At 71.8% G+C, this 230,686-nt stretch carries 185 protein-coding genes, 1 tRNA gene, 3 pseudogenes and 1 riboswitch (1 of these 190 cut by a window edge); of the genes and pseudogenes, 69 read left to right on the forward strand and 120 right to left on the reverse strand.

The annotated features are described in order from the left end of the window. The 6 genes from serA to AB0E67_RS01005 form a co-directional block, all read right to left on the reverse strand. Positions 1-1,427 carry the 5' portion of a phosphoglycerate dehydrogenase gene (gene serA, locus AB0E67_RS00980; RefSeq protein WP_362019232.1) on the reverse strand. The gene continues 166 nt to the left of window position 1, outside the view, so only the first 1,427 of its 1,593 coding nucleotides appear in the window; its start codon is at positions 1,425-1,427; its stop codon lies off the left edge, out of view. Between the two features lie 263 nt (positions 1,428-1,690). Beyond that, entirely contained in the window at positions 1,691-2,692 is a 1,002-nt protein-coding gene (gene ilvC, locus AB0E67_RS00985) for a ketol-acid reductoisomerase (RefSeq protein WP_351521410.1), read from the reverse strand. Positions 2,693-2,828: 136 nt separating this feature from the next. Next, the gene (ilvN, locus tag AB0E67_RS00990) at positions 2,829-3,356 is read right to left on the reverse strand and encodes an acetolactate synthase small subunit (protein ID WP_073784708.1); all 528 of its coding nucleotides are present in this window, start codon (positions 3,354-3,356) and stop codon (positions 2,829-2,831) included. A 22-nt stretch (positions 3,357-3,378) separates the two neighbouring features. Next, positions 3,379-5,235, reverse strand: coding sequence for an acetolactate synthase large subunit (locus tag AB0E67_RS00995; RefSeq protein WP_362019237.1), 1,857 nt, complete (start codon positions 5,233-5,235; stop codon positions 3,379-3,381). 217 nt (positions 5,236-5,452) lie between these two features. Continuing rightward, on the reverse strand, positions 5,453-8,230 hold the full coding sequence (locus AB0E67_RS01000) for an EAL domain-containing protein (RefSeq protein ID WP_362021343.1): 2,778 nt from the start codon (positions 8,228-8,230) through the stop codon (positions 5,453-5,455). A gap of 480 nt (positions 8,231-8,710) precedes the next feature. Then, positions 8,711-9,733 carry a 2-hydroxyacid dehydrogenase gene (locus AB0E67_RS01005; RefSeq protein ID WP_362019240.1) on the reverse strand — a complete coding sequence of 341 codons (1,023 nt, stop codon included), beginning with the start codon at positions 9,731-9,733 and terminating at the stop codon, positions 8,711-8,713. 226 nt (positions 9,734-9,959) lie between these two features. On the opposite strand from AB0E67_RS01005, the gene AB0E67_RS01010 reads away from it, so the two are divergent. From AB0E67_RS01010 to AB0E67_RS01020, 3 genes are all read left to right on the forward strand, one after another. After that, positions 9,960-10,916: an aldo/keto reductase gene (locus AB0E67_RS01010; protein WP_362021346.1), complete on the forward strand. Its 957-nt coding sequence runs from the start codon at positions 9,960-9,962 to the stop codon at positions 10,914-10,916. A 308-nt stretch (positions 10,917-11,224) separates the two neighbouring features. After that, on the forward strand, positions 11,225-12,400 hold the full coding sequence (locus AB0E67_RS01015) for a PQQ-dependent sugar dehydrogenase (protein WP_362019243.1): 1,176 nt from the start codon (positions 11,225-11,227) through the stop codon (positions 12,398-12,400). Positions 12,401-12,430: 30 nt separating this feature from the next. Next, complete coding sequence (locus tag AB0E67_RS01020) at positions 12,431-12,805, forward strand: DUF6191 domain-containing protein (RefSeq protein WP_362019245.1); 375 nt, start codon at positions 12,431-12,433, stop codon at positions 12,803-12,805. A 71-nt stretch (positions 12,806-12,876) separates the two neighbouring features. Here the strand turns inward: AB0E67_RS01020 and AB0E67_RS01025 are convergent, their stop codons facing one another. The 4 genes from AB0E67_RS01025 to AB0E67_RS01040 all read right to left on the reverse strand — a co-directional run bounded on the left by AB0E67_RS01025 (position 12,877) and on the right by AB0E67_RS01040 (position 19,415). Continuing rightward, entirely contained in the window at positions 12,877-16,176 is a 3,300-nt protein-coding gene (locus AB0E67_RS01025; RefSeq protein WP_362021349.1) for an AAA family ATPase, read from the reverse strand. Between the two features lie 418 nt (positions 16,177-16,594). Beyond that, positions 16,595-17,686 carry an alpha/beta hydrolase-fold protein gene (locus AB0E67_RS01030; protein ID WP_362019248.1) on the reverse strand — a complete coding sequence of 364 codons (1,092 nt, stop codon included), beginning with the start codon at positions 17,684-17,686 and terminating at the stop codon, positions 16,595-16,597. Positions 17,687-17,775: 89 nt separating this feature from the next. Then, entirely contained in the window at positions 17,776-19,002 is a 1,227-nt protein-coding gene (locus AB0E67_RS01035; protein WP_362019251.1) for a serine hydrolase domain-containing protein, read from the reverse strand. Positions 19,003-19,187: 185 nt separating this feature from the next. Continuing rightward, complete coding sequence (locus AB0E67_RS01040) at positions 19,188-19,415, reverse strand: hypothetical protein (protein WP_351521423.1); 228 nt, start codon at positions 19,413-19,415, stop codon at positions 19,188-19,190. Positions 19,416-19,638: 223 nt separating this feature from the next. Here AB0E67_RS01040 and AB0E67_RS01045 point away from each other — a divergent pair, with 223 nt between their 5' ends. Beyond that, a complete protein-coding gene (locus tag AB0E67_RS01045) occupies positions 19,639-22,326 on the forward strand; it encodes a helix-turn-helix domain-containing protein (RefSeq protein WP_362019254.1) in 2,688 nt (895 codons plus the stop codon). A gap of 40 nt (positions 22,327-22,366) precedes the next feature. Here the strand turns inward: AB0E67_RS01045 and AB0E67_RS01050 are convergent, their stop codons facing one another. The 4 genes from AB0E67_RS01050 to AB0E67_RS01065 form a co-directional block, all read right to left on the reverse strand. Further along, complete coding sequence (locus tag AB0E67_RS01050) at positions 22,367-23,014, reverse strand: GNAT family protein (protein WP_362019256.1); 648 nt, start codon at positions 23,012-23,014, stop codon at positions 22,367-22,369. After that, positions 23,011-25,251 (reverse strand): MMPL family transporter, encoded by a 2,241-nt coding sequence (locus AB0E67_RS01055; RefSeq protein WP_362019258.1) that lies wholly within the window; start codon positions 25,249-25,251, stop codon positions 23,011-23,013. Before AB0E67_RS01055 ends, AB0E67_RS01050 begins: the two co-directional genes overlap by 4 nt. 271 nt (positions 25,252-25,522) lie before the next feature. After that, complete coding sequence (locus AB0E67_RS01060; protein ID WP_362019260.1) at positions 25,523-25,789, reverse strand: hypothetical protein; 267 nt, start codon at positions 25,787-25,789, stop codon at positions 25,523-25,525. Between the two features lie 167 nt (positions 25,790-25,956). Continuing rightward, positions 25,957-28,080 carry a phosphocholine-specific phospholipase C gene (locus tag AB0E67_RS01065; RefSeq protein ID WP_362019263.1) on the reverse strand — a complete coding sequence of 708 codons (2,124 nt, stop codon included), beginning with the start codon at positions 28,078-28,080 and terminating at the stop codon, positions 25,957-25,959. 379 nt (positions 28,081-28,459) lie between these two features. Here AB0E67_RS01065 and AB0E67_RS01070 point away from each other — a divergent pair, with 379 nt between their 5' ends. Then, a complete protein-coding gene (locus tag AB0E67_RS01070) occupies positions 28,460-30,409 on the forward strand; it encodes a protein kinase (RefSeq protein ID WP_362019266.1) in 1,950 nt (649 codons plus the stop codon). An 84-nt stretch (positions 30,410-30,493) separates the two neighbouring features. Here the strand turns inward: AB0E67_RS01070 and AB0E67_RS01075 are convergent, their stop codons facing one another. From AB0E67_RS01075 to AB0E67_RS01120, 10 genes are all read right to left on the reverse strand, one after another. Next, the gene (locus AB0E67_RS01075) at positions 30,494-31,753 is read right to left on the reverse strand and encodes an SLC13 family permease (RefSeq protein WP_362019269.1); all 1,260 of its coding nucleotides are present in this window, start codon (positions 31,751-31,753) and stop codon (positions 30,494-30,496) included. A gap of 206 nt (positions 31,754-31,959) precedes the next feature. Continuing rightward, positions 31,960-33,468 carry an Asp-tRNA(Asn)/Glu-tRNA(Gln) amidotransferase subunit GatB gene (gatB, locus tag AB0E67_RS01080; protein ID WP_362019272.1) on the reverse strand — a complete coding sequence of 503 codons (1,509 nt, stop codon included), beginning with the start codon at positions 33,466-33,468 and terminating at the stop codon, positions 31,960-31,962. A 16-nt stretch (positions 33,469-33,484) separates the two neighbouring features. Further along, on the reverse strand, positions 33,485-33,724 hold the full coding sequence (locus tag AB0E67_RS01085) for a hypothetical protein (RefSeq protein WP_073784684.1): 240 nt from the start codon (positions 33,722-33,724) through the stop codon (positions 33,485-33,487). Beyond that, positions 33,721-35,232 (reverse strand): Asp-tRNA(Asn)/Glu-tRNA(Gln) amidotransferase subunit GatA, encoded by a 1,512-nt coding sequence (gene gatA / locus AB0E67_RS01090; RefSeq protein ID WP_362019274.1) that lies wholly within the window; start codon positions 35,230-35,232, stop codon positions 33,721-33,723. Before gatA ends, AB0E67_RS01085 begins: the two co-directional genes overlap by 4 nt. Before the next feature lie 4 nt (positions 35,233-35,236). After that, positions 35,237-35,533: an Asp-tRNA(Asn)/Glu-tRNA(Gln) amidotransferase subunit GatC gene (gene gatC, locus AB0E67_RS01095; RefSeq protein WP_015036350.1), complete on the reverse strand. Its 297-nt coding sequence runs from the start codon at positions 35,531-35,533 to the stop codon at positions 35,237-35,239. 192 nt (positions 35,534-35,725) lie between these two features. Continuing rightward, positions 35,726-37,882, reverse strand: a complete 2,157-nt coding sequence (locus tag AB0E67_RS01100; protein WP_362019277.1) for a bifunctional diguanylate cyclase/phosphodiesterase — start codon at positions 37,880-37,882, stop codon at positions 35,726-35,728. Between the two features lie 334 nt (positions 37,883-38,216). Next, positions 38,217-40,409, reverse strand: a complete 2,193-nt coding sequence (gene ligA / locus AB0E67_RS01105; protein ID WP_362019280.1) for an NAD-dependent DNA ligase LigA — start codon at positions 40,407-40,409, stop codon at positions 38,217-38,219. Between the two features lie 30 nt (positions 40,410-40,439). Further along, a complete protein-coding gene (locus AB0E67_RS01110; RefSeq protein ID WP_362019282.1) occupies positions 40,440-41,465 on the reverse strand; it encodes a methionine synthase in 1,026 nt (341 codons plus the stop codon). A 143-nt stretch (positions 41,466-41,608) separates the two neighbouring features. Continuing rightward, positions 41,609-42,298, reverse strand: coding sequence for an SDR family oxidoreductase (locus tag AB0E67_RS01115; RefSeq protein WP_362019284.1), 690 nt, complete (start codon positions 42,296-42,298; stop codon positions 41,609-41,611). A gap of 109 nt (positions 42,299-42,407) precedes the next feature. Further along, positions 42,408-42,947: a TIGR00730 family Rossman fold protein gene (locus AB0E67_RS01120; protein ID WP_362019287.1), complete on the reverse strand. Its 540-nt coding sequence runs from the start codon at positions 42,945-42,947 to the stop codon at positions 42,408-42,410. Positions 42,948-43,094: 147 nt separating this feature from the next. On the opposite strand from AB0E67_RS01120, the gene AB0E67_RS01125 reads away from it, so the two are divergent. From AB0E67_RS01125 to AB0E67_RS01135, 3 genes are all read left to right on the forward strand, one after another. Then, positions 43,095-43,457 (forward strand): DUF427 domain-containing protein, encoded by a 363-nt coding sequence (locus AB0E67_RS01125; RefSeq protein ID WP_362019289.1) that lies wholly within the window; start codon positions 43,095-43,097, stop codon positions 43,455-43,457. Between the two features lie 132 nt (positions 43,458-43,589). Beyond that, positions 43,590-44,393: an alpha/beta fold hydrolase gene (locus tag AB0E67_RS01130; RefSeq protein ID WP_362019291.1), complete on the forward strand. Its 804-nt coding sequence runs from the start codon at positions 43,590-43,592 to the stop codon at positions 44,391-44,393. Between the two features lie 444 nt (positions 44,394-44,837). Then, complete coding sequence (locus tag AB0E67_RS01135) at positions 44,838-45,443, forward strand: hypothetical protein (RefSeq protein ID WP_362019294.1); 606 nt, start codon at positions 44,838-44,840, stop codon at positions 45,441-45,443. A 67-nt stretch (positions 45,444-45,510) separates the two neighbouring features. Here the strand turns inward: AB0E67_RS01135 and mnmA are convergent, their stop codons facing one another. Beyond that, positions 45,511-46,641 carry a tRNA 2-thiouridine(34) synthase MnmA gene (mnmA, locus tag AB0E67_RS01140; RefSeq protein WP_362019296.1) on the reverse strand — a complete coding sequence of 377 codons (1,131 nt, stop codon included), beginning with the start codon at positions 46,639-46,641 and terminating at the stop codon, positions 45,511-45,513. 61 nt (positions 46,642-46,702) lie between these two features. On the opposite strand from mnmA, the gene AB0E67_RS01145 reads away from it, so the two are divergent. After that, positions 46,703-47,422 carry a peptidoglycan recognition family protein gene (locus tag AB0E67_RS01145; RefSeq protein ID WP_362019299.1) on the forward strand — a complete coding sequence of 240 codons (720 nt, stop codon included), beginning with the start codon at positions 46,703-46,705 and terminating at the stop codon, positions 47,420-47,422. Between the two features lie 84 nt (positions 47,423-47,506). On the opposite strand, the gene AB0E67_RS01150 is transcribed toward AB0E67_RS01145, so the two are convergent. Together AB0E67_RS01150 and AB0E67_RS01155 are read right to left on the reverse strand one after the other, a co-directional pair. Continuing rightward, positions 47,507-48,676, reverse strand: coding sequence for a cysteine desulfurase family protein (locus AB0E67_RS01150; protein ID WP_362019302.1), 1,170 nt, complete (start codon positions 48,674-48,676; stop codon positions 47,507-47,509). A 309-nt stretch (positions 48,677-48,985) separates the two neighbouring features. Next, a pseudogene (locus tag AB0E67_RS01155) lies at positions 48,986-49,251 on the reverse strand (DUF4190 domain-containing protein). Positions 49,252-49,571: 320 nt separating this feature from the next. Here AB0E67_RS01155 and AB0E67_RS01160 point away from each other — a divergent pair. Then, positions 49,572-49,850, forward strand: a pseudogene (locus AB0E67_RS01160) (TetR family transcriptional regulator); the annotation flags it as partial. Between the two features lie 275 nt (positions 49,851-50,125). Here AB0E67_RS01160 and AB0E67_RS01165 read toward each other — a convergent pair. From AB0E67_RS01165 to AB0E67_RS01220, 12 genes are all read right to left on the reverse strand, one after another. After that, positions 50,126-50,599: a carboxymuconolactone decarboxylase family protein gene (locus AB0E67_RS01165; protein WP_362019305.1), complete on the reverse strand. Its 474-nt coding sequence runs from the start codon at positions 50,597-50,599 to the stop codon at positions 50,126-50,128. Between the two features lie 223 nt (positions 50,600-50,822). After that, on the reverse strand, positions 50,823-50,954 hold the full coding sequence (locus AB0E67_RS01170) for a hypothetical protein (protein WP_362019308.1): 132 nt from the start codon (positions 50,952-50,954) through the stop codon (positions 50,823-50,825). A gap of 235 nt (positions 50,955-51,189) precedes the next feature. Further along, on the reverse strand, positions 51,190-52,062 hold the full coding sequence (locus tag AB0E67_RS01175; protein ID WP_362019311.1) for a thioesterase family protein: 873 nt from the start codon (positions 52,060-52,062) through the stop codon (positions 51,190-51,192). Between the two features lie 243 nt (positions 52,063-52,305). Further along, positions 52,306-52,977 carry a trimeric intracellular cation channel family protein gene (locus AB0E67_RS01180; RefSeq protein WP_362019314.1) on the reverse strand — a complete coding sequence of 224 codons (672 nt, stop codon included), beginning with the start codon at positions 52,975-52,977 and terminating at the stop codon, positions 52,306-52,308. Positions 52,978-52,995: 18 nt separating this feature from the next. Next, positions 52,996-54,291, reverse strand: coding sequence for a dipeptide ABC transporter ATP-binding protein (locus tag AB0E67_RS01185; protein WP_362021352.1), 1,296 nt, complete (start codon positions 54,289-54,291; stop codon positions 52,996-52,998). Between the two features lie 83 nt (positions 54,292-54,374). Next, complete coding sequence (locus AB0E67_RS01190; protein ID WP_073784655.1) at positions 54,375-55,472, reverse strand: ABC transporter ATP-binding protein; 1,098 nt, start codon at positions 55,470-55,472, stop codon at positions 54,375-54,377. Continuing rightward, positions 55,469-56,470, reverse strand: coding sequence for an ABC transporter permease (locus tag AB0E67_RS01195; RefSeq protein ID WP_362019317.1), 1,002 nt, complete (start codon positions 56,468-56,470; stop codon positions 55,469-55,471). Before AB0E67_RS01195 ends, AB0E67_RS01190 begins: the two co-directional genes overlap by 4 nt. A gap of 167 nt (positions 56,471-56,637) precedes the next feature. Continuing rightward, positions 56,638-58,410 carry an ABC transporter substrate-binding protein gene (locus AB0E67_RS01200; RefSeq protein ID WP_362019320.1) on the reverse strand — a complete coding sequence of 591 codons (1,773 nt, stop codon included), beginning with the start codon at positions 58,408-58,410 and terminating at the stop codon, positions 56,638-56,640. 95 nt (positions 58,411-58,505) lie between these two features. Further along, positions 58,506-59,510, reverse strand: coding sequence for an ABC transporter permease (locus tag AB0E67_RS01205; protein WP_362019323.1), 1,005 nt, complete (start codon positions 59,508-59,510; stop codon positions 58,506-58,508). Between the two features lie 448 nt (positions 59,511-59,958). Beyond that, positions 59,959-60,732: an enhanced serine sensitivity protein SseB C-terminal domain-containing protein gene (locus AB0E67_RS01210; RefSeq protein WP_362019326.1), complete on the reverse strand. Its 774-nt coding sequence runs from the start codon at positions 60,730-60,732 to the stop codon at positions 59,959-59,961. 257 nt (positions 60,733-60,989) lie between these two features. Continuing rightward, positions 60,990-61,760 (reverse strand): enhanced serine sensitivity protein SseB, encoded by a 771-nt coding sequence (locus tag AB0E67_RS01215; RefSeq protein ID WP_362019329.1) that lies wholly within the window; start codon positions 61,758-61,760, stop codon positions 60,990-60,992. Between the two features lie 264 nt (positions 61,761-62,024). Beyond that, positions 62,025-62,714 carry an AAA family ATPase gene (locus AB0E67_RS01220; RefSeq protein WP_362019332.1) on the reverse strand — a complete coding sequence of 230 codons (690 nt, stop codon included), beginning with the start codon at positions 62,712-62,714 and terminating at the stop codon, positions 62,025-62,027. Between the two features lie 154 nt (positions 62,715-62,868). Next, positions 62,869-62,966, forward strand: a riboswitch (glycine riboswitch). 144 nt (positions 62,967-63,110) lie between these two features. Here AB0E67_RS01220 and gcvT point away from each other — a divergent pair. The 4 genes from gcvT (at position 63,111) to AB0E67_RS01240 (ending at position 67,578) form a co-directional block, all read left to right on the forward strand. Further along, positions 63,111-64,226 carry a glycine cleavage system aminomethyltransferase GcvT gene (gene gcvT / locus AB0E67_RS01225; RefSeq protein ID WP_362019335.1) on the forward strand — a complete coding sequence of 372 codons (1,116 nt, stop codon included), beginning with the start codon at positions 63,111-63,113 and terminating at the stop codon, positions 64,224-64,226. A 134-nt stretch (positions 64,227-64,360) separates the two neighbouring features. After that, on the forward strand, positions 64,361-64,738 hold the full coding sequence (gene gcvH / locus AB0E67_RS01230; RefSeq protein WP_351522852.1) for a glycine cleavage system protein GcvH: 378 nt from the start codon (positions 64,361-64,363) through the stop codon (positions 64,736-64,738). Between the two features lie 19 nt (positions 64,739-64,757). Continuing rightward, positions 64,758-66,017 (forward strand): serine hydroxymethyltransferase, encoded by a 1,260-nt coding sequence (glyA, locus tag AB0E67_RS01235; protein WP_351522854.1) that lies wholly within the window; start codon positions 64,758-64,760, stop codon positions 66,015-66,017. 178 nt (positions 66,018-66,195) lie between these two features. Next, positions 66,196-67,578 (forward strand): L-serine ammonia-lyase, encoded by a 1,383-nt coding sequence (locus AB0E67_RS01240; RefSeq protein WP_362019338.1) that lies wholly within the window; start codon positions 66,196-66,198, stop codon positions 67,576-67,578. 90 nt (positions 67,579-67,668) lie between these two features. On the opposite strand, the gene AB0E67_RS01245 is transcribed toward AB0E67_RS01240, so the two are convergent. The 6 genes from AB0E67_RS01245 to AB0E67_RS01270 all read right to left on the reverse strand — a co-directional run bounded on the left by AB0E67_RS01245 (position 67,669) and on the right by AB0E67_RS01270 (position 76,123). Next, positions 67,669-69,090, reverse strand: a complete 1,422-nt coding sequence (locus AB0E67_RS01245; protein ID WP_362019340.1) for a hypothetical protein — start codon at positions 69,088-69,090, stop codon at positions 67,669-67,671. After that, positions 69,087-69,908 (reverse strand): ABC transporter permease, encoded by an 822-nt coding sequence (locus AB0E67_RS01250; RefSeq protein WP_362019342.1) that lies wholly within the window; start codon positions 69,906-69,908, stop codon positions 69,087-69,089. The genes AB0E67_RS01245 and AB0E67_RS01250 overlap by 4 nt, the downstream gene beginning before the upstream one ends. Beyond that, positions 69,905-70,921: an ABC transporter ATP-binding protein gene (locus AB0E67_RS01255; protein ID WP_362019345.1), complete on the reverse strand. Its 1,017-nt coding sequence runs from the start codon at positions 70,919-70,921 to the stop codon at positions 69,905-69,907. Before AB0E67_RS01255 ends, AB0E67_RS01250 begins: the two co-directional genes overlap by 4 nt. Further along, a complete protein-coding gene (locus AB0E67_RS01260) occupies positions 70,918-72,342 on the reverse strand; it encodes a lanthionine synthetase C family protein (protein WP_362019348.1) in 1,425 nt (474 codons plus the stop codon). Before AB0E67_RS01260 ends, AB0E67_RS01255 begins: the two co-directional genes overlap by 4 nt. After that, positions 72,339-75,860, reverse strand: coding sequence for a thiopeptide-type bacteriocin biosynthesis protein (locus tag AB0E67_RS01265; protein ID WP_362019351.1), 3,522 nt, complete (start codon positions 75,858-75,860; stop codon positions 72,339-72,341). Before AB0E67_RS01265 ends, AB0E67_RS01260 begins: the two co-directional genes overlap by 4 nt. Before the next feature lie 92 nt (positions 75,861-75,952). Beyond that, on the reverse strand, positions 75,953-76,123 hold the full coding sequence (locus AB0E67_RS01270) for a gallidermin/nisin family lantibiotic (protein ID WP_362019354.1): 171 nt from the start codon (positions 76,121-76,123) through the stop codon (positions 75,953-75,955). 345 nt (positions 76,124-76,468) lie between these two features. Between AB0E67_RS01270 and AB0E67_RS01275 the strand changes: the two genes are divergently transcribed. The 7 genes from AB0E67_RS01275 (at position 76,469) to AB0E67_RS01305 (ending at position 81,891) form a co-directional block, all read left to right on the forward strand. Beyond that, complete coding sequence (locus AB0E67_RS01275) at positions 76,469-77,026, forward strand: sigma-70 family RNA polymerase sigma factor (protein WP_362019357.1); 558 nt, start codon at positions 76,469-76,471, stop codon at positions 77,024-77,026. Further along, positions 77,023-78,090, forward strand: a complete 1,068-nt coding sequence (locus tag AB0E67_RS01280; protein WP_362019360.1) for a hypothetical protein — start codon at positions 77,023-77,025, stop codon at positions 78,088-78,090. The genes AB0E67_RS01275 and AB0E67_RS01280 overlap by 4 nt, the downstream gene beginning before the upstream one ends. 139 nt (positions 78,091-78,229) lie before the next feature. Continuing rightward, on the forward strand, positions 78,230-78,868 hold the full coding sequence (locus AB0E67_RS01285; RefSeq protein ID WP_362019363.1) for a hypothetical protein: 639 nt from the start codon (positions 78,230-78,232) through the stop codon (positions 78,866-78,868). Beyond that, positions 78,868-79,662, forward strand: coding sequence for a hypothetical protein (locus tag AB0E67_RS01290; protein ID WP_362019366.1), 795 nt, complete (start codon positions 78,868-78,870; stop codon positions 79,660-79,662). Before AB0E67_RS01285 ends, AB0E67_RS01290 begins: the two co-directional genes overlap by 1 nt. Next, entirely contained in the window at positions 79,659-80,564 is a 906-nt protein-coding gene (locus tag AB0E67_RS01295) for an ATP-binding cassette domain-containing protein (RefSeq protein ID WP_362019369.1), read from the forward strand. The genes AB0E67_RS01290 and AB0E67_RS01295 overlap by 4 nt, the downstream gene beginning before the upstream one ends. A gap of 7 nt (positions 80,565-80,571) precedes the next feature. Then, positions 80,572-80,964, forward strand: coding sequence for a DUF2511 domain-containing protein (locus AB0E67_RS01300; RefSeq protein WP_362019372.1), 393 nt, complete (start codon positions 80,572-80,574; stop codon positions 80,962-80,964). Positions 80,965-81,072: 108 nt separating this feature from the next. Then, positions 81,073-81,891 carry a hypothetical protein gene (locus AB0E67_RS01305; RefSeq protein ID WP_362019375.1) on the forward strand — a complete coding sequence of 273 codons (819 nt, stop codon included), beginning with the start codon at positions 81,073-81,075 and terminating at the stop codon, positions 81,889-81,891. A gap of 126 nt (positions 81,892-82,017) precedes the next feature. Here the strand turns inward: AB0E67_RS01305 and AB0E67_RS01310 are convergent, their stop codons facing one another. Beyond that, entirely contained in the window at positions 82,018-82,764 is a 747-nt protein-coding gene (locus tag AB0E67_RS01310) for an ATP-binding cassette domain-containing protein (protein ID WP_362019378.1), read from the reverse strand. Positions 82,765-82,766: 2 nt separating this feature from the next. Beyond that, positions 82,767-83,570, reverse strand: a complete 804-nt coding sequence (locus tag AB0E67_RS01315; RefSeq protein ID WP_362019381.1) for an ABC transporter permease — start codon at positions 83,568-83,570, stop codon at positions 82,767-82,769. Between the two features lie 266 nt (positions 83,571-83,836). Between AB0E67_RS01315 and AB0E67_RS01320 the strand changes: the two genes are divergently transcribed. The 3 genes from AB0E67_RS01320 to AB0E67_RS01330 all read left to right on the forward strand — a co-directional run bounded on the left by AB0E67_RS01320 (position 83,837) and on the right by AB0E67_RS01330 (position 86,093). Further along, positions 83,837-84,148 (forward strand): hypothetical protein, encoded by a 312-nt coding sequence (locus AB0E67_RS01320; RefSeq protein WP_362019384.1) that lies wholly within the window; start codon positions 83,837-83,839, stop codon positions 84,146-84,148. 127 nt (positions 84,149-84,275) lie between these two features. After that, positions 84,276-84,509 (forward strand): hypothetical protein, encoded by a 234-nt coding sequence (locus AB0E67_RS01325; protein ID WP_351522881.1) that lies wholly within the window; start codon positions 84,276-84,278, stop codon positions 84,507-84,509. A 606-nt stretch (positions 84,510-85,115) separates the two neighbouring features. Continuing rightward, entirely contained in the window at positions 85,116-86,093 is a 978-nt protein-coding gene (locus AB0E67_RS01330; protein ID WP_362021355.1) for a terpene synthase family protein, read from the forward strand. Positions 86,094-86,174: 81 nt separating this feature from the next. On the opposite strand, the gene AB0E67_RS01335 is transcribed toward AB0E67_RS01330, so the two are convergent. Further along, a complete protein-coding gene (locus AB0E67_RS01335) occupies positions 86,175-87,596 on the reverse strand; it encodes a helix-turn-helix domain-containing protein (RefSeq protein ID WP_362019387.1) in 1,422 nt (473 codons plus the stop codon). Between the two features lie 210 nt (positions 87,597-87,806). On the opposite strand from AB0E67_RS01335, the gene AB0E67_RS01340 reads away from it, so the two are divergent. The 4 genes from AB0E67_RS01340 (at position 87,807) to AB0E67_RS01355 (ending at position 94,355) form a co-directional block, all read left to right on the forward strand. After that, positions 87,807-89,315: a long-chain fatty acid--CoA ligase gene (locus AB0E67_RS01340; RefSeq protein ID WP_362019390.1), complete on the forward strand. Its 1,509-nt coding sequence runs from the start codon at positions 87,807-87,809 to the stop codon at positions 89,313-89,315. Between the two features lie 200 nt (positions 89,316-89,515). Then, positions 89,516-90,208 (forward strand): MFS transporter, encoded by a 693-nt coding sequence (locus tag AB0E67_RS01345; protein WP_362019392.1) that lies wholly within the window; start codon positions 89,516-89,518, stop codon positions 90,206-90,208. A 129-nt stretch (positions 90,209-90,337) separates the two neighbouring features. Beyond that, positions 90,338-92,845, forward strand: coding sequence for an alpha-L-rhamnosidase C-terminal domain-containing protein (locus tag AB0E67_RS01350; protein ID WP_362019395.1), 2,508 nt, complete (start codon positions 90,338-90,340; stop codon positions 92,843-92,845). Positions 92,846-92,870: 25 nt separating this feature from the next. Continuing rightward, positions 92,871-94,355, forward strand: a complete 1,485-nt coding sequence (locus AB0E67_RS01355; protein ID WP_362021358.1) for a carboxylesterase family protein — start codon at positions 92,871-92,873, stop codon at positions 94,353-94,355. Positions 94,356-94,493: 138 nt separating this feature from the next. Here AB0E67_RS01355 and AB0E67_RS01360 read toward each other — a convergent pair whose 3' ends face one another. From AB0E67_RS01360 to AB0E67_RS01415, 12 genes are all read right to left on the reverse strand, one after another. Further along, positions 94,494-94,709 carry an EF-hand domain-containing protein gene (locus AB0E67_RS01360; RefSeq protein WP_073784587.1) on the reverse strand — a complete coding sequence of 72 codons (216 nt, stop codon included), beginning with the start codon at positions 94,707-94,709 and terminating at the stop codon, positions 94,494-94,496. Between the two features lie 200 nt (positions 94,710-94,909). Then, on the reverse strand, positions 94,910-95,527 hold the full coding sequence (locus AB0E67_RS01365) for an ADP-ribosyltransferase (RefSeq protein ID WP_362021361.1): 618 nt from the start codon (positions 95,525-95,527) through the stop codon (positions 94,910-94,912). A 233-nt stretch (positions 95,528-95,760) separates the two neighbouring features. Continuing rightward, the gene (locus tag AB0E67_RS01370; RefSeq protein WP_362019399.1) at positions 95,761-96,951 is read right to left on the reverse strand and encodes a YncE family protein; all 1,191 of its coding nucleotides are present in this window, start codon (positions 96,949-96,951) and stop codon (positions 95,761-95,763) included. Then, complete coding sequence (locus tag AB0E67_RS01375; RefSeq protein WP_362019402.1) at positions 96,951-97,769, reverse strand: polysaccharide deacetylase family protein; 819 nt, start codon at positions 97,767-97,769, stop codon at positions 96,951-96,953. The genes AB0E67_RS01370 and AB0E67_RS01375 overlap by 1 nt, the downstream gene beginning before the upstream one ends. Positions 97,770-98,170: 401 nt before the next feature. Continuing rightward, a complete protein-coding gene (locus AB0E67_RS01380; RefSeq protein ID WP_351525073.1) occupies positions 98,171-98,686 on the reverse strand; it encodes an ATP-binding protein in 516 nt (171 codons plus the stop codon). Positions 98,687-98,937: 251 nt separating this feature from the next. After that, positions 98,938-99,705, reverse strand: coding sequence for an enoyl-CoA hydratase-related protein (locus tag AB0E67_RS01385; RefSeq protein WP_362019405.1), 768 nt, complete (start codon positions 99,703-99,705; stop codon positions 98,938-98,940). 291 nt (positions 99,706-99,996) lie between these two features. After that, positions 99,997-101,247, reverse strand: coding sequence for an Ig-like domain-containing protein (locus tag AB0E67_RS01390; protein WP_362019408.1), 1,251 nt, complete (start codon positions 101,245-101,247; stop codon positions 99,997-99,999). 320 nt (positions 101,248-101,567) lie between these two features. Next, the gene (locus AB0E67_RS01395; RefSeq protein WP_362019411.1) at positions 101,568-102,779 is read right to left on the reverse strand and encodes an Ig-like domain-containing protein; all 1,212 of its coding nucleotides are present in this window, start codon (positions 102,777-102,779) and stop codon (positions 101,568-101,570) included. Between the two features lie 105 nt (positions 102,780-102,884). Continuing rightward, a complete protein-coding gene (locus tag AB0E67_RS01400) occupies positions 102,885-103,535 on the reverse strand; it encodes a response regulator transcription factor (RefSeq protein ID WP_362019414.1) in 651 nt (216 codons plus the stop codon). 27 nt (positions 103,536-103,562) lie between these two features. After that, positions 103,563-104,849, reverse strand: coding sequence for a sensor histidine kinase (locus tag AB0E67_RS01405; RefSeq protein WP_362019417.1), 1,287 nt, complete (start codon positions 104,847-104,849; stop codon positions 103,563-103,565). A gap of 144 nt (positions 104,850-104,993) precedes the next feature. Beyond that, a complete protein-coding gene (locus tag AB0E67_RS01410; RefSeq protein WP_362019420.1) occupies positions 104,994-105,785 on the reverse strand; it encodes an ABC transporter permease in 792 nt (263 codons plus the stop codon). 1 nt (position 105,786) lies between these two features. After that, on the reverse strand, positions 105,787-106,689 hold the full coding sequence (locus AB0E67_RS01415; RefSeq protein WP_362019423.1) for an ABC transporter ATP-binding protein: 903 nt from the start codon (positions 106,687-106,689) through the stop codon (positions 105,787-105,789). Positions 106,690-106,889: 200 nt separating this feature from the next. Here AB0E67_RS01415 and AB0E67_RS01420 point away from each other — a divergent pair, with 200 nt between their 5' ends. Together AB0E67_RS01420 and AB0E67_RS01425 are read left to right on the forward strand one after the other, a co-directional pair. Then, positions 106,890-108,899, forward strand: coding sequence for an ABC transporter ATP-binding protein (locus tag AB0E67_RS01420; protein ID WP_362019426.1), 2,010 nt, complete (start codon positions 106,890-106,892; stop codon positions 108,897-108,899). Next, a complete protein-coding gene (locus AB0E67_RS01425) occupies positions 108,896-110,782 on the forward strand; it encodes an ABC transporter ATP-binding protein (protein WP_362019429.1) in 1,887 nt (628 codons plus the stop codon). The genes AB0E67_RS01420 and AB0E67_RS01425 overlap by 4 nt, the downstream gene beginning before the upstream one ends. Before the next feature lie 100 nt (positions 110,783-110,882). On the opposite strand, the gene AB0E67_RS01430 is transcribed toward AB0E67_RS01425, so the two are convergent. Both AB0E67_RS01430 and AB0E67_RS01435 read right to left on the reverse strand, forming a co-directional pair. Further along, on the reverse strand, positions 110,883-111,122 hold the full coding sequence (locus tag AB0E67_RS01430; protein ID WP_362019432.1) for a hypothetical protein: 240 nt from the start codon (positions 111,120-111,122) through the stop codon (positions 110,883-110,885). Between the two features lie 45 nt (positions 111,123-111,167). Continuing rightward, positions 111,168-113,378, reverse strand: a complete 2,211-nt coding sequence (locus tag AB0E67_RS01435; protein ID WP_362019434.1) for a polymorphic toxin-type HINT domain-containing protein — start codon at positions 113,376-113,378, stop codon at positions 111,168-111,170. Positions 113,379-113,684: 306 nt separating this feature from the next. Here AB0E67_RS01435 and AB0E67_RS01440 point away from each other — a divergent pair, with 306 nt between their 5' ends. Beyond that, the gene (locus tag AB0E67_RS01440) at positions 113,685-114,308 is read left to right on the forward strand and encodes a TetR/AcrR family transcriptional regulator (RefSeq protein ID WP_362019437.1); all 624 of its coding nucleotides are present in this window, start codon (positions 113,685-113,687) and stop codon (positions 114,306-114,308) included. 118 nt (positions 114,309-114,426) lie between these two features. On the opposite strand, the gene AB0E67_RS01445 is transcribed toward AB0E67_RS01440, so the two are convergent. Then, entirely contained in the window at positions 114,427-116,805 is a 2,379-nt protein-coding gene (locus AB0E67_RS01445; protein WP_362019440.1) for a hypothetical protein, read from the reverse strand. Further along, entirely contained in the window at positions 116,741-117,853 is a 1,113-nt protein-coding gene (locus tag AB0E67_RS01450) for a patatin-like phospholipase family protein (protein ID WP_362019443.1), read from the reverse strand. The genes AB0E67_RS01445 and AB0E67_RS01450 overlap by 65 nt, the downstream gene beginning before the upstream one ends. A gap of 401 nt (positions 117,854-118,254) precedes the next feature. On the opposite strand from AB0E67_RS01450, the gene AB0E67_RS01455 reads away from it, so the two are divergent. The 5 genes from AB0E67_RS01455 (at position 118,255) to AB0E67_RS01475 (ending at position 122,894) form a co-directional block, all read left to right on the forward strand. Beyond that, positions 118,255-119,121 carry a helix-turn-helix transcriptional regulator gene (locus tag AB0E67_RS01455; RefSeq protein ID WP_362021364.1) on the forward strand — a complete coding sequence of 289 codons (867 nt, stop codon included), beginning with the start codon at positions 118,255-118,257 and terminating at the stop codon, positions 119,119-119,121. Continuing rightward, positions 119,118-119,321 (forward strand): DUF397 domain-containing protein, encoded by a 204-nt coding sequence (locus tag AB0E67_RS01460; RefSeq protein ID WP_362019446.1) that lies wholly within the window; start codon positions 119,118-119,120, stop codon positions 119,319-119,321. The genes AB0E67_RS01455 and AB0E67_RS01460 overlap by 4 nt, the downstream gene beginning before the upstream one ends. Before the next feature lie 246 nt (positions 119,322-119,567). Next, a complete protein-coding gene (locus AB0E67_RS01465; protein ID WP_362019449.1) occupies positions 119,568-120,113 on the forward strand; it encodes a GNAT family protein in 546 nt (181 codons plus the stop codon). Between the two features lie 38 nt (positions 120,114-120,151). Then, positions 120,152-120,355, forward strand: coding sequence for a DUF397 domain-containing protein (locus AB0E67_RS01470; RefSeq protein ID WP_362019451.1), 204 nt, complete (start codon positions 120,152-120,154; stop codon positions 120,353-120,355). A gap of 505 nt (positions 120,356-120,860) precedes the next feature. After that, positions 120,861-122,894: a M4 family metallopeptidase gene (locus tag AB0E67_RS01475; protein ID WP_362019453.1), complete on the forward strand. Its 2,034-nt coding sequence runs from the start codon at positions 120,861-120,863 to the stop codon at positions 122,892-122,894. A gap of 178 nt (positions 122,895-123,072) precedes the next feature. On the opposite strand, the gene glgP is transcribed toward AB0E67_RS01475, so the two are convergent. Then, the gene (glgP, locus tag AB0E67_RS01480) at positions 123,073-125,697 is read right to left on the reverse strand and encodes an alpha-glucan family phosphorylase (protein WP_362021367.1); all 2,625 of its coding nucleotides are present in this window, start codon (positions 125,695-125,697) and stop codon (positions 123,073-123,075) included. A gap of 426 nt (positions 125,698-126,123) precedes the next feature. Between glgP and AB0E67_RS01485 the strand changes: the two genes are divergently transcribed. From AB0E67_RS01485 to glgB, 4 genes are all read left to right on the forward strand, one after another. Beyond that, the gene (locus AB0E67_RS01485; protein WP_362019456.1) at positions 126,124-128,205 is read left to right on the forward strand and encodes an alpha-1,4-glucan--maltose-1-phosphate maltosyltransferase; all 2,082 of its coding nucleotides are present in this window, start codon (positions 126,124-126,126) and stop codon (positions 128,203-128,205) included. After that, entirely contained in the window at positions 128,202-129,908 is a 1,707-nt protein-coding gene (gene treS, locus AB0E67_RS01490) for a maltose alpha-D-glucosyltransferase (RefSeq protein ID WP_362019459.1), read from the forward strand. The genes AB0E67_RS01485 and treS overlap by 4 nt, the downstream gene beginning before the upstream one ends. A gap of 242 nt (positions 129,909-130,150) precedes the next feature. After that, positions 130,151-131,551 (forward strand): maltokinase, encoded by a 1,401-nt coding sequence (locus AB0E67_RS01495; protein ID WP_362019462.1) that lies wholly within the window; start codon positions 130,151-130,153, stop codon positions 131,549-131,551. Positions 131,552-131,643: 92 nt separating this feature from the next. Then, entirely contained in the window at positions 131,644-134,172 is a 2,529-nt protein-coding gene (gene glgB / locus AB0E67_RS01500; RefSeq protein ID WP_362019465.1) for a 1,4-alpha-glucan branching enzyme, read from the forward strand. Between the two features lie 18 nt (positions 134,173-134,190). Here the strand turns inward: glgB and AB0E67_RS01505 are convergent, their stop codons facing one another. Continuing rightward, positions 134,191-135,246 carry an RICIN domain-containing protein gene (locus AB0E67_RS01505; RefSeq protein WP_362019468.1) on the reverse strand — a complete coding sequence of 352 codons (1,056 nt, stop codon included), beginning with the start codon at positions 135,244-135,246 and terminating at the stop codon, positions 134,191-134,193. A 271-nt stretch (positions 135,247-135,517) separates the two neighbouring features. Beyond that, entirely contained in the window at positions 135,518-136,876 is a 1,359-nt protein-coding gene (locus AB0E67_RS01510; protein ID WP_362019471.1) for a cation:dicarboxylase symporter family transporter, read from the reverse strand. Between the two features lie 168 nt (positions 136,877-137,044). Here AB0E67_RS01510 and AB0E67_RS01515 point away from each other — a divergent pair, with 168 nt between their 5' ends. From AB0E67_RS01515 to AB0E67_RS01525, 3 genes are all read left to right on the forward strand, one after another. Further along, the gene (locus AB0E67_RS01515) at positions 137,045-138,826 is read left to right on the forward strand and encodes an ATP-binding protein (RefSeq protein ID WP_362019474.1); all 1,782 of its coding nucleotides are present in this window, start codon (positions 137,045-137,047) and stop codon (positions 138,824-138,826) included. After that, positions 138,823-139,494 carry a response regulator gene (locus AB0E67_RS01520; protein WP_362019477.1) on the forward strand — a complete coding sequence of 224 codons (672 nt, stop codon included), beginning with the start codon at positions 138,823-138,825 and terminating at the stop codon, positions 139,492-139,494. The genes AB0E67_RS01515 and AB0E67_RS01520 overlap by 4 nt, the downstream gene beginning before the upstream one ends. A 315-nt stretch (positions 139,495-139,809) precedes the next feature. Next, a complete protein-coding gene (locus AB0E67_RS01525) occupies positions 139,810-140,460 on the forward strand; it encodes an XRE family transcriptional regulator (RefSeq protein WP_362021369.1) in 651 nt (216 codons plus the stop codon). Between the two features lie 87 nt (positions 140,461-140,547). Here AB0E67_RS01525 and AB0E67_RS01530 read toward each other — a convergent pair whose 3' ends face one another. Both AB0E67_RS01530 and AB0E67_RS01535 read right to left on the reverse strand, forming a co-directional pair. Then, positions 140,548-141,666 carry a helix-turn-helix domain-containing protein gene (locus AB0E67_RS01530; protein WP_362019479.1) on the reverse strand — a complete coding sequence of 373 codons (1,119 nt, stop codon included), beginning with the start codon at positions 141,664-141,666 and terminating at the stop codon, positions 140,548-140,550. Positions 141,667-141,943: 277 nt separating this feature from the next. Next, a complete protein-coding gene (locus AB0E67_RS01535; RefSeq protein ID WP_351520851.1) occupies positions 141,944-142,969 on the reverse strand; it encodes an ATP-dependent 6-phosphofructokinase in 1,026 nt (341 codons plus the stop codon). A 293-nt stretch (positions 142,970-143,262) separates the two neighbouring features. Between AB0E67_RS01535 and pta the strand changes: the two genes are divergently transcribed. The 3 genes from pta (at position 143,263) to pyk (ending at position 148,138) form a co-directional block, all read left to right on the forward strand. After that, complete coding sequence (gene pta / locus AB0E67_RS01540; RefSeq protein ID WP_362019482.1) at positions 143,263-145,377, forward strand: phosphate acetyltransferase; 2,115 nt, start codon at positions 143,263-143,265, stop codon at positions 145,375-145,377. Between the two features lie 38 nt (positions 145,378-145,415). After that, positions 145,416-146,633 (forward strand): acetate kinase, encoded by a 1,218-nt coding sequence (locus AB0E67_RS01545; RefSeq protein WP_362021372.1) that lies wholly within the window; start codon positions 145,416-145,418, stop codon positions 146,631-146,633. Positions 146,634-146,707: 74 nt separating this feature from the next. Beyond that, positions 146,708-148,138: a pyruvate kinase gene (gene pyk / locus AB0E67_RS01550; RefSeq protein WP_362019485.1), complete on the forward strand. Its 1,431-nt coding sequence runs from the start codon at positions 146,708-146,710 to the stop codon at positions 148,136-148,138. A gap of 343 nt (positions 148,139-148,481) precedes the next feature. On the opposite strand, the gene AB0E67_RS01555 is transcribed toward pyk, so the two are convergent. The 4 genes from AB0E67_RS01555 to AB0E67_RS01570 form a co-directional block, all read right to left on the reverse strand. Beyond that, entirely contained in the window at positions 148,482-149,801 is a 1,320-nt protein-coding gene (locus tag AB0E67_RS01555; protein ID WP_362019488.1) for a hypothetical protein, read from the reverse strand. After that, positions 149,791-150,363, reverse strand: coding sequence for a DUF6114 domain-containing protein (locus tag AB0E67_RS01560; protein ID WP_362019491.1), 573 nt, complete (start codon positions 150,361-150,363; stop codon positions 149,791-149,793). The genes AB0E67_RS01555 and AB0E67_RS01560 overlap by 11 nt, the downstream gene beginning before the upstream one ends. A 96-nt stretch (positions 150,364-150,459) precedes the next feature. Continuing rightward, complete coding sequence (locus AB0E67_RS01565) at positions 150,460-151,101, reverse strand: DUF6230 family protein (protein ID WP_362019494.1); 642 nt, start codon at positions 151,099-151,101, stop codon at positions 150,460-150,462. A gap of 621 nt (positions 151,102-151,722) precedes the next feature. Next, complete coding sequence (locus AB0E67_RS01570) at positions 151,723-152,697, reverse strand: tetratricopeptide repeat protein (protein ID WP_362019497.1); 975 nt, start codon at positions 152,695-152,697, stop codon at positions 151,723-151,725. Positions 152,698-153,012: 315 nt separating this feature from the next. Between AB0E67_RS01570 and AB0E67_RS01575 the strand changes: the two genes are divergently transcribed. After that, a complete protein-coding gene (locus AB0E67_RS01575) occupies positions 153,013-153,642 on the forward strand; it encodes a TetR/AcrR family transcriptional regulator (protein ID WP_351520837.1) in 630 nt (209 codons plus the stop codon). 136 nt (positions 153,643-153,778) lie between these two features. Here AB0E67_RS01575 and AB0E67_RS01580 read toward each other — a convergent pair whose 3' ends face one another. The 4 genes from AB0E67_RS01580 to AB0E67_RS01595 all read right to left on the reverse strand — a co-directional run bounded on the left by AB0E67_RS01580 (position 153,779) and on the right by AB0E67_RS01595 (position 158,053). After that, positions 153,779-155,479 (reverse strand): methylmalonyl-CoA mutase family protein, encoded by a 1,701-nt coding sequence (locus tag AB0E67_RS01580; protein WP_362019500.1) that lies wholly within the window; start codon positions 155,477-155,479, stop codon positions 153,779-153,781. A gap of 107 nt (positions 155,480-155,586) precedes the next feature. Beyond that, the gene (locus AB0E67_RS01585; protein ID WP_362019503.1) at positions 155,587-155,919 is read right to left on the reverse strand and encodes a DUF3817 domain-containing protein; all 333 of its coding nucleotides are present in this window, start codon (positions 155,917-155,919) and stop codon (positions 155,587-155,589) included. A 168-nt stretch (positions 155,920-156,087) separates the two neighbouring features. Further along, a complete protein-coding gene (locus AB0E67_RS01590; RefSeq protein ID WP_362019506.1) occupies positions 156,088-156,597 on the reverse strand; it encodes a MarR family transcriptional regulator in 510 nt (169 codons plus the stop codon). A 10-nt stretch (positions 156,598-156,607) separates the two neighbouring features. After that, positions 156,608-158,053: an MFS transporter gene (locus AB0E67_RS01595; RefSeq protein WP_362019509.1), complete on the reverse strand. Its 1,446-nt coding sequence runs from the start codon at positions 158,051-158,053 to the stop codon at positions 156,608-156,610. 74 nt (positions 158,054-158,127) lie between these two features. Here AB0E67_RS01595 and AB0E67_RS01600 point away from each other — a divergent pair, with 74 nt between their 5' ends. After that, positions 158,128-159,129 carry a DUF5937 family protein gene (locus AB0E67_RS01600; protein WP_362019512.1) on the forward strand — a complete coding sequence of 334 codons (1,002 nt, stop codon included), beginning with the start codon at positions 158,128-158,130 and terminating at the stop codon, positions 159,127-159,129. Between the two features lie 182 nt (positions 159,130-159,311). On the opposite strand, the gene AB0E67_RS01605 is transcribed toward AB0E67_RS01600, so the two are convergent. Next, on the reverse strand, positions 159,312-159,608 hold the full coding sequence (locus tag AB0E67_RS01605) for an MTH1187 family thiamine-binding protein (protein WP_073792111.1): 297 nt from the start codon (positions 159,606-159,608) through the stop codon (positions 159,312-159,314). Beyond that, the gene (locus AB0E67_RS01610) at positions 159,605-159,955 is read right to left on the reverse strand and encodes a DUF3817 domain-containing protein (RefSeq protein ID WP_362019514.1); all 351 of its coding nucleotides are present in this window, start codon (positions 159,953-159,955) and stop codon (positions 159,605-159,607) included. Before AB0E67_RS01610 ends, AB0E67_RS01605 begins: the two co-directional genes overlap by 4 nt. A 293-nt stretch (positions 159,956-160,248) precedes the next feature. Between AB0E67_RS01610 and AB0E67_RS01615 the strand changes: the two genes are divergently transcribed. The 4 genes from AB0E67_RS01615 (at position 160,249) to AB0E67_RS01630 (ending at position 162,900) form a co-directional block, all read left to right on the forward strand. Continuing rightward, positions 160,249-160,881, forward strand: coding sequence for an AIM24 family protein (locus tag AB0E67_RS01615; protein ID WP_351525493.1), 633 nt, complete (start codon positions 160,249-160,251; stop codon positions 160,879-160,881). Then, the gene (locus AB0E67_RS01620; protein WP_362019517.1) at positions 160,881-161,531 is read left to right on the forward strand and encodes an AIM24 family protein; all 651 of its coding nucleotides are present in this window, start codon (positions 160,881-160,883) and stop codon (positions 161,529-161,531) included. The genes AB0E67_RS01615 and AB0E67_RS01620 overlap by 1 nt, the downstream gene beginning before the upstream one ends. Continuing rightward, positions 161,528-162,292, forward strand: a complete 765-nt coding sequence (locus AB0E67_RS01625) for an AIM24 family protein (protein WP_362019520.1) — start codon at positions 161,528-161,530, stop codon at positions 162,290-162,292. Before AB0E67_RS01620 ends, AB0E67_RS01625 begins: the two co-directional genes overlap by 4 nt. 125 nt (positions 162,293-162,417) lie before the next feature. After that, a complete protein-coding gene (locus AB0E67_RS01630; RefSeq protein WP_362019523.1) occupies positions 162,418-162,900 on the forward strand; it encodes a MarR family transcriptional regulator in 483 nt (160 codons plus the stop codon). A 170-nt stretch (positions 162,901-163,070) separates the two neighbouring features. On the opposite strand, the gene AB0E67_RS01635 is transcribed toward AB0E67_RS01630, so the two are convergent. Together AB0E67_RS01635 and AB0E67_RS01640 are read right to left on the reverse strand one after the other, a co-directional pair. Next, entirely contained in the window at positions 163,071-164,534 is a 1,464-nt protein-coding gene (locus AB0E67_RS01635; protein WP_362019526.1) for a HAMP domain-containing sensor histidine kinase, read from the reverse strand. Next, positions 164,531-165,196, reverse strand: a complete 666-nt coding sequence (locus AB0E67_RS01640) for a response regulator transcription factor (protein WP_362019529.1) — start codon at positions 165,194-165,196, stop codon at positions 164,531-164,533. Before AB0E67_RS01640 ends, AB0E67_RS01635 begins: the two co-directional genes overlap by 4 nt. Before the next feature lie 116 nt (positions 165,197-165,312). Here AB0E67_RS01640 and AB0E67_RS01645 point away from each other — a divergent pair, with 116 nt between their 5' ends. Continuing rightward, positions 165,313-165,924 carry a PepSY domain-containing protein gene (locus AB0E67_RS01645; protein ID WP_362019532.1) on the forward strand — a complete coding sequence of 204 codons (612 nt, stop codon included), beginning with the start codon at positions 165,313-165,315 and terminating at the stop codon, positions 165,922-165,924. Between the two features lie 216 nt (positions 165,925-166,140). On the opposite strand, the gene AB0E67_RS01650 is transcribed toward AB0E67_RS01645, so the two are convergent. The 4 genes from AB0E67_RS01650 to AB0E67_RS01665 form a co-directional block, all read right to left on the reverse strand. After that, positions 166,141-168,453, reverse strand: a complete 2,313-nt coding sequence (locus tag AB0E67_RS01650) for a serine/threonine-protein kinase (RefSeq protein WP_362019535.1) — start codon at positions 168,451-168,453, stop codon at positions 166,141-166,143. 91 nt (positions 168,454-168,544) lie between these two features. Beyond that, a complete protein-coding gene (locus tag AB0E67_RS01655) occupies positions 168,545-171,070 on the reverse strand; it encodes a protein kinase (protein ID WP_362019538.1) in 2,526 nt (841 codons plus the stop codon). A gap of 294 nt (positions 171,071-171,364) precedes the next feature. Next, a complete protein-coding gene (gene meaB, locus AB0E67_RS01660; RefSeq protein WP_362019541.1) occupies positions 171,365-172,321 on the reverse strand; it encodes a methylmalonyl Co-A mutase-associated GTPase MeaB in 957 nt (318 codons plus the stop codon). A 161-nt stretch (positions 172,322-172,482) separates the two neighbouring features. Then, on the reverse strand, positions 172,483-173,685 hold the full coding sequence (locus AB0E67_RS01665; RefSeq protein WP_360113717.1) for an acetyl-CoA C-acetyltransferase: 1,203 nt from the start codon (positions 173,683-173,685) through the stop codon (positions 172,483-172,485). A gap of 135 nt (positions 173,686-173,820) precedes the next feature. Here AB0E67_RS01665 and mce point away from each other — a divergent pair, with 135 nt between their 5' ends. The 7 genes and pseudogenes from mce to AB0E67_RS01700 all read left to right on the forward strand — a co-directional run bounded on the left by mce (position 173,821) and on the right by AB0E67_RS01700 (position 183,851). Next, a complete protein-coding gene (mce, locus tag AB0E67_RS01670) occupies positions 173,821-174,249 on the forward strand; it encodes a methylmalonyl-CoA epimerase (RefSeq protein WP_362019543.1) in 429 nt (142 codons plus the stop codon). Between the two features lie 164 nt (positions 174,250-174,413). Next, positions 174,414-178,337 (forward strand): polarized growth protein Scy, encoded by a 3,924-nt coding sequence (gene scy / locus AB0E67_RS01675; RefSeq protein WP_362019546.1) that lies wholly within the window; start codon positions 174,414-174,416, stop codon positions 178,335-178,337. 346 nt (positions 178,338-178,683) lie between these two features. Continuing rightward, positions 178,684-179,622: a cellulose-binding protein gene (locus AB0E67_RS01680; protein ID WP_362019549.1), complete on the forward strand. Its 939-nt coding sequence runs from the start codon at positions 178,684-178,686 to the stop codon at positions 179,620-179,622. A 90-nt stretch (positions 179,623-179,712) separates the two neighbouring features. After that, positions 179,713-180,618 (forward strand): annotated as a pseudogene (locus AB0E67_RS01685) (ATP-binding cassette domain-containing protein); the annotation flags it as partial. A 224-nt stretch (positions 180,619-180,842) separates the two neighbouring features. Further along, on the forward strand, positions 180,843-181,622 hold the full coding sequence (locus AB0E67_RS01690) for an ABC transporter permease subunit (RefSeq protein ID WP_362019552.1): 780 nt from the start codon (positions 180,843-180,845) through the stop codon (positions 181,620-181,622). A 217-nt stretch (positions 181,623-181,839) separates the two neighbouring features. After that, complete coding sequence (locus AB0E67_RS01695) at positions 181,840-182,976, forward strand: ABC transporter ATP-binding protein (RefSeq protein ID WP_362019555.1); 1,137 nt, start codon at positions 181,840-181,842, stop codon at positions 182,974-182,976. Then, on the forward strand, positions 182,973-183,851 hold the full coding sequence (locus tag AB0E67_RS01700; RefSeq protein WP_362019558.1) for an ABC transporter permease subunit: 879 nt from the start codon (positions 182,973-182,975) through the stop codon (positions 183,849-183,851). Before AB0E67_RS01695 ends, AB0E67_RS01700 begins: the two co-directional genes overlap by 4 nt. 64 nt (positions 183,852-183,915) lie before the next feature. Here AB0E67_RS01700 and AB0E67_RS01705 read toward each other — a convergent pair whose 3' ends face one another. After that, a complete protein-coding gene (locus AB0E67_RS01705) occupies positions 183,916-184,245 on the reverse strand; it encodes an ATP/GTP-binding protein (protein WP_362019561.1) in 330 nt (109 codons plus the stop codon). Positions 184,246-184,455: 210 nt separating this feature from the next. Between AB0E67_RS01705 and AB0E67_RS01710 the strand changes: the two genes are divergently transcribed. Next, on the forward strand, positions 184,456-185,529 hold the full coding sequence (locus AB0E67_RS01710) for an LLM class flavin-dependent oxidoreductase (RefSeq protein ID WP_362019563.1): 1,074 nt from the start codon (positions 184,456-184,458) through the stop codon (positions 185,527-185,529). Positions 185,530-185,660: 131 nt separating this feature from the next. On the opposite strand, the gene AB0E67_RS01715 is transcribed toward AB0E67_RS01710, so the two are convergent. Then, positions 185,661-186,053 carry an SCO5389 family protein gene (locus AB0E67_RS01715; RefSeq protein ID WP_030971516.1) on the reverse strand — a complete coding sequence of 131 codons (393 nt, stop codon included), beginning with the start codon at positions 186,051-186,053 and terminating at the stop codon, positions 185,661-185,663. 320 nt (positions 186,054-186,373) lie between these two features. Here AB0E67_RS01715 and nucS point away from each other — a divergent pair, with 320 nt between their 5' ends. Continuing rightward, on the forward strand, positions 186,374-187,045 hold the full coding sequence (gene nucS, locus AB0E67_RS01720) for an endonuclease NucS (RefSeq protein ID WP_362019565.1): 672 nt from the start codon (positions 186,374-186,376) through the stop codon (positions 187,043-187,045). Positions 187,046-187,164: 119 nt separating this feature from the next. Here the strand turns inward: nucS and AB0E67_RS01725 are convergent, their stop codons facing one another. From AB0E67_RS01725 to AB0E67_RS01735, 3 genes are all read right to left on the reverse strand, one after another. Next, a complete protein-coding gene (locus AB0E67_RS01725; protein ID WP_362019568.1) occupies positions 187,165-189,777 on the reverse strand; it encodes an ATP-binding protein in 2,613 nt (870 codons plus the stop codon). A 275-nt stretch (positions 189,778-190,052) separates the two neighbouring features. Next, a complete protein-coding gene (locus AB0E67_RS01730) occupies positions 190,053-190,376 on the reverse strand; it encodes an STAS domain-containing protein (RefSeq protein ID WP_073791897.1) in 324 nt (107 codons plus the stop codon). Between the two features lie 229 nt (positions 190,377-190,605). Next, positions 190,606-191,454: a 3-hydroxyacyl-CoA dehydrogenase family protein gene (locus AB0E67_RS01735; protein WP_073791896.1), complete on the reverse strand. Its 849-nt coding sequence runs from the start codon at positions 191,452-191,454 to the stop codon at positions 190,606-190,608. Positions 191,455-191,936: 482 nt separating this feature from the next. Here AB0E67_RS01735 and AB0E67_RS01740 point away from each other — a divergent pair, with 482 nt between their 5' ends. Beyond that, on the forward strand, positions 191,937-192,509 hold the full coding sequence (locus AB0E67_RS01740; RefSeq protein ID WP_362019571.1) for a cob(I)yrinic acid a,c-diamide adenosyltransferase: 573 nt from the start codon (positions 191,937-191,939) through the stop codon (positions 192,507-192,509). Positions 192,510-192,721: 212 nt separating this feature from the next. Here AB0E67_RS01740 and AB0E67_RS01745 read toward each other — a convergent pair whose 3' ends face one another. Then, positions 192,722-193,330: a hypothetical protein gene (locus AB0E67_RS01745; protein WP_362019574.1), complete on the reverse strand. Its 609-nt coding sequence runs from the start codon at positions 193,328-193,330 to the stop codon at positions 192,722-192,724. A 151-nt stretch (positions 193,331-193,481) separates the two neighbouring features. On the opposite strand from AB0E67_RS01745, the gene AB0E67_RS01750 reads away from it, so the two are divergent. The 3 genes from AB0E67_RS01750 to AB0E67_RS01760 all read left to right on the forward strand — a co-directional run bounded on the left by AB0E67_RS01750 (position 193,482) and on the right by AB0E67_RS01760 (position 197,373). After that, entirely contained in the window at positions 193,482-194,678 is a 1,197-nt protein-coding gene (locus AB0E67_RS01750) for a histidine kinase (RefSeq protein WP_362021375.1), read from the forward strand. Continuing rightward, entirely contained in the window at positions 194,675-195,325 is a 651-nt protein-coding gene (locus tag AB0E67_RS01755) for a response regulator transcription factor (RefSeq protein ID WP_362019577.1), read from the forward strand. Before AB0E67_RS01750 ends, AB0E67_RS01755 begins: the two co-directional genes overlap by 4 nt. 173 nt (positions 195,326-195,498) lie before the next feature. Beyond that, positions 195,499-197,373, forward strand: coding sequence for a glycoside hydrolase family 18 chitinase (locus AB0E67_RS01760; protein WP_362019580.1), 1,875 nt, complete (start codon positions 195,499-195,501; stop codon positions 197,371-197,373). Positions 197,374-197,639: 266 nt separating this feature from the next. On the opposite strand, the gene AB0E67_RS01765 is transcribed toward AB0E67_RS01760, so the two are convergent. The 25 genes from AB0E67_RS01765 to AB0E67_RS01885 all read right to left on the reverse strand — a co-directional run bounded on the left by AB0E67_RS01765 (position 197,640) and on the right by AB0E67_RS01885 (position 224,199). Next, positions 197,640-198,086, reverse strand: coding sequence for a DUF2550 domain-containing protein (locus AB0E67_RS01765; RefSeq protein WP_073789331.1), 447 nt, complete (start codon positions 198,084-198,086; stop codon positions 197,640-197,642). Positions 198,087-198,226: 140 nt separating this feature from the next. Beyond that, positions 198,227-198,601 (reverse strand): F0F1 ATP synthase subunit epsilon, encoded by a 375-nt coding sequence (locus AB0E67_RS01770; protein ID WP_073789163.1) that lies wholly within the window; start codon positions 198,599-198,601, stop codon positions 198,227-198,229. Positions 198,602-198,711: 110 nt separating this feature from the next. Beyond that, on the reverse strand, positions 198,712-200,154 hold the full coding sequence (gene atpD / locus AB0E67_RS01775; protein WP_360118748.1) for a F0F1 ATP synthase subunit beta: 1,443 nt from the start codon (positions 200,152-200,154) through the stop codon (positions 198,712-198,714). Then, positions 200,154-201,068 carry a F0F1 ATP synthase subunit gamma gene (locus AB0E67_RS01780; RefSeq protein ID WP_362019584.1) on the reverse strand — a complete coding sequence of 305 codons (915 nt, stop codon included), beginning with the start codon at positions 201,066-201,068 and terminating at the stop codon, positions 200,154-200,156. Before AB0E67_RS01780 ends, atpD begins: the two co-directional genes overlap by 1 nt. Positions 201,069-201,071: 3 nt before the next feature. Further along, positions 201,072-202,643 carry a F0F1 ATP synthase subunit alpha gene (gene atpA / locus AB0E67_RS01785; protein WP_351520206.1) on the reverse strand — a complete coding sequence of 524 codons (1,572 nt, stop codon included), beginning with the start codon at positions 202,641-202,643 and terminating at the stop codon, positions 201,072-201,074. A 138-nt stretch (positions 202,644-202,781) separates the two neighbouring features. Continuing rightward, positions 202,782-203,597 carry a F0F1 ATP synthase subunit delta gene (locus AB0E67_RS01790; protein ID WP_362019587.1) on the reverse strand — a complete coding sequence of 272 codons (816 nt, stop codon included), beginning with the start codon at positions 203,595-203,597 and terminating at the stop codon, positions 202,782-202,784. Continuing rightward, complete coding sequence (locus tag AB0E67_RS01795; protein ID WP_362019590.1) at positions 203,594-204,148, reverse strand: F0F1 ATP synthase subunit B; 555 nt, start codon at positions 204,146-204,148, stop codon at positions 203,594-203,596. Before AB0E67_RS01795 ends, AB0E67_RS01790 begins: the two co-directional genes overlap by 4 nt. Before the next feature lie 42 nt (positions 204,149-204,190). Further along, positions 204,191-204,421, reverse strand: a complete 231-nt coding sequence (gene atpE / locus AB0E67_RS01800) for an ATP synthase F0 subunit C (RefSeq protein ID WP_250967599.1) — start codon at positions 204,419-204,421, stop codon at positions 204,191-204,193. 73 nt (positions 204,422-204,494) lie between these two features. Beyond that, positions 204,495-205,331: a F0F1 ATP synthase subunit A gene (gene atpB / locus AB0E67_RS01805; protein ID WP_351520212.1), complete on the reverse strand. Its 837-nt coding sequence runs from the start codon at positions 205,329-205,331 to the stop codon at positions 204,495-204,497. Positions 205,332-205,541: 210 nt separating this feature from the next. After that, complete coding sequence (locus tag AB0E67_RS01810; protein WP_351520203.1) at positions 205,542-205,979, reverse strand: hypothetical protein; 438 nt, start codon at positions 205,977-205,979, stop codon at positions 205,542-205,544. 261 nt (positions 205,980-206,240) lie between these two features. Beyond that, complete coding sequence (locus AB0E67_RS01815) at positions 206,241-207,635, reverse strand: MraY family glycosyltransferase (protein ID WP_362019593.1); 1,395 nt, start codon at positions 207,633-207,635, stop codon at positions 206,241-206,243. A 165-nt stretch (positions 207,636-207,800) separates the two neighbouring features. Next, on the reverse strand, positions 207,801-209,141 hold the full coding sequence (gene glyA / locus AB0E67_RS01820; protein ID WP_362019596.1) for a serine hydroxymethyltransferase: 1,341 nt from the start codon (positions 209,139-209,141) through the stop codon (positions 207,801-207,803). A 226-nt stretch (positions 209,142-209,367) separates the two neighbouring features. Then, on the reverse strand, positions 209,368-210,009 hold the full coding sequence (locus tag AB0E67_RS01825) for a protein-tyrosine-phosphatase (RefSeq protein WP_362019599.1): 642 nt from the start codon (positions 210,007-210,009) through the stop codon (positions 209,368-209,370). Further along, entirely contained in the window at positions 210,006-210,653 is a 648-nt protein-coding gene (locus tag AB0E67_RS01830) for an L-threonylcarbamoyladenylate synthase (protein WP_073789185.1), read from the reverse strand. The genes AB0E67_RS01825 and AB0E67_RS01830 overlap by 4 nt, the downstream gene beginning before the upstream one ends. Before the next feature lie 97 nt (positions 210,654-210,750). Next, a complete protein-coding gene (gene prmC, locus AB0E67_RS01835; protein ID WP_351520197.1) occupies positions 210,751-211,596 on the reverse strand; it encodes a peptide chain release factor N(5)-glutamine methyltransferase in 846 nt (281 codons plus the stop codon). 85 nt (positions 211,597-211,681) lie between these two features. Further along, on the reverse strand, positions 211,682-212,758 hold the full coding sequence (gene prfA / locus AB0E67_RS01840) for a peptide chain release factor 1 (protein WP_351520195.1): 1,077 nt from the start codon (positions 212,756-212,758) through the stop codon (positions 211,682-211,684). Positions 212,759-212,911: 153 nt separating this feature from the next. Beyond that, complete coding sequence (gene rpmE / locus AB0E67_RS01845) at positions 212,912-213,136, reverse strand: 50S ribosomal protein L31 (protein ID WP_362019604.1); 225 nt, start codon at positions 213,134-213,136, stop codon at positions 212,912-212,914. A gap of 226 nt (positions 213,137-213,362) precedes the next feature. Continuing rightward, a complete protein-coding gene (locus AB0E67_RS01850; RefSeq protein WP_362019607.1) occupies positions 213,363-214,466 on the reverse strand; it encodes an LCP family protein in 1,104 nt (367 codons plus the stop codon). 445 nt (positions 214,467-214,911) lie between these two features. Continuing rightward, the gene (gene rho / locus AB0E67_RS01855) at positions 214,912-216,915 is read right to left on the reverse strand and encodes a transcription termination factor Rho (protein WP_362019610.1); all 2,004 of its coding nucleotides are present in this window, start codon (positions 216,913-216,915) and stop codon (positions 214,912-214,914) included. Between the two features lie 412 nt (positions 216,916-217,327). Then, on the reverse strand, positions 217,328-218,245 hold the full coding sequence (gene thrB / locus AB0E67_RS01860) for a homoserine kinase (RefSeq protein WP_351628989.1): 918 nt from the start codon (positions 218,243-218,245) through the stop codon (positions 217,328-217,330). Between the two features lie 455 nt (positions 218,246-218,700). Continuing rightward, the gene (thrC, locus tag AB0E67_RS01865) at positions 218,701-219,771 is read right to left on the reverse strand and encodes a threonine synthase (RefSeq protein ID WP_362019613.1); all 1,071 of its coding nucleotides are present in this window, start codon (positions 219,769-219,771) and stop codon (positions 218,701-218,703) included. Between the two features lie 6 nt (positions 219,772-219,777). Next, positions 219,778-221,109 carry a homoserine dehydrogenase gene (locus tag AB0E67_RS01870; RefSeq protein WP_362019616.1) on the reverse strand — a complete coding sequence of 444 codons (1,332 nt, stop codon included), beginning with the start codon at positions 221,107-221,109 and terminating at the stop codon, positions 219,778-219,780. A 95-nt stretch (positions 221,110-221,204) separates the two neighbouring features. Next, positions 221,205-222,596, reverse strand: a complete 1,392-nt coding sequence (gene lysA / locus AB0E67_RS01875) for a diaminopimelate decarboxylase (protein ID WP_362019619.1) — start codon at positions 222,594-222,596, stop codon at positions 221,205-221,207. Between the two features lie 27 nt (positions 222,597-222,623). Continuing rightward, entirely contained in the window at positions 222,624-223,661 is a 1,038-nt protein-coding gene (gene nrtL / locus AB0E67_RS01880; protein ID WP_362019621.1) for an ArgS-related anticodon-binding protein NrtL, read from the reverse strand. A 55-nt stretch (positions 223,662-223,716) separates the two neighbouring features. Further along, positions 223,717-224,199 carry a response regulator gene (locus tag AB0E67_RS01885; RefSeq protein ID WP_362019623.1) on the reverse strand — a complete coding sequence of 161 codons (483 nt, stop codon included), beginning with the start codon at positions 224,197-224,199 and terminating at the stop codon, positions 223,717-223,719. A gap of 168 nt (positions 224,200-224,367) precedes the next feature. On the opposite strand from AB0E67_RS01885, the gene AB0E67_RS01890 reads away from it, so the two are divergent. Further along, positions 224,368-224,439, forward strand: a tRNA-Arg gene (locus tag AB0E67_RS01890). A 335-nt stretch (positions 224,440-224,774) separates the two neighbouring features. Here AB0E67_RS01890 and AB0E67_RS01895 read toward each other — a convergent pair. The 3 genes from AB0E67_RS01895 to AB0E67_RS01905 form a co-directional block, all read right to left on the reverse strand. Continuing rightward, positions 224,775-225,071 carry a WXG100 family type VII secretion target gene (locus AB0E67_RS01895; RefSeq protein WP_362019626.1) on the reverse strand — a complete coding sequence of 99 codons (297 nt, stop codon included), beginning with the start codon at positions 225,069-225,071 and terminating at the stop codon, positions 224,775-224,777. Positions 225,072-225,220: 149 nt separating this feature from the next. After that, on the reverse strand, positions 225,221-226,894 hold the full coding sequence (locus AB0E67_RS01900; protein WP_362019629.1) for a DUF6880 family protein: 1,674 nt from the start codon (positions 226,892-226,894) through the stop codon (positions 225,221-225,223). Between the two features lie 158 nt (positions 226,895-227,052). Further along, a complete protein-coding gene (locus AB0E67_RS01905; RefSeq protein ID WP_362019631.1) occupies positions 227,053-227,430 on the reverse strand; it encodes a hypothetical protein in 378 nt (125 codons plus the stop codon). A gap of 370 nt (positions 227,431-227,800) precedes the next feature. Between AB0E67_RS01905 and AB0E67_RS01910 the strand changes: the two genes are divergently transcribed. Further along, positions 227,801-228,214, forward strand: coding sequence for a hypothetical protein (locus AB0E67_RS01910; protein WP_362019633.1), 414 nt, complete (start codon positions 227,801-227,803; stop codon positions 228,212-228,214). A 160-nt stretch (positions 228,215-228,374) separates the two neighbouring features. Here AB0E67_RS01910 and AB0E67_RS01915 read toward each other — a convergent pair whose 3' ends face one another. Beyond that, a complete protein-coding gene (locus tag AB0E67_RS01915; protein ID WP_362019635.1) occupies positions 228,375-229,466 on the reverse strand; it encodes a Ku protein in 1,092 nt (363 codons plus the stop codon). 112 nt (positions 229,467-229,578) lie between these two features. On the opposite strand from AB0E67_RS01915, the gene ligD reads away from it, so the two are divergent. After that, the gene (gene ligD / locus AB0E67_RS01920; protein ID WP_362019638.1) at positions 229,579-230,475 is read left to right on the forward strand and encodes a non-homologous end-joining DNA ligase; all 897 of its coding nucleotides are present in this window, start codon (positions 229,579-229,581) and stop codon (positions 230,473-230,475) included. Positions 230,476-230,686: the final 211 nt, after the last annotated feature.

The raw sequence follows: 230,686 nt of genomic DNA on the forward strand, positions 1-230,686 counted from the left end.
CCGAGGATCCGGCCGACCGTGCCGACGACGCCGGGGCGGTCCTCGTAGCGCAGCACCAGCATGTGGTCGGCGAGCGCCAGGTCCACGTCGTACTCGCCGACCGCGACGATCTTCTGGAGGTGCTTGGGCCCGGCCAGTGTGCCGGAGACCGCGACCTCGTCGCCGTCCGCGAGCGTGCCGCGGACGGTCACCAGGTTGCGATGGTCGGGCGACTCGGAGCTGGTGGTGAGGCGGACCTCGACACCGCGTTCCTGCGCGAACAGGGGGGCGTTCACGTACGACACGGTCTCGTCGACGACGTCCTCGAACACGCCCTTCAGCGCGGAGAGTTCGAGCACCTTGACGTCGTGCTGGGTGATCTCGCCGTACACCTCGACGTCGAGCCGGACCGCGACCTCGCCCGCCAGCGCGGTGAAGATCCGGCCGAGCTTCTCGGCGAGCGGCAGACCCGGGCGCACGTCCTGGGCGATGACGCCGCCCTGGACGTTGACCGCGTCCGGCACCAGCTCGCCGGCGAGGGCCAGGCGCACGGACCTGGCGACCGCGATGCCCGCCTTCTCCTGCGCCTCGTCCGTGGACGCGCCCAGGTGCGGGGTGCAGACGACCTGGTCGAACTCGAACAGCGGGGAGTCCGTGCAGGGCTCCTTCGCGTACACGTCGAGACCGGCACCGGCGACCCGGCCCTCCTTGAGGGCGGAGGCGAGCGCGGCCTCGTCGACGATGCCGCCGCGCGCGGCGTTGACGATGCGCACGGTGGGCTTCACCTTGTGCAGCGCCTCGTCGCCGATCAGGCCGACCGTCTCGGGGGTCTTGGGCAGGTGCACGGTGATGAAGTCCGACACCTCCAGCAGCTCGTCGAGCGAGAGGAGCTTGACGCCCATCTGGGCGGCACGCGCGGGCTGCACATAGGGGTCGTACGCGACGATCTTCATGCCGAAGGCGGACATGCGCTGCGCGACCAGGACACCGATGCGGCCGAGGCCGACGACGCCGAGGATCTTCTCGCTCAGCTCCACGCCGGTGTACTTGGAGCGCTTCCACTCGGCGTTCTTGAGCGCGGTGTTGGCCTGCGGGATGTTGCGCGCGGTGGCGATCAGCAGACCACAGGCCAGCTCGGCGGCGGTGACGATGTTGGAGGTCGGGGCGTTGACGACCATCACGCCGGCCTTGGTGGCGGCGGAGACGTCGACGTTGTCGAGGCCGACGCCCGCGCGGGCCACGACCTTCAGCTTCGTGGCGGCGGCGATGGCCTCGGCATCGACCTTGGTGGCGGAGCGCACCAGGATGGCGTCGACGTCGACGATCGCGGGGAGGAGTTCGTCACGGTCCGCGCCGTTGCAGTGCCGGATCTCGAAGTCCGGGCCCAAGGCGTCAACCGTGGCGGGCGACAGCTCTTCAGCGATGAGTACGACGGGTTTCGAGCTCACGTGAGTCCTCACAAGTCCAGTGCGGACGGCCGTCCCGACGGCCGCAGGCGGTGGAGGGGCTTGCCGCGTGGAAGACGCACGACACTGTGGGCCTGACGCGTGTATGTGTGGAGCAGTGTAGTCATGCGCCGGGACGCGCACTGCGCCCCGTTGGAAGGATCACCCACACGGAGTGGACGACTTGTACACACGCGTGCGCAGCCTCTTCCGGCGGTGAATGCGGCGGGGGCGGACCGGTGCTCCGGTCCGCCCCCTGGGCGTGCTTACGCGTCCTCGTCGTTGACCCAGCTCATGAGCTTGCGCAGCTCACGGCCCGTGGTCTCCAGGAGGTGGTCGCTGTCCGCCTTCTTGTACTCGTTGTAGCGGGGCAGACCGTTGTGGTACTCGTCCATCCAGTTCTTGGCGAAGGAGCCGTCCTGGATCTCCGCGAGGACCTTCTTCATCTCGGCCTTGGTGGCGTCGGTGATGATCCGCGGGCCGGTGACGTAGTCGCCCCACTCGGCGGTCTCCGAGATGGACCAGCGCATCTTCTCCAGGCCGCCCTCGTACATGAGGTCCACGATGAGCTTCAGCTCGTGCAGGCACTCGAAGTACGCGATCTCCGGCTGGTAACCGGCCTCGACCAGGGTCTCGAAGCCGGCCTTCACCAGGGCGGCGGTGCCGCCGCAGAGAACGGCCTGCTCACCGAACAGGTCGGTCTCGGTCTCCTCGGTGAAGGTCGTCTTGATGACACCGGCGCGGGTGCCGCCGATGCCCTTGGCGTACGACAGCGCCAGCGCGAAGGCGTTGCCCGTGGCGTCCTGCTCGACGGCCACGATGCAGGGAACGCCGCGGCCCTCCTCGTACTGGCGGCGGACCAGGTGGCCCGGGCCCTTCGGGGCGACCATGCAGACGTCGACACCGGCCGGCGGCTTGATGAAGCCGTAGCGGATGTTCAGACCGTGGCCGAAGAACAGCGCGTCGCCGTCCTTGAGGTTGTCCTTGATGGACTCCTCGTAGACCTTGGCCTGGATCGGGTCCGGGACGAGGATCATGATGACGTCGGCCTCGGCGGCGGCCTCGGCCGGGGTCACCACGCGCAGGCCCTGCTCCTCGGCCTTGGTCTTGGACTTGGAGCCCTCGTGCAGACCGACACGGACGTCGACACCCGAGTCGCGCAGCGACAGCGCGTGGGCGTGGCCCTGGCTGCCGTAGCCGATGACCGCGACCTTGCGGCCCTGGATGATGGACAGGTCGGCGTCGTCGTCGTAGAACAGCTCGGCCACTGGGTCTCTCCTTGGTGTGCGGGTGGTGCGTCCCACCGTACGGCGGGATACGTCGGAAACGCTTACTGATCTCGCCATACGGGCGGCGAGGGGGCGACGTCCCGGTGCCGCCGCGACGGGGGCACCGGGACCGGCACTAGGCCGTACGGTCGAGGGCGCGCAGCGACCGGTCGGTGATCGAGCGCGCGCCGCGCCCTATGGCGATGGTGCCGGACTGGACCAGCTCCTTGATGCCGTACTGCTCCAGCATCCTGAGCATGGCCTCCAGTTTGTCGGCGCCGCCGGTGGCCTCGATCGTGACCGCCTCCGGGGAGACGTCCACGGTCTTGGCGCGGAACAGCTGGACGATCTCGACGATCTGGGAGCGGGTCTCGTTGTCGGCGCGGACCTTCACCAGGACGAGCTCCCGCTGGATCGCAGCGGAGGGCTCCAGTTCGACGATCTTGAGGACGTTCACGAGCTTGTTGAGCTGCTTGGTCACCTGCTCGAGGGGCAGGCCCTCGACATTCACGACGATGGTGATGCGCGAGATGTCGGGGTGTTCGGTGGTTCCGACCGCGAGCGAGTCGATGTTGAAGCCGCGGCGGGAGAACAGGGCGGTGATCCGGGCGAGGACACCGGGCTTGTTCTCGACCAGGACGGAGAGCGTGTGCTTGGTGGACATGGCGTCGGTCTCTCTCGGTCTCTCAGTCGTCTTCGTTGTCGCCGAAGTCGGGGCGGACCCCGCGGGCGGCCATGACCTCGTCGTTCGAGGTACCGGCGGCGACCATCGGCCAGACCATGGCGTCCTCGTGGACGATGAAGTCGATGACGACGGGACGGTCGTTGATGGAGTTGGCCTCTTCGATGACCTTGTCCAGGTCGGCCGGGTCCTCGCAGCGGATGGCGTGGCAGCCCATGGCCTCGGACAGCTTGACGAAGTCCGGGACGCGGGTGCCCTTCGCCGGGACGCCCTCGGTGTCGGCACCGGAGTGCAGCACCGTGTTGGAGTACCGCTGGTTGTAGAACAGGGTCTGCCACTGGCGGACCATGCCGAGCGCGCCGTTGTTGATGATCGCGACCTTGATCGGGATGTTGTTGAGCGCGCAGGTGGTGAGTTCCTGGTTGGTCATCTGGAAGCAGCCGTCGCCGTCGATGGCCCAGACGGTACGGTCCGGCGCGCCGGCCTTGGCGCCCATCGCGGCCGGGACCGCGTACCCCATCGTTCCGGCACCGCCGGAGTTCAGCCAGGTGGCGGGCCGCTCGTAGTCGATGAAGTGGGCGGCCCACATCTGGTGCTGGCCGACGCCCGCGGCGAAGATCGTGCCCTCGGGGGCGAGCCGGCCGATGCGCTGGATGACCTGCTGCGGGGACAGGCTGCCGTCCTCGGGGAGGTCGTAGCCGAGCGGGTAGGTCTCGCGCCAGCGGTCGAGGTCCTTCCACCAGGACGCGTAGTCACCGACATGGCCCTCGGTGTGCTCGGCCTGGACGGCCTGGACGAGGTCGGCCAGGACCTCGCGGGCGTCGCCCACGATCGGCACGTCGGCCGCGCGGTTCTTGCCGATCTCGGCGGGGTCGATGTCGGCGTGGACGATCTTGGCGTACGGGGCGAAGCTGTCCAGCCTGCCCGTGACGCGGTCGTCGAACCGGGCGCCGAGGGCGACGATCAGGTCGGCCTTCTGCAGCGCGGTGACGGCGGTGACCGAACCGTGCATGCCCGGCATTCCGACGTGCAGCGGGTGGCTGTCGGGGAATGCGCCGAGCGCCATCAGTGTGGTGGTGACGGGCGCTCCGGTGAGCTCGGCGAGGACCTTCAGTTCGGCGGTGGCCCCCGCCTTGATGACGCCGCCGCCGACGTACAGCACCGGGCGCCTGGCCTGGGTGATCAGCTTGGCGGCCTCGCGGATCTGCTTGGCGTGCGGCTTGGTGACCGGACGGTAGCCGGGCAGGTCCTGGGTGGGCGGCCAGCTGAACGTGGTCTGCGCCTGGAGGGCGTCCTTGGCGATGTCGACGAGGACGGGGCCCGGACGGCCGGTCGAGGCGATGTGGAACGCCTCGGCGATGGTGTGCGGGATGTCCTCCGCCCTGGTGACGAGGAAGTTGTGCTTGGTGACCGGCATGGTGATGCCGCAGATGTCCGCCTCCTGGAAGGCGTCCGTGCCGATCGCCTTGGAGGCGACCTGGCCCGTGATCGCGACCAGCGGGACGGAGTCCATGTGGGCGTCCGCGATCGGCGTGACCAGGTTGGTGGCGCCGGGGCCCGAGGTGGCCATGCAGACGCCGACCTTGCCGGTGGCCTGCGCGTAGCCGGTGGCGGCGTGTCCGGCGCCCTGCTCGTGACGGACCAGCACGTGACGGACCCGGGTGGAGTCCATCATCGGGTCGTAGGCCGGAAGGATGGCGCCGCCGGGAATGCCGAATACCGTGTCGGCCCCCACCTCCTCGAGGGAGCGGATGAGGGACTGCGCGCCCGTGACGTGCTCAACGGTGGCGGCGGGCGATCCGCCGTTACGGGCCCGCGGCTGGGGATGGTGGGCCCCTGTGGCCTGCTCGGTCATCGGCATTCTCTTCTCGAAGCTGAGGGTTCGTGCGGGGTGTTCTGCGGCGTTTGCGTGGTTCCGGTGCAACAAAAAACCCCTCGTGCCATGAGGCAAGCGAGGGGAGCGCGTCGGTGCGGTCTGCAGAGTGCCATCGAGGGACTCTGCTTCAGCCGACGCGCTGTCCAAGTACGAGAATTCGGGTGCGCATGGCATCGACCCTCTCTCCGACGCACACGACGTGTCAAGTGGGTGGGACGGGCGTCTCAGCATGTGAGCCGCTGAGGAGTGGGATCGAGCCGCCCGTCAGGACGGGTTCCGCGGTGACGGTGCCGGGCATCGGGAACGTCCCCCGGGTCAGGGCGCGGCGCAGCCGGTACTCGTCGAGCGGCCCGGAGAACGCCATCCCCTGTCCGTGCGTACAGCCCATGGCGCGCAGGGCCAGGACCTGTTCCGGCACGTCGACCCCGTCGGCCACGGACTGCATGCCCAGGTCGCAGGCGATCCGCAGCAGGCCGCTGGTGATCTTGTGGAGGCGGGCGGACTCCACGACGCCTTCGACGAGACCGCGGTCCAGTTTGAGCACGTCGATGGGGAGCCGGCGAAGCGCGTTTATGGCCGCGTATCCGCTGCCGAATCCGTCGAGCGCGATGCGCACGCCGAGACGGCGCAGTGCCACGAGGCGTTGTTCGAGTTCGTCGAAGGGGATCCGGGGATCGCTCTCGGCGACCTCGATCATCAGGGTGCCGGAGGGCAGGCGGTGCCGGGTGAGCAGGGCCTCGATGGAGCCGGACGGCGTCCCCTTGTCGAGCAGTCTGCGGGCGGGGAGCCGGACCGCGACGGAGACCTGGTGTCCGGCCCTGGCCCGGTCGGCGGCCTGCTCGATGGCCTCTTCGAGGAGCCATCGGCCGAGTTCGGCGGTGCGGTCGCCGTCCTCGGCGACGCGGAGGAACTCGGCGGGGGTGAACAGGATGCCCTGGGCGGACCGCCAGCGCGCCTGGGCGGCGACGGCCGCCACGGTGCCGCTGGCCAGGTGCACCACCGGCTGGTGGAGCAGGGCGAACTCGCCGTCGCGCAGCGCGTTGCGGAGCCGGGCGGCCAGCTCCGAACGGCGGACGACCTCGGCCTGCATCTGCGGGGCGTACAGCTCGACGCGGTTCTTGCCGCCCGCCTTGGCCCGGTACATGGCGAGGTCGGCGTTGCGCATGAGGTCGCTGGGGGTGATGCCGGGCTCGGCGAACGCGACCCCGATGGACGCGGCGACCCTGACCTCGCCGGGGCCGACACCGACGTGGTAGGGCCGGGAAAGGGTGAGACGGAGCCGGTCGGCGATCTCGTGGACCTGGCACTCCCGGGCGGACTGGTCACCCGCGCCGTCGCCGAGGATGATCGCCGCGAACTCGTCGCCGCCGAGGCGGGCCGCGGTGTCGCCGGCCCGGACGGACTCCTGGAGACGGCGGGCGGCCTGGACGAGGAGTTCGTCGCCCGCCTGGTGGCCCAGACGGTCGTTGACCGCCTTGAAGCCGTCGAGGTCGATGAAGAGCACGGCGGTGCCCGCGTCGCCGGTGCGACGGCCGCCGAGGGCCTGCCGTACACGCTCGGTGAACAGGGCACGGTTGGGCAGGCCGGTGAGCGGGTCGTGCTCGGCGTTGTGCTGCAACTGGGCCTGGAGCCGCACACGTTCGGTCACGTCGCGGCTGTTGAGGATCAGCCCGCCCTGATGGCGGTTGACCGTGGACTCGACATTGAGCCAGTCGCCCGTGCCCGATCTGAAGCGGCACTCGATCCGGGTGGTCGGTTCCTCGCTCTGCGGGGCGGCGAGGAACCGGCGCAGCTCGTGGACCACGCCACCCAGGTCGTCGGGGTGGATGACCGAGGCGAGTTGGGTACCGACCAGGTCCTCGGCGTCGCGCCCGTACACCCCCGCGGCGGCGGGGCTGACGTAGCGCAGGACGCCGCTGGGGGCGGCGATCATGATGACGTCGCTGGAACCCTGCACCAGCGAGCGGAAGTGGTTCTCCTTCTGCGCCAGCTCCTGGGTGAGGGCGATGTTGTCGACGAGCATGATGGCCTGCCGGACCACGAGGGCGAGCGCCACCGTGCAGCCGGTGAAGACCACGACGCGGTCGACCGTGCGGCCCTCGACGGCGTTGTAGAGGATGCCGAGGGTGCAGACGGCGGCGGCGAGGTACGGCGTGAGAGCGGCCAGCGAACCGGCGATGGGCCGACTGCCGGCCTGGCGCGGCGCTTCGCGCGGCGCGAGGGCGTCGCCGGAGGCGGCGCGCACGCCCCAGGGGGCGTAGGCGAGGAGCAGCGAACCGGCGAACCAGCCGGCATCCAGCAGCTGGCCGGAGTGGTATGCCTGCCGCAGCAGCGGCGAGGTGAACAGCGCGTCGGACAGGACCGTCACGGCGAGTGCGGCGATGGCCGTGTTCACCGCGGAGCGGTTGATGTTGGCGCGGCGGAAGTGCAGAGCCAGCACCATGGAGACCAGCACGATGTCGAGCAGCGGATAGGCCAGCGAGAGCGCCGCCCGGGCCACGCTCGTCCCCCCGGCGTCCGTGAGGTGCGCGGTGTGGGCGAGGGCGAGGCTCCAGGAGATGGTGAGGAGCGAGCCGCCGATCAGCCAGGAGTCGAGCACGAGGCAGAGCCATCCGGCCCGCGTGACGGGACGTTTGGCGAGGACGAGCAACCCGATGACGGCGGGCGGCGCGAAGCACAGGAAGAAGACGTCGGCGAGGGAAGGGCTGGGCACCCGGACCCCCTGCACGACCTCGTACCAGCCCCAGACGGCGTTGCCCCCGGCCGCCATGAGCGAGGAGAACGAGAACAGCAGCCAGGCCGGGCGGCACCGGTCGCCGTCGGCGCGCGCGTAGAGGAAGCAGGAGACGGCGGCGATCAGCGCCGCGGCGCTGAGGCCGAAATCCCCCATGAAGAGCGCCACTTCCGGCGAGCCCCAGCCGAGGGCCGCCCCGACCGCGTAACCGCCGCAGACGAGGCCGAGCAGGATCTGCGAGACCATCGCACCGGTCCCGCCGACGGCCGACCGCCGGGCCAGGAACGCCCCGAAGGCATCGCTCGGCGCGCTCACCGGCGCACACCCGGCGCCGCCCGGCGCACGCGCGCCCGGCACACCACTGGGATCCGTCCGCGGTCGGCCACCCCCGCCGACGCGCGGACGGGCGTCCGGCATCCGCCGTCGGAGCACGGCAGCCGTCGGCCGCCGTGCCGTGTCGGATCGTTCGCCCCTCGGCCGTACATCACCCATCGCCCCCTCGTGTGTTGCGTCCTCCCCGGCACCGTCCCTCCTCGGCGCAGCGCCCCTTTCGGGACGATACACCAGACTGGTCACTCAGGGACATAGTTCATCTACGCTGCGTAACGATCAAGGTGAGGGTCGAGACGGAGCGCAGTCATACGGGCCCGTAGCGTGGTCGCTTCATGGGTATCCGGTGATCATCCTGTGCTTCGCGCCCTGGCCGTCCCGCGCTGCGCAACATGATCAACCGGTGGTGTGCACGACGTTCCGCAACGGCTCCCCCGCCGCGAAGCGGCTCAGTTGAGCGGTCAACAGGCGCTTGGCGCGCGGCAGGAACGCGGAGCTGGTACCGCCCACGTGCGGGGAGACGAGGACGTGGGGAGCGTGCCAGAGGGGGTGTCCGGCCGGCAGGGGTTCCGGGTCGGTGACGTCGAGGGCCGCGCGCAACCGGCCGGACTCCAGTTCGGCCAGCAGCGCTCCGGTGTCGACGACACCGCCCCGCGCCACGTTCACGAGCAGCGCGCCGTCCGGCATCGCGGCGAGGAACTCCGCGTCCACCAGCCCCTGTGTGGACGGGGTCAGCGGGGTGGTCAGCACGACGACGTCCGACTCGGGCAGGAGCGCGGGCAGGTCGTCGAGCGTGTGCACGGGGCCGCGCTCCGTCGTCCGCGCGGAGCGTGCGACGCGTGCGACGCGTGCGCACTCGAAGGGCGCGAGCCGGTCCTCGACGGCCGCGCCGATCGCCCCGTACCCCACGATCAGCACGGACTTGTCGGCGAGCGCGGGATAGAAGCCGGCCCGCCACTCCTCCTGGTCCTGGCCGCGGACGAATCCGGGGACGTCGCGCAGGGAGGCGAGGATCAGGGTGAGGGCGAGCTCCGCGGTCGACGTCTCGTGGACTCCCTTGGCGTTGCACAGCCGCACTCCCGGGGGCAGCTCCCCGAGGCTCGGTTCCACGTGGTCGACGCCCGCGGTGAGCGTCTGCACGGCCCGGACCCGTGTCATGGCCGCGAACGGACGGGTCGCGGTCCCGGCGTCCGACATGTACGGCACGACGTAGAAGGCGCAGTCGGCCGGGTCCGCCGGGAAGTCCCCCGTGCCGTCCCAGAAGCGGTAGACGAGGCCGTCCGGAAGCCCCTCGATCTCTTCGGCGGGATACGGCAGCCATACGTCGTGGGGCCGCGTCGAAGCGGTCGGCGTCGTGGTGGTGGCCCGGGTCGCCGGAGCGGTCGTGGTCGTCGTGGTCGTCGAATTCGTCGGAGTCATGGTCAGAAGGCTATTGCCGGTCCCGGCACCGGGCCGCGTCCGGGCAGCGCGCGGGGAGGGCCCGGGCCGTCAGGAGCCGTACGGGGAAAGGCGGTCGGCGGGAGGCTGCGCGAGGCGTGGCGGTCGGCAGAGGTTAGTTTGGGGTGCGTTGTGGTCCCGTGACGGCGGGGCCGAGGGAGGGTTCGGGGAGTTGGAGCGCAGGAGTCTCGGTGCGGCGGCGCTCGCCGTGGGTGCGGTCGGACTTGGCTGTATGCCGATGAGCTGGGCGTACAGCGCGTCGCAGCGGCGCGGTGACCGAGCGCTGCGTGCGGTGCACGCCGCGCTCGACGCGGGGGTCCAACTGCTCGACACCGCCGACATGTACGGCCCCTTCACCAACGAACTGCTGGTCGGCCGGGCACTGAAGGGCCGCAGGTCCGATGCCTTCGTCTCCACCAAGTGCGGCCTGCTGGTGGGTGATCAGCACATCGTCGCCAACGGCCGGCCCGGATACGTGCGGCGTGCCTGCGACGCCTCGTTGCGACGGCTGCAGACCGATGTGATCGACCTGTACCAGCTCCACCGGGCCGACCCCGAGGTGCCGGTCGAGGAGACCTGGGGCGCGATGGCGGAGCTGGTGACGGCCGGCAAGGTGCGGGCGCTCGGGCTGTGCGCGGTCGGGGCGCGCGCTTCCCGGCGGCTCGGGGCCGGCATGTACGACGAAACGATCCGTCAGCTCGATCGGGTGCAGCAGGTCTTCCCGGTGAGCGCGGTCGAGGCCGAGCTCTCGGTCTGGTCGCGGGAGGCCCTGGCGTCGCTGCTTCCCTGGTGTTCGGCGCGAGGCGTGGGGCTCTTGGCGGCGATGCCGCTGGGGAACGGTTTCCTGACGGGCACCCTGACTCCGGGACAGGGCTTCGAACCGGACGACCTGCGGGCGCGGCACCCCCGGTTCACGGCCGAGATGATGGCCGCGAACCAGCCGGTGGTGGCCGGGCTGCGCCGGATCGCCGAGCGGCACGGGGCGACCGTGGCGCAGGTGGCGCTGGCCTGGGTGCTGCGGCAGGGGCCGCACGTGGTACCGATCCCGGGGACCAAGCGGGAGCACTGGGTGGTGGAGAACGCGGGGGCGGCCGGGCTGCGGCTGACCGAGCGGGACCTCGTGGAGATCGCCCGGCTGCCCCCGGCACGGGGGTCCTGGGACTGAGCCCGGGACCGGGGGCGGCGACGGGACGGCCCGGGCCGGTCGCGCGGGGTCCGTGGGGCGCGGCCTCGGGGACCGGAGCCCCGTTCCGGAGGCGTGGCCGTGGCGTTCCGGCGTCGTGCTCGTGGCGCCGATCGGCCGAGGAGATCGGCCGGGACGGGCGTCCCGGGGCGGGGGCTCGGTGTAAGAACGGTATCCGGGTCGTCGAAGGCGTTGAAGGGACCGGTGCTGTGCGCGGTGTTCTGTTCGGAACGGTACGAGGCCGAGGCTCCGCGGGCGGTGGCGGGCGGCCTCGACGCGCTGCCCGGGGCGTGGCCGGGGCCTCGCTGGCCGCGGGTGCGCTCCTGCTGGCCTCGGGGTGTTCCTCGGACGTCGGTGCCGTCGGCGGGCAGGTCGGCGGCGTGCCGCCGTCCCGGACCGCCGCCCCCTCCGCCACCGGCCCGGCGGCCACACCGTCCGCGACGGACGCCCCGCCGCCCGCGAAGGGCTCGGTGCGGGTGGTCTCCACGCTCACCGAGGGCCTCGACTCGCCGTGGGGGCTGGCGGAACTGCCCGACGGCGATCTGCTGGTGTCCTCGCGCGACAAGGGCACGATCACCCTGATCGACGGGAAGAGCGGGAAGAAGACCCTGCTCGGCGCCGTACCGGGGGTCGCACCGGGCGGGGAGGGCGGGCTGCTGGGCATCGCCGTGTCCCCCGACTACGGTTCGGACCGTCTGGTGTACGCCTACTTCACGACCGCGTCCGACAACCGGATCGCGCGCATGCAGTACGACGAGAACGGCACGACGCCGGGCCGCCTGCTGGGCGCGCCGGACACGATCCTGCGGGGCATCCCGAAGGGCTCAATCCACAACGGCGGGCGGATCGCCTTCGGCCCGGACCACATGCTGTACGCGGGCACAGGTGACACGGGCGACGACCGGCTGGCGCAGGACAAGAAGTCGCTGGGCGGGAAGATCCTGCGGATGACCCCCGACGGCAGGCCCCTGCACGGCAACCCGGAAGCCGACTCCGTGGTGTATTCGTACGGACACCGCAATGTGCAGGGGCTGGCCTGGGACCAGCACAAGCAGCTGTGGGCGTCCGAGTTCGGGCAGGACACCTGGGACGAGCTGAACCGGATCGTGCCGGGCGGCAACTACGGCTGGCCACAGGCAGAGGGGAAGTCCGGGAAGAGGGGATTCATCGATCCCGTGGCACAGTGGAAGACGTCCGAGGCGTCCCCGAGCGGGATCGCCTTCGCCGAGGGCTCGATCTGGATGGCGGCTCTGCGCGGTGAGCGGCTGTGGCGGATCCCGTTGTCCGGCAAGGAGGAAGGGGAACCCCTGGCGGCCCCGCAGTCGTTCCTGGAGGGGAAGTACGGCCGTCTGCGCACCGTGCTCGCCGCGGGCGGCGACAAGCTCTGGCTCGTGACGAGCAATACGGACACGCGCGGCACCCCGAAGCCGGGAGACGACAGGATCCTGGTGCTGGAGGTGCGGTAGCGACTACAGCGGTGAAAGGGCGTGCGGCCGGTGTTCAACTTCTTCGAGGAAATCTTCGCACCGGGTCGCAGGCACGCCGCCGAGGAACGCAAGCGGCTGGAGTTGTCCCGTGTCGATCTCGGGGTGGGCGACCCGGGACGCGGTCCGATAGATCTGGCCTCCGGGAAGGTCGTCGTCCGCGCGCCCGGGAGCGGCAGGGCGCCCGATGGCGATCGGCCGGACGACGACGGGTGCGCCCCGTCGGCGGGCCGGGGTCCGGCGCCGGAGGCCGTGTCCCGCCGCATACCGGGGGCCGCGTCTGCTCGCACACCGGACGTGGACTCGGCCACGGACGCCGATGCGGGCCCGGGCGCTGAGACGCGCGACGGCGGCGCTTCGGAGGGCGGCGCCGGGGCGCGGCCCTAAGGGCTGTCGGATTCGTCGGGTTCGTCGGAGTGCGTCCGGTACGGCGCGGGGCCGACGGAGCCAGAGGCGCGTCACAGGGCGTCGGTGGCGTCCTGGGCGGGGTACAGCCGGAGCCGATGGGCGAGGGCCGCCGCCTCGCCTCGGCCGGAGACGCCGAGCTTGGCGAGGATGTTGGAGACGTGCACGCTCGCGGTCTTGGGCGAGATGTACAGCTCCTCGGCGATCCCGCGATTGGTGCGGCCGGCGGCGACCAGCCGGTGCACTTCCTGTTCGCGTCTCGTCAGTCCGAGGCGCTTCAGGGCCCGCGCCGCGGCCTCCCCCGGGTGGTGCTCGGCGTGTTCCGTCGCCACGCCGGTGTCGTCGTCCGGGTCGGGAACGGTGACGGCGGGAGCCGCGGTGGTGGTCACCGCGGCCGGCGTGCCGGGCCTCTCGCGTTCGCCGTCGACGCGACCGCGGGCCGGGTCGGGGTCGGCGAGGGGGACCCGGGCGCGTGCGGCAAGCCGCTCGACGGTCTCGGCCAGCGGGCGCGCGCCGAGCCGGAGGGCGGCGCGGTGGGCCTCGCGCAGCAGGACGGTGGCGGCGGGCCGGTCGCCGGGGGCGCCGAGGAGGGACGCGGCCCAGCGGCGGCGGATCCGCGCCAGCTCGTACGGGCGGTGCAGGGGCGCGAAGGCCGTGGCGGCGCGGGACCAGCGGTCGGGGGCGTCGACCCCGTCGGCACGGGCCAGTTCGGCTTCGGCCCACAGGGCGTACGCGGCCCATACGGGGACGAGCGTCGGCAGCCGCTTCAGACGGGCCCGGACGACGGCGAGGACCGCCGGCCGGCCGGCATCCGCGGCGGTACGGCCCCGGAAGTCCGCCTCGGCAGCGGCGGCGACGAGGAGCAGCGGCAGCGCGTACCGCTGGGTCCCGGGCCGGAAGTCCTCGTCCGCCAGGGTCTCGAACGCGGCCCGCGCCTCGGGCAGTCGGCCCTGCCGGACGGCGAGGCTCATGGTGTGCCGTACGAAGGTGATCCGGTGTCCGGGGTGAGGGCCGTAGGAGCCGGGTTTACTTCGGAACAGGGAGAGTTGGATCGCGGCCTCGGCCAGATCGCCCCGGGCCAGGGCGAGTTCGGTACGGCAGGAGGCGACGCGGTACCGGGCGCTCTCGGACCGGGCGGCACGTGCCGCCGCGGCGACGGTCGTCCGACTCTCGTCCCAATGCCCGAGGGAGAACAGCGAGTTCGCCCGGTCGCAGCGGACGGACGCCTCCATGTCGGCGATGCCGAGGGCGCGGGCGGTGTCGATGCCGTCGTCGGCGGCCGCCACGGCTTCCAGCGAGCGGCCCATGGATTCGAGCGTGGCGGGGAGGGCGGTGGCGGCCCGGCTCATGACGTCGGCCAGGCACAGTTCGCCCGCCTTCTCGCGGACGGCGTACATCTCGGCGATGCCGTCGTCCACGCCGCCCGCATCGGCGGTGAGCCGGCCGCGTACGAGTCCGGCGTGCAGCGCGACGCGTTCGTCCCCGACGAGCCGGGCGTACTCCACGGCGCGGTCGGCGGCCGACAGCGCGTTCGGCCCGGGCCGGTGCCGGGCGCCCCATCCCGCCACGTTCATCAGGACGTCGGCGTGCACGGATGACGGGGGCAGTCCGCGCACGAGGTCCTGGGCGCGAGCCAGTTCCTGTCGGCCGTCGCCGTGTCCGAGGTCCTGTGCCAGCCGGGAGCGCCGGACCCAGAACCAGGCGGCGCGCAAGGGGTCGTCGCCCGCGTCCTCCAGCACGCGCGTGGCCTTCTCGGCGAGGGCCAGGGCGCGTTCGCGTTCACCGCCGAACCGGGCGGCGACGACCGCCTCGGCCATCAGGTCGACATGATCGAGACGGGCGGCGTGAGGGGTGCGGCGGGTCTGGTCGTCACGGTCACCGCGGCCGAAGCGAGCCACGCGGTCGGCGTGGTCGGCGCGACGGATCGGCGTGGTGCGGGAGTCGAGGCCGCGGGCCGGGCGGTTCTCGGGGCGGCCGAGCGGGCGCAGGGTGCGGCGCACCGCGTCGGGGGTCCGGTCCCAGAGCTCCATCGCCCGTTCCAGCAGGCGGAGTTGTTCGGCGAAAGCGTGCCGGACACGGGCCTCGGCCGCCGCGTTCAGCACGGCCGGGAGCGCCTTGGCGGCGTCGCGTGCGCCGTACCAGTGACCGGCGAGCCGGGTCGCGTGTTCGCCCTCGCGGACGAGGGCGGGGTCGGCCTCCAGCGCCTGCGCGTAGTGCCGGTGGAGACGGGAGCGCTCGGCGGGCAGCAGATCGTCGCCGACCGCCTCGCGCACCAGTGAGTGGCGGAACCGGTACCCGTCGCCCTCCGGGGTGGTGAGCAGCAGACCGGCGCCGACGGCCGCTCGCACCGCGCCGACGAGGCGGTCCTCGGTGGGCGCGTCCCCGCTGAGCCGGGCGACGGCGGCCAGCAGCCGGTGCTCGACGGCACAGCCGCCCCCGGCGACGATCCGGACGATGCCGCGGGCGTCCTCGGGCAGGGCGTCGACCCGGACGAGCAGGAGGTCGCGCAGCGAACCGGGAAGCCGTGCGCCGGGCGGCCGGGAGCGGTCGCCGCTCTCCAGGTCGCGGGCGAGTTCCTCGACGAAGAAGGCGTTGCCGTCGGAGCGCTCGTGGATCTCGTCGACGAGGCCGGGCTCCGGGGCGGCGGCGAGGATCCCGGTGAGCTGGCGGCGGACCTCGGAGCGGTCGAAGCGGGCGAGCTCGATGCGGTGGACGGTCCGCAGCCGACCGGTCCGCAGCCGGTCGAGTTCGGCGAGGAGAGGACGCAGCGGGTGGCGGCGGTGGAGGTCGTCGGAGCGGTAGGTGCCGATGACGACGAGGCGGCCGGCGCGCACGGTGCGGAGGAGGTGGGCGAGGAGATGGCGGGTCGATGCGTCGGCCCAGTGCAGATCCTCCAGGACGAGGACGACGACGCGTCGCGCGGAGACACGTTCCAGGAGTCCGGCGGTGAGTTCGAAGAGCCGGGCGGTGCCGTGCCCGTCGGTCGCGTCGCGCTCGGCCCTGCCGAGTTCGGGGAGCAGCCGGGCCAGTTCGCCCTCCTGCCCGGCGCAGGCCGCGGCCATCTCGTCGGGCAGAGCACGGCGCAGGGCGCGCAGGGCGGTGGAGAACGGGGCGTACGGGAGGCCGTCGGCCCCGGTGCCCACGCAGCCGCCGACGGCGGCGACGGCCCCGCGTCGTACCGCCTCGCCCAGGAACTCCTCGACCAGTCTGGTCTTCCCGACGCCCGCCTCCCCGCCGATCAGCAGGGCCCGGGGCCCGTCACCGGCGCCGCCGGTCCGGCCGTCGTCCGGCGCGGCGGCCCGGGTGAGCGCGTCCACGAGCGCGGCGAACTCGGCCGCGCGGCCGACGAACACGGGGCTGACGGACAGCGAGCTGTCGGAGACGGGACCGACGGGCGCGGGGGCGCCGGAGACGGTACTGACGGGCGCGGGGCTGACGGGCCGGGTCTCCACACCGCCGAGCATCGCACACGAGCCGGGAGCACGGATCCGGGAACGCGGGGTCCGGGAGCACCGGTCCGGAAGCGCGGGTCCCGGAGCACGGGTCCGGAACCGGGGCGTCGGCCGTCGCGTACGTACCGCCGCATCGACCGCGTCCAACCGTTCCCGCCCGCCCCCGCGCCTTGGGCCGCGCAGGAGTTCCCACCGCCCCGACCCACCCGTCCCCGCGTCTCCGGCCGTTCCCCGCCGTACGGGCCCATGGTGGTGCGGCGGACGACGCCCCCCGTACGCCGCCCGCCGCACCACCTCTCGCCGTACCGCCGTCGAGGACTCAGTCCGCGGTGGCGAACGCGGTCCGCAGCCGGGCCATGTAGTCGGCGAGCGCGGGGGCCCAGCACCCGTAGTTGTGTCCGCCGTCGCAGGTGGGGGCCAGTGACGACCCGTCCCCGTAGTCGACGAGACGGGTGCGCAGCCCGAGCTGGTCCGAGCGGGCCTTCACACGCTCTGCGGCGATCGCGGTGAAGTGGTCGATGAGCCCCTGGTCACCGGTGTAGAGCGTGGTCTCGGTCCCGGCGAGCGCGGACAGGTTGGCCGGAGAGGCCGGGTCGACCGCCTTCCAGACGCGATCCGCGTCGAACACCGGGTAGGGGGAACCGTAGATCGCGTCGCTGTCCACGGTGGGCCCGTATCCGGTGCACTTGCCGGTGCCGGAGGGGGTGGAGGTGCTCACGGCGCACCACGCGCCCGTCAGGTTGAGCTCCGTGGCCAGGACCGCTCCCCGGATCTCCGCCATGTCGAAGTCGATGCCCCCGGACAGGGAGGCGGCATGGCCGAAGAGATCGGGACGGGCCTCGGCGTAGTGCAGGGCGCCGGAACCGCCCATCGAGAGACCGACGACGGCCCGGTGGGCCCGGTCGGCGACGGTCCGCAGGTTCGCGTCGATGAAGGGGACGACCTGATCGAGGTGGAACGTCTCCCAGTTCGCCGCCCCCATGACGGTGTTCTGCATGACCCAGTCGGCGTACCAGCCCTTGAGGCCGCCGTCCGGGACCACGGTGATCATCGAGTCCGAGCGCAGTGCGGGGGCGGCCGCCGCGTCGTTCACGTTCCCGCCCCCGCCGTGCAGGAAGTACGCCACCGGCCACCGACGGTCGGGGTCGGAGCGATAGCCGCTGGGCAGGAAGACGCGGATCTTGTGCGGGCCCGACACCTGCGGTGTGGTCACGGTGATGGTGAAGTCGTTCGCGGAGTGCACCTCGGTGCCGCCCGGGACCTGGGTCAGTCCGAACCCGTCGGACAGCACGGGTGGATCGGAGCCCTCGGCGTGCGCGGCCGGTGCCGCGAGCGTCGCCGTCACGGTCATCGCGGCGGCGACGGCGGCCGTTCTCGCGTGCAGTCTCCAGGCGTTCCGTGCTGAACTCATCGGTGGTCCTTCCCGAGAGCGGATGTCTCTCATGGTTTCCGGGGGAGGGAGGAGCGGAGGGAGCGGACGCCCTTCGGACTTCAAAGGGCTCAGAGCGCGCAGAACGCGTCCGTCATGCCCTTGCCCGTATCTGCCTGCCCCTTCGTCCCGGCAAGCATGTGGTACTCGTTGTTCGCGTGCAGCGCCTGCTCGGAGCCGTCCTCACTGGTGAGCCACTCGCTGAAGTAGCCGAGCACCGCGCCGTTGTGGCCCCACGCCCACTTCCCGCAGGGCAGCTTGACGTGTTCGATGCCCAGGCCGTAGCCGGCGGTGCCCTCGGCGTTCACCGGCACCGTGGTCTTGAGCTCGGCCAGCTGCGCGGGCGCCAGGAGCTTCCCGGTCAGCAACGCCCGGGAGAACGTGGCCAGGTCGTCCAGCGTCGAGACCATGGCACCGGCGCTCCCGGTGACCTGCACGTTGGATACCGTGCCGTCGCCGATGAGGAGGACGCGCAGGACGTAGCCGTGAAGGTGGTTGCCGTACAGGGCGGGGTCCTCGGTGGGGAAGCTGGTGTCGTGCAGACCGAGGGGTTCGATGATCCGCCGTTGGACCTCGGTGGCCGGGTCCGAGCCGGTGACGGCCTTGATCACCATGCCCGCGAGCACGTAATTGGTGTTGGAGTAGCCGAACTTCTCCCCCGGCTTGGTCTTGGGCGCGCTCCGGGCGAGGCCGATGTCGACCAGGGACTGCGGCGCCATGGCCTCCCTCGGGTTGGCGTTGAGGTAGTACGGGGTGGACACCTGGAGGGCGCCGAGGTAGTCGGGCAGGCCCGAGGTGTGGTTGAGGAGCTGACGGATCGTCACCTTTGTGCCGTCGTAGCCGTTGGCGGCGACGGCGCCGGGCAGCCATCGGGCGACGGTGTCGTCCAGGGAGAGCCGGTGCTCGCCCTCCAGCTGGAGCAGCACGGTGGAGATGAACGCCTTGGTGTTGCTGCCGATCCGGAACTGCGCCTTCGGGTCGGCGGGCGCCTTGGTGGACAGGTCACCGACCCCCGCCTGCACGTACTGGGCGCTGTCGCCCTTGCGCACCATGCCGACCACGCCCGGGTATCCGTCGGTGACCCCCTGCTGGGCGCCGGACCGGAGGATGTCGGCGGGGGTCGGTTCGGCGGCGGTGGCCTGGCCGGCTCCGCCCGCCAGGAGACAGACGGCGACGGCGGCCGTCAGCAGCCGGCCCCTGCGCCGCGACGACGGCCGACGGGCCGTTCCCTCGGCGCCGCAACGACCGGCGTCCGTCGACGTGCGGGCCGAGGGACCGGCGAACATGCTCACGCTCATGTGTTTCTCTCCTTCTCGACCGGAATTACGGAATCGTGGTGGAATTACGGAATCGTGGTGGTGCGGAACGGCGGGATGACGCGGTGGCGGGAACAGCGATGTTCCCGCCCGTCGACCACGCCCGGGGCGCGCACGCATCGACCGCGCATTAATCCCGCACACGTCAACTCGCGTTCCTCACGGGCCTATCGGCTGCACGCGGCCGCGATCATCAGCAACAGCAGGACGACTCCCACCAGTTGGAGACACCCGTTGCCGCTCTCCGGGTTCTTCCGGTTGGCCTCGACATGGCCACCGGGAGGAATCCCCGGATGCTGCTTGGTGTAGTGGTCCATCTGACGCCGCGCGCCCTCGGATTCACTGAGCCACGACGTCTTGAAACCGCATTCACCGCACCAGAAGCGATATGCCATGCCGACTCCTCCTATGTGGTGGCGGGAGGCATTTCCATGGGTGCCGGCCGGGACCGGCGTCCGAACGGCTCCGCTCACCGCGGATCCGCTCGCCGCACCGGCCGGACACCCATGAGCCTGGCGTTCGCGCTGCTCGGGGGACAGGTCATGGCACCGGTCATATATGACCGGTCGTCACGGTAGGCTCATAGGCGACCGCGCTCGGTGGTGGAAGGGTGTCGAAGTGACCGATCAGCTCGGCACGCTGTTGCGTCGGCTGCGGACCCGATCGGGGCTGACCCAGGAGCAGTTGGGGGAACGGTCCGGGGTGAGCGTGAGCACCATCCGCAGACTGGAGACGGGGCGGTCGAGAGATCACCGGCTGGGGACGCTGAACCTGTTGGCGGACGCCCTCGAGGTCGGGCCCGACGACCGGCGGCAGATCGCGGCCCTGCTCGCGAAGCTCCAAGCGGTCGCGCCCGGTCCCGGACCGGGCGCCCCCGGTTCCGCGTCGGTCGAACCCGTCTCCCCCGCGAACGAATCGGACGCGAATGCTCCCGAACCGGCGTCCGGCACGCTCGGATCGCCCCTCGGCATTCCCGAACAGGCGGCGATGTCCGGCGAGTCGACCACCGCCGCCTCATCGGATTCGGCCACGGGATTGCGCCTTTCGAGGTCCGGCACAGCCGATTCGCCCGGCGCCCCGCCCGTACCGCATTCCGTTCCGGCGGCCCGCGCCATGTCTCCGGTGGACGTCCGAGGTGCGCTCGCCGACGCCGCCGCCGAATTGGCGAGGGAGATCGGGCGTCGCTGGCGGCGCGAGGAGGAACAGCGCCGGGTTCATGACCCGTTTCCGTTACCGGTGCGCTGGCGGGAGGCGCCGGAATTCCTGACGGACTATCCGGAGAACATTCAGCGCCTTCCGTCGGGGGCGACTCCGCACCGAATGGACCTGGAGGGCGACGTGCGGAGCGTGGCCGAGGTCTACCGGAGGATCCGGTCCGGGCGGCTGGTGATTCTGGGCCGGGCCGGATCGGGCAAGTCGATCCTGACGATCAGGTTCGTCCTGGATTATCTGGAGGACACGGACCTCGCCTACAGGGTGCCGGTGATCTTCAGTCTCGGCTCCTGGGACCCGACGACGATCGCGTTGCGGGACTGGCTGGTCGACCGGCTGGTACGCGATCACCCGCATCTGGCCCGCCGGGCCCCCGACGGGGGGCCGCTGGCCGCCGCCCTCGTCGACGCCGGTCTCGTACTGCCGGTCCTGGACGGCTTCGACGAGGTCGCGGAGGGCCTGCGGCAGGCGTCGCTGGAAGCGCTCAACGCCGTCTCTCTCCCGCTCGTCCTGACCAGTCGGCGTGCCGAGTTCGCCGAGGCGGTCCATGCGGCGGGTGCGCCCCTCGTCTGGGCGGCCGGGATCGAACTCACCGACCTCGCCCTCGACGACCTCGTGGCCTATCTGCCCAGGACGGCCAGGCCGATCGTCCGCGGCAAAGCCGTCCGTGGTGAGTGCGCCGACGGTGCGGGCGCCGACGGCGACGGGAGCCCCCGGGACGGCGCGGTGTGGGGGCCGGTCCTGGACGGGCTGCGGGACCGGGAGGGCCGGGCGGCGGACGTACCGCTCGCCAGGGTCCTGAACACCCCGCTCATGATCGTCCTGGCCCGGACGATGTACAGCGAGGCGCCCGAGCGGAATCCGGTGGAACTGCTGGACACGGAACGCTTCCCCGACGAGAAGTCCCTGGAGGAACACCTGCTGGCGGGCTTCGTACCGACGGTCTACCGGGGCCACGCCGCCGAACTGACCGCCGCGGACCACCGGCGCGGCGAGCGGCACCGGGTCCGGACCCGGCCCCGGACCGGGGACGCGAACCGGGACCCGGAAGGCACCGAGCGCTGGCTCGGCTACCTCGCCCACCACCTGGCCCGGCTCGACCGCGACCAGCAGGACCTCGCGTGGTGGCGGATCAGCGGCTCCGTGCGGCTGTCCACGCGCGTCGCGGCCGTCGCGCTGGCCTCCGCGCTGAGCGTCGCCGTGTCCGAGTGGCTGGTCGCCCTGTTCTTCATTCCGATGACGTTCGGTGATTCCCTCCTGCTGGGTTCCCTGATGGGGACATGCGCCGGTCTCTCCTTCGCGTGCGTGTACGGGATCATGGCCGCGGTCGGCGCCGGGGCCTTCGAGCCGTCCTACGTGCGGCTGAGACTGCACCGCAGGGGCGAGGGCATCGGCCGCCGTCCCGTCCGCGTGTTCACCACCCGGTTCGGGGCCGTCCTGCTGGGCGGATTCGTCATGGGCGTCGGGTGCGCGAGCTCCCTCGCCCTCCAGCGCCGGCTTTCCTACGGCATCCCGCTCACGAACGAACGGGTCATCGAGGGCACGCTCATCAACATGTTGGCCTTCGGCCTGATCTTCGGGGCGGGCGCCGGGCTGGTGTTCGGCCTGCTGGCCGTGCTCGAAGCGCCCCTGGACGTCGCCTCGGCGGCCACCCCCGCCGGTCTGCTGGCCTGGAACCGCACGACGGTGGGCCGACAGGTCCTCGTCCTCATCCCGGCGCTCACCCTCGCGATCGCCCTCGACGGCTATCTGTTCACCGATCTGTTGCAGGAATTCCTCGGACCGATGAACTGGGCGTTGGAGGACGGACTCGTCATCGGGGCGGTCGGCGGCCTCGGCGGCGCGCTCTCGTACGCGTTCTCGTTCACCGCCTGGGGCCAGTGGGTGATCCTGGCCCGCGTCTGGCTGCCCCTGACCGGCAAGCTGCCCTGGGACACGGTCGCCTTCCTGGACGACGCGTACCGCCGGGGCGTGCTGCGCCAGACCGGGGCGGTCTACCAGTTCCGCCACATCCGGCTCCAGCACCACCTCGGCCGCTCGTACCGCGAGCAGCAGGCCCGGTACGCCCCGGCCAGATTCACCGGCCGGAAGTGACCAGGGGCGCGCCGATACGCGCTCCCGCCCCGCCGCGGCGTCAGGCGTTCCGGGCGCGCCACTCCGGGGCCAGCACCGACCAGACCTCCGAGTCGTACCGCTCCCCGCGGTAGAGGTAGCTCTGGCGCAGCACTCCGTCGCGCTGCATGCCGAGCCGCCGGGCTACGGCGATGCTGCGGGTGTTCGTGCTGGTCGCACGCCACTCCACGCGGTGCATGCCGCGCTCGTGGACCGCCCAGTCGATCAGTTTCCGCGCCGCCCGGGTGACCAGGCCGCGCCCCTCCCCCGCCGGTTCCAGCCAGCAGCCGATCTCGCAGTTGCCCGAGTCCGCCTCGAAGATCCGGAACAGGACACCGCCGATGAGCCTGCCGTCCAGCCAGATGCCGTAGAGCCGTCCGGTGTCGTTCGCCTGCTTCTCCGCGTACCGCAGGAGCAGGGCGCGTGCCGAGTCCGCGTCGGTGGCGAAGGAGGCGAGGGGGATCCAGGGGTCGACGAGCGCGCGGGCCCGGTCCATGTGGGCGAGGAACTCCTCGGCGTGCCACACCTCCAGCGGGCGCAGCTCCGCCCGGTCGCCTCCGCGGCCCCCGTGCCCTCCCTGACCCGCGTGGCCGCTGCCGTCCCCGCGCTCCCCGCCGTCTCTGCCGATTGCGTCGTCTGCGTCGTTGCCGAGGGATATCGCGAACATCATGCTCCGTCTCGAACCGTCTTCGTCGCCCGTGCGGCCCCGGCCCGTTCCGCCGGTGGCACCGCCTCCCGCGCGATCCTCGCATGCGCCGTGCCGCGCTCCGGAGCCTCGACGCTGATCCGCGGCAGCCAGCGGTCCAGTCGGCGCGGCAGCCACCAGTTCGCGCCGCCGAGCAGATGCATCAGGGCGGGGACGAGCAGCGTACGCAGGACGAAGGCGTCGAGGGCCACGGCCGCGGCCAGCGCGATCCCGAACATGGCGATGACCCGGTCGCCGCTGAGGACGAACGCGAGAAAGACCGAAATCATGATCACCGCAGCGGAGTTGATCACCCGGCCGGTCTCGGCGAGACCGACCCGTACCGCCCTCCGGTTGTCACCGGTCTCCAGCCACTCCTCGTACATGCGCCCCACCAGGAACACCTGGTAGTCCATGGAGAGCCCGAAGAGCACGGACACCATGATCACCGGCAGGAACGGCTCGATCGGACCGGAGCTGCCCAGGCCCAGCAGTTCGCTCCCCCACCCCCACTGGAAGACCGCCACGACGACCCCGAACGAGGAGGCGACGGCGGCGATGTTCATCACGGCGGCCTTCAGGGGGATGGCGATCGACCGGAAGGCCAGCAGCAGGAGCAGACAGCCGAGCGTGATGACCACGCCGACGAAGAGCGGCAGCTTGTCCATGACGGTCCGGGCGAAGTCGTCGTACCCGGCCGTGACCCCGCCCACATGGGCCTGGAGCGAGGTGTTCGCCTCGGCCTTCGGGATGACGTCCGAGCGCAGCCGGTCGACGAGGTCGCTGGTGTCCCGCGACTGCGGTGACGAGGCCGGTACGACGGTGACGAAGGCGGTGTCGCCGCCGCTGTTGTACGTGACCGGGCCGACCGAGGCCACTCCCTCGGTGGCCCGAAGCGTGGCGGGCAGGCCGTCCATCGCGAGCCGGTCCCCGGCGCCGTCGAGCTGCGCCACGATCGTCAATGGGCCGTTGACGCCGGGCCCGAATCCGTCGGACAGCAGGTCGTACGCCTGCCGGGTGGTCGACGAGGCCGGGTTGTTGCCCTGGTCGGAGGTGCCCGGGTGGAGCGAGAGCGTGGGCAGCGCCAGCACCAGCATCACCGCGGCGGCGAGCGAGCCGAGCAGTCTGGGGTGGCGTTCGACGAACCCCGACCAGCGGGCGGCGAACCCGGTGGGGACGTCGGGCCGCGGCCCCTCCTCGGCGAGCCGGGCCCGTTCGCGGCGGCTCAGCGCCCGCATCCCGATGAAGGACAGCAGGGCGGGCAGCAGGGTCACGGACGCGGCCACGGTCAGGACGACGGTGAGCGAGGCCGCGATCGCCACGCCGTTGAGGAATTCGAGTCGCAGGACGAGCATGCCGAGCAGCGCGACGCACACCGTGGCCCCGGCGAAGACGACGGCCCGGCCGGTCGTGGCGACGGCGTCGCGCGCGGCGTCCGCGACCGGCATGCCCTGGCGCAGACCGGCGCGGTGCCGGGTGACGATGAACAGCGCGTAGTCGATGCCGACGCCCAGCCCGATCAGCATGCCCAGCATCGGGGCGAAGTCGGCGACGGTCATCACATGACCCAGCAGCATGATGCCCGCGTACGCCGTTCCGACGGAGACGAGGGCGGTGGCGATGGGCAGCATGCTGGCGGCGAGGGAGCCGAAGGCGAGGAACAGGACGCCGGCCGCGACGACGACCCCGATGGCCTCGCTGAAGTGGATGGCGGGCGCCTCGGTGAGGGCGACGGCCGGTCCGCCGAGTTCCACCCGGAGGTGGTCGGCCTCGGCCGCCTTCGCCGTGTCCACGAGGGCCTGCGCCTGGTGCACGGGGATCTCGTCGGACGGCCGGTCGAAGGTGACCGTGGCGTAGGCGGTGCGTCCGTCGGGGCTGATCCGTCCGGCGCCGGACGCCCCGTACGGCCCGGTGACGGCGCCGACTCCGGGCAGTTCCTCGACCGCGTGCAGGGTGCGGGTCATGGTCTGCCGGACGTCGGCGGCCCGCACGGTGGAGTCGGTGGTGTGCCAGACGATGGTGTCCGTGTCCCCGCCGAGGTCCGTGAAGCCGTCCTTCAGAAGATCGGCGGCCCGGCCGGCCTCCGTGCCGGGCACGTCGTACTGGTTGGAGTACGCGGAGCCGGCGAGGCCCGCCGCGGTGGCGACGCCGCCGAGGGCGAGAAGCCAGACGAGAACGGTGACGAGGCGGTGCCTGATACACCAACGGGCAAGGGCGGCCACCTGACGTGCTCCCTGACGGTTCGCGGACGGTTCGCGGCTCTTCCGGCGCACGGCTCGTCGGGCTCGTGCCGCCACGGGTGGGTGGCGCACGGCGGAACGAGACATGGAGCACCCGCGAAGAACGCATGACGTGGGTATGTCCACTCTCGCAGCCGAAGGTGATCCTTTGCCCCGTTCGTGGCATTACTCACAAGCCCCGCCCGCGAGCGGAGCCTGGCTGCTCGTCCCTGGTGCCTGTGCGTGGCGCCCTGGCCGCGGTGCCGTCGGGCGGTCACGGCCCCTCCGGCCGCAGCGGTCCGTCGTCGGGCCGGCCCGGGGCCGCGTACCAGCAGTCGGCGCGGGCGACGACGCACCCCGGCCGGAGCGGCCCGGGAGAGCCGCCGGGCGGGGTGGTGTGGACGCCCGGCTCCCGGAACGGATCACCGTCGGGGTGGTCGTCGAGGACCTCCGGGCACGGATCGGCCGGATGCCCGCGCTCCTCGCCCTCCGGCACCCGCGCGTCCAGGGCCTCGGCGACCGCGGCGAGCGCGTCCACCACGGCCCGCTCCACCGGGGCGCCGCGCCGCCAGAGAACGTACGGGGCGCCATGCCCACCGGCGTGATCACGAGCACGCGCGGGGCGGACCGACGGTCCCGCCCGACTTCGAACCTCCGTGCGAACTACGGGGCTCCGGCCGCCGTGAACGGCCGGTCCGGCCGTCGCCGTCAGCCGGAGACGCTCGCCCGGCCGTTCTCGATGTGTCCCATGAGCCGGCGCCGGAAGCCGCCCTCCCCGTCGACGGTGACCTCCAGGTCGTACCAGCCGTGCGCGTCCGCCGCCGAGTGCACCACCGTGCGGCTGCGTCCCGGCTTGACCTTGACCGTCCTGGTCCAGTCGCGCAGGTCCGCCTCGTCGACGTATCCGAGCGGCCGCACGGTGAAGGTAAGCGTCGTCCGTCCGTTGTTGCGCAGGACGAGATGCAGATCCCGCTCGTGCGCGTCGATCCGCGAGCCGACCTCGGCACCGGCCGGGACGGCGCCCTCCGCGGGCCCGGCGAACTCGCGCCGGAAGCCGTTGGGGCCCGTCACCGTGAACCGGTACGCCGAGCCGTTGACGGGCACCGACCAGTGCGCCGTGCCCTTCACGTCGCGGTGCTGCGGCACCGGGAACTCGCCCGCGTACGGGTACAGCGTGAAGTGCGCGGAGGAGCGGCCGGTGTTGCCGAGCGTCACGCGCACCTCGCCGCCCGCCAGCCGGGCCTGCGCGTCCGGCTGGTACGGCAGCGGGCGGGCCGGGCGCACCCCGGGCTCCTGTGCGGGCATGTGCTGCACGAGCGGCGGCCTCGGCGCCCAGCGTCCGGTGAACGGCGGGATGGCGCCGGGCTGTTCCACGTCGGGCCGCCGCCGTGCGCGCTTGAAGTCGAAGGCCGCGGTCAGGTCGCCGGTGACGGTGCGCCGCCAGGCGCCGATGTTCGGCTCCTCCACCCCGGTCCAGCGCTCCAGGAAGCGGATGACGGAGGTGTGGTCGAAGACCTCGGAGCAGACGTAACCGCCCACGGTCCAGGGCGAGACGACGAGCAGCGGGACCCGCATGCCGAGACCGGTCGGCTTGCCCTCCCACCGCTCCTCGGCCACCTCCGGCGGCGCGACGGGCGGCGGCACATGGTCGAAGAAGCCGTCGTTCTCGTCGTAGTTGATGAGGACGGCGGTGTGCCGCCAGACCTCGGGGTGCCTGCCCAGCGCGTCCAGGATCTTGTAGACGATCGTCGCGCTGTGGACCGGCGAGGAGACGCTCGGGTGCTCGGAGTCGAGGGCCGACGGGACCAGGTAGGAGACCTCGGGGAGGGTGCCCGCCGCCACGTCCTTGGCGAACTCGTCGGCCAGCGTGCCGGTCTCCACCCGGCGCAGCCCGCGCTCGAAGAGGCTGCGCTCGGTCCTGCCCAGAGTGGCGGCGCCCTGTTCGAGCAGCCCGAACAGCCGCTCCCGCTCGGCGGCGTCCGCGTCCCGGACGGCCGAGTAGAACGACTCCATGTACGTGTGGCCACCGGTCCTCGCCAGCGCCTTGCGGGCGATCGCCTTGAAGGTGGCGAAGAACTCGATCTGGTTGTCGGTGAAGTTCTCCCACTCGGTGTACGTGCGCCAGCTGCGGCCCGCCTTCTCCAGCCGCTCCGCGTAGGTGCCCCAGTCGTACCCGGGGTGCGTGCCCTCGTCGTACGCGTCGTTGCCGACGGCCCGCTTCCCGTTCGGCTCGTAGCCCGTCCTCCCGCTCCAGAGGTGGTTGCGGTTGGGGCTGGTCGAGGAGTGGATCGAGGAGTGGTAGGCGTCGCAGACCGTGAAGGTGTCGGCCAGTTCGTAGTGCAGCGGGATGTCGCGGCGGTCGTAGTACGCCATGGTGGCGGCCGTCTTCACGCTCACCCAGCCGTTCATCCAGCCGTCGGCCCACGCTCGGCCGCCGCCGTTCCAGGAGTGGTCGAGCGCGCCGATGTACTGGAGGTCCTTCTTCTGCGTCTCGGCGGCTCCCCGCACCGGGAACGGCAGCACGGAGGCGCCGAGCGGGGCGGGCTGCTCGAAGACCGGCCTGCCGGAGGGCAGCTCGATCGCGTTGCGGTCGCCGAAGCCGCGCACGCCCCGGAGCGCGCCGAAGTAATGATCGAAGGAACGGTTCTCCTGCATCAGGATCACCACGTGCCTGATGTCCCGGAGCCCACCGCCACCGGACCCGGCCGGGTGCGCCGGCTGCGCGGCCATCGCGGCCTGCAGCGACGGCGGCAGCAGCGACCCCGCCGCCGCGGCGCCGAGCGCGCCGCCACCGAGTGCGAAGAGCCGTCGCCGTGAGATGTCCGTGGTCAAGTGAGCCTCCCGAGTCCTGTCGTATGGCCGGGAACGTAATCACACCAGGTGGCCTCGGGAAGGACTCCGTACGGCTCGGTGGTGAACGTCCAACACGTCGGCCGGAAAGTCCAACCGCCCCCGGAGGCCCGCGACGGTCCGGCGCCGGGTCGCCCACGAGGTCCGGCCCCGAGGCACCCGGCCGGTCCCGGCCCGAGGTGCCCGCAGCCGTCCCGGTCCGAGGGAGGCGCCAGGCCGTCCCGGTCCATGGCGCCCGCAGGGGCCCGGCCGAGGCTCGCGCGGCGGTCCGGGGCGGTCGCCCCCGCCCGGCCGACGTTGACCGGCGCGGCACCCGCGCGGCAACCTTGTGCACCGTCAATTCCAGTCACTGGGGGGACAGTTGAACAGTGGGTCGCACCACATCGGGCCGGACTCCACGCCGGACAGATACCGCCTGCTCAACTCCATCGGGAGGGGCGGCGAGGCCGTCCTCTACCGGGCCGAGATCGAGCTCGACGGGGCGCCCGAGACCGTGGTCGTGAAGGTGCTGGACTCCAGGACCACGATCAGTGTCGAGCAGTTCCGGCGGCTCAGCGCCAGGTGGCAGGACCAGGCGGAGCTGCTGCGCTTCGTGAACCGTCCCGGTGTGGTCGGGGTGCGCGAGCATTTCGAGGGGCCTCCCATCCACGGCCGGGGCGACGCGTCGACCGCGGCCGGACGGTCGCTCGTCCTGGTCATGAACCATGTGGAAGGGCTCGACCTGCGCGACTGGCGGGAGGAGCGGACCCTCGCCACCCACGCCGAGCGCCGGGAGGTGCTGCGGACCCTCGAACAGCTCGCGGACGTGCTGGACTGGCTGCACTCGGGGCGGGCGACGCCCTCCGGCCGCGCCGTCGTCCACGGCGACCTGTCCCCGGGGAACGTCATGGTCGACCGGCACGGCCAGGCCACTCTGGTCGACTTCGGGCTCAGCAAGCTGACCGCCGACCATCAGACGGCGGAGGTCTGGTTCACCCCGGGCTACGCGGCGCCGGAGGTCTTCGAGGGCAAGCGGACGCCGAACACCGACCGGTACGCGTTCGGCGCGATCGCCTACTTCCTGCTCAGCGCCCAGTCCCCGCCGAGCGCCCCCGAGCAGCTCCGGGCGGCGCTGGCCGCGCTCCCCCAGGTGGCGGCGGCGGACCGGGACCGGGTCGAGCGGATCCTGCGGATCTGCGCGGCCGAACCCGACCGACGGCCGGAGAGTCTGTCGGTGTGGGTGAAGGACCTGCGCCCGACGGTGGTGTCGACGACGGTCACCGGCGCCCCGGCCGTCCCGGTGCGCGACGCGGTACCCGGTACGGCCGGGGCGCCGGACACGGCACCGGGGTCCGCCGTGACCCCGGCCGTACCGCCGCCGCCCCTGGCCCCGCCTCCCGGCTCCACACCCGCGACGGCACCGGGCGAGGGCGCCCCGCCCGCCTTCCCGCCGCCGATCACCGCCTCCGCCGATCCCGGGGTGCCGCTGCCCGCAACGGTGAATCCGGGCCCGGCGACGAGGCCCGACCCGGCCCGGGGAGCGGGCCCCGGTCCGCGTCCGCACGACGCACCGCCCGCGTCGCCTCAGCCGCCGGCACAGCCTCCGCACGACATGCGGCCCCCGCACTCCACGCAGCCTCCGCGACCGTTCCAGGACCCCACTCAGGAGACACAGGTCCCGGCCGCTGCGCCGAGGAACGGGAGCCGGAAGCGGATCGCCCTGTCGGCGGCGGCCGTGCTGGTCGCCGCCGCACTGGGGGCGGGCGGGGCATGGGCGCTGCTGCGCGGCGAGGACGGCGACCGCTCCTCGGCGGACGCGGTCGGCGCGTCCGCACCGGCGGACGCGGACCCCGGCCCGGACGCGTCGCCGGACGATTCCGAGGGCGCGGACGACGAGGGCGACGACCCGTCGCCGGACCCGTCGACGCCCGGGGTCGCCGACAACGCCACGGAGGTCTCGCTGACCACGCTGAACCCGGTGGCCGACGCCGACGGCTTCGAGGTGGGCTCCGCGAACCTCAACACCCAACTGCACACGGACGCCTATGTGGCATCGCCGGACTGCACCACCGAGCCGTACATGGAGTTCAACCTCGGGCGCGCCTGGACCACCTTCGACCTGACGGCGGGGATCGACGACGACTCGTACTACGAGTCGGGACGGCTGACCGTCAAGGTGGACAACACCACGCTCTGGGTCGGGACGCTCGAACTGGGCAAGCCGCAGCGGCTGTCCCTGAAGGTGGCGAACGGGCTGCGGCTGCGCATCCAGGTGGACGAGAACTGCGACGGCGCGAAACTCGCGCTCGGCACCCCGCTGCTCAAGCGGTAGACACGGGCGACGGCCCGGACCGCGCACGAGGGGCGGACCGCCCGGGACGGCCTGCTCGGACCGCCCGCCCCGCCCCGCCCCGCGTCACACCCCGATCAGCCGCAGCGCGCCCCACAGCGCCACCGTCGAGAGGCCCAGCGTCGCCGGTACGGTCAGCAGGCCGAGCCGGGTGAAGTGGCCGAGCTCCGGCGCGGCGTCGTGGCTGTGCAGGATGCGGCGCCAGAGCAGGGTGGCGAGCGAGCCGACGTAGGTCAGGTTCGGGCCGAGGTTCACACCGATCAGTGCGGCGAGCACGGGCCCGGGACCGGCCGCCGCCACGACCGGGAGCAGGGCGAGGATCGCGGGCAGATTGTTGATCAGATTCGCGAGCAGGGCCGCCACGACGGCCACCGCCAGCAGCGCGGGAAGCGACGAACCGTCCGGGAGAAGGGCGTCGATCCCGGTGCCGAGCCCGTGGCCGACCACGGCCTGGACCACGATGCCCAGCGCGAGCACGAAGAGGCAGAACAGCGGATGGGCGGAGCGCACGAGCCCCGTGACGGTGGTCTCGCGCTTCGCCAGCGCGCGCACCGCCAGCACCCCGGCCCCGGCCAGCGCCGCCCACAGCGGCTCCGCGCCCGCGAACGAGGTGACGACGAAACCGCCCAGGGTCAGGGCGAGGACGACGAGCGTGAAGACGGGGACGCCCGGACGGTCCTCCTCCGGCTCCGCCCGGCGGGCGCCCGCGGCCAGGTCGGCGGCGAAGAACCGGCGGAAGACGGCGTACTCGACGGCGATGGCGGCCAGCCACGGCAGGGTCATCAGCGCGGCGAAGCGGGTGAAGGAGAGGCCGCTCGCGGTGAACGCCAGGAGATTGGTGAGGTTGGAGACGGGCAGCAGCAGGGACGCCGAGTTGGCCAGGTGCGCGCAGGCGTAGACGTACGGGCGCGGACGGGCTCCGACCCGGGTCACGGTGGCGAGGACGACGGGGGTCAGCAGGACCACGGTCGCGTCCAGGCTGAGCACGGCGGTGATCGCCGACGCGACGACGAAGACGCCGCCGAGCAGTGGCCCGGTCCGGCCGTCGCACAGCCGGGCGACGAGATCGCCTGCGGCCCGGAACAGCCCCTCGTCCGCGCAGAGCTTCGCCAGTACCAGGATCGCCGCCAGGAAGCCGACGACCGGCAGCAGATCGGCCACCCGGTCCCGGGCCTCCGGCCACGACACCGCGCCGATCGCCGTCACCAGCACGGCCGCGGGCACGGCGGCCGTCGCCTCCGGCAGCCCCCGGGGGCGTACGACGGCGAAGGCCAGCACGCCGAGCAGCAGGACGGCGGAGACGATCCCGACGGTGACGGTGTTCAACGGACTGCGGACTCCCCGGACGGGTGCGGTGGACGGTGGCCGGGTGACGTGGACACCGACCCGGGCGGGTGGCCTGGCGGGGCGAGCGGGTGCGGAGCCGGGACCGGGGCATCAGCGGCTGACACGGCCGAAGGGGCGGTGCACCCGGCTCGCGGGTGCACCGCCCCTTCCGGACGTACACGGGAACCGCCCGTGCGGCGGCCGGATCAGCCCTCGACGCCGAGCTTCTCCAGGATCAGCTCGCGCACCCGGGCCGCGTCCGCCTGGCCGCGGGTGGCCTTCATGACCGCGCCGACGAGCGCGCCCGCCGCCGCGACCTTGCCGCCGCGGATCTTGTCCGCGACGGCGCCGTTGGCGGCGATGGCCTCGTCCACGGCCGCGCCCAGCGCGCCCTCGTCCGAGACGACCTTCAGGCCGCGCTTCTCGACGACGGTGTCCGGGTCGCCCTCGCCCGCGAGGACGCCCTCGATGACCTGGCGGGCCAGCTTGTCGTTGAGGTCGCCCGAGGCGACGAGCTCGGCCACCCGGGCGACCTGCGCCGGGGTGATCGGCAGCTCGTCGAGGCCGCGGCCGGTCTCGTTGGCGTTACGGGCCAGCTCGCCCATCCACCACTTGCGGGCCTGGTCCGAGGGGGCGCCCGCCTCGGTCGTGGCGACGATCAGGTCGACCGCGCCCGCGTTGAGGATGGACTGCATGTCGTGCTCGGAGACGCCCCACTCCTCCTTGAGCCGGTTGCGGCGCACCCGCGGCAGCTCGGGGAGGCCGCCCCGGAGCTCCTCGACCCATTCCCGGGCCGGGGCGACCGGCACCAGGTCGGGCTCGGGGAAGTAGCGGTAGTCCTCGGCGTTGTCCTTGATGCGGCCGGACGTGGTCGAGCCGTCCTCCTCGTGGAAGTGACGGGTCTCCTGCACGACCGTGCCGCCGGAGCCCAGCACCGCGGCGTGGCGCTGGATCTCGAAGCGGACGGCGCGCTCGACGGAACGCAGCGAGTTCACGTTCTTCGTCTCGGAGCGCGTGCCGAACGTCTCGGTGCCGTTGGGGCGCAGCGACAGGTTGACGTCGCAGCGCATCTGGCCCATCTCCATCCGGGCCTCCGAGACGCCGAGCGCCTTGATGAGCTCGCGGAGCTCGGCGACGTACGCCTTGGCGACCTCGGGGGCACGGGCGCCCGCGCCCTCGATCGGCTTGGTGACGATCTCGATGAGCGGGATGCCGGCGCGGTTGTAGTCCAGCAGGGAGTGCGAGGCGCCCTGGATGCGGCCGGTGGCACCGCCGACGTGGGTCGACTTGCCGGTGTCCTCCTCCATGTGGGCGCGCTCGATGTGCACGCGGAAGACCTCGCCGTCCTCCAGCTGGACGTCCAGATAGCCGTTGAAGGCGATCGGCTCGTCGTACTGGGAGGTCTGGAAGTTCTTCGGCATGTCCGGATAGAAGTAGTTCTTCCGGGCGAAGCGGCACCACTCGGCGATCTCGCAGTTCAGCGCGAGGCCGATCTTGATGGCGGACTCGACGCCGATCTCGTTGACGACCGGCAGCGCGCCGGGCAGTCCGAGGCAGACCGGGCAGGTCTGGGAGTTGGCGTCCTGCTTCAGCTCGGTCGAGCAGCCGCAGAACATCTTGGTCTTGGTGCCGAGCTCGACATGGACCTCCAGGCCCATGACGGGGTCGTAGGACGCGAGGGCGTCCTCGTACGACACCAGGTCGGTGACAGTCACGGTGAAACTTTCCCTCTCAGCCCAGCAGTACGTCGTCGTCGCCGATGCGCTTGAGTTCGCGCAGCAGCAGGGCGATACCGGTGGCGATGGCGGCGGCGGAGACGACGGCGTCGACCAGCCGGAGCGTGTCGTGCTCGGAGCGGGCCTGCTTGGCCTGCCTGATGACACCGAGCGCCCCGAAGGCGGTGGTGCCGATGGACAGGTACGTACCGGTCTTGGACTTCTTGAAGCCCTTGGCCTTGCTCAGCGCGTTCACAGTGACGGAGCCTCCTCCAGCAGCGGATGTCCCCACTTTTCCACGAAGGCGGCCTCGACGGCGGCTCCGACCTTGTACAGCCGGTCGTCCTTCATGGCGGGGGCGATGATCTGCAGACCGACCGGCAGACCGTCCTCCGGGGCCAGACCGCAGGGCAGCGACATGGCGGCGTTGCCGGCGAGGTTGGTCGGGATGGTGCAGAGGTCCGCGAGGTACATCGCCATCGGATCGTCGGCGCGCTCGCCGATCGGGAAGGCGGTGGTGGGCGTCGTCGGCGAGACGACTACATCGACACCACTGCCCTGCTCGAAGGCCCGCTCGAAGTCCCGGGTGATCAGGGTGCGGACCTTCTGCGCGGAGCCGTAGTACGCGTCGTAGTAGCCGGAGCTGAGCGCGTACGTGCCGAGGATGACGCGGCGCTTGACCTCGTCGCCGAAACCGGCCTCGCGGGTGAGCGCGGTGACGTCCTCGGCGGACTTCGTGCCGTCGTCGCCGACCCGCAGGCCGTAGCGCATGGCGTCGAAGCGGGCCAGGTTGGAGGAGCACTCGGACGGGGCGATCAGGTAGTACGCCGACAGCGCGAGGTCGAAGGACGGGCAGTCCAGCTCGACGATCGTGGCGCCGAGCGACTTCAGCAGCTCGACCGACTCGTTGAACCGCTGGACGACGCCGGCCTGGTAGCCCTCGCCGGAGAACTGCTTGACGACGCCGACCCGCATGCCCTCGACGCTGCCGTTGCGGGCGGCCTCGACGACCGGCGGGACCGGGGCGTCGATGGACGTCGAGTCCATCGGGTCGTAGCCGCCGATCACCTCGTGCAGCAGCGCCGCGTCCAGGACCGTGCGGGCGCAGGGCCCGCCCTGGTCGAGGGAGCTGGAGAACGCCACCATGCCGTAGCGGGAGACGCCGCCGTAGGTGGGCTTGACGCCGACGGTGCCGGTGACGGCGGCGGGCTGGCGGATGGAGCCGCCGGTGTCCGTGCCGATGGCCAGCGGGGCCTCGTACGAGGCGAGCGCGGCCGAGGAGCCGCCGCCGGAACCGCCCGGGATCCGCGTGAGGTCCCACGGGTTGCCGGTCGGGCCGTAGGCGCTGTTCTCGGTGGAGGACCCCATGGCGAACTCGTCCATGTTGGTCTTGCCGAGGATGACGACGTCGGCGTCCTTCAGCTTCTTGGTGAGGGTCGCGTCGTACGGCGGGATCCAGCCCTCGAGGATCTTGGAACCGACGGTGGTCGGGATGCCCTCGGTGGTGAAGATGTCCTTGAGCGCGAGCGGGACACCGGCCAGCGGGCCCAGCTTCTCGCCCGCCGCCCGCTTCGCGTCGACGGCACGGGCCTGCGCGAGCGCGCCCTCGCGGTCGACGTGCAGGAAGGCGTGGACCTTCTCGTCGACCGCGTCGATCCGGGCCAGGTGCGCCTCGGTGACCTCGACGGCGGTCAGCTCGCCGGACGCGATCTTCTCGGCGATCCCGGCGGCGGTGAGCTTGATGATGGTGCTGTTGTCCGTCATGGTTTCAGTCCTCCCCCAGGATCTGCGGCACCTTGAAACGCTGCTGCTCCTGGGCCGGGGCGCCGGAGAGCGCCTGCTCGGGGGTGAGCGACGGACGGACCTCGTCCGCGCGCATGACGTTGGTCAGCGGCAGCGGGTGGGAGGTCGGCGGTACGTCTTGGTCGGCGACCTCGGAGACGCGGGCGACCGCGCCGATGATGTCGTCGAGCTGACCGGCGAAGTGATCGAGCTCTTCGCCCTTCAGCTCCAGACGCGCCAGCCGGGCGAGGTGGGCGACCTCCTCGCGCGTGATGCCAGGCATGCAGCGATCCTCAGGGGTTGGTGTGCGGTTTTGGCCCAATCCTATGGTGTCGGCCGCCACCGCTCCCCCCACCCGGGTGAACGCCCTGGTCGGGCGGCCGATCGGGGTCGGCCGCCCTCGCCGTCGCGGACGCGGGCCGGACGGTCGCGCCGTCGCGCACCCGTGTCGGACGGTGGCGGCGCACGTCGGCGGTCAGGTCGTCGCGGGCCGCGAGTCGACCGTCCGGCCCGGAGGGCGCTGCTCCACCTCCGGCGTCGCAGCGGCGGCGGCCGCGGCTGCTGCCGCCGCCGCCAGCTCGGCCGGTCGGCGCCAGCCGTGCTCGCCGCGCGCCCGCAGCCAGGCCGTCGTCTCCTGCGGCGGCATCGCCGCGGCGACCAGCCATCCCTGCACGGCGTCGCAGCGCAGGTCCCGCAGCCGCTCCCAGGTCTGGTCGTCCTCGACGCCCTCCGCGACCACCAGCAGGCCCAGCGAATGCGCCAGGTCGATGGTGCAGCGGACGATCTCCGCGTCCTCGTTGTCGACGGCCAGCCGGGCCACGAACGACCGATCGATCTTCAGCTCGCTGACCGGCAGCCGCCGCAGATGGACCAGCGAGGAGTACCCCGTGCCGAAGTCGTCGAGGGACATCTTCACGCCGTGCCCGGTGAGCCCGGCCAGGGTGTCGGCGGCGCGCTGCGGGTCCTCCAGCAGCACATGCTCCGTGATCTCCAGCTGGAGCGCCCCGGCCGGGACGCCGTGCCGGGCGAGCCGGGCCGCGACGCTGCCCGCGAATCCGGGGGTGTGGACGTCGCGCGGCGAGACGTTGACCGCGACCGGGACGAACAGCCCCTGCGCCCGCCACCGGGCGACCTGGGCCAGCGCCGTCTCCAGGACGTACTCCGTGAGGTGCGGCATGAGCCCGGACGACTCGGCGATGGCGATGAACTCGTCCGGAGGGACCCGCCCGCGCTCCGGGTGCACCCAGCGCACCAGCGCTTCGAGGCCGGCCACCTGGCCGTCGAAACGGACCTTCGGCTGGTAGTGGAGCTCCACCTCACCGGCGTCCAGCGCCCGCCGCAGGTCGCCGAGGAGCCCGAGCCGGTCGGGGGTGTTGCTGTCCCGCTTCGACTCGTACACCTCGACGCCCGTGCGGTCGCGCTTGGCCTGGTACATCGCCACGTCCGCCCGCCTGAGCAGACCCTCCGCGTCCGGTGCGTGGTCCGGGTGGACGGCGACCCCCGCGCTGGCCTCCAGAACCAGGGTCAGACCGTCCAGGTCCAGCGGCGAGGACAGCGCCGCGACCAGGTGGCGGGCGACCCGCTGGGCGCTGGTCGTGGAGTCGGTGGTCGGCAGGAGCACGGCGAACTCGTCGCCGCCGAGCCGCGCGGCCTCCGCCCCGCGCGGAAGCGCGAGCCGGAGCCGCTCCGCTATCTGCAGCAGCAGCCGGTCCCCCGCCAGATGGCCGAGGGTGTCGTTGACCGCCCGGAAGCGGTCGAGATCGATCAGGACGAGAGCGGATCTGGCCCCGACGGCCTCGGCGTCCTCCAAGGCCGTCCAGATGCGTTCCAGCAGCCACTGCCGGTTGGGCAGCCCGGTCAGCGGGTCGCGCAGCTGCTCCTCCGCCCGGGCCCGCGCGATCCAGAGGGTGGAGTCCAGGGCGATGAGCGGCACCGCGAACAGGGGCAGGAGCACCGGCATGGTCATCGCGACCACGCAGATCAGCGGTGCGATGCCGATCAGCGCCGCCATGAGGAGGCCCTGCCGGAGCAGGGCGGTGCGGGCGACGGTCGGCAGTCCGCCGCCCTGGGGGGCTCCCGCGTACCAGAGCAGGAGGCGGCTGACGAGCAGATAGGTGCAGGCGGCCAGCAGGATCTCGGGGAGGTCGGTGATGCCCCAGTCGAGTGGCTGCCAGGGGTATTCGACGGTCTGGACGTCGCCGAACGCGGCAAGGACCAGGGCCGCCGCGCCTATGCCCAGGATGTCCACGGCTCCGTGCAGCAGCCCCTGCCACCAGCGTTGCCGACGGGCGACTCCGACGAGCACGACGACGACCAGGCTCACCAGCCCGGCGGCCAGCCAGCCGTAGAGCAGCAGCACGGCGAGCGTGAGGGCGGCCCCGGAACCGGCGCCGCCCGACCACCGGTCGCGTCCGAGCGCCACCAGATGGCCGACGACGACACCGGTGAGGACGGCGAGGGACCAGCCGACCTCGCCGTCCGGAAAGAGTGCGCGCCCCTCGCTCAGGGCCCAGTAGAAACCGGTCACGATCAGAACGAAGGCGAACACGACGGCAACGGCACCCACCTTGGGCGTGAGGCCGACGAAACCTTGCAGCCGCGACACCGGGGCGGCGCTCTCGGTCGGTTTCATTCCGTCCCTCTCACAGCCGGCGGTGCCCATGTCACCCGATGGTTCAGTTCCATGCCACCACGACCCGGAATTCCCATCCGCGGCCGGGCACGGCAGACGCACATCTCAACAGTAGGCCGCAACAGGCCGATAAGGGCAGCGCTCTACCGCTCTTGCCCGAATGCGAACCGACCCTTCACCAGCATCTGATACGCGCCGTTCGGGTGAACCCGCCCAACTGGGGGCAACCCTTGCCCCCTTCCGCCCGCATATGACGCCTCTGTTCCTTTTTGTTCGTCATATGCCCCTGGATTCACCCCTTCGACCGGCCGGGGTCCCGTCCTCGCCCCGTCTCTCATTCCGCCGGTTCCGCGACGGACGCGGCAGCCTCGCGCGCGGCCTCCGGTCCCTGTTCGAGCAGCACGGTGAAGCCGTCCTCGTCCAGCACGGGCACCTTCAGCTGCACCGCCTTGTCGTACTTCGAACCGGGGTTGTCACCGACGACCACGAAGGAGGTCTTCTTCGACACCGAACCCGTCACCTTCGCCCCGCGACTCTGCAGCGCCTCTTTCGCGCCGTCCCTGGTGTGGCCGGACAGCGTGCCGGTGACGACGACGGTGAGCCCTTCGAGCGGGCGCGGCCCCGCCGCCTCCCCCGCTTCCTCGTCCTCCATCCGGACCCCGGCCTCCCGCCACTTGCGCAGGATCTCGCGGTGCCAGTCCTCGGCGAGCCACTGCTTCACCGAGGCGGCGATGATCCCACCGACCCCGTCGGCCTCGACCAGCTCCTGCTCGGTCGCCTCGTCGATCCGCTCGATGGAGCGGAACTGACGGGCCAGCTCGGCCGCCGCGACCGGGCCCACGTGCCGGATGGAGAGCCCGGTGAGGACCCGGGCGAGCGGAGCGTTCTTGGCCGCGGCGATGGCGTCGAGCATGGCGAGCGCGTTCTTCTTCGGCTCGCCCTGCTGGTTGGCGAAGACCCAGGCGGTCTTCTCCTCGCCGGTCTTCGGGTCGCGCCTGGGCAGCCCGCTGTCCGGGTCACGGACGTAGGCGCGGATCGGCAGGAGCTGTTCGACGGTCAGCCCGAAGAGGTCGCCCTCGTCGCGCAGCGGCGGCTCGGCGGGTTCCAGAGGCTGTGTCAGGGCCGCCGCCGCGACGTAGCCGAAGTGGTCGATGTCGAGGCTCTTGCGGCTCGCGAGGTAGTAGACCCGTTCCCGCAGCTGGGCGGGGCACGAGCGCGCGTTGGGGCACCGGAGGTCGACATCGGCCTCCTTCATGGGCTTCAGCTCCGTACCGCACTCCGGGCAGTGCGTCGGCATCACGAACTCCCGCTCGGTGCCGTCGCGCAGATCGACGACCGGACCGAGGATCTCCGGGATCACGTCGCCCGCCTTGCGGAGCACGACCGTGTCCCCGATGAGGACGCCCTTCGCCTTCACCACGTTCTGGTTGTGCAGGGTGGCGAACTCGACCTCGGAACCCGCCACCTCGACCGGCTCGACCTGCGCGTACGGCGTGACGCGGCCGGTGCGGCCGACACCGACGCGGATGTTCACCAGCTTGGTGTTGACCTCCTCCGGCGGGTACTTCCAGGCGATCGCCCAGCGCGGCGCGCGCGAGGTGGAGCCCAGCCGGCCCTGGAGCGGAATCTCGTCGAGCTTGACGACGACACCGTCGATCTCGTGCTCCACGGAGTGCCGGTTCTCGCCGTAGTACGCGATGAACTCCCGTACGCCGTCCAGCGAATCCACCACCTTGTTGTGCCGGGCGGTGGGCAGGCCCCATTCGTGCAGCAGCTCGTAGGCGTGCGAGAGACGGTCGATGTCGAGGCCCTCACGGGCGCCGATGCCGTGCACCACCATGTGCAGCGGGCGGGTGGCGGTGACCTTCGGGTCCTTCTGGCGCAGTGAACCGGCCGCCGCGTTGCGCGGGTTGGCGAACGGCTTGTCCTCCGCCGCGACCAGCCGGGCGTTCAGCTCCTCGAAGGCGTGCATCGGGAAGAAGACCTCGCCGCGGATCTCGACCAGCTCCGGGATCCGGTCGCCCTTCAGCCGGTGCGGGATCTCGGCGATCGTACGGATGTTGGGCGTGATGTCCTCGCCGGTCCGGCCGTCGCCCCGGGTCGCGGCGCGGGTCAGCCGCCCCTGCTCGTACGTGAGGTTGACCGCGAGACCGTCGACCTTCAGCTCGCACAGGAAGTGGTAGCCGGTGGTGGCGACGTCCTTGGCGATCCGCTCGCCCCAGGCCGTCAGCTCCTCCTCGGCGAAGGCGTTGTCCAGCGACAGCATCCGCTCGCGGTGCTCGACGGACGTGAATTCCGTCTGGTACGGACCCGCCACCTTCTGCGTCGGCGAATCCGGCGTGCGCAGCTGCGGGTACTCCTCCTCCAGGCCCTCCAGTTCGCGCATCAGCCGGTCGAACTCGGCGTCGCTCACGACCGGCTGGTCGTTCACGTAGTAGCGGAAGCGGTGCTCCTCGATCTGTTCGGCGAGGAGCGCGTGCCGCTCCCGGGCCTGTGCGGGCACCGCCGTCTGCTGTTCGCCGGCCATCGTTCCGTCCTCCCGTTACCCGTGACCCCGTTACTCAGGGTTGTCTGCGAGCGATCTCGCGGCCCGGGCGCAGTGGGCGAGCGCGGCGCGCGCGTACGCGGGCGAGGCGCCCGCCAGTCCGCACGCCGGGGTGATCACCACGGACCGCGTCAGCGTCCCCGGATTCAGCCCCAGCCTGCGCCACAGCGTCCTGACTCCCATGACGCTACCGCCCGGGTCGGGCAATCCGCCCGAGGCCGGGTCGGTGCCGGGCACCACTCCGAAGAAGATCTGGGTGCCGCCCTCGACCGCCTCCCCGATCGCTTCCTCCTCACGCTCGGTGAGCAGCCCGAGATCGAACGAGATCCCGTCCGCCCCCGCCCTGCACAGCAGCGCGAACGGTACGTCGGGGGCGCAGCTGTGCACGACCGTCGCCCCGTCCCCGGCCACCGCCAGGACGTCGCGCAGGGCGCCCTCCACGATCTGCCGGTCCACGGCCCGGTAGGTGCGGTAGCCGCTGGCCGTCCTGATCCCGCCGCGCAGGACACCGGTCAGCGACGGTTCGTCGAGCTGGAGCACCACGTCGGCACCGGGCACCCGGCGCCGCACCTCCGCGAGATGGGCGCGCAGCCCCTCCGCCAGTGAGGCCGTCAGGTCACGGCAGGCCCCCGGGTCGCCGAGCGCGGCCTCGCCGCCCCGCCGTTCCAGTGCGGCGGCCAGCGTCCACGGGCCGACGGCCTGGACCTTGAGCGGCCCCTCGTACCCCTGGGTGAACTCCTCCAGGGCGTCGAGGTCCTCGCCCAGCCAGGACCTGGCCCGCCGGGTGTCCCGGCCGGGCCGGTCGCTGACCCGCCAGCCGCTGGGCTCGACGTGCCCGTACAGGTCCACGAGCAGCCCGACGGTCCGCCCGATCATGTCCGCACCGGGCCCACGGGCCGGGAGCTCCGCCAGATACGGCAGCCCCTCGCCGTCCCCGAAGGACCCGGTGACGGTCTTCGCCGCCTCCCGCGCGTCTCCTCCGGGCATGGAACCGATTCCGGTGGCCCGGCAACCCTCGAACTTGTTCGTCTCGCTCACGTGGGAAGCCTAAAGGCCGTCCACGGCACGTGTTGCGGGACCGCCGCCGGACCGGACCGTCACCGCGCAGGACGACCGCCCGATCCGCGCGGGCGGCCCGGCCGCGTACGGTCCGGGCGGTCGGCGGCCGGGGCGCGCGAGGGTCAGCGGCCGGGGCGCACCCTGAGGTCGGTGACCTCGGCGTCGCGCGGCAGGTCGAGGGCCGTCAGGATCGTGGTGGCCACCGACTCCGGGTCGATCCAGCGGGAGGGGTCGTACTCCTTTCCCTCCTGCTGGTGGACCTTGGCCTGCATGGGGCTGGCGGTGCGTCCCGGGTAGACGGAGGTGACCCGGACCCCGTTCGCGTGCTCCTCCTGGCGCAGCGAGTCGGCGAGCGCCTTCAGACCGTGCTTGCTCGCGGCGTACGCGGCCCACTCCGCGGACGCCGCGAGCCCGGCGCCGGAGTTCACGAAGAGCACATGCCCCTGGGCGACCCGCAGCTGCGGCAGGAGGAGCCGGGTCAGCTCGGCGGGCGCGACCAGGTTGGCGTTGAGCTGGAAGTGCCACGCCTTGGGCGTGAGATCGCCGACCGCGCCGAGCTCCACGACGCCCGCGACGTGCAGCAGCGAATCGACCCGCTCCGGCATCGTCTGGTGGGCGAACGCCCAGGACAGCCGGTCCGGGTTGGCGAGGTCGCCGACGAGCGTACGGGCGCCGGGGTGCAGCTCGGCGAGCTCCTTGGCGCGGGCCGCGTCGCGGGCCACCAGCACGGCCTCGTCACCGCGCTCCAGAAGACGACGGGTGACGGCTGCGCCGATGCCGGACCCGGCGCCGGTGATGACATGTGTGGGCATACCGCCATGATCTCATCACGCCGCCGGGCCGCCGGACGTGTCCCGGAGCCGCGCACCGCGCCGCCGCACACGCCGGTCGGCGCGTGACCACGCGGCCCGCGCGACGGCGTCAGCGCTGCTTGGCCGCGTCCTCCAGGTGGGCCAGGGCGCTCGCGCCGTCCTTGGCGAAGAACACCAGGTCGGTGAGCGGGATGGGGAGGAAGCCCTCGTCCTCCATCCGCTGGAACTGCTGGTGCAGCCCGTCGTAGAAGCCCGCCGTGTTCAGCAGGACGATCGGCTTGTCGTGCTTGCCGTGCTTCTTCAGCTCCAGGATCTCGGTCGCCTCGTCGAGCGTCCCGGTGCCGCCCACCATGATCACGACGGCGTCGGCCTTCTCCAGGAGCAGCGCCTTGCGCTCGGCGAGATCGCGGGCGATCACCATCTCGTCGGCGTTGCTACGCGCCTTGTCGGCGAGGAAGTCGACCGACACGCCGACCAGCCGTCCGCCCGCCTCCTGCACGCCATCGGCGACGACCTTCATCAGCCCGCTCTCCGAACCGCCCCAGACGAGGGTGTGCCCGCCCTTGCCGATCAGCTCGGCGAATTCACGGGCGGGGCGGGTGTAGCGGTCGGCGAGGTCGGCGGCGGAGAGGAAGACGCAGATGTTCATAGCGGACACCGTAGAGGTCGCCACCGGCGGGCCATGCCACCGGGCCCGTTTCCGGCCATGCCGAGAGGGCGGTGAAGGCCGGGGGAAAGGCCCGGAGGGCATGGACGACGGGGGAAGAAAACGGCCCGCGACTCGGCTGAACAAGGCATGACCTCCACACAGGGACACCAGGGGCACCCAGGACACGCGGGACACCGCATCACCGTCGAGCCCGGCACCGAGCACGTACGGGTGGTCCACGACGGGCAGGTGCTCGCCGAGAGCCGCCGCCCGGTCGTCCTGCGCGAGACGGGCTGCCCGGTCCGCTACTACCTCCCGCCCGAGGACGTCCGTACGGACCTCCTGACGGCCTCGGACACGCGGACGCACTGCCCGTTCAAGGGCGACGCCTCCTACTGGTCGCTTCCGGACGCGGCCGATCTCGTCTGGGCCTATCCCGATCCGAAACCCGAAGTCGCCCCGATCAAGGACCACTTCTGCTTCTACGAAACCGAGACGGTCACCGGATGAACGTCCACCACTGACCACCCCACGACAGCGGCTGCGGTGCTCAACCACCGCCCCGGCCTGCGGACTTGAGGAATCCCAAAGAATCTTGGGCCGCAGCGATGAGTTTTCGGGAGGGCGGTGGTCTGCACTCGCATGGACAAGACTCTCTCCCGCGACGGCACCGTGATCGCCTATCGGCGCCGGGGTGAAGGACCGCCGGTGGTCCTGGTCGGCGGAGCACTGGGCACGGCGGCGACCGAGGCGCCCCTGGCACGCCTCCTCGCCCCGCGCTTCGGTGTGGTCACGTACGACAGACGCGGACGCGGCTCCAGTGGCGACAACGGCCCGTACGCGGTGGAACGCGAGATCGAGGACCTGGCCGCGCTCATCACGGCGGTGGGCGGCCGGGCCTCGGTGTTCGGAGTGGGCGCGGGCGGAGCGCTGGCCCTGGAGGCCGCCGCGGCGGGGGTGCCCGTCGACCTGCTGGCGGTGTACGAGCCCACGTACACGCCCGGCGCCGCCGGGGCGCAGTTCAAGGCGTCCTGCACGGCCCGCCTGCACCGTCTGCTGTCCACCGAGGACCGCGCCGGGGCCGTGGAACTGTTCCTGTCCGTGACGGGCGTCCCGGCCGACACCGTCGCCAGGATGCGGCGTGCTCCGCTGTGGCAGGACCTGGTGTCGCTGGCCCACACCCTGGCGTACGACGACGCGCTGCTCGGCGACGGTTCGATCCCGGCCGAGCGCTTCGCCTCCATGACGGCCCGGACCCTGGTGGTGTGCGGCGGTTCCAGCACCGCCCGGGCCCACCGGTCGACCCGTGCCCTCGCCGCCGCCGTTCCGCGTGCCCGCCATCGCACCCTGACGGGCCAGACCCGCGACCTGGCGCCCCAGGCGGTGGCCCCGGTGCTGACGGAATTCTTCGCCGAGGACACGCGCCCCCTGCTCCGGGCATCCTGACCCCCGCCCTCCGGCACGGCCGCACCCGCACGGGGGTCGGGCGAGGCCGTGTCGGAGGCGCGGGAACGCCGGCACGGGGCAGGACACGGCCGGGGCGGGCCCGCGGTCGAGCCCCGAGCGCCGACGCGAACCGGACGGTGCCGCCACCCGGCCCCGACGCGCCCTCCTCCACGGCGTATCCACCGTGCGAGGGTGACGACCATGCCGCAACAGGGTCATCGCCTCCGGTCCTTCAGATCCGCGTTCGGGCTCGCCCCGACGCGTTTCGCCGCATGCCGGAAGATCAACGCACCGGATCCGGAACACGCTTTGGCGGACGACGCCACGCTCTGCGGCATCCCCCGGAGGGAGGTGACGGTCCATCGGCACCTCTTCGCCACGGGGAATCCCGGGGCATGTCCGCACTGCGGGATGAAGGCGGAGCGGGGGTGAGATGCTGTGCGGGTGGCGCTCCCTGGTTCCCGCACGAAGACGACGGACATGTGGCTGCTGCCTCAGGACGAGATTCTCGTGGGGCAGCGGATTCGCGGCGCTCTCCCCGACGGCGCGTGGCTGTGCAGTCGGCCCGGCCCCGCGGGCCTGCACGAGGTGCATCTGCATCAGACGGTCGAACAGGCGCTGAGCTGCGGCGGGGTGCAGGCGTTCCTGCTCCTTCCGGCGGGAGCGGCGGCACCGGCCGGCGTCGTCACGACCGACGGGGTGACCACCCGGTCCGAGCTGCGGCATGCGGCCATCGTGCAGCTCCTGCGCTCACGCCGCGTCCGGGAGCAGGACGGCGAGGTCTTCCGAGCCGGACGTCTGGCGGTCCGCTGGAACGAACCCGACGTCGGCCCCGAGACGCACCAGCTCCTCACCGGACAGACGCGCCTGGTCTGGCAGGCGCTGCGATCCGCGACGCGGCCGGCCGCGTTCACGGACCCGACCGGCCGGAGGACGCACGGGCAGCGGATCGGGGCCGCCGCACACGCCCTGGTGGCCCGTACCGGCATGCCCCTGACGCGCGGAGGAGCCCAACGCCTGCACCTGGCGGCGAAGCCGCCCCGGCACTGAGGACACGGCCGCGCATGCGAAGCGCGCGCGTCGATCGGCCGAAGCCCCGCAGCACACGCCGGAGCGGTCAGCCTGCCGCTGCCGCGGCCTTTCGCCGGACCGTGGTCGCGATGGTCGCGGAGCCGACGACGCGGGTGCCGTCGTAGAGGACGACCGCCTGGCCCGGGGCCACGCCGCGGACCGGCTCGGTGAAGGTGACGTGCAGGGTGTCGTCGACGAACTCCGCCGTCACCTCGGTCTCGCCGCCGTGGGCACGGAGCTGGGCGGTGTAGGTGCCGGGGCCGGTCGGGGCGGTACCGCACCAGCGGGGCTTGACGGCGGTGAGGGCGGTGACGTCGAGGGCCTCGACCGGGCCGACCGTCACCGTGTTGTTCACCGGGGAGATGTCCAGGACGTAGCGCGGCTTGCCGTCGGGGGCGGGGTGGCCGATGCGCAGGCCCTTGCGCTGGCCGATGGTGAAGCCGTACGCGCCCTCGTGGGTGCCGACCTTCGTGCCCGACTCGTCGACGATGTCGCCCTCGGCCGTGCCGAGCCGGCTCGCCAGGAAGCCCTGGGTGTCGCCGTCGGCGATGAAGCAGATGTCATGGCTGTCGGGCTTCTTCGCGACGGCCAGGCCCCGGCGCTCGGCCTCGGCGCGGATCTCGTCCTTGGTGGTGAGGGTGTCGCCGAGCGGGAACATCGCGTGGGCGAGCTGCTTCTCGTCGAGGACGCCGAGGACGTACGACTGGTCCTTCGCCATGTCGGAGGCCCGGTGCAGTTCGCGGCTGCCGTCCTCGCGGACGACGACGGTGGCGTAGTGGCCCGTGCACACGGCGTCGAAGCCGAGCGCGAGGGCCTTGTCGAGCAGCGCGGCGAACTTGATCTTCTCGTTGCAGCGCAGACAGGGGTTGGGCGTGCGCCCGGCCTCGTACTCCGCGACGAAGTCGTCCACGACGTCCTCGCGGAAGCGTTCCGCCAGGTCCCACACGTAGAACGGGATGCCGATGACGTCCGCGGCGCGGCGGGCGTCGCGGGAGTCCTCGATCGTGCAGCAGCCGCGCGCGCCGGTACGGAAGGACTGCGGGTTCGCGGAGAGCGCGAGGTGCACACCGGTCACGTCGTGGCCCGCCTCGGCGGCGCGGGCGGCGGCGACGGCCGAATCGACACCGCCCGACATCGCGGCGAGCACACGGAGGGGACGCTGGGAAGTCTGAGTCATAGCCCCACCAGGGTACGGGGCTCCGGGAACGGAACGCTCACGGATATGCGTTGGGGATCACATGGGTACGAAGAGGGCCACGGGGTCCGGAGGGTCCGCGGCGGGGGCCGGGCGCGGCGTCAGCAGGCGCGGGCTGCTGATCGGCGCCGCCGCCACGGCCGCGGTGGCGGGCTCGGCCGTGCTGGCGCGGGACGAGTTGGAACGGGCCTGGTGGCGGCTGCCCGGAGTGGACAAGCCCCGGACACCGGGCGAGGTCGACTACGCGCGGGCCCAGTGGATATCGGCGTCAGAGGCGAACTGGCGACGGGCCGACCGCCCCGCGGACTACGCGATCGACCGGATCGTCGTCCATGTCACCCAGGGCAGCTACCGCAGCGCGGTGAGGGTCTTCCAGGACCCGGGCCACGGCGCGGCGGCGCACTACGTGGTGCGCCGGGACGGCCACGTGACGCAGATGATCCGTGAGCTGGACGTGGCGTTCCACGCGGGGAACCGGTCGTACAACGAACGCAGCGTCGGCATCGAGCACGAGGGGTTCGTCGACCGGCCGCAGGACTTCACGGCCGAGATGTACGGGGCGTCCGCCCGGCTGGCGGCGGCGATCTGCGAGCGGTACGGGATACCCGTCGACCGGGAGCACATCGTCGGGCATGTGGAGGTACCGGGCGCGGACCACACCGATCCCGGGCCGCACTGGGACTGGAACCGGTATCTGAAGCTCGTCCGGGCGGCCCGAACCGCCGGGACGGCGGGAACGAAAGCGGGTACCCCGGGCACCTGAGCACGCACGCGCCCCGCACGCCCTGTGCGTCCGAGCGCCCCGTATGGGCTGGTCCGGCCGGACCCCGCCGTGCTCCGCGTCGGCTCAGACGAGTCCCGCCATGCGTGCCCGCTCGACCGCCGGGCCGATGGCGCGGGCCACCTCGTCGATGTCCTGCTTCGTGGACGTGTGGCCGAGCGAGAAGCGCAGGGTGCCCCGGGCCAGGTCCGGATCGGTGCCGGTGGCCAGCAGGACGTGGCTGGGCTGGGCGATGCCCGCGGTGCACGCGGAACCGGTGGAGCACTCGATGCCCTGGGCGTCCAGCAGCAGGAGCAGGGAGTCGCCCTCGCAGCCGGGGAAGGTGAAGTGGGCGTTGGCCGGGAGCCGGCCGCCGGGAGCCGGGTCGCCACCGAGTACGGCGTCGGGTACGGCCGCCCGCACCGCCGCGACGAGGTCGTCGCGCAGCCCGCCGATCTCGCGGGCGAACTCCTCACGGCCGTCGGCGGCCAGACGTCCGGCGAGGGCGAAGGCGGCGATGGCGGGGGTGTCGAGGGTGCCCGAGCGGACGTGCCGTTCCTGCCCGCCGCCGTGGAGTACGGGCACGGGGGTGTACTCACGGCCGAGCAACAGCGCGCCGATGCCGAACGGGCCGCCGATCTTGTGCGCGCTGACCGTCATCGCGGCCAGGCCGGAGCGGGCGAAGTCGACGTCCAGCTGCCCGAACGCCTGCACCGCGTCGGCGTGCATGGGTACGTCGAACTCGCGGGCCACGTCCGCCAGTTCACGTACCGGCATGATCGTGCCGATCTCGTTGTTGGCCCACATGACGGTGATCAGGGCGACGTCGTCGGGGTCGCGGAGAACCGCCTCGCGCAGCGCGTCGGCGTGGACGCGGCCGTACCGGTCGACGGGAAGGTACTCGACGTTCGCGCCCTCGTGCTCGGCGAGCCAGTGGACGGCGTCCAGCACCGCGTGGTGCTCGACCGGGCTGGCCAGCACCCGGGTGCGGCGGGGGTCGGCGTCGCGGCGGGCCCAGTACAGGCCCTTCACCGCGAGGTTGTCGGCCTCGGTGCCACCGGAGGTGAAGACCACTTCGCTGGGGCGTGCGCCGAGCGCGTCGGCGAGGGTCTCTCTCGACTCCTCGACGGTACGACGGGCCCGGCGCCCCGCGGCGTGCAGCGAGGACGCGTTACCGGTGGCGGCGAGCTGGGCGGTCATCGCGGCGATCACTTCGGGAAGCATCGGCGTGGTCGCGGCGTGGTCGAGGTAAGCCATGGTGGGCCCGATTCTACGAGTCCGCCCGCCCGTCCGCGGCGGGGCGTACGCACGGCGCATCGCTGCCCGGTACCCGCGCACCGGTCGGCTCCTCCGGCCGCCCGCTCCCGGCCCGGGACCGCTCCGGCGGAGCCGTGCTGCCCGGATTCCCGGTCCGGGCCCCCGGTCCGTTGCTGCCGGCCGGGTCGTTCCGTGGCACACCGGGTGCCGGGTCGCACCCGCGTGGCACACCGCGTGCCCGTCCCGGTGCCGCGCGCCCCGTCACACACCGCCTCGCCGGTGCCACGTGGCGACGGCCGGTCGGCCCGGTCAGCCCGAGAAGCTCCAGGAGATCGTGCCGGATCCGGTCACCAGAACGGCCAGCACCACGAGGTCGGCGATGCCGAGGGCGAGCCCGAGGAAGGCGCGTCCGCGGCGGGAGGTGGAGCGGGCGAGGGCGAGGATCGCCATGACGATGGCCGCCGGGCCGAGCAGGATGTTCATCACCAGCAGACCGACGAGCCCGAGCACGAAGGAGGCGACGGCCAGTCCGTCGGCGTCCCGGCCGTCGCGCCGACGCTGGTCGGCGCGACCATGCTGCCCGCCCCGGCCTCGGGCCCGGTCCCGGCCCCTGGTCCCGTCACGGATCCGGCCTCGGCGTCGGTGGCGGACGGCACCCGGGTGCCGGTGTTCGCGGTGGAGCGGCGGCGTACGGACGCGGTGAGTGTCATGGGGGACGAGCTCCTTCGTACGTGCGGCGATCAGGGCTGTCGGATCTCCGGACCCGCGGTCATCGGGGCCTGCGCTGCCCGGACGCCCGCTCCCGCACGGCGAAGACCAGCAGCCAGCAGCCGATCACGGTGGCGAGCGCGAAACTCAGCGGAAGCGGAATCTGGACCACGGCTCCGAGCACGAGTCCGAGCAGAAGCAGGGCGGCGTGAGGGCGGTGCGCGATGCCATCGCGGCCCAACTGCGGCAATTCGGCCGGGAAGTCGCGGGGGTGCTCGCCGAGGAGCCGGAGTCGCGGGGCTGGAGCGAGGAGGATCTGCTGATGCTGGGCGGTCTCCACGTCGACCACCTGGTGATCACGACCTCCGCGCTCCTGGAGGCGGGGCCCGACGGGGAGCGGGAGGTCGCCGAGGTGGCCCGCCGACGGCTGAGACTGATCGCGCTCGGTAGACGGCACTGGCTGGACCGAACGGGCGACGAGGGGACCCACTCCGGCAAGGGCGACGACGAAGACGACGGCAACAGCGGCAACGGCGCGCCCCGTCCGGGCTTCCTCCGAGTGGAAGGCGACCTGCCGACAGGCTCGTGAAGCCCACCAGCATGGCCTGGGGGGCCACGGAAAGCCCGTGAGCCCCGCCACAGGGCCGCCCGTGAAGCCGAGGGGCCACCGGCACCGATACGGCACCGGTGGCCCCTGCCGCGTACTCCCCCGTCGTCCGCGGCCTTCCGAACCCGCGCGGGTCAGCCGAACTGACCCGGCTGGTAGTCGCCCGCGGGCTGCTGGGTGATGACGTTCAGGCGGTTGAAGGCGTTGATGACGGCGATGATCGACACCAGGGCGCCGAGCTGCTCCTCGTCGTAGTACTTGACGGCGTTGGCCCAGACCTCGTCGCTGACGCCACCGGCCGCGTCGGCGATGCGGGTGCCCTGCTCCGCGAGCTCCAGCGCGGCGCGCTCGGCGTCGGTGAACACCGTGGCCTCGCGCCAGGCCGCGACCAGGTTGAGACGCTCCCAGGTCTCCCCGGAGTGCACGGCGTCCTTGCTGTGCATGTCGACGCAGAAGCCGCACCCGTTGATCTGGCTGGCGCGGAGCAACACCAGTTCACGCGTCGTGGCCGGCAGCGGCGAGTCCGCGACCGGCTTCCCGGCCGAGACGAGGTGCTTCAGGGCCTTGGCCGCGACCGGGTTGGTGAAGAGGTTCAAGCGAGCTTCCATGGTGCACTCCTTGGCCGTTGTTGGCGGTTACACCCCTTCGACGGAGACGAGCCGCACGATGTGACACGTACCAGTGTGACCTGCGTCTCCCTCTCGGACTCCCGCTCCTCGCGATCAGCGGATCGACCACCGGCCCGTCACGACCGGCCCGGCAGAACCGCCATACCCGTCATATGCATCGCGTCCATCACGCGCGTCGCGTGCATCGCGCCGGTCATGCACGTCACTCGGGGCGCGCGGCGGTGACCGGCCACGCGGCGTTGCGCAGGCGCGGCGGACCGTCCCCCTCATGGGCGCGCAGGATCTCGCGGAGCGGCTGGTGGGCGCGGTCACGGACCTCCGGTCCGAGCGGCACCAAGCCAAACGGTGCCGGTCCGGCCGGTGCCGGTCCGGCCGACGTCGGCCTGATTCCGGGCAGCGGCGGCCCGGGCGACGCCGGTCCGAGTCCGAGCGGCATCGACCGAACCGATCAGGGTCCGGACGCCGTCGGCCCGGGAGTCCCCGGCCTTCGCCCGGCCGGACACCGTCGACCGAGCGGCCCCGGCCCTCCCGAGTCGCGGGAGAGTCGGGGCCGGGCCCTCCCGCCGCCGCTACCCGCGCGGCGCCCGGGCCAGCTGACGGGACTGGGCGACCAGACGGTCCGCACTGTCCCAGACGTCCGCGTCCTCCTCCAGGAAGCCGCCCGCGAGGTTGCGGGTGGTGATGGAGACCCGCAGCGGGCCGGGGGCGGGGCGGCAGCGGACGTGGGTGGTGAGTTCGACGGTCGGCGTCCAGCCCTTGAGGCCCAGTTCGAACGCGGTGGGCGGCAGCGCGTCGACGGTGAGCAGGAGGGAGAGCGGATCGGGGTCACGACCGTCCGCGAGGCCGAACCAGCCACGCATCTCGCCCTTTCCGGAAGGGGCTCCGACCGCCCACCCGACCGTCGCCGGGTCGAGCTTGATGTCGATCCGGTCGGCGATGGCGGAGCTGCCGGGGATGGGGGCCGGGCCGTCGCCGGGGCCTAGGCAGTGCTCGACGGGGGGGATGGCCGGCGGCTTCGCCGAGGTGCGCACCTCTTCGCTCAGCGCGTCCAGATCGCCGTAGGTGGCGACGACACGGATGCGCTCGGTCTCGGTGCCGTCCTCCGCGTACTGGAAGAGGGATGCCTGCCCGGTCGAGAGGGTGCGGCCGGTACGGACCGTCTGCGTGCGGATCACCGCGGGGCCCGGGACGGACGCGGTGAGGTAGTGGGCGGAGATCGAGAAGGGGTCCGGGTGGGGCAGGGCGTCGCCGAGCGCGCGGCCGAGCATGGCCAGCAGATAGCCGCCGTTGACCGCATGGATGATCGTCCATCCGGCGGAGAGCTCGGCGTCGTAGACGCCTTCCTCACGACGGGCGACGGCCGTGTCGCGGTCGAACTCGCTGTCACCGATGGTCGCGGTCGCCTGAGTGATTCGCGCCGCTCGCTCTGCTGCCTGTGCCATGCGATGCACCGTACACCGACAGCGTTACTAAGCGGTAGCTTTTTCTTATGAGAAGAATGATGAGAAGAATGGGGTCGGGATGACCGGATACTCCCGGAAGTCGTGACCCGGGGGCACACCGCCTCCCGTGGAACGACCCCGTCCGGAACGACCACCCGGAACGGGCCGCCGCCCATGAACGGGCCGTCCTCCATCAACGGGCCGCCGGCCATGGACGAACCCGCGTCACAGGCACGGACCACGTCACATGGCCGCGGAACTCTCCTCGGCCGTCGACGACCGCCGGTTGTACGCGCGCGGGGCGCGCCAGTGGAAGCGCATCGCGAGCAGCCGCAGCACGAACGCCGCGATCGCCGCGGCACCGCTGGTGAGCGCGTTGAGTGCGTCGAAACGGATGCACAGCACGATGATCGCGGCGCCGACGATCGCGGGCACCGCGTACAGGTCCCGGTCCCAGCGCAGCAGGGACGGCACTTCGTTGGCCAGGACGTCGCGCAGTACGCCGCCGCCCACCGCGGTGGCCAGGCCGAGCGCCGCCGACGCGGTCAGGCCCAGGCCGTACCCGTACGCCTTCACCGTGCCGGTGACGCAGAACAGCCCGAGGCCCGCCGCGTCGAAGACGTTGACCGCCACCTGGATCCGCTCGACGTGCGGATGCAGGAAGAACACCAGCACCGCGGCGAGCAGCGGGGTGGTGAAGTAGCCGAGGTCCGTGAACGCCGCGGGCGGGACCGCGCCGATGACGATGTCACGGAACAGCCCTCCGCCCAGCGCGGTCACCTCGGCGAGCACCGCGATGCCGAAGACATCGAAGTTCTTGCGTACGGCGAGCAGCGCGCCCGAGATCGCGAAGACGAAGATCCCGGCGATGTCGAGCGCGTGCTGGACGGAGGGCGTGAACAGTTCGTTGAGCACCGGGCAATTGTGCCGGTACTACTCCTTGGGGCCGACCTCCGGCGTATCGGACGTTGTTCCCCCTGCGGCGGCACCGGACGACGGTCCCTCGGCGGGACCCTCCGCGGCCGAACCCCCGGCCGACTCCTCCGCCGCTTCCCCCGCCGCGGACCCGGCCGCCGGCTTCTCCGCCGCGGACTCCTCCGCCGCGCCGCCGTCGGCGTCCGTCTTCTGGATCGAGACGATCTCGATCGCCTCGCGCGCCTCCTCCGTCACCGTCTCCCCCGGCACCTGGTCCGCCGCGTTCTCCGGGTGGTGGCAGGCGACCTGGTGCCCGGTCCTCAGCGCGACCAGCGGCGGCTCCTGCGTCCGGCAGGTCTCCGTCGCCTTCCAGCAGCGGGTGTGGAAGCGGCATCCGCTGGGCGGCGAGATCGGCGACGGCACGTCGCCCTTCAGCAGGATGCGCTCGCTCTTGGCCGACCGGCGCCTCGGGTCCGGGATCGGGACCGCGGACAGCAGCGCCTTGGTGTACGGGTGCATCGGCGCCTTGTAGAGCGAGTCGCGGTCGGCCAGCTCCACGATCTTGCCGAGGTACATCACCGCGATCCGGTCCGAGACGTGCCGGACGACCGAGAGGTCATGGGCGATGATCACGTACGTCAGGCCCAGCTCGGACTGGAGGTCGTCGAGCAGGTTCACGACCTGTGCCTGGATGGAGACGTCCAGCGCCGACACCGGCTCGTCCGCCACGACGAGCTTGGGCTTGAGCGCGAGCGCGCGGGCGATCCCGATGCGCTGACGCTGGCCGCCGGAGAACTCGTGCGGGTAGCGGTTGTAGTGCTCGGGGCTGAGGCCCACGACCTCCAGCAGCCGCTGGACCTCCTTCTTCACACCGCCCTCGGGCGTCACGCCCTGGAGCTTGAAGGGGGCTCCCACGATCGTGCCGATGGTGTGCCGGGGGTTCAGGGACGAGTACGGGTCCTGGAAGATCATCTGCATGTCGCGGCGCATCGGGCGCATGGCGCCGACGCCGAGGTGCGTGATGTCCTGGCCCTCGAACTCGATCTTCCCCGCGGTGGGTTCGAGCAGCCGGGTGATCAGCCGGCCCATCGTCGACTTGCCGCAGCCCGACTCCCCGACAACGCCCAGGGTCTCGCCCGCGTGCACCTCGAAGTCGATCCCGTCGACCGCCTTCACGGCGCCGACGGTGCGCTGCAGCATCCCCTTCTTGATCGGGAAGTGCTTCTGCAGGCCGGTCGTCCTCAGCAGCACCTCGCGGGAGGCGGAGCCCCTGTCGGCGGTCGCCCCGTTCCCGGCGGCCCGCTGCCCGGGCATCTCCGTGTCCCTGCCCGCGTTCGCCACGTCCTCGCCCCCGCTCGCCATGCCCTTGTCCTCGCTCGTCACGGCCTTGTCCTCGCTCACAGCTTGGGCGCAATCTCTTCGGTCCAGATCCGCTCCCGCTGCTCCTGCGACATGTGGCAGGCCGCCCAGTGCCGGCCGCCGACCTCGCGCAGCTCGGGCCGCACGGTGCGGGTCACGTCGCCCTCGGGCACGTCCGCGTACGGGCAGCGCGGGTTGAAGGCGCAGCCCGACGGGATGTTGATGAGCGACGGCGGGGAGCCCTTGACCGGGATGAGCCGGTCGGTCTGGTCGCGGTCGAGACGCGGCATCGAGCCCAGCAGTCCCCAGGTGTAGGGGTGCCGGGGTTCGTAGAACACCTTCTCGGCCGGTCCGCGCTCGACGCAGCGCCCGCCGTACATCACGAGGATGTCGTCGGCGAGCTCGGCCACCACGCCCAGGTCGTGGGTGATGACGATGACCGCGGAGCCGAACTCCTTCTGCAGATCGCGGATCAGGTCGAGGATCTGCGCCTGGACGGTCACGTCCAGGGCGGTCGTCGGCTCGTCGGCGATCAGCAGCTCGGGGTTGTTGACCAGCGACATCGCGATCATCGCGCGCTGGCGCATCCCGCCGGAGAACTCGTGCGGGTAGCTGTCCACGCGCTTGTCGGGCTGCGGGATGCCGACCCGGTCGAGCATCTCGATCGCGCGCCTGCGGGCGGTCTTCTTGTCCACGTCGTGGTGGACCCGGTACGCCTCCACGATCTGCTTGCCGATCGTGTAGTACGGGTGCAGCGCCGACAGCGGGTCCTGGAAAATCATGGCCATGTCGCGGCCGCGCAGCCTGCGGACCTCGTCGGGGTCGGCGGACAGCAGTTCCTTGCCGTCCAGCCAGATCTCGCCCGAGAGGCGGGCCTTGCGCTTGCCGTACTGGCCGGCGGTGTGCAGCCCCATGATCCCGAGCGAGGTGACGGACTTGCCGGAGCCGGACTCGCCCACGATGCCGAGGGTCTTGCCCTTCTCCAGCGTGAAGCTGAGCCCGTCCACGGACTTGACGAGACCGTCGTCGGTCGGGAAGTGCACCTTCAGGTCGCGCACGTCCAGGAAAGCGGTGGGGGCGGGCGAGTCCGCGACGGGTTCGCCCAGCGCGGCACCGCTCTTGTGCAGTTCGGTCATCCCAGCCTCACTCGCGGGTCGATGACGGCGTACAGAATGTCGACGACGAGGTTGGCGACGGCGATGGCGAGCGCCGCGAACAGGGTGACGCCGAGGATAACGGGCAGGTCCTTGTCACTGATGGCCTGGACGGCCGCGAGACCCAGACCGGGCAGGTTGAACGTGGACTCGGTGAGGACCGCTCCGCCGAGGAGCACGCCGATGTCGAGGCCGAAGACGGTGAGGATCGGCGTCATCGCGGAACGCAGGGCGTGCCGGGTGATCACGGTGCCCTCGCCCAGGCCCTTGGCGCGGGCGGTGCGGATGTAGTCCTCGCCCAGCACGTCGAGCATGGTGGCCCGGGTGAGCCGGGCGTACATCGCGGCGTTCAGGAACGCGAGCACGATCCACGGCAGGATCAGGGTCTGGAACCAGACGCCGATGCCGTCGTCCGTGGAGAGGTTGTCGGCGATGTGCACCCACCCGAGGTTGTGCACGAAGAGGCCCATCGCGACCATGCCGGTGAAGAAGATCGGCAGGGAGACGCCGCCGAGGGCGGTGGTCATCGCGGCCCGGTCCCAGATGGTGCCGCGCTTGAGCGCGGACACGACACCGGTGGCGACGCCGCCGAGGAGCCACAGCACGCAGGCGCCCGCGGCGAGCGCGCCGGTGACGGGCAGCGCGTCCTTGAGGGTGTTCCAGACCGGTACCTCGGTGCGGAAGGAGTACCCGAAGCAGGGGGCGGCGCAGTGGGTGACGTCGTCACCGTTCGCGTAGTCGCGCCCCATCGGGATGCCCTTGACGAAGTCCCAGAACTGGACGAGGAGGGGCTCGTCGAGCCCCAGTTTGATCCGGATGCCCGCGAGCTGCTCGGCACCGGTGGCCTTGCCGGCGAAGAGGACTGCGACGTCCTGACCCGCCCACTTGGGCAGCATGAAGAAGATGGTGAAGGTCGCGAGCAGTACGACGAGCACCATGATGACTACGGCGAACAGGCGCCGGATGAGATAAGCAAGCACTGTGCGCGGCCCGGCGGTGGCCGGGATCCCTCGTGGGGTTCCCGGCCACCGCCCCGGCCATCACCTGCCCTTCGGACTGGCGGGTTTCGGCGGCGGTGGGGCGGCCGACGGGGTCGGCCGCTGTTGCTGTTGCCGGCAGCGGCTGCTGTTGCCGCTGCCGGCAGCGACTACTTGACGACGCCGAGCGAGACGTAGTCGTAACGGCCGTTGTAGGCGTCGGACATGTAGACGTTCGTCAGTCGGTTGCCGCGCCAGGTGATGTTCTTCTCGTAGATGAAGGGCATCCAGTCGGCCTGGTCGAGGATCCGCTTGTCGATCTGGCCGTAGATCTCACCGGCCTTGTCCGCGTCGGTCTCCGCGATCGCCTGGTCGAAGAGCTTGTCGACCTGCGGGTCCTTCAGCTGCGACTCGTTGTAGTTGCCGGTCTCCGAGAGGAAGCGGCTGTCCCACAGCGGCTGGCCGAAGCCCTGGCCGGACGGGAAGTCCGGGCCCCAGCCGCTCATGGTCATGCCGTAGCCGCGCTGCTTCACCACCGACGGCGAACCGCTGATGCTGGCCGCCTCGGCACCGTTGATCGGGTCGACCGCGACCTTGATGCCGACCTTGCCGAGCTGCGCCTGGAGCGCCTCGGCGGTGTCGACCTCGCCCGGGTTGTTGTTGCGGGCGGTGAGCTTGGTGGAGAAGCCGTTCGGCTGGCCGCACTGCTTCAGCTCGTCCTTGGCCTTGGCCAGGTCCGGCTTGCCCTTGCGGGCGAGGACGCCGTACGGGTCGTAGTCGCTGTGACCCTTGATGGACGCCGGGAGGGCGCTGTTGGCGATCGCGCCACCGGCGATCTCGCCGCCGCGGACCTGCTGGAGGGCGGCGAAGTCCGTGGCGTAGAAGACGGCCTTGCGGCAGTGGACGTCGTCGAGCGGCTTCGCGGTGTGGACCAGGGCGACGTAGCGGACGAACGACGTCTGCATGTTGTCGACGCTGTCCTTGTGCTTCTGGATGGCGGTGACGCGGCCGGACTGGGTCATGCCGGTGCCGTTGAGGTCGACGTCGTAGTCGCCGTCCATCAGCTTCTTGTCGTTCTCCTCCAGGTTGGCGGAGATCGTCACGGTGATCTTGTCGGGGAGCGCGGCGCGCACCGGGTCCGACGACTTCTGCCACTTGTCGTTGCGGACGAGCACGATGCTCTTGTTCGGCTTGTACGACTCGAACTTGTACGGGCCGGAGGAGAACGGGCGCTGGGTGTACTTGGCCTTGGTGTCCTGGGACGCCTTCACGGGCGTGCCGGACGGCATGGCCAGGAACTGCTCGAAGTCGCCGTTGGGCTTGGGCAGTTTGAAGATGATGGTGTTGTCGTCGGGCGTCTCGATCGCCTTCAGGCCGAGCTTGTCCGGCGACGAGTCCTTGTACGGGCCCTTGTACTCGCCCTTCGGGTCCAGCGCCTGCTTCAGGTACTGCGGACCACCGGTGATGGTGTCCGTCGCCCAGATGCGCTCGATGCCGTACTTGACGTCCTTGGACGTCAGCTTGGAGCCGTCCTCCCAGGTCACACCCTCACGCAGCTTGTACGTGTAGGTCTTGCCGCCGTCCGTGATCTCGGCGGGGCCGGTGGCGAGGTCACCGACCAGCGTGGTCGAGGCGACACCCGGCTTGGTGTCGTACGTGACCAGCTGGCGGGTGTAGAAGCGCATGAAGTCCCAGGCCATGCCGTAGTAGGCACGCTGCGGGTCGGCCGAGTCCAGGTCCTGCTTGCCGACCATCTTCAGCGTTCCGCCCTTTTTGGTGGACGGGTTGGCGACCTTGTTGAACGCCGCGTTGAAGCCCGCGCCCTTCGCGCTGCCACCGTCGCTGTCGCCGTCGCCGCCGCCGCACGCCGTGGTGGTCATCAGCGCCGCGACCACGAGGGCCGCACCAGCGGTGAGCCGTCGCTTCGTGGAAACCGTGGACATTTTCTCGCAACCTCCGAGATCGCGGTCCCAGGCCGTTGCATGCCGGAGAACCATGGGAGAAGCCACCTGACGGTGCGGCAGGGGCAAGTCGTGGGTCATCGGGTCCCCTTGGGGTCCAGGGCGTCGCGCAGCCCGTCCCCGAAGAGGTTGAAGGCCAGTACGGTGATGAAGATCGTCACGCCGGGAAAGACCATGAACATCGGGTCGTGCTCGTACGTCTCCAGGGCGTCGCGCAGCATGCCGCCCCAGGAGGCCGTGGGCGGGCGGACGCCGGCACCGAGGAAGCTGAGGGCCGCTTCGGTGAGGATGTTGGTGGGGATCATGAGCGTCGCGTAGACGGTGATCGGCGCCACCAGGTTCGGCAGCAGTTCACGGAAGAGGATGTGCCCGCGCCCGCCGCCGAGGCTCCGCGCGGCCTCCACGTACTCGCGTTCGCGCAGCGAGAGCGTCTGTCCGCGGACGATGCGTCCCACGTACGGCCAGCCGAAGAAGCCGATGACGGCGACGAGTACGGCGATGCGCACCCCGCTGCCGGTGAGACCGAGCAGGTCGTCGGGGAGGACCGAGACCAGGGAGATGATGAAGAGCAGCTGCGGGAAGGAGAGCAGCACGTCCATCACCCGGCTGATCACGGCGTCGATCCAGCCGCCGAAGTAGCCGGCGACGATGCCGAAGAGCGTGCCGAGGGCCACGGCGACCAGGGCCGCCAGGAACGCCACGAGCAGCGAGATACGGGCGCCGTAGACGATCCGGCTGAAGACGTCCCGTCCCTTGTTGGGCTCGACCCCGAAGAGGAAGTCGCTGCTGATGCCGCCGAGGGAGCCGGTGGGCAGGTTGGTCAGCGGGTCGAGCTTGTCCTGGTGGAAGTCGTTCGGCGGGTGCCCCAGCAGGGAGACGATCAGCGGCGCGAAGACCGCCACCGCGATCAGGAGGAGGACAACGATGCCACCCGTCAGAGCGACCTTGTCCTGCTTGAGGCGGCTCCAGGCGATCTGCTTGAGGGAGCGTCCCTCGACCTTCTTGGCCCCGGAGCCGGCCGCGGGCCCACCGGTCGCGTTCGGATCCGTCTCCGTGGTCGGCTCGTGCAGTGGTGCCGTCATCGTGGCAAGGACCCCTCTCAACCGGCGGTGGCCGGGCCGAACTGGCCGCTGTGGCGGCACGGATCAGTCAAGTCGTACGCGGAGGCGGCAAGACGCCCTTGCTGCGGGAGTCTTCATCGCAGCCGCGCGCGGTAGCCATACCGACAGGCGAATGGATGCCTAACCGTGATGCGGGCCGACGCGATCCGTTATTCGGACGCACGTGAACGCCCGTCGAACACAGGTCAGTTGATGTTCAACGTGGCGATGACTCGCATACTCTTCGCTTTCGCCACCAGACGGTTCCTGAACGGAGATGTGCGACATGAAGGGCATGTGCGGCATGTTCCGGACATCTCTGGTCGAACGACCGTGCGCCGGATGCCAGGGAGGGGTGGACGCGTCGCACGGCGCGGGACGGCTTGCGCGCACTCACGCGCCACGGCGCACGCGCCCGCGGGAAACGGTGTCAGTACGCGCCCGCGCCCGGCGGGTAGCCGTAGCCGGGCGCCGGGGCGTGGGCCTCACGGTCGTAGAACGGGCGGGAGTTGACGCGCAGCCACATCGCGACCGGGTCGTACTCGTCGGACATCGCGACGGTGGAGACGGGCAGCCCCTCCGGGACCGCGGCGAGAGACTGCCGCATCATCGCGCGCACCGCGTCGACGGAGGGCCGGCTCGTGTCGTACAGGTCGAGGCCGATGGCGAGGTACGCCGTGCCGAGCGCGGGCTGCACCCAGGCGCGGCGCAGCGAGCGGATCGCGGGGGTGCGGTGGGCGTTCTGCGCGAGCAGGGCGTAGAACTGCGGGATCTCGATGGCCGGCTCGGTGAGCCGGAGCGGACCGGCGGGCATCCGGTCGAGGCCGGTGGCGATCCGGCGCAGGTCCAGCCAGGGGATGCCGACGCCGCCGCCCGGGGCGTGCGGGTTGAGCCAGATGCCCCAGCGGTCGGGGAACAGGGCGCGGGCGATGTCGAGGCCGGTGACCACTTCATGGGCCCGGGTCCAGCCGCTGGCCGAGAGCTCCTGGGCGGAGGTCACACAGGGGGCGTAGCCGAGACCGTCGATCTCCATGTTTCCGTACTGGGCGTCGGGCGAACCCGCCCGGCCGTTCCAGAGAAGCATCCAGATCCGGTCGTGCGCGAGGGCCTGGAGCAGTGCCTCGTACGCGTCGTAGCGCCCGGGCGTCACTTGGCGCAGCATGTGCTCGACCTGCCCGGCCGCCGCGGTGCCTGACGCACTCACCTGGTCCCGCCCCTCTTCGATCCACTGTGCCGGCCCGCCGCTCCCGGGGCACACGGGCGCGGCATGATGCCGTGACACCCGCCATGAAACCAGCTTAGGTGCCGCTCCTGACACCGACTTGACGCCTCGGACCCGGAGGGCGGTCCGCGGGGTGCGCGGCAGGCGGTCCGCCCACCGCGCGCCTCGCACTGGCGTTCGCCGCCCCGCGTGGGTGCGAGCCGGGCGTCGCACGGCGGGCGGCGGCTCGACGACCCGGCCTACCGCTGCGCGCGCTGGTAGAACGGACGGATCCGCTCCCGCATCCAGTCCCCGACCGGGTCCTGCGCCACGTCGAGCAGGACCAGGTTGACCGGCCAGGGCACCGCCACGCGGCCGAGCGCGCGGCCCAGCGCGGCCATCGGGGCATCGCGCGCGGCCTCGTCCCAGGCGGCGAACTCCACACCGATGAAGAGGACGGGGTCGTCGCCCTCGATGCTGGCCAGTGTGCGGCGGGCGGTGAGCACGACGCCGCTCTCCTCGAACTCCCCGGCGGCGGCGGAGAGGAAGTCGACGGGTTCCTCCTGCCAGTCCGGTTCGTACAGGCGGACCCGGCCTCCGGTGGCCGGTCCGTCCAGCGGGGTGCGTCCGGTGCGGCAGAGCTCGGCCACGGCGGGCGGCGGCAGTGGCATCCCGACCGCGCCGCCGGGGTTCACGGCCATGCCGAGCTGCGGGGGCAGGCCGCGGGCGAATTCGACGGCGGGGGCGACGGTGTAGGACATCCGGTCGCCGACACAGCCGAGGAACTGCTGTTCGGAGCTGAAGACGGGGACGAACGCCGCTCCGTCGATCTCCAGCGTCGGCAGGTCGAGGTCCGGGGAGTCGGGGCCGCCGCCGTTGGGGAGCGGCACCCATACGTGGCTGCGCCCGAGCACCTCGACGAGGCGCCCGCCGGCCTCCGCCGCTCCCACCGAGGCCATCAGCACCTCTTCGAGCTCGTTGGCCGGCCATCCGCTCTGCGGATGGGACTGGACCTGCGCCGGAATGTCCACTGCTTCCCCTTCTTTCCCGAGCTCCTGCCCGAGCCTTCCGGCAGAAGGTTACGACCTGGGGGCGAGCGGGGTGGATCAGGGAGCTTCCTCGTACGGCCTCGACCGCGAGGGCGGAGGGAGCGGCGCGGCGTCGGCGAGCGACGACCACGCGGCGGGCGGAGTCGCGGGCGGGGCGAGCCCGCCCCCTGCCACTCCCCGCCCCGGTCGTCGCTGCCCGTCCCGGCGGCCGCCCGGCCCCGAGCCGCACCCGGTGAACGTGATCGGCTACCCGGGCCCGGGCCGCGCCCCCGTGAACGTGATGCGGTCCAGCAGCCCCGCCGCCTCCCGGTCCAGGAGCACGGCCGAGGCGCAGCCGGGCAGCAGCAGTCCCAGCTCGGTGTCCCGGAGCAGCCGGCCGACCGCCCTGCGGTGCCGGGCGAACGCGTACCCGGAGACGCCCCGGCCGCGTTCCCGCTGCCCCTCCCGCGCGGTCCGCGGCGTGACGTCGAGCAGGAGCAGGTGGAGGTCGTGGCCCCGGCGCCGCGCGTCACGGGCCAGCCAGCGGCGTACCCAGGCCTGCGTTCCGCAGTCGTGCACGACGGCGGACTCGCCGGAGCGCAGCGCCCGCCGCAGCCCCGCGTAGTGGGCGAGGCGGACGAGGGGGCGGTAGAGGGCGTACGGGAGCAGGCGCGGCATCATCCCCGCCCAGCGGTCCCGGGTGTCCTGCGAATCGATGGTGCGGACCGTGGCCGTCCGCCGGATGAGGGTGGATTTGCCGCTGCCGGGCAGCCCGGAGACCACCACCACGTCGCCCGCCGCGAAGCGCAGGCCGCGCGGGGCGTGCCCGCCGCGCCGCCGCAGGTCGCGCACGACCGGTGCGGGACGGCCGAGCGCCTCCCCGGCCGGGGCTCCGGCCTGTGCGGGCATCGCGCCGTGCGCGGCCCCCGCGGTCGTCGCGTACCGCCGTAACGTCATCGCCCTCCCCCTGTCGGATGTCCACCCATGGCCGAAGTGTAAAGAAGTGGTAATGCGGCACAACCGTCCACGCCGTTGAACTGCCCCGGGGACCGGGGCCCCACTCCGGCGCGATGCGTGCGATGATGGCCCGGCCAACTGCATAAAGGCCGTTTGAATCCGCGCGGGAGAGTTCCGGTCGTTGCATGGGCCGGGCGCCGAAGGAGCAAGTTCCTCCCTTGAATCTCTCAGGCCCCGTACCGCGTGGATGAGGCAGATCTGAAAAGCGGGCCGCCCGGCGGCTCCACCCAAGGTGCAAGCCGAACCGGACCCTTCGGGGGCTTTCGGCGAACCTCTCAGGTTCCGATGACAGATGGGGAGGGATCGTCCTCGCCGTCATGCCCCGGGAGCCACACCATGACCACCGCACCCCGCCATACAGCCCTCGATGCCCTGCACCGTTCGCTGGGCGCGACCATGACCGACTTCGCGGGCTGGGACATGCCGCTGCGCTACGCCAGCGAGCGCGACGAGCACAACGCGGTCCGTACCGCGGCCGGTCTCTTCGACCTGTCGCACATGGGCGAGATCACCGTCACCGGCCCCGAGGCCGCGGACTTCCTGAACTTCGCGCTGGTCGGCAACATCGGCACCGTCGCCGTCGGCCGCGCCCGCTACACGATGATCTGCGCCGAGGACGGCGGCATCCTCGACGACCTGATCGTCTACCGGCTCGGCGAGGCCGAGTACATGGTCGTCGCCAACGCGGGCAACGCCCAGATCGTGCTGGACGCGCTCACCGCCCGGGCCGGGGGCTTCGACACCGAGGTGCGCGACGACCGCGACGCGTACGCGCTGCTCGCCGTCCAGGGGCCCGCCTCCGTCGCCATCCTTTCCTCGGTCACCGACGCCGACCTGGACGGCCTGAAGTACTACGCCGGGCTTCCGGGCACGGTCGCCGGTGTCCCCGCGCTGATCGCCCGTACCGGCTACACCGGCGAGGACGGCTTCGAGCTGTTCGTCGCGCCCGAGCACGCCGAGGGGCTGTGGAAGGCCCTCACCGAGGCGGGTGCCCCGCACGGCCTGGTCCCCTGCGGGCTCTCCTGCCGCGACACGCTGCGCCTGGAGGCGGGCATGCCGCTCTACGGCCATGAGCTGACCACCGCGCTGACCCCGTTCGACGCCGGTCTCGGCCGGGTCGTGAAGTTCGAGAAGGAGGGCGACTTCGTCGGCCGCGAGGCCCTGGAGGCCGCCGCCGGGCGCGCCGAGACCGCCCCGCCCCGCAAGCTCGTCGGGCTGGTCGCCGCGGGCCGCCGGGTGCCGCGCGCCGGCTACTCCGTGGTCGTCGGCGGCGAGGTCGTCGGCGAGGTGACCTCGGGCGCCCCGTCGCCCACCCTCGGCAAGCCGATCGCCATCGCGTACGTGGACGCCGCGTACGCCACGCCCGGCACCGAGGGCGTCGGGGTGGACATCCGGGGCAACCACGAGCCGTACGAGGTCGTGGCGCTGCCGTTCTACAAGCGCCGGAAGTGACGCCCGGCCGGGGCTCCGGAAGAGGTGCCGGCGCCGCGTCCGGCACCCGAGTGCCCCGAAAGTGACGCAATCGCGTCTCATACCGTAAGACCACCGTTCATCAGCACTCCCCCGCGTACAGGAGAATTCAGGTCATGAGCAACCCCCAGCAGCTGCGTTACAGCAAGGAGCACGAGTGGCTGTCGACCGCCGAGGACGGTGTCGCCACGGTCGGCATCACCGAGTTCGCCGCCAACGCGCTCGGTGACGTCGTCTACGCACAGCTCCCCGCGGTCGGCGACACGGTGACCGCGGGCGAGACCTGCGGCGAGCTGGAGTCGACCAAGTCGGTGAGCGACCTCTACTCGCCGGTGACCGGCGAGGTCACCGCCGCGAACCAGGACGTCGTGGACGACCCCTCGCTGGTGAACTCCGCTCCCTTCGAAGGCGGCTGGCTGTTCAAGGTACGTGTCGCGGAGGAGCCGAAGGACCTGCTCTCCGCCGACGAGTACACCGAGTTCTCCGGCAACTGAGACCCCAAGGGACCACTTGATGTCGCTTCTCAACTCCTCCCTCCACGAGCTGGACCCGGACGTCGCCGCCGCCGTCGACGCCGAGCTCCGCCGCCAGCAGTCCACCCTCGAGATGATCGCGTCGGAGAACTTCGCTCCGGTCGCGGTGATGGAGGCCCAGGGCTCCGTCCTCACCAACAAGTACGCCGAGGGCTACCCGGGCCGCCGCTACTACGGCGGCTGCGAGCACGTCGACGTCGTCGAGCAGATCGCCATCGACCGGATCAAGGCCCTGTTCGGCGCCGAGGCCGCGAACGTCCAGCCGCACTCGGGAGCGCAGGCCAACGCCGCCGCGATGTTCGCGCTGCTGAAGCCGGGCGACACGATCATGGGTCTGAACCTGGCCCACGGCGGTCACCTGACCCACGGCATGAAGATCAACTTCTCCGGCAAGCTCTACAACGTGGTCCCGTACCACGTGGGCGAAGACGGCCTCGTGGACATGGCCGAGGTCGAGCGCCTGGCCAAGGAGGCCAAGCCGAAACTGATCGTCGCCGGCTGGTCCGCCTACCCCCGTCAGCTGGACTTCCCCGCCTTCCGCCGGATCGCGGACGAGGTCGGCGCGTACCTGATGGTCGACATGGCGCACTTCGCCGGGCTGGTGGCGGCGGGCCTGCACCCCAACCCGGTGCCGCACGCCCATGTCGTCACGACCACCACGCACAAGACCCTCGGCGGTCCGCGCGGCGGCGTCATCCTGTCGACGCAGGAGCTGGCCAAGAAGATCAACTCGGCGGTCTTCCCGGGTCAGCAGGGCGGTCCGCTGGAGCACGTGATCGCGGCCAAGGCGGTCTCGTTCAAGGTCGCGGCGACCGAGGAGTTCAAGGAGCGCCAGCAGCGCACGCTGGAGGGTGCCCGCATCCTCGCCGAACGCCTGGTCCAGCCGGACGTCACCGAGGCCGGTGTCTCCGTGCTGTCCGGCGGCACGGACGTCCACCTGGTCCTCGTCGACCTGCGCGACTCCGAGCTGGACGGCCAGCAGGCCGAGGACCGGCTGCACGAGATCGGCATCACCGTCAACCGGAACGCCGTCCCGAACGACCCGCGGCCGCCGATGGTCACCTCGGGGCTGCGGATCGGCACGCCCGCCCTGGCCACCCGCGGTTTCGGCGCCGAGGACTTCACCGAGGTGGCGGAGATCATCGCCGCCGCGCTGAAGCCGTCGTACGACGCCGACGCCCTGAAGGCCCGTGTCGTCGCGCTGGCCGAGAAGTTCCCGCTGTACCCCGGCCTGTCGTAGGCCGGGCTCGGGCCGTACCGGAACAGTCCGGAACACGGTCCGCGGCTCTCGGGCGGGGCACCGCGCACACTGGGACAGTGTGCGCGGTGCCCCATCCCTTGTCCCCTGCTCTCCGGGCCGACCGGCCCGTACGCATCACCCGGCAGACAACGGCGTCTACCAACCCTGAGGAGTATCCGTGGCCATCTCGGTCTTCGACCTGTTCTCGATCGGCATCGGCCCGTCCAGCTCCCATACGGTCGGCCCGATGCGCGCCGCCCGTATGTTCGCGCGCCGGCTGAAGAACGAGGGGCTGATCGCCCACACCGCCTCGGTACGCGCGGAGCTGTACGGCTCGCTCGGCGCGACCGGCCACGGCCACGGCACCCCCAAGGCCGTCCTGCTCGGCCTGGAGGGCGAGTCGCCCCGCACGGTCGACGTGGAGACCGCCGACGAGCGGGTCGCGCACATCCGCGCCACCGGCCGGATCGATCTGCTCGGCATGCACGAGATCGACTTCGACGCCGACGAGCAGCTGGTCCTGCACCGCCGCAAGGCCCTCCCCTACCACGCCAACGGCATGACGATCCTCGCCTTCGACCGCGACGGCGCGACACTGCTGGAGAAGACGTACTACTCGGTCGGCGGCGGCTTCGTCGTGGACGAGGACGCGGTCGGCGCGGACCGGATCGTCCTCGACGACACCGTGCTGAAGCACCCCTTCCGCACCGGCGACGAACTGCTGCGGCTCTCCCGTGAGACCGGCCTGTCCATCTCCTCGCTGATGCTGGAGAACGAGAAGGCGTGGCGCACCGAGGACGAGATCCGCTCGGGTCTGCTCGACATCTGGCGCGTCATGCAGGCGTGCGTCGCACGCGGCATGTCCCGCGAGGGCATCCTGCCCGGCGGCCTCAAGGTCCGCCGCCGCGCCGCGACCACCGCCCGCCAGCTGCGCGCCGAGGGCGACCCGCAGGCCCACGCGATGGAGTGGATCACCCTCTACGCGATGGCGGTCAACGAGGAGAACGCCGCGGGCGGCCGGGTCGTCACCGCGCCCACCAACGGCGCCGCCGGGATCATCCCGGCCGTGCTGCACTACTACATGAACTTCGCGGCCGGCGGCGCCACCGAGGCGGAGAAGGAGGACGGCGTCGTCCGCTTCCTGCTCGCCGCCGGGGCCATCGGCATGCTGTTCAAGGAGAACGCCTCCATCTCCGGCGCCGAGGTCGGCTGCCAGGGCGAGGTCGGCTCCGCCTGCTCCATGGCCGCGGGCGCCCTCGCCGAGGTCCTCGGCGGCACCCCCGAGCAGGTCGAGAACGCCGCCGAGATCGGCATGGAGCACAATCTCGGCCTGACCTGCGACCCGGTCGGCGGCCTCGTGCAGATCCCGTGCATCGAACGCAACGGCATGGCCGCGGTCAAGGCCGTCACGGCGGCGAAGATGGCGCTGCGTGGCGACGGCAGCCACAAGGTCTCCCTGGACAAGGTCATCAAGACCATGAAGGAGACCGGCGCGGACATGAGCGTGAAGTACAAGGAGACGGCCCGGGGCGGGCTCGCGGTGAACATCATCGAGTGCTGAGGGGACGGGTGGCCTCGTGCCCGGTGGCAACTGGGCCGAGGGCATCCGTGTCGTCAGCGGCTCCGTCGCCCGGATCGAGGCCCGCGCTCCTCAGCCCTCCCCGGCGGCCGTCCCCGCCCTGGGGCCCAGGCCCGGCCCCGGGCCCCAGGCCGCGAGGAGGGCCGCCGCCGAGCGGGCCAGGGGGTCGTCGCCGTGGCCGAGGCATTCGGCGGCGCGCAGGACGTCCGTCAGGACGGCCGGGTCGTGGGCCCGGACGGTGAGGGCGAGCAGGGGGCCGAGGCACGCCGCCCATTCCGCCCGTGCGGCGGGCGGGGCGGTCCGGGCCGCGTCGGCCGCGTCTCGGGCCCAGTGCCGGATCTCCTCGGGGTGTGCGCGGGGCAGCGGGAATCCGGTGGATTCCGAGGGGCCCGCAGGACCCGGCGCCTCAGCCGGCTTTCGCGCGGCGGCGGCGAGGGCCGAGGCGAGCGTGGTGTGGTAGCAGGTGCCGAAGAGGTACGCGGCGGCTGTGTCCCCCGCCAGTCCGGCCAGGATCTCGGGGCGGTGCACCGGACCGGGTACGGCACCGTCCGGGCGCTGGGCGGCGGCCAGCGCGTTCCAGCCGGCCCGCCGCCACTGCCCCGGGACGATCCTCGCAGCGGGAACGGCAACGGTGCATGGGTCCGGCCCCGGCACCGGACCGGGCCGGGAATCCGGCGTGCGCCCCTGGCCCCCGTCGAGGGCCGCGTCGCACAGCAGCAGTTCCGCCAGGAGGTCCAGGCTCCCCCGGGCGAGGTGGACACCGAGCAGCATCCGCACGGTCTCGCGCACCCGCGCCACCGTCTCGCCCCCGCAGGGCAGGCGGTGGCGCCGGCCGAAGTCCGTCGCGTAGAGGAGGACATGGGTGAGCGCGTAGGTCTCGTCGCCCGTCAGCCGGAGGACGTCCGCTCCCCGGGCGGCGATGCTCTCCCGGTAGAGCGGGCCGGGGCCGGGCAGCCGGTCGGGGGCCACGAAACCGCCGCGATCGACGAAGTAGCGCAGCTCGATCCTGGAGAGGACCGGCTTGTACGGCCGGCAGTGGCCACCCGCGTCCGCGGTGAGCAGTGCCTGGCAGGACGCGCGCAGCACGGGCTGCGGACGGCCGAGGAGTTCCAGGAGCGCGGTCAGGTTGAGGTGGTACGGGAAGAACGCGTCGCCGCGGCGCAGACCGCGTCCGAACTCCGGCTCGTGGACGATCTCCTCCGCCAGGTCGAGGGCCCGGGAGGACAGGGGCGCGGTGACGGGCACGATGCCCGAGCGGTCCAGCACCCGTACCAGTCCGAGCAGTTCGAGGAGCGGACCGGGCCGGAAGGGGCGGCGGGGCAGGAACTCCTCCCAGCGCCCCGGAGCGAACCAGTCCAGCTGCGCCTCGATCCATTCCAGCGCCCCCGCCAGCACCCGACGGGCGGCTTCCTCCTCGGCCAGGAACAGATCGCCCACGTGCCCGGCGTGCGCGGGGAGCGCGGGCCAGTGCGCCTCGTCGGCCGCGCCGTTCACCGCCCGCTCCGCAGCCGCAGCACCGTCATGGCGACCGCCAGGATCGCGGCGAGAGCACCCAGGTCCGCCCAGCGCGGCAGCAGACCACCGCTGCCGAGCAGGGTCTGCCGGGCCAGGTCGACGGCGTACGTCATGGGGTTGACGTGCATGATCCAGCCGAGCCAGGCCGGGACGTCCTGCGGGCTGAAGACCGAACCGGAAAGGAACAGCATGGGGAACATGGCGAGTTGGACGGTGGCCTGGAGCGTCTGCACGCGGGTGATGACGGTGGCCAGACAGAGGCCGATGACGCTGAACACGGTGGCGGCCAGCGCGTAGCAGCCGAGCGCGGCGGCGAACCGGCCCGCCGTCAGGTCCACGCACATCAGCGGGGCGAAGGCGAGCATCACCGTGCTCTGTGCCGTCACCGTCCCCGCGCCGGCGACGACCTTCCCCAACGGCAGGCAGACCGGGGGCACCGGTGCGACGAGGAGTTCGCGCAGCACCCCGTACTCGCGGTCCCAGGCGTACGTCTGACCGGAGGCGACCCCGATCGACACGACCTGGATGGCGATGATGCCGGGGAAGACGTAGGCGCTGAACGGTACGTCACGGACCGAACCGATCATTCCGTCGAAGCCGACGGCGTAGACCAGGACGAAGAAGAAGATCTGGGTGCCCTGACTGATCAGCACACCCGGCCGTTTGGCCTGCCGCAGCAGATCGCGGTGGGCGATGACCCCGACGGCGCGCAGCGCCACCCGCAGCCTGCCGTCGTCGTCCGCGGGGCCGGGCGGGGCGCACGCCGGAGCGGGAGCGGGGGCGTTCGTCGCGGTCATGGCGTGACCGCCTCCTCCGGGCGCTGGGGCGACTCGCCCGGCCCGGCCGTCGTACCCTCTGCGGCCGCCGCGTCCTCGCCGGCCACCGCCAGGTAGACGTCGTTCATGGACGGGTGGTGCACGGAGACCGCCAGAACCGGGACGTCCAGCGCCCGCACCACCTCCGCGATCCGGGCCTCGGGGTCGGGGCAGTGCACCGCGACCCCGCCGGGTTCGATCAGCGGCTCGAAACCGGCCGCGCGCAACTGCCGTGCGGCGGCCTCGTCGTCCGCGCAGCCGACCACGAGGCGGGACGACTCCAGGCCGCCCTTGAGCCGGTCGACGCTGCCCTGCCGCACGACCCGGCCGCGGCGCAGGATGACGATCTCGTCGGCGTACTCCGCCTCGTCCATGTAGTGCGTCGCGTACAGGACGGTGACCCCCAACTCGTCGCGCAGGCGCAGCAGATCGGACCAGACGGTGGCGCGGGCGGTGGGATCGAGGCCGTTGGTGGGCTCGTCCAGGACGATCAGCCCGGGCCGGTGCAGCAGCGCGCGGGCGATCTCGACGCGTCTGGCCAGTCCGCCGGAGAGCTCCTCGACCGGCTGTCGGCGGCGGCGGGCGAGGCCGAACAGGTCCAGCAGCAGGCTGATCCGGGCCCGGGCGTCGGCTCGTTTCATGCCGTACAGCCGGGCATGGAACCACAGATTCCGTTCGACGGAGAGTTCCTTGTCCAGGGTGCGTTCCTGGAAGACGAGCCCGAGGCGGCGCCGCGCGGCCGTCGGTGAGTCGCGGACGTCGTGGCCGAAGACGCGGACCGTGCCCGCGTCGGGCCGGGCGGCCGTCGAGACGACCCCCAACAGGCTCGACTTCCCCGCGCCGTTGGGGCCGAGCAGGGCGGTGACACGGCCCGGCGGCGAGCTGATCGACACCCCATGCACGGCGGTCACCCTGCCGTGGCGTACGACGAGATCGGTGATCTCGAAGGCCGGTGTCACGGCCTCGTGGCGCGTCGTCGGCGGCCGGGCGGTCATGCCAGCCCCAGCGTGCGGTCCCACGGCAGCGGCCCGTCGCCGACGGGCAGCAGCGCGAGGGCGACGCCCGCCGCGCCCTCCAGCATGCCCGCGGTGTCGACGGCGCGGTGGGGTACGGGCGAACGGGCGGCGGCCGGGAAGCGCATGAGGTGGCGGAACGCGAAGGGCGCGCTCTCGTCGACGAGTTCCAGCACCTTGCCGGTCAGACGTCGGCGTCCGGCACGCAGATCGGGATCGCCGGTCGCCTCGGCGATCCGGGCCACGACACGCAGCAGGCCCGCGTACCCGTGGCAGACGGTGGGCCCCTCGATCGCCCACCGCGACTCGTCGCGGCGCAGCGCGGCCCGCAGCGCGTCGACGGCGGCGGTACGCCAGTCGGGCCGGTCCAGGGCGGTACCGGCCCGGAACAGCGCGGCGGCGACGCCGGGGGTGCCGTAGCACCATGCCGTGCGGGTGAACAGCTGTCGCGGGCGGTGCGGCGCGATCTCCTCGTCCCAGCCCGCGCGGGCGGGCCAGTACGGGCCGGAGTCGTCGCTCAGCGTCCAGCCCAGCAGCCACTCGGCGACGCGCCGGACGGCGTCGCACAGCTCCGGGGTGCCGTGTCCGGCTTCGTACGCGGTGCTGAGCACGGCGAGCGGTCCGGCGATGCCGTGCGCCATGCCGAGGTTGAAGTCCCCGCGCGGGTACGTCTCGCGGTCCCGGGCGCCGATCTGGAGACCGGCGGGCACCCACCAGCCGGGGACCCGGTGGCCGTCGGCACGGACCGGCGCGGTGAGGTCGACGAGGTGGCGCAGGGACGCGGCGAGCGCCGCTTCGACGGCGGAGCCGTTCTCGGCCGGGTCGGCGACCGCGTCCAGGAGCAGTCTGGTCGTCCCCGACACCCCGTTGATCAGGTCGTACGCGGCCCAGTCGACACCGGGGCCGCTCTCCCGCGCGCGGGCGCGGAAGACCCGCAGCCGTTCGGTCTGGTCCTCGGCCACCCGGGCGGCGAGCCCCCGCCGCAGCGAGCGGTAGTGGCCCTCGGGCCCCGCGCAGGTCTGCGCGGCGGCGAGCAGCGCGGCCGGTCCCGAGAACAGGCCCCGGCTCGGCGCGGTCGCCATGGCGCGCCCGGCGGCCACGAGATGACGGTGGGCGACCTGTCGCCGGGCTTCGTCGGTGCGGGCCAGTTCGCCGTGGAGGAGGGCGGTGCCCGGCAGTCCGTTGGCGAGTGTCAGGGGCCCCCACATGACGGCGTCGTAGACGGGGTCGCGGTTGTCGTCCCGCGAGGCGACCGCTGCGACGTGCTCCGGGTCGGCGAGCCGCTCGGCGACGAGACCGACGACCGCGTCGACGTCGAGGGCCGGGGGGCCTCCCGGGGCGGCGGGGGCCGGGTCCGAAGCGGCACGGGAGGGTGGGTCGGGGCGGGTGCTGGTGGAACTCACTGCTGGTGCCTCCGGCGGTTGGCGTGGTCCTGGACGGCGCCGCGGGCGATGCCGAGCACGGTCGTCTCGCGGGCGCCGGAACCGCCGAACAGGCGGTTGCACACCATGTGCAGCAGACTTCCGACGACCCGTCCCTCGGGCGTCTCCCCCGCCGCCCGCACGCACGCGGCGAGCCGTCCCACCGCCCGGTCGCGCGGGCGCAGCGCGTCGAGGACACGGGCGCCGGCCGGGTCGCGCGCGAGGGCGGGCCAGCCGCCGTAGGGGTCGACGAGTTCGCGCCAGCGCGCGCTCCGGGCGCGGAAGGCCCCGGGGAGGTCGCGGCGCGAACCGGTCATGGAAAGCCAGGTCGCGGCGGCGTCGTCGCCGTACCCCTCGGCTGCCTTCGGGCCGCCGGGCACGGGCGTCCCGAACGCGTGGGCCAGCGCGGCGCAGGAGAGGACGGCGAGATCGTCGACGTCGTAGCCGTTCGTGGGGTCCTTGGCCACGCGCAGCAGCGCGACGGCGGCCTCGCTGTCGTACCGGAACACGTCCTCGGCCGGGCGCCGGGCGGCGGGGCCGCCGTAGCGCTCGGTCTCCGGGTCGTACTGGTCGAGGCTGTGGCCGCGCACCACCCCGTCCCGCTGCCAGGTCCGCAGCAGCGCGCCGAGCGCCGGGGCGGCCGTGCCCCACAGGGCCTCGGGACATGGCCCGTGCAGCCGCAGCCGCAGGTGGTGGCCGTGGTCGTCGGTGTACCGGACGAAGAACCAGCGGTCGGCTCCGTGCCGCCCGGCCAGCTCGACCAGCGCGGGCACGTGCTCGCGCAGCAGATCGTCCTGGGCGCGGGCCGATCCGCGCAGCTTGAGGTAGAGCCATTCGCCGCCGAGTCCGTGGACCGTGCGCGGAGTACGGGGCGCGTACGAGGTGCGGAGGGCGGACGAGGGGCGGGGCGGGCCGGGGGTGGGCCGGGCGTGCGGAGTACGAGGAGAATCCGGGGTGCGTGGGGCGTGCGCGGCGGACGAGGGCGGTGCGCCCGGCGCGCGGCTCTCGACGCGACCGCTCCGCACGGGGTCGCGGCTTCCGGCGTACGGGCGGCGCAGGGGGCGGCCGGCGGCCCGGCGGGTCATCGGGACGACGAGTTCCACGACGTGCCCGGCGAGCGGACTGTCCAGCCAGTCCTCGTGCTCCCCGGGGACCTCCTGGGCGATGAGGTCCGGATGGCGCGCCAACTGGTCGAGCAGCAGTTCCCGGTGCCAGACGTCGTCGAGGTCGAGCAGCAGCCGCTGGTCGGCGGTGACCGCGAGGATCCGGCTCGGCACGTCCCAGTCGGCCCGCCAGCCGGCCACGGCACGCGCCCAGTCGGCGGTGCGTTCCCCGTCGTCCCTCGTCCGCAGGTCACGGGCCCGCGCCCGGATCCCGTCCGGCCGCCAGACCGCGGAGGCCAGCACGAACCGCCCGTGCCGCACCCGGGGGACGAACGGCGCGTCGGCGAACGAGCCCCAGTTCCAGGGTTCCCAGAGCCGCTGTCCCTCCAGCCCGATCTCCCACAGCAGGCGGACGGCGTTCGGAGCCTGGGCGGGGGCACTGACCATGTTGCCGAGCACGGGCACGATCTCGCGGCCGGTGGGCATGTGCACGGCGGTCAGCCGGTCGAGGGTGGCGCCGACGCCGATGTCGGCCAGGCGCAGTTCCTCCGTGCCGGGCGCGTCGGGCAGGCCCACACCGATGCGACGGCCGGTGGCCGGGACGGTGTGGGCCAGGTTGGCGGCCCGGCCCGAGCGCGGCCGGAAGGCGAGGTCGACGGCGACGGCGTCCTGGACGTGCACCGGGTTGTCGCGGTGCAGCGCCGCGAACTCCGTCTGCCAGGAAGGGTGCTGGTCGGCGAACCGGGCGAAGGTGGAACCGGCCCGGTGCGATCCGGGCGAGGGCGAGAGGAAGACCAGGAAGTCCCCCGCGTCCAGCGCCGCCGCCGAGGCGGCGACGACCTGCACCGTCACCTCGCAGGAATTGGGCACGTCCGCGGGGTCGGCCGCGTCGTGGCACAGCTCGTCGAGATCCGCGTCGTCGAGGACCACCTCGCGCCGTCCGGTCCGCTGCGCGACGGCCACGAGCCGGGCAACGGCGCGGTTCCTGCGGGCGGTACGCGGCCCCTCGTACGCTTCCGGCGGTACGGGCGCCGCCTCGCTGTTGGGCCAGCCGTAGCCCTCGGGGGCGCCGAGTCCGGTCGACGGGTCGAGGAGTTCCAGGACGGGCACCACGCGGTCGGCCCCGTAGACGTCGAGGAAGCGGCGGTGGTGGTCGCGCAGCGCGAGCAGGCCGAGCTTGGGGCGGGACAGCCGCCACATCACCCCGGCGGCGGTCTCGATCTCGTCGCGCACCGCGTACGGCAGCCGCACATCGGCGTCGAGGCGGGTGTCGACGTGCAGGGGGGTGTCGTCGGGCTCCACCGACCGCGCGGTGCTCAGCAGCCTGCCCAGCTCCTCCCGTCCGGCGCCGACGGGCCGGGCGTCGTACGCCTTCCTCCGCTCCTCCACGGCCAGCAGCGCGTCACGCGTCCGAAGGGTCTCCCCGGACGGTTCGGCGACCCCGGCGAGCACTCCGATGACGTGGTGCAGCGGGTCGCCGCCGTCCAGCGGCGGGCGCAGTCCGGTCAGGAGGATCTCCCCCCGCACCAGTTCGGCGAGCAGACGCCGCACCCGTTCCGGGGACGTCCCGGGGAAGGCGTCGGTGGTGCGCCGGAGCAGTTCCCCGTACGGCAGTGGGGTCATGGCCTCGGTCACGACCCGTTCGACGACCGCGGTCCTGCGCACGGACACGGTGGAACGGCCCTCGCCGCCCTCGCCCGGGGGCACGCCCTGCGTGGAGGGGGCGGTCAGGAGGAGGCGGTCCCCGCGCGCGACGAGGGCCTGGTGCGCCTGGACGATGAGCGTGGACAGCACGGCGGGATCGCGTTCCAGTCGGTGGCCGATCCTGGTGAGCCACTGCATGTCGGCATGGGTGCGGGTGCGGTGCGCCGTGCCGCGCCCGGACTCGGCGGTGGTGTCGAACCGGCCGCGGGCCACGCCCGCGAACAGGCCGAACGGGGTGGGCCGGGTCCGCATCCTGATGTCGTAGCGGAGCACGGCGAGCGCGGCCCGGCGCAGCTGCCCGGGCCTGATGCCGTCGGGGCCGTGCCCGGAGACGCGACGCACCAGGGCGCCGAGGCTGGGCGAGGCGAGATCGAGCGCCTCGCCGAGAACGGTGTCCGCGGCGGCCGAGGCGAGGAGCCGGGCACAGGCGTCGAGGGACCGGGGGTCTCCCCCGGTGGGTGCCCGCAGGCCGCTCCGGGCCTCGGTCCGCGCCCCGGACGGAGGCGTCGGCGGCGCCAGCGGCGCGCGGTACAGGAAGACGTCCTTCGCCTCGAACGGTGCCGCGGGTGATGCCCTGGCCGATGTCCTCGTCGATGCCCGCACCGACGTCCGGGGCTCGTTCTCGGACTGCGTCCCGGGCGTCGTACCGAACGGTGCCGGTGTCCCGGGCGGTGTCTCGGGCCGTTCCCTCACCGTGGTCCCCCTTCTCGTTCCCGTCCGGGCGGACCCGGGGACGGTCCGTGGGGCCGCGTCGTCGTCCCGCACGGCCCCACGGTCGCGCGCCGTCAACAGCAGTGGCTGCAGCCGGAGCCGCCGCCTTCACTCGTACATCCGGGCGTGCAGTAGGAGACGCTCGTGATGGCGGGGCCGGCGACGGACTGCTCCACGCCGATCTCCAGGTCGAGGTCGAACAGGTCGGTCTCGACGTCCGACAGCGGGACGGACTTGATCCCCATGCTGAACTCCTTGCCTCTCGGTGCTGCTTCGGACTCCTTGACGGAAACCGAACGGGCGGTCACGGAACGTGATCCTTGCATCACGATCCATGGCCGCCCCCGACCGTTCAATAGGTTCCGGCCCGGTTGGCAGTCCTGGCAGTCCAGGCAGGCCCCCGCAGGCAGTCCCGCGACCGGGGGCGTCGACGTGCGGCCCCGCGCGACCGCGGCCCTTCCCTGGCCGAAACCACGCCTATACCACGACGGCCCGGGACACGAAGACCTCCACCACTCCCCCGGCTGAAAAATCACGGATCGTCCCGACGGACGGTGAACCGTTCGGCGCTTTCTTGATACGTACGTGATGTGTGCTCGGACGAAGCTCTGCTATCCGCCGTCGCCCACGGCGACCAGACCGCCCTGCGAACGCTCTACGACAGGCATGCCGGCGCGATGCTCCGACTCATCCGCAGACTCACCTCGGACCAGGGCGTTTCCGAGGAGATCCTGCAGGAGACGTGGCTGGCCGTCTGGCGCTCGGCGGCCGGTTTCCGGGGTGATTCCTCCGTCAGGGGCTGGCTGATGGGCGTGGCCAGACGGCAGGCGCACAATCAACTCCGCAGGTCGCGGCCCCGGTTGACGGACCTGTCGGAGGCGCGGGACGTGGCCGACACCGCACCGAGTGTCGAGGACCAGGTCGTGGTGGAGTCCGAGCACTCCGCGCTGCGGGCAGCGGTACGCGCGCTGCCCGAGCATCTGCGCGAGGTCCTCGCGCTGGTGCTGTTCGAAGAGATGGCCTACCCGGAGGTGGCCACCGCGCTCGCCATCCCGGTCGGCACCGTCAAGAGCCGGATGTCCCACGCACGCAAGCGGCTGGGCAACATGCTCGCCGCCACGCGGCTGGAAGGATCGGGACAGCTATGAGTGATCACCTCACGGACGACGTCCTGGCGTGTCTGGCACGCGCCGGGACCGTCGACACGCACCACGACCGGCATCTGGGCGAATGCTCCGACTGCCGTGAGAATTTGGCAGTTTGGCAGAACATCACGTACGCGGTCCGCGCCGAGGCCGAGGTCGAAGAAGCCGTACCCGTACCGTCCTTCGACGACCTGCTGGGGGTCCTGCCCGCCGTCGCGCCGATCGGCACGGCTCCCCGTTCCCCCGCCGTCGCCGTCGTGCCCACCGTCCCCTCCGGCCCCGCCGTCGCCCGCCCGGGACGGACACCGGCCACCGCACGGAAACGCTTCGCCGGGCGGGGAAGCGGGTCCGGGACCGGGCCGGAATCCGCCGCGTCCGGTGCCATGCCGAGCGGCGCCCCCGCATCCGCCGACGCCTCCGTGCCCACGGGCGCCGCCGGTCCCGCGCGGCCCTGGCGGACGGCCTGGCAACTGGCCGTCCAGCAACTGGTGCTGATGCCCCGGCTGTGGGCCCCGCTGAGCGCGATCGGGCTGGTCGCCGCCGCCCTGGTCTCCTCGGCGCAGATGCAGGAGCGCGTCGGGATACGGCTGTTCGGTGCGGTGGTCGTGCTGTCCGCGCTGTTCGGGGCGCTGATCGTGGCCTCACCCCGTCGGGACCCGCGGCGCGAGCTGCTGTTCACGCTGCCCGTGTCGCCCGCGGCGGTGTTCCTGGCCCGGCTGGCGACGGTCCTGTGCGTGGATCTGGCGCTCGCCATGGTCTGCTCCGCGCTGGTGCGGGGGCCCGGCTGGTGGGCGGTGGTGGCGAGCTGGCTCGGCGAGTCGCTGCTGGCGGCCTCGCTCGCTCTCGCGCTCTCCGTCCGCTTCTCGCCACCGGTGGGCGCGGCGGCGGGGGGCACGCTGTGGTTCCTGGGCGTGGTGGGCGGGCCGCACGGACTGCTCAGCACACCGTTCGACGCGCTGCTGGACGGGCTGCTGTCGACGACGCCGTGGACGCTCGCGGCGGCGGCGGCCCTGCTGGTGTGGGCCGCCCGGGCGATGCGGTCGTTCGGCGAGCACGCGCCGTCGTAGCCCCCCGCCGTACGAGGGGCGCGTGCACGCGGCCGTGCCCCGCACCGCCGACTCCGGCTCCTGGCGTGAACCGTCCCGGGCCGGACCGCTACGTACGGGGTGCAACGGGAGGTCGGGGATCAACGGGAGGAACGGGACCATGACCGCTGTACCGTGGTGGGCCCACGAAGCACGTCGCTGCGGACGGCAGGCGTTCGTGCTGCCGGCTCTCGCGGCGATCACCGCATCCGCGGCCGTGGCCACGGGGTCCGGCACCGGAGTCGTTCTCGACCGGGCGCTGCTCGGTTGCGCGCTCCCCACCGCCACCGCGCTGGCGTGTGCGGCCGTGGTGGCGCGGGAGCCGATGCTGGAGCTCCATCTCTCCCTGCCCACCCCTTATCCGCGCACCGTCGCCCGTCGGCTGGCCTGGCCCGCGTCCGTCACGGCTGCCGCCGTCCTCCTCCTGGTGGGGCTGGTGGCGGCCACCCGCCACCAACCCGGTCCCCTCACCGCCCTGTTGGAGCTGTCCGGTCTCTCCGTGCTTCTGAGCGGTGCCGCCGTCTGGGCGACGGTACGGACGGGGTCGGCGACACCCGCGACCGGGCTGGTCGTCGCCGTGGTCCTGGCCAAGCTGCTGCTGGTCGACCGTGTGGTGCCCGAAGGAGCGGCGCAGGCCGTGCCCGCCCTGCTGATCGGGGGCCATCTGTTCTCGCTGGCGCTGCGCGCGCTCCGCCAGGGTGCCCGTTCCGGGGCCCGGCTCGGTCATGGCGACGCCCACCTCGGCCCCCGGGAGGCATGATGACCGCTCTGCTGTGGACCCTTCGCTACGAGGCCCTGATGACGGCCCGCCGAAAGGTGGTCTGGGGCGCCGTGCTGCCCCTGGCCCTGCTGAGCCTGCTGCTGGTGATCACCTCGCCCGTCGTCGGTGGACAGGGCGATCCCGCCGCCCGGACCGGGGCGGCGGCGGTGGTCGTCAACACCTTCTGCACCCTCGGCGTGGGCATCGCGCTCGCGGACCGGTTGCGGCGCGGTCTCGAAGCCCGCGGCATGGCCGAGCTGCTGACCGCCACTCCCGCGGGTCCGCTGCCCCGCACCGCCGGGGTGCTGGGGGGACCGCTGCTGGCCGCCCTGGCGCCGGTCGCCGGTCTCTATCTGCTGTACGCCACGGTGTTCTCGGTGGCCGGCGGTTCCCCTGGCCCGGTCGTGTCCGCGGTGATCGCGCTGGTCACGGCGGTCGTACCGGCGGCGCTGCTGGTCACCGCCTTCGCCGGTCTCCTGGGCGTGCTGCTGCCGGTGGCGGCGGCACGCGCCGTCACGGTCGTGGTGTGGCTGTGGGCCTGTCACTTCCCACCGGCGTTCTCGCCAGTGCCCACGCCGACCGGCACGGTCCTGTCCCCGCTCGGCGGTTATCCACTGGCCGTCTGGGCGCACGCCCCCGAGGTATGGGCCACCCGGCAGGGCACCGGGGCTCTGCGCCCGGCGGTCGACGACGCGGCGGCGCTGCTGAACGTCGCGCTCGTCCTCGCGATGGCCGCGGCCTGCTATGTGCTGGGGCATCTTGCCGCCCGCACCGGACGACACGGAGCATCATGAACATCACCACGGAACAACTGACAAAAGTTCATCCCGGCGGCCTGCGTGCCCTGGACGCGGTCGACCTCCACATCGAGAGCGGCACCGTCGGGCTGCTGGGTGCCAACGGGGCGGGGAAGACCACTCTGTTGCGCATCCTGACCGGCGTGCTGCGCCCCACCTCCGGGCGCGTCCACGTCGCCGGACACGATCTGTCGACGAGTTCCGGGCTCGCCGCCGTGAAGCGCACCCTCGGCTATCTGCCGCAGGAACTGTCCTTGTACCCGGACCTGACGGCACGCGAGTTCCTCGACTACATCGGCGTGCTCAAGGGTATCCACGACAGACGTGAGCGGCGCCGTCAGGTCGACGAGCGGATTGCCGAGGTGGGTCTGGCCGACCGGGCCGGAGAGCGACTGGCCGGCTTCTCCGGAGGGATGAAGCGACGGGTCGGTATCGCACAAGCCCTCATGGGCGCCCCGACGGTACTGATCGTCGACGAACCCACCACCGGACTGGACCCGCATGAACGGATGCGTTTCCGCACGCTGCTCGCCGGCCTCGGCCGAGGCCGCACGGTGCTGCTGTCCACCCACATCCTCGACGACGTCGCCCAGACCTGCCCCGATGTGGCCGTGCTCGCCTCCGGCCGTCTGGTCTTCCACGACTCCACCACCGCCCTGGTCAGTCGGGCCGCGGGCTGCACCTATGTCCACCGACCCGCCGGACACGCAGAAGGGCCACCGCCCGGCGCCGAGGTGGTCAGCGCGGTGACCACCTCGGCAGGTACCGAGTACCGCATCGTCACGACCTCTCCGCCCGCCGGGGCCCGCCCCGTCGAACCATCGCTCGAGGACGGATACGCCGCTCTTCTCGGCGCCGACGTCCGGACCCACCCCACCAGCATTCCGACAGTGAGGTAGCAGACACATGACCACGCATCGCCGTTGCATCGCCGTCTCGGCCCTGACCGGTGCGGCACTCCTGGCGCTCACCGCCTGCGGGGGCGGCGGCCTCAGCGAACCGGCCACCACGGACCCCGTACCGCTGCCCAGCCCGACCGCCACCAAGCAGGAGGTCACGGAGAAGAACCTCGGCTACACCTGGCCGCTGAACGTCGATCGCGGAACCGCCGAATGCCGCCAGGGCGATCAGGCCGTGATCACCGTCCCCGACGGCACGACGTATGCGCTCAACGACCGTGCCCGGGACGCCGGTTACGCCGACATCGCACCGGCGCGACGGTCCGGGGACGGCGGCGACAAGGTGAGCCTCGGCACTCTGATCAGCAGGACACTGAAACTCTGCAAGGTCGGCCGATGACCGGAGACAGGTGTGCGCGGGCGAGTCACGAGCGTGATCCGACACCGTGTGTCGCCCAGTGACCGCGGGACGACCATCACCGGGATCGACGCTACGGGGAACAGCGCCTTGCACCACAGCGAGCAGCAGCACGCATCGACCGCCACCGAGCTCCATGTCCTGGCCCATTCGGGACTCAAGCCATACTTCGACCCGCCGAACGCGCTGCTGGGCGTACTTCGTTCCGGTCTGGGCCGGGTCGAATTCATCAGCGCCGCCCAGCTGAACGCACCCTGTGGTGCGCTTGATCTGCCGGTACTGATGCCGGTCACCAGTGAGTTCCAGGCCGAGGAACTGCGTGCGGTGAGAGTGCGGCATCCGTTGTCCCTGCTCGTCGCCGTCACCAACGACATCTCGGGGTATCGGACGTACTACGCGATCCGTTCCGGCGCGAACTTCGTGCTCAACCTCGCCATACCCGGGGAGAGCCAGCGCGATCTGCTGTACGCACAGCTCAGAGCGCATCTCCTGGCCGGCCCTGGCGGCCCCTTCGCCCCTGGCGGTCCTTTCGCCCCCGCCGGGGCGATCGACACCACCGACGCCGCGGCGGCCGATGCGCAGGGGAGCCTGGCGGACCGGGAGGGCCCTCACCGTTGCCGGTTCCATGACGGAGAGCCGTCAAGGGCGGAGGCCAACCGCGAGGGGGACATACCCGAGCAGCGTCGGCGTCCTGACGCGCCCTCGTATGATGCGGAGCTTTTGCGGCTGCTCTGTACGCCCATCACGGTGGCCGAGATCGCGCGCCGTCATTACTACTGCTCCGAGCGGTCCATGTATCGCCGTATCCGCAGGCTCTACGACGATCTGGGGGTCGGGGGCCGTGCCGAACTGATGTCGTTGGCCGCTGTGCTCGGCCCTCAGCGCCCGGTGACGGCGCGGGCCAGCTGAGGGTCTGCCCGACGGCGTGAGCCTGTTGACGGCATGGGCGGGCTTCATGTGGACGGCTTCGTATGCTCGCAGCTGCCGTGCAGGCGGGCGGGGCGGCCCCCCGGGTGGACGGGGGCCGCTTCCGGGTCAGCGGATGGCTGCGTCGGCCGACTCCAGGAGCTGGAAGAATCCGGCCTCCACGTCCCCGTCGACGGCGAGCCCTGCCAGGGGGCCTTCGTACTGGGTGCGGCCGGAAGCCAGTACCTGCACTCTGTCGCAGACCTGGGCGACTTCCGCCAGTTGGTGGCTGGCGATGAGGACCGCCACTCCCTCGTCGGCCAGCGAGCGGATGATTCCGCGCATCTCGCGGATGCCGACGGGGTCGAGGCCGTTGGTGGGTTCGTCGAGAACGATCAGCCTCGGCCTGGCGAGCAGGGCAACGGCGATCCCCAGCCGCCAGCGCATGCCGAGGGAGTACGCACCGACTTTGCGGCGGCGTGCGTCGGTCATCTTGACGAGGTGCAGCGCGGGGTCGATCCATTCGGTCGGTACGCCGCGCAGTTTGGCATGCAGTTTCAGCGTTTCGTCGGCCGTGAGGTTCGGCCACAGGCCGGGGACCTCGATCAGGGCGCCGACCTCGGCCAAGGTTTCGCGTCCGACCGGCCTGCCGAAGATCTCGATGGTGCCCGATGTGGGGCGTTGCAGGCCGAGCAGGGCTTTCATGAGCGTGGTCTTGCCGGCACCGTTCGGCCCCAGGAGGCCGTAGACCTCCCCGGTCTCGACCGTGAGGTCCACGCCGTCCAGGGCGCGGTGGGGGCCGTAGTGCTTGTGCAGGCCTCGGATGGTGAGTGCCGGTGCCGTCCGTGTTTCCGGCCGGGCCGGTGTCGCGGTCATGGTCAGATCTCCTTACGACGCATGTGCATGCTGCCGACGACCAGCAGGACCGCGGTCAGCGCGGCGGCGAGGCCCACGGCGAGCGGGATGGCCGACATCTGGGTCACCGGACTGTCCTTGGGCAGCGGCACCCCGTTGGGCCCGATTCCGGCGAGCGGAAGGACCACTCTCATCGGCCAGGCGAACGGGACGGCGTACCAGAAGACCTTGTCCGAGACCAGGGCCCCGCACAGCAGGCCCGCGACGCCCACTCCGATGCTGGGACCCATGCCCCACACCACCGCGACCAGCACCGCAAGCGCTGTCATCGACAGCCCCACCAGCCAGGGCAGGTACACCGCGGCGACCACCGTCCCCATCGCTCCGGGAAAGCGGCCGCTGACCATGGCACCGAGGGAGAGCATCACGAGCAGCACGGTGGAGGAGATGAACCCCAGAACGCCGAGGGCGGCGACCTTGCCGATGAAGTAGCGCCCGCGCGGCACGCCGTAGGAGAGCAGCAGCCGCCAGGCGTCCTGGTCGGCACGGACCGTGAGCGCCGCGGCCAGCCCGGCCGTCATGGGCACCAGCACGCCCCAGAACTCCAGGGTCACGTTCCGGAACACCTCGAAGGTCTGGCCCGCCTTCGCCTCGGAGGAGCCGAGGGCACCGAGAAAGAGCGGGATCGTGATGACGACGGGGGCGAGGAGGTGGTACCAGGGAACGAACCCTCTTTTGTTGCGGGCGAGTTCCGTACTCACCACCGTCGCCAGTGAGGGGTTGTCGCGGCGCCCCGCGAGGGGTGGGGCCGCCATGTCGTACGCCATGTGCACTCCTACCTGGCCACTGTGCGGTTGCATCAGGTACGTAGCCGCGGCCCGCGTCGAGGTTCACGGCCGGGGACGGCGTTGACCCGTTCGGCAGCTGCCGGACAGGTGGCGGACGACTGCCGAACGCCTGCCAATCGCGTGGCCGACGGGGGTGTCCCGCCGCGTCCGAATGGGAGTGTCGTGAGCGCCGCCGGGCTGTGCGCGCACCGGAAGAAGGGCCCGTCCGCCCGGCACGGTCACATCACCGTCAGGGAGGAACACCGATGAAGTCACTCCGCCGCACGCTCGCCGTCGGGGCCATGGCCCTCACGCTCACGGGGTTCGCGATCCCCGCCGCCTCCGCCGTCCCGGGCACCGCCCGGCCGGCCGTGACGCGCGAGATCTCCGTCATGAAGACCTGGCACGCCACGGTGCAGTGCCAGATCGTCCGTATCAGTGACAACCACGTCGTGGGGTACGACAGGGCCGACGGCACCGGCAACACCGAGCAGGCGGCCATCAACGACGCGGCGCGCAACATCCCCGTCCCGGCGGGTCACTACAAGCGCCACTGCGACGCCAAGCGCACCTGGTAGCCTCGGGCAAGGGGGCGGATGGCTTCGCCCCCTTTTGTCATTTTTCCACCGCCTCTCTCCTCTCCTTTTATCCTTCCTTTTCCAATTTCTTCTGCCCCTTTCTCTCCGTTGATCCGGGACGTGAGCGATGCCTGAGAACCCGAGTGTCTGGGAAGTGCGGCTGGGCATTTACGCCACTCCGCAGCAAGCCGAAGAGATCAAAGAGCGCATCGCCAGACTGCTCTGTCCCGATCCCGACCACGCCCCGCCGTGCCCGATTCCGTGGTCGGTCTCCCTTCGCCACGAGGAGGGGCTGGAGGAGGACGGCTCGTACGCGGAACTGATCGAGCAGGCCGAGGCGGAGAAGCACCTCCGCCCATAGCCCGAGCGCGCCACCCCGGCCCGAGCGCGGTCCCGCCGCGCCATCCGCATGCGACGCGGCCTCAGCCGGACGCGTGCCGACGCGACTTGGCCGGACGCGCGCCTCGCCGAGGGGGCCGGGTGGCCGGGTGCCCCGCGAGGGCGCGGTTCGCAACGGCGCGAATTCGTCGAATGTCGCGCGGGCCCGTGCGGTCGGTGGAACCGCGACGCGCCTGTGCCGCAGGGGATCACGAACCGCTCACAGACGTTCAGGCGTCCCCAACCATCAAGCATTTTCGGTCACACATGACTTCCCTCTCCCTCCCGCACGAGGTTGACTGGGGGATCACGCATGGTGATGCCGCCGCCCTGTTCCGGGGGTGCTTGCCGTCGTGGGCCCGCGGGCCCGGCCCCGATGCCTCGAAACCGGCGGAGGAGAGTGAGCAGGGATGACCGCCTTGTCGCACACGGTGATCCTCTGGCCGAAACCCGGTGTCGAAGGGCGGCCCGCCTCTCCCCGCGTATCCGCGCCGACGCACGAATTCGATCAGCTCCCCATTCGTATCGTTCATCCGCATTGTCTCGACGAGGGGCACCAATGAGCCAGATCGCGCTGCCAGCGTTTCACATGCCGTTCGAGAGCACCGGATGCAATCCCGGCATCGAGGAGACCAGGAAAGTCGCCTGGGGGTGGGCCGAGTCCCAGGGGCTCGTGCTTTCCGCGACGGCCCGGAAGAAGATGATCCGGACCACGCCGGAGCTCTGGATCTCCCTCATATTCCCCACTGCTTCGCAACCGCATCTCGATCTCTTCTGCCAATGGCTGTTCTGGGCCTTCCTCGTCGACGACGAGTTCGACGACGGTCCTGCCGGTCGTGATCCCCGGATGTGCGAGGCGGCGATCGACCGGCTGGTGACGGTGCTCGACGGCGGGCCGCCGCGCGGTGCCATGGAGCACGCGCTCGTAGACCTGCGGGAGCGGACGTACCGGGGCCGCCCGGCGCACTGGCTCCGGCAGTTCCGCCGGGACACGGTCGCCTGGTTGTGGACCTACTGCGCCGAGGCCGTGGAGCGGGCCGCGGGACAGGTGCCGACCAGGGAGGATTTCGTGCGGCACCGCCGGGACTCCGTGGCCATGCAGCCGTTCCTGGACCTGCATGAGATCACCGCCGGGATCGACCTTCCGGAGTCGGCCCGTGCGCTTCCCGCGTACATCGCCCTGCGCAACGCCGTGACCGATCATTCCGGGCTCTGCAACGACATCTGTTCCTTCGAGAAGGAGGCGCGGCTCGGCTACGAGCACAATGCCGTGCGGCTCATCCAGCGCGAGCGCGGATGCACCCTCCAGGAGGCCGTCGACGAGGCCGGGGCGCAGCTCGGGGGTGTGGCGGAGCGCGTCCGGCGCGCCGAGCGGGAGCTGGTCGAGCAGATCGCGGCGGCCGGGATCGAGGGTTCCGCCCGGGTGGCGTTGGAGCGGTGCGTGCGGGACTACCGCGGGCTGGTCCGGGGCGACTTCGACTACCACGCCCGCGCGGAGCGCTACACCCGTCCGGATCTGGTGGAGATCGACGACCGGGAGACGCTGTCCCGGTTCTTCGCCGCCTGACCGGCCGGGCGGCGCAGGCCAGAAGGGTCAAGCAGGACGAGTCAAGCCGGCGGGTCAAGGCGGGTGGGGCGGACCGGGCGGTCAGGCCGGAACGGAGCCGCTCGGTCCTCCCGGGGCGGTCTCCGCCGGGCCCGGTTCGTCCTCCGTGCCGCTCAGCGGCAGCGCTCTCAGGGCCAGCGCCCAGCCCAGCCGGGCCTCGCCGGACTCCGCGGAACGGCCGGTGAGTTCGGCGACCCGGCCGATCCGGTTGAGGACCGTGTTGCGGTGGCAGTAGAGCTGTTCGGCGGCGCGCGCCGCCGAACAGCCGTTGGCGAGCCAGACCCGGAGCGTGTCGAGCAACGTGTCCCGTTCGGCCGCGCTGTCCAGCACGGAGCCCAGGTAGGCGGTGACGATGCGCTCGGCGATCTCGGGCCGCCCGACGAGCAGGACCTCCGGCAGCCGGTCGTCGAACGCCGCCACCTCCCCGCTCCCGGCCGGCAGGGTGCGCAGGGCCTGCTCGGCCAGTCGCAGGGCCCGGCCCGACTGGGAGAGCCGGTCGAACTCCGGTGACACCCCGGCGGTCGCGGTGGTGCGGTGGCGCAACAGGTCGAGCAGTACGCCGGACTCCCCGGCGGCGAGCCGCACGATTCCCGCGTACCGGCCGGACCTCGGCCGCCAGAAGGACCAGAGGCCGTGGTCGTCGAGGACGGGCGCCGGGTTGGGCGGCGCGGCCGGGTCCTGGGCGGCGACCACGATGACGTACCGGTCGTGGACGGGTACGCCGAGCGCGGCGGCCGCGGCCGAGGCGACGGCCGGGTCGTCCCCGCGCCCGTCGAGCAGGGCCTCGAAGAGGGCGACGCGGCGGGTGTCCTGGCGGCCCTGCATCTCCAGCTGGGTCAGCCGGTACGACTCCGCCATCACGAGGGAGTAGCGGTCGATGGTCTCCCACACGGCACCCGCGATGTCGAGCTCGGTGTCCGGGTCCGCCCCGTACACCCGGCCGCGATCACCGATCCGGCCCGCGCCGTCCCCCCGGCCGCCGCCACCGGTCCGGCCCGCCCCGTACGTCCCGTCGGCCCGGTCCTGCGTGTCGCTGCGGCCGGTCCGGCCGGTCCTGGACGCCCGCAGGTGCTCCGCCATCACCTGCCACATCACCCGGCCGCCGCGCCGGTACGCCTGGAGCACGGTGTCCAGCGGCACGTTCTGTTCCGCCCGTCGCCGCCCCGTCTCCCGGGCCGCGTGCTCGAAGTCGCCCGCGCTGGGCGGCAGTCCGCCGAAGTCCTCCAGCGCCCGCAGCAGGTTGTCGCGGCAGATCTCCCACAGGTCGTCGCGGCTGACGGGGGTACCGGAGGCATAGGCGTCGCTGTGCGCGTGGATGTCCGCGACGACCCGCCGGGTCAGCTCGTCGATCTCCGGGACCATGGCGACCGCCAGCGCGTGCCGCAGCCCGCCGTCCTCCCCGCCGCTCCTCCGGTCGCCGCGCTCGCCGAGGGGCGCGTTCCGGTTCCGCTGGTTCTCCGCCATGCCAGCAGATTAGGCGCTCTGTTTGGACGGGGCCCTGGCCGGGGCTTTGGACAGGACTTTAGGCGGATGCCTTGCCGCGTACACATCCGAGGGGCCAATGCCCAGGTGATCGGTGCGCATGATGGGCACCTGCACATTGTGCCGGGGTGGGTCGACGGCCGATTCTGAGCAGCACCAGCCCTGTAAACACCATGTTTCCCGGAGCGTGTCATGTTTCTGAGCGTCGCCTCTGTCCTCGGTGAGTCGGCTCGCAGCCACCCCGACCGTGTCGCCGTCGTCGACGCGGACACGCGGCTCACCTACCGGGAACTGTGGGCGCGGGCGCTGCGCTGCGCGGGCGCGCTGCGGGCGTCCGGGGTGCGGCCGGGCGACCGGGTGGCGGTGCTGCTGCCGAACACGGCGGACTTCCTGTACGCGTACTACGGGGCGCTGGCCGCCGGGGCGACGGTCGTTCCGGTGCACGGGCTGCTGGTGGCCGACGAGGTGGCGTACGTACTGCGGCACAGCGGTTCGTCGGTGCTGGTCAGCGGTGGTCCGCTGTGGCCGGTCGCCGAGGAGGCGGCGGGGGTCGCGGGAGTGCGGGCGGTGTGCGGCGTACCGGAGGACGGCGAGCCGCTGCCCGCTGCGGAGCCCGCGGCTCCGGACGGCACTGCGGTGATCCTCTACACCAGCGGGACCACCGGGCGGCCGAAGGGAGCCCTGCTCACCCATCTCAACATCGTGATGAACGCGTCCGTGGTCGCCCACGACCTGCTGGAGCTGGGCTTCGACGACGTCGTGCTGGGCTGTCTGCCGCTGTTCCACAGCTACGGGCAGACCTGTGCCATGAACGCGACGCTGAGGGCGGGGGCGACGCTCGTCCTGATGCCCCGGTTCAGCGGGCCGGGCGCCCTGGAGCTGCTGGCCGCCGAGAACGTGAGCGTGTTCATGGGCGTGCCGACGATGTATCACGCGCTCGTCGAGGCGGCGGCGCAGGACTCCGCGGCGCTGGTCGGCGCGACGCGGGGGCTCACCCTGCGCGCGGCCGTCTCCGGCGGTGCCGCGCTCCCCGTCGCCGTGCTCGAACGCTTCGAGGCGACCTTCGCGACGCAGGTCCTGGAGGGGTACGGGTTGACCGAGACCTCCCCCGTCGCCACGTTCAACCAGCCCCGGACCGGCCGCCGCCCCGGCACGGTCGGTCACCCGGTGTGGGGCGTGGAGACGGGCGTCGCGGACGCGGCGGTGGAGGACGCCGTGGTGCTGCTGCCGGACGGCGAGGTCGGCGAGGTGGTGGTGCGCGGGCACAACGTCTTCGCGGGGTATCTCGACGATCCGGAGGCGACGGCAGCCGCCGTGGTCGACGGCTGGTTCCGCACCGGTGATCTCGGAGCGCGGGACGAGGACGGCTTCCTGCGCATCGTCGACCGGAAGAAGGACCTGGTCATCCGGGGCGGCTTCAACATCTACCCGCGTGAGGTCGAGGAGGTGCTCGTGCGCCACCCGGCGGTCGGCGAGGTCGCCGTGATCGGTGTGCCGGACGAGGAGCGCGGCGAGGAGATCTGCGCGGTCGTGGTGACGCGCGCGGAGGCCGGGGCGGTGACGGAGGAGGAGCTGATCGCCTGGGCCCGGGAGCGGCTCGGTCGGCACAAGTACCCCCGGATCGTGCGGTTCACCGACGCCCTGCCCCTGGGCCCGACCGGCAAGGTCCTCAAGCGGGCCCTGACCTCGCCCACTCCCTGACCTCTACGCCCCCCGACCGGGCCCGCTTCCTGACCTCCCCGCCCCCGACCGGGCCGGCCGGACACCGCCCCCGGGCCGGCCGGCCCCGCCCCCGCCCCGAGGACCAGCCGGCCTCGGGGCGGGGGAACACTCCCTCGCACCGCTCACGGACACGCCCCCGTCGACGGGAAAACGGCACACGAAGACCGGAGCCACCCGCCATGACCGCCACCGCCCAGCCTCTCGCCTCCGTCGTCGACAGCGGGTCCGCCGGGCAACGCCCCGCCCTCAAGGAGAAGCTGGGCTACTTCGCGGGCAACTTCGGGAACGGCAGTAAGCCCGGCTGCCTCGGAGGACTGGTGGTCGCCGCGCTCGGCAACGGCGCGCTGCTGTTCGTCCCGTACGACACGGTCCCGGCGATCCTGGTCTGTCTGGCCGTCGCGGGCCTCGGCATGGGAACGGCGACCACCCTCAACTACACGCTGCTGGCCGAGCTGACCGACTACGTCGAGTGGCACCACGGCCATCGCACCGAGGGGGCCCTGGCGTCCCTGGCCTCGTTCGCGGTCAAGGCGGGCGGCGGGCTGGGCGGCGCGGCCACCGCGTACTGCCTGGGCCTGTTCGGCTACGTGGCACACGCCGACCAGTCGGAACGGGCGCTGGACGGCATCCGCTACGCGCAGGGCGGGATTCCGATGACGCTCATACTGCTCGGCGGACTGGTCTTCCTGGCGTATCCGATCAACCGCCACGTCTCGGCGCGGATCGCGAACGAACTGGCCGAGCGCCGGGCGGCCGTCCCGGCGGACGGCGCGAGCGGAACCGACGACGCGAACGGGTCCCGGAACGCGGGCGGATCCGGGAGCACGAGCGGATACGGAGGAAACGACGCACGCGGATCCGGAGGAAAGTGAGCTCCGGAGCAGAGGATCCCGGAGGACGACCGAACCGGTCGGACCATCGGAAGGAAACGAGCTCGTGGGAAACCGACCCCGAGGAGAGCAGGCTCGGAGGAGCACGGGCTCCGGAGGAAGTGAGCAGAGATGAGTGAGCCGCACGCGTACGACTGGGGGCCGTGGCGCGGACAGTGGATCTGGGGCGAGGAGAGCGGTGTGGTCCCGCCGGGACCGGAGTCGATGCTCGGGGCGCCCGATCCGGACGTGTACGACCGGCGGGTGCTGCTGCGGCGCGCCTTCGAGCTGACGGACGTGCCCGACCGGGCTCCGTTCCGCATCACGTCGGACTCCCGGCACGTGCTGTACGTCAACGGTACGGAGGTGGCGCGCGGCCCGGTCCGGCACGGCCCCCGGATGCTGCACTACGACACCGGGGACGCCGCTCCCCTGCTGCGACCCGGGCGCAACACCGTCGCCGTGCTGGCCCGCCACTACGGGCACGCGGTGCCGTGGTGGGAGCCGTCGCCGTGGACGCACCAGCTCGGCGGGGGTTCGGTGGTGGCCGAGTTGATGGTCGGCCCGGACCGCTGGATCGTCACGGACTCCTCCTGGACGTACCACGCGGGCGACGCCTGGACCCCGTGCCGGCCGCATTCCCAACTGGTCACCCAGACCCCGGAGCTGCTGGACGGCCGGCTGCTCGACCCGTACTGGACCGTCGTCGGCGAGGGCAACGGCGAAGGAACCGGGAACGGGGACGGCGGCTGGCGGCCGGTACGGGTGCTGTCCACGCGTGCCGTGGTCGGCCCGAAGGACGGCACCCGCCCGGACTCGGAGCCCTTCGGGGCGCTGCTCCCCCGTCCGATCCCGCCGCTCTCCGAGACGGTGCGGGAGGCCGTGTCCGTACGGGCCGCGCCGCTGTCCGGGACGGTGCCGGACGATCCGCGGCAGGCTCTCGCCGAGGCCGTCTCCGACGCCACCCCGGACACCGCCGTCCTGGTCCCGGCGGACGCCCGCCACGGCCTCGACGCGGGGCCGGTGTTCCTCATGGCCGACTTCGGCGGGATCGTCACCGGCCATCTGCGCATCGAGGTGGAGGCCGCGCCCGGCACCGAGATCCACGGTTCGCTCGTCGAGCTGCCCACGGTCGCCGCCCTCGACGCCGCCAACACCTTCGGTTACACGACGCGCGGGCGCGACGACGTCTTCGAGACCGGTGACACGGTCGGCGGCCGGTACGCGCTGTTCGTCGTGCGGGGCACCGGAAGGGTGCGGTTCGGGCCGGTCCGGGTGCGCGAGCGGCTGCGCCCGCGTCCCGAGGGGCCGTACTTCGACTGCGACGCCCCGGAGCTGAACGAGATCCACCGGGTGGGGCTGCGCACGGTCGACCTCACCGCGCAGGACGCCTATCTGGACTGCCCCACCCGGGAGCAGCGGGCCTGGACCGGCGACTCGGTGGTGCACCAGTCGGTCGACCTGGTGGCCAATCCGGACTGGAGCCTGGCCCGCTGGAATCCCGGACTGGCCGCGCAGCCCCGCCCGGACGGCATGCTGCGGATGGTGGCCGCCGGTGACCTGGCCCGGGACCCGGTCCCCACCATTCCGGACTGGGCGCTGCACTGGGTCCGCTCGGTGCACCAGCTGTACCGCTACACGGGCGACCGGGAGCTGGTGGCCGGGCTGCTGTCGACGGCGGAGCCGGTGCTGCGCTGGTTCGTGCCGTTCCGGCGCCCGGACGGGCTGCTGCACGGGGTGACGGGCTGGGTGCTGATCGACTGGTCGCCGGTGCAGGTGGCCGGCGCGAGCGCGGCCCTGAACGCGCTGTGGGCGCGGGCCCTGGCCGATTTCGCGGAGATGGCGGACTGGCTCGGGGACGCGGGCCGGGCCGGCTGGGCGCGCGACCTGCACCGGGGCGTGAGCGACGGTTTCGAGGCGTTCTGGGACGAGCGGCGGGGCGCGTACCGCGACAACCTGGTCGACGGGCGCCTCGGCGCGTCGGTCAGCGAGCACACCCACGCGGCGGCGGTGTGCGCGGGCCTCGTGCCGCCCGAACGCCGATCCTTGGTACGGGAGTTGTTGCTGGACCGGGAGGCCATGTTCACCCGTTCGCCGATGCGGTACCGGGGCAGCGACACCGGCGGGCCCACCGCCACGGCGCCCGTGACGGACCGGGACGGTCCCGACTGGGACACCGAGCGGTTGGTCGTGGGGGCGCAGCCGTTCTTCCGCTACGTGGTGCACGACGCGCTGGCGCTGCTGGGCGCGGCCGACGAGATCGAGCGGCTGTGCCGGGACTGGACGGCGTTGCTGAGCACCGGCGGCTCCGCGTTCCGGGAGTGCTGGGACGGCGGTTCGTACTGCCACGGATGGTCGGCCACCCCGAGCCGTGATCTGCTGGTGTACACGCTCGGCGTCACCCCGGCCGAACCCGGGTACGGCCGGGTGCGGGTGGCTCCCCGGCTCGGCACGCTGTCCGGCGCGCGGGGCGAGGTGCCGACCCCGCACGGCCCGGTACGGGTCGACGCGACCCCGGACCGGGTGCGCGTCACCTCACCGGTCCCGGTGGAGGTGCTGCACCCGGACGGCTCCCTCACCCACCACCCGTCCGGTTCGTCGGCCGTCGCGCTCGCCGGACCCGCACCGCGGAAGGACTGAAGCCATGTCCGCCCTGCCCCCGCCCATGTCCGAGACGTCCCCGTCCGAGACGTCCCCGCTGGTCGGCACCGCCCACGGCACGGTGCGCGGCACGCGGGAAGGGGGTGTCGCGGTCTTCCGGGGCATCCCGTACGCGGCGCCGCCGGTCGGCGCCCGGCGTTTCGCGGCGCCCGAGCCGCCGGAGCCCTGGGAGGGGGTGCGCGACGCGATGGCGTTCGGGCCGACCGCGCCCAAGCGGCCGTACGCCCCACCGCTGGACCGGCTGCTGCCCGACCCGGACGTGCCCGGGGACGACTGCCTCAACCTCAATGTGTGGACGCCGTCGCCGGACGCGGCCGGGCTGCCCGTGCTCGTCTGGATCCACGGCGGTTCGCTGCTGCACGGCTCCTCGACCGTGCCGCTGTACGACGGGGCGACGTTCGCCCGTGACGGGGTGGTGTTCGTCTCCCTCAACTACCGGCTCGGCATCGAGGGGTTCGGGGTGTTCCCGGACGCGCCCGCCAACCGGGGGCTGCTCGACCAGATCGCGGCGCTGACCTGGGTGCGGGACAACATCGCGGCGTTCGGCGGCGACCCGGACCTGGTCACGGTGTGCGGGGAGTCCGCGGGGGCCATCGGCATCGCCGCGCTGCTGGCCGCGCCGCGCGCGAAGGGGCTGTTCCGGCGTGCGGTGTTGCAGAGCGGGGCGCCGCACGCGCTGCCGCTGGACGACGCCGCCCGGCGCACCACGGAGCTGATCGCCCGTCGGCTGGGCGTGGCGGCGACGGCCGGGGCGCTGGCGGAGGTGGACCGGGAACGGCTGCTGGACGCGCAGACCGAGGTGACCTCCGGCGGTTCGCCGCTGACCGACGGGAACTCCTTCCAGATCGTGGTGGACGGCGATCTGCTGCCGCGCGACCCGCTGGGGGCACTGCTGGACGGCGCCTCGGCCGACGTCGATCTGCTGATGGGCGCGAACACCGAGGAGTACCGGCTCTGGTTCGTGCCGAGCGGGCTCACGGAGAAGCTGTCGAGGGTCGGGCTCAGGCTGGCCCTGCTGAAGTTCCGCGTGCCGAGGGACACGGAGCGCGCCTACCGCGCGGGCCGCCCGGACGCCGCTCCGGGGGAACTGCTCGGGGCGCTCGCCACGGACCTGCTGCTGCGCGTCCCGTTGAACCGGGTGGCGGACGCCCGTGCGGGCGCGCCGGGGAGCACCCGTCTCTACGAGTTCGGCTGGCCGTCCCCCGTGCTGGGGCTCGGCGCCTGTCACGCGCTGGAGATCGGCTTCGTCTTCGACAACCTGGACAAGCCGGACGCGGTGGCTCTGGCCGGCCCGGACGCCCCTCAGGAACTGGCCGACGCGATGCATACGGCCTGGGTGCGGTTCGCCGCCACCGGCGATCCGGGCTGGCCGGTGTGGGACGAGTCCCGACCGGTGATGGGCTTCGGCCCGGGGACTCCCGCGGTGGTGCGCGCCCCGCGCGACGACGAACTGCGCGGCTGGGCGCCGTACCGGCGCGGGAGGGGGTGAGCGCGGCCGCCCCCGCGCCCGCGCCGTACCCCTTCATCGGGGACCGGGTCCCTCGCCGGGGACCGGGTCCCTCGCCGGGGCATTCGCACGGAAAGGCCCCGGGCCGTGAGCGTCGTCACGGGCCGGGGCCCCGGCGGATCAGCCCTTGTTCCGCGACGCCCAGAACTCGTCGAAGGTGAGCAGACCGTCGCCGTTGGCGTCGTGGTCGTTGATGATGGCCTGGGCCACCGTCTCGGTGACGTGGGGGTCGCCGAGCTGAGCCATCACGCTCTTGTACTCGGCGGCCGATATCAGCCCGTCGCCGTTCAGATCGAACCGCTCGAACGCCTTGCGCGCCGACTCGATGTCCGCCACAGTTCCGTCCTCCGTAATGCCTGACCAGTGCCTGACCAATGCCTGGTCAGTGCGTTCATGACGGGGGTCAGATTAACGGGCGTCACGACGGACCCGTGCGGCGGCCGGTCGCCGCGCGCGGGACGTCCGCCGCGGGCCGCCCGCCGCGGGACGTCCGCCCACCGCACGGGTCTCGACGGCTCGGACCCGACCTCGACGGCTCAGCTGCGCCACGGCCGGTAGTGCGGGTTGTCCACGCACTCGCTCATGATCTCGGTCTTGTTCGTCGGGTCGATCGGGCACGCCCCCACGATGAACGTCCGGTCGACGCCGCCCGGGAAGGCAACTTCCACCTGGTCCGCGTACTTGTGGGTGTCGCCGATCGTCTTGTTCACGTCGACACCTCCGGGAGCGTCGATGTAGTAGTTGAACGCGGCCTTCCACCGCTTGTACAGGTCGTGGTCGTACGAGGTGGAGACGTACGGAGAGGGCTGGTTGACCAGGACGTACTTCTCCACGTCGTACTGGCCGTACGTGATGTCCCGGGCGTGGAAGCCCTCGTCGAAGATCGTCTCCGGGCCCCGCCCGTCCGCCCGGTAGAGCTGGCGGCAGTCGCCGCGCCAGGCGGGCCGCGGGGTGATCCGGCCGACGTCGACGGTGTCCGCGGCGGCGAAGAGGCGGTCGGTGACGACCGGGCAGTCACCGGGCTTGAACGCGGCTGCCGCGGGGGCCGCCGAGGCGGCGACAGGAGCGGCCTCGGTGGCCGCGGCCGGGACGAGCGCGGCGGCGAGGGAGAGGGCGAGAACGGCGGCCCGGCGCCGCAGAAGAGAAGTGATCATCATGCGGATCACTGTCCCGGCAGAGCGGATACCGGCCGCTCACCATCATCCGATGGTGAGCGAGTCCGGCCGGGAGTTGACGTCCTACCACCCCGACCAACTGGGACATCCTTCACATTCAGAACATCCGCCCCACTCGAACCGTCCCGCCTCACGACCTCGCCGCCCCACGACCTCGCCGCGCCACGACCTCACCGCGCCACGACCTCACCGCCTCGCGGCCTCCCGGTCCGTCAGCGGAAGACGCCGGTGTGGCCGAGCGAGTAGCGTCCCGGCTGCGGGTAGACGGCGAGGCCGTGCGGGCCGCTGCCGACCGGGATCCGGGCGAGCTGCTTGCCGCTGTCGGTGTCGATGGCGTAGACCTCGGAGTTGTAACGGCCGCTCAGCCAGAGGACCTTGCCGTCGGCCGAGACCCCGCCCATGTCCGGGCTGCCGCCGTTGGGCAGCCGCCACTTCTTGGTCACCTTGCGCTGTGCGAAGTCGAAGACGGAGATGGTGCCCTCGCCCCGGTTGGAGACGTACATCTCCTTGGAGTCGCGGCTGACGTAGAGGCCGTGGGCGCCCTTGCCGGTGGGCAGCATCTTCGGGGTGGTGAACTTCTCGCCGTCCAGGGCCCACACCCCGTTCGCGATCATGTCCGCGATGTAGAACGTGCCGCCGTCCGGCGACAGTTTCACATCCTGCGGCATGGCCCCGTGCAGCGGGAGTTTCTGCTGCCCGACGACCTCCATCCGCGCCGTGTCGACCTTGAGGAGTTCGCCGGAGAACTCGCAGGAGACGATGAAGTACCGCCCGTCGGCGGAGTAGTCGGCGTGGTTGACCCCTGCGCAGCTGACCGGGACGGTCTTGACGGTCTTCATGGTGTGGGCGTCGCGGAAGACCAGTTCGCGGTCCATGGAGGCCATGACCACGGCGTACTTGCCGTCCGGGGTGAAGTAGAGGTTGTACGGGTCGGAGACGGGCACCGTGGGGCCGACCTTGCCGGTGGCGGGGTCGATGGCGGTCAGACTGTCGCCGAGGTCGTTGTTGACCCAGAGGGTCTTCATGTCCCAGGAGGGCACGACGTGCTGCGGCTGGCGGCCGACCTTGATGGTCCTGATGACCTTGTACGTGGCGGGGTCGATCACGGACACCGTGTCGGAGTTGGTGTTGGGGACGTACACCCGGGAGGGGAAGTTCCTGACGACCGGGGAGAGCTTCCCCGGCCGGTCGGCGGCGTAGACGTCCTGGGGATCGAGGACCGGCGGCATGCCGGGCAGTCCGGGCGGGGCGGGCGGTACGACGCGTCCGGCGTCGGTGGGCCGGGCGGCCTCGCTGCCGACGGCTTCGATGTTCCCCTTCTCGGTGGAGGATCCGCAGCCCGTGAGGACGGCGAGAAGGACGCCCCCGAGCAGGGCGGCGATGTGCTTGGTGTGGGGAAACATCAGGTCAGCAGCTCCGTGGTCGTCACCGCACGCAGTCCGCGGCGGTCGATTTCGGCGAGGAGGAGGGGCAGGGCGGCGACCGTGTCCGCGTAGCCGAGGTGCAGGCTCACCACCGAGCCGTTGCGGATCTCCCCGGCCACCTTGCGGGAGACGGCCGCGGCGCCGGGTGAGGTGAAGTCGAGGGAGTCCACGTCGTAGGAGAGGACGTGCGGATAGCCCGCCCGGGCTGCGAGCCGCTGGACGAGCGGGGTGGCGTACCGGGCGCGCGAGGGCCGGAACCAGGAGCCGATGGATCCGGTGAGCCGCCGCAGCCGCTCCGCGCAGCCGGTGATCTCCGCGTACGCCTCGGTATCGCCGAGCGCGCAGACGTCGACGTGGTGCCAGGTGTGATTGCCGAGGTCGTGGCCGCCGTCGAGGATGCGGCGGGCCATGCCGGGATGCTCGTCGAGCCAGCTGCCGACGGCGAGGACGGTGATCCGGGCGCGGGCCCGTTCGGCCTCGGCGAGGACGGTCCGGGCGAGGACGGGATCGCCCTGGCCGTGGAAGGTGAGGGCGACGCGGGGGCGGTCGCGCGGACCGTGGTCGATCTGGGCCGGCCGCCCGGGGAAGCGGTGCGGGGCGGGCGCCGGACGCGGGGACGGAGGGCGGGTGCTCCGGGTGACGGGTTTCCCGGCGCCCGCCCCGGCGGTGGCGGGCCCGGTCGGCGTACCGCGGGCGTCACGACGGTCCGCGCAGCCGGCGGCGAGGCCGGCGAGTACGGCCCCCGCTCCCGCGCGCAGGGCACTGCGGCGGTGCACCGGCCCGTCGGAGGCGTTCATGCGCAGACACGATAGGGGCGGAAGAGGCGGATGACAGCAATGCGGATATATGGGCGGCGCGAATGAATCATCCACTGAATCCCATAAATGTTCACGCTTTTCCAGGCAAGTGACCCATCACACCTACGAATTATTGAAGAAATGACGAGATATGCATGGAAATGTCCTGTTTGCACCTTTGGCGGCGAGGTCGCCCGTCTGCCATAGTCGGTGACACGACCCGCACCGACCCGAGTTCGGTCGTCACGAGCGGCCGTGAACACACCCCCCATGTCACGGCCCCCACCACAGCGGCCCCCGAAGCGCCCCACGACGGCAGCCCGGGGGCTGCTGTGTTTCCGGCGCCGGAAACCGGGAGCCCGGGGCGCGGGCCGCCCCCGGCCGCGACGGCCGGGCGGTGGTCAGCGGTCGGAGGTCCGCATCTCGAACCAGGTGGTCTTGCCCCGGGGCAGCAGATCCACCCCCCATCGGTCGGAGAGCTTGTCGACGAGGAAGAGCCCCCGCCCGCTGACGTCCATCTCGCGCACGGGCATCAGGCACGGCAGCCCGCGCGAGGGGTCGCGCACCTCGATCCTGATCCAGCCGCGGCGGCGCAGCATCCGCAGGCCGAAGACCCGGGCGCCGGTGTGCCGCACCGCGTTGCCCACGAGCTCCGAGACGAGCAGTACGGCGTACTCGGAGATCTGCGGCGAGAGCGCCCACTGCCGGAGCACCACGTGCGAGGTGAGTCGTCGCGCATGGGCCGCGGATTCCGGGCGGGAGGGCAGTCGCACCTCCCCCTCCGCCGGATCGCCGAACAACTCCAGCGCCTTGTACGCCTGCTCTTCCTCGCCGGTAGTCATCCAGCGTGCCGCCGTCGCGCCTGCGCGCGGTCGCGGCTGTTCCACACCCTCCAGGCCCGCCATGCACACCATCATGGCCGCACGACGCGCGCCCGGGGGTCGTTCCGGAGGAATCACCACCGCGGAACGCAATAATCCGCGACATTCGCACGACATATGGCATTGGCAGAATGCTGTTCGGATCCATGGCTCTGACCTGCGAGGACAGCGCCTCCGGGCGCATGTGCCCGCTCACGCCGATGGCCGGATCCCGAGAGTCCCTCAAGATCCGGCCAGTCCGCCCGCACGGATGAACCGGCGCCCGTCCGTGCGTAACTGACGTTCAATCAGAGAAAGACGGCCTTGCCCGGCCCCTCCTCCACGAAGCTGCGCATACCGCGTTCCCGGTCCTCGGTGGCGAACAGCCCGGCGAACCAGTTCCGTTCGATCGTGAGCCCGGTGTCGATGTCCGTCTCCAGTCCCGCGTCGATGGATTCCTTGGCGGCGCGCAGCGCGAGGGCCGGCCCCTTCGCGAGGGCGGCGGCCCAGGCACGGGCCTGCTCGTACACCTCGGCGGCGGGCACCACACGGTCCACCAGGCCGATCGCCAGGGCCTCCGCCGCCTTCACGTGACGGCCGGTGAAGATCAGGTCCTTGGCCCGGGAGGGGCCGACCAGCCGGGCGAGCCGCTGGGTGCCGCCCGCGCCGGGGATCAGCCCGAGCAGGATCTCGGGCTGGCCCAGCTTCGCGTTGTCGGCGGCGATCCTGAAGTCGGCGCACAGCGCCAGTTCGCAGCCGCCGCCGAGCGCGTAGCCGGTGACCGCCGCGACGACCGGCTTGGGGATCCGGGCCACCGCGGTGAACGCGTCCTGGAGCGCCTTGGACCGCACGACCATCGCCGTGTGGTCCATCGCCTGCATCTCCTTGATGTCCGCGCCCGCCGCGAACACCTTCTCGCCGCCGTAGAGGACCACGGCACGCACGTCGTCGCGCCGGGTCGCCTCCTCGGCGAGTTCGCGCAACCGGTCCTGGGTGGCCACGTCCAGGGCGTTCATGGGCGGTCGGTCCAGCCGGATGGTGCCGACGCCGTCGCTTGCTTCGAGGGTTACGGTCATGGGAGGAGATTAACCGCCGCCAGGGCCTGTTCCGAGTTCTCCCGTGGAGCAAGGAGCGGCGTCCGGTGCCGTCGAATCCAAGGCGGAGAAGGGAGTCGACGCGGGGCGTCGGCGACCGACGACAACGCGGGAGGCGACAGTGCCGGACGCCGCGACGCCGCGGGCGAACTCGGAACAGGCCCAGACGACGGCGGGCCCGGTGCCGTTGGTCACAGCACCGGGCCCGCCCGTGTTCCGTACGACGGGAGCCCGTTCCGTACACCCCCGGCCCCGTCCTCCGTGCGACGGGAGTTACGCGGTCCACTCCGCCCAGGACATGTTCCAGCCGTTGAGGCCGTTGTCCGGCTGGATCGTCTTGTCCTGGGAGTTCTTCACGATCACCACGTCGCCGATGAGCGAGTTGTCGAAGAACCAGGCCCCGGGGGTCTTCTTGCTCCAACCGCCGCGCACGTCCTGGAGGCCGACGCAGCCGTGGCTGGTGTTGGCGGCGCCGAAGACGCCGGAGCCGCCCCAGTAGTTGCCGTGGATGAAGGTGCCGGAGGTGGACAGCCGCATGGCGTGCGGGACGTCCTTGATGTCGTACTCGCCGCCGAAGCCGACGGTGTCACCGTTCATCCGGGTCACCTTGAGCTTCTCGCTGATGACCATCTGACCGTTGTACGTGGTGGTCGCCGGGGCGCCCGCCGAGATCGGGATGTCCTTGATCTGCCGGCCGTCGCGGACGACCGTCATCCGGTGCGACTTCGCGTCGACGGTGCTGATCTGGCTGCGGCCGACGGTGAAGGAGATCGTCCTGGTCTGCTTGCCGTAGACGCCCGGACGGCCCTCGACACCGTCCAGGTCGAGCTTCACGGTCACCTTCGTGCCGGCCGCCCAGTACTTCTCGGGGCGGAAGTCGAGGCGGTCGTTGCCGAACCAGTGGCCCTCGATCGGCACGGACGGCTCGGCCTTCACCTCGATGGCCTTCTCGACCGCCTCCGGGTCGGTGATGCCCCGGGTGAAGTGGATCGAGACGGGCATTCCGACACCGACCGTGGAGCCGTCCTCCGGGGTGTACTGCCCGATGAAGGTGTTCTGCGGGACCAGCGTGGTGAAGCTGGTGTCCTTCGCCGACTCACGGCCCTTCGTGTCCTCGGCGACGGCATGCACCTTGTACTTGGTCGCGGCGGCCAGATGGCGGTCGGGCGTCCAGCTGGTGCCGTCGGCCGCGATCTTCCCCTCGACCTCGGCGCCCTTGGGGTCGGAGACCTTCACCGTGGTCAGCTTCCCCTGCGAGGCGGAGATCTTCAGCGCCCCGCTCGTGGCGACGGACTCGGCCCCGTCCTTCGGCGCGACGGTCACCACCGCCTGCGAGGCGGTGGTGTCCTCGACCTTCGCTCCGTCCTTGCCGTCCCGGCCGGCGCCCCCGGTGTCGTCCCCGCCGCAGGCCGTCACCAGCATCAGCAGCGCCCCCAGGGCCAGAGCCAGTGGTCCGGTGGCCCCGCGTCCTCGCCGTTCGCTGCCCGTCCCGGCCGATCTCCCCGATATCGGCTGCCCGTTCAATGTGTTCGTCTCCCCTCGCACGGCCCGGCCCCGCCAAGGCCCCGGGGGCCCAGGGCCCCCTCCCCCGCGCGCTGCACATGCGCGCTCAGCGAAAGATAATCACACTGGTCGCGACGAGAAGACCCCTCGGATGTCACCGTTCAGTCCCAACTCGTCCATCCGGACGTCTCCGAGGGACGGCACCGAACGAATCCGAACGTCTTCCAGGGACAGGACGGGGCAGGACGAGCACACGCCGGGGCGGCAGGCGCCCCCGGGGACGTGGGTGGGCCTCCGGGCTCGTGGACGTGCTTCCGGAGGCAACGGGCGCACTGGCGGAGTCAGGGCCGGCGAAGAGCGGAGCCCGCCTTCCACTTCTTCCAGCTCAGATTCCAGCCGCTGAGCCCGTCGTCCGGCGCGACCGGCCTGCCCCGGGAGTTGACCACCTCGATCACGTCGCCGACGAGGGTCCGGTCGAAGAACCAGCCGGCCGGGGTGTCGCTCCCGCCGCCCGGCACGTCACGGAGTCCGACGCAGCCCCGGCCGACGTTCGCCGAGCCGAAGGCCCCCTCGTCCGACCAGTGGTCGCCGTGCAGCAGGACGCCGGAGCCGGTGAGCCGCAGGGCGTGCGGGATCTCCCCGCCGTCGCCCCCGCGGCCGCAGTCGGCTGCGCGGATCGCGTCGTACATCTCGCCGACCACCATCCGGCCGCCGTACGTGTCCGCGCCCGGACGTCCCGCCGTGATCGGGACGGTGGCGACGAGCTGGCCGTCGCGGCGGACCTCCATCGTGTGCGCGGCCACGTCGACCAGGGACGTCTGGGAGCGGCCCACCCGGAAGGCGACCGTCCTGTCCTGGCTCCCGTACACGCCGGGCGCGCCCTCCACGTCCCGCAGCCGCGCCGTGACGGTGACCTCGGTGCCCGGTGCCCAGTACGCGGCCGGGCGGAGGTCGAGCCGGCTGCCGCCGAACCAGTGCCCCACCACCTCGACCTCCGGCACCGTGGTCACCTGTACGGCCCGCTCCACGGCGGCCCGGTCGACGACCGGCCGGCCGAAGGCGACGGAGACGATCGTTCCGGTGCCCACCGTGGCACGGTTCTCCGGGGTGACCCGGCCGGTGAAGCGGTGCTCGGGGACGGCCGTGGTGAAGGTGGTGCGCCGGGCGACCTCGTGTCCGTCACCGTCCACGGCGACCGCGTCGACGCGGTAGGTGGCGGCGAGTCCGAGCCGTCCCTTCTCCCCCTCCGCCGACGACGTCCAGGAACGGCCGTCGCGCGCGAGCCGGCCCGGCACTCGCTGCGGCTGCGCGTCCTCGATCCGGGTGACCCCGACCCTCTTCAGCCGCCCCTCCGGAACCCTCACCTCCACCCGGCCGTCCGGAGCGATGCCCCGTGCCCCGTCGCTGGGGGTGACCAGGATCGCCTTCTCCGGGGAGCGGCGCCCGTCCCCGAAGGCGGCGGGGCCGCCGGTGCAGCCGCTCAGTACGGCGGCCAGTGCGGCCAGTGCTCCCAGTGCCCCCGGTACGGCGACACGTCCTGTCCGTGCCGGCACGGTGCCCGCGCGAGCCACCGGCCTCTTCGCTACGTGGTCCACGTCCCCCCAACGACGCGTGCCGGTCAGGGGCAACGCGGGGGCGGGTGAACGGAACGGGCGGCGTCAGCCGAGGATGCCCCGGTCGTAGCCGATCGCGACGGCGGCGGCCCGGTCCTTCGCCCCGAGCTTGGCGAAGACATGGGTGAGGTGGGTCTTCACGGTGGCCTCGCTGATGAACAGTTCGGCGGCGATCGCGCGGTTCGAGGTGCCCTTGGCGACGAGTACGAGCACCTCGCGCTCGCGGGCCGACAGCGGTTCGTTGCCCGCCGCGGACGGGGTGCGCACCCGCGAGACCAGCCGGGAGGCGACGGCGGGCGAGAGGACCGTGCGGCCGTCGGCCGCGGCGCGGACGGCGTTGAACAGCTCCTCGCGGGGCGCGTCCTTGAGCAGGTAGCCGGTCGCGCCCGCTTCGATCGCGGGCAGCGTGTCGGAGTCGGTGTCGTACGTGGTGAGCACGAGCACCCGGGCCCGGGCGCCGCGCCGGGTGAGTTCGGCGATGGCGGCGACCCCGCCGCCGCCCGGCATCCGCAGGTCCATCAGCACGACGTCCGGATCGAGCCGGGCCACGAGGTCGACGCCCGTCACCCCGTCCGGGGCCTCCCCGAGGACCCGGAACCCGGGCGCCGATTCGAACATGCCGCGCAGACCGTCCCGTACGACGGGGTGGTCGTCGACGACGACGAGCGTGATGACGCGTGCGGGTTCCTCAGCCATGACGGGGCCAACCGTACTCGGTCCTGGTCACCGCCCGTCCCGGACCAGGGGGACCAGGGCGCGGACGGCGGTGCCCCGGCCCGGTTCCGTCTCCAGCTCGACGGTTCCGGCGACGCGTTCGGCACGGGCGCGCATGCCGCCGAGCCCGAAGCCTCCCGTCCCCCCGCGCGGCGGCAGGGCGGACGGGTCGAAGCCCCGGCCGTCGTCCCGTACGTCCAGGCTGAGTTCGTCGTCCATGAACGACAGGGTCAGGCCGACCCGTGAGGCCCCGGCGTGGCGCCCCGCGTTGGCGAGGGCCTCCTCGGCGATGCGGAGCAGGGTTGCGGCGATCTCGTCGTGCACCGGTTCGACCGTGCCGGTGACGGTGAACTCGGCCCGGACGCCGCTGCGTTCGGTCCAGTCGTCGACCGTCTTGCGCAGTGCGCCGGGCAGGGAGTCGTGGACCAGCGCGGCCGGGACCAGGTCGTGGACCGAGCGACGCGCCTCGCCCAGGCTGTGCCGGGCCAGGCCGGTCGCCCGGTCGAGGTGACGGCGGGCCAGTTCGGGATCGGTGTCGGTGACCGAGGCCACCACCTGGAGCTGGGCGATGATGCCCGCCAGGCCCTGGGCGAGGGTGTCGTGGATCTCGGCCGCGAGCCGCCGCCGCTCGTCGGCGACGCCCGCCTCCCGGGCTTGGACGAGGAGTTGGGCGTGCAGGCCGGCGTTCTCGGCGAGGGCCTGTTCGAGGCGGGCGTTGGCGGACTCCAGCGCGTTGATGGTGTCGGCCTGGGCCCGTACGTGCTCGGCCTCCCGGTCTCCGATCTGCGCGAAGACCATGGTGAGCGCCGCGTGCACGGCGAAGAGGATGCCGAAGGCGGCCCAGTTCATGGGTCCGGCCGGTGGGAAGCCACCGCACTGCGAACCGGCCAGGATGACGGCGGTGGCCAGCAGTCCGGGACGGACGGCCCGCCGGGGCAGCAGCCGGGCGGCATCGAAGTAGCCGATGGCGGCGAAGATGGAGAAGAACGGGTTGCACCAGCTCAGCGCGAAGGCGAGCAGCGTACGGACGCCGAAGTAGAACACCGCCCGCCGCGACCCGGACGGCGCGGCGGCCCCGACCCGGCTCCACCAGAGCTGGAGGACGAGCGTAGGCGGGACGAGCACCGCGGCGACGTGGACGTCCGCTTCGGACATGATGGCCCCGGCGGTCACCGCCGAGATCACGATGCTCAGGGCGAGCATGCCGTACGGCCCGTACCGGAAGAACCGTTCCCACCACTGGGCCGCCGTCCCCGGTCCGCCCCGGTGCGTTCGCGTCGTGTCCCCCGTGTCCATGGGTGAAGTGTGGCCGAGAAACGCCTCCCGCGGGTCGGGGAACGCCTTCCGCGGCCCGGTGTCCGGAAGCGGGAGCGGGAGCGGGGGCGGGGGCGGGTTGTGCCCGCGGATCGCACGGGCCCTGGAGGCGGTCACTCCCAACGGTCACTCCCAGCGGAACAGACGGGTCGCCAGCAGCGTCGCGAGCGCCGTCCACAGGGCGACCACGCCCAGATGGACCCAGCCGGGCCAGCCGCCGGACGCCGCCTGGTCCAGGGCCTGGGAGGCCGCGCCGAGCGGGGTGACCTGGACGATGTGGCGAAGGGTGTCGGGCATGGACTGCACCGGGATCCACACCCCGGCGGTGAACATCATCACCAGGGAGACGGTCGATCCGACGGCGGCGGACGCCTTGGCGGTGCGGGAGAGCGCGCAGACCAGCGCGCCGATGGCGAGCACGCCCGCGACCGCCAGGAGCAGGGCCAGTGCGTAGCCGAGCGGCTGCTTCGGCAGCCGTACGTCGAAGGCCGTCCGGCCGACGGTCAGGACCAGGGCCCCGGAGACGAGAGCGGCGGCCCCGTGCAGCGCGAGCTGCACGGTGAGCAGGACGGACGGCCGTACCGGGGTGGTCGACATGCGGCGCAGGATGCCGCGTTCGCGGTAGCCGGTGAGGACCGTCGGCATGGTCTGCCCCGCCATGACCATGGCGAGCAGCACCGCCACGGGAACGTAGAGGTCGATGACGCGACGGCCGCCGAGCGCGTCGTCGGGTTCACGGAAGGACGGGATCAGGCCGAGGATCGTCATCAGTGCGGCCGGGAAGACGAGGATCCAGAACAGGCTGCCGGGTTCGCGGAGGAACAGCCGTGTCTCGGTCCGCAGGACAGCCGCCCACGGGGCCCGGGTCCTCGACTCCCCGGCGGGCGCGGCGAGGGCGTCGGTGTGCGTCGTGGTCATCTCAGGCCGCCTGTTCGGTGAGGTCGAGGTAGGCGTCGTCCAGGGTCGCCTCGGAGACGCGGAGCTGATGTGCGGTGACGCGGTGCCGGGCCAGCAGGGAGATCACCGCGTTGACCGTGGCGTCGGTGCCGTGGATGACGATCCGTCCGTCCTTGTGCTCCACACCGGTCGCCCCGGGCAGCGCGTCGAGTTCGGCGTCGTCCAGGGGGCGGGACGGCGCGAAGGAGATGACCGTGCCGCCGTCGGCCCTGCGGATCAGTCCCGAGGGCGTGTCGAGGGCGACCACCTCGCCCTTGTCGATGACGGCGACGCGGTCGCAGAGCCGCCGGGCCTCCTCCATGAAGTGGGTGACGAGAAGGACCGTCACGCCGCTGTCGCGCACGTCCTCGATGAGCTTCCAGGTGTCCCGGCGGGCCCGCGGGTCCAGGCCGGTGGTCAGCTCGTCGAGCACCACGACCTGCGGATTGCCGACCAGGGCGAGCGCGATGGACAGCCGCTGCTTCTGACCGCCGGACAGCTTGGCGTACCGGGTGCCGTACGAGGTGTGCAGGCCGAGCCGTTCGGCCAGCGCGCGCCAGTCGACCGGGTCCGGGTACAGGGCGCTGTACAGCTCCAGCGCCTCGGCGACGGTGATCTTCGCCTGGAGCTCGCTCTCCTGGAGCTGGGCGCCGAGCAGCCGGGTCACCCGGTCGTGGTCGGCCACGGGGTCGAGCCCGGCGACGCGGACCGTACCGGCGTCGGGGACCCGCAGCCCCTCGACGCATTCGACGGTGGTGGTCTTGCCCGCCCCGTTGGGCCCGAGGATGCCGAAGATCTCCCCCGCCTCGACGCCGAAGCTCACCCCGTCCACCGCGGGCCGCCCGCCGTACGCCTTGCGCAGGCCGTTGACTTCGATGATTGCCATGCCACGAGGATCGTGGCGGGCGCGGCACCGCACCATCGTCCAACGCGCTCGAAGGCGCATCGTCCGATCGGTTGACCGGGGCGTACGACCCGTGGCCCCGGGTCACCTGCCGGACCCGCCCCGCCCCCGACGGGACGTCACCACCGGTCGGCCGAAAACCACATGAGCGAGGACCGCGGCGAACCGTAGGCTCGGCTGTGATGCCCGAAAAACATGTAGACCCCAAGGACCGGTCCACGGTGCGCTCCCTGCTGCGGCTGTGGCCCTACGTGAGACCGGTGCGGGGGCGCCTGTTCAGCGCCGCGGTGGTCGCCGTCGTGGCGTCCTGCGTGGGTCTGGTGATCCCCCTCGTGCTGAAGTGGATGGTCGACGGGCCGGTGGCGGACCGGGACCCGGGCGGGGTCTGGCTCGGTGCGCTGTACCTGCTGTTGCTGGGCCTCGCCGAGGCCGGACTCTTCGGCCTGCGGCGCTGGCTGGTGGCCCGGCCGATGGCCGGGGTCGAGGCGGCGATGCGGGCCGATCTGTACCGGCACCTCCAGCGGCTGCCGGTGGCGTTCCACGACCGCTGGCCGTCGGGGCAGTTGCTCTCGCGCGCGACCACGGACCTGATGCTGCTGCGCATGTTCCTGGCCTTCCCGCTGATCTTCCTGCTGGTCAACGGCACGACGATCCTGGTCGGTTTCGTCATTCTGCTGATGCAGCAGTGGACGCTGGGGCTGGTGCTGCTCGCTCCGGTGGTGCCGCTGGTCGTCGTCTGCTCGCTCTTCGAGACGAAGTATTCGGCCGTGGCGCGCAGGGCCCAGGACCAGGTCGGCGATCTGACCACGGTGGTCGAGGAGAGCGTCCTGGGCATCCGCATCATCAAGGGCTTCGGCCGGCACCGCAGCCAGGCCCGCGCGTTCCGCGCGCTCTCCGAGCGGCTGCGGGAGACGGAACTGGGCAAGGCGCGGCTGCTCGCGGGCATCTGGGCCGTCATCACCACGGTTCCCGAGCTGGCCATCGGGGCGGCCCTGGTCCTCGGCACGATCCAGGTCGCCGACGGCGGTCTCTCGGCGGGCACCCTCGTCGCCTTCCTCTCCACTGCCCTCGCGCTGCGGTGGCCCATCGAGTCGATCGGCTTCCTGCTCGCGATGAGCCAGGAGTCGGCGACGGCGACGGAGCGGTACTTCGAGGTGATGGACGTGGCGGAGGAACGCGACGAACTGTCCGAACCGACCGGGCCGACCGCAGCCGGCGGAACGGTCCAAGGAACCTGGACAACCGGAAAGGCAGACACGGCCGGAGCGGCCGACGAAGCACGTGGGGCAGGCGCGGGAGCCCGTACGGCAGGCGCGGGAGCCCGTACGGCAGGCGCGGCGGACGGGGTTCCGGCGGACGGGCCGGCGGCCGGCCGGGAAGGCATGGTGTTCGAGGGAGTGGAGTTCCGCTACCCCGACGCCGATCCCGGCTCCGCGCCCGTGCTGTCCCGGATCGACCTCAGCATCCGCCCCGGCGAGACGATGGCCCTGGTCGGGGCCACGGGCTCCGGGAAGACGACGCTCACCGCCCTCGTGCCCCGCCTGTACGAGGCCACCGCGGGACGGATCACGCTCGACGGCCGGGACATCGCCGCCATGTCCCGGCAGGAACTGCGCGGGCTGGTGTCGGTGGCGTTCGAGGAGCCGACGCTGTTCTCCGCGACCGTCGGGGAGAACGTCCTGATGGGCGCCGACGGCGCCGGACAGGACGAGCTGCGCCGGGCGCTCGCGATCGCGCAGGCCGACTTCGTGCACGACCTGCCCGACGGCATCGGCACCCAGGTCGGCGAGCAGGGCCTCAGCCTCTCCGGCGGGCAGCGCCAGCGCCTCGCGCTGGCCCGCGCCGTGGTCGGCAGGCCGCGCTTCCTGGTGCTCGACGATCCGCTCTCCGCCCTGGACGTGCACACGGAGGCGCTGGTGGAGGCCGCGCTGCGGCAGGTGCTGGAGGAGACGACGGCGATCGTGGTCGCGCACCGCCCGTCCACGGTGATGCTCGCGGACCGGGTGGCGCTGCTCTCCGAGGGCCGGATCGTCGCGGTCGGCACCCACCAGGAGCTGCTGCGCGGCAACGCGGAGTACGCCCGGCTGATGTCGGGCGACGGCGACGACACAAAACAGGACGCCTTCCCCGACCCGTCCACCGACGGCCGCCTCGTGCCGGACGTCGCCGCCGAGAAGGGCCGCACCCGATGACCAGTACGACGACGACCGGCCCCGGCGGCCGACCCGACACGCACGAGGAGTCCGGCGCCCCGTCCGACGACGTCGGCCCCGGCAGCGGCACCGGGGACCGGTTCGACCGCGACGATCTGCCCACTCCCCCGGGCGCCACCCGCGCGCTGCTGTTCTCGCTGCTCCGGGCGCACCGGGCCCGGGTGCTGGTGGCGGCGCTGTTGCTGCTGGTCCAGCAGGCGGCGGTGCAGGCGGGCCCGCTGCTCGTCGCGTACGCCATCGACCGGGGCGTGCCCGCGTTCCGCGAGGCGGACCACGGGCCGCTGATCGCGGTGGCCGTCGGGTACGCACTGTGCTCGGCGGCGGCGGGAGGCATGCAGTACGCCTTCATCGCGGTCTCCGCGCGGATCAACCAGGACGTGCTGCTCGATCTGCGCGGCCGGATCTTCCGTCACGCGCAGGCGCTGAGCGTGGACTTCCACGAGCGCTACACCTCGGGCCGGCTGATCTCCCGTTCCACCACGGACGTGGAATCGCTGCGGGAGCTGCTCAGCGAGGGGCTCCAGGAACTCATCACCGTGATCCTGTCGTTCCTCTCCATCTCGCTGATGCTGCTCTGGCTGGACCTCGGCCTCGGCGCGGCGGCCGTGCTGTCCTTCGTCCCCCTGTATCTGCTGGTGCGCCTCTACCAGCGGCGGGCCGGGGTGCTCTACGCGGCGCGGTCGACGGCGATCGCCGCGGTCATCGTGAAGTTCGCCGAGTCGATGAACGGCATCCGCCCCGTCCAGGCGTTCCGCCGGGAGCGCGTCAACGACGCGCACTTCGAGAAGCTCAACCACGCGCACCGGTGGGCGAACGGCAGCGCCACGCTGGAGATGGCGCGCTACGTCGTCGGCTCCCGGCTGGTCGCCAACACGGCGGTCGCGGGCATCGTGCTGTGGGGCGCGTACCGGGTGGCGTCGGGCACCCTGGCGCTCGGGGTGCTGGCCGCGGCCGTACTGTACCTGCGCCGGCTGTACGACCCGATCGACCGGCTGGGCATGTTCCTCAACTCCTACCAGTCGGCGGCGGCTTCACTGGGGAAGATCGCGGGTCTGCTGGCCCAGACCCCGTCCGTTCCCGAGACCGCGGCCCCGAAGGAGCTGCCCGCCCTCCAGGGTGAGCACCCCGGCCGTGAGGTCGTCTTCGACTCGGTGCGATTCGCCTACCGCACGGGCGGCGAGGTGCTGCCCCGCTTCGACCTGACGATCCCGGCCGGTCAGACCGTCGCCGTGGTCGGTTCGACGGGCGCGGGCAAATCGACGCTCGCCAAGCTGCTGGCCCGCTTCTACGACCCGTCGGAGGGCCGGGTGCTGCTCGACGGCACGGACCTGCGGGACCTGGCCGTGCCCGAGCTGCGGCGGGGCGTGGTGATGGTGACGCAGGAGGCGTTCCTGTTCTCCGGGACGGTCGCCGAGAACATCGCGATCGGCCGGCCGGACGCGACGCGCGAGGAGATCGAACAGGCGGCCCGTGCGATCGGCGCGCACGAGTTCATCGCCGGCCTGCCGGAGGGCTACGACACGGACGTACGCAAACGGGGCGGCCGGATCTCGGCCGGTCAACGCCAACTGGTTGCGTTCGCCCGCGCGTTGCTGGCGAACCCGTCGGTGCTGATCCTGGACGAGGCGACGAGTTCGCTGGACATCCCCGGTGAACGGGCGGTGCAGCGGGCCATGGACACGGTCCTGCACGGCCGTACGGCGGTGGTGATCGCCCACCGCCTGTCGACCGTGGAGATCGCGGACCGGGTCCTGGTGATGGAGCACGGCCGCATCGTCGAGGACGGCACCCCGTCCGAACTCATCGGCGGCACGGGCAGGTTCGCGGATCTGCACCGCGCGTGGCGGGAGAGCCTGACGTGAGGCCGGTGCCCCGGACCCGGCCGACCGGCGGCTCGGGTCCGGGGCGGCCGACGGCCCGGACCCGAGCGGAGCGCGGCGCCATGACGGTGTGCGTCGCGGGTCAGCGCTCGCCGAAGTCCCCGAGCTCGCCGATGAGCCGCCGACGGGCCGCATCCAGCTGTTCGGAGTACGAGGAATCGAAGACCGCCGGCAGCTGCGTCTCCAGCGCCCCGCTGATCCTGAACAGAGCCGACCAGACCGCGCGGTCGTCGACGAGCGCCGAGAAATCCTCCCGGTGCATGACGCGGCTCATCCAGTCGGACAGGACGAGTGCCTGGTCGTCCGTCAATTCGATGTTCACGAGGATCCTTCTTCGTTTCGTTGCCCTCACGTCGGCGACGCGGTACTACAGCTTCCCGTCCCGCAGCAGGTAGGTGAGCTGATCGCCCGAGGACCGCCATCCTCCGAGGTACTCTCCGACATTCGGGCCGTTCGCGGCGAACGATGCGTGCAGTCCGGTGTCGTCCACGTAGTGGACGGCGTCCCGCCCCCGGTACGTACCCTGGATGCGCCGCGTTCCCGGATTCTTCACGAACTGTCCGATGGCCCGGATGAAGGCCTCCCCGTTGGCCTTGTTGTACGGGCCCTTCACGCCGAAGTCCTCGGCGTGCCTGACGCCCTGGTCGCTCGTCCGCATGTAGTGATGCGGGAGCTTGTCGGGCGACATCCAGTTCGATCCACAGCCGGGCCCACTGTTGTGCACCAGTACGGGAGCGGTCCCCGCCAGCACGTAGTACGTGTGGAGGTCGCCGACGGTGAGGTCGTGCGTACGCCGCAGGCCCTTCTCGTCGGCCACGCCCGCGACCCGGAGTGGCGCGCCCGTCGGGCTGCGCAGTTCGTCGCCGGGGCGGATGTCCTCCGCGTCGGCCCAGCGCCCGGCGCCGGTCAGCCAGAACGGGTGGTTGTCGGTGGCGGTGAGGGTGGCGCGACCCCGGTCGGTGACGACGGTGAGGCGTGTGAAGTCCTTGTCGTCCTCGGTGGTGATGGTGTCGGTGACCGGGCGTGCGGCGGTGAGTCCGGTCTCCGGATCGGTGGCGGTCACCCGATCGCCGGCGCGGACCGCCTCGATGGCACGGGTGGTCCCGTCGGCGAGGAGGACCTGCGTGCCTGGCGGGAAGCTGTGGAGCTTGACGCAGTTCGCGCCGTCCCGTTCGCGCCGGACGCGGTCGACGAGTTGCTTGACCTCGACGGTGGCGAGAGCGCGGGCGTCGATCAGGGTGCTGGCACGCAGCGGGATGCTGTAGCGGACCGTACGGCCGCCGCTGGCGCGGGACTCGGCCAGGGCATCGGCCCGGTACTTCGCGGCGACCGAGGTGTAGACGGAACCTGCGCCCGGGTTGGTGCAGGTGAGGGTGCCGGAGACGGAGTTGCCGTTGAGCGGGAACGTGCCGCGGCTGCTGGTGCAGCGTCCCGCGGACTGTCCGCCGATGGTGAAGGTCGCGCTCATGACGGCGGTGACCTTGCCGTCGGTGACACGGCTCCTCGCCCCGGTGGTGACCTTTCCGGTGAACTTCTGGTGGGCGGTGCATCCCCCCGAACCGCAATTCAGGTCCCCGGAGCCGTCGAGCGTGAAGTTGATGCCCTCGTCGCTCGCGTCCTTGAGCTGATCGGCGTAGGCGACCAGGGTGTCGTACATCGCCTTGACGGCGTCCCCGACGATCGGGGTCAGGTCCATCCCCTCGGAGCCGCCGTCGGCCAACGGTCCGGTGGTCACCCGGGGGACCTCGGTCGGCCGCTTCCCGTCCCGCCACTTGCCGATCGTCTCGGACAGGTCGTAGGGCTCCAGCCGCAGGACCCGGTACGGCTTGTTCCGGGTGACGAGGAGACGGCCTGCGGAGGTGTCGACCCCGAGGGCGGGTGTCCCGTTCACCGTGGTCGTCCGCCTCGGCGTCGAGGCGTCCGACCGCGGGGCGTCGGCCAGGACCTGGAGCGCATCGGACAGCTGGGCCGCCAGCTTCGACGGGGAGGGCCGCTGATCGAGTATCTCGTCGAGGATGTCGGAGTTGCCGTAGAACCCGACCGTCCACGCGCCCGGCACCTTCGCACCCGGCGCCTTCGTGCCCGATGCGGAGTCCGCGTCGGGGACCGGATCCACCTTCCAGCGGGTGAAGTCCTTCCGCCCGATCCGCAGCACGTCGCGGTCGTGCCGCTTGATGCCGGAGCTCGTGCTGCCGAACTGGTCCCCGGAGGCGGTGACGGTGATGTCCCGCTCGGTGATGCCGGCGATCGCCGTGTCCCGATAGCGCAGCCCGTCGGCGCCGCCCAGGTCGTCGACCGCCTCCTCGAACGGCCGCAGGTCACGTCTCGCCACGGCCGGGGCGGATTCGGAGGAGGAGTCCACCCAGGTCAGCAGCCCGCCCACCAGCGCCAGGACCAGAGCCCCGACCCCGGCGAGGAGCAGCACCCGCCGCCTTCCGGACAGCGCCCGGAAGCGCTCTCTCCAGGAGCGGCGCACCGGCACCGGTGGGTGATCGGGCGGTGGCGGTACGAACGGGGCACCCGACGGCGGCTGTCCCGCGGCCCGCCACTGTCCTTCGGCGGAACCCGGCTCGGTCATGACTTCCCCTCATCTGTGTCGACGTCGCGCCACCGCTTCGGCGGAGCCATGGCGGCCGCGGTCCGGAGCCCCGGCCCGGCGGGAACGTGTCCCGTCCCGGGCCGGCTCACCCCCGCTCGCGCACCACCGACTCAACGCCCCTTCGCGTCCCCCGAGTTGGCAGAGTCCGGCGCACACCACTCAGTGTGAGGGCCCAACTCCCCCAACTGGAAGCCTTTCTAGAAAAAAATCCAGAAGGAGTGTTCTACGCTGTCCGTGTCGAGACCCCCAGGGCATCCGTCCCACGAGACCGAGGACGTCCGTTCGATGAGACCGAAGCAGCAGCGCGGGGAAGCCACGGTCGAGCAGGTACTGGAGGCAGCGCTGCGGATATACGCCTCCGAGGGTGAGGCCGGCCTCACCGTCGGCGCGATCACCAAGGCCAGCGGGGTCAGTTCCGGCAGCGTCTACCACCACTTCGGCAACCTGCACGGCGTGATCGCCACGCTCGCGCTGCGGTCGGTGGGCCAGCTCCTGGACGCGCTGACCACCGCCCTGGAGCAGGCGACCGACGCCCGCTCCGGCGTCCGGGCCGTCGTCCGGACCTACCTCGACTTCGCGCAGGCCCATCCGGAAGCGGCCCGGCTCATGCACTCCGTCACCGCGGACCACGAGCTCATGACCCGCACCGGGCAGATCCGTGAGTCCCAGGAGGCCCGGCTGACGCCGATCGCCCTCTGGATCCACGCCCACACGAAGTCCGGCGAACTCGCCGATCTCCCCACCCCCGTGATCGAGGCCCTCGTCCTCGGACCGGTCGTCGCCGTCGTCCGCCGCTGGCTCACCGTCGGTGACATCGATCTGGCGGAGGCCGGCCGCACTCTTCCCGACCAGATCTGGCGCGCCGTCAGCAACGTCCGTACCGGCTCGCCCGATACGGGCCCTTCCTGACCGGGCGGAACAGATCCGGACGGAACAGGACCCGGGTGGAACAGGGCCGGGCGGAGCGGAACCGGGCGGCCGTCCCGCCGGTCCGACCACCGCGGTCCGGACGCCGCCCGCATGACGGCTACCGGCATCGGGCCACACGTTCCGCGGCCAGACACGTGCGGACCATCGTCACCCGTACCGTCGGGCCGCCTATGCCGCACTTGATGACGTAGAAGAGGAAGAGATTGGTCGAGGTCACGGCCAGCGCGTACACATAGACGTCGTGCAGTATCCCCAGGTACAGGAAGGTGCCGATGGTGAGCACGGCGGTGGCGTAGAACAGCGAGGTCGGCACCCACTGGGTGAGCGCGGCGAAGCCGGTGATCTTGCCGTCGTCGCCCGGGACCGTACTGAGGCCGAGCCGACGTGAGCGGGTGACGACGGCACGGACGTAGGCGAGGACCAGGAAGTTCGCCAGCCAGGTCAGACACTGTCCGATCGCCGAGTTGAGGGGCCACCAGCGCGGTTCGACCAGGGTGATCGCCAGGACGAGCATGCAGGGCACGACGGCCATCACCCGCATGACCGCCTCGGTCGCCAGGGCCAGCCGGGTCAGCCCGCCCGCCCGCCATCCGATGGTGAGCGGGGTGAGGCCGGAGAACAGCGTCTGGTAGTACTTCGGTGCCGCGATGGCGTAGGAGAGCCCGACCATCCGGGCCGGGAGGTTGGCCCGCCAGTCCGGCAGCCGGTAGTCGTCACGCCGCCACGAGTCCACGATCGGGAGCCCGTCGGTGCCGCCGTCGACGTGCTGCACCAGTTCCACCAGCTTGTTGCCCCAGTCGAGGCCGAGATCGCGCAGCAGCCAGGTGATGACGATGGCGTTCGTCACCGCCCAGATCAGCGCGGACACCATCGCCCAGAGGAGCAGCCAGCGGGCGAAGGGGCGGCGGTGCGCGTCGGGCCGGGCACTCTGCCGCCGGTGCATCCGCCACAGCCGCCACTCCCGGCCCGGGTCCCCGGACAGGGGACGCAGCAGGCCGGGCAGCGCCCGCCAGCCGGTCTCGGTCCGCAGCTCGGACTCGCCGTTCTCGGCGGCCTGCACCGTCTCCAGTTCGGTGAGGAACGCGGTCTTCAACTCTTCGTAGGAGAAGGAGGGTTCCGTCTCCGTGCCGAAGACGATCAGTCGGCGTGCCGGGTCGGCTTCGATCAGGTCCTCGATGAAGCGGGCCAGTTGCACGGCGCGCATGTAGAAGATGTCCGGGATCACGCCGTCGGTGTCGGCACGTCCGGTGCCGAAGAGGATCAGCAGTCGGCCCAGCGAGTAGAGGTCGGCGCGGGCGATGTCGCTGTCGCCCGCCCTGACCTCGGGGGCGATGTAGGAGGACTCGACGCCGGGTGTGCCGGTGATGGTGTGGGTGTAGAGGTAGTTGCGGCCGAGGTCGACGAGTCTGAACGCGCCGTCGACGTCGGACACGATGATGTTGGACGGCGAGAGGTCGGCGTGCACGCCCGTGAGACGGCCGCTCGCAGTGGCCTCCCGCGCGACGCGTTGCAGGTCCGCCAGCGCGTCGAGGAGCAGCACCCCGTTCACCCGGAGCCGGTCGAGCCGGAGCCGGAGCGCCTGGCCCGCCGCTCCGGACGCATCCGGGTCGTCGTCCTCCCGGAGGTGTTCGGCGAGCGTCCTGCCCTCGATGAAGTCCATCAGGATCCAGCTGTCGAAGCTGGCCCAGACCCGCACCAGGTGCCGTGAGCCGGTATCGGCGGTGCCGTACGTCTCGGCGTACTCGCGGGTGGCGCGGGTGAGAGTCGGGATCCTGGTGAACGGGTACAGGATGAGCTTCAGGGCAAACTCCGGGCGGGTCCCGTGCACCGCTCCCGCCGCGGTGCCGCGCAGGATCAGCGAGGTGCTGCCGTGCCGGTGGAAGGCGAGCCGCCCGCGTATCGCGTCCCATTCGCGCTCGGCGGGTCCGGGGGCGGCGTCCGCGCGACGGCGTCCGGGGCGTGGCCGCGGGTGGTGGATCTCGGCGATGGTGTCGGCGACCGCCGCCTCGGTGACGAGTACGCCGCAGACGGCACCGCAGTCGTGGGTCAGCGCCCGTCCGCCGCCGGGACCGGGGCCGGGCGGCGGCTGCGGGAGCGAGCGCTGGGCCTCGGACTCGGCCAGGCCGAGCAGGGTCAGCAGGTACAGGCCGACGAAACCGAACAGCGCGGCGTGGCCGGCCCGGTGCCGTTCGCTCCGCTCGCGGTGTCCGAGGCACCAGGCCGTCAGGACGCTGATGGTGTCCTGGCGCCCGCCGGGCCCGAACCGGTCGTCGAAGGAACGCTCGTCCAGCGGGACGTCCTGGAGCAGCAGCCGCCACGAGGCGAGGCGGCGGGTCCGCGCGCGGGCGGTCTCCGGTGTCCCGTCGGGGGGCAGTTGCAGCAGGTCCAGCAACCGGGCCAGGTCCCGGTCGCTATGGCTCCTCAGCTCGCGCAGTGCCGCGACCAGCAGGTCCGGGGTCGCGCCTCGGTTCTCCATTCTCGGTGTCCACCACCATCAGTCTCGGCATGGTGCGGATGCCTCCGCGACGGATCAGTTCGACGGACCGGCGCTCGGTGGCGCAGAAGGCGATCCCGTACGCCGCGCGGGCGCCGTCGAGGAGTCGCCGTTGGTTCAGCTCGTGGCGCTTGATCTCCGGCATCCAGGGCAGCGGAGCCAGATCGAGGACGTACGGCGCGTCGGCCGCCGGGTCCGTGCGCATCCGGCGCAGCCGTTCCTGGTCCCGGCGCTTCTGCCGGATCGCCGCCAGGTAGCCGCGGCCGAGCCCGGTGCGCATGCGCTCCAGGTGCAGGCCGGTGAGGCGGTGCGCGAGGGTGAGTCCGCTGCTCGCCGCCCGCATCGGGCGGGTGCTGAGGGAGAGGACGTGCGTGCAGCCGTCGTCGACCGCGAGCCGGAAGGGCAGGGCGGTGAGCACCCCGCCGTCGACGGCGCGCCTCCCGTCCGGTGTCGGGACCGTGCCGGGCAGGGCGACGGGCAGCCAGGCGGAGGCCCGCAACGTGTCCTTGAGATCCCTGCGTCCGGCGAAGTCCCGCAGCACGACGGTCCGCAGGGCGTCGACGTCGGTGACCGGCACGGCCAGTGGTATCGGCGAGCGGATGACCGCCTCGTAGTCGAGCGGCTTGACCCGCTCCATGACGCGGTCGAAGGAGTACGACAGGTCGAGGATGGGCTTGCGCCGCAACGCCCTTGAGAAGTCGACGAACTGCTTGGTCGTCAGGTCGTCGTAGTAGATCGAGAGCGGATACCAGGTCTCCCCGGCCAGGAAGTAGGCCGCGTTGATGCCTCCGGAGGAGCAGCCGTAGACGACGTCGAAGGCGTTCTTGTAGCCGTAGTCCTCCAGTTGGGACAGCATCGCCGCGGAGACGACTCCCCGCATGCCGCCGCCCTCCACGGCGAGCGCCACGCGCGCCCCGTCCTCGCGCCGACCCGGCAGGCTCCCCGAGGCACGTCGGGCGCGCAGGATCTCCAGGACGGGATGGTCCGGGTCCCAGTACCCGGCCCCGCTTCCGGCATCAGGCACCCTCATGGCACCACCCCCGCTGGAACATGCCCGGGTTCTCCCGCCACGACACGTCACGGGCGGGGCCAGGCGCACACCCTGCCGGACGACGATGCGAAAGGCCGTGCGCACGGACACCAGATCGCCGACCCGTACGCCGCGTCAGCGTACGGGTACACGCAGTGGACTCACATGCTGACTTTCCGTAACGATGTCGGCGCCGGATGCGAGCGCCGGGACGACATGAAGTCCCCCTTGCTCGGACGGAGTTACGGGCCAAGGGAAGGCAGGTACCAGTCGTGACGGACAGTGCGGAGGCAGGCAGTACGACCGCGGGCACCACGGAACCGGGCAGTACGGCCGCAGGCTTCGCGGAGCCGGGCAGTACGGCCACCGGCAGCACGGTCGCGGGCAGTACGACGGCGGGCATCGGGGTCGCGGGCAGCGGATTCACCAACGACCAACCCGCCTGCGGTGGCGAACCTGAGGCGTCGGACAGCCTCAAGGCGTTCGGCGCGGTCGTCAAGGCGTTCCGCAAGCGGGCGCGGCTGACACAGGAAGAGTTCGCCCCGCGGGTCCGGTACTCGGTACCCACGGTCGCCTCCATCGAGCAGGGCCGCCGGTTCCCCTCGCTCGAATTCGTGGAGCGGGCGGAGGAGGTCCTGGACGCGTTCGGCGCGCTGCGGGGAGCGGCGCGGCATCTGACGCGGCGGCCGGGCATCGCGAACTGGTTCCGGCGGTGGGCGGGTGTCGAGGCGGAAGCGGTGAGCCTGTACACGTACGAGTGCCGCGTGGTGCCGGGCCTGTTGCAGACGGAGGCGTACACGCGGGCGGTGTCGCTCAGCGTGCCGCCGTTGCCGGACGAGGAGGAACTGAACGCGCGCATCGCGGCACGACTGGACCGCCAAGAACTGCTGTCCACGCGCCGTAAGCCGCCGACGGCGTTCAGCTTCATCGTGGAACAGGCGGTGCTGGAACGGCACACGGGCGGGGAGGACGTGACGCGAGGCCAGTTCGACCACTTGTTGGACGTGATCGAACGGCACTGGAACGTCGAGTTCCAACTGATGCCGCTGCGGCGGCCGATGCACGCGGGGCTGGACGGGCCGATGCGACTTGCGGAGACACCTGAGCACCGGTGGTTCGGGTATTCGGAGGGGCAGGAAAACGGGCGACTCATCACCGACACGAAGGAGATCAGCCGCCTTCACCGGCGTTATGCTTCACTGCGCTCACAGGCCCTGACCCCCGAGGATTCCCTCAGCCTGTTGAAGCGAATGCGAGGAGCGCTATGAGCACGTCCGAACTGACCTGGTTCAAGAGCAGCTACAGCGGCTCCCAAGGTGACGACTGCGTCGAGGTGGCGCTGTCCGGCCGCCCCCAGGAAGCAACCGCGGCCGTCCACGTACGGGACTCGAAGCTGGACCGTAGCCCCCGACTCACCGTCACCCCCGAGGCATGGTGCGACTTCCTGCCGTACGCGACGCACGGCTGAGCCACTCCCTCCGTACGAACACGAGAAGCGCCACGCTCTCGTGCCCCGGGCCCGCCACCGCACACCGCGGCGGTGGCGGGGCCGACCGGAACGCCGGTGCCTCGCCGCTTCCCGCACGATCCAACGGCGCCCGTCCACCCCGGCCGACGAAAGCCCGCGCCGGGCCCTGCGTCCGAGTCGCCCAGGTCGCCCGAAACCTTCGAAATCCGTTTCCGGGCGCGGTGATCGATCCGTAGGGTGCGCGCCGTGGACACCACCTACCGGCGCCTCGCCGCCTCCGACACCGCCCACCTGGCCGACTTCCTGATCAACGAGTCGTGGCCGTTTCACGGGCCGACGGTGCTCGACCATGACACCGTCCGACAGCGGGTCCACGAGGGCTTCTACGACGGTGACGACAACCGCACCTTCTGGATCACCGAAGGCGGTGAAAGAGCCGGTCTTATCCGGCTGTTCGACCTCTCCGACGTACCCCACGGAGGCACGCCGCTGTTCGACCTCAGGATCGGCGGAGCCCACCGGGGACGGGGTCTGGGTGGACAGGCCCTGACCTGGCTGACGCACTACCTGTTCACCGAGTTCCCCGGTCTTCGGCGGATCGAGGGCACCACACGCCAGGACAACCGCGCGATGCGGCGCACGTTTCTGTCCGGCGGGTACGTGAAGGAAGCGCACTACCGCGAGGCCTGGCCCGGCGCACAGGGGCGCGTCCACGATGCGGTCGGATACGCGATCCTGCGCCGCGACTGGCTCTCCGGCGTGACGACGCCGCCGGACTGGAACGACGAGTAGTCTGCGAGGGACCCGTCGAAGCGAATGCGAGGAGTGCTATGAGCACGCCCAAGCCGACCTGGTTCAAGAGCAGTTACAGCGGATCACAGGGCGACAGCTGCGTCGAGGTGGCGATGTCCCGGTCCGCCGCGGCAGCGACCACGGCCGTCCACGTACGGGACTCCAAGCTGAATAGGAGCCCCCGGCTCACCCTCGCCCCCGACACCTGGCGGAGCTTCCTCTCCTACGCCACCCGGGACTGAGAACTCCACAACACGCACGCGACGCCCCGCCCCGCCCCGACGCAGACCGGGGCGGGGCGTCGCGTTTCGCCTCCGCACACGCCCCACCCCCGACCGTCGGGGCTTGAAGTCGCCGCCGCGCGGCTCCGGTCGGTGTACGGGCCCGGGGCCGCGCCGCCCAGCACCGGCACGGCGAAGGGTTTCAGCCACACCCCATACCATCTCGGCCACCGTGAACTCCCGTCGCGTGAGCCGATGTTCGATTACGGCCGTCATGGAGCCGATGCCGTCCCGCGCCATGGATTCAGCCGGTGCGGGCCCCCGTACGCCACCCCGGTGTTGATCGGCGAAACGTCCGCTTAACGAACATGGTCTCTCCGGCAACGAACGAGATCCGGCCAAGTTGTTGACGCGCTCCTGACAGGAACACCCTCCGGCTGACACTCTTCACCCCGTTCTGCGCACTTCTCATTCGCCGGCCGGCTGACACCCACCGGCCGGTACCCCCCTTGCAGAAGGAGTTCGCGTGAGATCCACGCCCAGCCGTCGCGCCACCGCGACCGGTGCTCTGATAGCCGCAGCGGCGCTTCTCGCCGTCGGCGTCCAGGCCGGCACGGCCACCGCCACCCCCGGCAACACGACCGCGGCAGCGGCGACCGCCGGCGCCAAGTTCGGTGCACTGGCAAAGCAGCTCACTCCCTCCCAGCGTGCCGAGCTGATCCGCGAGGCCGACGCGACCAAGGCGGCCACGGCCAAGGAGCTGGGACTCGGCTCCCAGGAGAAGCTCGTCGTCAGGGACGTCGTCCAGGACAACGACGGCACGACGCACACGCGTTACGAGCGCACCTTCGCGGGCCTGCCGGTGCTCGGCGGCGACCTGGTCGTCAAGGAGTCCAAGTCCGGCGCGACCCAGGGCGTCACCAAGGCGTCCAAGGTCACCAGCGGCCAGCTGAAGGCCGTGGACACGAAGGCCGATGTCGCGCCCGCCGTCGCCGAGAAGCAGGCGCTCGGGCTCGCCAAGGCCGAAGGCTCCAAGAAGACCGAGGCCGACCGGGCGCCCCGCAAGGTGGTCTGGATGGCGCAGGGCACGCCGCAGCTCGCCTACGAGACCGTCGTCGGCGGCCTCCAGGAGGACGGCACGCCGAACGAGCTGCACGTCATCACGGACGCCACCACCGGCGCGAAGCTGTACGAGTGGCAGGGTGTCGTCAACGGCGTCGGCAACACGCAGTTCAGCGGCCAGGTCACCCTGGGCACCTCGGGTTCGTACACGCTGACGGACGCGGGCCGCGGCAACCACAAGACGTACAACCTGAACCACGGCAGCTCCGGCACCGGGACGCTGTTCTCGAACACCACGGACGTCTGGGGCAACGGCACCCCGCAGAACGCCGAGACGGCCGGCGCCGACGCGCACTACGGCGCGGCGGAGACCTGGGACTACTACAAGAACGTCCACGGCCGCACCGGCATCCGGGGCGACGGCGTCGGCGCGTACTCCCGCGTCCACTACGGCAACAACTACGTCAACGCGTTCTGGCAGGACAGCTGCTTCTGCATGACGTACGGCGACGGCAGCGGCAACACGAACCCGCTGACCGCCCTCGACGTGGCCGCGCACGAGATGTCGCACGGCGTCACCGCCAACACCGCGGGCCTGATCTACAGCGGCGAGTCCGGTGGCCTCAACGAGGCGACCAGCGACATCTTCGCCACCGCGGTCGAGTTCTACGCCAACAACGCGTCCGACAAGGGCGACTACCTCATCGGCGAGAAGATCGACATCAACGGCGACGGCACCCCGCTGCGCTACATGGACAAGCCGAGCAAGGACGGCGCGTCCAAGGACGCGTGGTACTCGGGCATCGGCAACATCGACGTCCACTACTCCTCGGGTCCGGCGAACCACTTCTTCTACCTGCTCTCCGAGGGCAGCGGAAAGAAGACCATCAACGGCGTCGACTACGACTCGCCGACCTCCGACGGTCTGCCGGTGACCGGCATCGGCATCAACAAGGCCGAGAAGATCTGGTTCAAGGCGCTCAGCACCAAGTTCACCTCCACCACGAACTACGCGGCGGCCCGCACCGGCACCCTCGCCGCCGCCGGTGAGCTGTACGGCACCACCAGCGCCGAGTACAAGGCCGTCGCCGACGCCTGGGCCGCCATCAACGTCGGCTCGCGTCCCGGTGGCGGCGAGCCCAACCCCGGCGGCAAGGTCTTCGAGAACACCGCCTCGGTCGCCATCCCGGACCGCGGCGCGGCCGTCACCACCTCGGTGAACGTCACCGGTATCACGGGCAACGCCCCCAGCACCCTCAAGGTCGGCGTGGACATCACCCACACCTACCGCGGTGACCTGGCCATCGACCTGGTCGCCCCGGACGGCTCGACCTACCGGCTGAAGAACGCCGGTCTCGGCGACTCGGCGGACAACGTCGTGGAGACCTACACGGTCGACGCCTCGTCCGAGGTCGCCAACGGCACCTGGAAGCTCAAGGTCCAGGACATGTACTCGGGCGACAAGGGCACCATCAACGGCTTCAAGCTGACCTTCTGAGACGGCTTCGGGCCGACTCCCCGAGACCCGGGCGACACCCTGTGACGCCCGGACAGCACCCGAACCACGTTCCGGACCTCGGTACGGAACGGCCGCCCGGGAGGAGCACCGCGCTCCTCCCGGGCGGTTCGGCGTCCACGGGGGTACGGGACGGCCCCGGGCTCAGAGCCTGAGGCTCTCAGCGCATGAGCAGGCCCGCGCCGTCCGCCGTGGTCTCCGTCGGCAGCGCCACCAGCCCGAGCTCGGCGCCGGTCGCCAGCCGCGGATGCGCGGGCAGCACCCGCACCGTGCAGCCGTACGGACCGGTGCGGTCGAGCACCAGCGGCCCCTCGTAGAGCCAGCGGCCCTCCAGGTCCTGGCCGCCCGCGGGCTTCAGCGGGAGGACCTGGGCGTCCGAGATCCCGTCGGCGGCGTCCACCCGGCCGGCCACCGCCTGCACCTCCACGTCCTCCGGCTCCAGCTCCCCGAGGGTGACCCTGGCCCGCAGCATCAGCGTCGAGCCCAGCTCGGCCGAGCCCTCCACCGTGTCCGGCACCTCGGCCGCCACGTGGTCGACCGCGACCCGCGGCCAGGCGGTGCGGACCGCCGCCTTCCAGCCGGCGAGACGGCGGGCCGCGCCCCGGTCCATCGCCCGTTGCGCCAGCGCCGCGGGCGCGTACAGCCGCTCCACATACTCCGCGACCATGCGCCCGGCGAGGACCCTGGGGCCGAGGTCGCGCAGCGTGCGCCGGACCATCTCGATCCAGCGGCCCGGGAGCCCCTCGTCGTCCCGGTCGTAGAAACGCGGCGCGATGCGGTCCTCGATCAGCTCGTAGAGCGCGCCCGCCTCCAGGTCGTCGCGGCGGTCCTCGTCCACGGCCAGACCGTCGGCGGTGGGGATCGCCCAGCCGAAGTCCGGCTCGTACCACTCGTCCCACCAGCCGTCGAGGACCGAGAGGTTGAGACAGCCGTTGAGCGCGGCCTTCATTCCGCTGGTGCCGCACGCCTCCAGAGGGCGCAGCGGGTTGTTGAGCCAGATGTCGCACCCCGGATAGAGCTTCTGCGCCAGGGCCATGCCGTAGTCGGGCAGGAAGACGATGCGGTGGCGGACCCGGGGGTCGTCGGAGAACCGCACCAGCTCCCGCACCAGCCGCTTGCCGCCGTCGTCGGCGGGGTGGGCCTTGCCCGCGACGACGATCTGGACCGGGCGCTCCGGATGGGTCAGCAATTCCCTGAGCCGGTCGCGGTCGCGCAGCATGAGGGTCAGCCGCTTGTACGAGGGCACGCGCCGGGCGAAGCCGATCGTGAGCACGTCCGGGTCCAGCACGCCGTCGATCCAGCCGAGTTCGGCCGGTTCCGCGCCCCGGTCGCGCCAGGAGACGCGGAGCCGTTCGCGCACCTCGGTGACCAGCTGGTCACGCAACTCCCGCCGCAGCTCCCAGAGTTCGCCGTCGGGGATGTCGGTAGCACCGTCCCAGGGCCCGGCGGCGCCGTCCCATCGTCCGGGGGACCCGCCGTACCGGCCGCACAGCCGCAGGATCTCGGGGGCGACCCAGGTGGGTGCGTGGACTCCGTTGGTCACCGAGGCGATCGGCACCTCCTCGGCGTCGAAGCCCGGCCACAGCCCGGCGAACATCTCACGGCTGACCCGTCCGTGGAGGGTGGAGACGCCGTTGGCGCGCTGGGCGAGGCGCAGCCCCATCACCGCCATGTTGAAGACGCGCGGCTCGCCGCCGGGGTAGGTCTCCGTGCCCAGGTCCAGGACGTCTTCGACGTCCACGCCAGGGAGTTCGCCCTCGTCGCCGAAGTGCCGGGCGACGAGTTCGCGGTCGAAGCGGTCGATCCCGGCCGGCACGGGCGTGTGGGTGGTGAAGACCGTTCCGGCCCGTACGAACTCCACCGCGGCGTCGAAGTCCAGCCCCGAGTCGGCGAGTTCACGGATGCGTTCGAGGCCAAGGAATCCGGCGTGCCCCTCGTTGGTGTGGAACACCTCGGGCGCCGGGTGGTCGGTGAGGCGGCAGTACGTGCGCACCGCCCGTACCCCGCCGATGCCGAGCAGCATCTCCTGGAGCAGCCGGTGCTCGCTGCCGCCCCCGTACAGCCGGTCGGTCACCTCGCGTTCGCCGGGCGCGTTCTCCTCCACCTCGGAGTCCAGCATCAGCAGCGGTACGCGTCCGACCCGGGCCTGCCAGATGTGGGCGTGCAGCGAGCGGCCGCCGGGCAGCGCGAGCACCACCCGGCTGGGGCTTCCGTCGGCCTCGCGGAGCTGGGTGAGGGGCAGCTCGTCCGGGTCGAGCACGGGGTAGTGCTCCTGCTGCCAGCCGTCGCGGGACAGGCTCTGGCGGAAGTAGCCGTGCCGGTAGAGCAGACCGACGGCGACGAGCGGGACACCCAGGTCGCTGGCGGCCTTGAGGTGGTCCCCGGCGAGGATGCCGAGCCCGCCGGAGTACTGGGGCAGGGCGGCGGTGACGCCGAACTCGGGCGAGAAGTAGGCGACGGCGGCCGGGAGTTCCACGCCCCGGCCGAGCTGTTCCTGGTACCACCTGGGCCCGTCCAGATAGTTCCGCAGATCCGCGGACGCCTCGGCCAGCCGCTGCAGGAACTGTTCGTCCGCCGCCAGCTCGGCGAGCCGTGCGGCCGACACGGCGCCGAGCAGCCGCACGGGGTCGCACTCCGCCGTCCGCCGGATCTCCGGGTCGACGGCCTGGAAGAGTTCACGGGTCTCGGTGTGCCAGGACCAGCGCAGGTTGTGGGCGAGGTCGCTGAGCGGTCGAAGGGGGTCGGGGAGGACGGGACGCACGGTGAATCGACGAATGGCCTTCACACGTTCCACCTATACAGGGGACGCGCCGTTCCCGGCGGACGCACCACGGCGTACGCGGCTCCGTCACCCTCGGGGATTCCCAGCCGCCCACAGAATTTCCCGGCGATGCGCGGACATGTCCTTCGGCCCCGAATGGACGAATACGGACCCAACACCTTCCACACCCCATGAATTCCGCCCGAATGCACTACAAAAACGGGGTGCAGCAGGCCGTTTCGCGCGCGCTCGGCGCTTCCGCACCCGGCCGTTCGAGTGCCATTTGAGTGAATGCGAAAGAAGCGGCCCTGCCCACACACCGTCAGCCGCCGACCGAGCGGCCGGAAGCGGCTAGAAAGGACGGACCCCCGTCGGTCGCGGTGGGCGCATTCGGCCCTCCGCGACACCGGCGCGCCCTGCTCGGCCCGAGCCCTGTCCCCAGAGGTTTCCATGATCGGTCGCATTCCCGTCCTCGACGTCGGCCCCCTCGTCGACTGCGGCAGAAGGCCAGCCAAGGCGGTCACCGGCGAGACCTTCCAGGTCACCGCGACCGTCTTCGGGGAGGGCCACGGTGCCGTCGCGGCGAACGTGGTCCTGCTGGACCCGAACGGGCGGACCGGGCCCTGGACGCCGATGCGCGAACTCGCCCCCGGCACCGACCGGTGGGGCGCCGACGTCGCCCCGGACGCCGAGGGGCGCTGGACGTACGCGGTCGAGGCGTGGAGCGACCCGGTCACCACCTGGCGGCACGAGGCCGGCATCAAGATCCCGGCGGGGATCGACACCGCGCTCGTCCTGGCGGAGGGCGCCGAGCTGCACGAACGGGCCGCCGTGGGCGTGCCCAAGCGGGACGGGCGCGAGGCCGTGCTGGCCGCGGCCGACGCGCTGCGCGACGCGTCCCGCCCGGCCGCCGCCCGGCTGGCCGCGGCGCTGGCGCCCGAGGTACGGGCCGCGCTCGACCGCCATCCGCTGCGCGAGCTGGTCACCGGGTCCGCCCCGCTGCCGCTGCTGGTCGAGCGCCGAAGGGCCTTGTTCGGCTCCTGGTACGAACTGTTCCCCCGCTCGGAGGGCGCCACCGTCGAGCCGGCAGCGGCGGCCGGGGCGGTCGCGGTGTCCGAGCCGGCCGGACGTTCCGGGCGGCCGGGACAGGCCGGACCGGACCGGACCACGACGGCCGCGCCGCCGCGGATCGTCAGCGGCACCTTCCGTACCGCCGCCGAGCGGCTGCCCGCGGTCGCCGCCATGGGGTTCGACGTGGTCTACCTTCCGCCCGTCCACCCCATCGGCACCACTCATCGCAAGGGCCCCAACAACTCCCTCTCCGCCGCACCGCACGACGTCGGCGTGCCGTGGGCGATCGGATCGGCCGAGGGCGGTCACGACGCCGTCCACCCGGATCTCGGCACCCTCGACGACTTCGACCATTTCGTCGCGACGGCGCGCAAGCTGCGCATGGAGATCGCGCTGGACTTCGCGCTCCAGTGCTCCCCCGACCACCCCTGGGTCCAGGAGCACCCCGACTGGTTCCGGCACCGCGCCGACGGTTCGATCGCCTACGCCGAGAATCCGCCGAAGAAATACCAGGACATCTATCCGATCGCCTTCGACAAGGACATGCGCGGCCTGGTCGAGGAAACGGTTCGCATTCTCCGTTTCTGGATGGACCACGGAGTGCGGATCTTCCGGGTCGACAATCCGCACACCAAACCGGTGGTCTTCTGGGAGAAGGTGATCGCCGAGATCAACGGGACCGATCCGGATGTGATCTTCCTGGCCGAGGCATTCACCCGTCCCGCGATGATGCGGACGCTGGCCGCCATCGGTTTCCAGCAGTCCTACACGTATTTCACCTGGCGCGACAGCAAGAAGGAGATCACCGAGTACATCACGGAACTGGCGGGCGAGACCGCCGCGTTCATGCGGCCCAATTTCTTCGTGAACACCCCGGACATCCTGCCGGGCCATCTCCAGGACGGGGGCCGCCCGGCCTTCGAGGCACGGGCCGTGCTCGCCGCGACGCTGGCGCCCTCCTGGGGCGTGTACGCGGGCTACGAGCTGTGCGAGAACACGCCGGTGCGCCCGGGCAGCGAGGAATACCTCGACTCGGAGAAGTACCAGATCCGGATCAGGGACTGGGAGGGGGCGGCGCGCGAGGGCCGCACGCTGGCCCCGCTCATCACCCGTCTCAACCGCATCAGGCGGTGTCACCCGGCTCTCCAGCAATTGCGCGATGTGCACTTCCACGCCGCCGACAACGACGCGGTGATCGCGTACAGCAAGCGCTCGGGGCAGGACACCGTACTGGTGGTCGTCAACCTCGACCCGCACCACACCCAGGAGGCCACGGTCTCGTTGGACATGTCGCGACTCGGCCTCGACCGGCACGAGAGCGTGCCGGTGCGCGACGAGCTCACCGGCGACACCTATCACTGGGGCAGGACCTTCTATGTGCGCCTGGAGCCGGGCGTCACGCCCGCGCACATCGTGGGCCTGCGACCGTCCCCGTCTACCGGAGGGTCACCCACACCATGATCGTCAATGAGCCCGTCCCCGACACGTTCGAGGACACCCCCGCCAAGGACCGCGATCCCGACTGGTTCAAGCGTGCCGTCTTCTACGAGGTACTGGTCCGTTCCTTCCAGGACTCCAACGGCGACGGCATCGGCGACCTCAAGGGCATCACCGCCAAGCTGGACTACCTCCAGTGGCTGGGCGTCGACTGCCTCTGGCTGCCACCCTTCTTCAAGTCGCCGCTGCGCGACGGCGGTTACGACGTCTCCGACTACACCGCCGTGCTGCCGGAGTTCGGCGACCTGGCCGACTTCGTCGAGTTCGTCGACGCCGCGCACCAGCGCGGCATGCGCGTGATCATCGACTTCGTCGTGAACCACACGAGCGATCAGCACGAGTGGTTCCAGCAGTCCCGCACCGACCCGGAGGGGCCGTACGGCGACTACTACGTCTGGGCCGACGACGACAAGCAGTTCCCGGACGCCCGGATCATCTTCGTCGACACGGAGACGTCCAACTGGACGTTCGACCCGGTGCGCAAGCAGTACTACTGGCACCGGTTCTTCTCCCACCAGCCCGACCTCAACTACGAGAACCCGGCGGTGCGGGAGGAGATCCTGGCCGCGCTGCGCTTCTGGCTGGACCTCGGCATCGACGGGTTCCGGCTGGACGCCGTGCCGTACCTCTTCCAGCGCGAGGGCACCAACTGCGAGAACCTCCCGGAGACGCACGACTTCCTCAAGCGGGTGCGCGAGGAGATCGACACGCACTACCCGGACACCGTGCTGCTCGCCGAGGCCAATCAGTGGCCGGAGGACGTCGTCGACTACTTCGGCGACTACCAGCGCGGCGGGGACGAGTGCCACATGGCGTTCCACTTCCCCGTGATGCCGAGGATCTTCATGGCGGTCCGGCGGGAGAGCCGCTACCCGGTCTCCGAAGTCCTGGCGAAGACCCCGGCGATCCCGAGCAACTGCCAGTGGGGCATCTTCCTGCGCAACCACGACGAACTCACCCTCGAAATGGTCACGGACGAGGAACGTGACTACATGTACGCGGAGTACGCCAAGGACCCGCGGATGCGCGCCAACATCGGCATTCGGCGGCGCCTGGCGCCCCTGCTCGACAACGACCGCAACCAGATCGAACTGTTCACCGCGCTGCTGCTGTCCCTGCCGGGCTCCCCGATCCTCTACTACGGGGACGAGATCGGAATGGGCGACAACATCTGGCTGGGCGACCGCGACGCGGTGCGCACCCCGATGCAGTGGACGCCCGACCGCAACGCGGGCTTCTCCTCCAGCGATCCCGGGCGGCTCTACCTCCCCACGATCATGGACCCGGTCTACGGCTACCAGGTCACCAACGTCGAGGCGTCGATGGCCTCCCCGTCGTCGCTGCTGCACTGGACCCGGCGGATGATCGAGATCCGCAAGCAGAACCCCGCCTTCGGGCTCGGCTCGTTCAACGAACTGCCGTCGTCGAACCCGGCGGTGCTCGCCTTCACCCGCGAGCACGGTGACGACCTGGTGCTGTGCGTGAACAACTTCTCGCGGTTCGCGCAGCCCACGGAGCTCGATCTGCGCTCGTACGACGGGCGCCATCCGGTCGAGTTGATCGGCGGGGTGCGCTTCCCCGCCATCGGCTCGCTGCCCTATCTGCTGACGCTGGCGGGGCACGGGTTCTACTGGTTCCGGCTGCGCAAGGACGTCCCGTCCAACTGACGGTACGTCACTTCACGGCAACCGAACGCGGGGCGGTGACCGCCGCCCCGCACGGGGAACGCCCTTCCCCCTCTCTCGCGCCTCTCGCCCATTCGCCGCGTCGAACGCTTCCGGGCCCCTCTTCGAGCCGAGTCCGTACGGACCATCCTGACCCGACACGTCCCGCACAGTCGGACAGCCAATGCCGCAATCCGGAACACTCTTCGCATCCTGTGGTGTGCCCGGGGAAAGGACGCGTTGCCATGTCGGAGGCTGCATCCATCCGGGTCGCCCTGGCCGACAGCACAGCTCTGCTTCCGTCTCTCGTCCCCCTGCTGCACGAATGGCTGCCCCGGCAGCGGTGGTTCGCGGGCAAGGGGCAGCCGATCACCGGATTCTCGCTGGTGTCGGCGACCGAGATGCTGCCGGTGGACGCCCCTACCGTGACCGCCGGATCCGGGGCCGGGCTGCTCCATCTGCTGGTGCGGGCCCATCAGCCTTCGGCGCCCGCGCGATGGCCCGCCGACTGCTACCAACTGCTGCTCGGAGTACGGGCCGCGCTGCCTCCCCCGCTGGCACCCGCGCTCATCGGCCGTCCGGTGAACGGACCGCTCGCGGGCCGCGCGGTCTACGAGGGGCTGCGCGATCCCCGCCTCGCCGCGCTCCTGCTGGAGCGGCTGCGCACCCCCGGCGCGCTGGGCGCCCTGCGCTTCGGCCGGGGCGGCGCACCCGTCGCCGCCGGAACGGCGCCACGCGTGCTGGACACCGAGCAGTCCAACACCTCGCTCGTCTACGGCGACGCCTACATCCTCAAGATCTTCCGCCGGGTGTTCCCGGGCACCAACCCCGATCTGGAACTGCCGCTGGCGCTCGCTCGCGAGGGGTGCGGCCGGGTGCCCGCCCCCGTCGCCTGGTTCGAGTCCGTCGCGCCCGAACCGCTCACCCTCGGCGTTCTCCAGCCGTACCTGCGCGACGCGGAGGACGGCTGGCAGCTCGCCCTGCGCGCCCTCGCCCGGGGCCACGACTTCACCGAAGAGGCGCACGCGCTGGGCCGGGCCACCGCGGAGGTGCACACCGCGCTGGCCGCCGCGCTGCCCACGCCCGTCCTGCGTCCCGCCCAGACCGCGCACCTGGCGGCCGGGATGGTGCGCAGACTGGAGGCCGCGGCGCGCGCGGTGCCCGCGCTCGTGCCGTACGTGCCCGGTCTGCGCGCGGCGTTCGACGCGGTGGCCTCGCTCGGGGACCGGGGCCACGACCGGGCGGCCCAGCGGATCCACGGCGATCTCCATCTCGGCCAGACCCTGCGCGCGGCCGACGGTTTCTGGTCGCTGATCGACTTCGAGGGCGAGCCGGCCAGGCCGCTGGCCGAGCGCCGCCGCCCGCAGCCACCGGTGCGCGACGTCGCCGGCATGCTCCGCTCCTTCGACTACGCGGCCCGTTCGCACCGCCCGTGGAACGCCGAGTGGGCGGCGCGCTGCCGGACCGCGTACTGCGAGGGCTACGCCGAGGCCGCGGGCGTCGACCCGCGCAGCGAACCGGAGCTGCTGCGCGCCCACGAGACCGACAAGGCGGTGTACGAGGTGCTGTACGAGGCACGGCACCGGCCCGACTGGCTGCCGGTCCCGATGGCGGCGATCCACCGTCTGGCCGCCGTCTCCGACTGACGGGCCGCCTGCCCGGCGGCTGCCCGGCATCCGGCCGACATCTGTCCTCCCCGTTCGCTCTCCCCCACCACCCCGCGAAGGAGGCCGTCCCCGTGACCGCCCGTAAGCCGTCCCGCAACACGCCCGTCGACGAAGCGCCCGCCACACTCCCGGCCGCCACCGCACCGGTCACCGCACCGGTCGCCACCGCACCGGCCACTGCCGCACCGTCCGTCGCGGCGGAACCGATGACCACGGCCCCCGTGACCGCGGCGCCGGCCACGACCGCCCCTGCCTCATCCGTCGCGTCCGTCGCATCCGCCTCCTCCGCCGCCCCGGCCCGGCTGAGGAGGCCCGCCGCCGAGCGGGACGGGGCGGGACGGGCCGTCGGGCGGACCGCACCCGCCCGTGCCCGCGTGGAGGGCTCCGGCGGCCACGGGGTCCGCGAGGCGAGCCCTCTCGACGACGGCGACCGGGCCCGGCTGCTCGCCGGGGAGCACCACGACCCGCACGCCCTGCTCGGCGCCCATCCGGTGCGCGGCGGGGTGGTCTTCCGGGCGCTGCGCCCGTTCGCGCGGTCCGTGACCGTACTCGCCAAGGGGCTGCGGGTGCGGCTCCACGACGACGGGGACGGACTCTTCTCCGGGCTGCTGCCGATGCCCTCGCTGCCCGAGTACCGATTGCAGGTGGTCTACGAGGACACCGAGACCGAGGTGCACGACCCGTACCGCTTCCTGCCCGCGCTCGGTGAACTCGATCTGCATCTGATCGGCGAGGGCCGGCACGAGGAGCTGTGGACCGCGCTCGGCGCACACCCCATGGAGCACCAGGGCGTGGCCGGGACCCGGTTCACCGTCTGGGCGCCCGACGCGCGCGGGGTGCGGATGGTCGGGGACTTCAACTTCTGGGACGGCACCGGGTTCCCGATGCGTTCGCTGGGCGCCAGCGGGGTGTGGGAGCTGTTCCTGCCCGGGATCGGCGAGGGCGCCCTGTACAAGTTCGACATCTGCCGCCCCGACGGTTCGCACACCACGCGCGCCGACCCGATGGCGCGCCGCACCGAGGTTCCGCCCGCCACCGCGTCGATCGTGACGGCCACGCACCACGAGTGGCGGGACCAGGAGTGGATGGCGCACCGCGGCGACGTGCCGGTGCACGAGGCGCCGTTCTCCGTCTACGAGGTCCATCTGCCGTCCTGGCGACCAGGTCTGACGTATCGCCAACTGGCCGAGCAACTCCCCCGGTACGTACGCGACCTGGGATTCACGCACGTGGAGCTGATGCCGGTCGCCGAGCATCCCTTCGGCGGGTCCTGGGGCTATCAGGTCACGGGTTTCTACGCGCCGACGTCCCGTCTGGGCACGCCGGACGACTTCCGTCACCTCGTCGACGCGCTGCACCGGGCCGGTATCGGGGTGATCGTGGACTGGGTGCCCGCGCACTTCCCGCGCGACGACTGGGCACTCGCGGAGTTCGACGGCCGCCCGCTGTACGAGCACTCCGACCCGGCGCGGGCCGCGCATCCGGACTGGGGGACGCTGGAGTTCGACTACGGGCGCAAGGAGGTGCGCAACTTCCTGGTCGCGAACGCCACTTACTGGTGCGAGGAGTTCCACGTCGACGGGCTGCGCGTCGACGCGGTCGCCTCGATGCTCTACCTCGACTACTCGCGCGAGGACGGCCAGTGGTCCCCCAACGAGCACGGGGGCAGGGAGAATCCGGACGCCGTCGCCTTCCTCCAGGAGATGAACGCCACCGTCTACCGCCGCAACCCCGGCGTCGTCACCATCGCCGAGGAGTCCACCGCCTGGGACGGCGTCACCCGGGCCACCCACCACGTCGGGCACGGCGGTTACGGCGGGCTGGGCTTCGGGCTGAAGTGGAACATGGGCTGGATGCACGACTCCCTCCAGTACATGACGAAGGAGCCGGTGCACCGCAAGTACCACCACGACGAGATGACCTTCTCGATGGTGTACGCGTACAGCGAGAACTACGTGCTGCCGATCTCGCACGACGAGGTGGTGCACGGCAAGCAGGCGCTGGTGAGCAAGATGCCCGGCGACTGGTGGCAGCGGCGCGCCAACCACCGCGCCTACCTCGGCTTCATGTGGGCCCATCCGGGCAAGCAACTCCTCTTCATGGGGCAGGAGTTCGCGCAGGGTGCGGAATGGTCGCAGGAGCACGGACCGGAGTGGTGGCTGCTCGACCCGACGTACGCGTCGGCGGGCGACCACCGGGGCGTGCGCGACCTGGTCGCCGATCTGAACGCGGTGTACCGCGCCACGCCCGCGCTCTGGCAGTGCGACACCGTGCCGGAGGGCTTCTCCTGGGTGGACGGCGGCGCGGCCGAGGACAACGTCTTCGCCTTCCTGCGCCACGACAGGCACGGTGCGCCGCTGCTCGCCGTCAGCAACTTCTCCCCGGTGGTGCGGCACGACTACCGCATCGGCGTCCCGGACGTGCGCGGCGGCCGGGTGGCGTGGGCGGAGGTGCTCAACACGGACGCGGCGCGGTACGGCGGCGGCGGTGTGTGCCACCCCGGTCCGCTGGAGCCGGAGGCGATCCCGGCCCACGGCAGGAACGCCAGCGTGACGCCGACGCTCCCGCCGCTGGCGACGGTGTGGCTGCGGCCGGTCTGATCGTGGCCGCGTCCGGGGTCAGCCGCAGGTGGTGAACTCGGGTGCGGTCTTCGCCAGGTAGACACTGGCGTGGCCCTGGTCGTCACTGATCAGGGGCACCGTGACGGTGTCGTGCGCCTTCCACGGGTATCCGTTCGCGTCGAAGGTCCAGTCGCCGGTCACCTTCGTGGCCAGCTTCGACAGCGCCACCCAGCCGTACTGCTGCTCCGGGACGGTGATGGTCAGGCTGTTCCCCAGCGTCTCGCTCAGGTTGTACGTCACGCTGCCGGAGATGGTGAGGGAGACGCTCGCCTGGACGGGGCTTGCCGCTCCCGAGCCCACGCCCGAGGTGAAGGACACGCCGAGTGTGCTCGTCCATCCGCTGGTGATGGTCAGCGAGAACGTCCACGGCACCGGCGCACCGGTGCCGTTGTACCAGACGGGCGAGACGCACTCGACGGGCAGCGGCTCGGCGGGGGCCTGGGTCCCCTTCGTCCACGAGCAGGTGGCCGCGTCCTTCTGACAGCGCTTGGAGGCGTACTCCACGGCGGCGTCGAGGGCGGCGCCCGAGGCCGCGGCGGGGATCTTCCACTGCTGCGCGGCGGAGCCGTTGCAGCCGTAGGTCTGGGTCCACGCGTCGTCGTACTGGGCGTTCAGGACGATGTCGACGCACTTGTTGTCACCGGCGTTGCGGATCATGAAGGTGTTGGCGACGCCGGTGACGGGCTGGAAGTACCAGCGCTGGGAGGCGGCCCCGGAACACGGCTGCTGCCTCAGCGGAAGGCCGGTCGCCACGCACTTCCCGGTGAAGTCGTTGGCCAGGGTGAACGACCCGTCGGCCTGCTTGTTGGCGGTCCACTGCTGGTGGTGGCCGGGCGCGGAGTTGGTGACGACGTAGACGCCGTCCCCCGTGTTGCCGTTCTGCACGTCCAGGTTCCGGCCGTTGCCGGCCGCGGTGAACGTCAGCCCGGCGAGGCCGGACGCCTCGGCCGCCCTCGCCGTTCCGGTCTGCGCGGTCAGGCCGAGTACGACGGCCAGCGCGGCCACGAAGGTGGCCAACGCCCTGGGCAAGGCGCGGCTCGCACGCGAATTCATGACGGGTCCCCCTGTGCGATCAATGGATTGCTCGGAGTGATGGCGCCCGTCACGCTAGCGCCGTCCGCCCGCCCGCGAGGGGCGCCTCGGCGACAATGGCCGACACACGAGGTGTCGGCCGGAAGACGCCGATCTCCGGGACCCGGTCGGCTCAGGCCGCCCTCCAGCACGTCCTCCGACTCCTGAAGGACCCGGGAGCACGTACGGGGGCCGTCGCGGACGTGCCCGCGACGGCCCCTCGTCGTTGTGTTCCGGGTGTTCCGGAAGCCCGCTACGCCTTCGCCGTGACGGGCTCCTGGCCACCGGCGCGCGGCTCCGGGACCTCCGCGCCCTCGCCGTCCCGGTTCAGCATCCGCTCGTTCCACGGGAGCGCGCCGGAGAGGACCTGCTCCACCCGCTCCTTGTCGATCTCCTTGGTCCAGGTGCCGACGAGGACGGTGGCCACCGCGTTCCCGGCGAAGTTCGTCAGGGCGCGGGCCTCGCTCATGAAGCGGTCGATGCCGACGATGAGCCCGACGCCGTCGACCAGTCCGGGCCGGTGCGACTGGAGACCGCCCGCGAGGGTGGCCAGTCCCGCGCCGGTGACCCCGGCCGCGCCCTTCGAGGCGACGATCATGAAGAGCAGCAGGGAGACCTGCTCGCCGAAGCTCAGCGGGTCGCCCAGCGCGTTGGCGATGAAGAGCGAGGACATCGTGAGGTAGATCGCGGTGCCGTCGAGGTTGAAGGAGTACCCCGTCGGCACGGTGATGCCGACGACCGGCCGGCTGACCCCCAGGTGCTCCATCTTCGCGATGAGCCGCGGCAGCGCGGACTCGGAGGAGGAGGTGGAGAGGATCAGCAGGAACTCACGGCCCAGGTACTTCAGCAGCGCGATCAGATTGACCCCGGCGACCAGCCGCAGGATCGTGCCGAGCACCACGAAGACGAAGAGCGCGCAGGTGACGTAGAAGCCGATCATGATGATGGCGAGGGACTTCAGCGCGTCGACGCCGGTCTCGCCGACCACGGCCGCCATCGCGCCGAACGCGCCGACCGGGGCCGCCCACATGATCATGGCGAGAATGCGGAAGACCAGGCGCTGGATGTGGCCGATGCCGCGCAGGACCGGTTCGCCCGCCGCTCCCATGGCCTGGAGCGCGAAGCCCGCGAGCAGGGCGACCAGCAGGGTCTGGAGCACCTGGCCCTCGGTGAACGCGGACACGATCGTGGTGGGGATGATGCCGAGCAGGAAGTCCGTGGTCGACTCGCTCGCGCCCGCCGCCTGCTTCTCACCGGCGGCGCGTGCCGCCTCGGTGAGGTGGAGGCCCTGGCCGGGCTCCAGCAGGTTGCCGACGAGCAGACCGATGGCGAGCGCCACCGTCGACATCACCAGGAAATAGCCGAGGGCGAGTCCGCCGACCGCGCCGACCTTGGCGGCCTTGCGCACCGATCCGACGCCCAGCACGATCGTGCAGAAGATGATGGGCGAGATCATCATCTTGATGAGGTTCACGAAGCCGGTGCCGATCGGCTTGAGCTCGACGGCGACGTCCGGGGCCACGAAGCCCACCAGAATGCCGAGAGCCACGGCGGCGATCACGGCCAGATACAGATAGTGCGTACGGTCCCGCTTGGCGGCTGCCACTCCCACGGGGGCTCTCCTCGGCTCGTCCGGGTCACTCCCCCGTCCCTGGGGGCGCAAGGGCTGTCCGGCGGATCGGGGCCGGAAAAACCCTCGGCGAATATCTCGCTCCGTGTGAGGGCGGTCACTGTTACGTGCATTTCGTTCATATGTTTCCGGCCAGGCAGACTGGGGGACATGCGTCTGCCCCGTCCCCGTCCGCGAAGCCTGGCCGGACAGCTGTTCGCCATGCAGGTGGTGCTGGTCGCGGCGGTGGTGGCGGGGTGCGCGTTCTTCGCGTACGCCTCCGGCCGGAAACAGGCGGAGGAGACCGCGACCCGGCAGGTGAGGACGGCGGCGCTGGCGATCGCCGGCTCCCCGTCCGTCCGGGAGGCGATCCGCGCCCCGGACCCGTCCGCCGCGCTCCAGCCGTACGCGGAGAAGGTCCGCAGGGACACCGGGATCGCGTTCGTCACCATCATGTCCCCGGAACGGATCCGCTGGACGCATCCGGTCACCGACCGGATCGGGGAGGAGTTCCTCGGCCACACCTCGCGGGCCCTGCGCGGCGAGACGTTCACCGAGACGTACGCCGGCACCCTCGGTCCCTCGATCCGGGTCGTCACCCCGATCCGGGACGGCGGCAGGATCATCGGCCTGGTCAGTGCGGGCATCACGGTCGACCGGGTCTCCTCGCAGGTGCGGGCGCAGCTGGGGGCGCTGGGGCTGGCCGCGGGCGGGGCGCTGGTGCTCGGCGGTCTCGGCACGTATGTGATCAACGCCCGGCTCCGCCGGCACACGCACGGCATGAACGCGGCCGAGCTGAGCCGGCTGCACGACTACCACCAGGCCACGCTCCACGCGGTGCGCGAGGGACTGCTGATGCTCGACGGGCGGCGCAGGATCGCGCTGATCAACGACGCTGGCCGGGAGCTGCTGGGGCTGGGACCGGACGCCCTCGGGCGCCGGGTCGCCGATCTGAGGCTTCCGGCGCCGCTGACCGGGGCACTGCTCGCCTCCGAGGAGCGGGTCGACGAGCTGCATCTGACAGCGGACCGGGTGATCGTGGTCAACACCCGCCCGGTGGTGGGCGGGGAGCAGCGCGGCACGGTCGTGACCCTGCGCGATCACACCGAACTCCAGGCGCTGTCCGGGGAGTTGGACTCCGAGCGGGGGTTCACCCAGGCGTTGCGCTCGCAGGCCCACGAGGCGGCGAACCGGCTGCACACCGTGGTCTCGCTGATCGAACTGGGGCGGGCCGACGAGGCGGTCGGTTTCGCCACCGCCGAACTGGAGCTGGCCCAGACCCTCACCGACCGGGTCGTCGCCGCGGTCGGCGAACCGGTGCTGGCGGCGCTGCTGTTGGGCAAGGCGGCACAGGCCAACGAGCGGGGTGTGGAGCTGGTGCTCGCGGAGGACAGTCTGATCGACGACGGCGCCCTGCCCGCGACGCTGCCGGACCGGGACCTGGTGACGATCCTCGGCAACCTGATCGACAACGCGGTGGACGCGGCGTCGGAGGCGGCGGCCGGCCACGCCCCGCAGGGCACGCCCCGTCCGACCGCACCCCCGGCCGCCCCCGACGCGCCCCGCCCGGTCGTCGCCCCCGTCGTGCCCGGCCCCCGTGACGGGGAGCCGGGACGGCCCGCGGCCGGTACGGTCCCCGGGCGGGCCGGGCAGTACGGACGGGCCACGGTCACCGTGACCGCTCTCGCCGTGGAGGACGAGTTGCTGCTGAGGGTCGCCGACACCGGGGCGGGGATCGATCCGGCCGTCGCCGCCGAGGTGTTCGACCGGGGCTGGTCGACGCACGGCACGGGCCGGGGCATCGGGCTGGCCCTCGTACGGCAGGCGGTACGCCGCAACGGCGGGACGGTGGAGCTGGACCGCGGCCTTGGGGGCGGCGCCATGTTCACGGTCCGGTTGCCGCTGACGACCGGCGACCGCACGGAACACACCGCCGGGGAGGTCGTCGCGTGATCCGGGTGCTGGTCGTCGAGGACGACCCCGTCGCCGCCGACGCCCATCGGCTGTACGTGGGCCGCGTCCCCGGGTTCGAGGTGGCCGCGGTCGCGCACTCGCGCGCGGAGGCGGTACGGGCACTGGACCGCACACCGGTCGATCTGCTCCTCCTCGACCTGTACCTGCCCGACGGGCACGGCCTGCACCTGCTGCGTTCGCTGCGCGCGGCCGGGCACTCGGCGGACGTCATCGCGGTGACCTCGGCACGTGATCTGTCGGTGGTCCGGGAAGGGGTGTCGCTCGGTGTCGTCCAGTACGTGCTGAAGCCGTTCACCTTCGCCACGCTGCGCGACCGGCTCGTCCGCTACGCCGAGTTCCGCGCGGCGGCCGGTGAGGCGAGCGGTCAGGACGAGGTGGACCGGGCGCTCGGAGTGCTGCGCGCCCCGCAGCCGAACCGGCTGCCGAAGGGGCTCAGCGCCCCGACGCTGGAGGCCGTCACCCGCGTCCTGCGGGCCTCGGACGGCATGACGGCGGCAGCGGCCGGGACCGAGCTGGGCATCTCGCGGATCACCGCGCGCCGGTACCTGGAGCACCTGGTGACGACGGGGCGCGCGGTGCGCAAGCCGCAGTACGGCCAGGTCGGGCGCCCGGAACTGCACTACCGGTGGGTGACCCGGGACCACTGACGCCGTGACGACGGCGGCCCGGCCCCGGCACACGAGAGAGCGCAGAACTCCGAACCCGCGTCACGGGAACGGGCCCCGCACGAGCACAGGACCTCCGAACTCCTACCGGCACGGCTCGCACGGGCACGGCCCCCGTACCGGCATAGGACCTTCCTACGAGCCGTGATATCGGTGGAACACACCGTGGTCGGACGGCGTGCCCGCTCCTACGGTGAAGCCGTGCGCCCCTCCCACTCCTCCGGCTCTCCCTCGTCCTTCGGCTCCCGGCCTCCCTTCGACGCCTCCGCCGCACGCCGCCTCCGCGAGGCCCTGGGGATGCTGCCCGGCCACGTCGCGTACGGCCTCGCGGCCCAGTACGGGCTCCGGATCAGCACCGCGACGGTGCTCGCCTGGGAGCGCGGGCAAGCCGTCCCGACCGGGCACGAACTCACGGCACTGGCCGGGGTGTTGTGGTGCTCACCGGGCGAGCTGCTGACCGCGGTGCGCACCCTGCGGGAACACCGGACGGCCCGGCGGATGACCGTGGAGGAACTGGCCGGTCAGGTGGGGCTGACGTCCGCCGCGTATCTGCGGATGGAGGAATCGGGGCGCTGGCGGGGCAACGAGCGCCAGTCGGCGGCGCTCTCCGAGGTGCTGGGGCTGACGGCCGCCGGGCTGGTGACGGTGTCCGGGCGGGACGAGGAGCTGGCGGAGCTGCTGCGCGCCGCGGTCACGACGCGGCGGCAGGCGCCCGTCCGGGCGGTGGCGAAGCTGGTGCGGCTGGACCGGGGGCTCCTCCAGGACGTGCTGGACCAGCTCCACGCCGACTACCGGGCGCTGGCGGCATCGGCGCCGGGCCGGACCGGCGCGGTCGGGGAGCCGCCCCGGGAGCCCTCCGGGGCGACGGACGACGCGGAGCGGGCGTTCCTGGCGGGGATCGTGGAACGGTTCTGGCGGACGGCGGGATTGCGGGACAAAAGCGCCTGAACCGCCCGCCGTCACGTCCGTACGCCGCCGTCACGTCCATACGCCGCCGTCACGTCCATACGCCGCCGTCACGTCCGTACGCCGCCGTCACGGGGCCGGGGAAGACGTCACGGGGTCGAAGGAGAACAGGACCGTGCGGGCCGCCCCGTCGCAGCTCGTCTGCACCAGCTCGGCCTCGCGCCTGCCGTTGCGCACCTCCGTACCGACGCACAGACGGGTGTGGACGGGGCGGATGCGGTAGCCCTCGACCGGGTGCCCCACGGGCTCGATCCGGAACTCCTCCGCCGGGCCGCGACGGCCGCACTCCTGGTCCTGCATCGAGGCACCTGCCTCCCGCGCCCCGTCCCAGACGCCCGTGCAGCCCAGGCCGTAGTCGGGGTGATCGGTCACGATCCGCCAGACGTCGTCGCCCAGCGGTTTCAGGGAGAAGTCCGGGATGGTCGGCCCGTCGCAGGGCGTCTCGAAGAGTCGGCCGCTCTCGGAGCCGCGTTCCTCGGAGAAGCAGAGTCCGGAGCGGACCGACCGGAGCTGCACCGTCCGACCTTCCACAGGGCCGCCGACGGGAGCCGCCCCCGGCCGTTCCTCGCGTACGAGAACGACCGCGGTCACCACGAGGGCGGCGAGCGCCACGAGGGACGCGGCGGCCACCAGGACGGCACGGCGCCGACGCAGGGCGGAGGGCGGAATCGCGGCCGGAACGATGGCCCGCCCGGCCGCCCGCACAGCGTCCCTCCCCCGGCCCTCCCCGTTCCCGCCTGTTCCCTCGCCCGCCGCGCCTTTCCCGTCCGTCCTCCCGTCTCCGTCGGCTCCCTCGCCCGCCGCGCCGCTCCCGTCCGTCCTCCCGTCTCCGTCGGCTCCCTCGCCCGCCGCGCCGCTCCCGTCCGCCTCCTCGATCCCGTCCGCCGCGCCGGTCCGGCGCCCGCGCGCGGCGAGTTCCTCGCGTACGGCGAGCCAGTCCACCATTTCCGCGGGCTCCCGGCCGCAGGCCCGTAAGAAGGCGGCGAGAAGCTCCTCGCGCGGGACGGAGGCGCGCGCCAGCATGTTGGCGATCGTGGAGCGCGGGAGCACGTCGCCGGCCGCGTCCGCCCGCCGGGTCAGTTCGCGGAACGTCAGACCGGAACCGTCCTTGACCACCCTCAGCAGGGCGACGAACTCGGCCGCGCTCCGCGCCTCCCGGGGATCCGGAATCCCGCCTTCGACCACCATGCGCTGTGCCCCTCCCCTGGAATCGGCTGTCCGGACAGAGCTGGGACATGTCCGGGACAGGGGCAAGCCTTGTTGATCCGGGCCGGTGCCTCAAGAGTGGATTCCGGCAGCACGCCCCGCCCGGCGAGGCCCCGCGAGGGCCCCGACCCGCGAGGGGAGACGGCTGGCGGCCCTGACCTTCCACGGGGGGATGGTCAGGGCCGCCGGGAACCCGCGGCCCCGGCCCGCGACCGCTCGTCGGCGGGGGCCGGGGCGGGGCAGGCCGCAGGCGGAAGGATCAGAAGACCGACTCGGCCTCGTCCATCCGGTTCTTGGGGACCGTCTTGAGCTGGGTGATGGCGTCCGCCAGCGGAACCATCGCGATGTCGTTGCCGCGCAGCGCCGTCATCCGGCCGAAGTCGCCCCGGTGCGCGGCCTCCACCGCGTGCCAGCCGAAGCGGGTGGCGAGCACCCGGTCGTACGCGGTCGGCGTACCGCCGCGCTGCACATGGCCGAGGATGACCGGCCGGGCCTCCTTGCCGAGCCGGGTCTCCAGCTCGATGGCCAGCCGGTTGCCGATGCCCTGGAAGCGTTCGTGACCGTACTGGTCGATCTCGCCCTTGGCGTACGGCATGGAGCCCTCGGCCGGGTGCGCGCCCTCGGCGACGCAGATGACCGCGAACTTCTTGCCCCGCGCGAACCGCGCCTCGACCATCTTGACCAGGTCGTCGACCTCGAAGCGGCGCTCGGGCAGGCAGATGCCGTGCGCGCCGCCCGCCATCCCGGACTCCAGCGCGATCCAGCCGGCGTGCCGCCCCATCACCTCGACGACCATGACCCGCTGGTGCGACTCGGCGGTGGTCTTCAGACGGTCTATGGCGTCGGTGGCGACACCCACCGCCGTGTCGAAGCCGAAGGTGCGGTCGGTGGCGGAGATGTCGTTGTCGATGGTCTTGGGGACGCCGACGACCGGCATCCCGGCGTCCGCCAGCATCCGTGCGGCGGTGAGGGTGCCTTCGCCGCCGATCGGGATGAGGGCGTCCATGCCGTAACGGCGGCTCAGCTCCGCGCAGTTCTCCGCGGCCTCGCGCAGCCGCGCGCGCTCCAGGCGGGCCGATCCGAGTATGGTGCCGCCACGCGCGAGGATGCCGCTGACGGCGTTGAGGTCGAGAGGCCGGTAGTGGCCGTCGAGGAGCCCCTTGAACCCGTCCTCGAAGCCGATGACCTCGTCTCCGTGCCCCACCACGGCGCGGTGCACGACCGACCGGATCACTGCGTTCAGACCCGGACAGTCGCCGCCTGCCGTGAGAACTCCGATGCGCATCGTCCTGTGTCTCCTGCCTCGCTGGTGCCGTGCGTTCCGGGGGCGAGGACAAGATCCCCCGAACCGTGAAACATGACGATTGTCCCACGTGGTCTGGACCTCATGGTCTCGCCCGTTCCGGTGACGCCCGCCCGGGTGGCCCGTCGAATGCGGGGATGAATCACCGGCGCGCCGGTGGGGGCGCGTGCGCCGCGGACGCGGGGAGCACGCCCGGCGGGCGACGTCGCGCACGCCCGGCGTATCGTCAACATGGCGATACGTCCCAAACCGCAAATATGGACGGGAGAGCACGCGTGGCGCGCAGCGTGTACGTGACCGGGATCGACCGGGGCGACGGCCGGCAGGTCGTCGATCTGGGAGTCATGGAGCTCCTGACGCGTCAGGTGGACCGGGTCGGGGTGTTCCGGCCGCTTGTCCACGACGGTCCCGACCGGCTGTTCGAGCTGCTGCGGGCCCGCTACCGGCTGCTCCAGGAACCCGCGTCGGTCTACGGGCTGGACTACGAGGAGGCGTCCGCGCTCCAGGCCGAGAAGGGTACCGACGAACTGGTCTCCCGGCTCGTCGAGCGCTTCCACCACGTGGCCCAGGCGTACGAGGTGGTCCTGGTCCTCGGCACCGACTTCGCCGACACCCAGCTCCCCGACGAGCTCGCGCTCAACGCCCGCCTCGCCAACGAGTTCGGCGCCTCGGTGATAGCGGTGGTCGGCGGCAGGGGCCAGAACGCGCAGTCCGTGCGCGCGGAGGCGCGCAACGCGTACCGGGCGTACGCGGGGCTCGGCTGCGACGTCGCCTCGGTGATCGTGAACCGGGTGGCGGCCGGGGACCGCGACGCCCTCGCGGAGCGGCTGGCGTCACAGCTGCCCGTTCCCTGTTCGGTGCTGCCCGACGACGCGGCCCTCTCCGCGCCGACCGTCGCCCAGATCACCGCGGCGCTCGGCGGCAGGGTGCTGCTCGGCGACGACTCCGGGCTGGCCAGGGACGCGCTGGACTTCGTCTTCGGCGGCGCGATGCTGCCGAACCTGCTGAAGGCGCTGACCCCGGGCTGCCTGGTGGTCACGCCCGGGGACCGGGCGGACCTGGTGGTCGGCTCGCTGGCCGCGCACAGCGCCGGGACCCCGCCGATCGCCGGTGTGCTGCTCACCCTGGACGAACATCCCGGTCCGGAGATCCTGACCCTGGCCGAGCGCCTCGCGCCGGGCACGCCGGTGGTCTCCGTGGCGGGCGGCTCCTTCCCCACCGCCTATGAACTCTTCGCCATGGAAGGCAAGTTGAACGCGGCGACGCCCCGCAAGGCGGAGACGGCCCTGGGCCTCTTCGAACGCCATGTGGACACCGGCGCCCTGCTGGAGCGGATCTCGGTGGCCCGCAGCGGGCGGATCACCCCGATGATGTTCGAGCACGAGCTGCTGGAGCAGGCGCGCGCCGACCGGCGCCGGGTCGTCCTGCCGGAGGGCACCGAGGAACGGGTGCTGCGCGCCGCCGACGTCCTGCTGCGCCGCGACGTCTGCGACCTCACGCTCCTCGGCGAGCCCGACGTCATCCGGAAGAAGGCCGCGGACCTGGGCATCGATCTCGCCGGCACGCAGATCATCGACCCGCAGACCTCCGAGCTGCGTCAGCCGTTCGCCGAGCGGTACGCGCGGCTGCGCGCGCACCGCGGCGTCACGACCGAGCTGGCGTACGACGTGGTCGCGGACGCCAACTACTTCGGCACGCTGATGGTCGAGCAGGGCTTCGCGGACGGCATGGTCTCCGGTTCCGTGCACTCCACCGCGGCGACGATCCGCCCCGCGTTCGAGATCATCAAGACCCGGTCCGCGGACGCCGGCGACGGGACGGGCGGGCCCGTCCCGTCGATCGTCTCCTCCGTCTTCTTCATGTGCCTGGCCGACAAGGTCCTGGTGTACGGCGACTGCGCGGTCAACCCGGACCCGGACGCGCGGCAGCTCGCGGACATCGCGGTGCAGTCGGCCGCCACCGCCGCCCGCTTCGGCGTGGAGCCGCGGATCGCGATGCTGTCGTACTCGACCGGCACCTCCGGCTCGGGCGCCGATGTCGACAAGGTGCGCGAGGCGACCGCCCTGGTCCGGGCGAGCCGGCCGGACCTGCTGATCGAGGGGCCCATCCAGTACGACGCCGCGGTGGACCCCGGTGTCGCCGCGACGAAGCTGCCCGGTTCCGAGGTGGCGGGGCGGGCGACGGTGCTGATCTTCCCGGACCTGAACACCGGCAACAACACCTACAAGGCCGTGCAGCGCTCGGCGGGCGCGGTCGCGGTCGGACCGGTGCTCCAGGGTCTGCGCAAGCCCGTCAACGACCTGTCCCGCGGCGCGCTCGTCCAGGACATCGTCAACACCGTGGCCATCACCGCGATCCAGGCCCAGGGCGGCGAGGTGCGGACCGCATGACCACCCCGGCCCCGACGATCCCGGAGGGCACCCCGCCCATGGCGCCGCATCGCGTACTCGTCCTCAACTCCGGCTCCTCGTCGGTCAAGTACCAGCTCCTGGACATGACCGACCACTCCCGGCTGGCGGCCGGGCTGGTCGAGCGCATCGGCGAGGAGACGTCCCGGCTGGTGCACACCCCGCTGGCGGGAGGCACCGGCGAACGGCGCGAGCGCACCGGCCCGATCCCCGACCACGAGGCCGCGCTGAAGGCGGCGGCCGACGAACTGGCGGCCGACGGGCTGGGCCTGGACTCCCCCGAGCTGGCGGCGATCGGCCACCGGGTGGTGCACGGCGGCCTGCGGTTCACCGAGCCGGTGGTGGTCGACGACGAGGTGCTGGACGAGATCGAGCGCCTGGTCCCGGTGGCCCCGCTGCACAACCCGGCGAACCTCCTCGGCATCCGTACCGCCCAGGCACTGCGCCCGGACCTGCCGCAGGTGGCGGTGTTCGACACGGCGTTCCACACGACGATGCCGGAGTCCGCGGCGCGGTACGCGATCGACGTGGAGACCGCCGACGCGCACCGCATCCGGCGCTACGGCTTCCACGGCACCTCGCACGCGTACGTCTCCCGCAAGGCCGCCGAGCTGCTGGGACGCGCTCCCGCGGACGTCAACGTCATCGTGCTGCACCTGGGCAACGGCGCCTCCGCGTCGGCGGTGGCGGGCGGCCGGTGCGTGGAGACGTCGATGGGCCTGACCCCGCTGGAGGGGCTGGTGATGGGCACGCGTTCCGGCGACATCGATCCGGCCGTCACCTTCCACCTCCAGCGGGTGGCGGGGATGTCCGCGGACGAGATCGACGACCTGCTCAACAAGCGGAGCGGTCTGGTCGGGCTGTGCGGCGACAACGACATGCGGGAGATCCGGCGCCGGGTCGACGAGGGCGACGAACGGGCGGCGCTGGCCTTCGACATCTACGTGCACCGGCTGAAGAAGTACATCGGCGCCTATTCGGCGGTCCTCGGGCGGGTGGACGCGGTGGTGTTCACGGCGGGGGTCGGGGAGAACTCCGCGCCGGTGCGGGAGGCTGCGATCGCCGGACTGGAGGGGTTCGGCCTGGCGGTGGACGCGGATCTGAACGCCGTGCGGTCCGGTGCGCCGCGGCTGATCTCGCCGGACTGCGCGCGGGTGGCGGTCGCGGTGGTACCGACGGACGAGGAGCTGGAGATAGCCGTCCAGACCTTCGCACTCGTCGGACGGAACGACAACTGAGCACCCCCGCGCCCCTTTGTACCTTCCGCCAGACGGAATATTCCGTTGCTAAACAAACCGATAGGATCCGCCTCATGCGCCGTTCCAAAATCGTCTGTACGCTCGGCCCCGCCGTCGACTCGCACGAGCAGCTCGTCGCGCTGATCGAGGCCGGCATGAGCGTGGCCCGTTTCAACTTCAGCCACGGCAGCCACGAGGAGCACCAGGGGCGTTACGACCTGGTCCGCCGGGCCGCCGCCGAGACCGGCCGCGCCGTGGGTGTGCTCGCCGACCTCCAGGGCCCGAAGATCCGCCTGGGGAAGTTCGCCGAGGGGCCCGTCGAGCTGGTCCGCGGGGACGAGTTCACCATCACCGCGGAGGACGTGCCCGGTGACAAGTCGATCTGCGGCACGACGTACAAGGGCCTGCCCGGCGACGTCGCCAAGGGCGACCCGATCCTGATCAACGACGGCAACGTCGAGCTGAAGGTCGTCGCGGTCGAGGGCCCCCGGGTCCGGACGATCGTCATCGAGGGCGGTGTCATCTCCGACCACAAGGGCATCAACCTGCCCGGTGCGGCGGTCAACGTCCCGGCGCTGTCCGAGAAGGACGTCGAGGACCTGCGGTTCGCGCTGCGGATGGGCTGCGACCTGGTGGCGCTCTCCTTCGTGCGGGACGCCAACGACATCAAGGACGTCCACAAGGTGATGGACGAGGTGGGCCGCCGGGTCCCCGTCATCGCCAAGGTGGAGAAGCCGCAGGCGGTCGAGCACATGCAGGAGGTCGTCATGGCCTTCGACGGTGTGATGGTGGCCCGCGGCGACCTGGCCGTGGAGTATCCGCTGGAGAAGGTCCCGATGGTGCAGAAGCGCCTGGTGGAGCTCTGCCGACGGAACGCCAAGCCGGTGATCGTGGCGACCCAGATGATGGAGTCGATGATCACCAACTCGCGGCCGACCCGCGCCGAGGCGTCCGACGTCGCCAACGCGATCCTGGACGGTGCGGACGCGGTCATGCTCTCCGCCGAGTCCAGCGTCGGCGCGTACCCGATCGAGACGGTCAAGACGATGTCGAAGATCGTCGTCGCCGCCGAGAACGAGCTGCTCTCCAAGGGCCTCCAGCCGCTGGTCCCGGGCAAGAAGCCGCGTACCCAGGGCGGTTCGGTGGCCCGCGCCGCCTGCGAGATCGCGGACTTCCTGAACGGCAAGGCGCTGGTCGCGTTCACCAAGTCCGGTGACACGGCCCGCCGCCTCTCCCGCTATCGCGCGGCCCAGCCCATCCTGGCCTTCACCACGGACGAGTCCACCCGCAACCAGCTCGCCCTGAGCTGGGGCGTCGAAGCCCACGTCGTCCCGCACGTGGACAACACGGACGCGATGGTCGACCTGGTCGACGCGGAGCTGCTGAAGCTGAGCCGCTACAACGCGGGCGACACCATGATCATCACGGCCGGCTCGCCTCCCGGCATCCCCGGCACCACGAACATGGTGCGCGTGCACCACGTGGGCGGCCGGGCGCGCGACTGACGCCCGATGGACCGGTCCGTCCCACCAGGACTGGAGACTGGACGCCTCCACGGAGGCGGAGGTCGTGGCCGGTCAGTTCGTGGAGGAGCTGGAACCGGAAGCGGTGCTCCTGGTACGCCGTGACGCCCGGCTCCTCCACGACGCCTTCCGCCTGCTGCTGCGCGCCTTGCACGTAGCCCGTGTCCGGGCAGCACCTCTGCGGTCCCCGCCATGGCGGTGCGGCGCGGTGCCCCGACACGCTCGTACGACATGACTGCGGGCCGTGTCCCTCTTGCGAGGGGCACGGCCCGCAGTGCGGTGCGGCTCCCGAACGGGTCGGTGTCGGCTAGTGCCGGGAGCGGCACTAGCTGTTGCCGCCGGTGAAGTAGTTGTGCAGTCCCGGCACCGTGAGCGTGCCGCCGAACTGGCCGGCCTGGGTCACCTTGACCTTGGTGAAGAAGGCGAAGGGGACGTTCAGCGGCGGCGGGCTCTGCGGGCTGAACGTGACCGGGATGAGGCCGAAGAGATTGCCCTTCAGCTCCTCCGTGTACATGGTCACCGTGCCGTTGCGGATGGTGGACGTGGAGCCCTTGCGCGCCTCGACATGGCCCGTGGTGCCGTTCGGGCCAACCGTCTTCTGGTGGAGGTCCTTGATGTCGATGGAGCTCGCGGTGAACTTCAGCACCTTCTTGACGGTGCCGTCGTACGTCTTCACCTCGACGATGCCCTTGTAGTCCAGCCCGTTCAGGGTGAGCAGCGAACTGTCCAGGATCCACGGGTCGGTGGGGAGCAGCGGCACGCCCGTCTCCAGGTCGGCCGCGGCCAGTGCCTTCGGGTCGGCGGTCGGGCACGGGAAGCGCGGCTTGGCGCCGTCCGGGATGTCCTCGTCCTTCTTGGCGTCGAGACCCGTGACGCTTTCGTCGAGTTCCTCGACGGGCGCCCCGGCCTTCTCCGCGGCCTCACGGATGGCGGCGGCGGACCTGTCACCGGTCTCCTTCGCCGGGTCCGCCGGATCCGTGGACTTCTTCGCCGGGTCCGCGGGCTTGTGCTCGGGCCCGGCGGAGTCGCTCGACGACGGCTTCGGGGACTCGGTCCCGGCGGACGGTGACGAGGACGGGTCCGCGGCCTCCTTGTCCGGGATGCCGAACAGGTCCCTGAGCGCGTCGCCGACACCCAGCGGGTCGAGCGGGTTCTTCGACTTCGTGGGGGTGGGCGTGGCGCTCGGCGTGGCGGCCGGGGAATCGGCGGTGCGCGCATCGGAAGCGGCCTCGGACTCGGCCCCGGACCCGGTTTCGGTCCCGGACTTCGCCGCGTCGTCCGCCGACGGAGTCACCGAGGGCTTCGGCGCCTCGTCCTCGTCCTTGCCCCCGGAGTCGGTGGCGGACGGCGACGGGGACTTCGTCTCCGACCCGGACGGGGACGGCGACTCGCTCGGTTCGTCGGAGCGGGTCACGCAGGGGCCGGGCGCGAAGGGGATGTCCGAGTTGTCGTCGGCCAGTGCGAGCCGGGGCGTCAGCCCCATGCCCACGAAGACGGCTGTCGGCATCGCGGCGAGCGCGAACGCCTTGCCCGCGGGGATGTGCAGCTTCGTCAGCAACGACTTCCTGGGGGCAGCGTGGCGCGGTCCGGTTCTCGTCCGGTGGTCCTCCCCGGTCGAGTTCAGCTGTGTCTCGTCACCCCGCACGATGCCTCCCGCCGTCGGCCTCGACCGTCGCGTCGTCGTCCTGTTCCGGCTTCCGCTGGGGCACCACCGCCGCCTTGCGCAGGTCCGGGCCGGACTCCGGTGTCCCCGCACCGGCCTCGTCGAACTCCCCGCCCCGTATGCCGGTGTCCGGGGCTTCGGGCTCCGGCTCCCCGGGGGCCCAGGAGACGGAGAGCGCGCCGCCGAGCAGGGCGAACAGGAAGCCGATCAGGAAGCCGCCGATGTTGGCCACGGGTATGGAGACCAGCGCCAGCAGGATCGTGGCGATTCCGGCGAACACTCTCACGATGTGGTGGAACCACATGGTGAGGCCCAGCGTGACCAGCAGGACGCCGATGATCAGCGAACCCGCGCCGGCCGTCGTGGACATCGCCAGGGTGACGTTGCCGAGGTGCATGTTGGCGTACGGGAAGTACGCGATGGGCAGTCCGCCCATCATGGTGAACAGGCCCGCCCAGAACGGCCGGTTACCCCGCCAGGTGCGGAATTCGCGCCGGAAGACACGGAGAAAGTGCTCGTTCTGCCCTGTGGACTCGGGGCTCATGGAAAACAGCTCCCTGGAACCGGTACTGCTGTGAGAAGAGAAGGAACGGGTGGCCGGAGATCCCTCGCGGGCGCCCCGGCCACCCAGGCATATGCCCTAGTAGCAAGGCTTGTTGCCCGACTTCAACCGCAGGCTCAGGTCGGTGAGCTTGAAGGTTCCGGCGGTGGTCGCCCACGCCGTCTGCCTCACGTTGCTCAGCTTGGCCTCCTCGGCACGCTGCGCGAAGCCGTTCGGGTTGACCTTCTTCTCGGTACCGGGCTGGATGCCCGGCTTGCCGACATCGCCCGCCGCCACACCGATGTCGATGTTCTTGAACTCGGCGTCCGCGTCGAGCTGGGCGACGTCCAGGTACAGGTTGGTCGCCTTGACCGGCTTCTCCGGGTCCGTACCCGCCGACAGCCGCAGCGTGACGGTGCCGAGACCGAACGGAAGGTTCGGAGTGACCACCGACTGGCACATGTTGGTGATCGTGGCATCACTGAAGCCGGAGACGGCGACGGCGTGCGCCGCGTCCTTGCCGTCGAGGGTCTTGCCGGTGGCCACGGAGCCGTACTGCACGAAGTCCTGACCGACGAGAGTGCCCGCGGTCACCTTGAACTCCTGGCCGGACACGCTGAACGACGCCGCCAGGGCGCCCTGCGCGAGACCGACACCCACCGCGGCGGTCGCGGCGACGCTCGGCACCATGACCAGAGCGAAGCGCTTCCATCTCGTGCCGCCACGAACCTGGGAACTCATTCTCTTTCCTCCTTCTCGGACGTACATCTCCGGTACGGGCCGAGCCCGTCCTGGGATGGGAGAAGTGCTACGTCCTCGGTAAGGAGAGCGCCCGCGTACGGAGGCGGGAACCGCGCCCGAATCACCGGCGATCACCCCCGAGCGACAACCACCGGCCGCGCAGTCGCGCGGCCCGATCGGACAGGCCCTGCCGGACGGCAGGAACCCCCCTGTCCGGAGCCGGTGTCACTGCCACCGGCCCACTCGGTGGGGACCCAACGGCGCCACCGCACCGGCTGGCGGCCGGGCTTGGCGTCATTGGACCGAGCGTGGCCGATCGTGGTGCATTCCCGCCCGCCGCACAAGGGGTTCGTTACTCACTGGTAATGGCGTGATGAACAGGGCGCGGCAGCGTGACACCGCCCGGCCACACAGGGTGGCATCGAACGGAAGGGCGAAAGGTGAGATTCGGTTCCTTATCGGACAGAAACCGAGGGGTGATTTACTGCCAGTAACAGGCAGTCCCTTTATCAAGATTTGGTAAAGGGGGGCCGTCTCTTATCGCCCGTTCGCGAAAACGGCCGCGGTACCCCGAGGGGCACCGCGGCCGCGTTGTCACATCAGTACAAGACCCGCGTCGCGTCAGAACAGGACACGCGCCAGCGCCGTGCGCGCGGCGGTCACCCGCGGGTCCTCGGGGCCGATCACCTCGAACAGTTCCAGCAGCCGGACCCGCGCGGCGTCCCGGTCGTCGCCGAAGGTGCGGCGCACCGTCTCGACGAGCCGGCCGAAGGCGTCCTCGACATGACCGCCCACCAGATCCAGGTCGGCCGCGGCGAGTTGGGCGGCGACGTCGGCCGGCCGTTCGGCGGCGTCCTTGCGCACCTGCTGCGCGTCCATCTCCTTGACCCGGGAGAGCAGTTCGGCCTGGGCGAGGCCCAGCTTGGCCTCGGTGTTGGACGGGTCGTCGGCCAGGACGTTCCGGTACGCCCGCACGGCACCGGCGAAGTCGTTGGCGTCCAGGGCCCGCACGGCCGCTTCGAGGAGGGCGTCGTACGGACCGGCGGGGACCTCGGCCGGAGCCTGGTCGGCCGCTTCGGCGGCGTCCTGGTCGACCGTGATGCCGGTGAGGCCGAAGCGCTCCTCGCCGACCTGGATCAACTGGTCGAGCGTCTGACGGATCTGGGCCTCGGGGGCCGCGCCCTGGAAGAGCGGGAGGGCCTGCCCGGCGACGACGGCGAAGACCGCCGGGATGCCCTGGATGCCGAACTGCTGCATCAGCATCTGGTTGGCGTCGACATCGATCTTGGCCAGCACGAAGCGGCCGTTGTACTCCTGGGCCAGACGCTCCAGCAAGGGGCCCAGCTGCTTGCACGGCTCGCACCACTCGGCCCAGAAGTCGAGGACGACCGGGACCTCGGTGGAGCGCTGGAGGACCTCGCGCTCGAAGCCCGCCTCATCGACGTCGATCACCAGGGCGGACGGCGGTACGGCGCCCGCGCCCCCCTGCCGGGCGGCATCGGCGCGGGCCTGCTCCGCCTTGGCCTTGGCCTCACCGGCCGCCTTCACCGCGGCGAGGTCGACGACGCCGCTCATGGACATGTTCCTAGGCTGCATACGTACATCCTCCCCCCTCGGTGCGCCGATACGGAAAGCGATGGCCGAACCGCACCCGTCCGCGGTCCCGCCGGTGTGCGGGGTGGACGGCCGGACGCGGTCCGAGGGCCCCTGAATGGCCCGGTCGGCGCCGGGTCCCCACCCGGTGCCTGTGGCTGTCGTTCGGTCGTGGCGTCGGGAACGGCGTGACCGCCGCCTTACGCTACGACCCGTAGCGTAACTGCCCCACCCCCTCCGCGCACAGGGGCATCCGGTGATCTGTCTCACGGTGCTCGGGCCCGTCCGGTTCTACTTACTGACCGGTATGGTCGCGGCATGCTGAGCCGCAGCCGCCCCGAATCCCCACGAACGGGACGCCCGCGCAGCGTCGCGGCCGATGAAGCGATCCTGGAGGCGACCCGCGCCTCCCTGGTCGATCTCGGCTGGTCGAAGCTGACGATGGGGGACGTGGCGGCGCGGGCCGGGGTCGCCAAGACGACCCTGTACCGGCGGTGGGCGGGCAAGAACGAGCTGGTGGTGGACGCCGTCGCGGTCCTCTTCGACGAGCTGGAGCTGCCCGACCTCGGCAGTCTGGCGGCCGATGTGCAGGCGGTGGTGCTCCAGTTCGCGGCACTGCTGGAGCGGCCCGAGACCCGGACCTCGCTGATGGCGGTGGTCGCGGAGTCGACCCGGGACGAGGCGCTGCGGACCCGGATCCGCGACTCGATCGTGAACCGGCAGAAGCGGCTGGTGCTCCAGGGCCGCCGACGGGCCCAGGAGCGGGGCGAGTTGCCCGTCGAACAGGACGACGGCCCGGCGAGCCGGACCGCGGACCTGATCTTCGACGTGATCGCCGGGGCGGTCGTGCACCGGGCCCTGGTGAGCGCCGAGCCCATCGACGCGGAATGGGCCCACCGCTTCACCGTGCTGCTGCTCGGAGGGCTCGGCGCGGCCGCCAAGGCGTGAGCCGCACCCCGCTCCCCCGGGCGCCGGACCGCCGGTCCCGTCGGACACACCGCGTGCGCGGGGCCGCCGGCCGGGCCGTGCACCCGCGTGGGCCGGACCGGCGGTCTTCGCGTGCGACGGGACCTGCGGACGTGCGTCAGAAGCCGGCCGGCTCCGTGTAGACGCCCCATTCGTCGCGCAGGGCCCCGCAGATCTCGCCGAGCGTGGCCTCGGCGCGTACCGCGTCGAGCATCGGCCCGATCATGTTGGAGCCGTCACGGGCGGCGATCAGCATCGCGTCCAGCGCCGCCCCGACCCGCGCGTCGTCGCGGGCGTCCTTGCGGGCGGCGAGCACCCGGACCTGCTCGCGCTCGACCTCGTGGCTGACACGCAGGATCTCCAGGTCGCCGGTGACCGAGCCGTGGTGGACGTTGACGCCGACCACCCGCTTGTCGCCCTTCTCCAGCGCCTGCTGGTAGCGGAAGGCGGACTCGGCGATCTCGCCGGTGAACCAGCCGTCCTCGATGCCGCGCAGGATCCCGGAGGTGATGGGTCCGACGGGGTGCTGTCCGTCGGGGTGGGCCCGCGTGCCGCGCTCCTTGATCTGGTCGAAGATCTTCTCGGCGTCGGCCTCGATGCGGTCGGTGAGCTGCTCGACGTACCAGGAACCGCCCAGCGGGTCGGCCACGTTGGCGACGCCGGTCTCCTCCATGAGCACCTGCTGGGTGCGCAGCGCGATCTCGGCGGCCTGCTCGGAGGGGAGCGCGAGGGTCTCGTCGAGGGCGTTGGTGTGCAGCGAGTTGGTGCCGCCGAGGACCGCGGAGAGCGCCTCGACCGCGGTCCGTACGACGTTGTTGTACGGCTGCTGCGCGGTGAGCGAGACACCGGCGGTCTGGGTGTGGAAGCGGAGCCACTGCGCCTTGTCGGTCTTCGCCCCGTAGGTCTCCTTCATCCAGCGGGCCCAGATCCGGCGGGCCGCGCGGAACTTGGCGATCTCCTCGAAGAAGTCGACGTGCGCGTCGAAGAAGAAGGACAGCCCGGGCGCGAAGGTGTCGACGTCCAGCCCTCGCGAGAGGCCGAGCTCCACGTACCCGAAGCCGTCGGCCAGGGTGTACGCGAGCTCCTGCGCGGCCGTCGCACCGGCCTCGCGGATGTGGTAGCCGGAGACGGAGAGCGGCTTGTAGGCGGGGATCCCGCGGGCGCAGTGCTCCATGAGGTCGCCGATGAGGCGCAGGTGGGGCTCGGGCTGGAAGAGCCACTCCTTCTGCGCGATGTACTCCTTGAAGATGTCCGTCTGGAGCGTGCCGTTGAGGACGGACGGGTCGACGCCCTGGCGCTCGGCGGCGACCAGGTACATGCAGAAGACCGGCACGGCGGGTCCGCTGATCGTCATGGACGTCGTGACGTCGCCGAGCGGGATGTCCCGGAAGAGGACCTCCATGTCCGCCGCGGAGTCGATGGCCACCCCGCAGTGCCCGACCTCGCCGAGCGAACGGGGGTCGTCGGAGTCGCGGCCCATCAGCGTCGGCATGTCGAACGCGACGCTCAGCCCGCCGCCGCCCGCGGCGAGGATCATCTTGTAGCGCTCGTTGGTCTGCTCCGCGTTGCCGAAACCGGCGAACTGGCGGATCGTCCAGGTGCGCCCCCGGTAGCCGGTCGGGTGCAGCCCTCGGGTGAAGGGGTACTCACCGGGCCAGCCGATCCGCTCGAAGCCCTCGTACGCGTCCCCGGGGCGGGGGCCGTACACGGGCTCGACCGGGTCTCCCGAGAGCGTCGTGAAGTCCGCGTCACGCTTGCGGGCCTTGTCGTAACGGGCCTGCCAGCGGCGGCGGCCCTCCTCGATCGCGTCAGCGTCCATACCATCGAATTTACTAGGACGTCCTAGTAAATGTCGATGGGGAACCGCCCGGTGCCTGGCACGGGGCGGTTCGGTGGGGTCGCGGGGCCGGGCCGCGACCCGTCGGTTCAGGCCTCGGCCGTCGCCGGGGAGGCGTCGGCGACCAGCGGCTCGACCTCGCGGACGACCTTGCGCTCGACGAAGAACGCGGCCGTCGGGATGGTGCCGGAGATCAGCACCCAGAGCAGCTTGCCGACCGGCCACTTCGCCTTGGAACCGAGGTCGAAGGCGAAGACCAGGTAGATGATGTAGAGGACGCCGTGGACCTGGGAGACGACGAGCGTCAGGCCCTCGCCCGTGTCGAAGCCGTACTTGAAGACCATGCAGGTGCAGAGCACCAGCAACATGACAGCGGTGACGTAGGCCATCACCCGGTACCGGGTCAGCACACTGCGTTTCATGGCATCGAGCGTAACCGGACGCCTGTGGCGATCTTGCAGCGGGCCGGGGTGTCGGAACGCCCCCGTACGGTTTCCCCGAGGCCCCGGACCGGGGCCGCCGCACGGCTCCTCGAAGCCCTCGTTCCAAGGCCCTCGCGCGGTTCCCGGCGGCCCCCGTCCGGGGCCGCCCTACGACTCCTCGAAGTCCTGGGCCGCGATCCGCAACGGCCGCAGCATGGCGAAGATCTCCGCGCACTCCTCGGCGTCGTAGACCCCGAGCCCGAACTCCATGTCGACCAAGTCCTTGGTCGCCGCCTCGACGACCTCGCGGCCCTTGTCGGTGATGGAGGCGAGGGTGCCCCGGCCGTCGTTCGGGTTGGGCCGCTTGTCCACCAGGCCGGAGCGCACCAGCCGGTCCACGGTGTTCGTGACGGACGTGGGGTGGACCATGAGCCGCTCCCCGATCTTGGACATGGGCAGCTCGCCCGCCTTGGAGAAGGCCAGCAGCACCAGCGCCTCGTACCGGGCGAAGGTGAGCCCGTACGGCTTGACCACGGCGTCGACCTCGGCGAGCAGGATCTGCTGCGCACGCATGATCGAGGTGATCGCGGCCATCGAGGGCACCGGCCCCCAGCGCTGCTGCCAGAGCTCGTCGGCGCGGGCGATGGGATCGAAGGGGAGACTGAGCGGCTTCGGCACGCAACCGACCTTACCCACTGGTCATATGCTGGTCAGCCTCGTCTCGGACTTCGGTCCGGGCTTCGTCTCGGAGTTCGGTCGCGGCCCCGTCCCGGACTTCGGCCGTGGCCGCCTCCCGGGGCCCGGGCGGGACCTCGTCCCGGGCCCCGGCCGGGTGATCGGCGGGGGCGGTCCTCCGGGCCTCCCGTACGAGCGGCAGCAGGCACAGCACGCCGAGCGCTCCCGCCCCGGCGACCACGTGGTGCACGGGGAAGAACTCGGCGGCGAGCCCGGCGAGGGCCATGCCGACGCCCTGGAGCGTCATCATCCCGGCGGTGAGCACGGTCATGGCCCGGCCGCGCAGCGACTCCGGTACGGCCGCGACGAACCACTTGTCCAGGCCGATGACGTACGCCCCGCCGACACCCGCCAGCGCCAGAACGACCGCGGCCGGGGCCACTCCGGGGCGCAACGCGTACAGCGCCAGGGGCAGCAGTTGCAGGGCCGCGGCCGGCAGCACGATCGCGGAGCGCAGCCGGGGCGACAGCGCGGTGCCCACGTACAGCTCCGCCGCGATCCGGCCGACCGGCATCGCGCACATCAGCAGCCCGAGCGCGGCCGACCCGACCCCGATCTCGTCCGCGTACGGGGCGGCGAGCGCCACGGGCGCGACGAGGAACAGCGGCGGCACCCAGAACAGCAGCATCAGGGCGCGGATCCGGCGGTTCCCGAGCAGGCCGCGGGCCCCCGTGAGGGACTCCTTGAGAAGCGTGCCGCCGCCCGCTTCGGCACCCGCGCCCGCCCTGGCCGGCCGGGCACGGGTGCCGAAGCGGAGCAGCGCCGCCGAACAGAGGAACGTCACGGCGGTGATGGTGATCGCGCCGCGCGGGGTCACCACGGCGAGCAGCATCCCGCCCGCGCCGAAGCCGATGAGCACGGCGCTCTGCGAGACGATCCGCAGCAGCGAGCGGCCGAGGACGTATCGGTCGCCGTCGCCCAGGATCTCGGTGAGCGCGGCCATCCGTGTCCCGGTGAAGACCGGCGACACCGCGGCGACCAGGCAGCGCAGGGCGAGCAGCCCGCCGACCGGGGTGCCCGGCAGCACCATCACCGCGACGCACGCCGCGCACACCAGATCGCAGGTGACGAGGACCCTGCGGGCGGGATACCGGTCGGCGATCCCGGCGAGGAGCGTGCCCCCGACGAGGTACGGGAGGAAACCGAGCGCGAAGGTGAGGGCGCTGAGCAGGGGCGAGCCGGTGAGGCCGTACACCAGGACCGTGAGGGCGAGTTCGCTGACGACGACACCGAGGAGGGAGAGCAGATGCGCGGCGAAGACCGCCCGGAACTCCCGCACGGCGAAGACGGCACGGTATCCGCGAGGGGTGCGGGGGCTGCTGGCGGTGCGGGCGACGGACGGCACGGTGGTGCGGTTCTCGGGCGGGGACTGCGCTGCGGTCCCGGTGTTTCTCGGCATGGGCGCAGCCTGCTGGTCCGGGGCCGCCCTCCGTAGACTTTCGGCCCTGGCCGAAAGTCTACGGAGGGCGGCACATGTCGTTCCAGTTGCACCTCGACGAGAGCGATCTGCTGCGCTGCCGGTTCGCGCTCTCGCCGCTCGGGGAGACGCAGGCCGCGGTGCGCGTGCTGGCCCAGCCCTACCGGCACGGCTACCACCTGCCGTGGCTGCGGCTGATCCGGGAGGCGGCGGCCGGGCTCGATCTGGGACCGCTGTGGCTGCTGATGCCCCGGAGCGGGCACACCCCGGACTTCTTCAACCCACCGCCGGCCGGTCCGGTTCTCTCCTTCGAGGAGGAGATCGCGGTGGTGCGCTCGCTCGATCCGCAGCTCGTCCGCCAGGACCTCGAACTGACGCTGGCGGGCCGTCCGGAGGCACTGCGCTCCCCCATCGCACAGGCGCTGCTCGCCGATCCCGCCCAGGCCGTGCGGGTCCTGGCCGATCTGCTGGAACGGGCCTGGCAGGTACTGGTCGAACCGCACTGGCCGCGGCTGCGCGCCCTGCTGGAGGCGGACATCGCCTACCACTCGCGGCGGCTCGCGGCGGTCGGCTTCGAACGGCTGCTGGGAGAGCTGAGCCCCCAGCTGAGCTGGTCGGAGTCGGCGCTCACCATCGTCGGGACACAGGGGCGGCACAGCCGGGTACTGGGCGGTCAGGGGCTGGTCCTGATCCCGAGCGTCTTCTCCTGGCCGGACGCGGTGAGCGGCTTCGAACCGCCGTGGCAGCCGGCGATCATCTATCCGGCGCGCGGGATCGGAGGGCTGTGGACGCGCTCCGCCGACCGCACCCCGCAGGCGCTCGCGCGGCTGCTCGGGCGGGGACGGGCCGAGGTCCTGTGCGCGCTCGACGAGCCGGCCGGGACGAGTGCGCTCGCCCACCGGCTGGGCCTCGCGCTCTCCTCCGTGTCGGAGCATCTGTCGGTGCTGCGCGCGGCGGGGCTGCTCACGTCGCGGCGGTACGGCCACCAGGTGCTGTACGAGCGGACCCCGCTCGGGATCGCCCTGGCCGCGCCGGAGTGCCACGACGGGCAGGAATGACGAGGGAACCCCCGGCGGCGGCCAGGGGTTGCCCCGGGTTCGCGCACGCCGTACGGCTGCGCGCGGGCGCACACCTCGGCGCGGGGACACGGCTACGTGCGGGCGCGCTCCCGGCGTGGGAACGCGGCCTCGCGCGGGCGCACGCCTGCGCGAGGCCGCAGGGCGTGCGCCGTACGGCGGGGTCAGCCCTCCGAGAGGTACCGCTCGACGGTCTCCACCTTGGACGTCAGGCCGTCGGTGACACCCGGGCGGATGTCGGCCTTCAGCACCAGGGAGACCCGTCCGGCGCGGGCCTCGACGGCGGCGACGGCGCGCTTGACGACGTCCATGACCTCGTCCCACTCGCCCTCGACGGAGGTGAACATGGCGTCCGTGCGGTTGGGCAGCCCGGACTCGCGGACGACCCGGACGGCGTCGGCGACGTACTCGCCGACGTCCTCGCCGACACCCAGCGGGCTGACCGAGAACGCGACGATCACGCGCCCACCACTCCCTCCCGGCGGGCCCGGGCGGCGATGACGCCGTCGGCCTCGTAGCGCTTGAGCAGCTTGTCCCCGTACAGCCCGCCGAACGGCAGCAGCGCGAGCAGGAAGAAGAGCGCGACCCGCTTCAGCGGCCACTTGGTCTTGGACCAGACGTCGAGCAGCAGCACGGCGTAGATCACGAAGAGCACACCGTGCAGGATGCCGAGCGGCATCATCAGGAATTCGATGTCCGAGACCCGGCTGAGGATCGAGCCAAAGATGATCAGCGCCGGGAAGGAGAGCGCTTCGGGGATCGAGATGAGGCGCAGCCGGTGCAGGGCGGTAGCGGTCTTGATGTCCACGAGGGCACCTTCGGTGGGAGGGTCGTGACTGCTTGTGAACGAGGGCACAAGCGCCCCCATTGTGGCATCGGCGCGGGCGGTCTCCGGCGCCGGGGGCGTATGTCCCCGGTCACGCGCGCGCACGCCGGGGGCGCGTCCCGTCGTCGTGCGCCTCCGGCGTGCGCCCGAGGCGATTCGTCCCGGGTCTGTGCGGATTCGGTACCGGGTGTGCATCAGGGGTGATTCAGGGGCGCTGTTCGGCCTCCGGGCCCTGTCCGGGCCGGGACGCTGCGGATACCGTCGGGCGGGTGGCGATGTTCCGACTTCAAGGCAGCAGAACTCTGGCCGTCGACCTGAACGGCGACGCCGTCAAGGCCAAGAACGGTTCGATGGTCGCGTACGACGGCCGGATGACGTTCAAGAAGATGACCGGCGGCGGCGACGGGCTGCGCGGCATGGTGACGCGCCGGCTGACCGGTGAGCAGATGTCCGTGATGCAGGTGACGGGCAAGGGCACCTGCTACTTCGCCGACCGCGCGAGCGAGATCAGCCTGGTCTCCCTGCACGGCGACAAGCTCTACGTCGAGGCGAGCAATCTGCTCTGCACCGACGCCGGCCTGCGCACCGGCACCACCTTCACCGGCCTGCGCGGCGGGGCGAGCGGCAACGGGCTGTTCACCACGACCGTCGAGGGCACCGGTCAGGTGGCGATCGTGTCGGACGGCGCGGCCGTGGGGCTGCGGGTCTCACCGCAGTACCCGCTGTTCGTCGACCCCGGCGCCTACATCGCCCACCAGGGGGATCTGCGGCAGCACCTCCAGTCCGGGGTGAACTTCCGGACGCTGATGGGCGAGGGCTCGGGCGAGGCGTTCCAGATGAGGTTCGAGGGCGAGGGGATCGTGTACGTCCAGCCCAGCGAGCGCAACACCCTGGGGGGCGAACTCTGATGCCGTTCCGTGAGATCAACGCGAAGATGGTCGAGGCGACGGTGGTTCCCGGCCAGAAGCTGTACAGCCAGCGGGGCGCGATGCTCGCCTACCGCGGCGAGGTCTCGTTCACCCCGAACATCCAGGGCGGCCAGGGCGGGATGCTGTCGATGATCGGCCGCCGGGTGGCGGGCGAGGCGACCCCGCTGATGACGGTCGAGGGGAACGGCACGGTGATGTTCGGCCACGGCGGCCATCACATCCAGGTGATCGAGCTGTCCGGGGACACCCTGTACGTCGAGGCCGACCGGCTGCTCGCCTTCGACGGCTCGCTCCAGCAGTCCACCATGTTCATGGGCTCGCAGGGCGGGGTGATGGGCATGGTGCGCGGCCAGGTGACCGGCCAGGGCCTGTTCACCACGACGCTGACGGGCCATGGGGCGGTCGCCGTGATGGCCCACGGCGGGGTGATCGAGCTGCCGATCACCCCGGGCGACGAGGTGCACGTGGACCCGCAGGCGTACGTCGCGCACCACGGCAATGTGCGCAACAAGCTCTCCGCCGCGCTCGGCTGGCGCGAGATGGTGGGACGCGGCTCCGGCGAGGCGTTCCAGCTGGAGCTGAGCGGCAGCGGCACGGTCTATGTCCAGGCATCGGAGGAGAAGCTGTGAGCACGCCCGTCGTCTTCGACCCGATGACGCTGCCCTCGGACGACAACGTCAACGCGTACACGTTCTGCGTGGAGCTGGCCGGAAGCCAGTGGTTCCTGCAGAAGGGCAAGATGATCGCCTACTACGGGCGGATCGAGTTCGACGGCGTCGGCCACGGCCGCTTCGAGCGGCTGCTGCGGACGAGCTTCCATTCGCCGCTGCACGCGAGCGACTGGGTGGTGGCGGAGGGCAGCGGCAAGATGCTGCTCGCGGACCGGGCGTTCGACGTGAACTCGTACGACCTGGAGGACGGGAACCTGACGATCCGTTCGGGCAACCTGCTGGCGTTCCAGCCGTCCCTGGCGCTCAAGCAGTCGATCGTGCCGGGGTTCCTGACGCTGATCGGCACGGGGAAGTTCGTGGCCGCGTCCAACGGCCCGGTGGTCTTCATGGAGCCGCCGCTCCGGGTCGACCCGCAGGCACTGGTGGGCTGGGCGGACTGCCCCTCGCCGTGCCACCACTACGACCACGGGTATCTGACGGGCGTGCTGGGCGGCCTGCGGGCGCTGACCGGGATCGGCGGCACCTCGGGCGAGGAGCACCAGTTCGAGTTCGTCGGCGCGGGTACGGTCCTGCTCCAGTCGTCCGAGGCGCTGCTGCCCGACCAGCCGACGGGCGCGACACCGCCCCAGCCGGGGGTGCCGGGCGGCTCGGGTCAACCCGGCGCCTCACACCGTCCGTCCGGTCAGCTCGGGGACCTCCAGCGTCGCTTCGGTTGGTGAACGGTAGCCTGCGCACTGTGACGCCGGGCGCCCGCACCCCGCGCTCCGAGCCGCGTTCGAGCCCGTACCGCGGACGCCGCACCTTTACTTCGTCCGTCTTTCAACTTCTTAGGTAGAATCGTCATATGGAGACCGAGACCGAGACCGCCACCCGCTGGCTGAACAACGCGGAGCAGTGCGCCTGGCGCACCCATCTGGAGGTCAGCAGACTGCTGATGCACCAGCTCGAGAAGGACCTCCAGCCCTTCGGCCTGACCATGAACGACTACGAGATCCTGGTCAACCTCTCGGAGTCGGAGGGTCAGCGCATGCGCATGAGCGACCTCGCCACGGCGACGCTGCAGTCCAAGAGCAGGCTCTCGCACCAGATCACCCGCATGGAGAACGCGGGCCTGGTCCGCCGGGAGAACTGCGAGTCCGACCGGCGCGGACTGTACGGCGTCCTCACCGAGCACGGCGCGGAGACCATGCGGAAGGTGGCGCCGCACCACGTGGCGTCGGTGCGCAAGCACTTCATGGACCTGCTGACGCCGGAGGCGCTGGACAACCTGCACACGGCACTGACCCCGGTGGCCGAGCATCTGCGCGGCCGACGCGGAAAGATCTGACCGCGGCGGAAGGATCCGACCGCGGGCGATGCGAGCTCGCGGGCGACGCGCCCCCGCGGGCCGCCCGGCCCCGCGGGCGGGACGAACCGCGCACGGCGTGACCTCGCGAGCGGCACGATCCCACGGGCGAGGTGGGGCCCACGGCACGGGGTGAGGGCGGGCCGTCCGGATCAGTCGGCGGCCGGCAGCCACAGCTCGAAGCACGCGCCGCCCTCCGGGGCGTCGCCCACCGTCAGCCGGCCACCGTGCCGTACGGCGACATCACGCGCGATGGCCAGACCCAGCCCGGCGCCGCCCTCGTCCCGGCTACGGGCGTCGTCGAGGCGTACGAAGCGTTCGAATACCCGTTCACGCTCGTTCGGCGGTACCCCCGCCCCGTCGTCGGTGACCGCGACGGCGACCCCGCCGCGCTCCCGACATACCGAGACCGTCACCACGTGCTCCGCGTGACGCTCGGCGTTGTCCAGCAGATTGCCGATCACCCGGGCCAACTGCCCCCGGGAGCCGGTCGCTTCGAGACCACCGGAGTCCGGTACGCGCACCGTGGGAGCGATCCGGTCGCCGGTGCGCTGGGAGACCTCCTCGTGGACCAGCACTCCCAGGTCGAGCGTCGTGCGGCCCGGCCGCTCCCCCGCGTCCAGCCGGGCCAGCAGCAGCAGATCGGCCGCCAGCGCCTGGAGCCGTACGGTGTCGGCGACGGCCCCCGGCAGGTCCAGCAGTTCCGGATGCGCGGCGCCCACCTCCAGCTGGGTGCGCAGCGAGGCGATCGGGCTGCGCAGCTCGTGCGAGGCGTCGGCGACGAAACGCCGCTGCCGCTCCACCGACGCCTCCAGGGCCGTCAGTGTCTCGTTGGTGGTACGGGCCAGCCGGGCGATCTCGTCCCGGGAGCCGGGCTCCGGCACCCGCCTGCTCAGGTCCTCGGACGCGGTGATCGCGGCCATCTCCCGGCGGATGCCCTCGACCGGGCGCAGCGCCCGGCGGGTCACCAGCCAGGTCACCCCGGCGACCACGACGAGCAGCACCGGCAGCCCGGCCAGCATCGCGGTGCGCACGCTGCCGACGGCCTCCCGCTCGGCCGCCAGCGGGGCACCCGCGTGGACGGTCAGGGTCGTCCCGGCGGGGGTGGTCGCCCGCACGGACGCGAAACGGTAGTCGGCCGTCTCGCCGTCGACGGTGGCGGTGCCGTTGTCGAAGTCCGGTTCGTCGGAGTCGACCTCGCCCCGGCCGGGTTCGGGGCGACCGCCGCCGTCGTCGCCGTCGTCCGACTCGTCGTCTCCCCCGGAGCCGGGAGCGGAGCCGTCGGGGCTCGCCGGTGCGGTGGAGGGGACCGGGGTGACGCGGTCCGTGCCGGTCCCGGAGATCGCCTCCAGGTCCTTCGACACGGCGACCACCCGCCCGTCCTCGTCCGTCACCTGGACCGGGTGGTCCTCCTCGTCGCGCGTCTCCAGCCGGTCGTACGGCACGCCGAGGGCGAGCTGCCCGGCGACCTCGCGGGCCACCACCTCGGCCTGGAGACCCGCCTGGCCGGTGAGGTTCGCGCGCAGCACGAGGAGCACGGCGAGCCCGGCCCCGACCAGTGCGAGCGCGACGACGGCGGTGGCGCCGAGCGCCGCCCTGGCGCGTACCGACCTCACGGCGCCTCCTCCAGCCGGTACCCGGCGCCCCGCACCGTGCGGATGAGTGCCGCGCCGAGCTTGCGCCGCAGCGCGCTGACGTACACCTCGACGATGTTCGGGTCGCCGTCGTAGGCGAAGTCCCAGACGTGTTCCAGGATGTCCGCCTTGCTCACCACCTGTCCGGGGCGCAGCGCGAGCTGTTCCAGCACCGCGAACTCCTTGGTGGTGAGGGGGATCTCGGTTCCGGCGAGACGGACCCGGCGTGCGGCGGTGTCCATGCGCAGCGCGCCGACGGTGACCACCGGCGAGCCGGAACCGCCGCCCCGGCGCCGCAGCAGCGCCCGGATCCTGGCGACCAGCACCACGTACGAGAACGGCTTGGTCAGATAGTCGTCGGCCCCGGTGTCCAGGCCCTCCGCCTCGTCGTACTCGCCGTCCTTCGCGGTGACCATCAGGATCGGCACGTCGTGTCCGGCGGCGCGCAGGGCGGCGCAGACCCGGTAGCCGTTCATCCCGGGCAGCATGATGTCGAGGACGACGAGGTCGTACGCGCCATCGGCGGCCCGGCGCAGCCCTTCGAGACCGTCGTGCACGACGTCCACGGCGAAGCCCTCGGCGGTGAGCCCGCCGGCCAGGGACGCCGCCAGCCGCTTCTCGTCCTCCACGATCAAAAGGCGCATGGATCCAGGGTCGCAAACCGACCCTGAAGGCGGCTTCAGCCTCCTTCAGGCTGCGTTCAGCATCACCCCGGCAGTGTGGGACCCGTCGATACCGACACCCGACCGGGAGGTACCCCATGAAGCGCAGGATCGTCGCCGCCGTCGCCGCGGCCGTGCTCGTCGGCGGCGGGACCGCCACCGTCGTGGCCTTCGCGGACGACGAGGGACACGACCGCGACGCCGCCCGCAGCAGCGCGCCGGGCGCCGGAACCGCCCGCGTGGACATCGGGGGCGCCACGGCCGCCGCCGTCAAGGCCGTCCCGGGCACGGTCGCCGAGGCCGAGCTGGACGACGAGGACGGCACGGTCGTCTGGGAGCTGGACGTGTACGGATCCGACGGCAGGTGGCACGACGTGACGGTGGACGCGGGCAGGGGCACGGTGCTCGGCACGCATGCCGCCGACGACCACGACGGCCGGGGCGCGGACGCCCCCCGCTCGGCCTCCGTCTCCCTGGACGCCGCCGTCAGGGCCGCGCTCGGGACAGCACCGGGCACGGTGACGTCGGTCGGCCTGGACGACGACCACGACGGCCGGGGCGGGGCGTCGCACTGGGAGGTCGAGGTCCGGGGCGAGAACGGCACGCACCACGAGCTCAACGTCGACGCGAGGACCGGGAAGGTCACGGCGGACCGGTCGGACGACGGCGATGCCCAGGGCAACCACCACGACGACCAGGACGACGACTGAGGTCTCGCGCCCGGGGTTACGACCTGAGGGAGCGACAGGGAGCGGATCAGGGAGCGTCGTCATGCGGCTTCGATCGCAAGGCGGAGGAGGGGGTCGATGCGGCGCATCGACAACCGACGACAACGCCGCAAGCGGAGTCGCAGGCGGCGCGAGCCCGCTCCCCATCGGTCCCCAGATCGTTGGGGGCCGCCGGTGGCGGCGGGTGGGGCGCGCGGCTCAGGGCGCGTAGCTCAGGACCGTCCCCTCGTCGAACGACAGGAAGACGACGTTCCCGCGCGCGACGAGCGAGATGCCCGCCGGGTCGCGCGGGGTGCCCGGTGTGGGCCATCCGTTCGGCGGGTCGCCGGCGAATCCCGGATCCCCCTCGGCGGCCAGGTCCAGGGGCGACACCTTGCGGTCGCCCACGACGAGGGCCCGGTCACCGGCCACGGACGTCCTGCCGAAGGTGTTCATGCCCTCGCCGCCCTCGTACGTGACCCAGTACTGCCGCCCGTCGGACAGTCCGAACGCGTACGTCCGCGTCCGGCTGCTCACCACGACCTTGCCGTCGCGGGACAGGGCGGGCCGGTAGGCGATGTCCACCCCGGCGGCGACCGAGCGGCGGTTCCGCGGGGCCGTCACGTCGACGACCGTCAGGCCGTTCGAACCGGAGCAGAGGAGCTGCCGCCCCTTCAGGACCGGCATGCGGCAGGCGATCTCACCGGCCGCGATGCCGCCCAGTCGGCTGCCGTCCGAGCCCTTCAGCACGGTGACGCCCTCGCCCGCCGCGACGAGCCGGCCGTCGGCGAAGGCCAGTCCGGCCCCGTCGGCCGGATCGTCCCACTCCTTGTCCCACACGAGCTCGTGCGTACCGGTGAGCCGACGGGCGAGGAGGTGGGCGCGGCCGGTGCCGCCGGGCTTCGTGGCGTAGTAGAGCACCCCGCCGGACTCGACGGAATCGGCCACGCGGGCGCCGCCGGGCAGCGGCTCCCGCCAGCGCTCGGCCCCGTCGGCCAGCCCGCGCGCGACCAGCGAGCCGTTCTCGAAGGCGTACACGGTGGTGCCGAGGACGGCGGCCACCCGGACCGGGCCGGTTCCCGCGCTCACCGGGTCGGTCGCCCAGCGCTTCTTCCCGTTCGCGGCGTCCAGCGCGGTGACGCGCCGCGGTCCGCCGCAGACCAGGGCGGTGTCCGTGAGGACGCACTCCGCCGGACCGCCGTCCTCGATCCGGCTCTTCCACGCCTGCCAGCCCGCCGGACGGGCGGAGAGTTCCGTGGCCGCCGTCCCGAAGTCCCCGGTGCGACCGGCGTCCGCGCCGGGGACGACGACGGCTGCGGCACCACGCCGGACGGCGGAGGCGGACGCGGACGCGGAGGCGGCCGGTTCACCCGCGCGGTCGCCGTCCCCGGCGTCCCGCCCGAGCACCCCCGGCAGCAGGACGGCCCCGAGCGCCGCGCACACCACGACGACGGCGGCCGTCAGCCCGATCCGCAGTGCCCGCTTCCGCCGTCCGTCACCCGGTGCGGCCACGGGCACGACCGGCGTCGGGGCGAAAGGCGGAGCGCTGCGGGCCGGTGCCGGGGTCGGCGCTCGGAGGGGCGCCCGCGGTACGGCGGGCAGCGGTGCGACCGCCGCCGCGACGGTCCGCGCCCCGGCCGCGTGCTCGTCGAGCAGTCCCCTGACCCCGTCCGTCCAGGCGAAGGCGCCCGGTGCCACCATCACCGCCCCCCGCCCCGGCAGCAGCATCTCGACGAGTTGGTCCGGGGTCGGCCGGTCCCCGGTCCCGATGCGCAGACACGCCTCGATCACCTCTCGCAACCGGGGCGGCACACCGGACAGTTCGGCCTCGCCCCGGGAGATCCGGAAGATCACGGCCGCCATGTCCGAGTCGTCGAACGGCCCCCGCCCCGCCGCCGCGAAGGCGAGCACCGCGCCCAGGCAGAACACGTCGGAGGCCGGGACGAGCGAGCGTGAGCCGTTGACGTGCTCGGGCGAGATGTAGCCGGGGCTGCCCACCACCACCCCGGTCCGGGTCAGCTGGGTGGCATCGAACGCCTGGGCGATACCGAAGTCGATCACCTTCGGCCCGTCCGCGCCGAGCAGCACGTTGCCGGGCTTGAGGTCGCGGTGGAGGACCCGCACGGCGTGCATGTCGGCGAGCGCGCGGGCGAGCCCGGCCCCCGTCTCGCGCACGACGTGCTCGGGCAGCGGCCCGACGCGGGTCACCGCCTCGGCGAGCGAGGGGCCCGGAACGTACTCGGTCGCCAGCCAGGGCAGCCGACCGCTCGCGTCGCCGCCCACCAGGGCCGCGGTGTGCGGGCTGCGGACGGCACCCGCCGCGTCGATCTCGCGCCGGAAGCGGATCCGGAAGCCGTCGTCGAGGTCGAGGTCCGGGCGCACGGTCTTCAGCGCGACCAGCCCGTCGAGCGGGTCGGCGGCACCCGCCGGACGCGCCAGGTACACCTCGCCCATGCCGCCCGCCCCCAGCAGCCCGAGTGGCTGGTACGGCCCGATCACTCCGGCCCGGCCGGGCGGAAGCGGCTCGATCACTGTGCGGCTCCAGGGCTGTTCGTCGGACGGTCCGGTTGCTGGTCGGACGATTCGGCTGTGCGTCAGGCGGTCGAGCCGCTCGTCGAACGGTTCACCCGGGCAGCGGCACGGAGACCGTGGTGCCGTCGTCGTAGACGACGTGGACGACGCCACCGACCGGCAGCACCTGCGGGTCGAGCAGTTCCTTGTCGAGCTCGACGCCGTTGGGCACGGGGTCGTACGTCGGTGTCCGGCTCGGCCCCGGGGCGCCCGCCGGCCGGGTCCGCTTCAGGGGGCCGAGGGTGCCGTCGTGACGGATCGGGACCGTGTACAGGGTGGTGCTGTCCGCCCACACCAGGGTGTCCGCGACGATCAACGGATCGGAGACCGGGTTGCTCATGCCCGGCGCCTGCTTCCCGCCGAGCGGGAACCGGCCGAGCGTGCGGCCGCCGTCACGGCTCACGACGACGAGTTCGTCCGGCACGCCCGGTGTGTACTCGTCGCCCCTCCGGCGGAGCGTGATCACGGTGTCGTCGAGCGCGGTCAGGCTCGCCCCGGCGACCAGTGCCCGGTCGAGCGGCACCCGCCCCTCCGCCTTGAGGGTCCCGGCCTCGTACCGCAGCGCGATCATGTCGAAGCCGAAGCCGGAGGGGTCGTCGTTCCTGACGTCGGCGGCGCAGAAGGCCGAACGGCCCCGCACCCGTAGTTCCCCGCAGCCCGTACTGGTGCGGCCGTTCCCCTCGCCCTGCACGGCCTCGCCACCGGCCGTGCCCAGCAGGGCGCCGTCCTCGGGCCGGAACGCCTTCGGCGCTTCCTCGCCGATCGCGTACAGCGCCTTTCCGTCGGTGGCGACCGGCCAGAAGTTGCCCTTCCGCGCGTTGGAGACGGTCTGCGGGGCCAGCGGCTTCTCCCACTTCCGGGTGCCGCTCGCGCGGTCGTAGGCGGCGAGCGAGGCACCCTCAGGGGTGGCTGTGGTCGCGGCGAAGACCAGGTCTCCGAGGACCCGCGGAGCACTGTGCAGGTCGTGCGCGCCACCGGACCCGGTCTCCCAGCGGACTGCGCCGGTCCGCGCGTCCAGCGACTGCAGCCGGCCGCCCGCGGCGAGCAGCACGGTGTCGTCGTGAACGGTGGGCCGGGTGGCGTCGGCCGGCATGAAGAACTGGCCGCGCGGCCCCCAGCCCGCCGCCCTGCTCGCCTGACCGGTGCCGAACGTCCACAGCCGGTGCCCGTCCGCCGCCGACAGCGCCTCGTACGTGCCGTCGACGAGTCGGCACACGAGCACGTCGCGGCCCGCGGAGCAGCCGATCGGCGACTGGGAGAACCTCCCCTTCCAGGACTTCTTCCAGCCCGCGGGCCGGACGTCGCGACCGTACGGGACCGTGCCCGAGCCGTCCGGTCCGCCGTTCTCGTCCACCCCCGCCACGATCCGGGCGGCGGGTGAACCGCCCTTGCCCGTCGCCCCGTCGGCGGTGTCGCGGTCGCCGTGGTTGTTCCGCCAGGCCAGGATGGAGCCGGTGGCCGCGCCCAGCACGATCAGGGCGGCGAGGGCGGCGCCCAGGGCGCGGCGGGAGCGGCGCGGGGGCGGGGCGAGGCCGGGGCCCTGGGTGGGCGCGATGTGCAGGCCGGGCGCGAAGTCGGTCCCCTGGGTGGGCAGTTGGTGGGGCGCCGCGTGGCTGCCGGTGGCGGCCTCGGTGGGGGTGTAGCCGGGCAGCAGGGGGCCGTCGAGCGCGAGGACGCGGGCCAGTTCGCGTTCGTACTCGGCGATGTGACGGGCCACCGGTTCCGGCCATCGCGCGGCGGCTCCCGGCTCCAGCCTCCGGGCGAGCTCCGCGGCGGTGGGGCGGGCGGACGGGTCGGCGGTCAGGCAGTCCGCCAGGACGGCGCGCAGCGCCTCGGGCACGTCGCCGAGATCGGCCTCGACGTACTTGACCCGGTAGAGCACGGCGGCGACCGGGCCGTCCCCGAACGGGTCGCGGCCGGTGGCGGCGAAGCACAGCACGCAGGCCAGGCAGAAGACGTCCGATGCGGGGACGACGCGTCCGCTTCCCGCCACGTGCTCCGGGGACATGAAGGCGGGGCTGCCGACCATGCGGCCGGTGGTGGTGAGCGGGGTGGCGCCGGGGTCCCGGGCGATCCCGAAGTCGATGAGGCGCGGGCCGTCCGCGGCGAGCATCACGTTGCCGGGCTTCACGTCGCGGTGGACGATGCCGGCCGCGTGGACGGCGGCCAGGGCGCGGGCGAGCCCGGCGCCGAGCCTCCGCACCTCGGCCTCGTCCATCGCCCCGGCGCCCCGGACGGCCGCGGACAGGGTCGGTCCGGCCACGTATCCGGTTGCCAGCCAGGGCACTTCGGCCTCGGCGTCCCCGTCGAGCAGCGGGGCGAGGTGGGGGCCGTCGACGGACCGGGCGACGGTGATCTCGCGGCGGAAGCGGTCGCGGAAGCCCGGGTCGCCCGCCACATCGCGGCGGACCGTCTTGACGGCGACCGGGACGCCGCCGCCGGTCCGGGCTCCGTCACCGGCCGGGCCGCCTTCGCGCAGCGCGAGGAAGACCTCCCCCATGCCGCCCGCCCCGAGCCTGGCCCGTACCCCGTAGGGCCCGATCCTTCTGGGCGAGTCCTCCCGCAACGGCCCCAGCATGCGCCTATCCCCCCGTCGACAACGCGCGCAGCGCCGGGGAACACCGGGGAAGGCCGGGTTCCGTCGCGTGCGTCCGGCGGTAATTTTGCCACGGACACGTCACGCTGCGCGGTCCCGGACCTGTCACGGGACGGCACCGGACCCGTACCCCCGGCGGCGGAACCGACGCACCGTCGGCCGCGTCGGCGCGGGGCCCGTGCCCCGGTGCCGGATCACGGCCGCCCGGCGGACCGGCCCGGCTCGGGGGTCCGGCCCGGAGGCGGCCGTGGCCGGGGACCCGCGTACCTCTTCCGCTCAGGCCTCGGTGAGCCCCGCCACCAGTTCGTCCGCCGCCGCGTACGGATCGAGGCTCCCCGTCACGATGCGTTCCGCGAGCGCGCCGAGGTGGCGGTCGCCGTGCAGATCGCCGATGCGCTCGCGCAGCCGCGTGACGGCGATGGTCTCGACCTCGCGGGCCGCGCGGGCCGTGCGCCGTTCGGCGAGGACGCCGCGCTCCTCCATCCACGCCCGGTGCTTCTCCAGCGCCTCGACGACCTCGTCGATCCCCTCGCCCCGGGCCGCGACCGTCTTCACGATCGGCGGGCGCCAGTCGCCGGGACCGCGGGCCTCGCCCAGGCCCAGCATGTGGTTGAGCTCGCGCGCGGTGGCGTCCGCCCCGTCCCGGTCGGCCTTGTTGACCACGTACACGTCGCCGATCTCCAGGATTCCGGCCTTCGCCGCCTGGATGCCGTCGCCCATGCCGGGGGCCAGCAGGACGACGGAGGTGTCCGCCTGGGAGGCGATCTCCACCTCCGACTGGCCGACGCCGACCGTCTCCACCAGGACCACGTCGCAGCCCGCCGCGTCCAGCACCCGGATCGCCTGCGGCGCCGCCCAGGCGAGGCCGCCCAGATGCCCGCGGGTGGCCATGGAACGGATGTAGACACCCGGGTCCGAGGCGTGCTCCGACATCCGCACCCGGTCACCCAGGAGCGCCCCGCCGGAGAACGGCGAGGACGGGTCGACGGCCAGGACGCCGACCCGCTTGCCGGCCCGCCGGTACGCCGAGACCAGTGCCGACGTCGATGTCGACTTGCCGACACCGGGCGAGCCGGTCAGGCCGACCACGTACGCGTTGCCCGTCAGCGGCGCCAGGGCCGCCATCACCTCGCGCAGCTGCGGCGACGCCCCCTCGACCAGGGAGATGAGCCGGGCCACGGCCCTCGGCCGGCCGGCCCGGGCCTGCTCGACCAGGGTGGGGACGTCCACCATCACCGCTCCGTTCACTCGCGCGTGCTCTACGTGTACTACGTACGGCCCACCCGGGCCGTTCCCGAGCCCGCCGGACGTACGGTCCGGACCCGCTCGTGTGCGTACGGTCCGTCCCCCGGGCGGACGTACGGTCCCGTCCCCGGGCGAGGGGCCGCTGCGGCCTACTTCTTCGGGACGCGGACGATCAGCGCGTCGCCCTGGCCGCCGCCGCCGCACAGCGCCGCCGCGCCGACGCCACCGCCGCGCCGCTTCAGCTCCAGCGCCAGGTGCAGCACCAGCCGGGCACCGGACATGCCGATCGGGTGACCGAGCGCGATGGCACCGCCGTTGACGTTGACCTTGTCGGAGGTGACGCCGAGGTCCTTCATGGACTGGACGGCGACCGCCGCGAACGCCTCGTTGATCTCGATCAGGTCGAGGTCCTCGACCTGGATGCCCTCCTTCTTCAGGGCGTGCAGGATCGCGTTGGACGGCTGCGACTGGAGCGAGTTGTCGGGGCCCGCCACATTGCCGTGGGCACCGATCTCCGCGATCCACTCCAGGCCCAGCTCCTCGGCCTTGGCCCTGCTCATGACGACGACGGCCGCGGCACCGTCGGAGATCTGCGAGGAGGTGCCCGCGGTGATCGTGCCGTCCTTGGTGAAGGCCGGGCGCAGCCGGGCGAGGGACTCGACGGTCGTCTCCGCGCGGATGCCCTCGTCCTTGGCGAAGAGGACCGGGTCGCCCTTGCGCTGCGGGATCTCGACCGGGGTGATCTCGGCCTCGAAGACGCCGTTCTTCTGGGCGGCGGCGGCACGCTGGTGGGAGAGGGCGCCGATCTCGTCCTGGGCGGCACGGGTCAGCCCCAGACGGGTGTTGTGCTTCTCCGTGGACTCGCCCATCGGGATGTTCTCGTAGGCGTCGGTCAGGCCGTCGTACGCCATGGAGTCGAGCATCTCGACGGCGCCGTACTTGTGGCCCTCGCGGGACTTCGGGAGCAGGTGCGGGGCATTGGTCATCGACTCCTGGCCGCCCGCGACGACGACGTCGAACTCACCGGCGCGGATCAGCTGGTCGGCCAGCGCGATCGCGTCGAGTCCGGACAGGCACACCTTGTTGACGGTGAGCGCGGGGACGTTCATCGGGATGCCCGCCTTGACGGCGGCCTGGCGCGCCGGGATCTGCCCCGCCCCGGCCTGGAGCACCTGGCCCATGATCACGTACTCGACCTGGTCGCCACCGATGCCGGCCCGGTCCAGCGCGGCCTTGATGGCGATGCCGCCGAGGTCGGCCCCGGAGAAGCTCTTCAGGGAGCCGAGGAGACGGCCCATGGGCGTACGCGCGCCCGCGACGATCACTGAGGTGGTACCGGTCGTTCCTGACATGAGCCGCAGCCCCTTGGGGTGAGATGTGAACGAGGGTTTACTCGAATGTACTGAGCGGTACTCCGCCCGTCATCCGGCAACGGGTGTGACGGCGCGCACGTTGCGTAACCATCGGTGGAGCGCTGCACTGGTTCCATGCTGACGCGAATCGACCACATCGGGATCGCCTGTTCCGACCTCGACAGGACCATCGATTTCTACCGGACGACCTACGGGTTCGAGGTGTTCCACACCGAGATCAACGAGGAGCAGGGTGTGCGCGAGGCCATGCTCAAGATCAACGATACGTCCGACGGCGGCGCTTCGTACCTCCAGCTCCTGGAGCCGATCCGGGAGGACTCCCCGGTCGGCAAGTGGATGGCGAAGAACGGCGAGGGCGTCCACCACATCGCCTTCGGCACCGCGGACGTCGACGCCGACGCCGCGGAGATCCGGGGGAAGGGCGTCAGGGTGCTCTACGACGAGCCGCGGACCGGGTCGATGGGGTCCCGGATCACCTTCCTGCACCCCAAGGACTGTCACGGTGTCCTGACCGAACTGGTCACGTCCGCAGCGGAGCACTGACCTCCGGATACCCGGCCCGGTAGAGTGAGCCGTTCCGGGCCGGGGCCGGGTCGGGGCCGCGGCGCGTCCCCAGCCGTTGATCTGTCACCATTCCCCGGGGGACCGTTCACCGGCGAACGGTACTCGTAGGAGAGTTGCGACCATGGGACGGATGGGACCGCGCAGTGCGGGGCTACGAACGCCAGGAGAGCCACCGAGCTGACGACGACCATCTCTCGCGGTTCGAAGCCGAGATGGACCGGCTGAAGACCGACCGGGAGAAGGCCGTCCAGCACGCCGAGGACCTCGGTTACCAGGTCGAGGTCTTGCGCGCCAAGCTGCACGAGGCTCGGCGCAATCTCGCGAACCGTCCCGCGTACGACAACGCGGACATCGGTTACCAGGCCGAGCAGTTGCTCCGGAACGCGCAGGTCCAGGCCGAGCAACTGCGCACCGACGCCGAGCGGGAGCTGCGCGAGGCACGTGCGCAGACGCAGCGGATCCTTCAGGAGCACGCCGAGCACCAGGCGCGGCTCCAGGCCGAGTTGCACAACGAGGCCGTGCAGCGTCGCCAGCAGCTCGACCAGGAGCTGGCCGAGCGCCGCCGTACGGTCGAGGCCCACGTCAACGAGAACGTCTCCTGGGCCGAGCAGCTGAGGGCCCGGACGGAGTCCCAGGCACGTCGGCTGCTGGAGGAGTCCAGGGCCGAGGCCGAACAGGCGCTGGCGGCGGCGCGGACGGAGACCGGCCGGCTGGCGGAGGAGACCCGGCAGCGGCTCGGGGCCGAGGCCGAGGCGGCCCGCGCCGAGGCCGAGGCGCTGCTGCTGCGCGCCCGCAAGGACGCCGAGCGGCTGCTGAGCACCGCCTCCGCGCAGGCGCAGGAGGCGACCAGTCACGCCGAGCGGCTGCGGTCGTCGACGACCGCCGAGACCGAGCAGGCGCGGCAGCAGGCCGCGGAGCTGAACCGGGCCGCCGAGCAGCGCATGCAGGAGGCCGAGACCCGGCTGCGCGAGGCCCGGCTGGAGGCCGAGAAGGTCACCTCCGAGGCGAAGGAGGCGGCCGTCAAGCGGCTGGCCGCCGCCGAGTCGGACAACGAGCAGCGCACGCGGACGGCCAGGTCGGAGATCGCCCGGCTGGTCGGCGAGGCCACCAAGGAGGCCGAGACGCTCAGGGCGGAGGCCGAGCAGGCGCTCGCCGACGCCCGTGCCGAGGCGGAGCGGCTGAAGTCCGAGGCGGCCGAGAAGGCCCGTTCGGCCGCGGCCGAGGACGCCGCCGCCCAGCTCGCCAAGGCCGCCAGGTCCGCCGAGGAGGTGCTGACCAAGGCGTCCGAGGACGCGAAGTCCACCACCCGGGCGGCGAGCGAGGAGGCCGAGCGGATCCGCCGCGAGGCCGAGGCCGAGGCGGACCGGCTGCGCGACGAGGCCGCCGAGCAGGCCGACCAGCTCAAGGGCGCGGCCAAGGACGACACCAAGGAGTACCGGGCCAAGACGGTCGAGCTCCAGGAGGAGGCGCGCCGGCTGCGCGGCGAGGCCGAGCAGCTGCGTTCCGAGGCGGTCGCCGAGGGCGAGCGGATCCGGGGCGAGGCCCGCCGCGAGGCCGTCCAGCAGATCGAGGAGGGCGCGAAGACCGCCGAGGAGCTGCTGGCGAAGGCCAAGAGCGACGCGGAGGAGCTGCGCGCCACCGCGAGCACGGAGAGCGAACGGGTCCGTACCGAGGCGTCCGAGCGAGCCGCCTCGCTGCGCAAGCAGGCCGAGGAGGCCCTGGAGCGCGCCCGCGCCGAGGCGGAGCAGCTGCGGACCGAGGCCGAGGAGCAGGCCGAGTCCACCACCACCGCGGCGGAGCGGGCGGCGGCGGAGCTGCGCGAGGAGACCGAGGGCGCGGTGGCGGCCCGGCAGGCGGAGGCGGCCGAGGAGCTGTCCCGGCTGCGGACCGAGGCCGACGCCAAGGTCACCGCCGCCGAGCAGGAGCTCACGGACGCGCGCGCCGAGGCGGAGCGCATCCGGCGCGAGACGAACGAGGAGTCCGAGCGGCTGCGCGCGGAGGCCGCCGAGCGGCTGCGGGCGCTGCGCGAGCAGGCGGAGGCGGAGGCGGAGCGGCTGCGCGACGAGGCCGCCGCGGACGCCTCGCAGGCGCGGGCGGAGGGCGAGTCCACGGCCGTACGGCTGCGGTCGGAGGCCGCCGCGGAGGCGGAGCGGCTCAAGTCCGAGGCCAAGGAGAGCGCCGACCGGCTGCGGTCGGAGGCCGCGGCCGCCGCCGAACGGGTGGAGGCGGAGGCCACCGAGGCCCTGGAGGCCGCGCGGGAGGAGGCCAACCGGCGTCGCCGGGAGGCGGAGGAGACCCTCGGCTCGGCTCGTACCGAGGCGAACCAGGAGCGCGAGCGGGCCCGCGAGCAGAGCGAGGAACTGCTCGCCTCCGCCCGCAAGCGGGTCGAGGAGGCGCAGGCCGAGGCCCAGCGCCTGGTCGAGGAGGCGGACGGCCGGGCGACCGAGCTCGTCGCCGCGGCCGAGCAGTCCGCCCAGAAGGTGCGGGACGCGGTCAGCGGGCTCCACGAGCAGGCCGAGGAGGAGATCGCCGGGCTGCGCTCGGCCGCCGAGCACGCCGCGGAGCGGACGAGGTCCGAGGCGCAGGAGGAGGCGGACCGGGTCCGCACCGACGCGTACGCGGAACGCGACCGGGCGGGCGAGGACGCGGCCCGGATCCGTCAGGAGGCGCGGGAGGAGTCCGAGGCCGCGAAGGCGATGGCCGAGCGGACCGTCGCGGAGGCGATCGCCGAGTCCGAGCGGCTGCGCGCGGACGCCGCGGAGTACAGCCAGCGGATGCGTACCGAGGCGTCCGACTCGCTGGCGTCGGCCGAGCAGGACGCGGCGCGCAGCCGGGCCGAGGCCCGCGAGGACGCCAACCGGATGCGGTCCGAGGCCGCGACCCAGGCCGACCGGCTGGTGGGCGAGGCGACGAGCGAGTCCGAGCGGCTGCGCACCGAATCGACGCAGCAGGCCACCGAGCTCGTCGACACGGCCACCCAGCGGGCCACGCAGCTGGTCGAGGAGGCGACGGGACGGGCCGCGCGGCTGGTCGACGACGCGACCCAGCAGGCCGCGCTCCTCGTCGACGAGGCGAAGCAGCAGGCCCAGCGGGTGACCGGCGAGGCCGGGGACGAGGCGGAACGGCTGCGCGCGGAGGCGGCGGCCACCGTCGCGTCGGCGCAGGAGCACGCGGCCCGTACCCGCGAGGAGGCGGAGCGGGTGCGCGCCGAGGCGGAGGCTGCGGCCGAGCGGATGCGGAGCGACGCTCGCGAGGAGGCGGACCGGCTGCTCGACGAGGCGCGGAAGACGGCGGCGAAGCGCCGTGCCGACGCCGCCGAGCAGGCGGACCAGCTCGTCGAGAAGGCTCAGGAGGAGGCGCTGCGCACCGCCACGGAGGCGGAGAAGCAGGCCGACACGATGGTCGGTGCGGCCCGCAAGGAGGCCGTGCGGATCACCTCGGAGGCGACCGTGGAGGGCAACTCCCTGGTGGAGCGGGCCCGTACGGACGCCGACGAGCTGCTGGTCGGCGCGCGCCGGGACGCCACGGCGATCCGGGAACGGGCCGAGGAGCTCAGGTCCCGGATCGAGAGCGAGATCGAGGAGCTGCACGACCGGGCCCGGCGGGAGACCGCCGAGCAGATGAAGACGGCGGGCGAGCGCGTCGACAAGCTGATGAAGGCGGCGACCGAGCAGCGCGAGGACGCCGAGGCCAAGGCCAAGGAGCTGCTGGCGAACGCGAATTCGGAGGCGAGCAAGGTCCGGATCGCCGCGGTGAAGCGGGCCGAGTCGCTGCTGAAGGAGGCCGAGCAGAAGAAGGCGTCGCTGGTCCGCGAGGCCGAGAAGCTGCGGGCGGACGCCGAGGCCGAGGCCGAGCGCATGGTGGACGAGGGCAAGCGCGAACTCGACGTGCTGGTACGCCGGCGCGAGGACATCAACACCGAGATCTCGCGCGTGCAGGACGTGCTGGAGGCCCTGGAGTCGTTCGAGACGCCGTCGAGCGGCAAGGGTTCGGGCGGTGGGTCCAACGGCGGCGTCAAGGCCGGTGCCTCCGCGGGCTCCCGCGCGAACGGCAAGTCGTCCGGCTAGTGCCGGGAGGGGCACCAGTGCCGTGACCGGCGGACGTCGCCGGTCACGGAACGGAGACCATCTGACGGGCCTCGTACAGCGGACGGCGGTTCGAAGCCGGTCCCGATGTCATGACCGGCGGCGGCCACCCGAATGGTCGTCACCGGTCACGGAAGCGGCGCCGACATCACGTCATGTCCGCGCCGAGAAAGGGGAGTTCGAGCCCGTGGGTGGCAGGCGTTACGGGGGGCCGGCCACTCAAAAGGGGCGTCATTCTCCAGATCAAACCTGCATCCACTCGATGACACGCCGTTCCGGCGCCTAGGATTCCCCCTAACACCTCACCGGTCTCTTCGACAGGAACCCCATGAGCGACCCTTCCTCCCCTTTCGGCTTCGAGCTCGTGCGACGCGGATACGACCGCGGTCAGGTGGACGACCGCATCACCAAGCTCGTCGCCGACCGTGATAGCGCCCTCGCCCGCATCACGTCTCTGGAAAAGCGCATCGAGGAGCTGCACCTCGAGACGCAGAACGCCCAGGCCCAGGTGACCGACGCGGAGCCGTCGTACGCCGGCCTCGGCGCGCGGGTGGAGAAGATCCTCCGCCTGGCCGAGGAGGAGGCGAAGGACCTGCGCGAGGAGGCCCGTCGCGCCGCCGAGCAGCACCGCGAGCTCGCCGAGTCGGCCGCCCAGCAGGTCCGCAACGACGCCGAGGCGTTCGCGGCCGAGCGCAAGGCGAAGGCCGAGGACGAGGGCGTGCGCATCGTCGAGAAGGCCAAGGGCGAGGCCGGCACGCTGCGTGCGGAGGCCCAGAAGGACGCCGCGCAGAAGCGCGAGGAGGCGGACGCCCTCTTCGAGGAGACCCGCGCCAAGGCCGCCCAGGCCGCCGCGGACTTCGAGACCAACCTGGCCAAGCGCCGCGACCAGTCGGAGCGCGACCTCGCGTCCCGTCAGGCCAAGGCCGAGAAGCGCCTCGCCGAGATCGAGCACCGCGCCGAGCAGCTCCGCCTGGAGGCCGAGAAGCTCCGTACGGACGCCGAGCGCCGTGCCCGCCAGACGGTCGAGACCGCACAGCGTCAGTCCGAGGACATCGTGGCCGACGCGAACGCGAAGGCCGACCGGATCCGCAGCGAATCGGAGCGCGAGCTGGCGGCGCTCACCAACCGCCGCGACTCGATCAACGCCCAGCTGACGAACGTCCGCGAGATGCTGGCGACGCTCACCGGTGCCGCGGTGGCCGCCGCGGGCTCCCCCTCCGACGAGGAGTCGTCCGGCCGCGGCGTCCCGGCCCAGCAGAACCGCTGATCCGTACGACCGTACCCACGCGTACCCCCTGACGCGCCCGGTTCCGCCCCTGTGGTGGCGCCGGGCGCGCGGCCGTTCTAGCGTGAACTCATGATCGAGCTCGATGGCCTCACCAAGCGCTTCGGGAACAAGGTCGCCGTCGACCGGCTCTCGTTCCGGGTCCGCCCCGGGATGGTGACGGGTTTTCTGGGACCGAACGGGGCGGGCAAGTCGACCACGATGCGGATGATGCTCGGGCTCGACAACCCGACGAGCGGTTCGGTACGCATCGACGGCAGGCACTACCGCGACCTCGACGAACCCCTGAAGCACGTCGGCGCGCTGCTGGACGCCAAGTCGATGCACGGCGGGCGCAGCGCGTACAACAACCTGCTCTGTCTCGCGCAGAGCAACCGCATCCCGGCGAGCCGGGTCGCCGAGGTGCTGGAGACCGTCGGTCTGACCGCGGTCGCGAAGAAGAAGTCCAGGGGCTTCTCGCTCGGGATGGGCCAGCGGCTCGGCATCGCGTCGGCGCTGCTCGGCGACCCGCGGGTGCTGCTCTTCGACGAACCCGTCAACGGGCTCGACCCCGAGGGCATCCACTGGATCCGCAATCTGATGAAGGCGCTGGCCGCGGAGGGCCGGACCATCTTCGTCTCGTCGCACCTGATGAGCGAAATGGCACTCACCGCCGACCATTTGATCGTGATCGGCCAGGGTCGGCTGCTCGCCGACACCTCGATGGCCGATTTCATCCAGCAGAACTCCCGGAGTTTCGTCCGGCTGCGCTCCCCGGACCGGGAGCGGCTGCGGGATGTGCTGCACGCGGAGGGGCTGGTCGCGGTCGAGGCGGGGAGCGGCGTGCTGGAGATCGACGGCACCACCACCGAGCTGCTGGGCGAGCTGGCCGCCCGGCACCGGATCGTGCTGCACGAGCTGAGCGCCCAGCGGGCCTCCCTGGAAGAGGCGTTCATGCGGATGACGGCGGACTCGGTGGAGTACCACGCGCACTCGGAGCCGGGCACGGAGTCTCCGCCCCCGGGCCCGCGCTGGGACGAACAGTACGACCGGCGCCCCCTGACCGCGGGCGCCCCCGGCCCCGCCGGTGCGATCGACCCCGACGGCACGACCGGTACCACGGGCACGACCCGCACCACAGGCACCACCGCCACCACGGACACGACCGGCACCACCGCCACCACTGGCACCACAGGCATCACCGGCAAGGAGGTCTGACGACGATGGCATCGGTACCCGCGGTCCTGACCTCCGAATGGACCAAGATCCGTACGGTCTCGTCGACCGTCTGGACGCTCATCGCCGCGTTCGGCGTCACCGTCGTGATGAGCGCGGCGATCTGCGCGCTGATGAACGCTCAGTTCGACAACCTTCCGCCCATGGAGCGGGCCACCTTCGACCCGACCCCGATCAGCTTCTCCGGTCTGACCCTCGGACAGCTCGCCATGGTCGTCTTCGGCGTCCTGGTGGTCGGTACGGAGTACAGCTCGGGCATGATCCGCACCTCGCTGGCGGCCGTGCCCCGGCGCGGCACGTTCCTGTTCGGCAAGATCGCGGTGGCCGGCGTGCTGGCGCTGGCGGTCGGTGTCCTCACCGCCTTCGTCTCGTTCTTCCTCGGTCAGGCCCTGCTCGGCGACCTCGGCACGACCATCGGTGCGCCCCATGTGCTGCGGGCGGTCATCGGCGGCGGGCTGTACATGGGCCTGATCGGGATCTTCTCCATGGGCGTGGCGACCATACTGCGCAGTTCCATGCTGTCGCTGGGCATCCTGATGCCGTTCTTCTTCCTGGTCTCCCAGATCCTGTCGGTGGTGCCGGTCGCGAAGAAGGTCGCGCGCTACTTCCCCGACCAGGCCGGGCGCAAGATCATGCAGGTGGCTCCCGACGCCCTGAACGGCGACCCGAGCCCCTACGGACCATGGGGCGGGCTCGGCATCCTGGTGGCGTGGGTGGCGGCGGCGCTGGTCGGCGGGTACCTCCTGCTGAGGAAGCGCGACGCGTGAACGGCGGGCGAGGAGCCCGTACCCGGGGTGACGCCTCCGCTCCGGAGGCACGCCGTCCGGTCCCCCGCGCATCCGGTCCGCGCGGCCGGGCGGGCGCCACCCGTCGGAACGACTTGGCCGCCACCGTCAAGGGCTGGATATCCTCGTAACCCTTACGGGGGGTGTGCGGCCGGACGGCCCGGCCCCGACGACGGACAAGAGTCGATGGGGCTGAAGCATGATCGAGGCAGTCGGCCTGACCAAGCGCTACGGCGCTGTGACGGCCGTGCACAACCTTTCCTTCCAGGTGCGGCCCGGCACCGTCACCGGATTCCTCGGCCCCAACGGGTCGGGCAAGTCCACGACCATGCGCATGATGCTGGGCCTGGACCAACCGACCGCCGGTCATGTCACGATCGGCGGCCACCCCTTCCGGCACCTGCCGAACGCCCCGCGCCAGGTCGGTGCGCTGCTGGACGCGAAGGCCGTGCACGGCGGGCGCAGCGCCCGCAACCACCTCCTCTCGCTCGCCCAGCTGGCGGGCATCCCCGCCGCACGGGTCGACGAGGTGCTCGGGGTCGTCGGCCTGCACGAGGTCGCGCGGAAGCGGACCAAGGGCTTCTCGCTCGGGATGGGCCAGCGGCTGGGGATCGCGGCGGCGCTGCTCGGCGACCCCCAGGTGCTGCTCTTCGACGAACCCGTCAACGGGCTCGACCCCGAGGGCATCCTCTGGGTCCGCAACCTGATGAAGGCGCTGGCCGCGGAGGGCCGGACGGTCTTCGTCTCCAGCCACCTGATGAGTGAGATGGCCCTCACCGCCGACCACCTGATCGTGATCGGCCGGGGCCGGCTGCTCGCCGACATGAGCGTGAAGGACTTCATCGCCGCCAATTCCGCGGACTTCGCCCGGGTGCGGGTCGCGGACGGCGACCCGGACGGGCGGGAGAAGCTCACCGCCTCGCTCATCGAGGCGGGCGGCCAGGTGCTGCCGGAGCCGGACGGGGCCCTGCGGATCACCGGCCTGGCGCTGCCGAGGATCAGTGACGTGGCCCATGAGGCGGACGTCCGGCTGTGGGAGCTCTCGCCGCACCAGGCGTCGCTGGAGGAGGCGTACATGCGGATGACGCAGAGCGCCGTGGACTACCGTTCGACGACGGACGAGAAGGCCGGGCTGCACCAGCTGGTGCCGGACGACGGGCACGGACCGCGGCAGCAGATCCCCGAGGTGCCGCAGCAGGGCTGGTACGCCCCGCCGCCGCCCGGAAAGGACCCGTCCGCGACACCCGCCGAGCCCGTCGGGAGCACCGGGAACGCCGGTTTCGCGGCGGCCCCCGCGGACCCGGCCAGGAGCGAGACCAGCGAGGAAGCCCGATGACGACACCGCCGACGCCAAACCCGCAGGCACCGGGCCTGCAGCACGCACCCCTCCCCCACGGGAACGGGCAGCAGGCACCGGTCGGGTACTACGCCTCTCCGATCCCCCTGCGGCCCGCCACCCTCACCGACGCGATCGCCTCCGAGTGGACCAAGATCCGCTCGGTGCGCTCCACGGTGTGGACGCTCGGCGTCATGCTCACCGTGGTGCTCGGCCTGGGCCTGCTCATAGCCGCGATGATCACGCTGACCGACTCCGATCTGGGCGACGTCCCGGAGCTCAGCTTCGGTTTCTTCGGGGTGCTGCTGGGCTCGATCTGCGTGATCACGCTCGGCGTGCTGACCATCACGTCCGAGTACGGGACGGGCCTGATCCGGACGACGCTGACGGCCTGCCCCAGCCGTACCCGCGTACTGACCGCCAAGGCGGCCGTCTTCTTCGTGCTGACCTTCGCCGTCACCACCGTGTCGGCCACCGTGGTCGCCGTGGTGCAGGCGTCGCTGCTGCACGGCAAGGAGCCGCGCACGGACGACTGGCTGCGCGCCACGATCGGCGTCGGGCTGTACGTCGCGCTGCTGGGGCTGCTCTCCCTGGCGGTCGGCGCACTCGTCCGGCACTCCGCCGCCGCCGTCACGATCATGATCGGTGTGGTGCTGCTGCCGCTGGTCCTGGGGATCTTCATGTTCTCGCGGTCCCTGGCCGGCCTGCGCGAGGCGTTCTTCATGTACTCGATCCCGAGCCAGCTCAGCGCGTTCTACGACACCTCGGTCACCGGTTTCGGCCCCTCCGGCTGGGATTCGCTGTGGATCATGCTCGGGTTGACGGCCGTGGCGATGGGCGCCGCCTACGCGGTCCTGGAGCGCCGCGACGTGTGACCGGCCGACGGCCCGGAACGGCCGTCCGGGAAGGGAGCCCGGGGCCCGTGGAGGGACGGCCGGCTCAGTAGCGGGGCGCGTTCCTGGACCGCTGTACCTGTGTGGTGCGGCGGTCCTTCGCGTTCCAGCACGCCTTGTGCCAGTGCCGACGGTCGTCGATGCCGCCGTACTCGGACCAGGCCACCAGGTGCGGGACGCCGGGCGGGATCTCCTGGTCGCAGCCGGGGCAGCGGTACCGCTTGCCGGCCGCGCTCGCGCCGCTCACCGGGCGCACCGACCACTCCTCCCCGCGCCACTCCTCGACGCGTCCGCCGCTGCCATATCGGATCCCCTCCTCCGCGCCTCGCTCGGGGAAACTCTCGCCGCCTCGGGGGCGGTTGCGGCGCGGGGACACGGGACACCTCACAGACGGGCCGGCGGTTTTCCCCCAGCGTAGGGCCATTCGGCCGAGCCCTGCGCCCCATGTCGTGCGGGAACGTTCCCTCTGACTTTGGCGACTTACCGGACAATCCGAACAACTTGCCGCTGCCCGTGCCCTTGGCACGTGTCAGACGTTGTTGCCCGTAGGGGAGAGACCGCGTCGGCCGCAAGGAGGCAATTGGCGATGCGCGTGGGAACGTTCGTACTGGCAGCCCAGTTTCCCGGACAGGGGCCGGGGGAAGCGCTGCATCGCGCGATCCGGTCCACCGAGGTCGCGGAGGAGTCCGGGCTCGACTCGGTATGGCTGGCGGAGCACCATTTCGTGCCGTACGGGGTCTGCCCGTCCGCCGTCACCCTGGCCGCGCTGCTGCTCGGCCGCACCCGCAGGATCCGGGTGGGTACGGCGGTGAGCGTGCTGCCGACCCAGCACCCCGTCGCGCTCGGCGAACAGGCAGCGCTGCTCCACCTCACCACCGGCGGCAGATTCACCCTCGGCGTCGGCCGGGGCGGCCCCTGGGTGGACCTGGAGGTGTTCGGCGGGGGCCTGGAGGCGTACGAGAAGGGCTTCCCGGAGTCCCTGGAGCTGCTGCTCGACTGGCTGGCCCGGCCGAGGGTCGCGGGGAAGGGGCCCCGGTACGACTTCCGAGAGGTGGCGGTCGTCCCCCGGGCCGACGAGCCGCTCGCCGGGTTCGGCGGTGCCGCCCCCGGGGACGAGGGGCCCGGGGGCGACGGTTCCGGCGCCCCCGAGGTGGTCGTCGCGTGCACCTCGCCCCGGACGGTCCGGCTCGCCGCGGAGCGCGGGCTGCCGATGCTCCTGGGCATGCACTGCGGGGACGAGGAGAAGGCGGAGATGATCGCCCTGTGGCGCTCCACCGCCCTGGCCGCGGGCCGTTCGCCGGAGAGCGTCCGGGCGGCCGGGCACGTGTCCGCCGGGGTGGCCCAGATCGCCGACCGGACCGAGGACGCGGTGGAGTCCCTCGTCAAGGCGATGCCCGGCTGGCTGCGGGAGGGTCTGGACGCCCATGTGACGGTGGACGGACGGCACCGGGTGATGCGCGACCCGGTCGCGTACACGGAGCTGCTGTGCGGCCTCCATCCGGTGGGTCCGCCCCGGCTGGCCGCCGACCGGCTCGCCGCCACCGCCGAGCGGACGGGCATCACCCGCTTCGCGCTCCTGGTGGAGGGCTCCGGAGACCTGGCGGCCACGGAGGAGAACGTGGCACGGCTGGGCACGGAGGTGCTGCCGCTCCTCCACTGAGCCGTGGTGGGGGTACGTGCTGCCGCCCCGGATCCCGTCGCACCTCCCGCGGTCCGGAACAGCAGCGTACGCACGCACTCAGGGCCTGCCCGACGGCTCATGACCGGACAGACCCTGCCGCCGAACGGACCTCAGCAGTCCCGGAGTTCGGGCGACTGGTTGAGCAACTGACCTCGCACCGACGTGAAGCGGGCCAGCCGCTCGTCGACCGAGGCGTCCAGCGGGAACACCGCGACGCGGTGGCAGTTCTGGAATGCCAGACGCACTCCGAAGTGCCGTTGCAGAGCGCCGCGTATCGCATCACTCGCGAGCGCACGCAGCAGCTGACCACGGGCCTGCTCGTCCGGCGGGGGCGTCTGGTTGTCGGCGAACTCTCCGCCGTCGACCTTCAACTGGGCCACCAACGAGCTGATCATCTCCCACGCGTAGGGCAGGGAGGTCCGGACGCAGTCGACGAAATCGGCTTCGTCGACCTCGCCTCGCTCGGCCTGTTCCAACAGCGCCGGTGAGACGTCGAGCGACATGGGTTCTCCTCTCGCGGCCCCGACGCCGGGCCGGGACCTTACGGGCAGGGCAAGGAGGAACGCCACGCAGCGTGCACACACGGCGACCTCCCGCTTACACGGTAAGGGTGCGGTCATGGCCGCACCAGGAGATTGGGAACACAACCGGCCAACAACGAAGAGGATCAAAGAGGGGCAAGCCCGAAAAGGGCTGATCCGGTCGTGTCCGGACCGAACGGGGACGGTCCGGTCACGACCGGACAGGAGCCGCTCCCCTCCGCGCGGGGGCGGGAGGGGGGAGAATCGCGTGGAGCACGGGTCGTCGAGTAGCGTTGCCGACCATGCGTCTCGTCATCGCCCGCTGTTCCGTGGACTACGCCGGCCGGCTCACCGCCCACCTGCCCTCCGCCCCCCGCCTGATCCTCGTCAAGGCGGACGGGAGCGTGTCGATCCACGCCGACGACCGGGCGTACAAACCCCTCAACTGGATGTCGCCGCCCTGCACCCTCAAGGAGGGCTCCGGCGACACCGCGGACGTCTGGACCGTGATGAACAAGGCGGGCGAGAAACTGATCATCACGATGGAGGAGATCCTCCACGACTCGTCCCACGAGCTGGGCGTCGACCCGGGGCTCATCAAGGACGGTGTCGAGGCGCACCTCCAGGAACTCCTCGCCGACCGGATCGAGACTCTCGGAGAGGGCTACACCCTGATCCGCCGCGAGTACTTCACCGCGATCGGCCCCGTCGACATCCTCTGCCGGGACGCCGACGGCGGAACCGTGGCCGTGGAACTGAAGCGGCGCGGCGAGATCGACGGCGTGGAGCAGCTGACCCGCTATCTGGAGCTGCTCAACCGTGATCCCCACCTCGCCCCGGTGAAGGGCATCTTCGCCGCGCAGGAGATCAAGCCGCAGGCCAGGGTGCTGGCGACGGACCGCGGGATCGACTGCGTCGTCCTCGACTACGACGCGCTGCGCGGCATCGAGGACGACAAGCTGCGTCTGTTCTGACCTGCCCCTTCCCAGGCTTCCCCCGCAGACCCCCGATGCCGGACGCGCCTCGCGCGTCCGGCATCGGGGGTCTGTCGGCGTCAGGGGCCTCCCGGCGTCCGGTGCGGCTCAGACCACGCTCAGACCACCGCGGGTCCGTCGTCCGCGTCCTCCGCCGACGGTGGGAGGGAGGACATGGACGGCCCGCTCGCCGAGTCGGAGGTGTCCTCAGGCGGGGAGGGCGAGGGTCCCTCCGTGGCCGGATCCGTCGGTTCCGGGGAGTTCTCCTCCGTCTCGGTCGGGCTCGGGCTCGTCGGCGCCGTCGGCGTGGCCGGCTTCGTGGGGACGGTCGGTCCGGTCGGGGTGCCCGGCGAGGAACCGCCCTCGGACGGGGTGCCCGACGAGGGGCTGCCGCTCGGCTCCGTGGCGCCCGGCGACGGCGTACCGCTCCCGCTCGGCGCTACCTCGCTGCCGGACGGGCCGGGCGTCACCGCGCCGCCCCCGGACGTCTCGTCCCCGTAGACGGACCCGTCCGCCGACCCGTCGTCCGACGCCCCGTTCCCGCCGTCGTCGGGGCCCGCCGACTCCTCGGACGTGACGCGGGGACGGTTCCCCCGGTCCCCGTCGCCGGACGTCACGCCCAGCACCACGAGCGTGCCGAGCACGACGGCGAGAAGCGCTGCCGCGCCCACCGCGACGAGACCCCGCCGGGAGCTTCCCAGCGGCGCGGGACGGCCCTTCCGCGCCGCGGCCCCCGAGGCAGCCTCGGGGGTGGTGCCGCGCGGGTGGATCACCGCGGTGGTCTCCGCGCCGGACCCCTGTGTCAGCTTCTGCGTCGCCGCGGTCGCCGGTGCGACGGGCAGCGGCGCCGTGTCCTCGTGCCGCGAGGCGGGTCCCGGTCGGCCCACCGGCACCGGCCCGCCGGTCACGGGACCGGACGACGGCGGTCCGCCCGGAACCGGCCCCCCGGGCGGCGTCGCTCCGGACCGGTCCGCGACCAGGGCGAGCGCGCGCCGCCCGACCACCATGCCCGGCTTGTCGGCGAGCGCCCCGCGCATGCCGATCGACGTCTCCAGCTCCGTCCTGGCCCGGTCCGGATTCCCCGAGCAGAGCGCCAGAATTCCCAACTCGTGGTGGAAGTACGCCTCTTCGGCCACCTCACCGGCGACCCTGGCCGCCTCCTGGCCGATCCTCAGGGCCTTCTCCCAGGCACCCCAGTGCAGTCCCGCCGCGAAGGCCGGGGCCGCGCTGTGGGCCGACGGCACGGCCTCGGCGGCCTGCCCGTCGCCGTCCCCGGGGACGAGCCGCGCCATGGCCGCGATGACGGCGTCGGCCTCGGCGGTGACCCGTGCCGGGGTGACCGAGGGGTGCCCGGCCCACCAGGCGTAGTGCCGGGCCGCGGTACGGGCCCGCTCGGCGCCGTCGTCGCCGTACCCCGCGGCCTCCAGCTGGGCGACGGCCCCCGCGGCCAGGCGGTAGCGCGAACCGGCCGGGGAGAGCAGTCCGCAGCCGGCCAGTTCACCGAGCGCGGCGTCCGCGTGGGTGTCCCCCACCAGGGCCGGAAGGTGCGCCTGGTGCGGCACCTCGCCGCCGAGCGCGACCGCGAAGCGCAGGGTGTCACGGGCGGGCTCGCTGAGCCGTGAGGCGAGCAGCGCGGCGGGCGCGGCGGCCTCACCGAGGTTGGGCAGTGGAATGTGGACGCCGTCGGTGGCCTCGTCGTGCCCGAAGGGCGGCCGCGCGGCCGGGCCGTCCGCGCCGTTGTCCGGGCCGTCGTGCGGGGCGGAGGCGTCGGCGTCGGCGCGCTGCTGATCGCGACCGCGCAGCAGGGCGGCCGCCTGGACGAAGCGCAGCGGCAGCCCCTCCGACTCGAACCAGAGGTCTCCCGCCCAGTTCTTCTCCTCGTCGGTGAGCGGACGTTCGGCGACCCGTTCCAGCAGCTCGACCGAGGCGCCCCGGCCGAGACCGGGAAGGAAGACCTCTTCGAGGTACGAGTCCGCACCGGGCGCGGCGACGTCCGGGGTCGCCGAGAACAGGAAGGCGCACTCCGGTGTGGCGTCGAGCAGCTCCTCCAGGGCGGCGCCGCCGAACTCCAGGTCGTCGAGCACGACGACGGCGCCGATCCCTCTGAGGTGATCGAGGAGCGCGGGGCGGTCGGGCCGGTGCAGCGGAGCGTCGTACACGGCCTCGAAGAGCGCGTACAGCAGGTCGGCGACGGACCTGTTGAGGCCGGAGAGCCGTACGACACCGTCCGGCGCGAGGCCGACGCAGTCGGCGGCGACGGCGTCGAGCAGGGTGGTCCGGCCGGAACCAGCCGGTCCGGTGAGCCGCACGGAGCGGCCGCGGGTCAGCAGCCGCACCAGCCGTTCGCGCTCCTCCGCGCGCTCCAGGAGGGGCGGCTGCGGAGCGGGCGGCCCCGGCGGCACGGGGGGCGCGGCGGCACGCTCGCGGGCGGCGCGGTCGGCCGCGGTGCGCCGTACCGGGGGCGCGGGCTGCTCCCCCGGGGGGTACAGCTCGACCTCGCTGCCGTCGATCGGGTTGACGGTGAGGAGGCAGTCACCCGATATGAGCCGGACGACACGGGCCGGGTGCGGTGCCGGCTGACCGAAGTCCGGGGCGGCGGCGGGGGTTCCCGCCATCGGACGGGGCGCGGCGCCCGGCGGTGGGGTGGGGACGGACTCCTTGCCGTCGGCCGTCCTGCCGGGACCGTCGCCGTCCCTGCCGTACTCCCCCGGCCCCTGGTGTGTCGGGTCCATCGCCAAAGCCCCCAGACGCGTCGCGCACGGTTGTCCCTCCCGGCCTCGCACGCCCTGCTGTCGCCTCCGGTCCGGTGTCCGCCCGGTGGGTCCCGTCAATCGGCGGACGGGCCGACCCTAGACGGTCGCCCGGTGCCCGCGCACAGCCGGGGGTCCGGGCCGTCCGATGCGCGCGTTCTCGTGCCGTATATGACTCTTCGCCGCACCACATGGCCGAATCCGGACGCGTCGAGGGCCGGAAGCAGGGACTCCGAGGTCTCCGAGGCTCCGGGAACCTACACGCGCGGCAGGGAGTCCGCTGCGATTCCGCCCTCGATGGCCAGGATGCGGTGCAGCCGCGTCGCGACCAGCAGACGCTGCATCTGCGGCGGCACGCCGCGAAGCACCAGCCGTCGGCCGGCCCGCCCGGCCCGTCGGTGCGCGCCCATGATGACGCCGAGTCCGGTGGCGTCCCAGGAGTCCAGCTCGGTCAGGTCGAGCACCAGGTCGCCGACTCCGTCGTCGAGGGCCGAGTGCAGGGCCGTACGGGCGTCCGCCGCGCTTCGGACGTCGAGGCGGCCCCCGACGACCAGTTCGACGTGGTCGCCCCTGATGTGCATATGCGCTCCCCGTGAATCTCCGTTGCAACGTTTCGTCTGTCTGTTCTGTCTCTCCCACAACTGACTGCGGCGGAGACAGGGAAGTTGCCGTCTGTAAGCGAACCGATGCCGATTTCACTCCGTGGGGTGACCACGGCTTGACGCGGCCCGGACGGGCCCCGATGCCTCGGAGGACACCCCTGCCTCCGGGCCCGGCCGACGGCGGACCGGGCCGGAGGACCGGAGCAGATCAGTACGTGTAGAAGCCCTGCCCGCTCTTGCGGCCGATGTCACCGGCGTCCACCATCCGGCGCATCAGCTCCGGTGCGGCGAACTTCTCGTCCTGCGACTCGGTGTAGATGTTGTTCGTGGCGTGGAGCAGGATGTCGACGCCGGTCAGGTCGGCCGTGGCGAGCGGACCCATGGCGTGCCCGAAGCCCAGCTTGCAGGCGATGTCGATGTCCTCGGCCGTGGCGACGCCCGACTCGTACAGCTTGGCGGCCTCGACGACGAGCGCCGAGATCAGCCGGGTGGTCACGAAGCCGGCCACGTCACGGTTGACGACGATGCAGGTCTTGCCGACGGACTCGGCGAACTCCCTTGCGGTGGCGAGGGTTTCGTCGCTGGTCTTGTAGCCGCGGACGAGTTCGCACAGCCGCATCATCGGGACCGGCGAGAAGAAGTGCACACCGACGACGCGCTCGGGGCGCTCCGTCACCGCCGCGATCTTCGTGATCGGGATGGCGGAGGTGTTGGAGGCGAGGACGGCGTCGTCCCGGACGATCTTGTCGAGGGAGCGGAAGATCTCGTGCTTGACGTCGAGCTTCTCGAACACGGCCTCCACGACGACGTCCGCGTCGGCGACCGCGTCGAGGTCGGTGGTCGTGGTGATGCGGGCGAGCGCGGCCTCGGCGTCCGCCGCCTCCAGCTTCCCCTTGGAGACGAACTTCTCGTACGAGGCACCGATGGCGTCCCGTCCGCGGGCCAGGGCCTCGTCGGTGACATCGCGCAGCACGACGTCCCAGCCCGCCTGGGCGGAGACCTGCGCGATGCCGGATCCCATGAGTCCGGCTCCGATGACGGCGAGCTTCCTGGCCACGTGTGCACCCCTCGGTTCGTATGCGCCTCTGCAGCTGATCCCTGAGCTGATCCCTGCACGGCCCCGGTCATAACGGTTGTTCACATTGCTCTTCGGCGGAGATTAGTACCCGTGGGAGGTCCTGTGACCACGAAGAGATGCGCGTCACGTCTCACATGACGGACATCACACCGGCACCCGTCATCCGGCGGCGCGCCGGGCACAGTTGAGGACCCGCACGGTCCGCCGCGCGGTGGACGCGCCCCCCCGCGGGACAGGACCCGGCCCCGGCCTCCCGCCGGACGTCGGCGGTGCGGGGACAGGACCTGGTGCTGCGACCGGAAACGTCTACCGGCTCGCGACGCCCGGCACGGCACCTCGCCGCGTTGTCGCATCACCCGAGTACGTCCGGTACGAGGGCGATCCTCCGCCTTGCGATGCACCGCGCCGGACGCCGCGAGCTTCCCGGCAAGCGATTCCGGCCACAGCACTAGGCTGGCCGTATGGTCAATCTGACACGTATCTACACCCGCACCGGCGACCAGGGCACCACCAGCCTCGGTGACATGTCCCGGACCGCCAAGACCGATCTTCGGATCGCCGCGTACGCCGACACGAACGAGGCCAACGCCGTCATCGGCACGGCCGTCGCGCTCGGCAAGCTGTCCGGGGACGTCGTGAAGGTCCTCGCCCGCGTGCAGAACGACCTGTTCGACGTGGGCGCGGACCTGTCGACCCCGGTCGTCGAGAACCCGAAGTACCCGCCACTGAGGGTGGAGCAGAGCTACGTCGACAAGCTGGAGGCGGACTGCGACCGCTTCCTGGAGCCGCTGGAGAAACTGCGGAGCTTCATCCTGCCCGGCGGTACGCCGGGGGCGGCGCTCCTGCATCAGGCGTGCACGGTGGTGCGGCGCGCGGAGCGGTCCACCTGGGCGGCGCTGGAGGTGCACGGCGAGACGATGAACGCGCTGACGGCGACGTATCTCAACCGGCTCTCGGACCTGCTGTTCATCCTCGCGCGGACGGCGAACAAGGAGGTCGGCGACGTGCTGTGGGTGCCGGGCGGGGAGCGGTAACCGCTCCGCCGCGCGTGTTCACCGTACGGGGGTGACGGCCGGCGCCCGCCGCCGTACGGACGGAACGGCTGTACGGGCACGGTCATCGCGCCCGTACGGCCGTTCCACGGCTTCCCCGGCCGGTTCACCGCCCCGTGTCCCCGGTCGGTTCACCGCGCCGCGTAGCCGGTCGGCTCACGGCTTCTCGCCGTCCCACCATGTCCCCGGCCGGTTCACCACTTCTCCGGCCGGTTCACCGCCTCCCGGCCGGCGCCCGCCGCGTCACCGCTGCCCGCTCTCCGCTCCCCGGCGGGCTCCCGCTTCGGGAACAGCGTGTAGCCGCCCGCGATGGCGACGTTGATCCCGATCACGACCAGCATCTTCATCTGCCACTCCTGGAGCGTCGACACGTCGCCGTCCCCGCCCACATACCAGATCGCCGCCTGGAGCAGCGCCAGCGCCGTCACCGCGGCGACCGTCCAGCGCGCGGCGACCTTCCACTCGTGCACCGCGCGCGCCATGCCGTACTTCGGCGGCCGCACCGGCGGCGGGCCGCCCGCGAAGCGGTGCGCGACCCTGGCGTCGACCCAGCGGATCGTGGAGTGGCCGAGGCCCACGGTGAAGCCGATGTAGACGGCGGCCAGCCCGTGCTTCCAGTCGGGATCGGCCCCGTTCTTCAGGTCGATGGCCGTCACCACCAGCAGCACGACCTCCAGCAGCGGCTCGCACAGCAGCACGGCCGCTCCCAGGCGCGGCTTCTTCGCCAGATACCGCAGCGCCAGCCCCACGGCCAGCAGCACCCAGAAGCCGGCCTCGCAGAGCACGATCAACGTGACGATCACGCCCGTCTCCTTCCCGTTGTCCCCCAGCCTCCCTTCCGCGCCGCCCGGACACGTCGTCGCGGGTGACGAACTTCGACTGCATCCTTCGATGTACGCGCACATCGCCCGCGGCACCGAGGCCTCCACCCGGGCGGCCGTGTTGGATGGGAGGGTGTTCTCCTTCCTCCGTCCGCACCGCCACGACGTGCTCATCGCGGTCATCGGCCTCCTCAGCGGCCTGCTGCTGTGGGCGCTGGGGCTGCACACGCAGGGCGGCCGACCCTTCTCCGCCCCCTGGGTCTCCCTGCTGCCGCTCGCCGTCGTCTCGGCGTTCGCGCTCGTCCGCAGAACGGCTCCGCAGACGGGGCTGATCGTCGGCACCCTCGCGGTGATCGCGGACCAGTTCACGGTCGGGAACATGGTGACCGTCGTGATGTTCACCGACCTGATGTACGCGGCGGTGCTGTACGGGACACCGGCCGCCGCCCGCCGCATCCCGGTGACCACGTTCCTGATCACGGTCGCGGTCACGATCGGTTTCCTGGCGTGGTTCCGCAATCCGGAGGCCCTGCTCGTCGGGATCCTCACCGGTGTGGTCTCGTTCGGTCCCGCGATCACCGGCGTCAGCGTCCGCAACCACCGCGACGCCGCCGAGGCGGCCCGGCTGCGGGCCGAACAGACCGCACTGCTCGCCGAGATGGACCGCACCCAGGCGGTGACCGCGGAACGCTCCCGAATGGCACGGGAGTTGCACGACCTGGTGGCCAACCATCTCTCCGCGATCGCGATCCACTCCACCGCCGCGCTCTCCATCGACGACCCGGCCACCTCGCGCGAGGTGCTGGGGGTGATCCGCGAGAACAGCGTCGAGGGGCTCGCCGAGATGCGCCGGCTGATCGGGCTGCTGCGCACCGGTGACGCGGACGCCGAGCCGAGCGCCTCGCCGACCCTGGACGCGCTGGACGCACTGGTCGAACAGGCCGGTACGAACGCCGGGACGAGTGGGCTGACCTGTACTTTCGAGGACGCGCGCGAGGAGCGTGGGCCGGTGCCCGCACCCGTCGAACTGGCCTCCTACCGAATAGTCCAGGAGTCGCTGACGAACGCGCTCAAGCACGCCGCGCCCGGCCCGGTCGCGGTGCGGCTCGGGCGGGCCGGGCCCTCGCTCACGGTGGAGGTCCGCAGTGTGTTCGGGGACCGTTCCGGGCCGCGCGCGCCGGGATCGGGGGCCGGTCTCGTGGGCATGCGGGAACGGGTGGCGCTGCTGGGCGGAACGATCGAGGCGGGGCCGGTGGACGGCGGCTCCGGAACGAGGATCTGGCGGGTGCGGGCCGAACTGCCCGTGGACGAAGGGAATGAGGGGGAATGACGATCCGGGTCGTGGTCGCCGAGGACCAGTCGGCCGTCCGTGCGGGGCTGGTGCTCATCCTGCGCAGCGCGCCGGACATCGAGGTGGTCGGCGAGGCGGCGGACGGCGAGGCGGCGGTGCGGCTGACCCGCGAACTCCGGCCGGACGTGGTGCTGATGGATATCCAGATGCCGCGTCTGGACGGGGTTTCGGCGACGCGTCAGGTGACCGGCGAAGGGCTGGCGGACGTGCTGGTCCTGACGACCTTCGACCTCGACGAGTACGTCTTCGGCGCACTGCGGGCGGGTGCGGCGGGCTTCCTGCTGAAGAACGCCGAAGCCCGCGATCTGCTGGAGGCGGTGCGCACGGTGGCGCGCGGCGAGGGCCTGATCGCTCCGGCGGTGACCCGCCGGCTGATCGCGGAGTTCGCCGGTACGCGGCCCGCGCGGGCGGCCCACGCGCCCGATCCGAAGGTGCTCGACGCACTGACCAGGCGGGAGCGGGAGGTGCTCGGCTGCCTCGGCGAGGGACTGTCGAACGCGGAGATCGCGGTCCGGCTCTCGATGGCCGAGGCGACCGTGAAGACGCACGTCAGCAGGGTACTGGGCAAGCTCAATCTGCGCAGTCGGCTCCAGGCGGCGGTGCTGGCGCAGGAGTTGGGCATGTGAGGCCGGAAGAACGATCTTTGGTCTGGACCTCTTGACGATTGGTCCAGACCTTCCTAATCTCGCCGCACAACACACTGCGGTGAGTGCGCCATGACAAGGCGTGCTCTGGGCGGCGCAGGGTTTGCAGTCCACGGACCACCCCCGATTGTCCGGACCTCACCCGAGGAGCACCGTTGAGCACTGAAACCCCCCTACGCCGGACCCGATTCAGACTCGGGACCGGGAGAGCCACCAGATCCAGAGCGGTCGCGGGCGTCACCGCGCTGCTCCTTCCGCTCGCCGCCATGGTGGGCCTGGCCTCCCCCGCCGAGGCCGCCGACTCGGCGACCGCCACGTACCTCAAGAAGTCCGACTGGGGCGGCGGCTTCGAGGGCCAGTGGACGGTGAAGAACACCGGCACCACCGCCCTGTCCTCCTGGACCATCGAGTGGGACTTCCCCTCGGGCACCTCGGTCGGCTCCGCCTGGGACGCCACCGTCACCGGGTCCAACAACCACTGGACCGCCAAGAACCTCGGCTGGAACGGCACCATCGCCCCCGGTGCCAGCGTCTCCTTCGGCTTCAACGGCACCGGCTCCGGCGCCCCCACCGGCTGCAAGCTGAACGGCAACCCCTGCGACGGCGGCAGCGTCCCCGGCGACAACGCCCCCTCCGCTCCGGGCACCCCCACCGCGAGCAACATCACCGACACCTCGGTCAAGCTGAGCTGGTCCGCCGCGACCGACGACAAGGGCATCAAGAACTACGACGTGCTGCGCGACGGCGCGGTCGTCGCCACGGTCACCGGCACCAGCCACACCGACACCGGCCTGACCGCGGGCTCCGACTACTCCTACACCGTGCGGGCCCGTGACACCGCCGACCAGACCGGCCCGGTCAGCGGCTCGCTCAAGGTCCGCACCACGGGTGGCGGCGGCGAAACCCCCGGCCCGGGTGACAAGGTCAAGATGGGCTACTTCACCGACTGGGGTGTCTACGGCCGGAACTACCACGTCAAGAACCTCGACACCTCCGGTTCCGCCGCGAAGATCACGCACATCAACTACGCCTTCGGCAACGTCCAGAACGGCAAGTGCACGATCGGTGACGCGTACGCCGACTACGAGATGGCGTACACCGCGGACAAGTCCGTCGACGGCGTCGCGGACACCTGGGACCAGCCGCTGCGCGGCAGCTTCAACCAGCTGCGCAAGCTGAAGGCCAAGTACCCGCACATCAAGGTGCTGTGGTCGTTCGGCGGCTGGACCTGGTCCGGCGGCTTCACCCAGGCCGCGAAGAACCCGGCCGCGTTCGCCGAGTCCTGCTACAACCTGGTCGAGGACCCCCGCTGGGCCGACGTCTTCGACGGCATCGACGTCGACTGGGAGTACCCCAACGCCTGCGGTCTGACCTGTGACAGCAGCGGCCCGAACGCGCTGAAGGGCATCACCTCCGCGCTCCGCGCCAAGTTCGGCAGCAAGAACCTGGTCACGGCCGCCATCACCGCCGACGCCTCCGACGGCGGCAAGATCGACCTCACCGACTACGCGGGCGCCGCCCAGTCCCTGGACTGGTACAACGTGATGACGTACGACTTCTTCGGCGCCTTCTCGGCGAAGGGCCCGACGGCCCCGCACTCCCCGCTGACCTCGTACGACGGCATCCCGCAGGCCGGTTTCAACTCCGCCGACGCCATCGCCAAGCTGAAGGCCCAGGGCGTCCCCGCGTCCAAGCTGCTGCTCGGCATCGGCTTCTACGGCCGCGGCTGGACCGGCGTGACCCAGTCCGCCCCCGGCGGCACCGCCACCGGCGCCGCCCCCGGCACGTACGACGCGGGCATGGAGGACTACAAGGTCCTCAAGAACACCTGCCCCGTCACCGGCACCATCGCCGGCACGGCGTACGCGCACTGCGGCACCAACTGGTGGAGCTACGACACCCCGGCCACCATCACCACCAAGATGAACTGGGCCAAGGGCCAGAACCTGGGAGGCGCGTTCTTCTGGGAGTTCAGCGGTGACACGGCCAACGGTGAGCTGGTCAGCGCGGTCAGCAACGGCCTGAAGTAACCCCTCGCGCGCGACCACGTGTAACGCGTGGTCGCGCGTGACACCCCGAAAAGCCACCGGGGAGACAGGTCCGCCCCCTGTCTCCCCGGTTCTCGCGTCCTGGCCGCCGGGTTCCGTACCGGCACGGAACGTGCCGGCCTACGGAACGTCCCGCGGCCGGGACGGCCGGACCCACCCGCACCGACCGCGCGCGCCGCGCAACGGTCGCATGTGAAGGGGCGCCCCCTCCGAGAGGGGGCGCCCCTTCACGTCCGACAGATCCGAAGCTATGCCACGTTGACCCGCTGGCCGGGCGGAGCCGCCTCCAGCCAGGCGAGAAACCCGGTCAGCGCGTCCTCGCTCATGGCCAGCTCCAGGCGGGTCCCGCGGTGGAGACAGCCGAGCACCACGGCATCGGACAGGAGCGCCAGCTCCTCCTCGCCCTCGGGCATCCGGCGGGCGATCACCTCGATCGCGGAACGCTCCAGAATCCGGCGCGGACGGGGCGCGTACGAGAAGACCCGGAACCAGTCGACCTGGTCACCGCTGTATCGGGCGACCCCGTACACCCAGCCCTTGCCCGAGAGATCGGGCTCCTCCGGCACGTTCCAGCGCAGGCTGCAGTCGAAGGTCCCGCCGGAGCGCTGGATCAGCCTCCGGCGCAGACCGAAGACGAAGAGTCCCAACAGGACCAGGGCGACGACCACTCCGCCCACCCACAACGCGAGGAACATCTCCACCGACCTCCTCGCGTCGTCGAGTAACGGATACACCAGAACTTCACAGGCATCTGCATCGCCTCAGCCGCGGCACGGTCCGGAGGGGTCTCCAGGCCGTGCCGCGGCTGAGGGTAAAGCTACGTCGTCGCGGTGCGCTAGCGCACCGCCACCGCGCGCAGTCGTACTTCGGCGCGCCGCTCGGCAGCGGCGTCCGTCGCCTCCTTCGCGCGCTCCAGCGCACGCTCGGCGCGCTGGACATCGATCTCGTCCGCCAGCTCCGCGATCTCCGCGAGCAGCGACAGCTTGTCGTCCGCGAACGAGAGGAAACCGCCGTGCACCGCGGCGATCACGGTTCCGCCGTCGCTCGTGCGGATCGTCACCGGGCCCGATTCCAGCACACCCAGAAGCGGCTGGTGACCGGGCATGACGCCGATGTCGCCGGACGTGGTGCGCGCGACGACCAGGGTGGCCTCGCCGGACCAGACACTGCGGTCCGCCGCGACCAGCTCGACGTGCAGCTCAGCAGCCAAGGGTGGCTCCTCGGGTCACCACCCGGCCGCGCCGGCCGGGTGTTGGGTCAATTCTAAGGGGCGTGGTGAGGGGGACGGGACGTGCCCGTCCCCCTCGGTGAGCCGTCGGCTCAGGAAACGCCGAGCTCCTTGGCGTTGGCCTTGAGGTCCTCCAGGCCACCGCACATGAAGAACGCCTGCTCCGGGAAGTGGTCGTACTCGCCGTCGCAGATCGCGTTGAACGCGGCGATCGACTCGTCGAGCGGGACGTCCGAACCGTCCACGCCGGTGAACTGCTTGGCGACGTGGGTGTTCTGCGACAGGAAGCGCTCGACGCGACGGGCACGGTGGACGACCAGCTTGTCCTCCTCGCCCAGCTCGTCGATACCGAGGATCGCGATGATGTCCTGGAGGTCCTTGTACTTCTGGAGGATCCCCTTGACGCGCATGGCGGCGTTGTAGTGGTCCTCGGCGATGTAACGCGGGTCCAGGATCCGGGACGTGGAGTCCAGCGGGTCCACGGCCGGGTAGATGCCCTTCTCGGAGATCGGACGGGAGAGAACCGTCGTCGCGTCGAGGTGGGCGAAGGTGGTGGCCGGGGCCGGGTCGGTCAGGTCGTCCGCGGGGACGTAGATCGCCTGCATCGAGGTGATCGAGTGACCACGCGTCGAGGTGATGCGCTCCTGCAGCAGACCCATCTCGTCGGCCAGGTTCGGCTGGTAACCCACCGCGGACGGCATACGGCCGAGCAGGGTGGACACCTCGGAGCCGGCCTGGGTGTACCGGAAGATGTTGTCGATGAAGAAGAGCACGTCCTGCTTCTGCACATCGCGGAAGTACTCCGCCATGGTCAGACCGGCCAGCGCCACACGAAGACGCGTGCCCGGCGGCTCGTCCATCTGACCGAAGACGAGCGCCGTCTTGTCGATGACGCCGGAGTCGGTCATCTCCTCGATGAGGTCGTTGCCCTCACGGGTACGCTCACCGACGCCCGCGAACACCGACACACCGTCGTGGTTGTTGGCGACGCGGTAGATCATCTCCTGGATCAGAACGGTCTTGCCGACACCGGCACCACCGAACAGACCGATCTTTCCACCCTTGACGTACGGGGTGAGGAGGTCGATGACCTTGACGCCGGTCTCGAACATCTCGGTCTTGGACTCGAGCTGGTCGAAGTTGGGCGCCTTGCGGTGGATCGCCCAGCGCTCGGTGACCTCGGTCTCGGCCTCGGGCTTGTTCAGGATCTCACCGAGGGTGTTGAAGACCTTGCCCTTGGTGATGTCGCCGACCGGCACGGTGATGCCGTCGCCGGTGTCCGTCACCGGGGCCTGGCGGACCAGGCCGTCGGTGGGCTGCATGGAGATGGCACGGACCATGCCGTCACCGAGGTGCTGCGCGACCTCGAGGGTCAGCGTCTTGAGCTTGCCCTCCTCGGCCGGGTCGGCGACCTGGACGGTCAGCGCGTTGTAGATGTCCGGCATCGCGTCGACGGGGAACTCCACGTCGACGACCGGGCCGATGACCCGGGCGACGCGGCCCGTGGCAACGGCCGTCTCAACTGTCGTCGTCATTACTTGTCACTCCCCGCGGTCGCGTCGGCCAGCGCACTGGCACCACCGACGATCTCGCTGATTTCCTGGGTGATTTCGGCCTGGCGGGCCGCGTTGGCGAGCCGGGAGAGCGTCTTGATGAGCTCTCCGGCGTTGTCGGTCGCCGACTTCATCGCGCGGCGGCGAGCGGCGTGCTCGGAAGCAGCGGCCTGGAGCAGCGCGTTGTAGATGCGGCTCTCGACGTACCGCGGAAGCAGGGCGTCGAGGACGTCCTCCGCCGACGGCTCGAACTCGAAGAGCGGCAGGATCTCGGCCTTGCCGTCCTTCTCCTTCTCGGCACCGAGGCTGAGCGGCAGCATCCGGTCCTCGACCGGGTTCTGCGTCATCATCGACACGAACTCCGTGAAGACGATGTGCAGCTCGTCGACGCCGCCCTCGGCGGTCTCCTTGGTGACCGCCTCGATGAGCGGGGCGGCGGCACGCTTGGCATCCGCATAGGTCGGGCTGTCGGTGAAGCCCGTCCACGAATCCTCGATCTTGCGCTCGCGGAATCCGTAGTAGGCGACACCCTTGCGGCCGATCACGTACGTGACGACCTCCTTGCCCTCACCGCGCAGCCGCTCGGTCAGCCGCTCCGCGGCCTTGATGGCGTTGGAGGAGTAACCGCCTGCCAGACCGCGGTCGCTCGTGATGAGCAGGACCGCGGCCCGCGCCGGGTTCTCGGACTCGGTGGTCAGCGGGTGCTTGGTGGTGGAGCCGGTCGCCACCGCCGTCACCGCGCGGGTGAGCTCGGTGGCGTACGGCGTCGACGCCGCCACCTGACGCTGCGCCTTGACGATGCGCGAGGCGGCGATCATCTCCATCGCCTTGGTGATCTTCTTGGTGGCGGTGACGGAGCGGATGCGGCGCTTGTAAACGCGAAGCTGAGCGCCCATCGATCAGCCCTCGCCCAGGAGCTTGCCGTCCGAGGTCTCGAACTGCTGCTTGAACGCGGCGACGGCGTCGGCGATCGCCTGCAGCGTGTCGTCGGACATCTTGGCGCCCTCGCGGATGCTGGTCAGCAGGTCCTTGCGCTCGCGGCGCAGGTAGTCCAGCAGCTCGGTCTCGAAGCGGCGGATGTCCTCGACCGGGACGTCGTCCATCTTGCCGTTGGTGCCGGCCCAGATGGAGACGACCTGCTCCTCGACCGGGAACGGGCTGTACTGCGGCTGCTTCAGCAGCTCGACCATGCGCTTACCGCGCTCCAGCGACGCCTTCGAGGCCGCGTCCAGGTCGGAACCGAAGGCGGCGAACGCCTCCAGCTCGCGGTACTGGGCGAGGTCGACGCGGAGACGGCCGGAGACCTGGCGCATCGCCTTGTGCTGGGCGGAACCACCGACGCGGGAGACGGAGATACCGACGTTCAGGGCCGGACGCTGACCGGCGTTGAACAGGTCGGACTCCAGGAAGCACTGGCCGTCGGTGATGGAGATGACGTTGGTCGGGATGAACGCCGACACGTCGTTCGCCTTGGTCTCGACGATCGGGAGACCCGTCATCGAACCGGCGCCCATGTCGTCGGAGAGCTTCGCGCAACGCTCCAGCAGACGCGAGTGGAGGTAGAAGACGTCGCCCGGGTAGGCCTCGCGGCCCGGCGGACGGCGCAGCAGAAGCGACACGGCGCGGTAGGCGTCGGCCTGCTTCGAGAGGTCGTCGAAGATGATCAGGACGTGCTTGCCCTGGTACATCCAGTGCTGACCGATGGCCGAACCGGTGTACGGCGCGAGGTACTTGAAGCCGGCCGGGTCGGACGCCGGGGCGGCGACGATGGTCGTGTACTCGAGCGCTCCGGCCTCTTCGAGGGCACCGCGCACGGAGGCGATGGTGGAGCCCTTCTGACCGATGGCGACGTAGATGCAGCGGACCTGCTTGTTCACGTCGCCCGAGCGCCAGTTGTCGCGCTGGTTGATGATCGTGTCGACGGCCAGCGCGGTCTTGCCGGTCTGGCGGTCGCCGATGATCAGCTGACGCTGGCCGCGGCCGATCGGCACCATGGCGTCGACGGCCTTGTAGCCGGTCTGCATCGGCTCGTGCACCGACTTGCGGACCATGACGCCAGGGGCCTGCAGTTCGAGGGCGCGGCGGCCGTCGGTCGCGATCTCGCCGAGACCGTCGATCGGGTTGCCGAGGGGGTCGACGACGCGGCCGAGGTAGCCCTCGCCGACGCCGACGGAGAGCACCTCGCCGGTGCGCTGCACCGACTGGCCCTCCTCGATCCCGTCGAACTCGCCGAGGATGATCGCACCGATCTCGCGCTCCTCGAGGTTGAGGGCGAGACCGAGGGTGCCGTCCTCGAACTTCAGCAGCTCGTTCGCCATGGCCGAGGGAAGACCCTCGACCTTCGCGATGCCGTCGCCGGCAACGCTGACCGTACCGACCTCCTCGCGCGAGGCCGCGTCCGGCTTGTACGACTGGACGAAGTTCTCCAGTGCGTCCCGGATCTCCTCCGGCCGGATCGTGAGCTCCGCCATCTGGGTTCCCTGCTCTCCTTGTTGGGCCCGAAGTTTCTTAAGGGGGTCTGGGGGCCGACCCCCAGGAATCTTCTGCAGTTTCTGCACGGCCCAACCGGGCCGCTGGTCTTGCTCTGGTTCTTTTGCTGCGTCGGCTCGTCAGCTGGCCATGCGACGGCTCGCCTCTGCCAGGCGGTCCGCGATGGTGCCGTTGATGATCTCCTCACCGACCCGCACCTCGATCCCGCCGAGGACCTCGGGGTCCACGTCGAGGTTCAGGTGCATGGGCCGACCGTAGATCTTCGCCAGTGCCGCACCGAGACGCTGCTTCTGCCGGTCGCTGAGCGGCACCGCCGAGGTGACCACGGCGACCATGCGGTCCCGACGCTCCGCGGCGAGCTTGGAGAGGGACTCGAGTCCCGCTTCCAGGCTACGTCCACGCGGCTGGGTGACGAGGCGCGTGATCACGCGCTCGGTGGCCGGCCGGGTCCTGCCGCCGAGCAGGCTGCGCAGCAGCTGGCTCTTGGCGGTGGCGGACGCGGACCGGTCGGTGAGCGCGGCACGCAGTTCCTTGTCGGAGGCGACGATCCGGCCGAACCGGAACAGCTCGTCCTCGACGTCGTCGAGGTCTCCGCCGCGCTGAGCGGCGGTGAGGTCCGCGATGTTCGCCAGTTCCTCGACCGCGTCGACCAGGTCGCGCGACTGCGACCAGCGGGAGCGGACCATGCCGGAGACCAGGTCGACGGTCTCGCCGCCCACCTGACCGCTCAGCAGTCGTCCGACCAGCTCGGCCTTGGCCTCGCCGGCCTGCGACGGGTCGGTGAGGACCCGTCGCAGGGAGACCTCGCGCTGGAGCAGCGCCGTCACGGCGGCCAGCTCGTCGGCGAGCTTCGCCGCGTCGACCGACGTGCTGTCGGTCAGCGCGTCGAGACGCTCACGTGCCGCAGCCAGTGCCTCGCGGCTCGCGCCGTTCATCGGACGGCCTCGGCCTTCGCGTCGGCCTTCGCCTCGAGCTCGTCGAGGAAGCGGTCGACGGTGCCGCTCTGCCGGGCGTGGTCCTCCAGGGACTCCCCGACGAGCTTGCCGGCCAGTTCGACGGCGAGCGTGCCGACGTCCTGGCGCAGCGCCGCGGCCGCGGCCTTGCGGTCGGCCTCGATCTGGGCGTGTCCGGCAGCGATGATCTCCTCACGCTGCCGCTGGCCCTCGGCCCGCATCTCCTGCAGGATCACGGCGCCCTGCTCCTGCGCCTCCTGGCGCATACGAGCTGCTTCGTGGCGGGCCTCGGCGAGCTGAGCCTTGTACTGCTCGAGCACGCTCTGGGCCTCGGTCTGGGCCGCATCGGCCTTTTCGATACCGCCTTCGATGGCCTCGCGGCGCTCTTCCAGAACCTTGTTGATGTTCGGGAGGAGCTTCTTGGCGAGAAAACCGAAGACGATGAGGAAGGCGATGAGGCCGATGACGAGCTCAGGGATCGGCGGGACGAGCGGGTTCTCCGTCTCGGCCGCGAGCATAAGCATCTGGCTCACGTCATTGCCTTTCGTCTAGTGGACTAATCGTGGATCCGAAGATCACTGGCCGTAGACGAACGGCATGACCAGACCGATGAGGGCGAGCGCCTCGCAGAAGGCGAAGCCGAGGATCTGGTTGGCGCGGATCAGACCGGCCGCCTCGGGCTGACGGGCCAGGGCCTGGGTGCCGTTACCGAAGATGATGCCGACGCCGACGCCGGGACCGATGGCGGCGAGGCCGTAACCGATGGAGCCGAGGGAGCCGGTGACGGCAGCAAGGGTCTGGGACATGCCAGTTCTTCCTTCTCTTTCACGGACCGGTGGGGGTTGGCCACCGGACGACTAAGGGTCGGGTGCGGGAGGCTCAGTGGTGCTCGGCGAGCGCACCCTGGATGAAGGTGCAGGTCAGGAGCACGAAGACGTACGCCTGAAGTGCCTGGATGAAGAGCTCGAAGGCGGTCATCACGATGACCATCACGAAGGAGACGCCCGCGTAGGCGATCCCGATGCCGTTGAGCAGGTACCAGCTGGCGATCGTGAACAGCAGCAGCAGGGTGTGGCCTGCGAACATGTTCGCGAAGAGTCGCACTGCGTGGGTGAAGGGCCGGACCAGCAGGTTCGAGAAGAACTCGATGAGCATGGCCAACGGAAGCACCGGGCCGAGCGACTTGTCGTACCCGGTGAAGTTCTTGAAGGCGCCGACGAAACCGTGACGCTTGAAGGTCAGGCTGACCCACAGGATGTAGACGATCGCCGCCAGCACGATGGGGTAGGCGATGATCGACGTCACCGGGAACTGTGCCACCGGGATGATCGACCAGAGGTTCATCATCCAGACGAAGAAGAACAGCGAGACGATGAGCGGAACGTACTTCTCGCCCTCGCGCTTGCCCAGCGTCTCGTAGACGATGCCGCGACGGATGAAGTCGTAGCCGGCCTCGGCGACCATCTGCAGCTTGCCGGGAACGACCTTGGGCTTGCGGAAGGCGGCCCAGAAGAAGCCGACGACGATGATCGAGCCGAGCAGGGCCAGCAGCATCGGCTTGTTGAAGTACAGGTTGCTGTCCGCGTCGCCCCAGAGGGGCTCGAACAGGAACGAGTGCAAGCCGGGTGCCGGGAAACCACAACCATCGAAGATGTGGCAATCGGTCTCGAAGGCGAGCACCTGTGTCGGGTCAGCACTCACCGCGGGCTCCTTCAGCGTGGCGCATAGGTACGGCAACCTCGTTGTGTCGGCGCGGCGCGCAGCCGCGGTTCGGCACTGGACTGGTGTTACGGATGTGTGAGCGGCAGTCAGGCATTGAGCCTCGCGATCGAGCAGGCGTCAGCTCACATGCCCGCGCCCGCAATGCCGCAGTTGGAACCGGACGATAGCAGGGTCTTGAACCCACGCTTATCCCGCCCCTACCCTTCACGACTTCGACCCGGCGTTCTCGGGCTTCTCGCTCTTGTCGGACTCGGGTTCGACGTAGAGGATCTTGGCCTTCATGTGCGCACGCGCCTGTGCGCCGATCCACACCAGAGTCGCCGCGACCAGGGTGATCGCGAAGGACTTCGGATTGAACACCGTGGTGTTCTTGAATGCGGCGACGAAGATGAACAGCAGGAGAAGCTGAGCCGTGTAGAGCATCAGCCCCATCGCCTGGAAGAGCTGAGGCAGGGACCGGGCGGTCCGCTGCAGGACCACGAGTCCGATCCCCATGAAGAGGATCACCACGAGCGTCCCCACGACCGCGCCGAGGGCTCCCTTGCCGCCCGCGACAACGCCGCTGATCGCGGCGGCGACGGCGCCGGCGGCAGCGGTGGGTACGGCGGTCTGGAGGAGAGTCCGGGCGTCGTTGGACGGCATGGGGCAGCTCCGCTTGCAGGGGATGGGTCGGTGTGTCGTCATGGACGAGCGTAGGGCCCGGTCCGAGTCGACGACTCGGGCCGTCGGACCGTGGTACTCAAGTCCTTCAACTCCGTCACCGGGCCTAGTGAACGGTATCACAAACTATTTGATGAGGTCTTTACCAAGACCTGTGCTTGCCGTCACACATGAGAGTGAATTTGCGCATGTGAGCAAGACAACTCTATTCCTGACCTGGTATTACCCTCGATGACCGAATCGTCAGCGGGTCGAATCGGTCGCATCTCTGTCCGAAAAACGCGAACGAGCGCCGAGCGCGGTCGCCCCGTTGACGCCGGACACGCCCGTGGCGACGGTGGCGGGCCGCTCCTGGCCGCATCGGTCCGTCTCCCCCATCTGCCCTTCCGGGGGCCGCTGTTGGGCCTCCCCGGCCGCTGTGGCCGCTTCCTGCGGCGACTCCTCCGCGCGACCGCGTCGGTGTCGGCGGTAGCGGGGCGGCAGGAAGCGTTCCGCCCAGTACGGCGCCCGGGGCGTGAAGCGCGGCATCAGCAGCAGGACGAGGCCCAGCGCGCTCAGTCCCATGATCACCAGCACGATCCACAGGGACGCCGAATGCACGGAATAGCCGACCGCGCCGAAGGCGATCAGCGCCGACCAGAAATACATGATCAGCACGGACCGGCTGTGCGAATGACCGATCTCCAGCAGCCGGTGGTGCAGATGCCCGCGGTCCGCGGCGAACGGCGACTGGCCGTTCCAGGTGCGCCGCACGATCGCCAGCACCAGGTCCGCGGCCGGGATCGCGATGATGGTCAGCGGCAGCAGCAGCGGAATGAAGACCGGCAGCATCGCGTGGGTGGCCTCGCGCTCGCTGCCCGCGAAGAGCGTCATCGTGTCCGGGTCGACCTGACCGGTGACGGAGATCGCCCCGGCCGCCAGCACCAGCCCGATCAGCATCGATCCCGAGTCGCCCATGAAGACCCGGGCCGGGTGCATGTTGTGCGGCAGGAACCCCAGGCACATGCCCATCAGGATCACGGTGAACAGCGTCGCGGGGGCCGCCGCCTCGATCATGTGCCCGTACCAGAGCCGGTACGTGTACAGGAAGAACGCGGCCGAGGCGATGCACACCATGCCCGCCGCGAGCCCGTCCAGGCCGTCGACGAAGTTGACCGCGTTGATGGTGATGACGACCAGGGCGACCGTGAGCAGCGTGCCCTGCCACTGGGTGAGCGCGACCGTGCCGATGCCGGGGATCGGCAGCCACAGGATCGTCAGGCCCTGGAGCACCATCACGGCGGCGGCGATCATCTGGGCGCCCAGCTTGATCAGCGCGTCGATCTCGAACTTGTCGTCCAGGACACCGATCAGCCAGATCAGCGCCGCCCCGGAGAGCAGCGCCCGCGGCTCGTCGGACTGCTGGAAGACCCAGTCGAGGTTGTGGAGATGGGCCGCGACGATCAGGCCCGCGCACAGCCCGCCGAACATGGCGATGCCGCCGAGCCGCGGTGTCGGTTCCCGGTGCACGTCGCGCGCGCGGATAGCGGGCATCGCCCCGGCCGCGATGGCGAACTTGCGCACCGGGCCGGTCAGCAGATAGGTCACCGCAGCCGTGACGCAGAGCGTCAGCAGGTAATCACGCACGGGCTGCCCCACAGATCTCTACGGCCATCTCAGCCCACACCTTAGACGGTCCGGAAGGTCCGATTCCTGGTCCAGGACATCGCGGGCTCATGGTCGAGGACACCCGCGGACGGGCCGGTGGTTCCGCGTTCCGCCCCCGTCGCCGGGCCCGCCCGGGCCGGACCGGACGCCTCCCGGTCAGGCCGGACCGTCCGGTCCGGAGGGTCCGGAGGGTCCGGAGGGTCCGGGGCCGGCGGCCCGCGTGCCGGACGGGTACGGCGGGTGCGCGCGGGCCAGCTCCCGGACCTCCGTGCGGACGTCCGCCGCCGCGCCCTCCTCGCGCACCGCCGCCCCGAACAGGGCCGCCAGCCGTGCCATGTCTACGTCGTCCATGCCCTGGCTGGTCACCGCCGCCGTGCCGAGCCGGATACCGCGGGCATCCCCGTACGGGAGCGCGCAGACGTCCAGGACCAGGCCCGCCGCCGCGAGCCGGTCCCGGGCGAGCCGCCCGTCGACGCCCAGCGGCGCCGGGTCCGCGACGATCAGATGGGTGTCCGTGCCGCCCGTGGTGACCTCGAAGCCCTCGGCCTCCAGACCGGCGGCCAGCACCCGGGCGTGCACGACCACCCGGCGGGCGTACGCGGCGAACGCCGATGTGGCCGCCTCCCCGAACGCGACGGCCTTCGCGGCGATCGTGTGCATCTGCGCGCCGCCCTGGGTGAACGGGAACACCGCCCGGTCGATCCGCTCGGCCAGCTCCGCGCCGCACAGGATCATCCCGCCGCGCGGGCCGCGCAGCACCTTGTGCGTGGTCGCGCAGACCACGTCGGCGTACGGCACCGGGCTCGGCGCCGCTCCCCCGGCGATCAGCCCCATCGGGTGCGCGGCGTCGGCGATCAGATAGGCGCCCACCTCGTCGGCGATGTCCCGGAACAGTTCGTAGTCCGGGTGTCGGGGGTACGCGATCGAGCCGCTGACGATCGCCTTCGGGCGGTGAGCGCGGGCCAGGGCACGCACCTGCGCGTAGTCGATCAGGCCGCTCTCGGAATCCACCCCGTAGCCGACGAACTCGAACCAGCGGCCGGAGAAGTTGGCGGGCGAGCCGTGCGTGAGGTGGCCGCCGTACGGGAGCCCCATCGCGAGCACCGTGTCGCCGGGGCGCAGCAGGGCGGCGTAGGCGGCGAGGACGGCGGAGGACCCGGAGTGGGGCTGGACGTTGGCGTGTTCGGCGCCGAAGAGGGCGGTGGCGCGGTGGCGGGCGACGCGCTCGGCGGCGTCGGCGTGCTCGCAGCCGCCGTGGTGGCGGGCGTCGGGGTAGCCCTCGGCGTACTTGTTGGCGAGCGGTGAGCCGAGGGCGGCGAGGACCGCCGGGGAGGTGAAGTTCTCGGCGGCGATCAGCTGCAGGGTGCTCGACTGCCGGTCCAGCTCCGCGAGCAGCACGGCGGCGATCTCCGGGTCCTCCCGGAGCAGGGCGCCGAAGTCCTGCGGCAGGACCGCGTCGGCGGACGAGGGCTGTGCGGCGGGGGTGGTGACCGGCATCGAGGAGCTCCGGGCCTGGAGTGGGTGCGCTGGCGTCAGCTCCAATGTAGGCACGTCACGGGCCCTCCGCCCGCTGTGCGGCGCCGCCGTACACCCGCCCGACCCTCCGGCGCTTGTCCTCGCCTACGGCCGTCAGAGCGGCGCCCAGCGGCATACGGAATCAGGTGCGCACGGTGCGCACGGCTCCGCACGGCGGGGCGGTGCGCCGGGGTCGCCGGTGCGTGGGTCAGTGCGCGGCCGGTACGCCGGTCAGCGCGGTGACGACCGGCTCCAGGGCCTGGTTGATCTCGTCGCCGATGGACCGGAAGAACGTGATCGGGGCCCCGTACGGGTCGTTCACCTCGTCGGCCTCGGCGGTGGGCGCCAGCAGCCAGCCGCGCAGCGCGGCGGCGGCGCGCACCAGCGCACGGGCGCGCTCGACGACGCCCTCGCCGCGCGGGTCGGGCAGGGTGGCCGGATCTATGGCGCGGACCAGCCGGGTGAACTCCTTGAGCGTGAAGGTCCGCAGCCCGGCCGAGTGCCCCATCGAGATGACCTGCGCCCGGTGGTCGCGGGTGGCGGTGAGCACCAGGTCGGCGCGGATCACGTGCTCGTCCAGGAGTTCCCGGCCGACGAAGCCCGTGGGGTCGGCGCCGAAGTCGGCGAGGACGATCTCGGCGTTGGCCTCCATGGGGGCGCCTTCGTGGCCCCAGGTGCCCGCGCTCTCCACGATCAGCCCGCCCAGCAGCGGATCGCCGAGGCGGTCCACCAGGGCGTGCCGGGTCAGCCGCTCGGTGATCGGCGAGCGGCAGACGTTGCCGGTGCTGACGTGGAGGATGCGGAAAGTGTCGGCCCGCCCCGCTATGCCACGCCCCTCAGGGGCGGTCAATTCGCCACCTCGAGGTCGGGTACCACCTTGCGGAGTTCCTCGACGGAGACCGCGCCGGCCCGCAGCAGTACGGGGACCTTGCTGGTCACGTCGACGATCGACGACGGCACGATGCCGGGTGTCGGTCCCCCGTCGAGGTAGACGGAGACGGAGTCGCCGAGCATCTCCTGGGCGGCGTCGCAGTTCTCGGGGGCGGGGTGGCCGGTGAGATTGGCGCTGGAGACGGCCATCGGGCCGAACTCGGTGAGCAGCTCGATGGCGACGGGGTGCAGCGGCATCCGGATGGCGACGGTGCCGCGGGTGTCCCCGAGGTCCCACTGCAACGACGGCTGGTGCCGGGCGACGAGCGTCAGGGCGCCCGGCCAGAAGGCGTCGACGAGCTCCCACGCCTGCTCGGAGAAGTCGGTGACCAGGCCGTGCAGCGTGTTCGGGGAGCCGATCAGCACGGGGGTGGGCATGTTGCGCCCGCGGCCCTTGGCGGCGAGCAGATCGGCGACGCCCTCGGAACTGAAGGCGTCCGCGCCGACGCCGTACACGGTGTCGGTGGGCAGCACGACCAGTTCGCCGCGGCGGACGGCCGACACGGCCTCGCGCAGCCCCGTCGTACGGTCGGTCGCGTCGTTGCAGTCGTATCGCCGTGCCATCAGCCGGCCTCCTCAAGCATGTACGGATATGGCGGGTGCGGGGCGTGCGTGCGGGCGCCGCCGGTCGCGGCCCGGCCCCGGGTGCGGGTGGCGCCGGTCACGGCATGGCCTTGCGGGCGGTGGCGAAGCGCGGACGGTTGTTGAGGTCGGGGTGGTCGGCCGCGTCGGCCCAGCCGCGCTCCTCGGCGAAGATCCACGGCACCTGACCGCCCTGGGTGTCGGCGTGCTCGACGACGACGAGGCCCCCCGGGCGCAGCAGGCGGTGCGCGGTGCGTTCGATGCCGCGGATGGTGTCGAGGCCGTCCTCGCCGGAGAACAGGGCCATCTCCGGGTCGTGGTCGCGGGCCTCGGGGGCCACGTACTCCCATTCGGTGAGCGGGATGTACGGCGGGTTGGAGATGACCAGGTCGACCTGGCCGTCGAGTTCGGGGAGGGCGGTGAGGGCGTCGCCGTGGTGGACGGTCACCCTGGACCCCTCGGCGTTCTTCCGGGTCCACTTGAGGGCGTCGTCGGAGAGCTCCACGGCGTGCACCCGGGAACGCGGCACCTCCTGGGCGATGGCCAGGGCGATGGCGCCCGAGCCGCTGCACAGGTCGACGACGGTCGGCTCGACGACGTCCATCGCGCGCACGGCGTCTATCGCCCAGCCGACGACGGACTCGGTCTCCGGGCGGGGGACGAAGACGCCGGGCCCGACCTGGAGCTCCAGGTAGCGGAAGAAGGCGCGGCCGGTGATGTGCTGGAGCGGTTCGCGGGCCTCGCGGCGGGCGATCGCCTCCCAGTAGCGGGCGTCGAAGTCCGCGTCCGGCACACGGTGCAACTCGCCCCGCTTGACGCCGTGCACGAAGGCGGCGAGCTCCTCCGCGTCGAATCTCGGTGAGGGCACACCGGCGTCGGCCAGCCGCTGGGTGGCCTGAGCCACCTCGGCGAGCAGCAGGTTCATCGCGGTACTCCGTACGGGGTCACGGGCGGGACGGGCTTTGCTGGGGTCGGCCGACGCGTCGGGAGGTCGACGTGTGCGGCCGGTCCTATGCTGCGGCGAGCTTCGCGGCGGAGTCGGCGTCGACACACGCCTGGATCACCGCGTCCAGGTCGCCGTCGAGCACCTGGTCCAGGTTGTACGCCTTGAAGCCGACGCGGTGGTCCGAGATCCGGTTCTCCGGGAAGTTGTACGTGCGGATCTTCTCGGAGCGGTCGACGGTGCGGACCTGGCTACGGCGCGCGTCGGCGGCCTCGGCCTCGGCCTTCTCCTGGGCGGCGGCCAGCAGGCGCGAGCGCAGGATGCGCATGGCCTGTTCCTTGTTCTGGAGCTGGCTCTTCTCGTTCTGGCAGGAGGCGACGACACCGGTCGGCAGGTGCGTGATGCGGACCGCGGAGTCCGTGGTGTTGACGGACTGGCCGCCGGGTCCGGAGGAGCGGTAGACGTCGATGCGCAGGTCGTTGGCGTGGATCTCGATGTCGACCTCCTCGGCCTCGGGGGTGACGAGCACCCCGGCGGCGGAGGTGTGGATGCGGCCCTGGGACTCGGTGGAGGGCACGCGCTGCACACGGTGCACGCCGCCCTCGTACTTCAGACGGGCCCAGACGCCCTGGCCGGGCTCGGTGGCGCCGTTGCCGCCCTTGGTCTTCACCGCGACCTGGACGTCCTTGTAGCCGCCGAGCTCGGACTCGGTGGAGTCGATGATCTCGGTCTTCCAGCCGACGCGCTCGGCATAGCGCAGGTACATCCGCAGCAGGTCACCGGCGAACAGGGCGGACTCGTCACCCCCGGCGCCGGCCTTGATCTCCAGGAGCACGTCCTTGTCGTCGCTGGGGTCGCGCGGGACCAGCAGGAGGCGGAGCTTCTCGGTGAGCTCCTCGCGCTGCTGCTCCAGCTCCTTGACCTCGGCGGCGAAGTCGGGGTCGTCGGCGGCCAGTTCGCGGGCCGTCTCGATGTCGTCGCCGGCCTGCTTCCAGGAGCGGTACGTGGCGACGATCGGAGTCAACTCGGCGTAGCGCTTGTTCAGCTTGCGCGCGTTGGCCTGGTCGGCGTGGACCGCCGGGTCCGCGAGCTTCTTCTCCAGATCGGTCTGCTCACCGATCAGTTCCTCGACGGCCTCGAACATCTTCGGGCTCCTGGTTCCTTCACTCGGACGTGCCTGCTGGACGGCGTGCCGCCGTCCGGGCGGGGGTACGGGGACGTGTCGTACCCCGAGCCGGAAAAACGCCGGTCTCGGCGCCCCCGGGAAGAGGGCGCCGAGAACCGGCGCAGTGGCTCGCTACTTGCTGGCGGAGCCGGCAGCCTTGCCGAAGCGGGCCTCGAAGCGGGCCACACGGCCACCGGTGTCGAGGATCTTCTGCTTGCCCGTGTAGAACGGGTGGCACTCGGAGCAGACTTCGGCGCGGATGGTGCCGCCGTCGATGGTGCTCCGGGTGGTGAACGACGCGCCGCAGGTGCAGCTGACCTGCGTCTCGACGTACGCGGGGTGGATGTCGCGCTTCAAGGGATTCTCCTAGGTTCGGGAGGGCACCGGGTCGGACGCACGGGATGCGTGTCCGTGAACCGGGGCCGACGGTCCAGTCTGCCAGGACCGGCCGCATCTCCCAAAACCGGGGGCGGCCCGCACCTATTCCCGGGCCCGGTCCCGCATCGGGGACGCGACCGCGCGCCACCGACCGTCACACCGCATCACGAGGCGTCACCGGTTCCGGCCCGCGGCGCGGCCGGGGTCAGCGCACGACGTCGCCCGCGGTCCCCTTGTCACCGGCCGACTTCTCGGTGGCCGAGGCCGGGATCGGCCTGTCGCCCTTGAGCGCGTCCCAGACCTGCCGGGCGGACTCCTCCAGCGGTACGACGCGGTTCGGGTCGGCCGGGTCGTACTGGACGGGCAGGGTCACCATGTGGACGTTCTCCGCGCCGAGCCCCTTGAGGCCGTTCGCGAAGGAAGCCAGTTCCTTGACCGATCCCAGGTCGGAGTCGGTCGTGACGGCCTTGGTGGCGGCGTCCGCGAGGTCGTACAGCTTCGTCGGGCTGGAGAACACCCCGACGCTCCTGACCTGTTCCATCAGCGCCTTGATGAACGCCTGCTGGAGCTGGATGCGGCCGAGGTCGCTGCCGTCGCCGACGCTCTTGCGGGTGCGGACGAGCCCCAGCGACTGCTCGCCGTTCAGCACGTGGGTGCCGGGAGGAAGGTCGAGATGGCTCTTGGGGTCGTGGATCGCCGTGGTCGTGGTGATCTTCACGCCGCCCAGCTCGTCGATGAGCTTCTTGAACCCGGTGAAGTCGACTTCCAGGTAGTGGTCCATGCGGATGCCGGACATGGCCTCGACGGTCTTGACCGCGCAGGCCGGCCCGCCGACCTCGTACGCCGTGTTGAACATCGCGCGCCGCTCGCCCGCGACGAGCCGCCCGGTGGTGTCGCCGACGCAGTCGGGGCGGGTGACGAGGGTGTCACGCGGGATGGAGACGACGGAGGCCCTCCGGTGGCCCTTGTCGATGTGCAGGACCATCGCGGTGTCGGAACGGGCCGTGCCCTCGTCGGTGCCGTACGCGGCGTTCGCGCCGGAGCGGGAGTCGGAGCCGAGCACGAGGATGTCCTGGGAGCCGTTGTCGACGTTGTCGGGGCGGTCCTTGCCGAGCGCCGCGTTGATGTCGACGGCCTTGAGGTTGCCGTTGAGGTCGAAGTAGGCCAGGGCGAGCCCGCCTCCGCCGAGGGCCACGGCCCCCACCAGGGTCCAGGCGGCGATCACCGCCGTCCGGTGGCGGCGGGAAGGCTTCTTGCGGCGTCTGCCGGTGGCGCGTATTCGGATGCCGCTCCCGTTCTGCCCGCTCATCCTTCTCCTTCTGTTCCCGGCTCCTCGCGGCCACCCCCGGCAGCGGTGCGTGCGCACTGGTTCTTTCCGCTGTGACGACTTGTCGCCACTTCACGCGACTCGTACGACGTCGCGGTACTTCGTACGACGTCGCGGCATGAAGAAGGGTTGCACAGCGGTTCGTCACATCCGCGTGAGGAACAAGTCGGCACAAAGGCCGCGACCCACGTCGGCGAACAGTCGGTGATCCGGCGCTCACCTGCGGTTTCTTGCTCGGTACAGCCATCGTCGCGAACCGAGCCGTCAGGTCCGTCGTGTGGCGAAGGTCTCGGATCGACCGAAAGGGCCGGATCGCGCGCGGAGCGACGCACCGCGCGCGATCCGCGCGGGCGCAGGAAACAGGGCCGCCCCCGTCACCTCGGCGGTGACGGGGGCGGCCCTGTGAGCCTGCCGGTACGGTACGACGTCAGTCGTTGCCGTTGCCCGGAGCGGGCGTCGTCTTCTGGATCTGGAGCAGGAACTCCGCGTTGGACTGGGTCTTCTTCATCCGGTCCAGGAGGAGCTCGATCGCCTGCTGCTGGTCGAGCGCGTGCAGCACCCGGCGCAGCTTCCAGACGATGGCCAACTCCTCGCCGCCGAGCAGGATCTCCTCCTTGCGGGTGCTGGACGCGTCGACGTCCACCGCCGGGAAGATGCGCTTGTCCGAGAGCTTCCGGTCGAGCTTGAGCTCCATGTTGCCGGTGCCCTTGAACTCCTCGAAGATCACCTCGTCCATGCGCGAGCCGGTCTCGACGAGCGCGGTGGCCAGGATGGTCAGCGAACCGCCGTCCTCGATGTTGCGCGCGGCGCCGAAGAAGCGCTTCGGCGGGTACAGCGCGGTCGAGTCGACACCACCGGACAGGATGCGTCCGGAGGCGGGGGCCGCGAGGTTGTAGGCGCGGCCGAGGCGGGTGATGGAGTCCAGCAGCACGACCACGTCGTGACCCAGTTCGACGAGACGCTTGGCGCGCTCGATGGCCAGCTCGGCGACGGTGGTGTGGTCCTCGGCCGGGCGGTCGAAGGTCGAGGAGATGACCTCGCCCTTCACCGACCGCTGCATGTCGGTGACCTCTTCCGGACGCTCGTCGACCAGGACGACCATCAGGTGGCACTCGGGGCTGTTGACGGTGATCGCGTTCGCGATCGCCTGCAGGATCATGGTCTTGCCGGTCTTCGGCGGGGCCACGATCAGCCCGCGCTGGCCCTTGCCGATCGGCGCGACCAGGTCGATGATCCGCGTCGTCAGGACGTTGGAGTCGGTCTCCAGGCGGAGCCGGTCCTGCGGGTAGAGCGGGGTCAGCTTCTGGAACTCCGGTCGGCCGCGGCCGGTTTCGGGCGCCATGCCGTTCACCGAGTCGAGGCGGACCAGCGCGTTGAACTTCTCGCGCCGCTCGCCGTCCTTGGGCTGCCGCACCGCGCCGGTGACGTGGTCGCCCTTGCGCAGACCGTTCTTGCGGACCTGGGCGAGCGAGACGTACACGTCGTTCGGGCCGGGCAGGTAGCCGGAGGTCCGGATGAACGCGTAGTTGTCGAGGATGTCCAGGATGCCCGCGACGGGGATCAGGACGTCGTCCTCGGAGACCTGGACCTCGCCCGCGAAGTCGTCGCGGCCGCGGCGGCCACGACGGTCGCGGTAGCGGCCCCGACGGCCGCGGCGGCCGCCCGCCTCGTCGTCGTATCCGTCGTCCTGCTGGCCGCCCTGGCGCTGCTGGCGCTGGCCGCCCTGCTGTCCCTGGCCACCGCCCTGCCCCTGGTCGTCGCCCTTGCCGCGGCGGTCGCGCTGCCGGTCGCGGCGGTCCCCGCGCTCCTGGCGGTCGCCCCGCTCGCCGCGCTGGCCGCGGTCCTGTCGCTCGCCCCGACGGCCCTCGGCCGTGTCGGCGGCGGCCTCGGCGCGGTCCTCGTTCTTCGGCTCGGCGCTCTTGGGCTCGGCCTGCGTCTGGGCCTTGGCCTCGACGGCCGGCTTGCTCTCCGCCTTGGGCTCCGGGCTGCCCGCCTGCGCGGTGGCACGGCGCCGACGGCGCTCGCCGGCGGGCTGCTCGTCGCTGGCCGGCTGACCGGGGATGTCGATCTGCTGCTGGGCGGCGGCGGCCTTCTCGGCGGGCGCGGCGTCCTCGCCGGTGCGGGCCTTGGACGTGGCACGGCGCTTCGGCTTGGTCTCGGCGTCGGCGGCGGGCGCGGCGGCCTTGGGCGCGGCGGCGGCTGCCTGCGCCTCCTTGATGACCTCGATCAGCTGGCCCTTGCGCATCCGCGCGGTGCCCTTGATGCCGAGGCCGGACGCGACCTGCTGCAGCTCGGCCAGGACCATGCCCTCAAGGCCGGTGCCGGAGCGGCGGCGCCGTGTGGTGGTGCCAGTGGCAGCACCTTCGGCGGGCGCGGCGCTGTCGACGCTCTTGTCGGCAGTCACGCCCATCAGATCGGTGGTGTCGCTCACGAAGGGTCCTTCCCTGGAGCGGACGTCGGCCTTCTGGCTCGGCGACCGGTTGTGCTGTCCGGCTGCGGTCTCTTCTGCTTGCGGACCGTGCCGGGGCGGTGGTCCGCCGGGGTACGGCGGAAAAATGAAGGTGTGCGGGGGTCCGGCGCGGGCATCCCCCTGCTCGGCCCACTCCTGGACGAGCGAGGGGTGTGTCGTGCCGGTTCCGGAGCGTGCACGAAACTGCTCAGGCAGGCTGCTCAGGCAGTTTGGGGAGGCTCCCGGAGAAAAGGTGGTCCCGGAAAGGGACACGGAGCAACGCGCCTCATGGACGTCGATTGCAGACTTGAGGTTAACACTACCGGCTCCAACAAACATTCCCCCTCTCACTCACCGGCAATCACTTCTCGGCCACCCGGCCCTCACCTCGCGGCTACGGGGCGAGCGGAAGCACACTCGCGCCAGGGGCGTCGAGCGTGAGCCGATTGGCGGCCCAGCCCTCGCCCGCCAGCCGTGCGACCTTGTCGGCCGCACCGTCCTCGACCAGTGCGAGCACGGTCGGCCCGGCACCGGAGATGACCGCGGGCACGCCGTCGGCGCGCAGCCGGTGCACGAGTTCCGCGCTCTGCGGCATCGCCGGGGCGCGGTACTCCTGGTGCAGCCGGTCCTCGGTGGCGGTGAACAGCAGCTCGGGGCGCCTGGTCAGCGCCTCGACGAGCAGCGCGGCACGCCCGGCGTTGAAGGCGGCGTCGATGTGCGGGACCGTGCGCGGCAGCAGTCCGCGGGCGGTCTCGGTCAGCACCGGCCGGTCGGGGACGAAAACCACCGGAACGATGGAATCCGCGGGATCCATCCTGATCGCGTGGGCCGATCCGCCGTCCGTCCACGCGAGGGTGAAACCGCCGAGCAGGCAGGCCGCGACATTGTCCGGGTGTCCCTCGATCTCGGTGGCGAGATCGAGCAGCGCGGCGTCGTCGAGCCGGGTGTCGCCGCCGGTCGTCACCGCGCGGGCGGCGACGATGCCGGCGCAGATGGCCGCCGAGGAGGAGCCGAGGCCGCGCCCGTGCGGGATGCGGTTGGCGCAGACGATCTCCAGGCCGCGCGGCTGCCCGCCGAGCAGGTCGAAGGCCGTGCGCAGGGAGCGCACGAGGAGGTGCCTCTCGTCGCGCGGCAGGGTCTCGGCGCCCTCGCCCGCGATGTCGATGTGCAGTCCGGAGTCGGCCACGCGGACGACGACGTCGTCGTACAGCCCCAGCGAGAGGCCGAAGGCGTCGAAACCCGGGCCCAGGTTGGCGCTGGTCGCGGGGACGCGCACCCGGACGGCGGCGGCTCGGAAGGCGGGACCGGCCATCGGTTGGACGACTCTCCTTGTGAGGCGGCGGGGGTGGTGAAGCGATTTCTCGGCGACGGCGGATGTCGTGGCGGCGGGGAGTGGGTTCCGGGGAGTGGGTTCCGGGAGACCGACGGCCACAACGACCCCTGCACCGCGGCATATGCGGCGGGCGGGTCGACTACAGCTTATCGAAGGAAGGTTCTGTGGCGACATAGGGCGCACAGGAGGCGCACGATGCGTGTCGCCCGTCTCCTGCGCGCTCTCGCCCTCGGAAAGGGACGGTTGGGCCGAATTCCCTCCCTGCGGCGACCGGCCCTCGCGCCGACGGCGCCCCGTACCGGGCCGCGCTCCCGTCCCTGGTGACCGTCGACCGGCCCGGCCGGAGGGGGCCGGCCGGTACGGGCGGGAGCGGCCGGGAGGCGGACCGACGGCCGGGGGAACGGGCCGGGCCCGTCGACCACCCGGTCACGGCACTAGGCGAGGCCCAGCTTCTCGGCGGCGGTGGCCGCGTCGACCGGAACCGTGACGGGCTGCGGGGCGCCGGCGACGGCCCAGTCGGGGTCCTTGAGGCCGTTGCCGGTGACCGTGCAGACGATCTTCTGGCCGGGGTCGACCTTGCCCTGCTCCGCGGCCTTCAGCAGACCGGCGACCGACGCGGCCGAGGCGGGCTCCACGAAGACGCCTTCCCGGGAGGCCAACAGCCGGTACGCGGACAGAATCTGGCGGTCCGTCACCTCATCGATGAAACCACCCGATTCGTCCCGGGCGTTCAGCGCGAACTGCCAGGAGGCGGGGTTGCCGATCCGGATCGCGGTGGCGACGGTCGACGGGTCCTTGACGACCTCGCCGCGGACGATGGGCGCGGAACCCGACGCCTGGAAGCCCCACATGCGCGGGGTGTGCGAGGCCATGCCGTCCGCGGCGTACTCCTTGTAGCCCTTCCAGTACGCGGTGATGTTGCCCGCGTTGCCGACCGGGAGGACGTGGATGTCGGGAGCGTCGCCGAGGGCGTCGACGATCTCGAACGCGGCGGTCTTCTGACCCTCGATGCGGACCGGGTTGACCGAATTGACCAGCGCCACCGGGTAGTTGTCCGAAAGCGAGCGGGCCAGCGTCAGGCAGTCGTCGAAATTGCCGTCCACCTGGAGGATCTTGGCGCCGTGCACCAGCGCCTGCCCCATCTTGCCGAGCGCGATCTTGCCCTGCGGTACGAGAACGGCGCAGACCATGCCGGCCCGGACCGCGTACGCGGCGGCGGAGGCGGAGGTGTTTCCGGTGGAGGCGCAGATGACGGCACGCGCGCCCTCCTCCTTGGCGCGGGTGATCGCCATCGTCATCCCGCGGTCCTTGAACGAACCGGTGGGGTTGGCGCCCTCGACCTTGAGGTGTACCTCGCAGCCCGTGCGCTCGGAGAGGACCTGGGCGGGAACGAGCGGCGTGCCGCCCTCACGAAGCGTGACGACCGGCGTCGTGTCCGTGACCGGGAGCCGGTCCCGGTACTCCTCGATGATGCCGCGCCACTGGTGGGTGCCCTTGCTGGTCATGGGTCCTTACTCCCCTTCAACACGCATGATGCTGGCGACACCGCGCACGGTGTCGAGCTTGCGCAGCGCCTCGACGGTCGCCGAGAGGGCGGCGTCGGGCGCGCGGTGGGTGACGACGACGAGGGACGCCTCGCCGCCGTCCTGTGCGGCGGCGGCCGCGTCGACGCCGCTCGCGCTCCTGCCCTGCTGGCGGACGGTGTCGATCGACACGCCCTGCTCGGCGAAGACCGTCGCGACCTGGGCGAGCACGCCCGGCCGGTCGGCCACGTCGAGGCTGATGTGGTACCGCGTGACGACGTCGCCCATCGGGCTGACCGGCAGCCGCGTGTAGGCGGACTCGCCGGGGCCGGTGGTCTCGCCCAGCTTGTTGCGGCAGACCGCGACCAGGTCGCCGAGGACCGCGGACGCGGTCGGCGAGCCGCCCGCGCCGGGGCCGTAGAACATGAGCTGCCCGGCCGCCTCGGCCTCGATGAAGACCGCGTTGTACGCCTCACGGACGGAGGCCAGGGGGTGGCTCAGCGGGATCATCGCGGGGTGCACCCGCGCGGTGACGGAGTTCCCGTCGGCGGCGCGCTCGCAGATCGCGAGGAGCTTGACGGTGCAGCCCATGCGGCGGGCGGAGGCCATGTCGGCGGCCGTGACCTCGGTGATGCCCTCGCGGTGCACGTCACCGATCCTGACCCGAGTGTGGAAGGCGATACCGGCCAGGATCGCGGCCTTGGCGGCGGCGTCGAAGCCCTCCACGTCGGCGGTCGGATCGGCCTCCGCGTAGCCGAGCGCGGTGGCCTCGTCGAGCGCCTCGGAGTATCCGGCGCCACTGGTGTCCATCCGGTCGAGGATGAAGTTGGTGGTGCCGTTCACGATGCCGAGGACCCGGTTCACCTTGTCGCCCGCGAGGGACTCGCGCAGCGGCCGCACCAGCGGGATCGCCCCGGCCACGGCGGCCTCGTAGTAGAGGTCCCTGCCATGCTTCTCGGCGGCGGCGTGCAGGGCCGCGCCGTCCTCGGCCAGCAGCGCCTTGTTCGCGGAGACGACGCTCGCCCCGTGCTCGAAGGCGGTGGTGATGAGCGTACGGGCAGGCTCGATGCCCCCGATGACCTCGATGACGACGTCGATGTCGCCCCGTTTGACCAGGGCCGTCGCATCGGTGGTGATCAGTGCGGGGTCGATGCCCTCGCGCACCCTGGAAGGACGGCGGACGGCGACACCGGCGAGCTCGACCGGCGCGCCGATGCGCGCGGCGAGGTCTTCGGCGTGCGTCGTCATGAGGCGCGCCACCTCTGAGCCGACCACTCCACAGCCCAGCAGCGCCACCTTCAGCGGACGCGTACGCATCATCCGACCTCGATTCCTCAACCTCTGATATCTGGACCAGTCTCACTCAACGGACGGGAGTTTCTGTCATACGTCCGGATCCTGAGACATCTATTTCATCAGCCGACGTCGAGACGCAGGAGATCTTCCTCCGTCTCACGCCTGACGATCACACGCGCCTGCCCGTCGCGCACGGCGACGACGGGCGGACGCAGGGCATGGTTGTAGTTGCTCGCCATGGAGCGGCAGTACGCGCCGGTGGCGGGCACGGCGATCAGGTCGCCGGGCGCCAGGTCGGACGGCAGGAAGGCGTCCCTGACCACGATGTCGCCGCTCTCGCAGTGCTTGCCGACGACGCGGACGAGCATCGGTTCGGCGTCGGAGGCACGGGAGACGAGCGCCACGCTGTACTCGGCGTCGTACAGAGCGGTGCGGATGTTGTCCGACATGCCGCCGTCGACACTGACGTACGTACGCAGCCCCTCCAGGGGCTTGATGGTGCCGACCTCGTACAGCGTGAACGCGGAGGGGCCGACGATGGCGCGCCCCGGCTCGACGGAGATCCTCGGGGTGGCGAGGCCGGCCGCCTCGCACTCGCGGGTCACGATGTCGCCGAGCGCCTTGGCGATCTCGTGCGGCGCGCGCGGGTCGTCGTCGGAGGTGTACGCGATGCCCAGCCCGCCGCCCAGGTCGATCTCGGGCAGTTCGACACCGTGCTCGTCGCGCACCTCGGCGAGCAGCCCCACCACGCGCCGGGCGGAGACCTCGAAGCCGGCCATGTCGAAGATCTGCGAGCCGATGTGCGAGTGGATGCCGATGAGTTCGAGCCCGTCGAGGGCGAGCGCCCGACGCACCGCCTCGGCGGCCTCTCCCCCGGCCAGCGCGATCCCGAACTTCTGGTCCTCGTGCGCGGTCGCGATGAACTCGTGCGTGTGCGCCTCGACACCCACGGTCACCCGGATCTGTACGCGCTGCCGCTTGCCGAGCCGCTGCGCCACGTGGGCCACACGGGCGATCTCCTGGAACGAGTCGAGCACGATCCGCCCGACACCGACGGTGACCGCCCGCTCGATCTCCGCGACGGTCTTGTTGTTGCCGTGGAAGGCGATGCGCTCGGCGGGCATCCCCGCGTCCAGAGCACAGGTCAGCTCGCCGCCGGAGCAGACGTCGAGGTCGAGGCCCTCCTCCTTGAGCCAGCGCACGACGGCCCGCGACAGGAACGCCTTCCCCGCGTAGAACACATCGGCGTCCGGCCCGAAGGCGTGGGCCCAGGCCCGGCAGCGGGCCCGGAAGTCACTCTCGTCGAGGATGTAGGCGGGGGTGCCGAACTCCTCGGCCAGCCGCGCCACTTCGATCCCGCCGACGGTGACGGCGCCGTCCGCGTTCCGGGCGACGGTACGGGACCAGACCTTGGCGTCCAGGGCGTTGAGGTCGGTGGGCGGGGCGGTGTAGTGCCCCTCCGGCAGGACGTCGGCGTGGCGGGGCCCGGCGGGGTGTGCGGAACGGCTCATGGTGCTTGCTCTGCTCTCTCGGGTCTCTCAGAGGACTTCGGGTGCGCTGATGCCGAGCAGGGACAGGCCGCCTGCCAGCACCGTCCCGGCGGCCTCGGCGAGGGCGAGCCGGGAACGGTGGGCGGCCGAGGGTTTCTCGTCGCCGACGGGGAGCGGCGGGGCGCCGTCGTGGAAGTCGAAGAACGCCCGCGCGACCGCCTCCAGCTGCCGGGCGACCCGGTCGGGCTCCCGGTGCCGGGCGGCGGCGGCGAGCACGTCGGGATGGTCGGCGAGGAGCGCCGCGAGCGCGTCCGTCACGGCGTCCGCACGCTCCGCGCCCCCGGGCCGGGCGCCGCCCCCGAGGCCCTCGTACGCGGCGGTGAACCCCAGCTGCCGGGCGTTGCGGCTCAGGGCCCGGGTGCGCGCGTACGCGTACCGCACGCGGAACAGCGGATTGCCCTCCCGCTGCGCGAGGAGCGCGTCGTCGCCGGTGTCCTGGGGCCGGTCGTGCGGCGCGGCCCGCAGCAGCGCCCAGCGCGCGGCGTCGTTCCCGAGCCGCGCGAAGAGATCGCGGTCGGCGGCGGGCACCGGCATCACGTGCAGCGCCTCCCCGCCCGCGGCCCGCGCGCCCACGGTCGCTCCCTGGGCGCGGAGCAGCCGCTCGACGACCTCGGTGACGACCAGGGCGCGCGCCTCCTGGACGGGCGCGAAGGACACGGTCGTACCGGCGAGGTCGTGCCCGTGCCCGTACTCCCGGCCGCTCCTCGCGATGTCCCGGACGAGCGCGCCGATCCGGTCGGCACCGTCCAGCAGGCTGAAGTTCAGGAAGCCGGGCCCCGTGACCTCGACCACACCGATCCCCGGCACGCCCCGCACCCGCTCCCGGATGATCTCGGCGACGTCCCTGGCCGGCAGCGCGGCGGGCCGGGCCAGCTGGAGGGCGACGGCACAGGCGTAGTCCCCACGCCCACCGGGCCTGGTCCGCTCCACCCGCACGCGCGCGGGCACGGGCGCGCGCAAGGCGTCCTCGTCGACCGCGCGACGCACAGCGTGCAGCACGGCCCTGGAGAGATCGGCGGGGGTCACAGGACAAGCGTATGGGAGGAAGGGGGCCACCCCGCGACCCCGTTTCGCCATGCGGTCACCCGGCGGCGCTCTCCGCCCTCCCCGCCCCCTGTCTGCCGTCGGCCGCGGGCGGCTCCGCCCGGTTCGCCAACTCCCCCACGAGCCGAACCAGTTCGCTGGGCTCGAAGGGCTTCGCCAGGAACGCGTCCACGCCTGCGGCGACCCCGGTGTCCACCTCGCAGGGGGTGCAGGCGCTGATGATCGCCAGGGGCAGATGTCTGGTCCGCGGATCGGAACGCAATCTGGTGGCGGTCTGCAGACCGTCCAGTCGGGGCATGACGACATCGAGAGTGATCACATCGGGACAGACCTGATGCACCAGATCCAGACACTCGACACCATCGGACGCGGTCACGACCTCGAAGCCCTCAAGCTCGAGATTGACCCTGATCAACTGCCGGATGACCTTGTTGTCGTCGACAACAAGCACGCGGCCACACGCGCCTGACACACTCCGAGAGTAGGTGCGGCGTAGGGGCTGCGTCCGGGTTTTGCCCATTTCCGCCCCCGGACGAGTGGTGCGGGCATGGCCGGATGTACGCCGTCCCGGCCGCCCTCCCCGCCCGCCGACCTGCACGGGCCCTCTCGGCAGCACGGAAATACCTGTTCACGGACACCCCGTGGAAGCTGGTAGTGTTTCTCCCGTCGCCGAGCAACACGGCGAAACGCCCCCGTAGCTCAGGGGATAGAGCAACGGCCTCCGGAGCCGTGTGCGCAGGTTCGAATCCTGCCGGGGGCACTTCGCAGGAAGTGCCAAAAGACCCCGTGATCAGCGGAAAAGCTGAGCGCGGGGTCTTGTTGTATGTGCAGGCGTGTGCCGTGCTCAGCGACCGTATGACAGGGGCCGCGGCCTGTTCGCGGCCTGGACCGTGAGGCATCGTCCCAGGTGGGAGCACGGAAACCACGAACGACGAACGACGAAGGCCCTGGGACCGGGCCGTGAGCGACCTCGGTGGCGTCCACGCCCGCGTTGAGCCACGTGGAGAGCGCGGAGTGCCGGAGGCCGTAGGGAACGGTGGCCGGCCGGTGCGGTGTCCCGGCCCGTCACGTGACAGCCGCTTTCCCGACCGCGCGTCAGAGGTCGCGCAGGCGACTGGTCGGTGCCGACGCGGTGGGAGCGGTCGCCGGAGTGGAAAGGGCGTCGACCTCTGTCTCGATGTCAACATCGGTCTGGACTCTACGGAACTGCTCGAAGGTCTCGATCTCCTGCTTCGTGAAGCCGTCCTCACTCAGGCGAACCCCCAACGCGAGCAGTCGCATGGTCCGCTGGATGCGTACGGCATCCTGCGCGGCACCCCGATGGAGGGCCCGATATGCCTTGGCGGCGGGACCACGCCAGCCGACCTCGATGGCGTCGACGATCTCGTCCATGCGTGTGATTGGAGCGCCTGGCCTGCTGGTCCGGCTCCTCGTCCTCGTGCACCGCCGGGTCGACCAGTGCGGGCGTGTGAGCGGGGTCCTCCATGCCGGGTGCGGTGGCTAGGACGGGTACGGGGAGCTGCGGCCCGCCCGAGCCCGGTTCAGAGGCCGTGTTCGTCCATCAGCCGCATCAGGTTCCGCTTGCGTTTCTGGGTGGTGCGCAGGGCGGTCACGTACGCGGTGAACTCGTCCGGCGTGTCCAGGCGACGATGACAGTCGCGCATGTTCAGCAGCAGGCCGACGAGCCGTTCGTAGATCGCGTTGCCCGTCTGCCGGGTGAGCGGTTCGGCCAGGCGCAGGTAGACGTCGAGTGCGTCGGAGGGGCGGGCGTGGTCGGCGAGGGCGAGCCACTGGTGGTCATGGGCGCCGGTTTCGGTGGCGGCCTGCCAGGCGGCGTCGATGTCCTTGTCGTCCAGCAGGGTGTCGACCAGGACGGAACCGCTGTGGCGCCCCGGCCGTCGTTCTGCGTCCGCGCGCAGCAGGGCCAGTGCCCGCTCGCGCTCGGCCGGCCAGCTGTCGGCGGCCCGGGCGACGGCGCGCAGGTGCTGGTAGGCCCACAGGGTGCGATGGGCGTCGAAGTGGTCGCGGCGCAGGGCGAGGGCGTCGGGAAGCCGGTCGGCCCGTGTGTAGCGGTCGGCGAGATAGTCGACGAGGGCGGCGTCCAGGTCGGCGGCGTCCTCGGTGTCGCGAATGCCGCGTTCCGCCCACTCCAGGGCCTCGGCGGGCCGTCCCGCGGTGTCCAGTTCCCGGGCGATGGTCAGGTGGGTGGAGCCGTCCGGGGCGAGGTCGGCCGCGTGCACGGCGATCACCATGTCGGCGTCGCCTCCCGCCTTGGCCAGACGTTCCATCAGGTACTTCTCCGCCCAGCCGGTGCGATTGGCCCGCCATGCCTCGACCGCGTGTCTCCGCAGGGCCGTCATCCCCTGTTCGCCGAGGACGTCCTCGTAGTCGAGCGGATCGATGTCCGTGAGGCCGCTGTCGTCGTGGAGCGTGTGCTGGACGAGCCAGTGCGCGAGTTCCTCCGGGTCGGGGTCGGCCGCGAGGCATGCGTCGTGGTGGGCGTCGGCAAGGGCCGCGCCGACCTGCCCGAGCCATCCGTCGGAGTCGTCGACGTTCTCCGCCGCCCCGGCCAGCAGCCGGAGCGCCTCCCGCGCCAGGGTGATCGCGTCGGCGGCCCGGCCCGAGCCGGTCAGTTCCCCGATCGTGGACGCCACCTGCCCGGCCTGGTCGGAGTATCCACGGGCGGCGGCGTATTCGACGTAGCCGTACTGCGCGAACGGACCGATGTCGAGCAGCTCACGGATCCGGGACCGGGCCCAGGCCATGTCCCCTCGGGCGTTCGCGACCCGCAGCTCCAGACGGCGCCGGAACTGCCGGTCCTCGGCGACCCGGTCACGTACGAGTTCGAGCAGTTCTTCCCTGGACAGGTCGGACAGCCAGGCGTCGAGGGTCTGTGCCCGGCTCCGGGCTGTCTTCCGCTGCTTCGGCAGGCTCGCCGACCGGGCGAGCAGACTCAGGCCGAGTGCGACCAGGTGTTTGCAGAAGTTGCCTTCCAGGCCGTACGGGCAGTCGCACTCACCGGCCAGGCCGCGCGGTCCGTCCAGCGTCAGTTCCACCTCGTACCGCTCCGTGCCGTGGACGGTCGCGGTGGCCGAGACCTCACCGACCTCGATCCCGGACACCGCATCGAGATATCCGGTCCCTCGCTCGAAGGAACGGGCGCCTGCCAGCGCCCTGAGGTTCGCCTCGGTGAGACTCTTCGCAACTCTTCCCACGCCTGCTCCGGTCCTGGTTCCCGTCCTGGGTGTCAGCCTACGAGGGGCAGGGACGCAGAGGGGTGCCTTTGGCCCCACGCGTGCAGCGGACCGAGGGGCACCGCGACTTCATGTCCGGGGTGCGACGGACAGGGTTCCTCGACCGGCCCGGGCCCGGGCTATGCGTCCGTCCCCTCCGGGCCGCCGTTGCCGATCTGTTCGGCCCGCAGCGCGAGGTCCTGGAGCACGTCGGCGGAGGTCACGTCCGTCTGTCCGGAGTCGTGCACCTGGGCGAGCATCGCGAAGGCCAGGGTGAACGCGCCGACCAGCTGCTCCACCGCGCCACCGACCTCGCGGCCGACGAGGGACGCGACCTCTTCGATGGTGGCGTCCTCGGGGATCGTGATCCGGGGCATCGTCTCGTTCAGAAGCGCGGTCACCACGGTCGAATCGGCTTCCACGTCGTCGCGGTCCCCGCTCTCTTCGAGCAGTCGGCGGATCTCGCCCGCCTCCGTGAGGATGCCCACCACGCGCTTCACCACTTCGCTCTGCTCCATGCCGTGAGCATAGGCGCGGGGGCGCGCCTCGTGGGGGCGGTCGCGCGTATGCCGTACGGGAAGTCGGGGGCACGGCGCCGTTCGTGACCGCGTTCGGCGTATCGTCCCCGAGGAACCGTCCCGCCGGCGTGTCATGGGTGGCCCGTGGCTCCCGGTGGGCGGGTACGCCCGGACCGGGCCCGCTTCCCCGGGCCGGTCCCGGGGATGGTCCGGACCGCCGTCCTGTCCGGTCCGGTCACCGTCCCGGCCCGTCCGTTCCCGTCTCGGTCCCGGCCTCCGTCCAGTCGTATCCCGTCTCGGTCCCGGCCCGGCCTCCGTCCGGTCCCGGCCGGTCGCGACCGGGATTCGTGGGCGGCCTATCGTGACGGCCATGTCTGGAACACACGTGGCACGGCGGGTCGGCAAGGCGCTGATAGTGACGGTGCTCGCGACCGCCCTGTCCCACCTGTTGTTGTCCGACGGGCTGTCACTTTCCCAGTGGCAGCAGGCCGCCGCGAACGTCGGCGGGGATCTCGGGGGCTCGGGCGACGCCGCGTTCTCGGCGGCCGTGGTCAACACGCTGCTGGCCATGCCTGCCGTGCTGTGGGTGGGGATGCGGCTGTTGCGGGAGCGTCGCGTGTATCTGACGGTGATCGTCGGGACGGTCGGATGGTTCTTCACCGTCGGCCAGTACATCGACCGGTTGAACGAGCGGCCGAGCATGATGATGCCACTCGGAATGCTGGCCGGGTTCGTCGCGGTGACCGCGCTGTCATCTGTCGTTCTCCGACCGCGGGGCGAGTGAGTCGGGACAGCGTCGGCACACACTTTTCGCTGGTCCGTCCGGCTTCTCCCCGTCCTCTACGGCGGGCTCCCCCGCCGCCGCGCCGGTCTCCCCTGTCATCCGCACGGGCGGACGGAGAAAGGCGGCGGCCTTCACGCCGGTCTTCATGACGGCCTTCGGCTCACGCAGAGGAACGTTTGCGTGAAGTCGTGTTCTTCGCCGCCGACTTGGTGCCGGACTTCGCGGTGGTCTTCCTCTCCGGCGCCTTGGCGGTCGTCGACTTCTTCGCCGTCGACCGCGACGCGGTCTTCTTGGCGGGCGCCCGGCTCGTCGTGGACTTCGTCTTCTTCGCCGCCGCCTTCTTGGGGGGCGCCGCGGCCTTCTTCCTCGCTCCGGTGCCGCCCGACTTCTTGCGGCCGGTGAGCGAGGTGACCTCGGCCATGGAGCCCTCCGCGGGCTCCTCGCCCGCTTCCGGTTCCGCGGTCCGCGGCTCCTCGCCCCGGGCCTCCTTGGCCTCCCGAACGCTCTTCTCCAGTGCGGCGACCAGGTCGATGACCTTGCCGCCGGCGGCCTCGGCCTTCGCGGGCTCCAGGGTCCGGCCCTCGGCCTTCGCCGCGATGAGTTCCTCGACGGCCTCCCGGTAGTCGTCGTGGAGCGAGTCCATGTCGACCTCGCCGAGGGTGTCCATCAGCGCGTCGGCCAGGTCGAGTTCGGCGTCGCGCACCGTGACGTCGGCCTCGGGGGCGGCGCCCTCGGGACTGCGGATCTCGTCCGGCCAGAGCAGGCCGTGCATGGCGATCACGTCGTCGACCACCCGCAGCATGCCGAGCCGTTCCCGCCCGCGCAGCGCGTACTTCGCCACGGCCACCTTCCGGCTCCGCTTCAGCGCCTCCCGGAGCAGGGTGTACGGCTTGGCCGCCGGGACGCCGTTGGCGGAGAGGTAGTACGCCGCGTCCATCTGGAGCGGGTCGATCGAGGTCGCGGGCACGAAGGCGACGATCTCGATCGTCTTGGCGGTGGGGAGCGGGAGCGAGCCGAGCTCCTCGTCGGTGATCGGGATCATCGAGCCGTCGGCGTCCTCGTACGCCTTGCCGATCTCGGCGGCGGCGACCTCCTCCCCGTCGATCTCGCAGACCTTCCGGTACCGGATCCGCCCGCCGTCGGCGAGGTGCACCTGGCGGAACGAGATCGAGTGGCTCTCGGTCGCGTTGACCAGCTTGATCGGGATGCTGACCAGCCCGAAGGAGATGGCGCCGTTCCATATGGATCTCACTGTTCGCCCCTTGTGTGCGCATGAGGTCTGGATGGATGCGTTGGGTACGTACGAGCCGCACTCGATGCCCGTTCTGCGCATGTATGCACAGAAATCATGTGACTCTTATCGTATGACGCCGATCACAGAGGTGGAGGGGCGACGGCTGGCGCTCAGCAATCTCGACAAGGTGCTGTATCCGGCCACCGGCACCACCAAGGGCGAGGTGCTCCACTACTACGCGACCGCGGTGGCGCACCCCCTGCTGGCCCATCTGCGCGACCGGCCCGTGTCCTTCCTGCGCTATCCGGACGGCCCCGACGGGCAGTGCTTCTTCACCAAGAATCCGCCGCCCGGTACGCCGTCCTGGGTACGGACCACTCCGGTGCCGCACCGCGAGGACGAGCAGGCCAGGCAGGTGGTCGTGGACGACCTGGCCTCGCTGATGTGGGCGGCCAACCTCGTGGTGGAGTTCCACACCCCGCAGTGGCGGGCCGGGGCGCCCGGGACCGCCGACCGGATGGTGTTCGATCTGGACCCGGGGGCGCCCGCGACCGTGGTGGAGTGCTGCGCGGTGGCGCGGTGGCTGCGCGACCGGCTGGCCTCGGACGGGCTCCTCGCCTGCGGGAAGACCTCCGGGTCGAAGGGACTGCATCTGCTCGTGGCGGTGGAGCCGACCCCCGCCGAGCAGGTGTCGGCCTACGCGAAGAAACTGGCCGTCGAGGCCCAGGAGGCGCTTCCCGACCTGGTGGTCCACCGGATGACCCGCGCATTGCGGCCGGGAAAGGTGTTCATCGACTTCAGCCAGAACGCGGCGGCGAAGACCACCGCCACCCCCTACACCTTGCGCGCCCGCCCCGAGCCGGCCGTCTCCGCGCCCGTCACCTGGGAGGAGATCGAGAAGTGCCGGGCGCCCGGAGAACTGGTCTTCCTGGCTGGTGACATGGCGGCCCGGCTGGCACGGCACGGCGATCTGCTCGAGCCGCTCAACGACCCCGAACGGGCCCGGCCGCTGCCGACGAGGGGCTGAGGCGCTCTCCGGCCCCGGCCGCGGTCGCGGTCGCGGTCGCCATGCCGCCGCCCCCGCCATGCCCGTGCCCGTGCTCATGTCCGCGACCGTGTCCGTGCCCCGCTTCTCCCGTCCCCCACCCTCTCCCGCCCCGACTCGTTGTGGTTCCCTTGACCAGCCACGATCAAGCCCGTGCGTCGGCGGCGGAACGGAGACCCGCTGCGGACACGCA

Origin of the sequence: Streptomyces sp. NPDC032161, from assembly GCF_040636995.1 — a bacterium.
In the GTDB taxonomy this organism is placed as follows: domain Bacteria; phylum Actinomycetota; class Actinomycetes; order Streptomycetales; family Streptomycetaceae; genus Streptomyces.

What these genes read in the sequence shown, in the direction of transcription:
- AB0E67_RS01125 (WP_362019289.1), top strand. Translation starts at nt 43,095, where the DNA reads ATGACCTCCACACAGGGACACCAGGGGCACCCAGGACACGCGGGACAC.
- mnmA (WP_362019296.1), bottom strand. Translation starts at nt 46,641, where the DNA reads ATGACTCAGACTTCCCAGCGTCCCCTCCGTGTGCTCGCCGCGATGTCG.
- AB0E67_RS01100 (WP_362019277.1), bottom strand. Translation starts at nt 37,882, where the DNA reads ATGAAACCGACCGAGAGCGCCGCCCCGGTGTCGCGGCTGCAAGGTTTC.
- AB0E67_RS01335 (WP_362019387.1), bottom strand. Translation starts at nt 87,596, where the DNA reads ATGGCGGAGAACCAGCGGAACCGGAACGCGCCCCTCGGCGAGCGCGGC.
- mce (WP_362019543.1), top strand. Translation starts at nt 173,821, where the DNA reads ATGCTGACGCGAATCGACCACATCGGGATCGCCTGTTCCGACCTCGAC.
- thrC (WP_362019613.1), bottom strand. Translation starts at nt 219,771, where the DNA reads ATGACCAGCAAGGGCACCCACCAGTGGCGCGGCATCATCGAGGAGTAC.
- AB0E67_RS01270 (WP_362019354.1), bottom strand. Translation starts at nt 76,123, where the DNA reads ATGGGGATCAAGTCCGTCCCGCTGTCGGACGTCGAGACCGACCTGTTC.
- AB0E67_RS01615 (WP_351525493.1), top strand. Translation starts at nt 160,249, where the DNA reads ATGTTCCGACTTCAAGGCAGCAGAACTCTGGCCGTCGACCTGAACGGC.
- AB0E67_RS01330 (WP_362021355.1), top strand. Translation starts at nt 85,116, where the DNA reads ATGCCGTTCGAGAGCACCGGATGCAATCCCGGCATCGAGGAGACCAGG.
- AB0E67_RS01895 (WP_362019626.1), bottom strand. Translation starts at nt 225,071, where the DNA reads ATGGACGAGATCGTCGACGCCATCGAGGTCGGCTGGCGTGGTCCCGCC.
- AB0E67_RS01300 (WP_362019372.1), top strand. Translation starts at nt 80,572, where the DNA reads ATGACCACGCATCGCCGTTGCATCGCCGTCTCGGCCCTGACCGGTGCG.
- AB0E67_RS01910 (WP_362019633.1), top strand. Translation starts at nt 227,801, where the DNA reads ATGTCTGGAACACACGTGGCACGGCGGGTCGGCAAGGCGCTGATAGTG.
- AB0E67_RS01730 (WP_073791897.1), bottom strand. Translation starts at nt 190,376, where the DNA reads ATGCACATCAGGGGCGACCACGTCGAACTGGTCGTCGGGGGCCGCCTC.
- AB0E67_RS01565 (WP_362019494.1), bottom strand. Translation starts at nt 151,101, where the DNA reads ATGAGTTCCCAGGTTCGTGGCGGCACGAGATGGAAGCGCTTCGCTCTG.
- ligD (WP_362019638.1), top strand. Translation starts at nt 229,579, where the DNA reads ATGACGCCGATCACAGAGGTGGAGGGGCGACGGCTGGCGCTCAGCAAT.
- prfA (WP_351520195.1), bottom strand. Translation starts at nt 212,758, where the DNA reads ATGTTCGAGGCCGTCGAGGAACTGATCGGTGAGCAGACCGATCTGGAG.
- AB0E67_RS01145 (WP_362019299.1), top strand. Translation starts at nt 46,703, where the DNA reads ATGGGTACGAAGAGGGCCACGGGGTCCGGAGGGTCCGCGGCGGGGGCC.
- gatA (WP_362019274.1), bottom strand. Translation starts at nt 35,232, where the DNA reads ATGACGGACAACAGCACCATCATCAAGCTCACCGCCGCCGGGATCGCC.
- AB0E67_RS01680 (WP_362019549.1), top strand. Translation starts at nt 178,684, where the DNA reads ATGAGCGACCCTTCCTCCCCTTTCGGCTTCGAGCTCGTGCGACGCGGA.
- AB0E67_RS01715 (WP_030971516.1), bottom strand. Translation starts at nt 186,053, where the DNA reads ATGTCGCTCGACGTCTCACCGGCGCTGTTGGAACAGGCCGAGCGAGGC.
- gatC (WP_015036350.1), bottom strand. Translation starts at nt 35,533, where the DNA reads ATGCCTGGCATCACGCGCGAGGAGGTCGCCCACCTCGCCCGGCTGGCG.
- AB0E67_RS01315 (WP_362019381.1), bottom strand. Translation starts at nt 83,570, where the DNA reads ATGGCGTACGACATGGCGGCCCCACCCCTCGCGGGGCGCCGCGACAAC.
- AB0E67_RS01505 (WP_362019468.1), bottom strand. Translation starts at nt 135,246, where the DNA reads ATGAATTCGCGTGCGAGCCGCGCCTTGCCCAGGGCGTTGGCCACCTTC.
- lysA (WP_362019619.1), bottom strand. Translation starts at nt 222,596, where the DNA reads ATGAGCCGTTCCGCACACCCCGCCGGGCCCCGCCACGCCGACGTCCTG.
- AB0E67_RS01415 (WP_362019423.1), bottom strand. Translation starts at nt 106,689, where the DNA reads ATGGCAATCATCGAAGTCAACGGCCTGCGCAAGGCGTACGGCGGGCGG.
- AB0E67_RS01790 (WP_362019587.1), bottom strand. Translation starts at nt 203,597, where the DNA reads ATGAACGGCGCGAGCCGCGAGGCACTGGCTGCGGCACGTGAGCGTCTC.
- atpD (WP_360118748.1), bottom strand. Translation starts at nt 200,154, where the DNA reads ATGACGACGACAGTTGAGACGGCCGTTGCCACGGGCCGCGTCGCCCGG.
- AB0E67_RS01365 (WP_362021361.1), bottom strand. Translation starts at nt 95,527, where the DNA reads ATGATCACTTCTCTTCTGCGGCGCCGGGCCGCCGTTCTCGCCCTCTCC.
- AB0E67_RS01755 (WP_362019577.1), top strand. Translation starts at nt 194,675, where the DNA reads ATGACGATCCGGGTCGTGGTCGCCGAGGACCAGTCGGCCGTCCGTGCG.
- AB0E67_RS01350 (WP_362019395.1), top strand. Translation starts at nt 90,338, where the DNA reads ATGAGTGAGCCGCACGCGTACGACTGGGGGCCGTGGCGCGGACAGTGG.
- AB0E67_RS01205 (WP_362019323.1), bottom strand. Translation starts at nt 59,510, where the DNA reads ATGACGGCACCACTGCACGAGCCGACCACGGAGACGGATCCGAACGCG.
- AB0E67_RS01575 (WP_351520837.1), top strand. Translation starts at nt 153,013, where the DNA reads ATGCTGAGCCGCAGCCGCCCCGAATCCCCACGAACGGGACGCCCGCGC.
- AB0E67_RS01470 (WP_362019451.1), top strand. Translation starts at nt 120,152, where the DNA reads ATGAGCACGCCCAAGCCGACCTGGTTCAAGAGCAGTTACAGCGGATCA.
- AB0E67_RS01355 (WP_362021358.1), top strand. Translation starts at nt 92,871, where the DNA reads ATGTCCGAGACGTCCCCGTCCGAGACGTCCCCGCTGGTCGGCACCGCC.
- AB0E67_RS01340 (WP_362019390.1), top strand. Translation starts at nt 87,807, where the DNA reads ATGTTTCTGAGCGTCGCCTCTGTCCTCGGTGAGTCGGCTCGCAGCCAC.
- AB0E67_RS01460 (WP_362019446.1), top strand. Translation starts at nt 119,118, where the DNA reads ATGAGCACGTCCGAACTGACCTGGTTCAAGAGCAGCTACAGCGGCTCC.
- AB0E67_RS01320 (WP_362019384.1), top strand. Translation starts at nt 83,837, where the DNA reads ATGAAGTCACTCCGCCGCACGCTCGCCGTCGGGGCCATGGCCCTCACG.
- AB0E67_RS01710 (WP_362019563.1), top strand. Translation starts at nt 184,456, where the DNA reads ATGCGCGTGGGAACGTTCGTACTGGCAGCCCAGTTTCCCGGACAGGGG.
- AB0E67_RS01400 (WP_362019414.1), bottom strand. Translation starts at nt 103,535, where the DNA reads ATGGCTGAGGAACCCGCACGCGTCATCACGCTCGTCGTCGTCGACGAC.
- AB0E67_RS01545 (WP_362021372.1), top strand. Translation starts at nt 145,416, where the DNA reads ATGGCGCCGCATCGCGTACTCGTCCTCAACTCCGGCTCCTCGTCGGTC.
- AB0E67_RS01700 (WP_362019558.1), top strand. Translation starts at nt 182,973, where the DNA reads ATGACGACACCGCCGACGCCAAACCCGCAGGCACCGGGCCTGCAGCAC.
- AB0E67_RS01050 (WP_362019256.1), bottom strand. Translation starts at nt 23,014, where the DNA reads ATGATGTTCGCGATATCCCTCGGCAACGACGCAGACGACGCAATCGGC.
- AB0E67_RS01380 (WP_351525073.1), bottom strand. Translation starts at nt 98,686, where the DNA reads ATGATGGTGTGCATGGCGGGCCTGGAGGGTGTGGAACAGCCGCGACCG.
- AB0E67_RS01130 (WP_362019291.1), top strand. Translation starts at nt 43,590, where the DNA reads ATGGACAAGACTCTCTCCCGCGACGGCACCGTGATCGCCTATCGGCGC.
- AB0E67_RS01830 (WP_073789185.1), bottom strand. Translation starts at nt 210,653, where the DNA reads ATGGCACGGCGATACGACTGCAACGACGCGACCGACCGTACGACGGGG.
- AB0E67_RS01345 (WP_362019392.1), top strand. Translation starts at nt 89,516, where the DNA reads ATGACCGCCACCGCCCAGCCTCTCGCCTCCGTCGTCGACAGCGGGTCC.
- AB0E67_RS01810 (WP_351520203.1), bottom strand. Translation starts at nt 205,979, where the DNA reads ATGCCGTCCAACGACGCCCGGACTCTCCTCCAGACCGCCGTACCCACC.
- AB0E67_RS01150 (WP_362019302.1), bottom strand. Translation starts at nt 48,676, where the DNA reads ATGGCTTACCTCGACCACGCCGCGACCACGCCGATGCTTCCCGAAGTG.
- AB0E67_RS01740 (WP_362019571.1), top strand. Translation starts at nt 191,937, where the DNA reads ATGGTCAATCTGACACGTATCTACACCCGCACCGGCGACCAGGGCACC.
- AB0E67_RS01780 (WP_362019584.1), bottom strand. Translation starts at nt 201,068, where the DNA reads ATGGGCGCTCAGCTTCGCGTTTACAAGCGCCGCATCCGCTCCGTCACC.
- AB0E67_RS01370 (WP_362019399.1), bottom strand. Translation starts at nt 96,951, where the DNA reads ATGTTTCCCCACACCAAGCACATCGCCGCCCTGCTCGGGGGCGTCCTT.
- AB0E67_RS01420 (WP_362019426.1), top strand. Translation starts at nt 106,890, where the DNA reads ATGCCCGAAAAACATGTAGACCCCAAGGACCGGTCCACGGTGCGCTCC.
- AB0E67_RS01620 (WP_362019517.1), top strand. Translation starts at nt 160,881, where the DNA reads ATGCCGTTCCGTGAGATCAACGCGAAGATGGTCGAGGCGACGGTGGTT.
- atpE (WP_250967599.1), bottom strand. Translation starts at nt 204,421, where the DNA reads ATGTCCCAGACCCTTGCTGCCGTCACCGGCTCCCTCGGCTCCATCGGT.
- AB0E67_RS01030 (WP_362019248.1), bottom strand. Translation starts at nt 17,686, where the DNA reads ATGAGTTCAGCACGGAACGCCTGGAGACTGCACGCGAGAACGGCCGCC.
- AB0E67_RS01120 (WP_362019287.1), bottom strand. Translation starts at nt 42,947, where the DNA reads ATGAACATCTGCGTCTTCCTCTCCGCCGCCGACCTCGCCGACCGCTAC.
- AB0E67_RS01005 (WP_362019240.1), bottom strand. Translation starts at nt 9,733, where the DNA reads ATGACTCCGACGAATTCGACGACCACGACGACCACGACCGCTCCGGCG.
- AB0E67_RS01035 (WP_362019251.1), bottom strand. Translation starts at nt 19,002, where the DNA reads ATGAGCGTGAGCATGTTCGCCGGTCCCTCGGCCCGCACGTCGACGGAC.
- AB0E67_RS01485 (WP_362019456.1), top strand. Translation starts at nt 126,124, where the DNA reads ATGATCGGTCGCATTCCCGTCCTCGACGTCGGCCCCCTCGTCGACTGC.
- AB0E67_RS01450 (WP_362019443.1), bottom strand. Translation starts at nt 117,853, where the DNA reads ATGAGGGTGCCTGATGCCGGAAGCGGGGCCGGGTACTGGGACCCGGAC.
- AB0E67_RS01905 (WP_362019631.1), bottom strand. Translation starts at nt 227,430, where the DNA reads ATGGAGCAGAGCGAAGTGGTGAAGCGCGTGGTGGGCATCCTCACGGAG.
- AB0E67_RS01435 (WP_362019434.1), bottom strand. Translation starts at nt 113,378, where the DNA reads ATGACCGAGCCGGGTTCCGCCGAAGGACAGTGGCGGGCCGCGGGACAG.
- AB0E67_RS01570 (WP_362019497.1), bottom strand. Translation starts at nt 152,697, where the DNA reads ATGCAGCCTAGGAACATGTCCATGAGCGGCGTCGTCGACCTCGCCGCG.
- AB0E67_RS01690 (WP_362019552.1), top strand. Translation starts at nt 180,843, where the DNA reads ATGGCATCGGTACCCGCGGTCCTGACCTCCGAATGGACCAAGATCCGT.
- gcvH (WP_351522852.1), top strand. Translation starts at nt 64,361, where the DNA reads ATGAGCAACCCCCAGCAGCTGCGTTACAGCAAGGAGCACGAGTGGCTG.
- AB0E67_RS00995 (WP_362019237.1), bottom strand. Translation starts at nt 5,235, where the DNA reads ATGCCGATGACCGAGCAGGCCACAGGGGCCCACCATCCCCAGCCGCGG.
- AB0E67_RS01295 (WP_362019369.1), top strand. Translation starts at nt 79,659, where the DNA reads ATGAACATCACCACGGAACAACTGACAAAAGTTCATCCCGGCGGCCTG.
- AB0E67_RS01280 (WP_362019360.1), top strand. Translation starts at nt 77,023, where the DNA reads ATGAGTGATCACCTCACGGACGACGTCCTGGCGTGTCTGGCACGCGCC.
- AB0E67_RS01580 (WP_362019500.1), bottom strand. Translation starts at nt 155,479, where the DNA reads ATGGACGCTGACGCGATCGAGGAGGGCCGCCGCCGCTGGCAGGCCCGT.
- AB0E67_RS01385 (WP_362019405.1), bottom strand. Translation starts at nt 99,705, where the DNA reads ATGACCGTAACCCTCGAAGCAAGCGACGGCGTCGGCACCATCCGGCTG.
- AB0E67_RS01255 (WP_362019345.1), bottom strand. Translation starts at nt 70,921, where the DNA reads ATGACCGCCCGGCCGCCGACGACGCGCCACGAGGCCGTGACACCGGCC.
- AB0E67_RS01495 (WP_362019462.1), top strand. Translation starts at nt 130,151, where the DNA reads ATGTCGGAGGCTGCATCCATCCGGGTCGCCCTGGCCGACAGCACAGCT.
- AB0E67_RS01405 (WP_362019417.1), bottom strand. Translation starts at nt 104,849, where the DNA reads ATGGACACGGGGGACACGACGCGAACGCACCGGGGCGGACCGGGGACG.
- AB0E67_RS01695 (WP_362019555.1), top strand. Translation starts at nt 181,840, where the DNA reads ATGATCGAGGCAGTCGGCCTGACCAAGCGCTACGGCGCTGTGACGGCC.
- AB0E67_RS01560 (WP_362019491.1), bottom strand. Translation starts at nt 150,363, where the DNA reads ATGAGCCCCGAGTCCACAGGGCAGAACGAGCACTTTCTCCGTGTCTTC.
- meaB (WP_362019541.1), bottom strand. Translation starts at nt 172,321, where the DNA reads ATGGTGGACGTCCCCACCCTGGTCGAGCAGGCCCGGGCCGGCCGGCCG.
- AB0E67_RS01185 (WP_362021352.1), bottom strand. Translation starts at nt 54,291, where the DNA reads ATGCCCGGGCAGCGGGCCGCCGGGAACGGGGCGACCGCCGACAGGGGC.
- AB0E67_RS01325 (WP_351522881.1), top strand. Translation starts at nt 84,276, where the DNA reads ATGCCTGAGAACCCGAGTGTCTGGGAAGTGCGGCTGGGCATTTACGCC.
- AB0E67_RS01600 (WP_362019512.1), top strand. Translation starts at nt 158,128, where the DNA reads ATGTCGTTCCAGTTGCACCTCGACGAGAGCGATCTGCTGCGCTGCCGG.
- AB0E67_RS01665 (WP_360113717.1), bottom strand. Translation starts at nt 173,685, where the DNA reads ATGTCAGGAACGACCGGTACCACCTCAGTGATCGTCGCGGGCGCGCGT.
- nucS (WP_362019565.1), top strand. Translation starts at nt 186,374, where the DNA reads ATGCGTCTCGTCATCGCCCGCTGTTCCGTGGACTACGCCGGCCGGCTC.
- glyA (WP_362019596.1), bottom strand. Translation starts at nt 209,141, where the DNA reads ATGCCGGTCACCACCCCCGCCGCACAGCCCTCGTCCGCCGACGCGGTC.
- AB0E67_RS01410 (WP_362019420.1), bottom strand. Translation starts at nt 105,785, where the DNA reads ATGACCACGACGCACACCGACGCCCTCGCCGCGCCCGCCGGGGAGTCG.
- AB0E67_RS01000 (WP_362021343.1), bottom strand. Translation starts at nt 8,230, where the DNA reads ATGGTCTCGCAGATCCTGCTCGGCCTCGTCTGCGGCGGTTACGCGGTC.
- AB0E67_RS01595 (WP_362019509.1), bottom strand. Translation starts at nt 158,053, where the DNA reads ATGCCGAGAAACACCGGGACCGCAGCGCAGTCCCCGCCCGAGAACCGC.
- pyk (WP_362019485.1), top strand. Translation starts at nt 146,708, where the DNA reads ATGCGCCGTTCCAAAATCGTCTGTACGCTCGGCCCCGCCGTCGACTCG.
- AB0E67_RS01425 (WP_362019429.1), top strand. Translation starts at nt 108,896, where the DNA reads ATGACCAGTACGACGACGACCGGCCCCGGCGGCCGACCCGACACGCAC.
- AB0E67_RS01290 (WP_362019366.1), top strand. Translation starts at nt 78,868, where the DNA reads ATGACCGCTCTGCTGTGGACCCTTCGCTACGAGGCCCTGATGACGGCC.
- AB0E67_RS01525 (WP_362021369.1), top strand. Translation starts at nt 139,810, where the DNA reads ATGCTGCCCGGCCACGTCGCGTACGGCCTCGCGGCCCAGTACGGGCTC.
- AB0E67_RS01535 (WP_351520851.1), bottom strand. Translation starts at nt 142,969, where the DNA reads ATGCGCATCGGAGTTCTCACGGCAGGCGGCGACTGTCCGGGTCTGAAC.
- AB0E67_RS01040 (WP_351521423.1), bottom strand. Translation starts at nt 19,415, where the DNA reads ATGGCATATCGCTTCTGGTGCGGTGAATGCGGTTTCAAGACGTCGTGG.
- prmC (WP_351520197.1), bottom strand. Translation starts at nt 211,596, where the DNA reads ATGAACCTGCTGCTCGCCGAGGTGGCTCAGGCCACCCAGCGGCTGGCC.
- AB0E67_RS01165 (WP_362019305.1), bottom strand. Translation starts at nt 50,599, where the DNA reads ATGGAAGCTCGCTTGAACCTCTTCACCAACCCGGTCGCGGCCAAGGCC.
- ilvN (WP_073784708.1), bottom strand. Translation starts at nt 3,356, where the DNA reads ATGTCCACCAAGCACACGCTCTCCGTCCTGGTCGAGAACAAGCCCGGT.
- AB0E67_RS01585 (WP_362019503.1), bottom strand. Translation starts at nt 155,919, where the DNA reads ATGAAACGCAGTGTGCTGACCCGGTACCGGGTGATGGCCTACGTCACC.
- treS (WP_362019459.1), top strand. Translation starts at nt 128,202, where the DNA reads ATGATCGTCAATGAGCCCGTCCCCGACACGTTCGAGGACACCCCCGCC.
- AB0E67_RS01885 (WP_362019623.1), bottom strand. Translation starts at nt 224,199, where the DNA reads ATGGGCAAAACCCGGACGCAGCCCCTACGCCGCACCTACTCTCGGAGT.
- atpA (WP_351520206.1), bottom strand. Translation starts at nt 202,643, where the DNA reads ATGGCGGAGCTCACGATCCGGCCGGAGGAGATCCGGGACGCACTGGAG.
- AB0E67_RS01630 (WP_362019523.1), top strand. Translation starts at nt 162,418, where the DNA reads ATGGAGACCGAGACCGAGACCGCCACCCGCTGGCTGAACAACGCGGAG.
- AB0E67_RS01725 (WP_362019568.1), bottom strand. Translation starts at nt 189,777, where the DNA reads ATGGACCCGACACACCAGGGGCCGGGGGAGTACGGCAGGGACGGCGAC.
- AB0E67_RS01310 (WP_362019378.1), bottom strand. Translation starts at nt 82,764, where the DNA reads ATGACCGCGACACCGGCCCGGCCGGAAACACGGACGGCACCGGCACTC.
- AB0E67_RS01655 (WP_362019538.1), bottom strand. Translation starts at nt 171,070, where the DNA reads ATGCTGGGGCCGTTGCGGGAGGACTCGCCCAGAAGGATCGGGCCCTAC.
- gcvT (WP_362019335.1), top strand. Translation starts at nt 63,111, where the DNA reads ATGACCACCGCACCCCGCCATACAGCCCTCGATGCCCTGCACCGTTCG.
- glyA (WP_351522854.1), top strand. Translation starts at nt 64,758, where the DNA reads ATGTCGCTTCTCAACTCCTCCCTCCACGAGCTGGACCCGGACGTCGCC.
- ligA (WP_362019280.1), bottom strand. Translation starts at nt 40,409, where the DNA reads ATGGCCGGCGAACAGCAGACGGCGGTGCCCGCACAGGCCCGGGAGCGG.
- AB0E67_RS01445 (WP_362019440.1), bottom strand. Translation starts at nt 116,805, where the DNA reads ATGGAGAACCGAGGCGCGACCCCGGACCTGCTGGTCGCGGCACTGCGC.
- AB0E67_RS01640 (WP_362019529.1), bottom strand. Translation starts at nt 165,196, where the DNA reads ATGCGCCTTTTGATCGTGGAGGACGAGAAGCGGCTGGCGGCGTCCCTG.
- AB0E67_RS01220 (WP_362019332.1), bottom strand. Translation starts at nt 62,714, where the DNA reads ATGACGTTACGGCGGTACGCGACGACCGCGGGGGCCGCGCACGGCGCG.
- thrB (WP_351628989.1), bottom strand. Translation starts at nt 218,245, where the DNA reads ATGGCCGGTCCCGCCTTCCGAGCCGCCGCCGTCCGGGTGCGCGTCCCC.
- AB0E67_RS01870 (WP_362019616.1), bottom strand. Translation starts at nt 221,109, where the DNA reads ATGATGCGTACGCGTCCGCTGAAGGTGGCGCTGCTGGGCTGTGGAGTG.
- AB0E67_RS01190 (WP_073784655.1), bottom strand. Translation starts at nt 55,472, where the DNA reads ATGACCGAACTGCACAAGAGCGGTGCCGCGCTGGGCGAACCCGTCGCG.
- AB0E67_RS01645 (WP_362019532.1), top strand. Translation starts at nt 165,313, where the DNA reads ATGAAGCGCAGGATCGTCGCCGCCGTCGCCGCGGCCGTGCTCGTCGGC.
- AB0E67_RS01200 (WP_362019320.1), bottom strand. Translation starts at nt 58,410, where the DNA reads ATGTCCACGGTTTCCACGAAGCGACGGCTCACCGCTGGTGCGGCCCTC.
- AB0E67_RS01175 (WP_362019311.1), bottom strand. Translation starts at nt 52,062, where the DNA reads ATGGCACAGGCAGCAGAGCGAGCGGCGCGAATCACTCAGGCGACCGCG.
- AB0E67_RS01515 (WP_362019474.1), top strand. Translation starts at nt 137,045, where the DNA reads ATGCGTCTGCCCCGTCCCCGTCCGCGAAGCCTGGCCGGACAGCTGTTC.
- AB0E67_RS01440 (WP_362019437.1), top strand. Translation starts at nt 113,685, where the DNA reads ATGAGACCGAAGCAGCAGCGCGGGGAAGCCACGGTCGAGCAGGTACTG.
- AB0E67_RS01285 (WP_362019363.1), top strand. Translation starts at nt 78,230, where the DNA reads ATGACCGCTGTACCGTGGTGGGCCCACGAAGCACGTCGCTGCGGACGG.
- AB0E67_RS01530 (WP_362019479.1), bottom strand. Translation starts at nt 141,666, where the DNA reads ATGGTGGTCGAAGGCGGGATTCCGGATCCCCGGGAGGCGCGGAGCGCG.
- AB0E67_RS01850 (WP_362019607.1), bottom strand. Translation starts at nt 214,466, where the DNA reads ATGAGCGGGCAGAACGGGAGCGGCATCCGAATACGCGCCACCGGCAGA.
- AB0E67_RS01115 (WP_362019284.1), bottom strand. Translation starts at nt 42,298, where the DNA reads ATGCCCACACATGTCATCACCGGCGCCGGGTCCGGCATCGGCGCAGCC.
- AB0E67_RS01250 (WP_362019342.1), bottom strand. Translation starts at nt 69,908, where the DNA reads ATGACCGCGACGAACGCCCCCGCTCCCGCTCCGGCGTGCGCCCCGCCC.
- AB0E67_RS01765 (WP_073789331.1), bottom strand. Translation starts at nt 198,086, where the DNA reads ATGTTCCTCGCGTTGTGGGTGGGCGGAGTGGTCGTCGCCCTGGTCCTG.
- AB0E67_RS01375 (WP_362019402.1), bottom strand. Translation starts at nt 97,769, where the DNA reads ATGAACGCCTCCGACGGGCCGGTGCACCGCCGCAGTGCCCTGCGCGCG.